The organism is Mycobacterium sp. IDUB_5, assembly GCF_055419565.1.
The window spans coordinates 566,657-796,209 of the sequence record NZ_JBVAXX010000003.1 but is presented as its reverse complement, the minus strand read 5'-3'; the positions used below and the strand labels follow the sequence as shown (position 1 = coordinate 796,209).

The 229,553-nt window shown below is 67.8% G+C and carries 215 protein-coding genes, 1 tRNA gene and 1 other RNA gene (1 of these 217 cut by a window edge); 111 read left to right on the top strand and 106 right to left on the bottom strand.

All coding sequences use genetic code 11. From position 1 onward, the window contains the following. Window positions 1–106: 106 nt before the first annotated feature. Both ACZY1G_RS13050 and ACZY1G_RS13045 read right to left on the bottom strand, forming a co-directional pair. Window positions 107–976: an SDR family oxidoreductase gene (locus ACZY1G_RS13050; RefSeq protein ID WP_463822606.1), complete on the bottom strand. Its 870-nt coding sequence runs from the start codon at window positions 974–976 to the stop codon at window positions 107–109. 15 nt (window positions 977–991) lie between these two features. Beyond that, the gene (locus ACZY1G_RS13045; RefSeq protein ID WP_463822605.1) at window positions 992–2,620 is read right to left on the bottom strand and encodes a flavin-containing monooxygenase; all 1,629 of its coding nucleotides are present in this window, start codon (window positions 2,618–2,620) and stop codon (window positions 992–994) included. A gap of 132 nt (window positions 2,621–2,752) precedes the next feature. Between ACZY1G_RS13045 and ACZY1G_RS13040 the strand changes: the two genes are divergently transcribed. The 6 genes from ACZY1G_RS13040 (at window position 2,753) to ACZY1G_RS13015 (ending at window position 9,483) form a co-directional block, all read left to right on the top strand. Then, entirely contained in the window at window positions 2,753–3,832 is a 1,080-nt protein-coding gene (locus ACZY1G_RS13040; protein ID WP_463822604.1) for a 2Fe-2S iron-sulfur cluster-binding protein, read from the top strand. A 99-nt stretch (window positions 3,833–3,931) separates the two neighbouring features. After that, window positions 3,932–5,113 carry an acyl-CoA dehydrogenase family protein gene (locus ACZY1G_RS13035; RefSeq protein ID WP_463814730.1) on the top strand — a complete coding sequence of 394 codons (1,182 nt, stop codon included), beginning with the start codon at window positions 3,932–3,934 and terminating at the stop codon, window positions 5,111–5,113. 14 nt (window positions 5,114–5,127) lie between these two features. Beyond that, entirely contained in the window at window positions 5,128–6,036 is a 909-nt protein-coding gene (gene bphC / locus ACZY1G_RS13030) for a biphenyl-2,3-diol 1,2-dioxygenase (protein ID WP_463822603.1), read from the top strand. Further along, window positions 6,033–7,490, top strand: coding sequence for an FAD-dependent oxidoreductase (locus ACZY1G_RS13025; protein WP_463822602.1), 1,458 nt, complete (start codon window positions 6,033–6,035; stop codon window positions 7,488–7,490). Before bphC ends, ACZY1G_RS13025 begins: the two co-directional genes overlap by 4 nt. Window positions 7,491–7,711: 221 nt before the next feature. Then, window positions 7,712–8,563, top strand: a complete 852-nt coding sequence (locus ACZY1G_RS13020; RefSeq protein WP_463822601.1) for an IclR family transcriptional regulator — start codon at window positions 7,712–7,714, stop codon at window positions 8,561–8,563. Beyond that, window positions 8,560–9,483: an alpha/beta hydrolase gene (locus ACZY1G_RS13015; RefSeq protein WP_463822600.1), complete on the top strand. Its 924-nt coding sequence runs from the start codon at window positions 8,560–8,562 to the stop codon at window positions 9,481–9,483. Before ACZY1G_RS13020 ends, ACZY1G_RS13015 begins: the two co-directional genes overlap by 4 nt. On the opposite strand, the gene ACZY1G_RS13010 is transcribed toward ACZY1G_RS13015, so the two are convergent. Next, window positions 9,460–10,695, bottom strand: a complete 1,236-nt coding sequence (locus tag ACZY1G_RS13010) for an NADH:flavin oxidoreductase (protein WP_463822599.1) — start codon at window positions 10,693–10,695, stop codon at window positions 9,460–9,462. The two genes, ACZY1G_RS13015 and ACZY1G_RS13010, sit on opposite strands and share 24 nt — an antisense overlap. Before the next feature lie 481 nt (window positions 10,696–11,176). On the opposite strand from ACZY1G_RS13010, the gene ACZY1G_RS13005 reads away from it, so the two are divergent. Then, window positions 11,177–11,779, top strand: a complete 603-nt coding sequence (locus ACZY1G_RS13005; RefSeq protein ID WP_463814895.1) for a Dabb family protein — start codon at window positions 11,177–11,179, stop codon at window positions 11,777–11,779. Window positions 11,780–11,787: 8 nt separating this feature from the next. Here the strand turns inward: ACZY1G_RS13005 and ACZY1G_RS13000 are convergent, their stop codons facing one another. After that, complete coding sequence (locus tag ACZY1G_RS13000) at window positions 11,788–12,675, bottom strand: SDR family NAD(P)-dependent oxidoreductase (protein ID WP_463822598.1); 888 nt, start codon at window positions 12,673–12,675, stop codon at window positions 11,788–11,790. Beyond that, window positions 12,672–14,600 (bottom strand): flavin-containing monooxygenase, encoded by a 1,929-nt coding sequence (locus ACZY1G_RS12995; RefSeq protein WP_463822597.1) that lies wholly within the window; start codon window positions 14,598–14,600, stop codon window positions 12,672–12,674. Before ACZY1G_RS12995 ends, ACZY1G_RS13000 begins: the two co-directional genes overlap by 4 nt. A 102-nt stretch (window positions 14,601–14,702) precedes the next feature. Between ACZY1G_RS12995 and ACZY1G_RS12990 the strand changes: the two genes are divergently transcribed. Genes ACZY1G_RS12990 through ACZY1G_RS12965 form a run of 6 tightly spaced genes read left to right on the top strand, consistent with a single transcriptional unit; the run spans window position 14,703 to window position 21,819 of the window. After that, window positions 14,703–16,283, top strand: a complete 1,581-nt coding sequence (locus tag ACZY1G_RS12990; RefSeq protein ID WP_463814722.1) for an acyl-CoA synthetase — start codon at window positions 14,703–14,705, stop codon at window positions 16,281–16,283. 14 nt (window positions 16,284–16,297) lie between these two features. Next, on the top strand, window positions 16,298–17,419 hold the full coding sequence (locus ACZY1G_RS12985) for a zinc-binding dehydrogenase (protein WP_463814721.1): 1,122 nt from the start codon (window positions 16,298–16,300) through the stop codon (window positions 17,417–17,419). A gap of 2 nt (window positions 17,420–17,421) precedes the next feature. Next, complete coding sequence (locus ACZY1G_RS12980) at window positions 17,422–18,846, top strand: aldehyde dehydrogenase family protein (protein ID WP_463814720.1); 1,425 nt, start codon at window positions 17,422–17,424, stop codon at window positions 18,844–18,846. Further along, complete coding sequence (locus ACZY1G_RS12975; protein ID WP_463822596.1) at window positions 18,843–19,619, top strand: crotonase/enoyl-CoA hydratase family protein; 777 nt, start codon at window positions 18,843–18,845, stop codon at window positions 19,617–19,619. The genes ACZY1G_RS12980 and ACZY1G_RS12975 overlap by 4 nt, the downstream gene beginning before the upstream one ends. Further along, a complete protein-coding gene (locus ACZY1G_RS12970; protein WP_463822595.1) occupies window positions 19,616–20,764 on the top strand; it encodes an acyl-CoA dehydrogenase family protein in 1,149 nt (382 codons plus the stop codon). The genes ACZY1G_RS12975 and ACZY1G_RS12970 overlap by 4 nt, the downstream gene beginning before the upstream one ends. Then, window positions 20,761–21,819, top strand: a complete 1,059-nt coding sequence (locus ACZY1G_RS12965; protein WP_463822594.1) for an acyl-CoA dehydrogenase family protein — start codon at window positions 20,761–20,763, stop codon at window positions 21,817–21,819. Before ACZY1G_RS12970 ends, ACZY1G_RS12965 begins: the two co-directional genes overlap by 4 nt. A 55-nt stretch (window positions 21,820–21,874) precedes the next feature. Here the strand turns inward: ACZY1G_RS12965 and ACZY1G_RS12960 are convergent, their stop codons facing one another. Further along, window positions 21,875–22,795: a hypothetical protein gene (locus ACZY1G_RS12960; RefSeq protein WP_463822593.1), complete on the bottom strand. Its 921-nt coding sequence runs from the start codon at window positions 22,793–22,795 to the stop codon at window positions 21,875–21,877. Window positions 22,796–23,404: 609 nt separating this feature from the next. Between ACZY1G_RS12960 and ACZY1G_RS12955 the strand changes: the two genes are divergently transcribed. The 6 genes from ACZY1G_RS12955 to ACZY1G_RS12930 are packed head-to-tail and all read left to right on the top strand — an operon-like array spanning window position 23,405 to window position 28,121. Then, on the top strand, window positions 23,405–23,908 hold the full coding sequence (locus ACZY1G_RS12955; protein WP_463822592.1) for a polyketide cyclase: 504 nt from the start codon (window positions 23,405–23,407) through the stop codon (window positions 23,906–23,908). Then, window positions 23,905–24,768, top strand: coding sequence for an SDR family NAD(P)-dependent oxidoreductase (locus tag ACZY1G_RS12950; RefSeq protein WP_463822591.1), 864 nt, complete (start codon window positions 23,905–23,907; stop codon window positions 24,766–24,768). The genes ACZY1G_RS12955 and ACZY1G_RS12950 overlap by 4 nt, the downstream gene beginning before the upstream one ends. A gap of 1 nt (window position 24,769) precedes the next feature. Further along, window positions 24,770–25,807, top strand: coding sequence for an alpha/beta hydrolase (locus ACZY1G_RS12945; protein ID WP_463822590.1), 1,038 nt, complete (start codon window positions 24,770–24,772; stop codon window positions 25,805–25,807). After that, on the top strand, window positions 25,797–26,873 hold the full coding sequence (locus ACZY1G_RS12940; protein WP_463822589.1) for a hypothetical protein: 1,077 nt from the start codon (window positions 25,797–25,799) through the stop codon (window positions 26,871–26,873). Before ACZY1G_RS12945 ends, ACZY1G_RS12940 begins: the two co-directional genes overlap by 11 nt. A gap of 28 nt (window positions 26,874–26,901) precedes the next feature. After that, on the top strand, window positions 26,902–27,684 hold the full coding sequence (locus tag ACZY1G_RS12935; RefSeq protein ID WP_463822588.1) for an SDR family NAD(P)-dependent oxidoreductase: 783 nt from the start codon (window positions 26,902–26,904) through the stop codon (window positions 27,682–27,684). 14 nt (window positions 27,685–27,698) lie between these two features. Further along, the gene (locus ACZY1G_RS12930) at window positions 27,699–28,121 is read left to right on the top strand and encodes a nuclear transport factor 2 family protein (RefSeq protein WP_463822625.1); all 423 of its coding nucleotides are present in this window, start codon (window positions 27,699–27,701) and stop codon (window positions 28,119–28,121) included. Between the two features lie 72 nt (window positions 28,122–28,193). Here ACZY1G_RS12930 and ACZY1G_RS12925 read toward each other — a convergent pair whose 3' ends face one another. Both ACZY1G_RS12925 and ACZY1G_RS12920 read right to left on the bottom strand, forming a co-directional pair. After that, window positions 28,194–28,499, bottom strand: coding sequence for a ferredoxin (locus ACZY1G_RS12925; protein ID WP_463822587.1), 306 nt, complete (start codon window positions 28,497–28,499; stop codon window positions 28,194–28,196). Then, window positions 28,496–29,641, bottom strand: coding sequence for a Rieske 2Fe-2S domain-containing protein (locus tag ACZY1G_RS12920; protein ID WP_463822586.1), 1,146 nt, complete (start codon window positions 29,639–29,641; stop codon window positions 28,496–28,498). The genes ACZY1G_RS12925 and ACZY1G_RS12920 overlap by 4 nt, the downstream gene beginning before the upstream one ends. Before the next feature lie 137 nt (window positions 29,642–29,778). Between ACZY1G_RS12920 and ACZY1G_RS12915 the strand changes: the two genes are divergently transcribed. Next, the gene (locus ACZY1G_RS12915) at window positions 29,779–31,497 is read left to right on the top strand and encodes a 3-ketosteroid-delta-1-dehydrogenase (RefSeq protein WP_463822585.1); all 1,719 of its coding nucleotides are present in this window, start codon (window positions 29,779–29,781) and stop codon (window positions 31,495–31,497) included. Between the two features lie 9 nt (window positions 31,498–31,506). On the opposite strand, the gene ACZY1G_RS12910 is transcribed toward ACZY1G_RS12915, so the two are convergent. Next, entirely contained in the window at window positions 31,507–32,172 is a 666-nt protein-coding gene (locus ACZY1G_RS12910) for a PadR family transcriptional regulator (protein WP_463814705.1), read from the bottom strand. Between the two features lie 126 nt (window positions 32,173–32,298). Between ACZY1G_RS12910 and ACZY1G_RS12905 the strand changes: the two genes are divergently transcribed. Then, window positions 32,299–32,829 (top strand): flavin reductase family protein, encoded by a 531-nt coding sequence (locus tag ACZY1G_RS12905; RefSeq protein ID WP_463822584.1) that lies wholly within the window; start codon window positions 32,299–32,301, stop codon window positions 32,827–32,829. Next, the gene (locus tag ACZY1G_RS12900) at window positions 32,826–33,419 is read left to right on the top strand and encodes a PaaI family thioesterase (RefSeq protein WP_463822583.1); all 594 of its coding nucleotides are present in this window, start codon (window positions 32,826–32,828) and stop codon (window positions 33,417–33,419) included. Before ACZY1G_RS12905 ends, ACZY1G_RS12900 begins: the two co-directional genes overlap by 4 nt. 97 nt (window positions 33,420–33,516) lie before the next feature. Here the strand turns inward: ACZY1G_RS12900 and ACZY1G_RS12895 are convergent, their stop codons facing one another. The 11 genes from ACZY1G_RS12895 to prfB all read right to left on the bottom strand — a co-directional run bounded on the left by ACZY1G_RS12895 (window position 33,517) and on the right by prfB (window position 42,822). After that, window positions 33,517–33,978, bottom strand: a complete 462-nt coding sequence (locus ACZY1G_RS12895) for an N-acetyltransferase family protein (protein WP_463822582.1) — start codon at window positions 33,976–33,978, stop codon at window positions 33,517–33,519. 92 nt (window positions 33,979–34,070) lie between these two features. After that, window positions 34,071–34,352, bottom strand: a complete 282-nt coding sequence (locus ACZY1G_RS12890; protein ID WP_463822581.1) for a hypothetical protein — start codon at window positions 34,350–34,352, stop codon at window positions 34,071–34,073. Between the two features lie 70 nt (window positions 34,353–34,422). Then, window positions 34,423–34,791: a transfer-messenger RNA gene (gene ssrA / locus ACZY1G_RS12885) on the bottom strand. A 69-nt stretch (window positions 34,792–34,860) separates the two neighbouring features. Further along, entirely contained in the window at window positions 34,861–37,137 is a 2,277-nt protein-coding gene (locus ACZY1G_RS12880) for a putative bifunctional diguanylate cyclase/phosphodiesterase (protein WP_463822580.1), read from the bottom strand. Window positions 37,138–37,215: 78 nt separating this feature from the next. Then, entirely contained in the window at window positions 37,216–38,070 is an 855-nt protein-coding gene (locus ACZY1G_RS12875) for an EamA family transporter (protein WP_463822624.1), read from the bottom strand. Further along, window positions 38,067–38,564: an SsrA-binding protein SmpB gene (gene smpB / locus ACZY1G_RS12870; RefSeq protein ID WP_463814695.1), complete on the bottom strand. Its 498-nt coding sequence runs from the start codon at window positions 38,562–38,564 to the stop codon at window positions 38,067–38,069. Before smpB ends, ACZY1G_RS12875 begins: the two co-directional genes overlap by 4 nt. Window positions 38,565–38,566: 2 nt before the next feature. After that, complete coding sequence (ftsX, locus tag ACZY1G_RS12865; RefSeq protein WP_463822579.1) at window positions 38,567–39,463, bottom strand: permease-like cell division protein FtsX; 897 nt, start codon at window positions 39,461–39,463, stop codon at window positions 38,567–38,569. Continuing rightward, a complete protein-coding gene (gene ftsE, locus ACZY1G_RS12860; RefSeq protein ID WP_463814893.1) occupies window positions 39,463–40,152 on the bottom strand; it encodes a cell division ATP-binding protein FtsE in 690 nt (229 codons plus the stop codon). The genes ftsX and ftsE overlap by 1 nt, the downstream gene beginning before the upstream one ends. 64 nt (window positions 40,153–40,216) lie before the next feature. Then, a complete protein-coding gene (locus tag ACZY1G_RS12855) occupies window positions 40,217–40,654 on the bottom strand; it encodes a hypothetical protein (protein WP_463822623.1) in 438 nt (145 codons plus the stop codon). Window positions 40,655–40,728: 74 nt separating this feature from the next. After that, complete coding sequence (locus tag ACZY1G_RS12850; RefSeq protein WP_463814693.1) at window positions 40,729–41,700, bottom strand: mechanosensitive ion channel family protein; 972 nt, start codon at window positions 41,698–41,700, stop codon at window positions 40,729–40,731. Between the two features lie 3 nt (window positions 41,701–41,703). After that, window positions 41,704–42,822, bottom strand: a complete 1,119-nt coding sequence (prfB, locus tag ACZY1G_RS12845) for a peptide chain release factor 2 (protein WP_463814691.1) — start codon at window positions 42,820–42,822, stop codon at window positions 41,704–41,706. Between the two features lie 134 nt (window positions 42,823–42,956). Here prfB and ACZY1G_RS12840 point away from each other — a divergent pair, with 134 nt between their 5' ends. Further along, the gene (locus ACZY1G_RS12840; RefSeq protein ID WP_463814690.1) at window positions 42,957–44,336 is read left to right on the top strand and encodes an FAD-dependent oxidoreductase; all 1,380 of its coding nucleotides are present in this window, start codon (window positions 42,957–42,959) and stop codon (window positions 44,334–44,336) included. Here ACZY1G_RS12840 and ACZY1G_RS12835 read toward each other — a convergent pair. Continuing rightward, window positions 44,313–44,648: a hypothetical protein gene (locus ACZY1G_RS12835; protein ID WP_463814689.1), complete on the bottom strand. Its 336-nt coding sequence runs from the start codon at window positions 44,646–44,648 to the stop codon at window positions 44,313–44,315. The genes ACZY1G_RS12840 and ACZY1G_RS12835 overlap by 24 nt on opposite strands. Before the next feature lie 23 nt (window positions 44,649–44,671). Here ACZY1G_RS12835 and hisN point away from each other — a divergent pair, with 23 nt between their 5' ends. The 3 genes from hisN (at window position 44,672) to ACZY1G_RS12820 (ending at window position 48,237) form a co-directional block, all read left to right on the top strand. Continuing rightward, a complete protein-coding gene (hisN, locus tag ACZY1G_RS12830) occupies window positions 44,672–45,472 on the top strand; it encodes a histidinol-phosphatase (RefSeq protein ID WP_463822578.1) in 801 nt (266 codons plus the stop codon). Between the two features lie 103 nt (window positions 45,473–45,575). Further along, window positions 45,576–46,958, top strand: coding sequence for an acyl-CoA dehydrogenase family protein (locus tag ACZY1G_RS12825; protein ID WP_463814687.1), 1,383 nt, complete (start codon window positions 45,576–45,578; stop codon window positions 46,956–46,958). A gap of 67 nt (window positions 46,959–47,025) precedes the next feature. Beyond that, on the top strand, window positions 47,026–48,237 hold the full coding sequence (locus tag ACZY1G_RS12820; RefSeq protein WP_463814686.1) for an acyl-CoA dehydrogenase family protein: 1,212 nt from the start codon (window positions 47,026–47,028) through the stop codon (window positions 48,235–48,237). Here the strand turns inward: ACZY1G_RS12820 and ACZY1G_RS12815 are convergent, their stop codons facing one another. The 3 genes from ACZY1G_RS12815 to ACZY1G_RS12805 all read right to left on the bottom strand — a co-directional run bounded on the left by ACZY1G_RS12815 (window position 48,238) and on the right by ACZY1G_RS12805 (window position 51,897). After that, on the bottom strand, window positions 48,238–49,461 hold the full coding sequence (locus tag ACZY1G_RS12815; protein WP_463822577.1) for a glycosyltransferase: 1,224 nt from the start codon (window positions 49,459–49,461) through the stop codon (window positions 48,238–48,240). 348 nt (window positions 49,462–49,809) lie between these two features. Continuing rightward, complete coding sequence (locus tag ACZY1G_RS12810) at window positions 49,810–50,808, bottom strand: MDR family oxidoreductase (protein WP_463822576.1); 999 nt, start codon at window positions 50,806–50,808, stop codon at window positions 49,810–49,812. A 111-nt stretch (window positions 50,809–50,919) separates the two neighbouring features. Continuing rightward, the gene (locus ACZY1G_RS12805) at window positions 50,920–51,897 is read right to left on the bottom strand and encodes an esterase family protein (RefSeq protein ID WP_463822575.1); all 978 of its coding nucleotides are present in this window, start codon (window positions 51,895–51,897) and stop codon (window positions 50,920–50,922) included. Window positions 51,898–52,191: 294 nt separating this feature from the next. Between ACZY1G_RS12805 and ACZY1G_RS12800 the strand changes: the two genes are divergently transcribed. From ACZY1G_RS12800 to ACZY1G_RS12750, 11 genes are all read left to right on the top strand, one after another. Next, on the top strand, window positions 52,192–52,755 hold the full coding sequence (locus ACZY1G_RS12800) for a TetR/AcrR family transcriptional regulator (protein WP_463814682.1): 564 nt from the start codon (window positions 52,192–52,194) through the stop codon (window positions 52,753–52,755). 33 nt (window positions 52,756–52,788) lie between these two features. Beyond that, window positions 52,789–53,967 (top strand): acyl-CoA dehydrogenase family protein, encoded by a 1,179-nt coding sequence (locus ACZY1G_RS12795; RefSeq protein WP_463822574.1) that lies wholly within the window; start codon window positions 52,789–52,791, stop codon window positions 53,965–53,967. An 18-nt stretch (window positions 53,968–53,985) separates the two neighbouring features. Next, on the top strand, window positions 53,986–54,375 hold the full coding sequence (locus tag ACZY1G_RS12790; RefSeq protein WP_463822573.1) for a nitroreductase/quinone reductase family protein: 390 nt from the start codon (window positions 53,986–53,988) through the stop codon (window positions 54,373–54,375). A gap of 83 nt (window positions 54,376–54,458) precedes the next feature. Beyond that, window positions 54,459–55,562, top strand: coding sequence for a homogentisate 1,2-dioxygenase (locus tag ACZY1G_RS12785; protein WP_463822572.1), 1,104 nt, complete (start codon window positions 54,459–54,461; stop codon window positions 55,560–55,562). Beyond that, complete coding sequence (locus ACZY1G_RS12780) at window positions 55,562–56,764, top strand: alpha/beta fold hydrolase (protein ID WP_463822571.1); 1,203 nt, start codon at window positions 55,562–55,564, stop codon at window positions 56,762–56,764. The genes ACZY1G_RS12785 and ACZY1G_RS12780 overlap by 1 nt, the downstream gene beginning before the upstream one ends. A 68-nt stretch (window positions 56,765–56,832) precedes the next feature. Continuing rightward, window positions 56,833–58,038 carry a CaiB/BaiF CoA transferase family protein gene (locus ACZY1G_RS12775; RefSeq protein WP_463822622.1) on the top strand — a complete coding sequence of 402 codons (1,206 nt, stop codon included), beginning with the start codon at window positions 56,833–56,835 and terminating at the stop codon, window positions 58,036–58,038. Further along, a complete protein-coding gene (locus ACZY1G_RS12770) occupies window positions 58,035–58,937 on the top strand; it encodes a hydroxymethylglutaryl-CoA lyase (protein ID WP_463822570.1) in 903 nt (300 codons plus the stop codon). Before ACZY1G_RS12775 ends, ACZY1G_RS12770 begins: the two co-directional genes overlap by 4 nt. Before the next feature lie 4 nt (window positions 58,938–58,941). Further along, window positions 58,942–59,565 carry a TetR/AcrR family transcriptional regulator gene (locus ACZY1G_RS12765; RefSeq protein WP_463822569.1) on the top strand — a complete coding sequence of 208 codons (624 nt, stop codon included), beginning with the start codon at window positions 58,942–58,944 and terminating at the stop codon, window positions 59,563–59,565. Between the two features lie 23 nt (window positions 59,566–59,588). After that, a complete protein-coding gene (locus tag ACZY1G_RS12760; protein ID WP_463822568.1) occupies window positions 59,589–60,827 on the top strand; it encodes an acyl-CoA dehydrogenase family protein in 1,239 nt (412 codons plus the stop codon). Further along, window positions 60,824–61,786, top strand: a complete 963-nt coding sequence (locus ACZY1G_RS12755) for a phosphotransferase family protein (protein ID WP_463822567.1) — start codon at window positions 60,824–60,826, stop codon at window positions 61,784–61,786. Before ACZY1G_RS12760 ends, ACZY1G_RS12755 begins: the two co-directional genes overlap by 4 nt. Further along, entirely contained in the window at window positions 61,783–62,112 is a 330-nt protein-coding gene (locus tag ACZY1G_RS12750; protein WP_463822566.1) for a DUF6285 domain-containing protein, read from the top strand. The genes ACZY1G_RS12755 and ACZY1G_RS12750 overlap by 4 nt, the downstream gene beginning before the upstream one ends. A 10-nt stretch (window positions 62,113–62,122) precedes the next feature. On the opposite strand, the gene ACZY1G_RS12745 is transcribed toward ACZY1G_RS12750, so the two are convergent. After that, the gene (locus tag ACZY1G_RS12745; protein ID WP_463822565.1) at window positions 62,123–62,764 is read right to left on the bottom strand and encodes a class I SAM-dependent methyltransferase; all 642 of its coding nucleotides are present in this window, start codon (window positions 62,762–62,764) and stop codon (window positions 62,123–62,125) included. Between the two features lie 91 nt (window positions 62,765–62,855). On the opposite strand from ACZY1G_RS12745, the gene ACZY1G_RS12740 reads away from it, so the two are divergent. From ACZY1G_RS12740 to nuoN, 15 genes are all read left to right on the top strand, one after another. Then, a complete protein-coding gene (locus ACZY1G_RS12740) occupies window positions 62,856–63,269 on the top strand; it encodes an Rv3143 family two-component system response regulator (RefSeq protein WP_463814671.1) in 414 nt (137 codons plus the stop codon). A 166-nt stretch (window positions 63,270–63,435) separates the two neighbouring features. Continuing rightward, window positions 63,436–63,810, top strand: coding sequence for an NADH-quinone oxidoreductase subunit A (locus ACZY1G_RS12735; RefSeq protein ID WP_221356024.1), 375 nt, complete (start codon window positions 63,436–63,438; stop codon window positions 63,808–63,810). Then, window positions 63,801–64,355 (top strand): NuoB/complex I 20 kDa subunit family protein, encoded by a 555-nt coding sequence (locus tag ACZY1G_RS12730; RefSeq protein WP_463814670.1) that lies wholly within the window; start codon window positions 63,801–63,803, stop codon window positions 64,353–64,355. The genes ACZY1G_RS12735 and ACZY1G_RS12730 overlap by 10 nt, the downstream gene beginning before the upstream one ends. Then, a complete protein-coding gene (locus ACZY1G_RS12725) occupies window positions 64,352–65,038 on the top strand; it encodes an NADH-quinone oxidoreductase subunit C (protein WP_463822564.1) in 687 nt (228 codons plus the stop codon). The genes ACZY1G_RS12730 and ACZY1G_RS12725 overlap by 4 nt, the downstream gene beginning before the upstream one ends. Then, the gene (nuoD, locus tag ACZY1G_RS12720; protein ID WP_463822563.1) at window positions 65,038–66,366 is read left to right on the top strand and encodes an NADH dehydrogenase (quinone) subunit D; all 1,329 of its coding nucleotides are present in this window, start codon (window positions 65,038–65,040) and stop codon (window positions 66,364–66,366) included. Before ACZY1G_RS12725 ends, nuoD begins: the two co-directional genes overlap by 1 nt. 28 nt (window positions 66,367–66,394) lie before the next feature. Further along, window positions 66,395–67,270, top strand: coding sequence for an NADH-quinone oxidoreductase subunit NuoE (gene nuoE, locus ACZY1G_RS12715; RefSeq protein WP_463814667.1), 876 nt, complete (start codon window positions 66,395–66,397; stop codon window positions 67,268–67,270). After that, window positions 67,267–68,586, top strand: a complete 1,320-nt coding sequence (gene nuoF / locus ACZY1G_RS12710) for an NADH-quinone oxidoreductase subunit NuoF (RefSeq protein ID WP_463814666.1) — start codon at window positions 67,267–67,269, stop codon at window positions 68,584–68,586. The genes nuoE and nuoF overlap by 4 nt, the downstream gene beginning before the upstream one ends. Window positions 68,587–68,680: 94 nt before the next feature. Next, window positions 68,681–71,098, top strand: coding sequence for an NADH-quinone oxidoreductase subunit G (locus ACZY1G_RS12705; RefSeq protein ID WP_463822562.1), 2,418 nt, complete (start codon window positions 68,681–68,683; stop codon window positions 71,096–71,098). Next, entirely contained in the window at window positions 71,095–72,333 is a 1,239-nt protein-coding gene (gene nuoH, locus ACZY1G_RS12700; RefSeq protein WP_463822561.1) for an NADH-quinone oxidoreductase subunit NuoH, read from the top strand. The genes ACZY1G_RS12705 and nuoH overlap by 4 nt, the downstream gene beginning before the upstream one ends. Next, on the top strand, window positions 72,326–72,883 hold the full coding sequence (gene nuoI / locus ACZY1G_RS12695; protein WP_463822560.1) for an NADH-quinone oxidoreductase subunit NuoI: 558 nt from the start codon (window positions 72,326–72,328) through the stop codon (window positions 72,881–72,883). Before nuoH ends, nuoI begins: the two co-directional genes overlap by 8 nt. Next, window positions 72,876–73,613: an NADH-quinone oxidoreductase subunit J gene (locus ACZY1G_RS12690; RefSeq protein WP_463822559.1), complete on the top strand. Its 738-nt coding sequence runs from the start codon at window positions 72,876–72,878 to the stop codon at window positions 73,611–73,613. Before nuoI ends, ACZY1G_RS12690 begins: the two co-directional genes overlap by 8 nt. Further along, window positions 73,610–73,909 carry an NADH-quinone oxidoreductase subunit NuoK gene (gene nuoK / locus ACZY1G_RS12685; protein WP_463814661.1) on the top strand — a complete coding sequence of 100 codons (300 nt, stop codon included), beginning with the start codon at window positions 73,610–73,612 and terminating at the stop codon, window positions 73,907–73,909. Before ACZY1G_RS12690 ends, nuoK begins: the two co-directional genes overlap by 4 nt. Window positions 73,910–73,911: 2 nt before the next feature. After that, window positions 73,912–75,810 (top strand): NADH-quinone oxidoreductase subunit L, encoded by a 1,899-nt coding sequence (gene nuoL / locus ACZY1G_RS12680; protein ID WP_463822558.1) that lies wholly within the window; start codon window positions 73,912–73,914, stop codon window positions 75,808–75,810. Beyond that, on the top strand, window positions 75,804–77,384 hold the full coding sequence (locus ACZY1G_RS12675; protein WP_463822557.1) for an NADH-quinone oxidoreductase subunit M: 1,581 nt from the start codon (window positions 75,804–75,806) through the stop codon (window positions 77,382–77,384). The genes nuoL and ACZY1G_RS12675 overlap by 7 nt, the downstream gene beginning before the upstream one ends. After that, the gene (gene nuoN / locus ACZY1G_RS12670) at window positions 77,381–78,955 is read left to right on the top strand and encodes an NADH-quinone oxidoreductase subunit NuoN (protein ID WP_463822556.1); all 1,575 of its coding nucleotides are present in this window, start codon (window positions 77,381–77,383) and stop codon (window positions 78,953–78,955) included. The genes ACZY1G_RS12675 and nuoN overlap by 4 nt, the downstream gene beginning before the upstream one ends. 18 nt (window positions 78,956–78,973) lie before the next feature. On the opposite strand, the gene ACZY1G_RS12665 is transcribed toward nuoN, so the two are convergent. Then, on the bottom strand, window positions 78,974–79,576 hold the full coding sequence (locus ACZY1G_RS12665; RefSeq protein ID WP_463822555.1) for a TetR/AcrR family transcriptional regulator C-terminal ligand-binding domain-containing protein: 603 nt from the start codon (window positions 79,574–79,576) through the stop codon (window positions 78,974–78,976). A gap of 66 nt (window positions 79,577–79,642) precedes the next feature. Here ACZY1G_RS12665 and ACZY1G_RS12660 point away from each other — a divergent pair, with 66 nt between their 5' ends. Both ACZY1G_RS12660 and ACZY1G_RS12655 read left to right on the top strand, forming a co-directional pair. Continuing rightward, complete coding sequence (locus ACZY1G_RS12660; RefSeq protein ID WP_463822554.1) at window positions 79,643–80,803, top strand: phosphotransferase family protein; 1,161 nt, start codon at window positions 79,643–79,645, stop codon at window positions 80,801–80,803. Further along, the gene (locus tag ACZY1G_RS12655; RefSeq protein ID WP_463814656.1) at window positions 80,803–81,927 is read left to right on the top strand and encodes an Rv3169 family protein; all 1,125 of its coding nucleotides are present in this window, start codon (window positions 80,803–80,805) and stop codon (window positions 81,925–81,927) included. Before ACZY1G_RS12660 ends, ACZY1G_RS12655 begins: the two co-directional genes overlap by 1 nt. Before the next feature lie 6 nt (window positions 81,928–81,933). Here the strand turns inward: ACZY1G_RS12655 and ACZY1G_RS12650 are convergent, their stop codons facing one another. Beyond that, window positions 81,934–83,403 (bottom strand): flavin-containing monooxygenase, encoded by a 1,470-nt coding sequence (locus tag ACZY1G_RS12650; protein ID WP_463822553.1) that lies wholly within the window; start codon window positions 83,401–83,403, stop codon window positions 81,934–81,936. A gap of 198 nt (window positions 83,404–83,601) precedes the next feature. Between ACZY1G_RS12650 and ACZY1G_RS12645 the strand changes: the two genes are divergently transcribed. From ACZY1G_RS12645 to ACZY1G_RS12635, 3 genes are read left to right on the top strand one after another with little or no spacing between them, the layout of a single operon-like run. Beyond that, on the top strand, window positions 83,602–84,798 hold the full coding sequence (locus tag ACZY1G_RS12645; protein ID WP_463814654.1) for an acyl-CoA dehydrogenase family protein: 1,197 nt from the start codon (window positions 83,602–83,604) through the stop codon (window positions 84,796–84,798). Continuing rightward, the gene (locus ACZY1G_RS12640) at window positions 84,795–86,252 is read left to right on the top strand and encodes an aldehyde dehydrogenase family protein (protein ID WP_463822552.1); all 1,458 of its coding nucleotides are present in this window, start codon (window positions 84,795–84,797) and stop codon (window positions 86,250–86,252) included. Before ACZY1G_RS12645 ends, ACZY1G_RS12640 begins: the two co-directional genes overlap by 4 nt. Further along, window positions 86,249–87,355 (top strand): CaiB/BaiF CoA transferase family protein, encoded by a 1,107-nt coding sequence (locus ACZY1G_RS12635; protein ID WP_463814652.1) that lies wholly within the window; start codon window positions 86,249–86,251, stop codon window positions 87,353–87,355. Before ACZY1G_RS12640 ends, ACZY1G_RS12635 begins: the two co-directional genes overlap by 4 nt. Here ACZY1G_RS12635 and ACZY1G_RS12630 read toward each other — a convergent pair. Together ACZY1G_RS12630 and ACZY1G_RS12625 are read right to left on the bottom strand one after the other, a co-directional pair. Further along, complete coding sequence (locus ACZY1G_RS12630) at window positions 87,322–88,818, bottom strand: PucR family transcriptional regulator (protein ID WP_463822551.1); 1,497 nt, start codon at window positions 88,816–88,818, stop codon at window positions 87,322–87,324. The genes ACZY1G_RS12635 and ACZY1G_RS12630 overlap by 34 nt on opposite strands. A gap of 29 nt (window positions 88,819–88,847) precedes the next feature. Beyond that, entirely contained in the window at window positions 88,848–89,837 is a 990-nt protein-coding gene (locus ACZY1G_RS12625) for a TIGR03617 family F420-dependent LLM class oxidoreductase (protein ID WP_463814650.1), read from the bottom strand. An 81-nt stretch (window positions 89,838–89,918) separates the two neighbouring features. Between ACZY1G_RS12625 and ACZY1G_RS12620 the strand changes: the two genes are divergently transcribed. Continuing rightward, the gene (locus ACZY1G_RS12620) at window positions 89,919–91,259 is read left to right on the top strand and encodes a flavin monoamine oxidase family protein (protein ID WP_463822550.1); all 1,341 of its coding nucleotides are present in this window, start codon (window positions 89,919–89,921) and stop codon (window positions 91,257–91,259) included. Here the strand turns inward: ACZY1G_RS12620 and ACZY1G_RS12615 are convergent. Beyond that, window positions 91,235–92,200: an alpha/beta fold hydrolase gene (locus ACZY1G_RS12615; RefSeq protein ID WP_463822549.1), complete on the bottom strand. Its 966-nt coding sequence runs from the start codon at window positions 92,198–92,200 to the stop codon at window positions 91,235–91,237. The two genes, ACZY1G_RS12620 and ACZY1G_RS12615, sit on opposite strands and share 25 nt — an antisense overlap. Window positions 92,201–92,305: 105 nt before the next feature. Between ACZY1G_RS12615 and ACZY1G_RS12610 the strand changes: the two genes are divergently transcribed. Beyond that, window positions 92,306–93,280: an NADPH:quinone oxidoreductase family protein gene (locus ACZY1G_RS12610; RefSeq protein WP_463822548.1), complete on the top strand. Its 975-nt coding sequence runs from the start codon at window positions 92,306–92,308 to the stop codon at window positions 93,278–93,280. A gap of 66 nt (window positions 93,281–93,346) precedes the next feature. Continuing rightward, entirely contained in the window at window positions 93,347–96,103 is a 2,757-nt protein-coding gene (locus ACZY1G_RS12605; protein ID WP_463822547.1) for a helix-turn-helix transcriptional regulator, read from the top strand. On the opposite strand, the gene ACZY1G_RS12600 is transcribed toward ACZY1G_RS12605, so the two are convergent. Beyond that, a complete protein-coding gene (locus ACZY1G_RS12600; RefSeq protein ID WP_463822546.1) occupies window positions 96,100–96,882 on the bottom strand; it encodes a glucose 1-dehydrogenase in 783 nt (260 codons plus the stop codon). The two genes, ACZY1G_RS12605 and ACZY1G_RS12600, sit on opposite strands and share 4 nt — an antisense overlap. 98 nt (window positions 96,883–96,980) lie before the next feature. Here ACZY1G_RS12600 and ACZY1G_RS12595 point away from each other — a divergent pair, with 98 nt between their 5' ends. Continuing rightward, window positions 96,981–97,766 carry an SDR family NAD(P)-dependent oxidoreductase gene (locus tag ACZY1G_RS12595; RefSeq protein WP_463822545.1) on the top strand — a complete coding sequence of 262 codons (786 nt, stop codon included), beginning with the start codon at window positions 96,981–96,983 and terminating at the stop codon, window positions 97,764–97,766. A gap of 10 nt (window positions 97,767–97,776) precedes the next feature. Here the strand turns inward: ACZY1G_RS12595 and ACZY1G_RS12590 are convergent, their stop codons facing one another. Together ACZY1G_RS12590 and ACZY1G_RS12585 are read right to left on the bottom strand one after the other, a co-directional pair. Further along, window positions 97,777–98,130, bottom strand: a complete 354-nt coding sequence (locus ACZY1G_RS12590; protein WP_463822544.1) for a Fe-S protein — start codon at window positions 98,128–98,130, stop codon at window positions 97,777–97,779. Between the two features lie 40 nt (window positions 98,131–98,170). After that, window positions 98,171–98,410 (bottom strand): CDGP domain-containing protein, encoded by a 240-nt coding sequence (locus ACZY1G_RS12585; protein ID WP_463814642.1) that lies wholly within the window; start codon window positions 98,408–98,410, stop codon window positions 98,171–98,173. A gap of 238 nt (window positions 98,411–98,648) precedes the next feature. On the opposite strand from ACZY1G_RS12585, the gene ACZY1G_RS12580 reads away from it, so the two are divergent. From ACZY1G_RS12580 to ACZY1G_RS12570, 3 genes are all read left to right on the top strand, one after another. After that, the gene (locus ACZY1G_RS12580) at window positions 98,649–99,710 is read left to right on the top strand and encodes a sensor domain-containing diguanylate cyclase (protein WP_463814641.1); all 1,062 of its coding nucleotides are present in this window, start codon (window positions 98,649–98,651) and stop codon (window positions 99,708–99,710) included. Between the two features lie 84 nt (window positions 99,711–99,794). Then, the gene (locus ACZY1G_RS12575; RefSeq protein ID WP_463822543.1) at window positions 99,795–101,744 is read left to right on the top strand and encodes a flavin-containing monooxygenase; all 1,950 of its coding nucleotides are present in this window, start codon (window positions 99,795–99,797) and stop codon (window positions 101,742–101,744) included. A 1-nt stretch (window position 101,745) separates the two neighbouring features. Further along, on the top strand, window positions 101,746–102,771 hold the full coding sequence (locus ACZY1G_RS12570) for an alcohol dehydrogenase catalytic domain-containing protein (protein ID WP_463822542.1): 1,026 nt from the start codon (window positions 101,746–101,748) through the stop codon (window positions 102,769–102,771). Here ACZY1G_RS12570 and ACZY1G_RS12565 read toward each other — a convergent pair whose 3' ends face one another. From ACZY1G_RS12565 to ACZY1G_RS12530, 8 genes are all read right to left on the bottom strand, one after another. Then, on the bottom strand, window positions 102,772–104,487 hold the full coding sequence (locus ACZY1G_RS12565; protein WP_463814638.1) for a sensor histidine kinase: 1,716 nt from the start codon (window positions 104,485–104,487) through the stop codon (window positions 102,772–102,774). Window positions 104,488–104,499: 12 nt separating this feature from the next. Further along, window positions 104,500–104,928 carry a pyridoxamine 5'-phosphate oxidase family protein gene (locus tag ACZY1G_RS12560; RefSeq protein WP_463822541.1) on the bottom strand — a complete coding sequence of 143 codons (429 nt, stop codon included), beginning with the start codon at window positions 104,926–104,928 and terminating at the stop codon, window positions 104,500–104,502. Between the two features lie 142 nt (window positions 104,929–105,070). Continuing rightward, a complete protein-coding gene (locus ACZY1G_RS12555) occupies window positions 105,071–105,658 on the bottom strand; it encodes an Rv1733c family protein (RefSeq protein ID WP_463814636.1) in 588 nt (195 codons plus the stop codon). Window positions 105,659–105,678: 20 nt separating this feature from the next. After that, complete coding sequence (locus tag ACZY1G_RS12550; protein WP_463814888.1) at window positions 105,679–106,671, bottom strand: Acg family FMN-binding oxidoreductase; 993 nt, start codon at window positions 106,669–106,671, stop codon at window positions 105,679–105,681. Between the two features lie 73 nt (window positions 106,672–106,744). After that, the gene (locus ACZY1G_RS12545) at window positions 106,745–108,067 is read right to left on the bottom strand and encodes a serine hydrolase domain-containing protein (protein WP_463814635.1); all 1,323 of its coding nucleotides are present in this window, start codon (window positions 108,065–108,067) and stop codon (window positions 106,745–106,747) included. Window positions 108,068–108,111: 44 nt separating this feature from the next. Continuing rightward, the gene (locus ACZY1G_RS12540) at window positions 108,112–108,429 is read right to left on the bottom strand and encodes an STAS domain-containing protein (protein ID WP_463814634.1); all 318 of its coding nucleotides are present in this window, start codon (window positions 108,427–108,429) and stop codon (window positions 108,112–108,114) included. Beyond that, window positions 108,429–110,924 carry a SpoIIE family protein phosphatase gene (locus tag ACZY1G_RS12535; RefSeq protein WP_463814633.1) on the bottom strand — a complete coding sequence of 832 codons (2,496 nt, stop codon included), beginning with the start codon at window positions 110,922–110,924 and terminating at the stop codon, window positions 108,429–108,431. Before ACZY1G_RS12535 ends, ACZY1G_RS12540 begins: the two co-directional genes overlap by 1 nt. Before the next feature lie 88 nt (window positions 110,925–111,012). Further along, entirely contained in the window at window positions 111,013–111,585 is a 573-nt protein-coding gene (locus ACZY1G_RS12530; protein ID WP_463814632.1) for a TetR/AcrR family transcriptional regulator, read from the bottom strand. A 67-nt stretch (window positions 111,586–111,652) separates the two neighbouring features. Here ACZY1G_RS12530 and ACZY1G_RS12525 point away from each other — a divergent pair, with 67 nt between their 5' ends. Continuing rightward, window positions 111,653–112,054, top strand: a complete 402-nt coding sequence (locus tag ACZY1G_RS12525) for a GlcG/HbpS family heme-binding protein (RefSeq protein WP_463814631.1) — start codon at window positions 111,653–111,655, stop codon at window positions 112,052–112,054. Window positions 112,055–112,340: 286 nt separating this feature from the next. Here the strand turns inward: ACZY1G_RS12525 and ACZY1G_RS12520 are convergent, their stop codons facing one another. The 6 genes from ACZY1G_RS12520 to ACZY1G_RS12495 all read right to left on the bottom strand — a co-directional run bounded on the left by ACZY1G_RS12520 (window position 112,341) and on the right by ACZY1G_RS12495 (window position 119,017). Further along, window positions 112,341–113,054, bottom strand: coding sequence for an SDR family NAD(P)-dependent oxidoreductase (locus ACZY1G_RS12520; protein WP_463814630.1), 714 nt, complete (start codon window positions 113,052–113,054; stop codon window positions 112,341–112,343). Window positions 113,055–113,082: 28 nt separating this feature from the next. Continuing rightward, entirely contained in the window at window positions 113,083–114,018 is a 936-nt protein-coding gene (locus ACZY1G_RS12515) for a hypothetical protein (RefSeq protein WP_463814629.1), read from the bottom strand. Between the two features lie 8 nt (window positions 114,019–114,026). Further along, entirely contained in the window at window positions 114,027–114,449 is a 423-nt protein-coding gene (locus tag ACZY1G_RS12510; RefSeq protein WP_463822540.1) for a cupin domain-containing protein, read from the bottom strand. Window positions 114,450–114,463: 14 nt separating this feature from the next. After that, window positions 114,464–115,036, bottom strand: coding sequence for a sigma-70 family RNA polymerase sigma factor (locus ACZY1G_RS12505; RefSeq protein WP_463814627.1), 573 nt, complete (start codon window positions 115,034–115,036; stop codon window positions 114,464–114,466). 172 nt (window positions 115,037–115,208) lie between these two features. Further along, the gene (locus ACZY1G_RS12500) at window positions 115,209–118,001 is read right to left on the bottom strand and encodes a helix-turn-helix transcriptional regulator (protein WP_463814887.1); all 2,793 of its coding nucleotides are present in this window, start codon (window positions 117,999–118,001) and stop codon (window positions 115,209–115,211) included. Between the two features lie 260 nt (window positions 118,002–118,261). Beyond that, window positions 118,262–119,017: an SDR family oxidoreductase gene (locus ACZY1G_RS12495; protein WP_463814626.1), complete on the bottom strand. Its 756-nt coding sequence runs from the start codon at window positions 119,015–119,017 to the stop codon at window positions 118,262–118,264. 263 nt (window positions 119,018–119,280) lie between these two features. On the opposite strand from ACZY1G_RS12495, the gene ACZY1G_RS12490 reads away from it, so the two are divergent. Together ACZY1G_RS12490 and ACZY1G_RS12485 are read left to right on the top strand one after the other, a co-directional pair. Then, window positions 119,281–120,195: an MBL fold metallo-hydrolase gene (locus ACZY1G_RS12490; RefSeq protein ID WP_463814624.1), complete on the top strand. Its 915-nt coding sequence runs from the start codon at window positions 119,281–119,283 to the stop codon at window positions 120,193–120,195. 681 nt (window positions 120,196–120,876) lie between these two features. After that, on the top strand, window positions 120,877–121,779 hold the full coding sequence (locus ACZY1G_RS12485; RefSeq protein ID WP_463814623.1) for an alpha/beta fold hydrolase: 903 nt from the start codon (window positions 120,877–120,879) through the stop codon (window positions 121,777–121,779). 41 nt (window positions 121,780–121,820) lie between these two features. Here ACZY1G_RS12485 and ACZY1G_RS12480 read toward each other — a convergent pair whose 3' ends face one another. Then, complete coding sequence (locus tag ACZY1G_RS12480) at window positions 121,821–122,318, bottom strand: GAF domain-containing protein (RefSeq protein ID WP_463814622.1); 498 nt, start codon at window positions 122,316–122,318, stop codon at window positions 121,821–121,823. A 277-nt stretch (window positions 122,319–122,595) separates the two neighbouring features. On the opposite strand from ACZY1G_RS12480, the gene glnT reads away from it, so the two are divergent. From glnT to ACZY1G_RS12465, 3 genes are read left to right on the top strand one after another with little or no spacing between them, the layout of a single operon-like run. Further along, window positions 122,596–123,978, top strand: coding sequence for a type III glutamate--ammonia ligase (glnT, locus tag ACZY1G_RS12475; RefSeq protein ID WP_463822539.1), 1,383 nt, complete (start codon window positions 122,596–122,598; stop codon window positions 123,976–123,978). An 8-nt stretch (window positions 123,979–123,986) separates the two neighbouring features. Further along, window positions 123,987–124,730 (top strand): creatininase family protein, encoded by a 744-nt coding sequence (locus tag ACZY1G_RS12470; protein ID WP_463814620.1) that lies wholly within the window; start codon window positions 123,987–123,989, stop codon window positions 124,728–124,730. A 19-nt stretch (window positions 124,731–124,749) separates the two neighbouring features. Next, a complete protein-coding gene (locus ACZY1G_RS12465) occupies window positions 124,750–125,487 on the top strand; it encodes a TetR/AcrR family transcriptional regulator (protein WP_463814619.1) in 738 nt (245 codons plus the stop codon). Between the two features lie 43 nt (window positions 125,488–125,530). Here ACZY1G_RS12465 and ACZY1G_RS12460 read toward each other — a convergent pair whose 3' ends face one another. Then, window positions 125,531–126,634, bottom strand: a complete 1,104-nt coding sequence (locus ACZY1G_RS12460) for a GGDEF domain-containing protein (protein ID WP_463814618.1) — start codon at window positions 126,632–126,634, stop codon at window positions 125,531–125,533. A gap of 605 nt (window positions 126,635–127,239) precedes the next feature. Beyond that, a complete protein-coding gene (locus tag ACZY1G_RS12455; RefSeq protein ID WP_463822538.1) occupies window positions 127,240–128,391 on the bottom strand; it encodes an alpha/beta hydrolase in 1,152 nt (383 codons plus the stop codon). 156 nt (window positions 128,392–128,547) lie between these two features. Here ACZY1G_RS12455 and ACZY1G_RS12450 point away from each other — a divergent pair, with 156 nt between their 5' ends. From ACZY1G_RS12450 to ACZY1G_RS12440, 3 genes are all read left to right on the top strand, one after another. After that, window positions 128,548–129,444, top strand: coding sequence for a helix-turn-helix transcriptional regulator (locus tag ACZY1G_RS12450; RefSeq protein WP_463822537.1), 897 nt, complete (start codon window positions 128,548–128,550; stop codon window positions 129,442–129,444). Between the two features lie 212 nt (window positions 129,445–129,656). Then, window positions 129,657–129,995, top strand: coding sequence for a cyclophilin-like fold protein (locus ACZY1G_RS12445; RefSeq protein WP_463822536.1), 339 nt, complete (start codon window positions 129,657–129,659; stop codon window positions 129,993–129,995). A 203-nt stretch (window positions 129,996–130,198) separates the two neighbouring features. After that, entirely contained in the window at window positions 130,199–131,446 is a 1,248-nt protein-coding gene (locus tag ACZY1G_RS12440) for an MFS transporter (RefSeq protein ID WP_463822535.1), read from the top strand. A gap of 138 nt (window positions 131,447–131,584) precedes the next feature. Here the strand turns inward: ACZY1G_RS12440 and ACZY1G_RS12435 are convergent, their stop codons facing one another. The 4 genes from ACZY1G_RS12435 to ACZY1G_RS12420 form a co-directional block, all read right to left on the bottom strand. Beyond that, on the bottom strand, window positions 131,585–131,731 hold the full coding sequence (locus tag ACZY1G_RS12435) for a hypothetical protein (protein ID WP_463822534.1): 147 nt from the start codon (window positions 131,729–131,731) through the stop codon (window positions 131,585–131,587). 397 nt (window positions 131,732–132,128) lie between these two features. Continuing rightward, window positions 132,129–132,785, bottom strand: a complete 657-nt coding sequence (locus tag ACZY1G_RS12430; RefSeq protein ID WP_463822533.1) for an SDR family NAD(P)-dependent oxidoreductase — start codon at window positions 132,783–132,785, stop codon at window positions 132,129–132,131. Between the two features lie 170 nt (window positions 132,786–132,955). Next, entirely contained in the window at window positions 132,956–133,978 is a 1,023-nt protein-coding gene (locus ACZY1G_RS12425; RefSeq protein ID WP_463822532.1) for a zinc-dependent alcohol dehydrogenase family protein, read from the bottom strand. A gap of 41 nt (window positions 133,979–134,019) precedes the next feature. Then, window positions 134,020–134,505 (bottom strand): (R)-mandelonitrile lyase, encoded by a 486-nt coding sequence (locus ACZY1G_RS12420; protein ID WP_463822531.1) that lies wholly within the window; start codon window positions 134,503–134,505, stop codon window positions 134,020–134,022. Window positions 134,506–134,633: 128 nt separating this feature from the next. Between ACZY1G_RS12420 and ACZY1G_RS12415 the strand changes: the two genes are divergently transcribed. The 4 genes from ACZY1G_RS12415 (at window position 134,634) to ACZY1G_RS12400 (ending at window position 139,366) form a co-directional block, all read left to right on the top strand. Beyond that, complete coding sequence (locus tag ACZY1G_RS12415) at window positions 134,634–135,521, top strand: helix-turn-helix transcriptional regulator (protein ID WP_463822530.1); 888 nt, start codon at window positions 134,634–134,636, stop codon at window positions 135,519–135,521. A 130-nt stretch (window positions 135,522–135,651) separates the two neighbouring features. Next, window positions 135,652–136,227: a (2Fe-2S)-binding protein gene (locus ACZY1G_RS12410; protein WP_463822621.1), complete on the top strand. Its 576-nt coding sequence runs from the start codon at window positions 135,652–135,654 to the stop codon at window positions 136,225–136,227. 2 nt (window positions 136,228–136,229) lie between these two features. Then, window positions 136,230–137,207, top strand: coding sequence for an FAD binding domain-containing protein (locus ACZY1G_RS12405; protein WP_463822529.1), 978 nt, complete (start codon window positions 136,230–136,232; stop codon window positions 137,205–137,207). Continuing rightward, window positions 137,204–139,366 carry a xanthine dehydrogenase family protein molybdopterin-binding subunit gene (locus ACZY1G_RS12400; RefSeq protein ID WP_463822528.1) on the top strand — a complete coding sequence of 721 codons (2,163 nt, stop codon included), beginning with the start codon at window positions 137,204–137,206 and terminating at the stop codon, window positions 139,364–139,366. The genes ACZY1G_RS12405 and ACZY1G_RS12400 overlap by 4 nt, the downstream gene beginning before the upstream one ends. Before the next feature lie 190 nt (window positions 139,367–139,556). Here ACZY1G_RS12400 and ACZY1G_RS12395 read toward each other — a convergent pair whose 3' ends face one another. Together ACZY1G_RS12395 and ACZY1G_RS12390 are read right to left on the bottom strand one after the other, a co-directional pair. Continuing rightward, window positions 139,557–139,865 (bottom strand): hypothetical protein, encoded by a 309-nt coding sequence (locus ACZY1G_RS12395; RefSeq protein ID WP_463822527.1) that lies wholly within the window; start codon window positions 139,863–139,865, stop codon window positions 139,557–139,559. A gap of 885 nt (window positions 139,866–140,750) precedes the next feature. Then, window positions 140,751–140,864 (bottom strand): molybdopterin cofactor-binding domain-containing protein, encoded by a 114-nt coding sequence (locus ACZY1G_RS12390; protein ID WP_463822526.1) that lies wholly within the window; start codon window positions 140,862–140,864, stop codon window positions 140,751–140,753. 421 nt (window positions 140,865–141,285) lie between these two features. On the opposite strand from ACZY1G_RS12390, the gene ACZY1G_RS12385 reads away from it, so the two are divergent. After that, window positions 141,286–142,476 carry an IS481 family transposase gene (locus tag ACZY1G_RS12385; protein ID WP_463822525.1) on the top strand — a complete coding sequence of 397 codons (1,191 nt, stop codon included), beginning with the start codon at window positions 141,286–141,288 and terminating at the stop codon, window positions 142,474–142,476. Between the two features lie 42 nt (window positions 142,477–142,518). Here ACZY1G_RS12385 and ACZY1G_RS12380 read toward each other — a convergent pair. The 5 genes from ACZY1G_RS12380 to ACZY1G_RS12360 form a co-directional block, all read right to left on the bottom strand. Beyond that, window positions 142,519–142,592 (bottom strand) — tRNA-Met (locus ACZY1G_RS12380). A gap of 82 nt (window positions 142,593–142,674) precedes the next feature. Beyond that, the gene (locus ACZY1G_RS12375; protein WP_463814577.1) at window positions 142,675–144,057 is read right to left on the bottom strand and encodes an FAD-binding oxidoreductase; all 1,383 of its coding nucleotides are present in this window, start codon (window positions 144,055–144,057) and stop codon (window positions 142,675–142,677) included. 143 nt (window positions 144,058–144,200) lie between these two features. Further along, complete coding sequence (locus ACZY1G_RS12370) at window positions 144,201–147,686, bottom strand: BTAD domain-containing putative transcriptional regulator (protein ID WP_463822524.1); 3,486 nt, start codon at window positions 147,684–147,686, stop codon at window positions 144,201–144,203. An 11-nt stretch (window positions 147,687–147,697) separates the two neighbouring features. Beyond that, the gene (locus tag ACZY1G_RS12365; RefSeq protein WP_463814575.1) at window positions 147,698–150,712 is read right to left on the bottom strand and encodes a UPF0182 family protein; all 3,015 of its coding nucleotides are present in this window, start codon (window positions 150,710–150,712) and stop codon (window positions 147,698–147,700) included. A 71-nt stretch (window positions 150,713–150,783) separates the two neighbouring features. Beyond that, on the bottom strand, window positions 150,784–151,806 hold the full coding sequence (locus ACZY1G_RS12360) for a YlbL family protein (RefSeq protein ID WP_463822523.1): 1,023 nt from the start codon (window positions 151,804–151,806) through the stop codon (window positions 150,784–150,786). 89 nt (window positions 151,807–151,895) lie between these two features. Here ACZY1G_RS12360 and ACZY1G_RS12355 point away from each other — a divergent pair, with 89 nt between their 5' ends. Genes ACZY1G_RS12355 through ACZY1G_RS12345 form a run of 3 tightly spaced genes read left to right on the top strand, consistent with a single transcriptional unit; the run spans window position 151,896 to window position 155,534 of the window. Further along, window positions 151,896–153,281 (top strand): zinc-dependent metalloprotease, encoded by a 1,386-nt coding sequence (locus tag ACZY1G_RS12355; RefSeq protein ID WP_463822522.1) that lies wholly within the window; start codon window positions 151,896–151,898, stop codon window positions 153,279–153,281. 51 nt (window positions 153,282–153,332) lie between these two features. Continuing rightward, complete coding sequence (locus ACZY1G_RS12350) at window positions 153,333–154,163, top strand: TOMM precursor leader peptide-binding protein (protein WP_463814572.1); 831 nt, start codon at window positions 153,333–153,335, stop codon at window positions 154,161–154,163. Window positions 154,164–154,196: 33 nt separating this feature from the next. Next, window positions 154,197–155,534 carry a macrolide-binding ATPase MABP-1 gene (locus tag ACZY1G_RS12345; protein WP_463814571.1) on the top strand — a complete coding sequence of 446 codons (1,338 nt, stop codon included), beginning with the start codon at window positions 154,197–154,199 and terminating at the stop codon, window positions 155,532–155,534. 16 nt (window positions 155,535–155,550) lie between these two features. Here the strand turns inward: ACZY1G_RS12345 and ACZY1G_RS12340 are convergent, their stop codons facing one another. From ACZY1G_RS12340 to ACZY1G_RS12330, 3 genes are all read right to left on the bottom strand, one after another. After that, complete coding sequence (locus ACZY1G_RS12340) at window positions 155,551–155,826, bottom strand: WhiB family transcriptional regulator (RefSeq protein WP_463814570.1); 276 nt, start codon at window positions 155,824–155,826, stop codon at window positions 155,551–155,553. 137 nt (window positions 155,827–155,963) lie between these two features. Next, on the bottom strand, window positions 155,964–156,131 hold the full coding sequence (locus ACZY1G_RS12335; protein WP_463822521.1) for a hypothetical protein: 168 nt from the start codon (window positions 156,129–156,131) through the stop codon (window positions 155,964–155,966). Window positions 156,132–156,241: 110 nt separating this feature from the next. Then, entirely contained in the window at window positions 156,242–158,344 is a 2,103-nt protein-coding gene (locus tag ACZY1G_RS12330) for an ATP-dependent DNA helicase UvrD2 (protein WP_463814568.1), read from the bottom strand. 81 nt (window positions 158,345–158,425) lie between these two features. Here ACZY1G_RS12330 and mrx1 point away from each other — a divergent pair, with 81 nt between their 5' ends. Next, window positions 158,426–158,680, top strand: coding sequence for a mycoredoxin Mrx1 (gene mrx1, locus ACZY1G_RS12325; protein WP_463814567.1), 255 nt, complete (start codon window positions 158,426–158,428; stop codon window positions 158,678–158,680). 15 nt (window positions 158,681–158,695) lie between these two features. Here mrx1 and nudC read toward each other — a convergent pair whose 3' ends face one another. Beyond that, complete coding sequence (nudC, locus tag ACZY1G_RS12320) at window positions 158,696–159,622, bottom strand: NAD(+) diphosphatase (protein WP_463822520.1); 927 nt, start codon at window positions 159,620–159,622, stop codon at window positions 158,696–158,698. A gap of 82 nt (window positions 159,623–159,704) precedes the next feature. Continuing rightward, on the bottom strand, window positions 159,705–160,799 hold the full coding sequence (locus tag ACZY1G_RS12315) for a potassium channel family protein (protein WP_463814565.1): 1,095 nt from the start codon (window positions 160,797–160,799) through the stop codon (window positions 159,705–159,707). Window positions 160,800–160,845: 46 nt separating this feature from the next. Between ACZY1G_RS12315 and ACZY1G_RS12310 the strand changes: the two genes are divergently transcribed. After that, the gene (locus ACZY1G_RS12310) at window positions 160,846–161,250 is read left to right on the top strand and encodes a DoxX family protein (RefSeq protein ID WP_463814564.1); all 405 of its coding nucleotides are present in this window, start codon (window positions 160,846–160,848) and stop codon (window positions 161,248–161,250) included. Window positions 161,251–161,252: 2 nt separating this feature from the next. On the opposite strand, the gene ACZY1G_RS12305 is transcribed toward ACZY1G_RS12310, so the two are convergent. Together ACZY1G_RS12305 and ACZY1G_RS12300 are read right to left on the bottom strand one after the other, a co-directional pair. Next, the gene (locus tag ACZY1G_RS12305; protein WP_463814563.1) at window positions 161,253–164,522 is read right to left on the bottom strand and encodes an ATP-dependent helicase; all 3,270 of its coding nucleotides are present in this window, start codon (window positions 164,520–164,522) and stop codon (window positions 161,253–161,255) included. Next, window positions 164,519–167,662 (bottom strand): ATP-dependent helicase, encoded by a 3,144-nt coding sequence (locus ACZY1G_RS12300; protein WP_463822519.1) that lies wholly within the window; start codon window positions 167,660–167,662, stop codon window positions 164,519–164,521. Before ACZY1G_RS12300 ends, ACZY1G_RS12305 begins: the two co-directional genes overlap by 4 nt. Window positions 167,663–167,738: 76 nt before the next feature. On the opposite strand from ACZY1G_RS12300, the gene ACZY1G_RS12295 reads away from it, so the two are divergent. Both ACZY1G_RS12295 and ACZY1G_RS12290 read left to right on the top strand, forming a co-directional pair. Continuing rightward, a complete protein-coding gene (locus ACZY1G_RS12295) occupies window positions 167,739–168,521 on the top strand; it encodes an alpha/beta fold hydrolase (RefSeq protein ID WP_463822518.1) in 783 nt (260 codons plus the stop codon). Between the two features lies 1 nt (window position 168,522). Then, window positions 168,523–168,819, top strand: a complete 297-nt coding sequence (locus ACZY1G_RS12290) for an MGMT family protein (protein WP_463814559.1) — start codon at window positions 168,523–168,525, stop codon at window positions 168,817–168,819. Between the two features lie 77 nt (window positions 168,820–168,896). On the opposite strand, the gene ACZY1G_RS12285 is transcribed toward ACZY1G_RS12290, so the two are convergent. The 3 genes from ACZY1G_RS12285 to ACZY1G_RS12275 form a co-directional block, all read right to left on the bottom strand. Then, window positions 168,897–169,751 (bottom strand): TIGR02569 family protein, encoded by an 855-nt coding sequence (locus ACZY1G_RS12285; RefSeq protein WP_463814558.1) that lies wholly within the window; start codon window positions 169,749–169,751, stop codon window positions 168,897–168,899. A 36-nt stretch (window positions 169,752–169,787) separates the two neighbouring features. Next, window positions 169,788–170,966 carry an adenylyltransferase/sulfurtransferase MoeZ gene (gene moeZ / locus ACZY1G_RS12280; protein WP_463822517.1) on the bottom strand — a complete coding sequence of 393 codons (1,179 nt, stop codon included), beginning with the start codon at window positions 170,964–170,966 and terminating at the stop codon, window positions 169,788–169,790. A 98-nt stretch (window positions 170,967–171,064) separates the two neighbouring features. Continuing rightward, a complete protein-coding gene (locus ACZY1G_RS12275) occupies window positions 171,065–172,099 on the bottom strand; it encodes a DUF3152 domain-containing protein (RefSeq protein WP_463822516.1) in 1,035 nt (344 codons plus the stop codon). A 150-nt stretch (window positions 172,100–172,249) separates the two neighbouring features. On the opposite strand from ACZY1G_RS12275, the gene ACZY1G_RS12270 reads away from it, so the two are divergent. After that, on the top strand, window positions 172,250–172,930 hold the full coding sequence (locus ACZY1G_RS12270) for a TetR/AcrR family transcriptional regulator (RefSeq protein ID WP_463814556.1): 681 nt from the start codon (window positions 172,250–172,252) through the stop codon (window positions 172,928–172,930). A gap of 13 nt (window positions 172,931–172,943) precedes the next feature. On the opposite strand, the gene ACZY1G_RS12265 is transcribed toward ACZY1G_RS12270, so the two are convergent. Beyond that, complete coding sequence (locus ACZY1G_RS12265) at window positions 172,944–173,204, bottom strand: DUF3107 domain-containing protein (protein ID WP_046366341.1); 261 nt, start codon at window positions 173,202–173,204, stop codon at window positions 172,944–172,946. Between the two features lie 254 nt (window positions 173,205–173,458). Here ACZY1G_RS12265 and ACZY1G_RS12260 point away from each other — a divergent pair, with 254 nt between their 5' ends. Beyond that, the gene (locus ACZY1G_RS12260; RefSeq protein ID WP_463822515.1) at window positions 173,459–174,310 is read left to right on the top strand and encodes a hypothetical protein; all 852 of its coding nucleotides are present in this window, start codon (window positions 173,459–173,461) and stop codon (window positions 174,308–174,310) included. A gap of 1 nt (window position 174,311) precedes the next feature. Here ACZY1G_RS12260 and ACZY1G_RS12255 read toward each other — a convergent pair whose 3' ends face one another. Further along, window positions 174,312–175,022 (bottom strand): ferritin-like fold-containing protein, encoded by a 711-nt coding sequence (locus tag ACZY1G_RS12255; RefSeq protein ID WP_463814554.1) that lies wholly within the window; start codon window positions 175,020–175,022, stop codon window positions 174,312–174,314. Between the two features lie 266 nt (window positions 175,023–175,288). On the opposite strand from ACZY1G_RS12255, the gene ACZY1G_RS12250 reads away from it, so the two are divergent. Together ACZY1G_RS12250 and ACZY1G_RS12245 are read left to right on the top strand one after the other, a co-directional pair. Further along, a complete protein-coding gene (locus tag ACZY1G_RS12250) occupies window positions 175,289–176,758 on the top strand; it encodes a DEAD/DEAH box helicase (RefSeq protein ID WP_463822514.1) in 1,470 nt (489 codons plus the stop codon). 6 nt (window positions 176,759–176,764) lie between these two features. Then, complete coding sequence (locus ACZY1G_RS12245; protein WP_463822513.1) at window positions 176,765–177,982, top strand: Rv3212 family protein; 1,218 nt, start codon at window positions 176,765–176,767, stop codon at window positions 177,980–177,982. Here the strand turns inward: ACZY1G_RS12245 and ACZY1G_RS12240 are convergent. Beyond that, entirely contained in the window at window positions 177,979–178,782 is an 804-nt protein-coding gene (locus tag ACZY1G_RS12240) for a ParA family protein (RefSeq protein ID WP_463822512.1), read from the bottom strand. The two genes, ACZY1G_RS12245 and ACZY1G_RS12240, sit on opposite strands and share 4 nt — an antisense overlap. Before the next feature lie 82 nt (window positions 178,783–178,864). Between ACZY1G_RS12240 and ACZY1G_RS12235 the strand changes: the two genes are divergently transcribed. Genes ACZY1G_RS12235 through ACZY1G_RS12225 form a run of 3 tightly spaced genes read left to right on the top strand, consistent with a single transcriptional unit; the run spans window position 178,865 to window position 181,051 of the window. Beyond that, complete coding sequence (locus ACZY1G_RS12235; protein WP_463822511.1) at window positions 178,865–179,476, top strand: acid phosphatase; 612 nt, start codon at window positions 178,865–178,867, stop codon at window positions 179,474–179,476. Next, window positions 179,473–180,573 (top strand): isochorismate synthase, encoded by a 1,101-nt coding sequence (locus ACZY1G_RS12230; protein WP_463822510.1) that lies wholly within the window; start codon window positions 179,473–179,475, stop codon window positions 180,571–180,573. The genes ACZY1G_RS12235 and ACZY1G_RS12230 overlap by 4 nt, the downstream gene beginning before the upstream one ends. Further along, the gene (locus tag ACZY1G_RS12225; RefSeq protein WP_463822509.1) at window positions 180,566–181,051 is read left to right on the top strand and encodes an N-acetyltransferase family protein; all 486 of its coding nucleotides are present in this window, start codon (window positions 180,566–180,568) and stop codon (window positions 181,049–181,051) included. Before ACZY1G_RS12230 ends, ACZY1G_RS12225 begins: the two co-directional genes overlap by 8 nt. Here the strand turns inward: ACZY1G_RS12225 and ACZY1G_RS12220 are convergent. From ACZY1G_RS12220 to ACZY1G_RS12210, 3 genes are read right to left on the bottom strand one after another with little or no spacing between them, the layout of a single operon-like run. After that, on the bottom strand, window positions 181,000–181,413 hold the full coding sequence (locus tag ACZY1G_RS12220; protein ID WP_463822508.1) for a hypothetical protein: 414 nt from the start codon (window positions 181,411–181,413) through the stop codon (window positions 181,000–181,002). The two genes, ACZY1G_RS12225 and ACZY1G_RS12220, sit on opposite strands and share 52 nt — an antisense overlap. Then, window positions 181,410–181,853, bottom strand: coding sequence for a type II 3-dehydroquinate dehydratase (gene aroQ, locus ACZY1G_RS12215; protein WP_463814546.1), 444 nt, complete (start codon window positions 181,851–181,853; stop codon window positions 181,410–181,412). The genes ACZY1G_RS12220 and aroQ overlap by 4 nt, the downstream gene beginning before the upstream one ends. Before the next feature lie 49 nt (window positions 181,854–181,902). Further along, on the bottom strand, window positions 181,903–183,711 hold the full coding sequence (locus ACZY1G_RS12210; protein ID WP_463814545.1) for a bifunctional sugar phosphate isomerase/epimerase/4-hydroxyphenylpyruvate dioxygenase family protein: 1,809 nt from the start codon (window positions 183,709–183,711) through the stop codon (window positions 181,903–181,905). A gap of 78 nt (window positions 183,712–183,789) precedes the next feature. Here ACZY1G_RS12210 and ACZY1G_RS12205 point away from each other — a divergent pair, with 78 nt between their 5' ends. The 3 genes from ACZY1G_RS12205 (at window position 183,790) to ACZY1G_RS12195 (ending at window position 186,889) form a co-directional block, all read left to right on the top strand. After that, on the top strand, window positions 183,790–184,437 hold the full coding sequence (locus ACZY1G_RS12205; protein WP_463814544.1) for a TetR/AcrR family transcriptional regulator: 648 nt from the start codon (window positions 183,790–183,792) through the stop codon (window positions 184,435–184,437). A 194-nt stretch (window positions 184,438–184,631) separates the two neighbouring features. Beyond that, the gene (locus ACZY1G_RS12200; protein WP_463822507.1) at window positions 184,632–185,495 is read left to right on the top strand and encodes a shikimate dehydrogenase; all 864 of its coding nucleotides are present in this window, start codon (window positions 184,632–184,634) and stop codon (window positions 185,493–185,495) included. Between the two features lie 56 nt (window positions 185,496–185,551). Beyond that, window positions 185,552–186,889 carry an MFS transporter gene (locus ACZY1G_RS12195; RefSeq protein WP_463814542.1) on the top strand — a complete coding sequence of 446 codons (1,338 nt, stop codon included), beginning with the start codon at window positions 185,552–185,554 and terminating at the stop codon, window positions 186,887–186,889. 1 nt (window position 186,890) lies between these two features. Here ACZY1G_RS12195 and ACZY1G_RS12190 read toward each other — a convergent pair whose 3' ends face one another. Then, entirely contained in the window at window positions 186,891–187,640 is a 750-nt protein-coding gene (locus ACZY1G_RS12190) for an IclR family transcriptional regulator (protein WP_463822506.1), read from the bottom strand. A 71-nt stretch (window positions 187,641–187,711) separates the two neighbouring features. Here ACZY1G_RS12190 and pcaH point away from each other — a divergent pair, with 71 nt between their 5' ends. The 6 genes from pcaH to whiB1 all read left to right on the top strand — a co-directional run bounded on the left by pcaH (window position 187,712) and on the right by whiB1 (window position 192,183). After that, window positions 187,712–188,497 (top strand): protocatechuate 3,4-dioxygenase subunit beta, encoded by a 786-nt coding sequence (pcaH, locus tag ACZY1G_RS12185; protein ID WP_463822505.1) that lies wholly within the window; start codon window positions 187,712–187,714, stop codon window positions 188,495–188,497. A gap of 29 nt (window positions 188,498–188,526) precedes the next feature. Then, entirely contained in the window at window positions 188,527–189,081 is a 555-nt protein-coding gene (gene pcaG / locus ACZY1G_RS12180; RefSeq protein ID WP_463814539.1) for a protocatechuate 3,4-dioxygenase subunit alpha, read from the top strand. Window positions 189,082–189,083: 2 nt separating this feature from the next. Next, entirely contained in the window at window positions 189,084–190,280 is a 1,197-nt protein-coding gene (locus ACZY1G_RS12175; RefSeq protein WP_463822504.1) for a lyase family protein, read from the top strand. Beyond that, window positions 190,277–190,639: a 4-carboxymuconolactone decarboxylase gene (gene pcaC / locus ACZY1G_RS12170; RefSeq protein ID WP_463822503.1), complete on the top strand. Its 363-nt coding sequence runs from the start codon at window positions 190,277–190,279 to the stop codon at window positions 190,637–190,639. The genes ACZY1G_RS12175 and pcaC overlap by 4 nt, the downstream gene beginning before the upstream one ends. 62 nt (window positions 190,640–190,701) lie before the next feature. After that, window positions 190,702–191,658 (top strand): diacylglycerol/lipid kinase family protein, encoded by a 957-nt coding sequence (locus ACZY1G_RS12165; RefSeq protein WP_463822502.1) that lies wholly within the window; start codon window positions 190,702–190,704, stop codon window positions 191,656–191,658. Window positions 191,659–191,928: 270 nt separating this feature from the next. After that, the gene (gene whiB1, locus ACZY1G_RS12160) at window positions 191,929–192,183 is read left to right on the top strand and encodes a transcriptional regulator WhiB1 (RefSeq protein ID WP_046364816.1); all 255 of its coding nucleotides are present in this window, start codon (window positions 191,929–191,931) and stop codon (window positions 192,181–192,183) included. Between the two features lie 123 nt (window positions 192,184–192,306). Here the strand turns inward: whiB1 and ACZY1G_RS12155 are convergent, their stop codons facing one another. Both ACZY1G_RS12155 and ACZY1G_RS12150 read right to left on the bottom strand, forming a co-directional pair. Next, a complete protein-coding gene (locus ACZY1G_RS12155; protein ID WP_463822501.1) occupies window positions 192,307–193,797 on the bottom strand; it encodes a sensor histidine kinase in 1,491 nt (496 codons plus the stop codon). 14 nt (window positions 193,798–193,811) lie between these two features. Further along, entirely contained in the window at window positions 193,812–194,027 is a 216-nt protein-coding gene (locus ACZY1G_RS12150) for a biotin/lipoyl-binding carrier protein (RefSeq protein ID WP_043414713.1), read from the bottom strand. A 124-nt stretch (window positions 194,028–194,151) separates the two neighbouring features. Here ACZY1G_RS12150 and ACZY1G_RS12145 point away from each other — a divergent pair, with 124 nt between their 5' ends. Then, on the top strand, window positions 194,152–194,244 hold the full coding sequence (locus ACZY1G_RS12145; protein ID WP_104863173.1) for a 50S ribosomal protein bL37: 93 nt from the start codon (window positions 194,152–194,154) through the stop codon (window positions 194,242–194,244). A gap of 79 nt (window positions 194,245–194,323) precedes the next feature. Here ACZY1G_RS12145 and rsrA read toward each other — a convergent pair whose 3' ends face one another. Both rsrA and ACZY1G_RS12135 read right to left on the bottom strand, forming a co-directional pair. After that, complete coding sequence (rsrA, locus tag ACZY1G_RS12140; protein WP_463814534.1) at window positions 194,324–194,638, bottom strand: mycothiol system anti-sigma-R factor; 315 nt, start codon at window positions 194,636–194,638, stop codon at window positions 194,324–194,326. Further along, window positions 194,635–195,318, bottom strand: coding sequence for a sigma-70 family RNA polymerase sigma factor (locus ACZY1G_RS12135; RefSeq protein ID WP_463814533.1), 684 nt, complete (start codon window positions 195,316–195,318; stop codon window positions 194,635–194,637). The genes rsrA and ACZY1G_RS12135 overlap by 4 nt, the downstream gene beginning before the upstream one ends. Window positions 195,319–195,543: 225 nt before the next feature. On the opposite strand from ACZY1G_RS12135, the gene ACZY1G_RS12130 reads away from it, so the two are divergent. Next, window positions 195,544–196,032 carry an aminoacyl-tRNA deacylase gene (locus ACZY1G_RS12130; protein WP_463814532.1) on the top strand — a complete coding sequence of 163 codons (489 nt, stop codon included), beginning with the start codon at window positions 195,544–195,546 and terminating at the stop codon, window positions 196,030–196,032. A 10-nt stretch (window positions 196,033–196,042) separates the two neighbouring features. Beyond that, the gene (locus tag ACZY1G_RS12125) at window positions 196,043–196,888 is read left to right on the top strand and encodes an SDR family oxidoreductase (RefSeq protein WP_463814531.1); all 846 of its coding nucleotides are present in this window, start codon (window positions 196,043–196,045) and stop codon (window positions 196,886–196,888) included. Here ACZY1G_RS12125 and ACZY1G_RS12120 read toward each other — a convergent pair. Next, window positions 196,873–197,610, bottom strand: coding sequence for a YqjF family protein (locus ACZY1G_RS12120; RefSeq protein WP_463814530.1), 738 nt, complete (start codon window positions 197,608–197,610; stop codon window positions 196,873–196,875). The two genes, ACZY1G_RS12125 and ACZY1G_RS12120, sit on opposite strands and share 16 nt — an antisense overlap. A 27-nt stretch (window positions 197,611–197,637) precedes the next feature. On the opposite strand from ACZY1G_RS12120, the gene ACZY1G_RS12115 reads away from it, so the two are divergent. Beyond that, entirely contained in the window at window positions 197,638–198,405 is a 768-nt protein-coding gene (locus ACZY1G_RS12115) for a class I SAM-dependent methyltransferase (RefSeq protein WP_463814529.1), read from the top strand. Here ACZY1G_RS12115 and ACZY1G_RS12110 read toward each other — a convergent pair. Both ACZY1G_RS12110 and ACZY1G_RS12105 read right to left on the bottom strand, forming a co-directional pair. Beyond that, complete coding sequence (locus ACZY1G_RS12110) at window positions 198,390–199,898, bottom strand: DUF7782 domain-containing protein (RefSeq protein ID WP_463822500.1); 1,509 nt, start codon at window positions 199,896–199,898, stop codon at window positions 198,390–198,392. The genes ACZY1G_RS12115 and ACZY1G_RS12110 overlap by 16 nt on opposite strands. Further along, window positions 199,895–200,647 (bottom strand): SOS response-associated peptidase, encoded by a 753-nt coding sequence (locus ACZY1G_RS12105; RefSeq protein WP_463814527.1) that lies wholly within the window; start codon window positions 200,645–200,647, stop codon window positions 199,895–199,897. Before ACZY1G_RS12105 ends, ACZY1G_RS12110 begins: the two co-directional genes overlap by 4 nt. A gap of 45 nt (window positions 200,648–200,692) precedes the next feature. Here ACZY1G_RS12105 and aroA point away from each other — a divergent pair, with 45 nt between their 5' ends. From aroA to ACZY1G_RS12090, 3 genes are all read left to right on the top strand, one after another. After that, entirely contained in the window at window positions 200,693–202,009 is a 1,317-nt protein-coding gene (aroA, locus tag ACZY1G_RS12100) for a 3-phosphoshikimate 1-carboxyvinyltransferase (protein WP_463814526.1), read from the top strand. Beyond that, complete coding sequence (gene rsgA, locus ACZY1G_RS12095) at window positions 202,006–202,980, top strand: ribosome small subunit-dependent GTPase A (protein ID WP_463814525.1); 975 nt, start codon at window positions 202,006–202,008, stop codon at window positions 202,978–202,980. Before aroA ends, rsgA begins: the two co-directional genes overlap by 4 nt. 127 nt (window positions 202,981–203,107) lie before the next feature. Then, the gene (locus ACZY1G_RS12090; RefSeq protein ID WP_463822499.1) at window positions 203,108–203,953 is read left to right on the top strand and encodes an aldo/keto reductase; all 846 of its coding nucleotides are present in this window, start codon (window positions 203,108–203,110) and stop codon (window positions 203,951–203,953) included. A gap of 98 nt (window positions 203,954–204,051) precedes the next feature. Here ACZY1G_RS12090 and ACZY1G_RS12085 read toward each other — a convergent pair whose 3' ends face one another. The 5 genes from ACZY1G_RS12085 to ACZY1G_RS12065 form a co-directional block, all read right to left on the bottom strand. Further along, complete coding sequence (locus ACZY1G_RS12085; RefSeq protein ID WP_463814523.1) at window positions 204,052–205,302, bottom strand: fatty acid desaturase family protein; 1,251 nt, start codon at window positions 205,300–205,302, stop codon at window positions 204,052–204,054. A gap of 72 nt (window positions 205,303–205,374) precedes the next feature. Then, the gene (locus ACZY1G_RS12080; RefSeq protein WP_463814522.1) at window positions 205,375–206,514 is read right to left on the bottom strand and encodes a ferredoxin reductase; all 1,140 of its coding nucleotides are present in this window, start codon (window positions 206,512–206,514) and stop codon (window positions 205,375–205,377) included. Window positions 206,515–206,582: 68 nt separating this feature from the next. Then, entirely contained in the window at window positions 206,583–207,080 is a 498-nt protein-coding gene (locus tag ACZY1G_RS12075; protein ID WP_463822498.1) for a DUF6912 family protein, read from the bottom strand. A gap of 28 nt (window positions 207,081–207,108) precedes the next feature. Further along, the gene (locus ACZY1G_RS12070) at window positions 207,109–208,905 is read right to left on the bottom strand and encodes a BCCT family transporter (RefSeq protein ID WP_463814520.1); all 1,797 of its coding nucleotides are present in this window, start codon (window positions 208,903–208,905) and stop codon (window positions 207,109–207,111) included. Between the two features lie 60 nt (window positions 208,906–208,965). Further along, entirely contained in the window at window positions 208,966–210,375 is a 1,410-nt protein-coding gene (locus tag ACZY1G_RS12065; RefSeq protein ID WP_463822497.1) for a WS/DGAT/MGAT family O-acyltransferase, read from the bottom strand. A gap of 165 nt (window positions 210,376–210,540) precedes the next feature. On the opposite strand from ACZY1G_RS12065, the gene ACZY1G_RS12060 reads away from it, so the two are divergent. After that, complete coding sequence (locus ACZY1G_RS12060) at window positions 210,541–211,020, top strand: Rv3235 family protein (RefSeq protein ID WP_463814518.1); 480 nt, start codon at window positions 210,541–210,543, stop codon at window positions 211,018–211,020. 4 nt (window positions 211,021–211,024) lie between these two features. Here the strand turns inward: ACZY1G_RS12060 and secA are convergent, their stop codons facing one another. The 9 genes from secA to ACZY1G_RS12015 all read right to left on the bottom strand — a co-directional run bounded on the left by secA (window position 211,025) and on the right by ACZY1G_RS12015 (window position 221,848). Beyond that, the gene (secA, locus tag ACZY1G_RS12055; protein WP_463814517.1) at window positions 211,025–213,838 is read right to left on the bottom strand and encodes a preprotein translocase subunit SecA; all 2,814 of its coding nucleotides are present in this window, start codon (window positions 213,836–213,838) and stop codon (window positions 211,025–211,027) included. A gap of 112 nt (window positions 213,839–213,950) precedes the next feature. After that, window positions 213,951–214,595 (bottom strand): ribosome hibernation-promoting factor, HPF/YfiA family, encoded by a 645-nt coding sequence (hpf, locus tag ACZY1G_RS12050; RefSeq protein ID WP_463822620.1) that lies wholly within the window; start codon window positions 214,593–214,595, stop codon window positions 213,951–213,953. 326 nt (window positions 214,596–214,921) lie between these two features. Then, window positions 214,922–215,563, bottom strand: a complete 642-nt coding sequence (locus ACZY1G_RS12045) for a ComF family protein (protein WP_463814516.1) — start codon at window positions 215,561–215,563, stop codon at window positions 214,922–214,924. Window positions 215,564–215,784: 221 nt separating this feature from the next. Beyond that, on the bottom strand, window positions 215,785–216,222 hold the full coding sequence (locus ACZY1G_RS12040) for a QcrA and Rieske domain-containing protein (protein WP_463814515.1): 438 nt from the start codon (window positions 216,220–216,222) through the stop codon (window positions 215,785–215,787). A gap of 26 nt (window positions 216,223–216,248) precedes the next feature. Then, window positions 216,249–217,997, bottom strand: a complete 1,749-nt coding sequence (gene lpqB / locus ACZY1G_RS12035; RefSeq protein WP_463814881.1) for an MtrAB system accessory lipoprotein LpqB — start codon at window positions 217,995–217,997, stop codon at window positions 216,249–216,251. An 8-nt stretch (window positions 217,998–218,005) separates the two neighbouring features. Continuing rightward, a complete protein-coding gene (gene mtrB / locus ACZY1G_RS12030; protein WP_463814514.1) occupies window positions 218,006–219,658 on the bottom strand; it encodes an MtrAB system histidine kinase MtrB in 1,653 nt (550 codons plus the stop codon). 45 nt (window positions 219,659–219,703) lie between these two features. Further along, window positions 219,704–220,390, bottom strand: coding sequence for a two-component system response regulator MtrA (gene mtrA, locus ACZY1G_RS12025; RefSeq protein ID WP_163686772.1), 687 nt, complete (start codon window positions 220,388–220,390; stop codon window positions 219,704–219,706). Between the two features lie 66 nt (window positions 220,391–220,456). Next, window positions 220,457–221,137 (bottom strand): hypothetical protein, encoded by a 681-nt coding sequence (locus ACZY1G_RS12020; RefSeq protein WP_463814513.1) that lies wholly within the window; start codon window positions 221,135–221,137, stop codon window positions 220,457–220,459. A 72-nt stretch (window positions 221,138–221,209) separates the two neighbouring features. After that, on the bottom strand, window positions 221,210–221,848 hold the full coding sequence (locus tag ACZY1G_RS12015; protein ID WP_463814512.1) for a dTMP kinase: 639 nt from the start codon (window positions 221,846–221,848) through the stop codon (window positions 221,210–221,212). Window positions 221,849–221,901: 53 nt separating this feature from the next. Between ACZY1G_RS12015 and ACZY1G_RS12010 the strand changes: the two genes are divergently transcribed. Beyond that, entirely contained in the window at window positions 221,902–223,206 is a 1,305-nt protein-coding gene (locus tag ACZY1G_RS12010; protein ID WP_463822496.1) for an alpha/beta hydrolase, read from the top strand. Here the strand turns inward: ACZY1G_RS12010 and ACZY1G_RS12005 are convergent. Beyond that, window positions 223,203–223,694, bottom strand: coding sequence for a hypothetical protein (locus ACZY1G_RS12005; protein WP_463822495.1), 492 nt, complete (start codon window positions 223,692–223,694; stop codon window positions 223,203–223,205). The two genes, ACZY1G_RS12010 and ACZY1G_RS12005, sit on opposite strands and share 4 nt — an antisense overlap. Before the next feature lies 1 nt (window position 223,695). Beyond that, window positions 223,696–225,162, bottom strand: a complete 1,467-nt coding sequence (gene ahcY / locus ACZY1G_RS12000; protein WP_463814509.1) for an adenosylhomocysteinase — start codon at window positions 225,160–225,162, stop codon at window positions 223,696–223,698. Window positions 225,163–225,424: 262 nt separating this feature from the next. Here ahcY and ACZY1G_RS11995 point away from each other — a divergent pair, with 262 nt between their 5' ends. Continuing rightward, window positions 225,425–226,672 (top strand): MFS transporter, encoded by a 1,248-nt coding sequence (locus ACZY1G_RS11995; protein WP_463822494.1) that lies wholly within the window; start codon window positions 225,425–225,427, stop codon window positions 226,670–226,672. On the opposite strand, the gene alkX is transcribed toward ACZY1G_RS11995, so the two are convergent. The 5 genes from alkX to ACZY1G_RS11970 form a co-directional block, all read right to left on the bottom strand. After that, window positions 226,656–227,276 carry a TetR family transcriptional regulator AlkX gene (gene alkX / locus ACZY1G_RS11990; protein WP_463814507.1) on the bottom strand — a complete coding sequence of 207 codons (621 nt, stop codon included), beginning with the start codon at window positions 227,274–227,276 and terminating at the stop codon, window positions 226,656–226,658. The two genes, ACZY1G_RS11995 and alkX, sit on opposite strands and share 17 nt — an antisense overlap. A 107-nt stretch (window positions 227,277–227,383) precedes the next feature. After that, on the bottom strand, window positions 227,384–227,599 hold the full coding sequence (locus ACZY1G_RS11985; protein ID WP_463814506.1) for a rubredoxin: 216 nt from the start codon (window positions 227,597–227,599) through the stop codon (window positions 227,384–227,386). Beyond that, window positions 227,596–227,769 (bottom strand): rubredoxin, encoded by a 174-nt coding sequence (locus ACZY1G_RS11980; protein WP_463814505.1) that lies wholly within the window; start codon window positions 227,767–227,769, stop codon window positions 227,596–227,598. The genes ACZY1G_RS11985 and ACZY1G_RS11980 overlap by 4 nt, the downstream gene beginning before the upstream one ends. Then, window positions 227,766–228,983, bottom strand: a complete 1,218-nt coding sequence (locus ACZY1G_RS11975; RefSeq protein ID WP_463814504.1) for an alkane 1-monooxygenase — start codon at window positions 228,981–228,983, stop codon at window positions 227,766–227,768. Before ACZY1G_RS11975 ends, ACZY1G_RS11980 begins: the two co-directional genes overlap by 4 nt. Before the next feature lie 246 nt (window positions 228,984–229,229). After that, window positions 229,230–229,553, bottom strand: the end of a protein-coding gene (locus ACZY1G_RS11970; protein WP_463822493.1) for an APC family permease. It continues 1,152 nt past the right edge of the window; the window shows 324 of its 1,476 coding nt (coding positions 1,153–1,476); its start codon lies beyond the right edge, outside the window; it ends in the stop codon at window positions 229,230–229,232.

The window sequence follows — 229,553 nt, the reverse complement described above, 5'->3', positions numbered from 1 at the left end:
AAGACCAACTGATCGACATCGCCCTGGAAATCAAACGCGAAATGGACGCCGCCTCCCCATAGCCCGGCCGAATGCACGCTCTGCCACGCGAACACCAGACAATCCCTCACACACCGTGCACTCGCGAACCTCTCGAAAAGGCGACCATCCGATACAGGTATCGAGGAACGGTCAGCGTGGGCACCCGTCGGGGCCAGTCATCAGCGCGGAAGTACGCATCCGATCCGCCGTCCACGAAAAGAACACTACCGCAGAGGAAGTCCGCATCCTCGGACAACATGAACCGTATCCAGCCCGCGAGCTGAGCGGGATCTCCGAAACCCCCGACCGGCACCGGGAACGTCTTGACCGCTTTGGCTTGTCGCGGTGAGGAAAGCTGTTCGTCGAGCAGCGGGGTGTCGACGGCCCCGGGCGCGATCGCGTTGAGTCGGATCCCGACACCCGCCCACATCGGTTGCACCGCCGTACGGCGGACCCAGCGCATCACGGCGATCTTGGAGGCGCCGTACGCCATCGCCGGCGCGGTCGAACCGAACATCCGTACCGCGCGTGACGCGCCGGCCAGATCGTCGCGCAGTAGCGCGCGCACGGCGCGGCCTGGCACCATCGGCATCGTTGTCGCCGAATTACTGCCCACGACAACGACCTTGGCGCGATCGGCAGCCGCAAGCGCCGGCTGCAACGCCTGGGCGAGTTCGACGACACCGAAGTAGTTGACCGACAGGATGTTCTCGGCGCTCCCCCGCCCGGGACGTGGCCCCACCCCGGCGGCCAGCACCGCGCCGTCGAGATGTCCCGGCGCCGCGTCTGCTACCGCGGCCGCAGCATGCGCGCGCCCCTGCGGGGTGGACAGATCGGCGATGACCTCAGCGTCGTGCCGATCGACGGTGATCACCCGATGCCCGTCGTCGCGCAGCCGTTGTGCGACAGCATGTCCCATCCCCGACGCCGCACCAGTGACGGCATAGACACCCACTGTGATCCTCCGTTCTCACGGCTCCTTGAGCAGCTGGAATCCCTTGTATCCCGCTGCAGCCACCTCATTGCAGATGTCGAGGTAGACGCCGAAGCCACCGATGAACAGCATGAATTGCCGCGGCTTTCCAGGCACGTTCGCACCCATGTACCAGGAATTGGCCCGGGTGAACAGGGTCGCTTCTGCACGCCGTGCGCACTCGGCGATCCAATCGTCGACCGCGTCGGCGGTCGGTTCGATCGCCGCGTAACCTCGGTCGTCGAGATAGGAGATGGCCTCAGCGATCCAGTTCACATGAGCCTCGGCGTGCAACACCATGTTGGCCAGCACTGCAGGCGCCCCCGGCCCGGACACCAAGAACAGGTTGGGGAATCCGTCGGTGCCCAGCCCGAGGTAAGTGCGCGGGCCGTCGGACCAGTCGTCGACCAGCTTCTGTCCGCCGCGGCCGGTGATGTCGATCTTCGCCAACGTACCGGTCATCGCATCGAAACCCGTTGCCAACACCAACGCGTCGATGTCGTAATGCTTCTCCGAGGTACGGATTCCGGTCGGATCGATCGACTCGATAGGCGTCTCACGGACGCTGACCAGGGTGACGTCCGGGCGATTGAACGTCTGGAAGTAGTTCGTGTCGGTGCAGATCCGCTTGGTCCCGATCGGATGGTCGGAGGGGATGAGCAGATCGGCGACGTCGGGGTCGTCGATGACCGCGCGGATCTTCTCCTCGTAGAACTTTCGGGCTTCCTCGTTCGCCTCCAGGGAGGTCATCTGGTCGCTGAAGGTCTTGGAGAACAGCACACCGCCCAGTTGCCAGCGTTTTTCGAACGCGGCACGGCGCTCCTCGGGGGCCGCCTCCATGGTCAGCTTCGGATGAGCGACATGCGGTGAGCCACCGCCGCTGCGCCAGGACATCTGGCGACGCTGCGCGTAGTTGGCTTTGATGTCGGCGACCTCGTCGTCGGCGAGCGGTCGATTGCCTGCCGGCACGCTGAAATTGGGTGTTCGCTGAAAGACGTAGAGATGCGCCGCCTGCTCGGCGATGAGTGGAATCGATTGAATGCCAGAAGATCCGGTGCCGATCACTGCCACGCGAACACCAGTGAAGTCGACATCGTCGTGCGGCCAGTGAGCGGTGTGGTAGATCTCGCCGGCGAAGGTGTCCAGCCCGGGAATGTCCGGGGTCATCGCCGCCGATAGCGGCCCAGTGGCCATCACGACGAACCGCGCTTCGACGACTTCGCCCGTGTCGGTGGTCACCGTCCACGTCAACGCGGATTCGTCGAGCTCGGCGCTGGTCACTCGAGTGTCGAAGGTGATGCCACCCCGCAGATCGAGTTCGTCGGTCACCCAGTTGATGTAGTCCAGGATCTCGCGCTGGGTGGCGTACTTCTCCGACCACGTCCACCGCTGCTGCAGGTCATCGGAGAACGAATAGCAGTAGTCAACGCTTTCGACGTCGCAGCGCGCGCCCGGGTACCGGTTGTAGTACCAGGTGCCGCCGACGTCGGGGGCGGCTTCGAAGACCCGCACCGACAAACCTCGGCCACGCAACGTGTGCAGAGCGTAGAGGCCGCCGAACCCGGCGCCCACCACGACAGCGTCTACCACCCCGGCGTCCTCGCGTGTACTCGATGCGCTGCTCACGCGTCGAACGGTAGGTCGTCACCGCTGTCGCGGCCGCCGGATCTCCCGTTCACCGGAAGCCGTGACCCAGTTTCCCGGCCATCGGGCGGACCCAGTTGGCGCGGGTCGCCGAGCGCGTCAGAATCACCGGCCATGACCGACGTCGAAACCGATACCGAGATCGTCGGCGCGGGACGCGGGGTGGTGGTGCGGGTCGCCGAAGTCATCGACGAAAGCGCTGACGCCCGATCGCTGGTGTTCGCGATCCCCGATGACCAACGCGACCTGTTCGCCTACCGGCCCGGACAATTTCTCACGGTGCGGGTGCCCAGCGAACAGACCGGGTCGGTGGCGCGCTGCTACTCGCTGGCCAGCTCTCCGCACACCGATGACGCACCGAAGGTGACCGTGAAGCGCACCGTCGCCGGGTATGCGTCGAACTGGTTGTGTGACAACGTCTCTGCAGGGGATCACATCGAGGTGCTCCCCCCGGCGGGAGTATTCACCCCGGCCGACCTCGACGCCGACTTCGTGCTGTGGGCCGCCGGCAGTGGCATCACTCCTGTGATGTCCATCCTCAAGTCGGTGCTGTTCGCGGGCAGCGGACGGGTGGTGCTCTGCTACGCCAACCGCGACGACGCCTCGGTGATCTTCGCCGCGGAGCTGCGTGATCTCGCGGCACGTTACGCCGGTCGCCTGACGGTGCTGCATTGGCTGGAGTCGCTGCAGGGGCTACCGACCCGGGCGCAGATGAGTGGTTTCGTCCGCACCGTCTTCGGCGGATCGGCCGCCGTCGAATCGTTCATCTGCGGTCCGGGCCCATTCATGGCCGTGATCAAGGAATCCCTGAGTGAGGCCGGGGTTCCGCGCGAGCGGATTCACCTCGAGGTCTTCCATTCGCTCTCCGGTGACCCGTTCACCGACGATGCCGGCACCGCGGCGGCGCTGGCCGACGATGCCGATGCCGCCACTGTGCGCGTCGATCTCGACGGTCACTTGCACCGGTTGCGGTGGCCACGGCGCGCCACTCTGGTGGAGACCATGCTGGCCGCCGGGCTGGAGGTGCCCTACTCGTGCCGGGAGGGCCAGTGCGGGTCGTGCGCAGCGACGTTGGTGGCTGGTGAAGTCGACATGGCCACCAGCGACATCCTCGAAGCTGACGACATCGCCGACGGACTGATCCTCGGCTGCCAAGCCCGGCCGGTCACCGACGACCTTCACGTCGAATTCTGAATTCGCTCTCCGCGGCTTCCGCTGACCGGGAAAACCGACCACCGCGCTCCAGACCGCAGTACACCATTGACACAGGCCAGCGACGAAGAGGACCACGACATGACTGAGCGGGTAATCGACCGGGTGCACGAGCACGCCGAGCAATTGCGCACCCAAGGCGCTGAGGCCGAGAAGATCGGCAAGCTCACCGACGACACGGTCAAACTGATGAAGTCGGCGGGCAACATCCGCCTGCTTCAGCCCACTGAACACGGCGGCCTGCAGGTCCACCCCCGCGAGTTCGCGGAGACGGTCATGGCCACTGCGGCGCTGGATCCGGCGGCCGGCTGGATCAACGGCGTGGTGGGTGTGCACCCGTATCAGCTGGCCTATGCCGATCCACGGGTGGCTTCCGAGATCTGGGCCGACGACGTCGACACCTGGGTCGCCTCACCGTACGCCCCGCAGGGCGTCGCCAACCCGGTCGACGGCGGGTACATCTTCAACGGGCGGTGGCAGTTCAGTTCAGGCACCGACCACTGCGACTGGATCTTCCTAGGCGCGATGATGGGAGACGCGGAGGGCAAGCCTCTGATGCCCCCGCAGATGCTGCACATGATCCTTCCGCGCTCGGATTACGAGATCGTCGACGATTCCTGGGATGTCGTCGGGTTGCGCGGTACCGGCTCCAAGGACGTCATCGTCAGAAATGCTTTCGTGCCCTCGTATCGGACGATGGACGCAATGAAGGTCATGGACGGCTCCGCCCAGCGCGAAGCTGGAATGACCGACACGCTCTACCTCATGCCGTGGTCGACGATGTTCCCGCTGGGCATCAGCGCGGCAACGATCGGCATCGCGGAGGGTGCGCTGGCCGCCGCGCTGGACTACCAACGTCAGCGGGTCAACTCCAGCGGCGTGGCCATCAAGGACGACCCTTACGTCATGTACGGCATCGGCGAGGCTGCCGCCGACATCAACGCCGCCCGCCAGGAACTGCTGGCCAACGCCGACCGCATCTACGACATGGTCGACTCCGGGCGTGAGGTGTCTTTCGAGGATCGCGCGGCCGGACGGCGCACCCAGGTGCGCGCGGTCTGGCGAGCCGTGTCGGCCGTCGACGAGATCTTCGCGCGCTGCGGCGGCAACGCCGCCCGAATGGACAAGCCGCTGCAACGGTTCTGGCGCGATGTGCACGTCGGCCAGGCACACGCCATCCACGTCCCCGGCACCGTCTATCACGCCTCGGCACTGAGCTCCCTCGGCGTCGACCCGCAGGGTCCGCTGCGGGCGATGATCTGAAAGGACTGCCCAGCATGGGATTGATCAAGAGCCTCGGCTACGTCACCGTGGCGGCCACCGACATCGACCGGTGGCGCCAGTTCGCCTTCGATGTGCTCGGCTTCGCCGGCGGCCAGGGTCCCGACGAATCCGCCCTGTATCTGCGCATGGACGAGCGGGCCGCCCGCATCATCGTCGTGCCCGGCGACGTCGACAAGATCGTCACCGTCGGATGGGAGGTTCGCGACCACGCCGATCTCGAACTGGTCAAGGCGGCCCTCGACGGCGCAGGTGTGCCCTACAAGCAGCTGTCTTTGGAGGAAGCCGACGCGCGCCGCGTCGAGGAGGTCATCGCCTTCGAGGACCCCGCGGGCACCTCGCTCGAGGTGTTCCATGGCGCGGTGCTCGACCACTCCCCCGTCGTCACTCCTCACGGAGCCCGCTTCGTCACCGGCGGGCAGGGGTTGGGCCACGTCGTGCTGCCCGCCCTCGACGTCAACGGCGTGTTCGAGTTCTACACGGAGGTACTGGGTTTCAAGTCCCGCGGCGCTTTCCGCGTTCCGGTGCCCCCGGAATTCGGGCCGGTGCGGGTGCGGTTCATGGGCGTCAACCAGCGCCACCACAGCCTGGCCATCTGCCCCGCGCAGACGGTGCGCGATCCCGGCCTCATCCACCTCATGGTCGAGGTCGACACCCTCGACGCGGTCGGTCAAGCTCTCGACCGGGTCAACGCCGAAGGATTCCAGCTGTCCTCGACGCTCGGCCGCCACACCAACGACAAGATGGTGTCGTTCTACGTGCGCGCCCCCGGCGACTGGGACATCGAGTTCGGCACCGAGGGCATGCGCGTCGACGAGGAGCACTACACCGCCGAGGAGATCACTGCCGACAGCTACTGGGGTCATCAGTGGGTGTCCGACCTGCCCGCAGCGATGCGTCCGTGACAGACGTGATCCCGGTCGCCGCCGGCAGCGTCACCTCCTGGGACCACCACGCCGATGTCGTGATCGCCGGCTACGGCGTCGCGGGTGCCGCAGCCGCGGTCGAGGCCACCCGAGCGGGAGCCGAGGTCCTGGTCCTCGAACGCAGCGGGTCCTGGGGTGGGGCGGCCGCGATGGCCGGCGGGTTCATCTACCTCGGGGGCGGGACGCCGCTCCAAACCGCCTGCGGTTTCACCGATTCCGCCGACAACATGGCCGCGTTTCTCAATGCCGCCATGGGTCCGGGCGCCGACGAGCACCGCATCGCGGACTACTGCGCCGGCAGTGTCGCCCACTTCGAGTGGCTCAGCGGTTGCGGCATTCCGTTCAAGGCCGAGTTCTTCGATCAGCCCGGCTGGGAACCCATGGGCGACGAAGGGCTGATGTACAGCGGCGGAGAGAATTCCTACCCGTTCAACACCATCGCCGAACCCGCACCGCGCGGCCACGTTCCGCAGATGCAGAACAAGAAGCAGGGCGAAGCCAGCGCCGGGTTCATGATGATGAAAGGTCTCGTCGAGACCGCCACCGCAGTCGGCGCCGGCGCGCTCTACGACGTGCGGGTGCAGGCGCTGATCGTGGAGTCCGACGGCCGCGTGGTCGGTGTCCGGGCCCGCCGCTACGGCACCCAGATCGACATCCGCGCCCGGCGCGGTGTGGTGCTGGCCACCGGCAGCTTCGCTTACAACGACGCCATGGTGGCGCGGTACGCACCCCGCATCGCCGGTCGGCCTGCCGCCTCCATCGAACAGCACGATGGACGAGCGATCAGAATGGCGCAGGCACTGGGCGCAGACCTCGCCCACATGGACGCCACGGAAGTGGCGCTGTTCATCGATCCACAGCAACTCGTGCGGGGCGTCCTGGTCAACGAACGCGGACAGCGCTTCGTCGCCGAAGACACCTACCCCGGCCGAGTCGGTCAGCTCACGCTCTACCACCAGAACAACACCGCCTATCTCGTCCTCGACGAGACCGCGCAGACCGAGGCGATGAACTCTCCCTCTCCCCAGCTGATGATGCGTCCGCCCACGTGGGTGTGCGAGACCGTCGCCGAATTGGAAGCCGAGATCGGGCTGCCGCCAGGATCTCTGCAGTCCACCATCACTGCATACAACGACGACGCTGCCCAGGGCCGGGATCGTCTCCTGCACAAGAAGTCTCGGTGGCTGCGCCCGCTCGGATCCCCAGTGGCGGCAATTGATCTGCGCGAATCCACGGGCGGCTTCACCCTGGGCGGCCTGCACACCACCCTCGACGGCGAGGTTGTACACGTCAGCGGTGATCCGATCCCGGGCCTGTTCGCCGCGGGCCGCTGCACCGCCGGACTGGCCGCATGGGGTTACGCCAGCGGTGTCAGCCTCGGCGACGGCAGCTTCTACGGACGTCGCGCAGGACGCGCCGCCGCACGCGGCTGATCCAGCCCGCCCCCCCAGCGGACGCCTCGACGCGTCGGCAGTTTCGGTCCTGTACGCCGTGAGCCCGCGTTGCCCCCGCGCTAGGACTGAGCTCTGCGTTCATCGCCGCTGTCCACTGACACGCCCGATTTGTGTGACAGCGCGCACACCCCTGTGCTACAAAGAGGCATATTACTAATAGGCATATGCCTGTACGGCATGCGCTGACCGAAGGAGGCCCGGTGACCATCACTGTCGACAAGGCAAACGAAACACCCAGTGCGGTCATCGATCGCATCTCCCTGGTTCTCGACGCCTTCGACGGACCCGGACGGCTCACCTTGGCGCAGATCGTGCGCCGCACCGGACTTCCCCGTTCGTCGGCGCACCGCATGCTCGAGCGCCTGGTCGCGCTGCGGTGGCTGCGCCGCGACGGCCGCGACTACGAACTCGGCATGCGGTTGGTCGAGCTGGGCTCGCTGGCGCTGCACCAGGACCGCATTCACCGTGCCGCGATCCCACTCCTGCGCGACCTGCATCGCGCCACCGGGCTGGTCGTGCACCTCGCCGTGCTCGACGGCTCCGACGTCGTGTATCTGGAGAAAATCGGGGACCACATGGCCTCTGCCATCCCCACCCGCGTCGGGGGACGTCAACCGGCGCACTGTACCGCCGTAGGCAAGGCCATCCTGGCCGATACCGAAAGTACCGATAGCACAGTCGATCTGACTGTCCGCAAAACCCGCTACTCCATTGCCAACGCCGCCCAATGGACCGCAGAGCTGGCCCGGGTGCGATCCCACGGGGTCGCCGTGGAGCGCGAGGAGTCCCTGCACGGCTTCGGGTGCGTCGCGGCGCCGATCGGACCTGCCGGCCAAGCCGTGGCCGCGGTCTCCGTGTGCGGCCCGATCTCCCGGATGACCTTCGACCATCGCATGGCCGGGCCGGTGCGCATGACCGCGATGGGCATCTGGCGCAACGCCGAAGACGGACCCGAGCGTGTCGCACCCACGCTGCAGCCGCTTCGCCCGTTGCGCGGCGGGATCGCGCCGCGGCCGACCGAGGCGCGGCACGCTTCCCTGTTGCCGGCGTGAGGCTCGATCCGCAGATCGCCGACATCATCGAGGCGCTCGATTCGGGCTTTCCGCCGGTGCACGAGATGACCGGCGCCCAAGCGCGCGCCGCGATTCGCGCGCGGTTCGTGCCGAACCCGGCACCCGAATCGGTCGCCGCCGTCGAAGATCACGAGATCGCTGTCGACGGGAGCTCCATGGCTGTCCGCGTCTATCGCCCGGAGGCGTCGGAACCCTTGCCGGTGGTGGTGTACGCCCACGGCGGTGGATTCGTCTTCTGCGACATCGACAGCCACGACGGACTGTGCCGCAATCTCGCCAATCTCATTCCTGCGGTGGTTGTTTCAGTGGATTACCGGCTGGCGCCCGAGCACCGGTGGCCGACGGCCGCCGAGGACCTGTACACCGCCGTCGAGTGGACGACCGATCATGCCGCCGCCCTCGGCGCGGATCCCGCACGTGTGGTCGTCGGGGGTGACAGCGCCGGCGGCAATCTGGCCGCGGTGACCGCCCTGATGGCTCGCGATCGGAGGGGCCCGGAGGTGGCGGCGCAGTTGTTGCTCTATCCGGTGATCGCCGCCGATTTCGACACACCCTCCTACCGGGCGTTCGGGCGCGGGTTCTACAACCCCCGCCCCGCCCTGCAATGGTATTGGGATCAGTACGTGCCTGCCGTCGACGACCGCACCCACCCTTACGCGAGCCCGCTCGGCGCCGATCTCGCCGGTCTGCCACCGGCGGTGATGGTGCTCGCAGGCCACGACCCCCTGCACGACGAGGCCAGTGCCTATGCAGACGCGTTGTCCTCGGCGGGTGTCACGGTCTCGCGCTGCGAGTTCGAGGGCGGCATCCACGGTTTCATGACGATGCCGATGCTCGAACTCGCGCACGAAGCGCGCCGACAGTCCAGCGCCGCCCTACGGCAGGTGCTCGACCGGTAGCGACGCCGCGGGCGTACCCGCCCGCTGCGCCACCGGCCCGTAGCGCTGGTCGGGGTCGAGCACACAGTGCGTCCGCCCGAACACCGTGACCATGCACTTGTTGTTGTGGTTGCAGAGGCTGCGCGATGCCGGCTCGACCATCATCGTCTTCACCCGGTCAGGTTCGCGCAGCAATGCCCGCCCTATGGCGAAGAAGTCGAAACCTTCGGCCATTCCGGTCATCAGGTGCGCGCGCTCGGTGATGCCACCCAACAGGATCAACTTCGTGTTCTTCATCAGGGGTACGAACTGGCGTGCCGCATCGAGCATGTAGAGATCCCGGTAGGGATAGTCGCCCATCGCACGCTTGCCGACGAGGCGCAGCGCGGGACGCAACACCGGCGGCATCACCTTGGCGAACTCCCTCACCGGAGCATCTCCCCGGAAGAGGTACATCGGTTTGTACACCGATGACCCCTGAGTCAATTCCAGGGCATCGAGCGTGGCGTCGTCATCGAGCAACTGCGCGGTGCGCAGCGCCTCGTCGATCCAAATGCTGCCCGGCACGCCATCGTCCATGTCCAGTTTGGCGATCACCGCGACCTGATCGCCGACGACGGTACGGACGTGCTCGGCGATCTCGCGCACCAGCCGCGACCGGTTGTCGATCGACCCGCCGTAGGCGTCCTTGCGCCGGTTGATCAGCGGACTCAGAAACGAGCTGGGCAGGTACAGGTGCCCGAAGTGCAATTCCACCGCATCGAAGCCCGCCTCGACCGCAACCTGGGCGGCGGTGCCGAATTGGGCGATGACCGTGCCGATCTCCTCGACGGTGATGGCGCGGCAGTACGCCATCGACGTCGGATTGACGAACCTGCTGGGGGCGACCGCGGTGACTCCAGTCAGCTTGCGAGGAGCAACGACTCCGGCATGACCGAGTTGGGCCGAGATCGCCGCACCGGCGTCGTGCACCGCATCGGTCAGTCGCCGCAGCCCTGGCAGGGCCGCGACACTCATCACGATCTGACCGGGAGCGCTCGCCCCCTGCGGGGACACGCAGCAATACGCGACCGTCGTCATCCCCACCCCGCCCTCGGCGAAGCTGCGATGAAAGGCAATCAGTTCGTCGGTCACCGCACCGCGAGGCGAACGCCCCTCTGAGGTGGCGGCTTTGATGATCCGGTTGCGCAGTGTCACAGGTCCCAACCGGGCGGGGCTGAACGGATCGTTCATCGAATCACCATGGCCTCGACGTCATGAGGGGGCAACGGGGTCCTCCCGGTAGCCGGGAAGGCCACCCCGCCCACAACCCGGACGACCGTAGCCTCGCGCCATGGGTGAGGTCTGCGTCATCGACCGGGTAACCACCGCTGCAGGGTGCGCACGCGCGTTCATCGACGCCTATCTCGCCGACTACGCCCCCGGGGCACGGGCACGCGGGATGACGCTGCGCGACGTCCTGGTGAGCCCGCCGATCTGGTTCCCCGACCGCACCAACGTCGTCACCATCACCTGGACGCTGCCCGGCCCGCAGGCGTGGTGGCAGATGACCTGGCAGGGCCGACCCGACCCGACGATCGCTCAATGGTGGTCCAGCGTCGGTGATCTCGTCGTCGATCGCATCCGAAGTGTCGCCACCGACCCCGCCGATGTCGAGGCCGCCCCGCCCACCGCGATCGCGGCGCCGGGTGCGGGGTCCACGGCCACGGTAGCAGTGACCCGGTTGATCGACGTCGACGAGCCGGACCGCGACCGGATCCTCACCGCCCTGCGGGCCGCCGCGGAGCGCAGCGGTGCCGCCCGACATGTAGTCGCCCCGACCCTGCCGGGGTCCCGTAACGGCGGCGACATCCTGCTGCACCTACGCTTCGACGATCCCCAGGCGGCAGTCGACTTCGATGTCGATGCGACACTCTCCGATCCGGCCATCTCCCGCGTCAATGGCGCGACCTACCGCGGCTGCGCGATGCGAAGCTCGGCGGGAACCGTGTATCGGGCTCTGCTGCTGCGTGTTTCACCGGAAGCTGATCGCTCGGCGGTGGCAGACTTCGAACGCGAACTCGCGATGATGGCGTCTTACGTTCCGACGATCGCGGCCTGGCAGCTGAGCAGGGTGGACGATGCCGTCGGGACCACGGGGTGGACGCATGTGTTCGAGCAGGAGTTCACCGACGTCGCGGGACTGATGGGCCCCTACCTGATGCACCCCATCCACTGGGCGGTGGTCGACCGATGGTTCGATCCCGAGACCGCCGACGTGATCGTCCGGGATCGGGTGTGCCACAGCTTCTGCGACATGGCCGCCCCGGTGCTCTAGACGGGTCCTCACAGGCCGGCGGGAAGGATGTTCGGATTGGCCGCTGCCGGAGGCTCGATTGGCTCCAACATCGTGCGGCCGTCCAGGGTGCGCACCGGAAGTCTCTGTGACCATGGGTAGTGAAGGCTGAAGGCCACCAACCCGGTACGTGCTTGGGCGGGGAGGTGACACATGGCCAGCACGGTCTCGGCGAGGTACTCGACCGGTTCGGTGGGAAAGCCGGCCGGAATCAACGACGCCGCGCCAGGGGTACGTACCGCCGTGGAGGGACCCACGCAGTTGACCGCGATGTTGGCGTCGACCAACTCGGCGGCGACGCCCTGGGTGAAGCGATGCAGCGCCGCTTTGCACGATGCGTAGATCACGTCGCCTGCCGTCTTGTTGTAGTCCCGGTAGGGGCGGACCGGCGCGACGCCGGTCACCGAGCCGATGTTGACGATCCACCCGGCACCCCGACTGCGCATGTGCGGAATCGCCGCCTGAGTCAATGCGAACGGCGTCGTCAAGTAGTGGGCCACCGTGCGGTCGAACGTGGCCCGCGGCATGTCCTCCACGAGCGCGTAATCGGCGAAACCCGCATTGTTGACCAGGATGTCGATCCCACCCGCCCGTTCCACCACCGATGGGATCAGTCCGTCTCGGGCCGCGTCGTCCTCGAGGTCAACAGCCACCCCGAACGCCGATCCCCCTGCCGCCTCGATGAGTCCGATGGTCTCGTCGATGGCGCCGGGGACGATCTCGTTCGCCCCGGCGCGTATCGATGGTGAGGGGCGGTGAGAGCGAGCCGTGACCGCGACGGTGGCGCCCTCGGCCGCCAGCCGCTGCGCGATGGCCCGACCGATGCCGCGACTGCTGCCCGTCACCAGAGCCGTTTTGCCCGTGAGTAATCCGCTCATCTCAGCACGAAGTCCGATTCGACAGGTGCGCGGTGCTGCTGCCACAGGTCGACGAGGCGATAAGGGGTGGCCACGACGACCCGGCCCGACTCCGACCGATAGTAGGTGTGTGCGTTGGGCGTGTGACACCACACGGTCTTCTGCATCGCTGCGTCGATGTCAGCCACGTAGCCCTCGTACGCGGACTCGGTGACCTCGATCGTGGTCGACCCGCGCAGCGCCATCAGCTGCAGACATTCGATGATGTAGTGCGCCAGGACTTCCATGGAGAAGTTGGCACCGGCGCCGTGCCCGGGACTGTAGTTGGGCGCAGAGGTGATGAACAGATTCGGGAAACCCGGCACGGTCCCGCCACGGTATGCGCGTGGACTGTTGCCCCATTCTGCGGCCAGAGTTTTGCCGCCGCGACCCCGGATGTCCACCGTGGACAGGAAGTCGAGGTGATAGCCGGTCGCGTAGATGATCACATCGAGGTCGATGTGGCGACCGTCTGAGGTGACGATCCCCGAGGCGTTGATCTGCGCGGGTTCGCACGCTTCGACGTCGACGTGGTCGCGGGTCAGCGCAGCGTAATAGCCGCCGGGGTCACGAATGATGCGCTTACCGTATGGCGCGAAGTCCGGGGTGACCTTGCGCGCCAGTTCCGTTCCCGCACCGAAGGTTCGGTCGATGTAGTCCAGGCACATCTGCAGCAGGACATCGTTGGTCGGGTTGATGGACAGGTGGGTCTTGGACCACTCGGGGTCCTGCAGGATGATCGGGTAGTTGTTGTCGGCGGTGCCCCAGTAGGACTTCAGCCGATGCCACATCGCGTAGTACGGCAGCACGCGACCGAGGTAGCGGCGGTGTTCGGGCACGTCGTCGGAGAGCCGTTTGCGCGGTGCCACCCAGTGCGGTTGGCGCTGGAACACGGTCAGATGCTCGACCTCGTCGACGCACGCATCGACGATCTGCACCGCCGTGCAGCCCGCGCCGATGACCGCCCCCCTCTTGCCGGTCAGATCCAGATCGGGATCCCAGCGGGCCGAGTGGATGCTGATACCGCCGAACGTGTCTCGGCCCTTGACGTCCGGGAACCGGGGGCGGTTCAGGTAGCCCGCCGCGGTGACGACCACCCGCGCGTGGTCCACCGACTGGGTGCCATCGGTGCGGCAGGTGTGAATCTCCCAGTGTTGTCGCTGCTCATCCCAGTGCAGCGCCTGCACTTCGGTGCCGAACTGGATGTGACGGCGCAGGTCGTGCTTGTCGGCCAGCGCCACCAGGTACGCCTGGTACTCCGCGCCCTGCGGATAGTAGTTCGACCATTCGGGATTGATCTCACGCGAGAGCGAGTAGTAGGCCGACGGGGTGTCCACGCCGATGCCGGGATAGGTGGTGGTCAACCAGGTGCCACCCACCTCGTCGTTGCGGTCGTAGACAGTGAAGGCCACGCCCTCCTCGGCGGCCGCCAGAGCGACCGCGATGCCGGCGAGACCGGCGCCGATGATGGCGACGGTGGTGGTCTGCGGAATCGGTACGGTGCGCGGCAGCGTGGGTGCCGAGGGCCGGAATCCGCCCTGCTCGAGCAACAGGTCGACCTGCTCGTCGTCGACCTCCGCCCCCAACGCCACCGGCAGCAGCCGGGTGAAGAACTCGCGGTCGTCAGGGGCCGGGGCGCCGGCCGGTCGCGTGGTGTTCAGGGCAGCGATGACCTCCTCCGCCAGTGTCTGCGCGGTCTGCGGATCGGTCTTGCCGGCCCGCTCCGGCGGATCCGGCTCGTAGGCAATCCTCGCGGCGTACCGGTCGATCACTGAGGCGTCGCCTGTCATCTGCGCCAGCACCGCGACCAAGACGCCGGGATCGGCCTTGCGCAGGTGTCCGCGCAGCGCGTCCGGGTCCGTTGCATTGTCTGTCGGCAGCGACGACGATTCCGTGGTGGCGGTCATGGTTGCGAGTATCGGAGCAACGACCACTCGGTGGTGACGGCCTGTCTACTGAGCGGGAGACAAACCACCGCGGTGTGGCAGTGCGCGCCTACGCTGCGGCCCATGCACCACGACGACCTCGACGCCGTCATCGCCCGCGCCCGCAGTCACAGCCTGGCTGACATCCCGCGACGCTCGGCACGCAAGCAATCCGACAAGACCGCCATCATCGACGGCGACGTCGTGCTGTCCTTCGCCGAATTCGATCACCAGGTCGACCGAGCCGCGGCCGCGTTGTGCGACAACGGATTCAAGCCAGGTGATCGGTTGGCGCTGCTGTCCCGCAATTGCTGGCAGTACGCGGTGCTGACGTTCGCCACGGCCCGCGCCGGCGTGGTGCTGGTACCTGTCAACTTCATGCTCACCGCCGAGGAGATCAGCTACATCCTGGGACACAGCAAGGCACGAGGATTCATCGTCGAGGCCGATCTCGTACCAGTCGCCGAGCACGCCATGACGCTGGGCACCGTGGTGACCACCTGTGCCGCGCTCGTCCTGCCGGGCCAATCGTCGGGCTGGCCCGACTTCTCCGACTGGCTGACCACCACCAATCCCGCACCGGAGTACCACCTCGCGGACGACCAGCTGGTGCGGATCATGTACACCAGCGGAACCGAATCCCGTCCCAAGGGTGTGATGCACAGCAGCCGCAGCCTGATGTGGCAGTACATCAGCACCATCGTGGCCGGATCGATGTCCGGCGACGACGTCGAGGTGCATTCGCTGCCGCTCTATCACTGTGCCCAGCTGGACAACTTCCTGGCCACCGACCTCTACCTGGGGGCGACGAGCATCATCCTCCCCCGCCCCGATCCCGAGCTGGTATTGCGCACCATCGAGCGGTACGGCGTCACGAACTACTTCGCGCCGCCCACCGTGTGGATCAGCTTGCTGCGCAGTCCGGTATTCGACGAGGTGGACCTGTCCAGCCTGCGCAAGGGTTACTACGGCGCATCGCCGATGCCCGCCGAAATCCTCCACGAGATGCGCCACCGCCTGCCGCAACTGCGGTTGTGGAACTTCTACGGCCAGACCGAGATGGCGCCGCTGGCCTCCGCCCTGGGCCCCGCCGAACAGGACGCCCACGCCGGGGCGGCGGGACGCCCGGTGGTCAACGTCGAAACCGTCGTCCTGGATGAGACCGACACACCGGTCGCGACCGGTGTCGTCGGCGAGATCGCCCACCGCAGTCCACATCTGATGCTCGGATATCTCGACGACGAGGAGAAGACGGCACAGGCGTTCTCCGGGGGTTGGTTCCACTCCGGAGACCTGGGCTACTACGACGAACACGGGCTGCTGCACGTGGTGGATCGCAAGAAGGACATGATCAAGACCGGCGGAGAGAATGTCGCAAGCCGCGAAGTCGAAGAAGTGCTCTACCGCCACAACGGCATCCAGGAGGCAGCCGTGTTCGCGCTGCCGCATCCGCTGTGGGTCGAAGCCGTCGTCGCGGCGGTGGTCCCGCGCGCGGATTCCGCGCTGACCGAAGACGAGGTCGTGGCACACTGCCGCGAACACCTGGCCGGCTTCAAGACGCCGAAACAGGTGTTCTTCGTCGACGCCCTGCCGAAGAACCCCAGCGGCAAGCTGCTCAAACGCGATCTGCGGCAGCGTTTCACCCTCCACACCGCGAACAACTGAAAGGCCACATCAGCGTGTACACCGGCCGTATCGCCCGTTTCGACGAACCCGGCACCCCCTTCACCCTCGACACCGTCACGCTGCCCGAGGTCGGCGCGGGGCAGGTCCTGATCCGGGTGTTGCGCGCGAACATCTGCGGGTCCGACGTGCACGCCTGGCACGGCACATTCGCCACCCGTGGGCTCGGTGGCCACCTGCCCACCGTGCTCGGTCACGAGATGGTCGGTGCCGTCGAAGCGCTCGGCGAGGGCGTGCACACCGACTCCAACGGCGTTGCCCTGACAGCCGGCACCCGGGTGGTGTTTCCGTACTTCTACAGTTGCCACACCTGCCGCAACTGCCTGGCCGGGCGGCGCAACGCCTGCTTGAACCTCACGATGGCCATGCTCGGGCGCGCCGACGAGCCACCCTACTTCGTCGGCGGTTATGCCGACTACTACCTTCTGCCCGCGGGCGCGGTGATCTACACCGTGCCCGACAGCGTCGGCGACGACATCGCCGCCGGCGCCAATTGTGCACTGTCACAAGTCATGTACGGCCTCGAACGGGTCGACATGGCACTCGGGGAGCACGTCGTGGTCCAAGGAGCCGGCGCGCTCGGGCTCTATGCCGTGGCCGTGGCCAAGGCACGCGGTGCTGCGCAGGTGATCGCCATCGACGCCGTCCCCGAACGACTCGAACTGGCCGCCGCGTTCGGCGCGGACACCGTGATCGATCTCAACGAGGTTGCCACGCCTCGGGACCGCGCCAAGGCGGTGCGCAAGCTCACCGGCGGGCACGGCGCCGACGTGGTCGTCGAAGTCGTCGGACACCCGGCTGCGATCGACGAAGGCCTGCAGATGCTCGGACAGTTCGGCCGCTACGTCGAGATCGGCAACATCAACGTCGGGCAGACCTTCGCCTTCGATCCGTCGCGGTTCGTGTTCTCCAACAAGACCATGGTCGGGGTCTCGCTCTACGACCCGGCGGTCCTGTCGCGGGCCCTGACGTTCCTCGAACGCCATCAGCATCAGCTACCGCTGCATCGACTCGCCGCGGCGTGCTATCCGCTCGCGGACATCAACGACGCATTCGCCGCCGCCGACGGCAAGCGCGACGTCCGCGCCAGCATCGTCCCCCACCCGACAGAAGGATGACCATGCCCACCTACGAGCGTTCCCTGCTGTTCGTCGACGGCCGATGGGTCACACCGGCCGGCGGCGGCATCATCGACGTCGTCGATCCGGCCACCGAGAAGGTGATCGGCCATGTACCGGCCGGCACCGCCGAAGACGTCGACGCCGCGGTCGCCGCAGCCCGCCGCGCCTTCGACCCCACCATCACCGTGGCCGAACGCCGCGACCGCCTGCACCGGGTGATCGACGCCCTCGAGAAACGTCTGCCCGACATCGCCGAACTGATCACCGCCGAGATGGGCGCCCCGGTCCGCATCGCCCAGACCGTGCAGACGCAGGTGCCGCTGGCGGTGGCCAAGGGCATCGCCGACGTGGTGGATAGCTTCGAATTCGAAGAGCACATCGGCAATTCGCTGGTACTGCGCGAGCCGTACGGCGTCGTCGCGGCCATCACCCCGTGGAACTATCCGCTCTACCAGGTGGTCGCCAAGGTGGTCCCGGCGATCGCCGCCGGGTGCACCGTCGTGCTCAAGCCCAGCAACGACGCTCCCCTGTCGGTGTTCGAATTCGTCGAGGCCTGTCAGGACGCCGGGCTACCCCCGGGGGTGCTCAACGTCGTCTCGGGCCCCGGCCGGGTGATCGGCGAGCGCATGGCCAGCCATTCCGACGTCGATTTCGTCTCCTTCACCGGTAGCACCGAGGTGGGCGCCCGGGTCGGTGAGCTCGCCGGCCAAGCGGTCACCAAGGTGGCGCTGGAGCTGGGCGGGAAGTCTGCCAACGTCATCCTCGACGGCGCCGACCTGGCGACCGCGGTCAAGGTCGGAGTCGGGAACGCGTTCCTCAACGGCGGACAGACGTGCATGGCGTGGACCCGGATGGTGGTGCCCCAGTCCCGGTACAGCGAGGCGCTGGACCTCATCGAGGCCGCCGTGTCCCGCTACCCCGTGGGAGATCCGTGGGATCCGGCAACGCGTATCGGCCCGTCTGCGTCACGCTCACAGTTCGACACGGTCCGCGGGTACATCGAGCGGGCGCAACGCGACGGTGCACGCCTGCTCGTCGGTGGTGCCGAGCCGGTGCGTGACGTCGGGTTCTTCGTGGCTCCTACGGTGTTCGCCGACGTCGATCCCGAGTCAGAACTCGGCCAGGAAGAGGTGTTCGGACCGGTGCTGGCGGTCATCCCGTACACCGACCATGACGATGCCCTGCGCATCGCCAACGCAACCCCCTACGGGTTGTCGGGGGCGGTGTGGGCCGCTGACGACGACACCGCGATCGCTTTCGCTCGCGGTGTGCAGACCGGGCAGCTCGACATCAACGGCGGCGCTTACAACCCGCTCGCCCCCTTCGGGGGGTACAAGAAGTCCGGCATCGGCCGCGAATTGGGTCGGTTCGGTTTCGAGGAATACCTGCAGACGAAATCCCTCCAGCTCAATAGGCGCCGATGAGTACCCCGCTGCGTATCGACACCGACGGATCGGTGCAGGTGTGGACCATCGACGCACCGGAGGTGGGCAATGCCATCACCGGACCCGATGTGATCACCGGATTCGAGACGCTCGTCGATGCGGTCAACCGCGACAACGACATTCGCGTGGTCATCCTCACTGCTGCCGGCAAGATCTTCTCCGCCGGCGGCAATGTCAAGGAAATGGCCGATCGTCAGGGCATGTTCGGCCTGGCCCCCATCGACCAGCGCCGCGCCTATGTCGACGGAATCCAACGCATCCCTCGCGCTCTCGCTCGACTCGAGGTGCCGCTGATCGCCGCTGTCAACGGGGCCGCGATCGGGGCGGGCTGCGATCTGGCCATGATGTGCGACATCCGCATCGCCTCGCAGCGTGCGTCGTTCGCGGAGAGCTTCGTTACCCTCGGCCTGATTCCCGGCGACGGCGGAACCTGGTTCCTGCCCCGCGCCATCGGGTACGCCCGGGCTGCCGAACTGACCTTCACCGGTGAACGCATCGACGCAGACACCGCTTTGGCGTGGGGCTTGGTCAGCCGCGTCGTCGCGCACGACGAACTGCTCACGGCAGCAAGGTCGTTGGCGGATCGCATCGCCGTCAACCCGCCTCATGCCCTGCGAATGGCCAAACGGCTGCTTCAGGAATCGGTGAGCGGATCGCTGGAGTCCACCCTCGCCATGGCCGCGGCGATGCAGCCGCTGGCCCACCACGACGCCGAACACGAACAGCGCATTGCCAAGTGGAGGACCTCATGACTGTTCCAGGGCTGCGCCTGACCCCTCCCCCCGGCGCTGACACCGAGGGGCTACGCGCCGAGGTCCGCGCCTTCCTGGCCGAACAACTCGGCGCCGGTGCGTTCACCCCGTCGGTGGATTCGTGGTTGTGCGGGTGGGATGAAGCGTTCACCGCGGCGCTGGCACGACGCGGATGGTTGGGGATGACGGTGCCTCAGCGCTACGGCGGGCACGGGCGGACCTTCGGTGAGCGCTTCGTCGTCACCGAGGAGCTACTGGCGGCCGGCGCACCGGTGGCCGCGCACTGGATCGCCGATCGTCAGATCGTGCCATCGTTGCTCAAATACGGCACCGAGGAACAGAAGTCACACTTTCTGCCGCAGATCGTCGCCGGCGAGTGTTTCTTCGCCATCGGGATGAGTGAACCCGACTCCGGGTCGGATCTCGCCAGTGTCCGCACTCGCGCCGTGCCGACCGACGGTGGTTGGTCGCTCACCGGCACCAAGGTGTGGACCTCCGGGGCCCACCGCGCCCACGCGTTCATCGTGCTCGCCCGTACCGCGCCCACGGACGCGGCGCATCGCCACACCGGACTCAGCCAGTTCATCGTCGATCTCCGCAGTCCCGGGGTCGAGGTGCGGCCCATCGTGTCGATGAACGGAAACCACCACTTCAACGAGGTCATTCTCGACGAGGTCTTCGTGCCCGAGACCCGGGTGTTCGGCCAGATCGGCAGCGGCTGGGAACAGGTGACCTCAGAGCTCAGCTTCGAGCGCAGCGGGCCGGAACGATTCCTGTCCACCTTTCCCCTACTCGCCGCGGCCATCGACTCCCCCGCCGCGCCGCCAATGGGTACCGACGCAGCATGGGGACGACTCGTGGCCCGCGTCAGCGCGCTCCATCACATGTCCACCGCCGTCGCCGACGCGTTGCAGAGGGGTGAGAACGCCGACGTCCCGGCTGCGGTCGTCAAGGTCCTCGGCACCACCACCGAGGGCGGCATCGCCGACTTCGCCGCCCACGGATTCGGGGACGACGCCGCACCCGATCGCACCTGGGAAGAGCTGGTGGTCAACGCCGCCGACCAACGCCCTGGCTTCACCCTGCGCGGCGGGACCAACGAAGTGATGCGCGGCGTCATCGCGCGCGGATTGGGATTGCGATGACCGCTACTGCACCACAACAGGTTTCGCCGGTGGTCGATCCAGAGCTCGCCGCCATGATCGACGGCGTCCTGGCTGACTACCGCAACACCGCCGCGCCCACCGGGCCCACCGAACGCAGGCACTGCGACCGCGACCTCTGGCAGCAGCTCGACTCGTTGGGCTTGGTCCGCCTGACGGGTGCCGAGCGCCACGGCGGAAGTGGCGCGGGCTGGGCCGAGGCCGCAGTACTGACCGCCGCGGCCGTCCGCCACGGCGTTCACCTTCCGTTGGCCGAGCACGACCTCCTGGCCTGCTGGTTGATCGACGAGGTGTCCGGGCCCGCCGACGATAGGGTGCACACCCTCTGTCAGCTCGCCCCCGGGGCATCCACCGGCGTGGCGCCGTGGGCCGGGGAGGTGGACCGGCTGACCGTGCTATGGGACAGCGGCGACGGGCATCGACTGGCTCAGATCGACACCGCGAGTGCGCAAATCACACGGTGCACCAACGCGATCGGGGAGCCGCGCGATCGCGCGACGGTGGACACGTCGACGCTGACGGGAGTACCGGTGCCCCCGGAGGTGGTCGCCGTCGTAGCCCGGAAATCTGCCATGGTGCGGGCTTTGCAAGTGTGCGCGGCGCTTGATCAGGCGGTGGCACTGTCCATCGATCACGCGGCCTCGCGCGTACAGTTCGGCCGACCACTCGCGAAGTTCCAGGCCATCCAGAATCTCATCGCCGATGCCGCGGCCGAGGCCGCACTGGCCCGCATCGCCACCCAGGCGGCTCTGCAGACGGCGATCGACAGCAACTGGGACGCAATGTGTCTCGACTTCCAGATTGCGGTCGCGAGGTCATGCGCAGGTCAGGCAACACTGGTGGTGACACGCAACGCTCACCAGGTGCACGGTGCCATGGGAACCACTTTCGAGCACCGACTGCACGAGTACACCCGCGGGGCCCTGGCGTGGCGTTCCGAGTTCGGTTCCGCGCGATTCTGGGACCTGCAAGTCGCGGCGAAGGCCAGTGCAGCTGGAGGTGCAGGCCTGTGGGAATTGATCACCGCTGAGACGTGATTCACCGACATGGGCGCTGGGTCGCGATGACCCAGCGCCCATGTCGGCTCGAGACTCAGACGGCGGTGAGCGCGATGGTCTGCACCTGGTCGCCGTTGTAGCGCTGGAACAGCTTGGTGAGGTTGAAGCGGTTGTCGGTAACGAGCACCTCGAAGGTGTCGGTGCCGCCGCCCGCGGCGAGGAATGCGGGGTCGGCCTGATAGGCGAAGGTGCCGGTGATGTCATCGATGGTGACTGTGCCGTTGACCGGCTTCCGCACGACGACGTACCGGACCTCCGGGCGCACGACCTCACCGGTGAGCACGCCGAGTGCCGTGCCGTCTGCGTTGAGTGCGCTCTGGCTGATCACCGTCCCCTCCACGCCTTTCAGGTCACCGGTCCCGAGGTCGGCATTGAGTGTCGCCACCGACTTCTCGGCGGTTCCGCCTGCGAGGAGGTTGCCCACGAAGGCGAGCACGACGTCACCGGTGCCGAGGCCGTCGATGGTGACGGTCCCGGTTTCCTTGCCTGCGTAGTACGCGACCGAGTAGTCCGGGTTCAGGTAGACCGTCGTGCTGTCCACCGCGGCGGGGGCGTTCCAATTGTCTCCTGCACCACCGCCGATGACCGCCGGGTTGGTGTAGGCGAGGGCGATCAGCCCTGCCACCTCCTCACATCCGCAGATCGCCGGCGACGGCGCGCCGGCCCGTACCGTCGACCGGATCTGCACCCGCGTTCCCAGTTCGTCGGGATCGCGGGCGTCGATGTCGCCGGTGATGGTTCCGTTGACGCCCTGACGGTTGATCTGGACGTCAGTCACCACCGGTGCGGCGTTGAAGACGGTGCCCTTCAGGAAGGTCACCACGGCGGCCAACGGCTTGCGACGTTGTCCCGCAGATGGATTCGTGAAGGACGATTCGATCGCGACCGACTCCGCGGCGTCCCGGACGACCGCCTTGGTCTCCCGCTTCGGGGCGAGACCGATGCTCCGCCGCACCGGGGTGGGCCGAGACGTGGTGGCGCCGGACTCGGACGCTGCTGCATCACTGGCGGATCGCTCCGCTCGCCGGTCCTCTCGTGTCCCGCGCGCGCGGACGGTTTCACTCCTGCTCTGCTGACGCGTTTCCCGGACCTTCGCCGCCCGGGCGCCGGTCGTGTCCCCACCCGAACGCGCCGCGCTCTGTGAAGTTGCCGATCGACCCGTCGAGGGGGACGAGTCACCGTCGTCGGCGGAGGCGACTCCGGTGGCGAGAGACGTCATCAACCATGCCGACGCGGCGAATCCGGCCGCGAAGCCCACCCCTTTGGCCACTGTGCGCGCGTGGTCACTGCGCGAGGGCGGATCTGCGACGGCCGGTCGCCGCGCGGAATCCCGTGTGTGCGAGGGAGTTACCTGCATGTGTGTGTCCTTTGTGGGAGGGGTCGTTCGACAGCCCAGAGCGTGCCGAGTGAGTGTGGCCTGCGCCACACTCCGTCCCGATCACCGGACACTCGACGGGGGGTCACCGGCCCGCCGCGTGACTGTCCTGACGGTCCCGCGATCAACGTCCCGCTCACCGGTCACGTCAGCTCAGTGGCACACCTCACTCGGTTTGACTGACTCGCCATGAGCAACGAGATCACGCTGGCTGAGGTACAGGAGTTCATCGCCGGGTTCTGGTACCACTACGACGAGGGACACTTCGACGAGCTGGCCTCCCGCATCGGCGAGGAAATGCAGTACTTGAGCCGGTCGCTGTCCGGGAACTGCCCGTTCGAAGACCTGCTGGCCGCCGAGCTGCACGGCGGCGAAGAAACCCTCGCCTGGCTCATCGAGCACCGCAACGTCAACCCCTACCCGTGTCGGCATCACGCCACCAACATCTTTCGGACCGACACCGGCACCGGTCCCGAGGGCGAGGTCACCCGCGTCCGCTTCACCATGTTCGTCAATCAGATCACCAACAACGTCCCCTTCGCTGTTTCCAGCGGCGTCGCAGATGTGGGTATCCGCCGGGCAGGGGACCGTCTGGTGTTCACCTCGATGACGGTGATGCTCGACGCCGACGACTCGATCCCCTTCGCCGAGCACGCCGCCAAGTCCGCTTCGGTGAGCACGCAGCCGGCGTGACCGCCCGCGAATCGTTCGGCGGTGGCATCGCCGTCATCACGGGCGCCGGCGCGGGCATCGGGGCGGGACTGGCCCGCCACGCCGCCCGTCTCGGAATGACCGTGGTCCTCGTCGACATCGACGCCGGCGCCGTCGCGGCGCTGCGTGGCGAACTCGTCGCTGCCGGCGGCTCGGCGATCGACAAGGTCTGCGACGTCCGCGATGCCGACGCCGTGCAGGCGCTCGCCGACGAGGTGCGCAACGATCTGGGGCCGATCCGCCTGCTGGTCAACAACGCAGGCGTCGAGCAATTCGGCTACCTGTGGGACACCCCCGTCGAGAACTGGCGACGCGTCGTCGACGTGAACATCAGCGGCGTCTTCAACGGTATCCGGGCGTTCCTTCCGCACATGATGGCCTGCGACGCGCCGGCCTGGGTATGGAACCTCTCCTCGATCGGTGGCGTCGCCGTCGTCCCGCTGCAAGCGCCCTACATCATGAGCAAGCACGCGGTCCTCGCGCTCACCGAGTGCCTGCACCTGGAGGTCCAGGCCGCCGGACACGACGAACACATTCACGTGCAGGCGGTGCTCCCGGGTGCGGTGGTGTCCAACATCTTCGAGTCCGCGGGTGGCGTCGACGGCGGCGACACAGGCGCCGCTGAATCTCAGCGAGCGGCCATGCTCGACATCAAGGCCGCGGCGATGGATCCCCTGGCCGCCGCCGAGGTGGTGTTCGACCAGGCCGCCGAGGGGCGGTTCTATCTGCTCACCCAGCCCGACTATGTCGGCTCGGCGATGGCCGAACGCGCCCGCGTGCTGACCAACCAGGAGACCCCCCGCCTGCGCACCGAGCGACGCTTCGATCCCGCACAGAACTGACATGCGTTCTCCCACCTTGGATCCCGATGCCGCCGCGCGAGTCGCCTCCTTCGGCGTGCCGACGCCGATGCGCACGCGCGGGCTCGCCGCCGTGCGGGCCGGCGTCGAATCGGCGCCACATCCGCCGATGCCGCCCATGGCGCACATCGACAACTACACCGCACCCGGTCCGGGTGGGCGTCCCCTACCGGTGCGGTTGTACCGCCCGACGACCTGCGCACGGTCCCCCGTCCTCGTGTACTTCCACGGCGGTGGACTGGTGATGGGTTCCAACCATTCGTTCGAACCGTTGGCACGGGAATTGGCCTGGGCCAGCGGTGCCGCGGTCGCTGCCGTCGACTACCGATTGGCTCCCGAATCTCCGCCACCGGCACAGTTAGACGACGCGTACGCGGCCACCGAATGGATTGCCGCCAACGCCGACAGGCTGTCCCTCGACGCGCAGCGGCTGGCCGTCGTCGGCGACAGCGCCGGTGGATCGCTGGCCGCCGCAGTGGCTCTGGCCGCCCGTGACCACCGTGGGCCTGCCATCGCGGTACAGGTCCTGCTCTATCCCGGCCTGGATCGCGACATGGGCGCCGCCTCTATCACCGCCATGACCGATGCACCCATGCTGGCCCACGACGACATCGTGTTCATGCACGAGATGGTCGACGCAGGCACCGCGGCGCACTCCCCGTATCAGGTCCCGGCGCACGCCCCTGATCTGAGCGAGCTGCCCTCGGCGATCGTCGTCACCGCCGAGTGCGACCCGATTCGCGACTGGGGGGAACGGTATGCGGGCCGGCTACGCGACGCCGGCGTGCAGACCACTCTCACCCGATATCCAGGCACCTATCACGGCTTCCTGATGCGTTCAGACGCGACTGCACGCGGGCGACTGGCCGTTGCGGAGATCGGCGCGCTGCTGCGCGCGAAGTTCGCCCATCCCATCACCTTTTCCGCGCGTCCCGATGACCGGACGTTCACCCCACCGCCGGCTGCGGCGGTGCCCACAATCAACGAGCAACTCATCAAAGGAGAACACGATGCTGACTGACGAGCGCCGCCAGGAATTGTCCGATGTGCTGCGGCCGGTTGCGCCGCCGCGCGAGCTCACCGACGTCTACACCGCCGATCAGCGCGAACGCCTCCTCGACGTCGTGCGCACGCAGGGACCGTGGAAGCTCATCATCGCCCAGCACTTCGCGTCGGCCGACGAGTTGATGGCGACCATGAGCGGAGCCTTTCCCGAGGGCTTCGAACCGACGCTGGATCTGTTCCTCACCCCCACGTTCCGCGGCTATCTCGCCAACTACGGCACCGTCCTCTACCCCGAGCTGCACGACTGCTTCTACAACGCCACGTTCGTCGAGCACGCCAAGCGGTACTGGGGTGCCGAGTACGCAAAGCCTGAGATGATGCTGTTCAACATCAACGGTCCGTGCGCGAACCGCGATCCCGGTCACTTGGACTCCCCCAGCTTCCGCGGTGTCCGCCACGAGAACGCCCCCACTTGGCTCTGCAGCGTGATGGGTAAGTCAGGGCTGTTCGCCGACTACCTTATCAAGATGGCACAGGTCATCACGTGGTTCTCCCTCGACGAAAGCTCCGGTTTCACGTATTGGCCCGACGGTCCGCTGAAGCCGCCCGCGCGGGTGCTCCCGCCGATCAACAACCGCGGCGTCGTGGTTCAGAACGAGATGATGGTGCACCGTGGAGAGGCGAATGGCCCCTTGGACCAACAGGTTCCGCCTGGCCTCGCCTTCGACACGGTGTTCACCGGCGATCCGGCTGACCGCGATGGGTGGCTGCTGAAGAACGGTGAGGGCGTCATCGCGCGCCACCGCACCGACGAATTGCGCTTCTTGGTGCATTGGTCAGCCGAAGTGTTCTCCGACTACGACGAGCTGAAGAAGAACATGGACGGGTCCGACGACCTGACCATCGACAAGGCCATCGACATGATGGTCGACGACCTGAGCGCCAAGGGCGTCAAGCTCGACATCCCCAGCAACCCGTTGCACGATCCCGCATTCATCGGAGCGCTCAACGCCGCCTACGACCTGGGCGGCCCGACCAGTTATCCCGAAGACGCCCCGCTGAGCGCATTCCAGATGGCATAGCGCCACCAATAGCGAAAGGCACACTGGCATGGAACGTTTCGTTGACCGGCGAGTCATCGTGACCGGCGCCGGCTCAGGCATCGGTGCGGCCACCACCGCTCGGATGCTCGACGAGGGCGCCACCGTGGTCGCTTTCGACATCTCGGCCGATGGCTTGGCCGCCACGGCCGCGGCGGCGACCCAGGCCGGCACCGACAAGCAGTTGACCACCGCGGTGCTCGACATCTCCGTCGAAGACGACGTCATCGCCGCCGTCGACACGGCAGTCACCGACCTCGGCGGGCTCGACGTCCTGGTCAACGTCGCAGCGATACAAATGTGTTCACACACGCACGAGACCAGCCTGGCCGAGTGGAACCGAACGTTGGCGGTCAACCTGACCGGCACCTTCCTGATGACCCGTCAGTCGCTGCCGGCGTTGCTGGCCTGCGGGCGCGGCGTGGTGGTCAATTTCACCTCTACTGCAGCCACATTCGCGCATCCGTACATGGCAGCCTACGCGGCCAGCAAGGGCGGCATCCTCAGCTTCACGCACGCGCTGGCACTGGAGTACTCCAAGCAGGGACTGCGCGCGGTCAACATCCAGCCCGGCGGAGTGTCGACCGCCTTGGCCAACAGCACCTTGGACAAGATGCCCGAGGGCTACGACCTCGGATTGTGGGCCAAACAGACCCCGCTGCTGCACGGAACCGAGAACGGCATCCTAGGTGATGCCAGCGCGGTCGCGTCGGTGATCGCCATGGCGGCGTCCGACGACGGCGCCTTCATCACCGGAACGGAGATCCGTGTCGACGGCGGCGCGCACGCATGACCGCTGATGTACAGATGTTGCTCGACGAGCGCGCCGTCGAGCGGGCACTGATCTCCTTCGCCCGAGCCATGGACGACCGCGACTGGTCGGTCATGGCCGGACTCCTCGACGAACACGCTCAGGGCGATTTCGGTACAGGCCCCCTGACCGGATCTGCTGCGATCATCGATCTGATCCGTGGGTTCCTCGATGCCTGCGGCCCAACTCAACATCTCCTGGGCAACATCGTCGTTGACGTGAGCGGAGATGTCGCGGTGAGTCGCGCCTACGTCAGAGACGTACACCTGAATACCGGGGCTGATCCGTCGGAGCGCTTTTACACGCTCGGCGATTACCGCGACAGGTGGCGCCGCGATGCAACCGGGCGATGGCGCCTCACCGAGCGGATCAAGGTCAACCGCGCTCATGTCGGACCGCTCGAGATCTTCGGCAGCTAGGCGTAGTCCGCAGGCGGGCCGACGCCCTACCGGAATCACCTGACGCAGGACGGGGCGCCGGGGATACCGGGCTCAACAGGGGTCCGTCGGGTGCGGAATCGCCGGCGGATCAGTGTCCATGATCAGGACGGAACCGCCGCGCACCGCGTCGGTGATCGAGTCCGCCAGTGCACTGCACGTCAGAAACAACCGGCCGCCGTGAGGCTCCAATTCGGCTGCCTGGCAACGCTCCTGGCATCGCTGCGACGCGGCGGCCGTCCACTGCACGCTGGTCTGATTCCAGCTGCTCTTGCGCACCTGCACACCCGCATCGCACCGCCGACAGGTCACCGACATCATCGGAAGGTCGGCCAGCCGGTTGTCAGGGCGGACTGTCATCCGGCCGTGACCGCGGCCGAGCGCGCGGCGATGTTGGCTTCCACTTCCTTCATCCACGCCTCGGTGGGCCGCGTGGTGTCGAGTTCGAATTCGAAGCGATCCACCATTTCCGGGGTGACGTCGGCGACGTCGACGTAGAACTGTTCGTACCACCGGCGCAGCTGATAGACCGGACCGTCCTCCTCGACCAGCAGCGGATTGTCGATCCGGGCCTTGTTGCGCCAGATCTCGACGTCCTGCTCGAAGCCCATCTTCACGAAGTCGCCCAGCGCGACTGCAGTTTGCACCGCGAGTTCGTCCGGCATGAACGCGTTCTTCTCGACCACGATGCCGTACTGCAGCACAAAAGAATTCGCATCGATCGGATAATGGCAGTTGATCAGCACGGTGCGTTGGTCGAAATCGCCGTAATGGTAGGTCAGATCGTCGATCATGAACGAAGGGCCGTGGTAGGACGCCAGCGACGTCGTGCCCGTGAGCTTGGATCCTTCGGGATCGCCGAGATCGGGGCGGCCGGCACTCTTCATGTACTGCGTCGCGACGTGGCCTTCGAAGATGTTCTTGAAGTGGGTGGGCAGCGAGCCGTGGATGTAGAAGAAGTGCGCCATGTCGACGACGTTGTCGATGATCTCCCGGCAATTGGTGTGCACGACCGTGCTGTACCAATGCCAGTCAGTCCACGCATCGCTCGTGGCGCCCTCGATGCGCGGGATCGCGACGTCTGCCGGCGGCGCCTTGCGCTCGGGGTCGTTCCAGATGAACAACATGCCGTCTTGTTGGAGTGTGGGCCACGACGCCGTGCGCGCCAGCCGCGGAGTGCGCTTGCTGTAGGGCACCAGCTTGCAGCGACCGTCCCCGCCCCAGCGCCAATCATGGAAGGGACACGCGATCTCGTTGCCCTTGATCGTGCCCTGCGACAGGTCTCCGCCCATGTGACGGCAGTAACCGTCCAGGACGTTGATGACGCCGTCCTCACCGGCGAAGACCACGAGCTTCTGCCCGAAGGCGTTGATCTGGTGCGGTCGACCGTCGGTGAAGTCGCGGATCAACCCCAGGCAGTGCCATCCCCGTGCGAATCTGGCCGGGACTGAACCTGCCTCGATGAGCCGGATGCTTTCGGCGTCAGCGTGCGTCGTCGTCATCAGGTGCCGTCCTTAGTCGGTGCGGTGTGGGCTTCTCGGTCCCATCCAACTGCTCGCCCACGCTGTCGTCAGGCACGCGTTCCGCTCACCAGGACACGGGAAATCCGCCACGCAGAACCACGCTTATCGTCACCCCCGTGACCGCCCCTCGCCATCAGACCATCCCTGCCGGTTTGACCGTCTCCGACACCGAGGTCGACCTGTTGGTCGTCGGTTCGGGCACCGGCCTCGCCGCCGCACTCGCGGCCCACGAGCGAGGCCTCTCAGTACTCGTCATCGAGAAATCCGGGGTGGTCGGCGGCTCCACCGCACGCTCGGGGGGAGCGCTGTGGCTGCCGTCCAGCTCCGTCATCGCAGAAGGCGGCGGCAACGATCCGTCGAGCCGCGCTGAGACCTATCTACGTGCGGTGGTGGGCGATTCCGCGCCGGAAGCTCGATCATCGGCTTATCTGAAGCAACTGCCCGCCACCATCGACATGCTGCGGCGTACGACGCCGATGAAGCTGTTCTGGGCCAAGGACTACTCCGACTACCACCCCGAGGCAGCCGGCGGATCAGCGGCCGGGCGCACCTGCGAATGCCGGCCTTTGGACACTGCGATGTTGGGGCAGTACCGGTCCGCGCTGCGGCCGGGGGTCATGGAGGTCAGCATCCCCATGCCGACCACCGGCGCCGACTACCGATGGCTGAACCTGATGAGCCGCGTGCCGCGGAAGGGCATCCCGACCATCGCGAAGCGGCTGGCTCAAGGCGTCGGCGGCCTGCTCCTGGGTCGTCGCTACGCCGCGGGTGGCCAAGCGTTGGCGGCGGGACTGTTCGCCGGCGTGATCTCGGCGGGCATCCCGATCTGGCTCGACACCACGCTGACGTCTCTGACCACCGAAGGCCCCCGAGTCACCGGTGCGATCATCGAACACCGCGGCACCAGCTACACGATCGCGGCCCGCCGCGGCGTGGTTCTCGCCGCAGGCGGATTCGACCACGACATGGACATGCGTCACAAGTTCCAGTCGGAAAGCCTTGGTGCCCATATGAGTTTGGGGGCAGACACCAACACCGGCGACGCCATTCGCATCGGCCAGGACATCGGCGCGGACATCGCGTTGATGGACCAGTCATGGTGGTTCCCTGCGGTGGCACCACTGCCCGACGCCGCGCCGGCGGTCCTGCTCGCCGAGCGCTCCCTGCCAGGGTCGTTCATCGTCGATCAGCAGGGTCAGCGATTCGCCAACGAATCGGCGGACTACATGAGTTTCGGCCAACGCATCCTGGCCCGGGAGAACGCCGGCAATCCCGTCGAAACGATGTGGATCGTGTTCGATCAGCAGTACCGCAACAGTTATGTCTTTGCCGCAGAGCTGTTCCCACGCATGCCCGTTCCACAGCATTGGTATGACGCCGGCATCGCGGTCCGTTCCGAGGACTTCGCCGAACTGGCCGCCAAGATGGAGGTTCCGGTCATGGATCTCCAGACCACCGTCACCCGATTCAACGAAAATGCCGCCGCCGGGCAGGATCTCGACTTCGGGCGCGGTCGCAGCGCCTACGACCGCTACTACGGCGATCCCACCGTCGTCCCGAACCCGAATCTTCGCCCGCTCGTCAAGGGTCCGTTCTACGCGGTCAAAATGGTGCTCAGTGACCTCGGTACCTGCGGCGGCTTGCGTGCAGACGAGCGCGCGCGAGTACTGCGCGAGGATGGCACCGTCATCGACGGCCTCTACGCTATCGGCAACACCGCGGCCAACGCTTTCGGACACACCTATCCCGGCGCCGGGGCGACCATCGCGCAGGGATTGGTCTATGGCTACATCGCCGCACTCGACGCCGCGCAACGCAAGCCCGTCCAGGTCTGAGGCGTCCGGCTAGTCGGCGTCCTCGGCTTCGACCTGCTTCTCGATCTCGTACCAGAACGTCGGGTCCGGCCACGGAATCTTGGCATCCTCTCCGACTTTCGGGAAATTGGCTTCGGCCTCGTCGAGATCCTTGATCAGCTTCAGCGTCAGTTCCCGTTCGGAGGTGTAGTACCGATCGGCCCAATCCAGAGCGATCTTGGCGTATGCCCACGATGGGTCCGCTCCGGCCCACCGGGCTTCCTTGGCGGCGTCGCTCTGCATCTGGTCGACGTAGGCGATGTGTTCCTGGAGCATGACCTTGAGCGCCGCGGGGTCGCTGAGGTGACCCAGCGTGATCCGAAGGATCGCTGGATGTTTCAACGACGGAGGCTCCACAGGGGCCTCGCGGGCCCACTGGGTGGCCGCGTCCAGTCCCGATCGCGTGATCTTGTAGAGCCTACGGGAGCGTGTGCCGTTGTTCTCCACCCGCGAGGTCAAGTATCCGAGCTTCTCGAGTTTCTTCAACTCGGAATAGATCTGGCTGTACGCGGGACTTCCGTAGAAGAACCGCATGCTCCAGTCGATCCACTTGCGGATGTCGTACCCGGACAGTTCCTGCTCGTACGACAGCAAGCCCAGCAGAGCCCAGCTGGTGGCTGCCAGCTGGGGCTTGCCCGAGGGTTCGGAATCTGTCACTTGTCGAGCGTAACAACCGAGGTCATCCCACTGCTGGCGACGAACCGCTGGATGGGACGGGCCGTTGCGGGCCGGCGTCTCGCCCGACGATCGTTGAGTGGCCACCACCGAAGGGACGCAATCGCGATGCAATCCGATGCTTCAGACGCGGCGCCGGCGCGGCCGGCGCCGAAGGACATGCGGGCTGTGCTCGGCCATTTCTGCACCGGGATCGCCGTGATCACCGGCCACGACGGCCGCAGTCCGCTGGGTTTCACGTGCCAGTCGGTGACGTCGGTGTCGCTCGACCCGCCCTATGTGTCGTTCTGCCCTGCTCTGTCCTCGACGAGCTGGCCGGCGATCCGCGCGACCGGGCGACTGTGCATCAACGTCCTGGCCGATGACCAGGAAGCCGTCTGCGCGCAGTTCGCGTGCCGCTCCGACGACAAGTTCGCCGGCGTCGAGTGGAGACCCGCGGGCAACGGAGCGCCGCGCATCAACGGTGCGTTGGCCACTATCGAGGCTGATGTGGAGTTCGAGCACCATGCTGGGGACCACACCATCGTCGTCGCCCATGTCACGGCGCTTCAGGCGCACAGCGGCCGACCACTGCTGTTCTACCGCGGCGGATTCGGCGATTTCGCCGATCGGATAGGCGAAGCGATGTCGGTGTCGTGACTGGCGCCGACCGCCACGTTCCAGAAGCGCTCTACCGCGGGTTGACGGACTCGGTGCGCCGTCTGGTCGACGCGACGATTCGCAGCAAGGCAGACCCAGCCACCCTGGTGGCGGCGAAAGCCGCGATCGATGCCGCTTCCGACGACCTGAGCCGTGAGCCGCTCGTGGAGTCCCTCGGTGTCCAGCCGGCACCCGACGGATCGCACCGAGCGTGGGGCAATGTCGTCATCGGACTGCGAAACCCGTTCGCCCCGCCGCTCGTCGTCCACCACGATGCCGACGGCCGCGTGTGGGCCGATGTCACGCTCGGCGCAGCCTACGAGGGTCCGCCCGGACACGTGCACGGCGGCATCTGTGCGCTGCTACTCGACCACATGTTGGGGGCTACGGCCCACGAGCCTGGTCGCCCGGCGGTCACCGGAACACTGACCGTCCGTTACGAGAGGGGCACCCCACTCGGCCCGCTGCACGCCGAGGCGCACATCGACAACGTCGAGGGTCGCAAGGTCTTCGCCGTCGGGCACCTCGCCACCGACGCTGGCATCACCGTCCGTGCGCAGGGTGTGTTCTTCCGTGAGAGTCGGTGCTGACCGCCGAAGACGTCCGTCCCGGCCTGATCAGTCACCTCGTGCCGCTCGGCACAGCAGTCGCGCCGCAACGGAATTGGCGGGATTCAACGCATATGAGTCATGTGACCTCTTTGACGAAATACACCCTCGAGTAGCCGTCGTCGACGCGGCGATCCACCTCGACGTAACCGAGGTGGGGGTAGAGCGCCAGGTTCTCCGTCATCGCGGCATTCGTGTACAGACGGACCTCGGAGAGGCCGCGATCACGGGCCCGCTGCTCGGCGACGTCCAGCATCACGCGTCCAAGGCCGCGGCCCTGATGCTGCGGGGCGACTGCGACGCTGTCGACGAAGACATGATCGGAGTACTCGACGAGTACGAGAACACCGGCGATGCGGTCGTCGTCGATCACCACGTGCACGTGATCGGTGGTGCCGATCAGCTCGTCGTAGTCCACGGTCATGGGGGCCGGCGGTCTGCCGATGCGGGCGATGTAGGGCTCATACGCCTCGGTGATGATCCGCCTCACGTCGGCGGCGTCAGCGGGCGTGGCCGTCCTGGTCTCCGGGATACCCCTCACAAGGGGTGATGCTGCCATCGGCGGTGATTCACCGCCCGCCGCAGCGCCTCCGGTCTCGACAGCACCAGGCGAGGACTTCCACATCGAGCGGTTCAGAAGGCGAAAGTGCAGATTCCGCCGAGATTGGGGTAGAGATCCATGACCTTCAGTCGTGGATCGTCAGCACCGACCCACACCCTCCATGAGCCGTCGGGGGTGCACCACACTTCGACCTTATCCGTCGACCCGACCAGTGATGGAATGACCCGCGACACGACAAGCGTCGGGCCGACGACGGTGATCGCCACCAGCCCGAGCGAGGCGGCGAACTTTTTGCCGTAGGGCAGGCTGGAGAACCAGGACCCAAAGCTGTCGCCCCACCTCACATCCCCCATGAGCTGACGATAAACGCATGCGGCGCAACAAGAAACAGGCCAGAGCTCTGAGCTCTGGCCTGTTCTCAACCGGTGGAGCTGCCGGGAATCGAACCCGGGTCCTACGGCATTCCCTCAAGGCTTCTCCGTGCGCAGTTCGCTATGTCTCTACTCGGATCTCCTGATCACGCGAACAAGTCAGGATGACGATCCCAGTCGCTGTTTGATGTCCCCGTACATCCCGCGACCGGATGTATGGGTGGGTCCCTCTAGCTGATGCCAGGGTCCGGGCCGAGGGCGCTCCCGGTCTGACAGACTCACCGTCGCTTAAGCAGCGAGGGCGAAGTCGCGCTGATTGGAATCGGCGCTTAATTGGTTGCAACGACGCTTACGGTGGTCAATTGCCTGCACCGGCACGCTTCCCTTGATTCGATGCGCGAAGTCGAAACCGTTCAGCCCCTCGCACCCCCACTGACTTTCAGCAGGAACGTTCATACTACCGGCCCATCCAACACAATCCAGCCGGTATTTAGTCCGCGGGCAACGCCACGTCCTCACGACCGTCACGGATCGCGCCGTACTCGGCGACGATGTCGGCGAGCGGGGCAGGCCGGCCGAACAGGTAGCCCTGAGCGAATCGGCACCCGGCCGCCAACACCGTGGTCGCCTGGTCGGCCGACTCGATGCCCTCGGCGATCACGTCGAGACCCAGATCGGCGCACAGCCCCACCACCGAGCGATACAGCGTCAGCTCCCGGACGGCTTCCAACCCCACCGCGAGGCTGCGGTCCAGCTTGACGATGCCGACCGGCAACGCATGCAGATACGCCATCGAGTTGTAGCCGGCGCCGAAATCGTCCAGGGCGACACGTGCACCCAGCTCTTTCAGGCGCTCGATCTGCGCTGCCGCATCCGACAGGTCCACGATGGGCAGCGTCTCGGTGATCTCCAACACCAGGCACCCTGGGTCGATCGCACAGTGCGACAGCGTCCGCCGTACCTCGTCCTCGAATCCGGGATGACCCAGTCGCGTTGCGCCGATGTTGACGTGGATGTCGACGTCCAGGCCGGTCTCAGCAACCTGTTGGCACGCCAGCTGCAGCACCATTCCGTCGAGCACAGCACCCAGGTCGGCCGACTCGGCCGCCGCGACGAACGTCTCGGGCGGGATCTGCACGCCGTGCGGCGTCGTCCACCGGGCCAACGCCTCCAGGGCAACCAACCTCTCGTCGGGCAAGGCGACGATGGGTTGGTACACGAGGCTGAAGCCGGCCGGGACGCCGCCGGCGGCGGCACGCAAGGTGGACGGGAAGTCGGCGTGCAGCCCTGCCGGGGCCTGGTAGACCACCACCGTGTCCTTGCCGAGCCGCTTTCCGGCATACATCGAGATGTCGGCTTGGCGAAGCAGGTCGTCGGAGCTCAGCGGGCTCGGCCCGTCTCCGGAGTGCACCAGCCCCATGCTCGCCCGCACCCGCACGGACCAGCCGTGCATCGAGAACGGCTCGCGCAGCGCCACCCGCAGCCGATCGGCGACGATGTCCGGGCTCTCCACATCGTCAGACTGGCTGGCATCGATCAGGACGGCGAACTCGTCGCCTCCGATCCGCGCGAGGGTGTCGGCATCGGAGAGACACGTCGTCAGTCGCTCTCCGACCGCTCTCAGCAGTTCGTCACCGGCAGCGTGCCCATACCGGTCGTTGACGTCCTTGAAGTCGTCGAGGTCGACGAAGATGAGACCGAACTCGCCGTCGCGCATCGCCCTGTCGAGCCGCTGGGCGAAGAGCAGTCGATTGGGCAGTCCGGTCAGCGCGTCGTGCATCACCTGGTGGGCGAGGCGTCTCTGCACCTCGTAGAGCCGGCGGGTCAGCAGGCGCTGCTGTCCCATCGCCGCGACCTGTCGAGCCGCGACGAGGACCACCATGGCCACCGTCGTGCCGACGACCACCGGCCCCAGCCCGTGGCCCGTGAGCACGTGGAAGGCCAACAGAACCGTGATGCCGAGAAACCCCGTGTACGGCAGCACCAGCTGTGCCCAGTCGAGCAGTCGAGCGCGCCCCGCGACCGGCGACGGCGCAGGGTCTCTTGGCCGCATCGACAAGGCGACGAACAGCGGACCGAGCGCCAGGCCCGTTTCGCCCCACATCGCTGCGCCGTGCATGTCCAGCGTGTCGAAGTAGGCGATCATCCGATCCGAAGCCGCAATCAGCACGACCCCGCTGCCCAACTGGAGATAGTTGACGCGGTAGGCATGTTCGGCGCGGTACACCATGCCGGTCACCGCGGCGACCACCACGATGACGAGCTCGGCCATCGCGAACGGTACTTCTACCGCGGCATTCTCGGACCGTGGGAACGACGAGTTCGATAGATTGCCCAGGCCGAAGATCACCAGGATCGCGAACGACGTCGCGGCCACCAACCCGTCCAACAGGGTCAAGAGCGCGGCATGTCCGAGCGAACCGTCCTCCGGCACGCCGACGCGACCTCCGCGCAGCGCCAACACCAGCACCGAGGCCAGCGCGAACACCGGGAACAGCCAGTACAGCACCACCCAGACGGGAAACGCGTCGGCGCCGAGCAGCCACCAGCAGGTCTGACCGGCCAACAGACTGGCGACGGCGCCGACGGCGAGCAGACGCCACCACCGGGCGGTTCCGTGCACCCGGCACACGACGACGAGCCCGTAGACGACGGCGACCAGGCTGGTGAAGCACATCGCGACCGCGGCGATCCGGTGGGCGGCCTCATCACCCCAGGGCGCGAGCGAATTGATCGCCAACACCACAGTGGCGGCGACGACCAGCACGACACGCACCCCGAAGCCCGTGCGGCCACCTCCTCTACGCCCTCGACGTCACCGTCGAGTTACCCCGGATGACGGTAACTAACCGATGGCGATCAGGGCGACGGACGCGAAAGCCAGGATCATTCCGACCACCTGGGAGCGAGTCACCGACTCACGCAGCACCACCACCGCGAGCGCGACCGTCGCCGCCGGATACAACGCGACCAGCACCCCGGTCAACGACAGCAGCGAGGAGTGCAAGGCGAGCAGGGTGGCTGCGTTGGCCACGGTGTCGAGCACCCCGGCGAGCAGCGCCAGGCGCAGCGGGAACCCACGCACCAGGGCGAGGTTTGCCGTGAGCGCGGCGGCGACCACCACGATCACGGTCGCCGCCATACGCCCGAACACCAGCGGCCAGAGCCCCGCCTCCACCGGCACCTGGTCGAGGATCACGAAGTTCATGCCGAACGCGATCCCGGAACCGACCGTCAACCAGGCCACCTTCACGGTGAACCGGTGCGGACGCACGTCGCCGTCGAGGTCCGGATCCGCCTGCCGGCTCACCATCACGACCGCCACCAGCGCCACCACCACGCCGACACCGGCGAGCGCGCTGGGCCGCTCCCCCAGCGCCACCCCGAATCCGACTGGCACAGCCGCGACGAGAACCGACGTCAGAGGCGACACCACGGAGATGGGTCCGGATCCGAGTGCGGCGTAGAACCACCACACCCCGAACGCCTGGCCGACACCGGCGAACAGACCCCACAAGACCGCGGCCCGGCTGATCTCACCGCCGACCGGCACCGCGAGGATCGTCAACAGAACCAGCGCCAGCGGGTAGGACACGATCACCACTCGCAGTGCCGCGACCCGCCGCGAGGCGTAGCCGCCGACGAAGTCGCTGACGCCGTAACCCAGCGCCGCCACCAGCGCGCTGAGAATCCCGGTCAGGAGGTCATGCCCTTGACGCGGCGTCCCAGCTCACGGGTCACCTCGCGCTCGGCATCCCGGCGCGCCAGATCCTGACGCTTGTCGTGAGCTTGTTTACCGCGGGCCAACGCCAGCTCGACCTTGACCTTGCCGCCGGTGAAGTACAGCGACAGCGGCACCAGCGTCAGATTGCCGTCGCGGGTGCGTCCCACCAGGTTGTCGATCTGGCTGCGGTGCAACAGCAGCTTGCGGTTGCGTCGCGGGGCATGGTTGGTCCAGGTGCCGTGGTGATACTCGGGGATGTGCAGGTTGCGCAGCCAGATCTCGCCGTCGTCGACGGTGGCGAAGGCATCGGCCAGCGATGCCTGCCCCTCCCGCAGGCTCTTGACCTCGGTGCCCATCAGCGCGACGCCGGCCTCGAAGGTCTCGAGGATCGTGAAGTTGTGGCGCGCTTTGCGGTTCGTGGCCACCACTTGGTTGTTGGTGTCCCTGACGCCCTTGGTCTTCTTGGCCACCGCTACCGCCGCACGTAGAGGCGCAACGTGACATACGAGGTGATCCCGGACATCGCGAGGCCGAGCAGAAGCATCCACGGTGCGCTGTAGTACAGGACGTCGGCGTAGTCCACCCTGGCGATCAGATTGGCTTGATAGAACTGGTCGAGCGCGCTCTCCAGGAATAGCGCCCGCACCGCGATCAACCCCGCGATCGCGATCACCACCCCGACGAACGCCGCGAGCATCGCCTCGAGCAGGAACGGCAGCTGGGTGTACCAGCGTGTGGCGCCGACCAGTCGCATGATGCCGATCTCGGTGCGACGGGTGTAAGCCGCGACTTGGACCATGTTGGCGATCAACAGCACCGCGCCGACGGCCTGCACCAACGCCACCGCGAACGCGACATTGCTGATGCCGTCGAGAACCGCGAACAGCCGGTCGATCAGGTCCTTCTGGTTCAACACGTTGAGCACGCCGGGTTGGCCGATCATCGCGTCGTCGAAGTCCTTGTGCTGTTCGGGATCGTCGAGCTTGACCACGAACGACGCCGGGAACGCATCCTTGCCCGCGACGTCCCTGTACTGCGGGAACTTCCGGATCGCGTCGTCGTACGCCTCGTCGCGGTTGAGGAAGCGCACCGAACGGACGTCGTCGCGATCCTCGATCGTCTTGCGCAACGCCTTGCAGGGGTCGGCGTCACAGGTCGGGTCGTTGGCCGACACGTCGTTGGTGAGGAACACCTGGCTCTCGACCCGGTCGAGGTAGATGGCGCGCGACTGGTCGGCGAGCCGGACGACGAGGAGACCGCCACCGAACAGACCGATGGAGATCGCGGTGGTGAGCACCATCGCGATCGTCATGGTGACGTTGCGGCGAAGCCCGGTCAGGACTTCGTTGACGAGAAAGCCGAAGCGCACTAGCGATCCATTCCGTAGACGCCGCGCTGTTCGTCGCGAACCAGCCGGCCGAGTTCGAGTTCGACGACCCGCTGGCGCATCGAGTCGACGATGTGGTGGTCGTGGGTGGCCATCAGCACCGTCGTACCGGTGCGGTTGATCCGCTCGAGCAGATCCATGATGTCCTTGCTGGTGTCCGGGTCGAGGTTGCCGGTGGGCTCGTCGGCCAGCAGAACCAGCGGCCGGTTGACGAACGCGCGGGCAATGGCCACCCGCTGCTGCTCACCACCGGACAGCTCGGCCGGGAGCCGGTTGGCCTTGCCCGACAACCCGACCATCTCGAGCACGTCGGGCACCACACGGTTGATGGTGTCGGACCGCTTGCCGATCACCTCGAGCGCGAACGCGACGTTCTCGAAGACGGTCTTCTGCTGCAGCAGCCGGAAGTCTTGGAACACGCACCCGATCACCTGGCGCAAGCCGGGGATGTGACGCCCGGACAGCTTGTTCACGTGGAACTTCGACACCCGGATGTCACCTGCGGACGGATGATCCTCGCCCAGCAGCAGACGCATGAACGTGGACTTGCCTGACCCGGACGGACCGATGAGAAAGACGAACTCACCCTTGTCGATCTTCAGCGAGACGTTGTCGAGCGCTGGACGCGCAGACGACTTGTACTGCTTGGAGACATGGTCGAGGGTGATCATCACGGCACGCCAGTGTAGCGGGGAGGGATGCGGACACCGCATCGCCGGACGGGTGCCGCGTGGCTCACTGAGGCGGTAACGCGGTCGTGATCGCAGGCGCGCCGGGCGGCGCGACCGACGTCGGCGCCAGAAACGGCGGCGCCTGAGTGAACGTGATCGGCCCCAGCGGGCCTGGCCCGTCGGGATCGATCACCGTCGTGGTGGCACCGCCGGGCGCCGTGCCGGTCGTGCTGGGCGGGGCCGAGGTCTCCGACTCCGACGGTGTGGGCGTCGGCGACGGAGTCGTCGTGGTGGTCGTCGTGGTGGTCGTCGTCGTCGTGGTGGTGGTGGGCGGTGCGACGTTGGTGCGCGGCACCCAGGTGTAGGCGGGGTCCGGCACGAAACCCGGGGGCACCACCTGAGTCGGATCGGTCTGCGTTCCGCTCGGCGCAGGTTGGAAGGTCTGGTTCACCCAGAACAGCGCGATGAACGCGAGGATCAGCGTCGCGGTCGAGGTACGCATCCTGCCGCCGAAGATGTAGTTCGGCCACGTCTTCGTGCTGCCGGCCCGCTTCGGGGCCAGCCATTCGAGCCACCTCACCGCTGCGTCTCCGGATCGGCGTCCGCAAGAGGGGCACCGTCAGCGCGAGCCGGGTGCGGGATCGCCGCGACGACAGGGGCCGGCTCTCCGGGCGCGACGATCCCAGCGCGCCGCAGGGCGCGGATCACCAGCACCCGCAGGCGTCGGCCGACCTCGAACTGTTTACCGGGCAGCGTGCGGGCCACCATGCGCAGATTCACCGTCTCCAGTTCGATGCTCTCCACGCCCATCAGCTGGGGCGCATCCAACAGCAGGTCCTTGAGTTGTGTGTCGTGCAGCGCCCTGTCGGCGACGTCGTGCAGCACGTCGTTGACCTCGTTGAGGTCCGCCGACACCGGCACGGGGATGTCGATAACCGCCCTGGCCCAGTCCTTCGACAGGTTGACCGTTTTCACGATCTGCCCGTTCGGGATCGTGAACATCTCCCCCTCCGAGGAGCGCAGCTTGGTGACGCGCAGCGTGACGTCCTCGACAGTGCCCTCGGCGGGGGCGGCGATGCCGGCGACGGTCAACGCGACGAGATCACCGAATCCGTACTGCTTCTCGGTGATGATGAAGAAACCCGACAGCAGGTCCTGCACCACTCGCTGGGCGCCGAAACCCAACGCGGCGCCGATGACCGCCGCGGGGGCGACCAGAGACCCGACCGGGATGGCCAGGATGTCGGTGATCTGCACCAGAACCATCACCAGCAGCAGGCCCACCGACACGTAGGAGATCACCGAGGCGACGGCCTGCCGGTGCTTGGCGCTCTCCGAGCGCACCAGCTGGTCGCTTTCCTGGTACTCCGCGTCGATACGGCGGGTGACGCGCTGCGCGGTCCAGTTGATGAACCGGGCCGCCAGCAGCGCACCGACCAGCAGCAGCGCGATCCGCACGCCACGGTCGAGAATCCACACGCCGATGTCGCCGCGCCAGAAGCCGTGCCACCGCGAGGCGAAGTCGAATGCCAGGAGCGTGCTGTTCACGGGTTACTCGTCGTCGTCTTTCCTGTTGCGCCACCGGATGCCGGCTTCGAGAAACCCGTCGATGTCACCGTCGAGGACGGCGCCCGGGTTGCCGACCTCGTATTCGGTGCGGAGGTCTTTGACCATCTGATAGGGGTGCAGAACGTAGGACCGCATCTGGTTACCCCAGGAACTGCCGCTGTCACTCTTGAGGGCGTCGAGTTCGGCGCGTTCCTCCTGGCGTTTGCGTTCGAGCAGTTTGGCCTGCAGCACGCGCATCGCCGACACCTTGTTCTGCAGCTGCGATTTCTCGTTCTGGCAGGTCACCACGATACCCGTCGGGATGTGGGTCAGCCGGACCGCCGAGTCCGTGGTGTTGACCGACTGACCGCCGGGACCGCTCGAGCGGTAGACGTCGACGCGGATGTCGGTTTCGGGGATGTCGATGTGATCGGTGGTCTCCGTGACGGGCAGGACCTCGACCTCGGCGAACGACGTCTGCCGGCGACCCTGGTTGTCGAACGGACTGATGCGCACCAGCCGATGCGTGCCCTGCTCGACCGAGAGCGTGCCGTAAGCGAACGGGGCGTGCACCGCGAAGGTCGCGCTCTTGATGCCGGCCTCTTCGGCGTAGGACGTGTCGTAGACCTCGACGGGGTACTTGTGCTGTTCGGCCCAGCGGACGTACATCCGCATCAGCATCTCCGCCCAGTCGGCGGCGTCCACGCCGCCGGCGCCGGAGCGGATGTTGACCACAGCCTCGCGCTCGTCGTACTCCCCGGACAGCAGCGTGCGGACCTCGAGCGCCTCGATATCCTCCCTCAGTTGCCGCAGTTCCGCATCGGCCTCCGAGGCGGCCTGGGTGGCCGCGTCGCCATCCTCCTCGGCGGCGAGTTCGTACAGCACCGGAAGATCCTCGACGCGCTGGCGTAACTCCTCGATCCGCCGCAACTCGTTCTGGGCGTGCGACAGATCGCTGGTCACCTTCTGCGCCCGCGTCTGGTCATCCCAGAGCTTCGGATCGGACGCCTCCTCCTCGAGCGTTGCGATGCGCCCGCGAAGGGCCTCGACGTCGAGAACACGCTCCACTGTGGTGAGCGTGGAGTCGAGGGCGGCGATATCGGCTTGACGGTCAGGATCCACGGGAGTTCAGGGTACCGGTCCGCGCGTTCTCCTCGACCGACGCCGACTGCGTTCTAGCATCGGGAGGCAACCTCGTCCGGCTGCGGCGCGACAGCCCTCTGCGCGTGGCCGGGCCGCGACAGAAGGCAGCCCACATGCCCCCTTTGCGTCCCTATCACGTGGCGATCGTCGGCTCGGGACCATCCGGGTTCTTCGCCGCGGCCGCCCTGTTGAAGGCCGCCGACTCCGACGACCTCCATCGCGATGTCTGTGTCGACATGATCGAGATGCTGCCCACCCCGTGGGGGCTGGTGCGCTCCGGTGTGGCGCCGGATCATCCGAAGATCAAGTCGATCTCGGCCCAATTCGACAAGATCGCCGCCGATCCGCGATTCCGGTTCTTCGGCAACGTCGTCGTCGGCGAGCACGTCCAGCCCGCCGAACTCGCGCAACGCTACGACGCGGTCGTTTACGCCAACGGCGCACAATCCGACCGACCGCTCGGCATCCCGGGTGAAGACCTGCCGGGCAGTGTGGCCGCGGTCGACTTCGTCGGCTGGTACAACGCTCATCCGCACTTCAAGGACATGACCCCGGACATCTCCTCGGGCCGCGCCGTCGTGGTGGGCAACGGCAACGTGGCGATCGACGTGGCCCGAATCCTGGTCAGCGATCCGGATCTTCTGGGCGAGACCGACATCGCCGACCACGCACTGGACTCCTTGCACGAGCGCGGCGTGGAGGAGGTGCTGGTGATCGGGAGACGCGGTCCGCTGCAGGCGCCGTTCACCACGCTCGAGTTGCGTGAGCTCGGCGATCTGGAGGCGCTCGGCGACGTCGACGTGGTCATCGACCCGGCCGACTTCGCCGACATCACCGACGAGGACCTCGATGCCGCGGGCAAGACCGTGCGCAACAACATCAAGGTGCTGCGAACCTACGGGGAACTGGAGCCCACAGGGGCCAAGCGCCGCATCGTCTTCCGCTTCCGCACGTCACCGATCGAGATCAAGGGCGACGGCAAGGTCGAGTCGATCGTGCTGGGCCGCAACGAGTTGGTGCGCGGTGAGGACGGCAGGGTGTCGGCGCGCGACACCGGCGAGCGGGAGGAAGTCCCCGCGCAACTCGTCGTGCGCGCCGTCGGGTACCGCGGCGTGCCGATGCCCGGCCTGCCGTTCGACGACCGGTCGGGCACGATCCCCCACACCGACGGGCGCATCGAGGGCAGCCGCAACGAGTACGTCGTCGGCTGGATCAAGCGCGGCCCCACCGGGGTGATCGGCAGCAACAAGAGCGACTCCGCCGACACCGTCCACACGCTGCTCACCGATTTGGCGGCGGCCGAGCCGACCGATCGGGGTGTCGATCACGCCGCGAACGTCAAGCAGTGGCTTCTGGAACGTCAACCCAAGCTGGTGACCAACGATCACTGGCGGCTGATCGACGAGCACGAGCGCAGCACCGGCCAGGGGTCGGGACGCCCGCGGGTCAAGCTGACCAGCGTCGAGGAGCTACTCCGGATTGGGCACGGGTGAGGAGAACGCCCACTTCTCCGGGTTGCGCGGCGAGTACACGACGTCGATGAGCTGACCCATCGTCGGCCAGGCGTTCACGTCCACGACCATCCTGGTGTAGACGGTGTACTCGTTGACCGTCGGACCGTTGATGACGCCGGTGATGGTGACGAACTGCTCGCCGGTCATGTCGGTGGGACGCGGACTCACCCCGGTGACCAGCAGGGTGCCCGGCACCCAGTCATTGCCCGCACCGCGCTTGCGCATGATCCGGGGTGCCGCGACGAGCACGATGGCACCGATGATGAGGAGCATGATCGCGAGTTCGGCCACACCGCCATGGTAGGACTCCACATATGAGCACCCCCGACATCGCCGACGACCTGGCCCTGGCCCTCACGCTCGCCGGGGAGGCCGATGCACTGACGATGCAGCGTTTCGGCGCGGTGGATCTTCGCGTCGAGACGAAGCCGGACATGACTCCGGCGACCGACGCCGATCTGGACACCGAGACCCTGCTTCGGGAACGGCTGGCCGCGGCGCGCCCCGCCGACTCGGTGTTCGGCGAGGAGTTCGGCGGTACCAAGGACTTCACGGGCAGACAGTGGGTGCTGGATCCGATCGACGGCACCAAGAACTTCGTCCGCGGGGTTCCGGTCTGGGCGACGTTGATCGCGCTGCTCGTCGACGGAGTGCCGGAGGTCGGCGTGGTGAGCGCACCCGCGCTGGCGCGACGCTGGTGGGCCGCCACCGGCCAGGGCGCCTTCAATTCGTTCTCGGGTCCGGCCGGGACGACGCGGCCCATCTCGGTGTCCCGTGTAGCCGACCTCGGATCGGCCAGCCTGTCCTACTCCGATCTGACCACCGGGTGGGAGTCCATGCGCTCGGCGTTCGTCGACCTCACCGACGCGGTGTGGCGCACCCGCGGCTACGGCGATTTCTGGTCGTATTGCCTGGTCGCCGAGGGTGCAGTCGACATCGTGGTGGAGCCGGAGGTGAAGCTGTGGGATCTCGCCCCGCTCGACATCCTGGTCCGGGAGGCGGGCGGTCGCTTCACAGACCTCTCTTCTCAGCCGGGGCCGCACGGCGGCAGCGCGGTGGCGACCAACGGTCTGCTGCACGACGCCGTGATCAGCGCCGTCTCCGGTGTGAATTAGGCAACAATCGCAATACCTTACTCATAAGTCAGTTTCGATACCTTACTCTGGAGTCAGTTAGCGCGCTCGCGCTTCTTCGACAACTGACGGAGGCAGCTGACCGATGACGAACACCCTGCCGTCCAAGCAATCCGGCCGCGAGAGCGGCGTGGGCCTGCAGAAGCACAAGAGATCGGCCACCGATGTCGGGATTGCGCTGATCACGCCGTTGCTGGGCCAGGAATTCCTGGACAAGTACAACCTGCGCGACCCGCTGAACCGGGGGCTGAAATACGGCGTGAAGCACGCCTTCTCCGCCGCGGGCGCCACCACCCGCCAGTTCAAGCGCGTGCAGGGTCTCGGCAAGCCCGCGACGCGGCTGAAGCCCAGCGGTGCGGACTACTTCGACCTCACTCCCGACGACGACCAGAAGATGATCGTCCAGACGGTCGAAGAGTTCGCCGAGGAGATCCTGCGTCCCGCCGCGCACGACGCCGACGCCGCGGCCACCTATCCCCCGGACCTGATCGCCAAGGCCGCCGAACTGGGCATCACCGCGATCAACATCCCCGAGGACTTCGACGGGATCGCCGAGCAGCGCAGCACCGTCACCAACGCGCTGGTGGCCGAGGCCCTCGCCTACGGCGACATGGGTCTGGCGCTGCCGATCCTGGCGCCCGGCGGCGTCGCATCGGCCCTGACCCATTGGGGCAGCGCCGAGCAGCAGGCGACCTACCTTCCGGAGTTCGCGGGCGAGAACGTGCCGCAGGCGTGCGTCGCGATCGCCGAACCGCATCCGCTGTTCGACCCGACCGCACTGAAGACCACAGCGGTGCGCACCCCGAGCGGCTACCGGCTCGACGGCGTCAAGTCGCTGGTGCCGGCCGCCGCCGACGCCGAGCTGTTCGTCATCGCCGCACAGCTGAACGGCAAGCCGACGTTGTTCCTGGTCGAATCGTCGGCCAACGGACTGGCGGTCACCCCCGATCCGAGCATGGGAATCCGCGCGGCCGCACTGGGTCGCGTCGAACTCGACAAGGTCACCGTGCCGCTGAGCGCCCGCTTGGGCGAGGACGCCAGCGAAGCCGACCACGACCGCAACTACTCCGAGGCCATCGCGTTGTCGCGGCTGGGCTGGGCGGCCCTGGCCGTCGGCACCTCACACGCCGTACTCGACTACGTCGTGCCTTACGTCAAGGAGCGCGAAGCGTTCGGCGAACCGATTGCCCACCGCCAGTCAGTGGCGTTCATGTGCGCCAACATCGCGATCGAACTCGACGGCCTGCGCCTGATCACCTGGCGCGGCGCCGCGCGTGCCGAGCAGGGGCTCTCCTTCGCCCGCGAGGCAGCACTGGCCAAGAAGCTCGGCACCGACAAGGGCATGCAGATCGGCCTGGACGGTGTACAGCTGCTGGGCGGCCACGGCTACACGAAAGAACATCCGGTCGAGAGGTGGTACCGCGACCTGCGGGCTCTCGGCGTCGCCGAGGGTGTCGTCGTTCTTTGACCAGCCGCGTCCCCTGACCAGCAGCGTCCTCTGACCAGCTGCATTCTCTTAGAAAGGCGAGACCAACATGGCGATCAATCTGGAAATGCCGAAGAAGCTGCAGGCGGTCATCGAGAAGGGCCACCAGGGTGCGGCGGAAATGCTTCGACCGATCTCGCGCAAGTACGACCTGCGCGAGCACGACTACCCCGTCGAACTCGACACGCTGGCAACGCTTTTCGAGGGCATCTCGGAAGCGAACACGATCTCGTTCGCCGGGGCGCAGGGGCTTAGCAAGGACGGCGACGGCCCGAAGGGAAACGTCAACGGCGCCAACATGTCTGCGCTTCTCAACGCGCTGGAGGTGAGTTGGGGCGACGTGGCGCTGCTGCTGTCGGTGCCCTACCAGGGCCTCGGCAACGCGGCGATCTCGAGCGTGGCTACCCGGGAACAGCTGGAGCGGCTGGGCAAGGTGTGGGCCGCGATGGCCATCACCGAGCCGGGCTTCGGTTCGGACTCCGCGGCGGTGTCGACGACGGCCGTCCTGGACGGGGACGAGTACGTCATCAACGGCGAGAAGATCTATGTGACGGCCGGATCGCGGGCGACCCACATCGTGGTGTGGGCGACGCTGGACAAGTCCGTGGGGCGCGCGGCGATCAAGTCGTTCATCGTGCCGCGCGACCACCCCGGCGTGACGGTCGAGCGGCTCGAGAACAAGCTCGGCATCAAGGCCTCCGACACTGCGGCCATCCGGTTCGAGAACGCCCGCGTTCCGAAGGAAAATCTGCTCGGCAGCCCGGAGATCAAGGTGGACAAGGGCTTTGCCGGGGTCATGGAGACCTTCGACAACACCCGCCCGATCGTGGCGGCGATGGCTGTCGGCGTGGCCCGAGCGGCACTGGAGGAGCTGCGCAAGATCCTCACCGACGCGGGCATCGAGATCTCCTACGACAAGCCGGCGCATGCGCAGAGCGCTGCGGCCGCCGAGTTCCTGCGGATGGAAGCGGATTGGGAGGCGGGCTACCTGTTGACCGTGCGCTCGGCGTGGCAGGCCGACAACAAGATCCCCAACTCCAAAGAGGCGTCGATGGGCAAGGCCAAGGCCGCTCGCGTGGGTACGGACATCACCCTCAAGGCTGTCGAAATGGCCGGCACGACAGGCTATTCCGAGCAAACCCTGCTGGAGAAGTGGGCCCGCGACTCGAAGATCCTGGACATCTTCGAGGGCACACAGCAGATCCAGCAGCTCGTGGTGGCCCGTCGCCTGCTCGGGTTGTCCTCAGCTGAACTGAAGTAGTCAGTCGCTCAGCAGCTGCTCGAACAATTCGGCTCCTCGGACGGCCCCTCCTGTCGCGACGAAACCCTCGGCGACTCGGGTGGCCCCGGCGCGCATCGTCATCGCCTCGTGGATCTTGCGCCGCAGCCTGGGCGTCGACAAGCGCAAGGCGTGCAGACGCGTGCCGCACCCGGCGACCTGGGCGCGTCGCGCGACCTCGAATTGGTCTCGGCCGTAAGGAACCACACAGACCGGAACGCCGCGGGCCAGCGCGCGCTGTGTGACTCCCATGCCTCCGTGGGTGACAGCACACACCGAGCGTGCCAGCACGAGGTCGTGGTCGACGAAGCGGCGGACCGTCACGCCGGGTTGATCGGCGAACTCGTCGACAGGCCCCGCGGGCAGCGTGGCCACGACGTGGACGTCGTCGGCGCCCAGCGCTTCGATGGCAGTGGTCACCAACGTGGCGTCGTTCTGCCGCTCCGACGACGTGGTCACCAGGACGATGGGGCGCTCGATCGCCTCGAGCCAACTCGGCGGCTCGACCGCCACCTGCTTCGGTATGCAGGGACCGATCATGTGCACGTTCGTTCCCCAGTCCCCCGGGTACTGGAACGGCGGCGCCGTGGCGAGGAACAACAGTGGCGCCCGCCGCAAGAAATCGTCAAGGGTGGCGACCGGTTCGACTCCGGCCTGCGCGCGCATCGCGTTGATCGCCGTCACCGCCGGTCGTTGCAGAGGGCCGTTGATGACGGTGCGGACTACGGAGTCGCGCCATCGGCCGAGGGCACCGGACATCGGAGGCAACCCCAATCCGAACGGCGGTACGCGCTCGACGTCGAGCGCCGGAGAGTACGGCGAGAAGGTCGCCCACGGCAGACCCGATGTCTCGGCTACCATCTGCGCTCCCCAACAGTTCACATCGACGAGCAGGCCGTGAGGCGCGACGGTATCGATGGCGGAGCGGAAATCGGCCACCTCGAGCGGCGCACGACGGGCGAATACGGATATCGAACTTCGCAGTGCTGCAACAGGATGCGAGGCCTTCCAGTCGTCCATTTCCACAGCCTCGATGCGCGGATCGATCGGTGCTGCCGAAAGGTTCTGCGCGCCCGCCGCCTCGACACCTGAGGCCAGCGTCCTCACGTGAACTCGGTGGCCGCGGGCAGCCATCTCACTCAGCAGAGCGGACATGGGCAGCATGTGGCCCAGCGCGGGCGACGTGTAAGCGAGGATGGTTGCCATCACCGACGCTGACCCAGGTCGTGGCCCGGCTGTCGAGTGCGGACACACTGGGCACTGAGCTTGTGCATCCATTGGTCCATGGACGCCGTGCCAGGTCCGCGACCTTGCCACAGAGCGATCATCTCGTCGACCTCGTGCTTGTGCTCTCCCTTTGCCGGGATGGGGATCACCGGCGCTCCGCAGACGTCGCGAAACCGCGAGCGGGCCCGCAGGTCGTTGTCGCACGACCCGCAAGACGAACCTGCCCCGACCTCCGGTCGCGTCATCTCCCGTCTTCCCCACGCCCCCGCTCACGATGATCGCGCGTGACGCGGCTTAATTGGCCGCAACGGCAAAAATCGGGCGGAGTCAGAACCCGTCGTGCACGACCACGCGGGTTCTGCCGGTGACGCCACCGCCGATGATGGTCGTGAGGACCTCGCCGACGCGCAGCACTGACACGTCAGTCGTCACACGGTCGAGATGACGTGGGGCCAGGCCGGATTCGATCTGCGCCCAGACGTCTCTGCGGCGGTCGATCGGCAATAGCACCGAGTCGATCCCCGCCAGCGTCACGCCACGCAGGATGAACGGCATCACGGTGGCGGGCAGGTCCGGCGATCCCGCCAGGCCGGAGATCGCAGCCACGCCACCGTATTTCAGGGTGCTCAGTGCGTAGGCGAGCGTGGCGCCGCCGACGCAGTCCACTACAGCGGCCCAGTGGGCCTTTCCCAGTGCCCGCACCTTCTCTTCGGGTCCGGGCACCCGATCGATGACCTCGGCGGCGCCCAGGTCACGCAGCAGGTCGCGCGCCTGGGTCTTGCCCGTCGACGCCACCACCTCGTATCCCAGGCCGGCCAGCAGGTCGACGCTGACGCTGCCCACTCCGCCGGTGGCACCGGTGACCAGCACGGGTCCGTCACCGGGTTGCACCCCGTGCGCCCGCAGCGCGTCGACGCTCATCGCCGCCGTGAAGCCGGCTGTGCCGATGGCAGCAGCCTCAGCCGTGCTCAACGCGCTCAGCTTGACCAGGTAGTCGGCCGGGTACCGGGCGACCTGGGCGTAGCCGCCGTGCCGTCCGGTACCGATGTCCTGGCCGTGGGCGAACACCGCGTCGCCCACCGCGAAGTCCGGTGACGTACTCGCGGTCACCGTCCCGGCGACGTCGATGCCGGGGATCAGCGGATAGGCCCGTGCCACGCCTCCTTTTGGCGTGACGGCGAGTGCGTCCTTGTAGTTGACACCGGAGTACTCGACGCGGATCTCGACCTCGCCCTCGGGCAGGAACGACTCGTCGACCACCTCGTGGCGCAGCACCACGCCGCCCTCGCCGTCCTCGTGCGCCACCATCGCGTTGATCTCGCTCATGGCGCCACAGTAGCCAGCCTGCGCCGACAACCATGCCTCGAAGACGAGGAAGCCCCCGGCCGCATCGGCCGGGAGCTTCGTCGTTCGGTGTCGGACCTCTTACGTCGGTGACTATCCGACGAGGTGCGAGATCAGGTCGGGCTTCATGGTCTGCAGCTCACGACCCCAGTACGCCCAGTTGTGGGTGCCGTTGTCCGGGAAGTTGAACACACCGTTCTTCCCGCCGGCGGCGACATAGTTGTCCTGGAACGTACGGTTGGTGCGGATGGTCAGGCCCTCGAGGAACGTGGCGGGCAGGTCGCCGCCGCCGAGCTCGTTGGGCTGGCCGTTGCCGCAGTACACCCAGACGCGGGTGTTGTTCGCGACCAGATTCGGGATCTGCACCATCGGGTCGTTGTACTTCCACGCCGGATCGGTCTCTGCCGGGCCCCACATGTCGTTGGCCTTGTAGCCGCCGGCATCACCCATCGAGATGTTGATCAGACCGGGCCACCAGCCCTCGGACGGATTCAGGAAGCCCGACATCGAACCGGCGTAGGTGAACTGGGAAGGGTGGTGCGCAGCCAGCACCAGCGAGGCGCTACCGGCCATCGACAGACCCACAGCGGCGCTGCCGGTCGGCTTCACCTGGCGCTCCGAGGCGAGGTAGTTGGGCAGCTCCTGGGTCAGGAACGTCTCCCAGTTGTAGGTCAGGCAGCCGGCCTTGCCGCAGGCGGGCTTGTACCAGTTCGAGTAGAAGCTGGACTGGCCGCCGACCGGCATCACCACCGAGATGCCCGAGTCGAGGTACCACTCGAACGCCTGGGTGTTGATGTCCCAGCCGTTGAAGTCGTCCTGCGCGCGCAGGCCGTCGAGCAGGTAGAGCGCGGGCGAGTTCGGGCCGCCGCTCTGGAACTGCACCTTGATGTCGCGCCCCATCGACGGCGACGGCACCATCAGGTACTCCACCGGCAGGCCTGGCCGCGAGAAGGCTCCGGCGGTCGCCGAGCCCCCGGCGAAGCCGATGATGCCCGGCAGCAAAATCGCGGCGAATGCGGCGATGCCGAGACGGCGCGCCCACGGGCCACGAACCCTGTCAAGAAGTCTCATTCGGTCTTTCCATCCATCGTCGGTGTACCGCGCGAGGCGGTTCGTCCTGCGGTTTCCCGTGCGGTCGCCGACACCACAGCGATGTCTTCACCGCGTTGTGGCGCCATCCCCCAAGGTGCCCTGACGGCGAAGGATGGGCCGAGAAGAATTCAGTTGTCGCGGTTGCAGTAAAACATGTGACCCCTAACCGACAAAGCGCAGCCACGGCAAACAGGGCCATTTTCCTTGCGAATGGCTGTCAGCGATCCGGTGCAGTGACCGCCGTCACAGTGTGTGTCGTCATAGGCTCGACCGATGGCGAAAGGCGCGTCAGACGCTCGACGGCTGTCGGCCGACGACTGGATAGAAGCCGGCTACGCGCTCGTCGCGGACGCCGGTGTGGAGGCACTCAAACTGGATCGGCTGTGTGCCCGCCTGGGCGTCACGAAGGGCAGCTTCTACTGGCACTTCGCCGACATGGCCGCCTACCGGGCCGCCCTGATCCGGGCATGGGCCGAGTTGCGCGACCGCGACCGCAGTGGGTTCGCCGAGCCGCCGACCGCACCGCCGAGGGAACGGCTGAGCCACATGATGGCATCCCTGCGCGGCGAGCGTCAGCGCAGCCTCGAGCGGGCGATGCGGGAGTGGGCCCGCACCGACGGCGAGGTCGCCAAGAGCGTGCGGACGTCGGACCAGAGGGTCCTGTCGGCAGTTCGGCGTGCCTATCAGGACGCGGGCTTCGACGCGGCCGAGGCCGACATGCGTGCCAACGCCACGTTCGCGGCGGGGATCGGCTTCCTGCACCTGTCCGAGCTCCCGGCAGAGCCCCGGATGGCCGGCCAGCTGGAGCGATTCCTGGACGTGATGCTCCGCCCCTGAGTTCCATACCAAAAAGTATGTTACGGTCGCGTCGTGGCCTCACCGATCGCGCTCGACACCGCTGTCACTCCCGAGTTCGTGACTCGCCTCGCCGAACGCGCCGGCGACGCCGAACGGGCCCGTCGTCTCCCTTCGGAGACCGTGGCCGAAGCCGCCGCATCGGGACTGTTCGATCTGCTCGTGCCTGCCCGGTACGGGGGTCGGCAGGCGCCGTTCCCGGCGATCCTCGACCCGGTGCGGCAGATGGCCCACGGCTGTGCGTCCAGCGCGTGGACCCTCGGTTTCTACGTTCTGCACAACTGGATGCTCGCGCTGTTCGACGAGCAGGCGCAGCGGGAGGCGTTCGACACACGACCGTTCCTGGCCCCGGCGCCGCTGGCGCCGACCGGCCGCGGCGTCGACTGCCCCGGCGGGATCCGGCTCACCGGCCGCTGGTCCTGGGCCACCGGGGTGATGGACGGCAACTGGCTCATGGTCGGGGCGTTGCACGACACCGTCTCCGGCGGCGCCCAGACGATCCGGCCGGTGCTGGCGCTGCTACCGATCGGCGACGCACGGGTGGAGGACGTCTGGCACACCGACGGGATGCGCGCCACCGGCTCGCACGACGTCGTGGTCGACGACGTGTTCGTTCCCGACCATCGTCTGGTCTCTGTCGCCGACATCTATGCCGGCACCGCGCCCGGCGCCGCACTGCACGACAGCCCCACCTATCGGTGGCCGATGGTGCCCGCACTCGCGCTCCTCGCGGCGATGCCGGCACTCGGCAGCGCCGAGCGCGCCACCGAGATCTACGCCGCCCGCCTTTCCGAACGTTTCCTCGCCTACGAGGGCGTCCTTCAGAAAGAGAAGCCCGTGGCCGCGCTGCGACTGGGGGATGCGCAGGTACGCCTGCGGGCGTTGCGAGGGCTGCTCGCGGACACCGTCGAGGAGATCGAGCAGACGGTGACGGCCGGCGAGCCGGTGAGCCGTCCGGTTCGCGGGCGGGCCCGCCTGGCCGCGGCGCGCATCGTGCACGAGTCCAGGTCCGTCATCGGCGATCTCCTGGGCGCCTCGGGTGCCACTGCGCACTTCCTGGACAACCCCCTACAACGGATCAAGCGCGACGTCGACGTGATGGCCGGGCACGTCATCTTCGACTACGACACCAGCCGCGAGCTGTCCGGCGCGTTGTCCCTGGGCGCGAAGATCCCTCGCACGGCGATGGTGTGAGAGGGACCATCGCAAGCTATGGGTCCCACAGTGCGCGACATGCTGACCGTGTTCTTCCAGAAGAACATCGCCAACCCTGTGATGCGGCACCTGCCGTTCCAGACGCTGCTGGAGACGACGGGACGCCGGTCGGGCGAGCCCAGGCACACACCGATCGGCGGCCGTCGCATCGGCGATCAGTTCTGGTTTGTCTCCGAGTTCGGCGAGAAGTCGCAATACGTCCGCAACATCGCGGCCGATCCACGCGTCCGCGTTCGGCTGAACGGCCACTGGCACCGGGGCACCGCTCACCTCATGCCCGACGACGACCCGCACGCGCGCATGCGGGAGGTGCCGCGGTTCAACAACGTCGGGGTGCGCACCTTCGGCACCGACCTGCTCACGATCCGGGTTGAGCTGGACGACTAGGTCGACCGGGTGGGGTGTGCGGGTGTTGACTCGCGGTCAGAACTAAAAGTAACGTCAGTTTCACTTTGATAGGAGGAGCTCGCATGGAATCGTTCGTTCACCTGAGCAAAGGCACCGTTCCGAAGAGGATTCACGCCGACCTGGACGGACTCAAAGACGACGAACTCGGCCGCGGTGGGTTCACCGGTCGCTTCGCCCACCTCTACCGGCGCAATGATCCGACGGCCTACCGGTCGACCGGCCCCTTGCGCCCCCTCGACGTCCTCGCCGGCGACCTGAAACCCTCCGATGCCGGCGACGCCCTCGGTACGCCACTGCTGCTGTTCTCCAACGAGGATGCGCAGTTCTTCTTGTCCCGGCGTAGCGACGAGATGCCGTTCTGGGTCCGCTACGTCGACGGCGACCTGCTGAGCTTCGTGCACGAAGGCTCCGGCACTCTGGAGACCGAGTTCGGTCCGCTGCGCTACCGCGCGGGCGACTGGGTCTACCTGCCCAAGTCGTGCACCTGGCGGCAGCTGCCCGACGAAGCGGGCACGTGGTTGATGATCCAGGCCACCGACGAACTGCGGGTACCGCCTCCCGGCCCACTGGGCCGCCACTTCCCGTTCGACCCCTCGCAAGTCGTGATCCCCGACCCCGCACCCTGCGACGACGACGGACGGGAGACCTACGAGGTCCGACTCGTGCACTCCCCCATCGACGGGCAGACCACGACGACGCTGCACTACGGCCACCACCCGCTCGACGTCGAAGGCTGGCGGGGCGACAACTTCCCGTTCACCTTCAACATCGACGACTACCACGTGGTGACCTCCGACAGCGTGCACCTGCCCCCGACGGTGCACCTGTTCATGCAGGCGACCGGCGTCTACGTGATGAATTTCCTGCCCAAGCCCGCCGAGGGCGTACCCGGCACCGAGCGCACACCGTGGTATCACCGCAACGTCGACTTCGACGAGATCGCGTTCTTCCACGGCGGGTCCCTCTACGGCATCCCCATGCCGCCCGGGTTGATCTCCCATGCACCGCAGGGCGTGCACCACGGTGCGCCGGAGAAAGCGCGAGAGCGGGCGCGCCGCAAGTTCGACGACTTTCAGTCGGTGGACTGGCAGGTCATCTCGATCGACACCCGCCGACGCCTGACCCCGTCCGCCGAGGTGCTCGCCCACGACCTGGGGCAGCACTGATGAGCACGCGCCACGATTACCAGCGGATTCCGTATCTGGTTGCCTATCAGAACAATTCGGCTGTTCGCGATGTGTACGGCGGAGTGGCTGAGCTGGTGGTGCTGGAGAGTTATCTGCTCAAGCCGGTAGCGCCGTCGGCGGCCGGAGCCGCTCCGGCGGCGACATCAGACACCGTGCTGGTGTTCATGCACCCGATCGGCGGTGGCGCCTACCTGCCGATGATCAACGCGTTGGCGCGCGCCGGCCACCATGTCATCTACTGCAACAGCCGGTTCCGCGGCACCGACTCGGCCCTGCTGATGGAAAAGGTTGTCGAGGACCTCGGCGAGTGCATCAAAGACGCCAAGAATCGGCTGGGCTACCGCAAGGTGGTGCTCGCCGGGTGGAGCGGCGGGGGTTCGCTGTCGGTGTTCTACCAACAGCAGGCACAACACCCGACGGTGACAGCGAGCCCGTCGGGCGACGGACCCGACCTCACGACGCTGGGCCTGATCCCCGCCGACGGCATCATGCTGCTCGCTGCGCACATCAGCCGGCACGGCACGATGACCGAATGGATGGACGCGTCCATTCTCGACGAGTCCGACCCCAGCCAGCGCGATCCCGAGCTCGACCTCTACAACCCGGACAACCCGAATCAGCCTCCATACACCCCGGAGTTCCTCGAGCGCTACCACCAGGCCCAGATCGACCGGAACCGCCGGATCACCGCGTGGGTCAAGGACAAACTCGCCGAACTCAAGGCGGCGGGCAGGCCGGACGACGAGTTCGGCTTCGTCGTCCACGGCACGATGGCCGATCCGCGATGGCTCGATCCGACGGTGGATCCGAACGAACGCACCCCGGGCATCTGCTATCTGGGCGATCCTGCTGTGGTGAACATGAGCCCCGTCGGACTCGCGCGATTCTGCACGCTGCGCAGCTGGCTCTCCCAGTGGAGCTACGACGACGCCCACGGCGACGCGGTGAAGGCCGGCCCGGACATCGCCGTGCCCGCGCTGGTGATCGGCAACCTCGCGGACGATGCGTGCACGCCCAGCCACACCCGCAGGATCTTCGAGGCGATCGGACACCCGGACAAAGAGATGCACGAAATCCCCGGTGCCAACCACTATTACGCGGGCCCTGACCAGCGGGACAAGCTGCGCGCGGCCGTGGACATCTGCACCGACTGGCTGCAGCGGCACGGGTTTTCCGCATGACGCCCGGCGGGCAGGAGCGAAGCGACCCGGGAAAGAGCTCCGGCGGGCAGGAGCGAAGCGACCGGGGAATCGACTGCGCAGGACCGCTCGACGGCATCCGGGTCATCGAGGTCGGCACGCTGATCTCCGGGCCGTTCGCCGGGCGGCTGCTGGGCGACATGGGCGCCGACGTGATCAAGATCGAACCGCCGGGCGCCCCGGATCCGCTGCGCACGTGGGGGCAGGCCGAACTCGACGGACACCACTTTTTCTGGACCGTGCACGCCCGCAACAAGAAGGCAGTGACGCTGAATCTCAGGGTGCCGGCGGGCCGCGAGCTGTTCCTGGATTTGATCGAGCGCAGTGACATCGTGGTGGAGAACTTCCGCCCCGGCACGCTGGAGAAGTGGGATCTCGGCTATGACGTTCTGCGCGAACGTAATCGGGGAATCATCCTGGTCCGGGTGTCGGGTTACGGGCAGACGGGTCCTGAGGCACACAAGGCGGGCTACGCCTCAGTCGCCGAGGCGGCCAGCGGATTGCGGTACATGAACGGCTTTCCCGGCGGTCCTCCCCCGCGGCTGGCCCTCTCGCTCGGTGACAGCCTCGCCGGGATGTTCGCCGCGCAGGGCGCACTCGCCGCGCTCTACCGCCGCTCCGTGACCGGCGAGGGCCAGGTCGTCGACGCCGCGCTGACCGAATCGTGCCTGGCGGTGCAGGAGTCGACGATTCCCGACTACGACGTGGGCGGCGTGGTTCGCGGACCGTCGGGGACGCGACTGGAGGGAATCGCGCCGTCCAACATCTATCCGACCGCCGACGGCAGCTGGGTGGTGATCGCGGCCAATCAGGACACCGTGTTCCGGCGGCTGTGCCAGGCGATGGGGCAGCCCGACCTGGCCACCGACGAGCGTTTCGCCACCCACGTTGCCCGCGGGCGCAACCAGGACGAACTCGACGCCATCATCGGCGCCTGGGCGGCCGCCCGTGAACCCGCGGACATCATCTCCACGCTGTCGGCGGCCGGGGTGATCAGCGGTCCGATCAACACGGTGGCCGAGGTCGTCGCCGATCCCCAGTTGCAGGCGCGCGGCATGATCACCGACCACTTCGACGAGCGGATCGGCCGCGCCGTCAAAGGACCCGGCGTCGTGCCGGTGCTGTCGGAGACGCCGGGGACGATCCGCCGCGCCGGATCGGCACGACCCGGCCAGCACAACGAGGAGATCTACCGCGACCTGCTCGGCCACACCGACGCCGAACTGGCCGACCTGCGTGCCGAGGGGGTGCTGTGAATCTTCCTTCTCACGTGACGATCCGGGACGTCTCGTTGCGCGACGGGCTCCAGATCGAGGCGCCGATCCCGTTGTCGGCCAAGCGGGAACTACTCGCGGCCGTCGCCGCAACCGGAGTGCGCGAGATGGAGGCCACCGCGTTCGTCTCGCCGTCGAAAGTGCCCGCGCTGGCCGACGCCGCCGAGCTCGCCGAGCACCTCGGCGAGTTCCCCGGCATCGAATTCTCGGCTCTGGTGGCCAGTCCCACCGGCGCAAAGCGCGCGGTCGCGGCGGGGCTGCGGTCCATCGAGTACGTGGTGTCGGCTGCCGACGGACACAGCCGCGCCAACGTCGGTCGGACATCAGCCGAGGCCGCCGCGGCGATCCCCGACATCGTGGCGATCGCCCACGACGCCGGCGCCCGAGTGGAAGTCATCATCGCCACCGCCTGGGATTGCCCGTTCGACGGACCGACGCCGACAGCTCGGGTGCTCGATGTCGTCACTGCGGCGACGAACGCCGGCGCAGACCGGCTCGCGATCGCCGACACGATCGGGACCGCGACGCCGCGCCGGGTCACCGAACTCGTCGCACTGGTGAGCCCGCTCATCGGCGACCTGCCGCTGGGCGCGCATTTTCACAACACCCGCGGCGCCGGGCTGGCCAGTGCCTATGCCGCGATCCAGGCCGGGGTGACGCGGCTGGACGCCTCGGTCGGCGGGTTGGGCGGTTGCCCATTTGCCCCCGGTGCCAGCGGCAACATCGCCACCGAGGACCTGGTGTATCTGTTGCGCGACTGCGGCATCGGGAACGACGTCGACCTCGAGCGGGCGATCGACGCCGCCCGGGTCGCCCAAGACGCCGTCGGCCACGAACTTCCCAGCGCGCTGCTGAGTGCCGGCGACCGGATCCTGGGCTGACCGCGTGCCGCCCAGCCCGTCGGAGTTGAGCGCGAAAGGACGCCAGACTCGCCTGTCGATCGAACAGGCCGCGCGAAAACTGTTCGCCGAACGCGGTTTTCACGGCACCACACTGGGTGACATCACCTCGGCGGCCGGCAGGTCCACCGCGGCGTTCTACCGGTACTTCGCCGACAAGGAAGATCTGCTGGCCGATCTCGCCGAATCGTTCCTGCATGACGTGGTGGCACCCTCAGGCCTGAGTGTGCCGCTGCCCCAGTCCCCCGATGACGACGCGTTCTTCACCACCGTCGTCACCGGTTACTGGACGATGTTCACCCAGAACATCGGCATCATGATCGCCGTCGCGCAGCTCGCCGCCACCCAGCCACGGTTCGCCGCCCTGCAGGACGAGTTCCGCCGCTTCGGTATCGACATCGTCGCCGCATCGGTGCGCCGCGCCCAGGACCAGGGCTACGCCACCGAGCTGAACCCCGAGCACACCGCAGCGGCCATCGCGCTGCTGTTCGAGAACTTCACCACCGTGTTCGTCGGCGACACCGGGGCAAACGTCGGGATCACGATGAGCGACGACGAGGCCATCACCACTCTGTCGCGGATCTGGAAGAAAACGCTGTACGGACAGTAACGTCGACCACCAAGGAGATCATCGTGGATTTCAACCTCCCCGAACACCTTCCGGGGCTGCTCGCCGAGATGGACGCGTTCATCGAGACCGAGATCAAGCCCCTGGAGCGCGAGCACATCCAGTACTTCGACCACCGTCGCGAACACGCTCGCACCGACTGGGACAACGGCGGCGTGCCACGCCGCGAATGGGAGGATCTGCTCGACGAGATGCGGCGGCGCGCCGATGCGGCGGGATGGCTGCGTTACGGGTTGCCCGCCCAGTTCGGTGGGCGCGACGGCAGCAACATCGACATGGCCGTCATCCGGGAACACCTGGCGCACAAAGGTCTCGGGCTGCACAACGACCTGCAGGACGAGTCGTCGATCGTCGGGAACTTCCCCCAGGTCATCATGATGGACCGCTTCGGCACCGACGAGCAGAAGGCCGCATGGACCGAGGCGTTGATCACCGGCGAGCGCTCGATGGCGTTCGGGTTGACCGAACCGAACCACGGCTCCGACGCGACCTGGCTGGAGACGACGGCAGTACGCGACGGCGACGACTGGGTCATCAACGGCGCCAAGCGCTGGAACACCGGTGTGCATCGAGCCACCCACGACCTGATCTTCGCGCGCACCTCAGGTGAACCCGGCCAGGCCCGCGGCATCACCGCGTTCTTGGTCCCCACAGACTCTCCCGGCTTCACGGTGCCCTACTACTGGTGGACGTTCAACATGCCCACCGACCACGGCGAGGTCGTGCTCGACAACGTCCGGGTTCCCGCCGACGCGGTGCTCGGTGAAATCGGTCGAGGCCTCGATGTCGGGCAGACGTTCCTGCACGAGAACAGGATTCGGCAGGCCGCCAGCAGCCTGGGGGCCGCACAGTTCTGCATCGACCGCGCGGTCGGCTACGCCAATGCTCGATCGGTGTTCGGCAAGCCCCTGGCGGTCAACCAGGCGGTGCAGTGGCCGCTGGTGGAATTGCAGACCGAAGCACAGATGGTGCGACTGCTGGTGTATTACGCCGCCAGCCAGCTCGACGCCAACCACCACATGGAGGTCTCCGACAAGGTGTCGATGGCCAACTATCGCGCCAACCGCCTGGTCTGCGAGGCCGCCGACCGTGCGATGCAGGTGCACGGCGGTGTCGGGTACAGCAGGCACGAACCGTTCGAGCACATCTACCGCCACCATCGCCGGTATCGCATCACCGAGGGCGCCGAGGAGATCCAGATCCGCCGCGTCGCGCAGCGGCTCTTCGGATTCGGTCGGAAATGAGCCTGGCCGACCAGCTGTGCGAGGTGCTGACCCCACTGCTCGGCGACGTCACAATCGACAACCTCACGCGGCTGACCGGGGGTGCGAGCCGTACGACCTGGGCCTTCGACGCCGTCGGTCAGACCCGACGCGCCCTGATCCTGCGCACCGGTCCCCCCGACGACATCCATGCAGGCATGGAGCTCGAGGCGACGGTGCAGCAGCGCGCCGCGGCCGCCGGCGCCCCGGTGCCGCACATCCTGAGGGCCAGCGATTCGGCGGCCGACGTGGGCAGCCCGTACCTGATCTGCGACGCGGTGCCCGGAGAGACCATCGTGCGCCGCATCTTTCGCGGACTCGACGAGGCGGGGCGGGCTCGTCTGCTGCGTCAGTGCGCCGAAGCACTGGCGGCGATCCATCGCGCCGATATCGACGGCGCGGGCTTGAGCGCACCCGACGAGCTGGCCGGCTGGCGGGCCCGCCTCGACGAGATCGGCGACACCACAGCCACGTTCGAATGGACCTTCCGCCGGCTCGCCGATCAGCGACCGGCTCCTTCGCCGATGCGGTTGGTACACGGCGATTTCCGGATGGGCAATCTGATCGTCGACGACGCCGGCCTGGCGGCGGTGCTCGACTGGGAGTTGACGCACATCGGTGAGGTGTACGAAGACCTGGCCTGGTTCTGCATTCGCGCATGGCGTTTCGGTGCGCCGGCCGCACTCGGTGCCGGCGGTCTCGGCAGCGTCGAGACGTTCGTGCGGGCCTACGAGGAGGCCGCCGGCATCCACATCGACCGGTCCGCGCTGCGCTGGTGGCTGACCGTGGCGACGCTGCGATGGGGCGTGATCTGCCGACACCAGGCCGAACGGCATCTCTCCGGGGAGACGCCGTCGGTCGAGCTCGCCGCGATCGGCCGACGGGTCAGCGAAACGGAATGGGATCTGCTGGATCTGCTCTCGGGTGGAGGCCCGGCATGACCGCGCGCCCCACCGCCGCTGAACTGGTCGCCGCCGTCGCGATGTTCCTGGAGACCGACATCCGTGCCGAGTGCGACGGCCAGGTCGGCTTCCACGCGCGGGTGGCGGCCAACGTACTACGCACCGTGGAGCGCGAATTGCTTTCCGAAACAACACCGTCGGTGAACGACGCGTTGACTGCGCTGGGAGTCGCCGACGAGGCCGAGCTGGTCGGCGCGATCCGCGCCGGCGATCTCGACGGCCGAGTCGACGACGTCATGTCGTGCCTGCGACTCCTGGTGGCGCACCGGTTGTCGATCGATCACCCGGGCTACGCCGACAGCTGAGCGGCTTCGGTCAGTCGCGGCGCACCCGCAGGAGGTGGGCGGGCTCGTCGACGCGGCTTCCGATGGGCAGGCCCAGCGCCTCGGCGTGGACCTCGGTGACCACGCCGCGGTAGGTCGTCTCGGCCAGGTCCTCCACCGTCCAGCCCGGGCCGAATGAGTCGAGGAGGTCGTGCGCGGTGACCGACGGACCGAAGCCGCGCCCGGCGTCGGACAGGGCGAGCACGTGCGCGAGCGCCCCCGGCCGGGTGACGCGACCGAGACTGCTCACGTAGCGCACCCGGTCGGAGGCGTCGAACACGTGGAACAGCGCACTGTCGAGCACCGTGTCGTAGGGGGGCTGCTCCCCATCGATCGCGGTGAGGTCGAACGCGTCGGCGACGGCGAACCGTGCCGCGACGCCGCGCTCGGCGGCGTGACGCCGGGCGATGTCCACCGCCGTCGGGGCGCCGTCGACGCCGAGCACGTCGTGACCCAACCGCGTCAGGTAGATCGTGTGCTCGCCGGTTCCGCAGCCGACGTCGAGCACCCTGCCGCGGATGTATCCGGCGTCGGCGAGCGCGACGACCGCCGGTTGAGGTTCGCTGATGACCCACGGCGGGGTCGTGTGTCGGTAGAAGGCTTCGAACGAGCGCAGAGCTGGCGTCTGATCCATCAGGCCAGTGTGGAAGCGCAACCGCGGTTGAGGTCAAGACACCGGCGCCGAACCGTCTCGCAGACCCGCGCGCCGCGGCTACGATCGCGCCATGGTGCTGCCCTCGTCACCGCCCGACCCGGTCACCCTGCGAGTGCTCGTCTACAGCGACAACCCGCGGACCCGGGAGCAGGTGCGTCTGGCGCTGGGCAAGCGGGTTCATCCCGAACTCCCGGAACTCAGCTACCTCGAGGTGGCCACCGGCCCGATGGTGATCAGGCAGATGGACGCCGGCGGATTCGACCTGGCGATCCTCGACGGCGAGGCCAGCCCGGTCGGCGGGATGGGGATCGCAAAGCAACTCAAGGACGAGGTCTCGGACTGCCCGCCGGTGCTCGTGCTGACCGGACGTCCGGACGACGCCTGGCTCGCCAACTGGTCCCGTGCCGAGGCCGCGGTCCCCCACCCCATCGACCCGATCCGGCTCGGTGACGCCGTCGCGTCGCTCTTACGGCAGCGTCACTGACGCGACACGCACGTTAACGCGCTGTCACGCTTGCTTTTTCGGGACGTTACGCGGGCGTCCTGACACTCCTTTAGAGATACTCATCAAAATGTGTGGCGTGGGTCGCTATCGGGGTTAGGGTGTGGGAAAGCTCACATCGACAGCCCGCGAGGAGCTCCTACGCAGCATGAGCCTCTACACGCCGATCCTGGTGCTTGGTGCGATAGCTGCCGTGTTCGCCGTCGGTTCGGTGGGCATCGCGGTCCTCATCGGTCCGCGCCGCTACAACCGCGCCAAGCTCGAAGCCTACGAATGCGGCATCGAGCCGATGGATGCCTCCGATCCGGCGGCGGCGGCCACCGGTCAGCGCTTCCCGATCCGCTACTACCTGACGGCGATGCTGTTCATCGTCTTCGACATCGAGATCGTGTTCCTGTACCCGTGGGCCGTCGCCTTCGACAGTCTCGGTGTGTTCGCCCTGGTCGAGATGCTGCTGTTCATGGTGATCGTCTTCGTCGCCTACGCCTACGTGTGGCGCAGAGGAGGCCTGCAATGGGACTAGAGGAACGGCTGCCCGGCGGCATCCTGCTCTCCACGGTGGAGGCGGTCGCGGGTTATGTACGCAAGGGTTCGCTGTGGCCGGCGACGTTCGGGTTGGCCTGCTGCGCCATCGAGATGATGGCGACGGCGGGTCCCCGTTTCGACATCTCACGCTTCGGCATGGAGCGTTTCTCGGCGACACCGCGGCAGGCCGATCTGATGATCGTCGCGGGCCGGGTCAGCCAGAAGATGGCCCCGGTGCTGCGCCAGATCTACGACCAGATGGCCGAGCCGAAATGGGTGCTGGCCATGGGTGTGTGCGCGTCGTCCGGCGGAATGTTCAACAACTACGCCGTGGTGCAGGGCGTCGACCACGTCGTGCCCGTCGACATCTACCTACCCGGGTGCCCGCCCCGGCCCGAGATGCTGTTGCACGCGATCCTCAAGCTGCACGACAAGATTCAGCAGATGCCTCTCGGCGTCAATCGTGAAGAGGCCATCAAGGAGGCCGAGGAGGCGGCGCTCGCGGTGCGGCCGACCATCGAACTGAAGGGCTTGTTGAGGTGACGAGCGCGGACGGACCGGTCGGACCGGCCCCCGAGGTGATCGGTGTACGGCGCGGCATGTTCGGCGCGACGGGCAGCGGCGACACCTCCGGATACGGCCGGCTGATTCGACCGGTCGCACTGCCGGGCAGCACACCTCGACCGTACGGCGATTACTTCGACGACGTCGTCGACGCGCTCAGCGCCGCGCTGGGTGAGGACGCGATGACCGAGGCGATCGAGAGGGTCATCGTGTACCGCGGTGAGCTCACCCTCGAGGTGCACCGCGAGCGACTCGTCGACGTCGCACAGGCACTGCGTGATGATGCGGCCCTGCGCTTCGAGCTCTGCCTCGGGGTCAACGGCGTGCACTACCCCGCCGAGACCGGGCGGGAACTGCATGCGGTGTATCCGCTGATGTCGATCACCCACAATCGCCGTGTCCGCGTGGAAGTCGCTGCGCCCGACAATGATCCGCACATACCGTCACTGTTTTCGGTCTACCCGACCACCGACTGGCACGAACGGGAGACCTACGACTTCTTCGGCATCGTCTTCGATGGGCACCCGTCGCTGACCAGGATCGAGATGCCCGACGACTGGGTGGGCCACCCGCAGCGCAAGGACTATCCGCTGGGCGGTGTGCCGGTGGAGTACCACGGCGCCCAGATTCCGCCGCCTGATCAGCGGAGGTCCTACAGCTGATGACCACATCGCAGCACCGCCCGGAAAGGGTGGTCGTCGTCGGCGGCCAGGACTGGGAGCAGGTCGTCACGGCAGCCCGCGAGAACGCCGCCGAACACGCTGGTGAACGGATCGTGGTCAACATGGGGCCGCAGCACCCATCGACGCACGGGGTGCTGCGCCTGATCCTCGAAATCGAGGGCGAGACCATCGTCGAGGCCCGGTGCGGGATCGGCTATCTGCACACCGGCATCGAGAAGAACCTCGAGTTCCGCACGTGGACACAGGGTGTCACCTTCGTGACCCGGATGGACTACCTGTCCCCGTTCTTCAACGAGACCGTGTACTGCCTCGGCGTGGAGAAGCTCCTCGACATCACCGACGCGATCCCCGAACGAGCGTCGGTGATCCGGGTGATGATGATGGAACTCAACCGGATCTCCAGCCATCTGGTCGCATTGGCCACCGGCGGCATGGAGCTGGGCGCGATGACGGCGATGTTCCTCGGCTTCCGGGAGCGCGAACTCATCCTGTCGGTGTTCGAGACGATCACGGGCCTGCGGATGAACCATGCGTACATCCGGCCGGGCGGCGTCGCCGTCGATCTGCCCGACGAGGCGATGTCACAGCTGCGCGAGCTGTTGACGCTGCTGCCCGAACGGCTGAGCGACATGGAAAAACTGCTCAACGAGAACTACATCTGGAAGGCGCGCACCCTCGGCGTCGGCTATCTCGATCTCACCGGGTGCATGGCGCTGGGCATCACGGGACCGGTGCTGCGCTCGACAGGACTTCCGCACGATCTGCGCAAGTCGCAGCCCTACTGCGGGTACGAGACATACGACTTCGACGTCATCACCGATGACCGTTGTGATTCCTACGGCCGCTACCTGATTCGGGTCAAGGAGATGCGTGAGTCGCTCAAGATCGTCGAGCAGTGCGTGGCCCGTCTCGAGGGACTGGCCGGTGCGCCGGTGATGATCGACGACAAGAAGCTGGCGTGGCCGGCCGACCTGAAGGTGGGTCCGGACGGTCTGGGCAACTCCGGTGAGCACATCGCGAAGATCATGGGGCGGTCGATGGAGGGCCTGATCCACCACTTCAAGATCGTCACCGAAGGGTTCCGAGTGCCGGCCGGGCAGGTCTACACCGCCGTCGAATCCCCGCGCGGTGAGCTCGGCGTGCACATGGTCTCCGACGGGGGAACCCGGCCGTATCGGGTGCATTACCGCGACCCGTCGTTCACGAATCTGCAGGCCGTCGCGGCGATGTGTGAGGGCGGCATGGTGGCCGACGCGATCGCGGCGGTGGCGTCGATCGATCCGGTGATGGGCGGGGTGGACAGGTAATGAGCGCTCGTGCGAAGAACAGACGATCATGAGTGTTTTCCTCGAACTCGGCCAACGTCCCGACGAACCGGGCCCACCGATCCACGGCCCGGCGAGCTATCCGTCCGACGTCACGGCGCGGCTGACGCAGGACGTCCGCGAGATCGTGAGCCGCTACCCCGATGCACGGTCGGCTCTGCTGCCGCTGCTGCACCTGGTGCAGGCCGAGGACGGGTACCTCACTCCCGCCGGAATCGTCTTCTGTGCAGGGCTCTTGGGCTTGACCCCGGCCGAGGTGACGGCCGTCGCGACGTTCTACTCGATGTACCGCCGTACCCCCACCGGCGACTACCTGGTGGGGGTCTGCACCAACACGCTGTGCGCGGTGATGGGTGGGGACGCGATTCTCGACTCACTGCAGGAACATCTCGGGATCCACGCCGGAGAGAGCACCTCGGACGGTCGGATCACGCTGGAGCACGTCGAGTGCAACGCGGCGTGCGACTACGCCCCTGTGGTGATGGTGAATTGGGAGTTCTTCGACAATCAGACCCCGTCGTCGGCGCGTGATCTGGTGGACGCGTTGCAGGCGGGGCAACCACCTTCGCCGTCACGGAGCGGGCCGCTCTGCACGTTCCGTGAGACTGCGAGAGTGCTTGCCGGCGTGGGTGATTCGCCTAGCGTCGATGACACGGCACCGGCGGGTGCCGCGACGTTGGCCGGTCTGCGGATCGCCCGGGAGCGCGGCATGAGCGCGCCGGATGCCGACGGGCCCGCCAGCGACAGCGTCTCCGAAACTCCGGGCCACGAGCAGGCCGAGGCGAGCGAGGCCGTCAAAGACCAGCCGGCACCCGCACCGTCGGCCGAGGTGCCTGCGCGCGGGCAGACGGCCGACACCGATCCGACTGCGACGGACACCCCATGACCCCACTGACACCGGTACTCAGCAGCTTCTGGGACGAACCCCAGGCGTGGAGCATGGACACCTATCGCCGCCACGGCGGTTACGAAGCGCTCGGGAAAGCCCTGGCGATGGGTCCGGACGCGGTCATCACGACGATCAAGGACTCGGGTCTGCGCGGGCGCGGAGGCGCGGGCTTCCCGACGGGGACGAAGTGGTCGTTCATCCCCCAAGGCGACGAGGGCGCGGCGGCCAAGCCGCACTATCTGGTGATCAACGCCGACGAGTCCGAACCCGGCACCTGCAAAGACATGCCGCTGATGCTGACGACGCCGCACTTCCTGGTCGAGGGCGCGATCATCGCGGCGTATGCGATCCGCGCCCACCACGCGTTCATCTACCTACGGGGCGAGGTCGTTCCGGTGCTGCGCCGGCTGCAGGCCGCCGTCGCGGAGGCGTATGCGGCCGGCTATCTGGGCACGGACATCGCGGGGTCGGGATTCGATCTGGAGCTCGTGGTGCACGCCGGGGCGGGCGCCTACATCTGCGGCGAGGAGACCGCGCTGCTGGATTCGCTGGAGGGGCGGCGGGGGCAACCGCGGCTGCGGCCACCGTTCCCCGCGGTTGCCGGCCTGTACGCATGCCCGACGGTGGTCAACAACGTCGAGTCCATCGCGAGTGTGCCGCCGATCCTGCGCAACGGTGTGGACTGGTTCCGGTCGATGGGTTCGGAGAAGTCGCCCGGTTTCACGCTGTATTCGCTGTCGGGCCACGTCACGACGCCGGGCCAGTACGAGGCGCCGCTGGGCATCACGCTGCGGGAGCTGCTGTCCTACGCCGGTGGGGTGCGGGCCGGGCACGAGCTGAAGTTCTGGACCCCGGGCGGGTCCTCGACACCGCTGCTGACCGACGAGCACCTCGACGTGCCCCTCGATTACGAAGGGATGGCCGGTGTCGGGTCGATGCTCGGCACCAAGGCGTTGCAAGTCTTCGACGACACCACCTGTGTGGTGCGGGCGGTCCGGCGCTGGACGCAGTTCTACGCCCACGAATCGTGCGGCAAGTGCACGCCGTGCCGGGAGGGCACCTACTGGCTGGCGCAGATCTACGAGCGACTGGAGACGGGCCGCGGCACCGAGGAGGACCTCGACAAACTGCTCGACATCTCCGACAACATCTTCGGCAAGTCGTTCTGCGCGCTCGGTGACGGTGCGGCGAGCCCGATTCTGTCCTCGCTCAAGTACTTCCGCGGCGAGTACGAGGCCCATCTGGGCGGCGCGGGGTGCCCGTTCGATCCGTACGCGTCGATGCTGGCCGCACCGGAAGGAGTAGGCGCGTGACCCTGATTACTCTCCGCGAGCAGACGCGAACTCGCGCCGACACGCCGCACATCACGCGAGTTCGCGTCTGCTCGCCGGGGGAAGGTGGGCTCATATGACGCTGGCTGAGCACAGTCACGATGCCCCCGCGGTCGAGATGGTCACACTCACCATCGACGACGCCGAAATCAGCGTGCCGAAGGGCACGTTGGTGATCCGTGCGGCCGAGCTGATGGGCGTGCAGATCCCCCGCTTCTGCGACCATCCCCTGCTCGACCCCGTCGGCGCATGCCGGCAGTGCCTGGTCGAGGTCGAGGGTCAGCGAAAGCCGTTGGCCTCGTGCACCACGACGGTCTCCCCCGACATGGTGGTGCGCACCCAGTTCACCTCGGAGGCGGCCGACAAGGCGCAGCACGGGGTGATGGAACTGCTGCTGATCAACCACCCGCTGGACTGTCCGATCTGCGACAAGGGCGGCGAGTGCCCACTCCAGAACCAGGCGATGTCGCACGGCCGCAGCGAAACTCGCTTCTCCGACGTCAAGCGCACGTTCCCGAAGCCGATCGCGATCTCGTCGGAAGTGCTGCTCGACCGCGAGCGCTGCGTCCTGTGTGCCCGCTGCACCCGGTTCTCCGATCAGATCGCCGGCGACCGCTTCATCGACCTGCTCGAGCGTGGGGCGAGCCAACAGGTCGGCATCGCCACCGGCGAACCGTTCCAGTCGTACTTCTCAGGTAACACGGTGCAGATCTGCCCGGTCGGCGCGCTGACGGGCACCGCCTACCGGTTCCGGGCCCGGCCGTTCGACCTGGTGTCCAGCCCGAGTGTCTGCGAACACTGCGCCTCGGGGTGTGCGCAGCGCACCGACCATCGGCGCGGAAAAGTGTTGCGACGCCTCGCCGGCGACGATCCCGAGGTCAACGAGGAGTGGAACTGCGACAAGGGCCGCTGGGCGTTCACCTACGCCACGGTCGCTGATCGCATCACCACGCCGTTGATGCGCGAGGACGGTGTCCTGCGCCCTGCGTCGTGGTCCGAGGCCCTCAGCGTGACGGCAGGCAGGCTCGCCGCGGCGCAGGGCCGCGCCGGGGTACTCGTCGGTGGCCGCTGCACGGCTGAGGACGCCTACACCTACGCGAAGTTCACCCGGATCGTGCTGGGCAGCAACGACATCGACTTCCGCGTCCGCCCGCACAGCGACGAGGAGACGGTCTTCCTGGGCGCCCATGTCGCCGGCCTTCCGATGGACGTCACCTACTCCGACCTGGAGAAGGCGCCGGTCGTCCTGCTCGCCGGCTTCGAGCCCGAAGACGAGTCGCCGATCGTGTTCCTGCGGCTGCGCAAGGCGGTCCGCAAGCGTGGCCTGCGGGTGCTGTCGGTGGCACCGTTCGCCTCGCGCGGTCTGCACAAACTGTCCGGCGAGCTGGTGCCCGCCGTGCCGGGCGGTGAAGCCGCCGCGCTCGGCGGGCTGGCCGGCAACGAGCTGGTGTCGCTGCCCGGCGCGCTGATCCTGGTCGGTGAACGGCTCGCGGCCGCACCCGGCGCGCTCTCGGCGGCCGCACGGCTGGCGGCGAGCACCGGGGCACGGCTGGCGTGGGTGCCGCGCCGGGCCGGTGACCGCGGCGCCGTGGACGCCGGAGCGCTACCCACCCTTCTGCCCGGTGGCCACCCGGTGCGCGACGACGCCGCACGGACTCTGATGGCGACGGCGTGGAACGTCGACGCGCTGCCCGCACAGCCGGGACGCGACACCACCGGGATACTGGCGGCCGCCGCAGCCGGTGACCTCGATGCGCTGCTGATCGGTGGTGTCGACCTCGACGACCTTCCTGATCCCGCGGCCGCGCGCGCCGCGCTCGACGCGGCACCGTTCGTCGTCAGCCTGGAGATGCGTCACAGCGCCGTCACCGACCGAGCCGACGTGGTGTTCCCCGTCGCGCCGGTTGTGGAGAAGGCCGGTTCGTTCGTCAACTGGGAGGGCCGGATTCGCCCCTTCGGACCCGCGCTGCAGACCAACGCGCTGTCCGATTTCCGGGTGCTCGGTTTCCTCGCCGACGAGCTCGGTATCGACCTGGGCACCCCGTCGGCGGCAGCCGTCGCAGCGGATCGGGCCCGCGTCGGGCTGTGGTCGGGCGCCCGCGCCGGTGCCGAAGGACCGAGTGCGGAGCAGCCGTCGGAACCGGCCGCCGGGCAGGCGGTCCTCGCGACGTGGCGGCTGCTGCTCGACCAGGGGCGGTTACAGGACGGCGAACCCCATCTCGCGGGCACCGCGCACGCGTCCGTGGCACGGATGTCCGCGGCGACGGCCGCCGAGATCGGCGCGCAGACAGACGATCTCGTGACCGTATCGACCCAACGCGGTGCGATCACGCTCCCATTGGTGGTGACCGAGATGGCCGACCGGGCGGTGTGGTTGCCGACGAACTCGCCCGGCTGCGCCGTGCACGCGACGTTGGGCGTGACGTCGGGGGCTCTTGTGTCTATCTCGCGGGCGTCGATCTCGCGGATGCCGATCGGACGGGAGCTGTCGTGACGTACCCCGATCCCACACTGTTCGGCCACGATCCGTGGTGGCTGATCCTGGCGAAGTCGCTCGGCATCTTCGTGTTCCTGCTGCTGACGGTGCTCACCGCCATCCTGTTGGAGCGAAAGATCCTGGGCCGCATGCAGATGCGGTTGGGCCCCAACCGGGTGGGGCCGGGCGGGCTGCTGCAGTCGCTGGCCGACGGGGTGAAACTCGCGCTGAAGGAAGGTCTCATCCCGACCGGGGTGGACAAGTGGATCTATCTGGCCGCGCCGGTCATCTCGGTGATCCCCGCGTTCATGGCGTTCGCGGTGATCCCGATGGGCGGCGAGGTGTCGGTGTTCGGGCACCGCTCTGCGCTGCAGTTGACGGACCTGCCGGTGGCGGTGCTCTACATCCTCGCCGTCACCTCGATCGGCGTGTACGGCATCGTGTTGGCGGGTTGGGCATCCGGCTCGGTGTACCCCCTGCTGGGCGGACTGCGCTCGTCGGCGCAGGTGGTCTCGTACGAGATCGCGATGGCGCTGTCGTTCGCCGCGGTGTTCATCTACTCGGGCACCATGTCGACGTCGGGCATCGTCGCCGCGCAGGAGAACACCTGGTTCGTGTTCCTGCTGCTGCCGTCGTTCCTGGTCTATCTGACCTCGATGGTGGGCGAAACCAACCGCGCGCCTTTCGATCTGCCGGAGGCCGAGGGCGAACTCGTCGGCGGCTTCCACACCGAGTACTCGTCGCTGAAATTCGCGATGTTCATGCTTGCCGAGTACGTGAACATGACCACGGTGTCGGCGTTGGCCACCACCCTGTTCCTCGGCGGCTGGCATGCGCCGTGGCCGCTGAGCCTCGCCGACGGCGCCAATTCCGGGTGGTGGCCGCTGCTGTGGTTCACCGCCAAGGTCTGGGTGTTCCTGTTCGTGTTCATGTGGCTGCGCGCGACGCTGCCCCGGCTGCGGTACGACCAGTTCATGGCCCTGGGTTGGAAGATCCTGATTCCGGTGTCGCTGGCGTGGATCATGGTCGTCGCCGTCACCCGGTCCCTCGGCGACGAGGGTCTGCCGACGTGGGTGACGGCATTGATCGGGCTCGCCGCGGTCGTACTCGCTGCGCTGGCGAGGTTCGCGTGGCAATCCCGGCGTGCGCGCCGGGAGGCATCCTTCCCCACCCCTGTCCCCCCGCCGGTGTCCGGCGCCTTCCCGGTGCCTCCGATGCCTTCGATCTCCCAGAAGGAGCGAGCCGATGCCTAAGTTCCTCGACGCGATCGCAGGATTCGGCGTCACCTTCGGGTCGATGTTCAAAAAGCCTGTCACCGAGCAGTATCCGGAGAAGCCGGGACCAGTTGCGAAGCGCTACCACGGCCGCCATCAGCTGAACCGCTACGCCGACGGTCTCGAGAAGTGCATCGGCTGTGAGCTGTGCGCGTGGGCCTGTCCGGCCGACGCGATCTTCGTCGAGGGTGCGGACAACACCGAGGAGGAGAGGTTCTCCCCCGGCGAGCGGTACGGCCGCGTCTATCAGATCAACTATCTGCGGTGCATCGGCTGCGGGCTGTGCATCGAGGCGTGCCCGACCCGCGCGCTGACGATGACCAACGACTACGAGCTGGCCGACGACAACCGGTCGGATCTGATCTACGGCAAGGACAAGCTGCTCGCGCCGCTGAGCGCCGGCATGGAGGCACCGCCGCATCCGATGGCTCCGGGCAGCACCGACGAGGACTACTACCTGGGCCATATCGAAGGCAACATCATCCAAGGCAACGTCACTGGAGACGCGGTGAGGGGCCGGCATGGGTGAGGCGGTGCTGTTCTGGATTTTCGGCGCGGTCGCGGTGATCGGTGCACTCGGGGTCGTGTCGGCACCGAAGGCCGTCTACTCTGCGATCTCCCTCGCCGTCACGATGATCGCGCTGGCGGTGCTCTACATCGCGCAGGACGCCCCGTTCCTCGGCGTCGTGCAGGTGGTCGTGTACACGGGCGCGGTGATGATGCTGTTCCTGTTCGTGCTGATGCTGATCGGCGTGGACTCCTCGGAGTCGCTGGTGGAGACGCTGCGCGGGCAGCGCATCGCGGCGATCGCGGTCGGCGTCGGCTTCGGCGTGCTGCTGATCGCCGGGATCGGCACGGTGTCGACGAACGGTTTCACCGGCCTGGCGCAAGCGAATGCGAACGGGAACGTCGAAGGCCTCGCTGTCCTGCTGTTCACCACGTATCTGTGGGCGTTCGAACTGACAGGCGCACTCCTCATCACGGCTGCGCTCGGGGCAATGGTGTTGGCGCATCGGGAGCGGTTCGAGCGGCGGAAGACGCAGCGAGAGCTTGCGATCGAGCGGTTCGCACCGGGCGGACATCCCACAACGCTGCCCAATCCCGGCGTCTACGCCCGGCACAACGCGGTCGACGTTCCCGCGCGCCTGCCCGACGGGCGCGGGTCGGAGCTGTCGGTCAGCGCGATCCTGCAGCTGCGTCCCGTCCCCACCGACAACGGGTCGACCGAACCGACCGACGGCCGTCGGGAGCTGCGATGAGCCCGGACCACTATCTCTATCTGTCGGCCCTGCTGTTCACCATCGGCGCGGCCGGAGTTCTGTTGCGCCGCAACGCCATCGTGATGTTCATGTGCGTGGAGCTGATGCTCAACGCCGGCAACCTGGCATTCGTCACGTTCTCCCGCATCCACGGCACTCTCGACGGACAGGTGGTGGCGTTCTTCACGATGGTGGTCGCTGCCTGTGAGGTCGTGATCGGGTTGGCGATCATCATGACGATCTTCCGGACGCGACGGTCGGCGAATGTGGACGACGCGAGCCTGCTGAGGAATTAGCGATGACACTTCCCGTGTGGCTGCTCATCGCCCTGCCGCTGGGCGGCGCGGCGGTCCTGTTGCTCGGCGGTCGTCGCACCGACCGGTGGGGGCATCTCTTGGGCACGGCCGCGGCGCTCGCGTCGTTCGTCTGCGGCGCGGTGCTGTTCACCGACATGGTCAACAGTCACCCCGAGGACCGCCTCGTCCACGAGGCTCTGTTCAGCTGGGTACCCGTCGGTGCGCTGAAGGTGGACTTCGGGTTGCAGCTCGATCAGCTGTCGATGTGCTTCGTGCTGCTGATCACCGGTGTCGGCTCGCTGATCCACATCTATTCGATCGGCTACATGAAAGAGGACGTCGGTCGCAGACGGTTCTTCGCCTACCTCAACCTGTTCCTGTCGGCCATGTTGCTTCTGGTTCTCGCCGACAACTACCTCGGCCTGTACATGGGTTGGGAGGGCGTCGGTCTGGCGTCCTATCTGCTGATCGGTTTCTGGTCGCACAAGCCGTCGGCTGCCACCGCGGCCAAGAAGGCGTTCGTCGTCAACCGGGTCGGTGACATCGGCCTCGCGGTGGCGCTGATGGTGATGTTCGCGTCGATCGGCGCCGTCTCGTTCGCCGAAGTGTTCGACGCCGCACCGCAACTCACGCAAGGCACGCTGACCGCGATCGGCCTGATGCTGCTGCTCGCCGCATGCGGTAAGTCGGCGCAGGTGCCGCTGCAGTCGTGGCTCGGCGATGCGATGGAGGGTCCGACCCCGGTGTCGGCGCTCATCCACGCGGCCACCATGGTCACCGCCGGCGTGTATCTGATCGTTCGGTCGGCACCGGTGTACGACCTCGCGCCGCACGCACAGACGGCGGTGGTGGTCGTCGGCGCCGTCACCCTGCTGTTCGGCGCGATCATCGGCTGCGCCAAGGACGACATCAAGAAGGCGCTCGCGGCGTCGACGATGAGCCAGATCGGTTACATGGTGCTGGCTGCCGGCCTCGGCCCGGCCGGCTACGCGTTCGCGATCATGCATCTGCTCACCCACGGCTTCTTCAAGGCCGGCCTGTTCCTCGGCGCCGGCTCGGTCATGCACGCGATGGACGACGAGGTGAACATGCGCCGCTACGGCGGTCTACGCACCGCGCTGCCGATCACGTTCGCCACCTTCGGTCTCGGCTATCTCGCGATCATCGGCATTCCCCCGCTGGCCGGTTTCTTCTCCAAGGACGGCATCATCGAGGCCGCCCTCGGCGCCGGCGGCGCGAAGGGCGTGATCCTCGGCGGGGCAACGATCCTGGGCGCCGGGATCACCGCGTTCTACATGACGCGCGTGATGTTGATGACGTTCTTCGGGGAGAAGCGCTGGGCCGAGCACGGAACGACGGGGGAACAGAGGCATCCGCATGAGTCGCCCGCGGTGATGACGTGGCCGATGATCCTGCTCGCGATCGGATCGGTGGGCGCCGGTGCCGCGCTGGCGATCGGCGGCACGTTGGAGCACTGGCTGGAACCCGTGGTCGGCGCGCACGAGGTGCACCACGTGCTGCCAGTGTGGGTGGTCACCGTGACCGTGCTGGCCGTCGTGGCGGTCGGCATCGCGATCGCTTACCGGATGTACGGGACCCGCGCGGTGCCCGACGTCGCACCGGCGGGCTCGGCACTGACGGTCGCGGCGCGGCGCGACCTGTACGGCGACGCGTTCAACGAACGCGCGCTGATGGTGCCGGGCGCGCAATTGACCAGGGGGCTCACCGAACTGGACGACGAGGTGGTCGACGGCGCCGCGGGCGGGTTGGCCGCCGCGATCAGCCGGGTCTCGGACGGCCTGCGCGGTGTGCAGACGGGCTTCGCCCGCTCCTACGCGTTGTCCATGCTCGCCGGCGCGACGTTCGTCGTCGCCCTGATCCTGGCGGTGAACCTGTGGTGACATCCGTGCCGTGGCTGACGGTCCTGTGGGCGGTCCCGATGGTGGGCGCGGTGGTGGTCATGCTGCTGCCCGCGGCGGCGCGTTCGCTGGCGAAGTGGGTCGCCCTGGCGGTGGCGCTGGTGGTCCTCGCGGTCACCGCAGTCGTCGCGGTCGGCTTCGATCCCGCCGGCGAGCAGTACCAGTTCGTCGAGAACTACCGCTGGATACCGTCTTTCGGGACCGGATACATCCTCGGTGTCGACGGCATCGCGCTGGCCCTGGTCGTGCTCACCGCGGTGCTGGTTCCCCTGCTGATCGTCGCCGGCTGGAACGACGCCGGCGATCGGATCAGCTGGGGTGGTCGTTCCGTGCACGTCTACTTCGCGCTCACGCTGGCCGTCGAGGGCATGGTGCTGATCTCGCTGGTCTCGCTGGACATCCTGCTGTTCTACGTGTTCTTCGAGGCGATGCTGATCCCGATGTACTTCCTCATCGGCGGGTTCGGCGGCCGCGAGCGTAGTAAGGCGGCGGTCAAGTTCCTGCTGTACAACCTCTTCGGCGGCCTGATCATGCTCGCCGCCGTCGTGGGCCTCTACGTCGCGACGGCGTCGAGCGATGCGTTCGACGCCGGCACCTTCGACCTGCGAGCGATCGTCGCCGCGGTCGCCAGTGGTGACTTCGTGATGAACCCGGTGATCATGCACCTGCTGTTCGGCGGTTTCATGTTCGCATTCGCGATCAAGGCGCCGCTGTGGCCGCTGCACCGCTGGCTGCCCGACGCCGCCGTCGAGGCCACTCCGGCGAGCGCGGTGCTGATGATGGCGATCATGGACAAGGTCGGCACCTTCGGCATGATCCGGTACTGCCTCACTCTGTTCCCGGACTCTGCAACCTATTTCAGCCCGCTGATCATCACGTTGGCGGTGATAGGCATCATCTACGGCGCGGTCGTCGCGATCGGGCAGACCGATGTGATGAGGCTGATCGCCTACACGTCGATCTCGCACTTCGGCTTCATCATCCTCGGCATCTTTGTGATGACCAGCCAGGGTCAGGCCGGGTCGACGCTGTACATGGTCAACCACGGCATCTCGACGGCCGCACTGTTCCTGATCGCCGGGTTCTTGGTGTCGCGCCGGGGTTCCCGCCTCATCAACGCCTACGGAGGGGTGCAGAAGGTCGCTCCGGTGCTTGCCGGCACCTTCCTGGTGGCGGGCCTTGCCACGCTCTCGCTGCCGGGCCTGGCACCGTTCATCAGCGAATTCCTCGTGCTGATCGGCACATTCACCCGCTATCCGGTGTTCGGCGTGCTGGCGGCGAGCGCGCTCGTGCTCTCCGCGATCTACATCTTGTGGACCTATCAGCGGATGATGACCGGGCCCACGCCGGAGGCGTTGGCGCAGGGCGAGTCTCGGGTCACCGATCTGCGGCCCCGTGAACTCGCGGTCGTTGCACCTTTGCTCGCGCTGCTGCTGGTTCTCGGGGTGTATCCCAAGCCCGCGCTCGACGTGATCGACCCCGCGGTGACGCACACGCTCACCACGATCGACCGGCCGGATCCGGTACCTCGGACGGCGGAAGGACCGGTGCGATGAGCATGCCCACCCCGTCGGTCGAGTACAGCCTGATCGCACCGATGCTGATCGTCTTCGGCGCGGCGGTGCTCGGCGTCCTGCTGGAAGCACTTCTGCCGCGCCAGCATCGTTATCGCGCGCAGATCGCGCTGAGCCTCGTGGCACTCGTCGGCGCATTCGTCGCAGTCGTCTTGGTGGCGCGAGACATCGGTGGCGGCAACGGCTTTCCCGCTGTCATGGGCGCGGTGTCGATCGACAAACCTGCGGTGTTCCTGCAGGGCACCATCCTGCTGGTCGCGGTGCTCGGGGTCCTGCTGATCGGTGAGCGCCGGATCGCGGTGCCCGATCGGGCCGATCCGGGTGACGGGCTGGACGCGTTCACCGCGCAGGCCTCGGCGATCGCCGGCAGCGTGGTCGAGAAGCAGGCGACCGCAGCGGGTGTCGTCCAGACCGAGGTGTTCCCGTTGACGATGTTCGCCGTCGGCGGGATGCTGCTGTTCCCCGTGGCCGACGACCTGCTGACGATGTTCATCGCGCTCGAGGTTCTGTCGCTGCCGCTGTACCTGCTGTGCGGGCTGGCACGCCGGCGGCGGCTGCTGTCGCAGGAATCGTCGCTGAAGTACTTTCTGCTGGGCGCGTTCTCGTCGGCGTTCTTCCTCTACGGCGCGGCCATGCTCTACGGCTACGCGGGCACTCTGTCGCTCCCCGGGATCGCCGACGCGGTGTCCGCGGACCAGGGCAGCCGCTCGCTCGCACTGGTCGGCATCGCCCTGCTACTGGTCGGGGTGCTGTTCAAAGTCGGCGCGGTGCCGTTCCATTCTTGGATTCCCGACGTCTACCAGGGCGCGCCGACACCGATCACGGCGTTCATGGCGGCGGCCACCAAGATCGCCGCGTTCGGCGCCATGCTACGGGTGTTCTCGGTGGCTCTGCCCGGGCTGCATGATGATTGGCGGCCGGTGCTGTGGGCGGTCGCTATCGCCACGATGGCGGTGGGCACCATCACGGCAGTCACGCAGAACGACGTGAAGCGCATCCTGGCCTACTCGGCCGTCGCGCACAGTGGGTTCATCCTGACCGGTGTGGTCGCCGGTACGGAGACGGGCCTGTCGGCGACGCTGTTCTATCTGTTCGCCTACGGGTTCTCCACGGTCGGCGCGTTCGCGGTGGTCAGTCTGGTGCGTGATGCCGACGGTGAGGAGGACACCGCGCTGGCCCGGTGGGCCGGGCTGGGCAAGCGGTACCCATTGGTGGGCATCGTGTTCTCGCTGTTCCTGTTGGCGTTCGCCGGGATTCCGCTCACGAGTGGGTTCGTCAGCAAGTTCGCGGTGTTCAAGGCGGCCGGCGAGGGCGGGGCCATCCCACTGGTGGTGGTCGGTGTGATCGCGAGTGCCATCGCGGCGTACTTCTACGTGCGGGTGATCGTGTTGATGTTCTTCACCGACCGCCCGGACGACGCCCCGATCGTCGTGGTGCCGAGCGTGCTGACGACGGGTGTGGTCGCGGTGACCGCGGTCGTGACGTTGCTGCTCGGCGCGCTGCCGCAACCGCTGCTCGACATCGTCGACGCGGCGGGCCGATTCCTGCCCTGACGGCCGCGATCGCCGAAGCTAGGCGACCACTCCATGCAGGAGGATCGAGGTGGTGCTCTCCACCCACGCCGGGCTCGCCAGGTAGTCGGGCGCCTGCAGCATCGCCAACATCGTTGCGCCGCCGATCAGATGGACCAACCCGTCGGGGTCGATGTCCTTGCGGACCTCGCCGCGCTCCACGGCGTCCTGCAGCCGTGACCGCACCGCGTCGAACAGGCCCGTGAACCGCGCGCTGACGCGGCCCAGCAGCGCGGGGTCGGCCGACACGTCGGAGATCAGCCCGGGCAGCGCGGCTGCGACGACCGGGCTGGTGAACACGTCACGCGCAGCCGTCACCATGGCCCGCAGATCGGCGGCGATGTCGCCTGGCGGTGTGTCGATCGCCGTGGGCGTCACCGGGAAGACCGCCTCATGGATGAGCTCCGCCTTGCTGGACCACCGGCGGTAGAGCGCGGTCTTGGTGGTCCCCGCGCGTTCCGCGACGGCCGCCATCGTCACGTTGGGATAGCCGATTTCGACCAGCAGATCGGCAGTGGCACGCAGAATGGCAGCGTCGATGCGGGGGTCGCGCGGACGTCCGGCGCCCGGGGGCTTGTCAGCCGGGGGCAGGTCTGCTTTCATAACGCTACCCACCGTAACGTATTCGGGGTGCCGCGGCGTCGGATCCGTGGCGGGAAGGACATTCTCGTGCCCAGCCACACCACCCCCGCCACTGGCGGTGACCCCGCAGTCGAAGACGTCGACCGGCTCCAGCGGTCCAGCCGCGACCTGGCCGACGTGCCTGCCACGCTGTCGCGATGGTTGTCGTCACTGATGCCCGACACCACGCCAGAGATCACCGTCGACAGCGGCATCGACGCCAACGGGATGTCGTCGGAGACCATCCTGCTGTCGGGCCGCTGGATGCAGGGCGGCACTCAGGTCGAGCAGCGCTGGGTCGCCCGCGTCGCACCCTCAGACGCCGACGTTCCCGTGTTCGAGCACTATCGGCTCGACCACCAGCACGAGGTCATCCGGCTGGTCGGCGAACTGACCGACGTGCCGGTGCCGCAGGTGCGCTGGCTCGAACCGAGCGGAGACGTCCTCGGACGGCCCTTCTTCCTGATGGACCGCGTCGACGGGATCGTGCCTCCCGATGTCATGCCGTACACGTTCGGCGGCAATTGGCTGTTCGATGCCGAACCCGCGCAGCAGCGCCGCCTCCAGGACGAGACCATCGCGGTGCTGGCGAAGCTGCATGCGATTCCGAACGCGCAGGCCACATTCGGCTTCCTGCAGGACAGCGACCCGCCCGGCGAGACGGCGCTGCACCGGCACTTCGGGTGGTTGAAGAACTGGTATGAGTTCAGCGTGCCCGACATCGGCCGCGCACCGCTGGTCGAACGTGCGCTGGCGTGGCTAGACGACAACTTCCCCGAGGACGTCGCAGCCACCGAATCCGTTCTGGTGTGGGGCGATTCGCGCATCGGCAACGTGATGTACCGCGACTTCTCCCCCGTCGCCGTCCTCGACTGGGAGATGGCCACCGTCGGTCCCCGCGAGTTCGACGTCGCATGGCTGTCGTTCGCGCACATGGTGTTCCAAGAGCTCACCAAACTCGCCGGCCTGCCCGGGATGCCGGATTTCCTGGCAGACGACGACATCCGTGCCACCTATTGCGAGCTCACCGGCGTCGAGATCGGCGATCTGCGCTGGTTCCACGTCTACTCCGCAGTGGTCTGGTGCTGTGTGTTCATGCGTACCGGAGCGCGGCGCGTGCACTTCGGCGAGATCGAGAAACCCGCCGACATCGAATCGCTGTTCTACCACGCGTCGCTGCTCAAGAAACTGTTAGGAGACACGGTCTGATGCTCGGACCCATGGACGAATATCCGGTACACCAGGTTCCGCAGCCGATCGCGTGGCCCGGGTCTTCGGACCGCAACTTCTACGACCGGTCCTACTTCAACGCCCACGACCGCACCGGCGACATCTTCCTCATCAGCGGTATCGGCTACTACCCCAACCTCGGGGTGAAGGACGCTTTCCTCTTGGTGAGGCGCGGGGACACCCAGACCGCCGTCCATCTCTCCGACGCCATCGACCAGGACCGACTCAACCAGAACGTCGGCGCCTACCGCGTCGAGGTGATCGAGCCGTTGCGGAAGCTGCGCATCGTCTGCGACGAGACCGAGGGCATCGCAGCCGATCTCACGTGGGAGGGACTGTTCGACGTCGTCCAGGAGCAGCCGCACATCATGCGCCGCGGCACCCGGGTCACGCTGGACGCGCAGCGCTTCGCCCAGGTGGGCACCTGGAGCGGGCAGCTGTCGATCGACGGTGAGGACATCGCCGTCGATCCCGCGCGCTGGATCGGCACCCGCGACCGCTCCTGGGGCATCCGCCCCGTCGGCGAGGCGGAGCCCCCGGGCCGCCCCGACGACCCGCCGTTCGAAGGCATGTGGTGGCTCTACGTGCCGATGGCATTCGACGACTTCGGGATCGTGATCATCATCCAGGAGGACCCGCAGGGCTTCCGCTCGGTCAACGACTGCACGCGCATCTGGAAGGACGGCCGTGTCGAGCAGCTCGGTTGGCCGCGGGTGAAGATCCACTACCGTTCCGGCACCCGCATTCCCACGGGTGCGACCATCGAGGCGACCGAAAGCGACGGCAGCGCTCTACATCTCGACGTCGAGTCGAAACTGCCGGTGCCGATCCACGTCGGCGGCGGCTACGGCGGTGACTCCGACTGGCTGCACGGCATGTGGAAGGGCGAACGCTTCACCGAGCGGCTCACCTACGACATGACCGATCCGGCGATCATCGGCCGGGCCGGCTTCGGGGTGATCGACCATGTCGGCCGTGCGGTGTGCCGGTACCCCAATGCGACAGACGGCACCGAGCGCGAGGGGTGGGGCCTGTTCGAACACGGCGCGCTCGGCCGCCACGACCCGTCCGGCTTCGCCGACTGGCTCTCCGTCGCACCCTGACGCGGCTCAGGCGGGGTGGGGTTCGCGCACGGGCGCGCGGCCGAACACCATCGACTCCTCGATGCGGTCGAACCGGTGATCGATGACGTCGAGCACGTAGTTGTGCCGCACGTTCCACGGTCGGCGCGTGCCGGAACGAGGCAGCGCGTGCGGTGCGCGCTTGATGTAGCCGGCGTCCAGATCGAACGTCGGCTTCTCGGTGATCGGGGCGTTCCCGCGGTGCGGATAGGCGTGCGTGTAGCCGTGAGTTCGCATGTGCGCGATCAGCTTTGCCACAGCCTTGGCCGTCATGTCGGCACGCAACGTCCACGACGCGTTCGTGTAGCCGATGCACCACGCCATGTTGGGCAGGTCCTCGAGCAGGTACTCCTTGTAGACGAACCGATCGGTCGGCTCGATCTCCGCACCGTCGACCAGCACCCTGATGCCGCCGAGCGCCTGCAACTGCAGGCCCGTCGCGGTCACGATGATGTCGGCGTCCAGCCGCCTGCCGGAACGCAACACGATGCCGGTCTCGTCGACGTGGTCGATGGTGTCGGTGACCACCTCGGCCCGCCCCGCGCTGATGCGCTCGAACAGGTCGTGGTCGAGCACCAGGCACATCCGCTGATCCCACGGGTTGTAGCGCGGCTTGAAATGCACATCGACGTCGTAGCCGGGCGGAAGTGCCGCCACCGTGCGATTGCGGATCAGCCAGCGCCCGAACCGGGGCGCCTTGCGGAACATGAAGTACGTCAGGACGTGGAACAGCGCGTTGCGGAATCGCACCACCGAGTGCGACAGCCGGCGCGGGAGGAGCTTGCGGATCGCGTCGACCATCGGGTCGATCCGCGCCATCGACATCATGTAGGTGGGTGAGCGCTGCAGCATCGTGACGTGCGCGCACCTGTCGCTGAGCGCGGGGATCAGGCTGATCGCGGTGGCCCCGCTGCCGATCACCACCATCCGCTTGCCGGTCAGGTCGAGGTCCTCGGGCCAGAACTGCGGGTGGATCACCGGCCCGCCGAACGAGTCCAGACCGGCGATGTCGGGCCGATAGGGATCGTCGTAGCTGTAGTAACCGGTGCCACAGAACAGGAACCGCCCGCGGAACACGCGCTCCTGCCCGTGCTGCTGTGCCCGCACCGTCCAGGTGTCGCTGCCGGAGTCCCACTCGACCGAGGTGACGTGGGTGTCGAACTGGATGTGCCGGTCGATGCCGTGCTTTCGGGCGGTCTCGGCGAGGTACTCCCGGATGTGACCGCCGTCGGCGACGTTCTCCCGGCGGGTCCACGGCTCCCACGGGAACGACAGCGTGAAGATGTCGCTGTCGGAACGGATTCCGGGATAGCGGAACAGGTCCCACGTGCCCCCGATGCGGGAGCGTCGCTCGAGGATCGTGTATCGCACCCCGGGGTTGCGTTCCGCGATCCGATAGGCCGCGCCGATGCCGGAGATGCCGGCACCGATGATCACGACATCCGAGAAATCCTCCACCCGTACCTCCTGTGGTCCGCAGGCGTACCACCCACTCTAGGAGATCCAGACCACACCGCGGCGGCGATCTCCCGCAATACCGTCGAGCCATCCTGTACACGTAAGTCGCGGTGGATGTACATCCTGGACATGTACCACGGCGGCCGCGGTGTCTACCGTGGAGTCGAGCGCGACCCTGAAGCCCCGAACGGAGTCCTCATGACCACCACCGCACCCGCCGCGAAGAAGAGCACCTACGCACCGCTGGAGTTGTTCGACATCGCGCGCCTGCTCGATGACGAGGAGCGCGAGATCGCGGCGACGGTCCGCTCATTCGTCGACAAGACGCTGCGGCCCGAGGTCGAGAACTGGTTCGAGTCGGCGACGCTGCCCAAGGAGCTGGCCAAGGAATTCGGTAGCCTGGGGCTCCTGGGCATGCACCTCGACGGTTACGGCTGCGCAGGCACCAACGCGGTCAGCTACGGCCTGGCGTGCATGGAGCTCGAGGCCGGCGACAGCGGGTTCCGCAGCTTCGTCTCGGTCCAGGGATCGTTGTCGATGTTCTCGATCCACCGGTACGGCTCCGACGAGCAGAAGGACGAGTGGCTGCCCCGGCTCGCGACTGGGGACGCCGTCGGCTGCTTCGGTCTGACGGAACCGGACTTCGGCTCCAACCCGGCCGGCATGCGGACCCGGGCGCGCCGCGACGGTTCGGATTGGGTGCTCACCGGCACGAAGATGTGGATCACCAACGGCAACCTCGCCGACGTCGCGACCGTCTGGGCGCAGACCGACGACGGCATCCGCGGATTCCTGGTGCCCACCGACACCCCCGGGTTCACCGCGAACGCGATCCACCGCAAACTCTCGCTGCGTGCGTCGGTGACCTCCGAGCTGGTGCTCGACGAGGTCCGCCTGCCTGCCTCGGCGCAGCTGCCGCATGCCAACGGTCTGGGCGCGCCGCTGTCGTGTCTCAACGAAGCCCGCTTCGGCATCGTGTTCGGTTCGCTCGGCGCGGCTCGCGACTGCCTGGAGACCGCCATCGCCTACACCCAGTCGCGCGACGTGTTCGACAGGCCGCTGTCGAGCTACCAGCTCACCCAGGAGAAGCTCGCCAACATGACGGTGGAGCTCGGCAAGGGCATGCTGCTGGCGCTGCACCTGGGCCGGATCAAGGACAGCGACGGTGTGGCGCCCGAGCAGATCAGCCTGGGCAAGCTCAACAACGTGCGCGAGGCGCTGGCCATCGCGCGGGAATGCCGAACCCTGTTGGGCGGCAGCGGGATCACGCTGGAGTACTCGCCCCTTCGCCATGCCAACAACCTCGAATCCGTGCTCACCTACGAGGGCACCTCGGAGATGCACATGCTCTCGATCGGCAAGGCGCTCACCGGGCACGCCGCGTTCAGGTCATGACCGCCGCGATCGAGCATCTGATCGCGGGACAGTGGGTTCCCGGCCGCGGTGAGAACGTCCGCAGCGTGAACCCGGCCCGGCCTGACGTGGTGGTGGCCGAAGGACGCGCAGCCCTGGTCGCCGATGTCGACGCCGCGGTGGCCGCCGCCGCCGACGCTGCGAAGGCGTGGGCGGCGACACCGATCCATCAGCGCGGTGGGGTTCTGGTGGCCGCGGCCGACATCGTCGATGGCAACGCGGCCGCGTGGGGCCTCGAGCTCGCCGCCGAGGAAGGCAAGACGAAGGCCGAGGGCATCGGCGAGGTGCGCCGCGCGGCACAGATCTTGCGCTACTACGGCGCAGAGGGTGACCGGCAGGCCGGCGAGATCTACGCCTCCCCGCGCGCCGGCGAGCAGATTCTGGTGAGCCGCAAGCCGCTCGGCGTCGTCGCCTGCATCACGCCGTTCAACTTCCCCATCGCGATCCCGGCGTGGAAGATCGCTCCCGCGTTGGCGTTCGGCAACACGGTGGTGTGGAAGCCCGCCAGCACCGTGCCGCTGCTGGCGCTGCGACTGGCCGACGCGCTGACCTCTGCGGGATTGCCCGACGGCGTGCTCAACCTCCTGGTCGGCGAGTCCGACATCGGCGACGCACTGGTCCGCCACGCCGGGATCGACGCCATCACGTTCACCGGCTCCACCGCGGTCGGGCGGCGGATCGCCGCGGCGGCAGCCGGGCGCGGTGTCCCGGCGCAGGCCGAGATGGGCGGCAAGAATGCCGCGGTCGTGCTCGATGACGCCGACGTGGATCTCGCAGTGGAGCAGGTGCTGCTCGGCGCCTTCCGGTCCACCGGCCAGAAGTGCACCGCCACCTCACGATTGATCGTGACCGCCGGCGTCGCCGACCGATTCGTCGACGCGGTGTGCGAGCGGGCGGCGGCCCTGCGGGTGGGCGACCCCACCGAGGACGCCACCGAGATGGGACCGGTCGTCAGTGCCTCTGCGCAGCAGAGAATTTCAGCGGGCATCGCGACGGCCGCCGGGCAGGGCGCCATGGTGCTGACCGGCGGCACGCCGTACTCCGACACGCGCGCCGACGGCTACTTCGTCGCCCCCACGGTTCTCGAGCTGGGTGACGGAGATGCCGACGTGTGGACCGAGGAGTTGTTCGGACCCGTGCTGAGCGTCAAGCGGGCCACCGACGCCGACGAGGCGTTCGCGCTGGCCAACGACAGCGAGTTCGGGCTCTCGGCTGCGGTGTTCACCCAGGATCTCACCCGGGCGCTGCACGCGGTCGAGCACATCGACGTCGGTGTCCTGCACATCAATTCGGAGTCGGCCGGCGCCGATCCGCATGTGCCGTTCGGCGGGGCGAAGAAGAGTGGGCTCGGACCCAAGGAGCAGGGCGTCGCCGCCCGGGACTTCTTCACCCACACCACCACCGTGTACCTGCGTGGCGGCAGGCCGCGCGCGTGACGCCGGGCGCACTGGACGGCGTCGTCGTCGTCGACTTCAGCCGCGTGCTGGCCGGCCCGTACGCGACCATGATGCTCGGCGATTTCGGCGCCGAAGTGATCAAGATCGAGCGCCCGCAGACCGGTGACGACACCCGTCACTGGGGTCCGCCGTATGACTCCAACGGTGTTGCAACGTATTACAGCTCCGTCAACCGCAACAAGCGATCCGTCGCACTCGACCTGACCGATCCCGCCGACCTGCAGCGCGCCCGTGACCTGGTCAGCAGGGCCGACATCGTCGTCGAGAACTTCCGCGCCGGGACCATGGAGAAACTGGGGTTGGGCTACGACGACGTGCGGGCGCTGCGCCCCGACGTCATCTACTGCTCGATCACCGGATTCGGGCGCGAAAAGGGAGCCGACCTCCCGGGATACGACCTGCTGCTGCAGGCCGTCGGCGGACTGATGAGCGTCACCGGCACCGAACCCGGCGATCCGACCAAAGTCGGGGTGGCGCTGGTGGATGTGCTCGCCGGCGTGCACGCACTCAGCGGAATCCTGGCCGCGTTGACCTACCGGGAGCGCACCGGCGAGGGCCAGCGGGTGGACACCAATTTGCTGTCGGTTCTGTTGTCCTCGTTGGTGAATCAAGCGTCGGGGTATGTCGGTGCCGGGGTGGTCCCGGGGATGATGGGCAATCGCCATCCCAGCGTCGCGCCCTATCAGACGTTCGACACCGCCGACCGGCCGATCGCCGTGGCCGTCGGCAACGACAAACAGTTCCGCGCCTTCGCCGCGGTGCTCGGCCAGGCGGACTGGGGTGAGGACCCGCGGTTTGCCACCAATCCCGCGCGTGTGCAGAACCGGGAGTTGTTGTGCGCCTTGATCGAAGATCAGTTGCGCCGGTCCGGAGCCGACCACTGGTACGCCGAGCTGACTGCAGCCGGTGTGCCTGCGGGCCCGATCAACGACGTGGCCGAGGCGTTCGCGTTCGCTGAGCGGCTGGGCCTGCACGCGACGGTGGCGATGCCCGACGGGGGCGCGCTCCAGGTCGCCAACCCGCTCACGTTGTCGGCCACCCCGGTCAGTTATCGATCGAGCCCTCCCCCACTGGGCGGCTGAGGCCTCTCGGACAGGAGCTTCCTGGCCCTGATCGCCAACCACAACCTCACCCTCGTATCCGCGTTGTCGAGATCGTCTCCCAGTAGCTCGGCGATGCGCCGCATCCGGTGACGAGTCGTGTGGCGATGTACACCTGTGGCGGTCGCGGCCGCCTCGAGGTGACCATTGTGTTGCAGGAACGCCTCCAATGTCGCCACCAGATCCGCGGTCAGCGGCGCCAAAGGCTCTGCCAGTAAAGCCATTTCGGGGTCGGTGCGACCCGCGAGGAGCACTCCGAGCGGTCCGAGATCGGCGAAGTCGCCCAGCGGTGTGCGGCCCGCGAGCCCGGCGACGCGCGCCTGCTCGAGGCCCACGGCGATGTCGGGCAGGAGCACCGGGGCGCTCACACCACCGGCGGGCGGGCGGCGCCCGCCCTCGGTCAGGCGAGCCCGGTCGGAACTGAGCACCACGATCACCAGTCCCCGATCCATCGGAGCCATCAGATACGGCCCCCTCGCAGCGAGCCGCCGCGCCCAGTCCTGCTGCGCGACCAGCAACGGCCCGACATCGGCGAGCAGCGCCAGGATCACCTCGTCGTGCGGCTCGAACCCGAAATAGCGCAGCACCCCGTCATCGACGATCCCGCCGCGCAACAGTTCTCGCGTCACCACCGTGCGCAGGCGCTGTTCGGCGTCGATGACACCGGCCGGCTTCTCCAGCGAAAGCGAGATCAGGGACACCGCATGCGCGACCAGGAGTCGATCGGAGTTCGACAGCGGCGCGAGGGTACGTACCGCCAATCGACCCCGGATCTGTTGGGCTGCTCGCAGATTCTGCACGGCGACATAGGCATCGGCATCAGCACTGACGTACGCGCCCCGACGTGGCGTGGAGGCCGACGTGTCGGCGGTCAGCGCCGCGATGAGCCGATCCTGCTCGGGTCCCGCGACCGCCAGCACGTTGCGATCGGCGCCGACGGCCAGGACGGCGCCGCCCAGCCACGCGGCCAGCGCATCGACCACTCCGGGTATACCCCCGCTCAGCGTCGCGCGGACGAGGATCTCCTGACCGTCCACCACTCGCTGGACGTCCCGCAGCTGGTCAGCCTGCAGCGCGTCGATCACGGTCTTGGTGATCGCGATGAAGGGCGTCGACGGCGGGACCTCGAGCACCGGCAGGCCCGCCCGGTTACCGGCTTCGAGCACGCCGGCGGGGATCTCGCTCAACGTCGTGCCGGTGTCGACAGCCAGCGCGGCGCTGCCCGCTGCGGCCAGCCGTGCCACGTACGCGGACTGCGCCGCGGCGTCGGCGCCGATGTTGATCCCGGTGGTCATCACGAGTTCACCGCCGGTGAGATACGGCGTCGGGTCGGCCAGTTCGATGGCGTGCGCCCATGCGATCGGCCGGTCGGCTGCGGCTTCACCCGCGACCAGGCGCACCCCGAGACGGCCGATGTCGGCCAGCTGCCGCGCGGTGATCGCCATCGAAGCAGTCTTATCCGAGACGGAGCCGGCTAGCTCGTCGCATCGACCGACAGCGCGTCGACGATCTGGCTCAGGGTGTCCACCGGGATCGGGCCGGGCTGATACAGGCAGACCCGATCGGCCACACCGGCGGTGCGGTCGCGGATGTGCGCGGCGATGTCGGCGGGTGTGCCGCAGGCGGCGATGGTGTGCAGCACGTCGTCGTCGATGAGGGCCCCCATCTCGGCCCAGCGGCCCTGCTTGGACAGGGCATTGAGCTCGGGCTGCAGATCGCCCCAGCCGTGCACGTCGAGCACGGGCCGATACGCAGGCGTGGACCCGTAGAACGCGAGCAGCCGCCGCGCGGACGCATGATCAGGATCGGATTCGGCGTCGGACACGATGACCTCGGGCACGATCGCCAGGTCCTCGCGGCGCCGCCCTGCCGCGGCGAGCCCGGCGTCGACGTTGGGCAGCGTGACCTCGGTCAGGAAGCGTCGCGAGCCGAACGGCATCACCAGCAGCCCGTCGGCGGTCTCGGCGACCATGCGCGTCAGCCGCGGCCCGAGGGCGCCGACGTAGATGGGGATCGGCGCGAAGTCGGCTGGCGGGCTGAACGTCGGGGTCATCAGCGTGTGCCGGTAGAACTCGCCGCGGTAGGCCAGCCGTTCGCCGGTGCGCCATGCGTCGAAGATGGCCCGCAGCGCGCCGATCAGGTCCCGCATCCGTTCGACGGGTTTGTCGAATTCGGCGCCGAAGCGCTTCTCGATCTGTGTGCGGATCTGGGTGCCCAGCCCGAGCGTGAACCGTCCGTCGGTGAGCAGCTGGTGGTCGACCGCCTGGTGTGCCAGGTGAATCGGGTTGCGTGGGAACGCGATTGCGACGTTGGTCATCAGGTCCAGGCCGCCGACGGAGGCGGCCAGGGTCAGCGGGGTGAACGCGTCGTGCGGGCCCTCGAAGGTGAACACCCCGCTCGCACCCGCCTCACGCAGGGCCGCGGCCCGCTGCGCCGCACCGATCGGACTCATGAGCGCCGTCATCACCTGCACAACGGCCGACCCTAGCGCGATTTCGGCGTGCAAATCGTCGCCATGCGACGACGAGCACGCCAGAATCGCTTCATGGCAGACGTGGTGATCGTGGGAGCCGGCTTCGCCGGGCTGTCGGCGGCGCGGGAGTTGACGCGCCTCGGGCGCGATGTCGTGGTGGTCGAGGGCCGCGACCGCGTGGGGGGCCGCTCGTACACCGGCGAGGTGGGCGGGGTGCCCGTCGACCTCGGCGCGACGTTCGTGGGCCCGACGCAGGACGCCGTGCTGGGGCTGGCCCGGGAGCTGGGCTGCGAGACCGTGCCCACCTACAGCCACGGCAGGAACCTGATCCGGTGGCGCGGCCGCGTGCGCACGTACCGCAGCACCATTCCGCGCCTGTCGATACTCGAACTCCTCGACGTATCCCGCATCCAGTGGCGGTTCGGCCGGATCAGCAAGCAGGTCCCGGTCGCCGATCCCTGGTCGTCTCCGATCGCCGAGCACCTCGACGCGCTCACCCTCGACAGCTGGTTGCGGTCGGTGCACGCAGGCGCCTCGACGCGCGACCTGATGGCGATCATGGCGCGTGTCACCTGGGGGTGTGAGCCGGACGCGGTGTCGATGCTGCACGCCGTGCGCTACGTCAAAGCCGCCGGTGGCCTCGACCGCATGCTCGACGTCAAGGGCGGCGCGCAGCAGGACCGCTTCCTCGCAGGCACGCAGCAGATCGCGGTCCGGATGGCCGCAGACCTCGGCGAGCGCGTGGTGCTCGGCGCCCCGGTGCGGCGCATCGAACGCCGCGAGGGCGGCCTGACCGTGATGTCCGACCGTGGCGAGTTCACCGGCGCCGCCGTGATCGTCGCGGTACCGCCCGAGCACCGCGGCGCCATCACGTTCGATCCGGCCCTTCCCGACGGCTACGAGGCGCTGGCCCGGCACTGGCCTCAAGGTCATCTGAGCAAGGCCTACGCGGCCTACGAGCAGCCGTTCTGGCGCGAGAACGGTTATTCGGGGGAAGCGTTGTCCGACGAGGGCCCGGTCTTCATCACGTTCGACGTCAGCCCCGGCGGCGACGGACCGGGGGTGCTGCTCGGCTTCACCGACGCGCGACTGTTCGACCCGTTACCGCCCGAGCAGCGCCGCGAGGTCGCGCTGTCGAACTTCGTCACGTTGTTCGGCGATGCCGCGGCCGATCCGGTCGATTATCTCGACCACTGTTGGGGTGCAGAGGCGTTCGCACCGGGCGGGCCGACGGCGGCGGTGCCGCCGGGATCGTGGACGGCACACGGCCCGTTGCTGCGGACCCCGGTCGACGGGATCTTCTGGGCGGGCACCGAAACCGCGGACACGTGGCCGGGGTTCCTCGACGGCGCGGTGCGTTCGGGGCAGCGTGCGGCCGCCGAGGCGCATCAGGAGCTGACGCGGCGCTCCTGAGTCTGGCCGGTCAGCCACCGGAGTTGCTCGTTGACCTCGGCGGGTTGCTCGAGGATCGCGCAGTGCCCGCCCGGCACCTCGACGAAGCGGGCCAGGTTCGGCGCTGTCGCCGCGATGCGCCGCGACGAGACCATGGGCAGCAGGCGATCTTTCGTGCTGCCGATCACCACCGTCGGCACGGTGAGGCTCTTCAGATTGATGTGTTGAGGCCCCATGTGATCGACCAGGACACGCGCCCAGCCACCGCGTCCGGCGGGCGGCGTTTTGTGGAACAGCTCGAAAACGAAGTCGCCGACGGCTGATTCGGCGTCTCGGCCCACAGCGATCATCTTCACGAACCGGCGGCTGGGCCCGTTGGTCACGCGCATCAGCGGTGCTCCCCCGAACGTCCGCAGCAGCGTGCCGCCCGCGCGCACCCGCGCCTGGGCCAGCGACGGCGGCACCGGCAGCAGGTTCACGTGCCGCAGCAGGTCGCCGGTCGTGGTGTTGATCAACGCTGCCGCGGCGGCGCATTCGGCCACGCGGTGCGGATAGCGCTCCGCCCAGGAGCTGATCGCGATACCGCCCATGGAATGCCCGGCGATCACGGCCCGCTCACCGGGGGTCAGCGTCGCCTGCAGCACGGAGTCGAGGTCGCCGGCGAGGTGGTCGAGGCTGTAGCCGCCGCGCCGCGGCGGTACTCCGCTGCGGCCGTGCCCGCGGTGGTCGAACGCGATCACGCGATGGTCGCGGGACAGGTCGGCGATCTGGTAGGCCCACACCCGCAGAGAGCACGTGATGCCGTGAGCCAACACCACCGCAGGTGCGTCGTCGGGCCCGAACACCTCGGTGTGCAGGCGCACGCCGTCGCGGGATCGCACGTCGACGATGCGGCCGGGGGCCAGATCCCGGGCGGGCGCAAAACATGTGCCCTGCATCCGGCCACCACTGCGTGCTGCCATACCTGTCCCCCGGTTGCGTCGTTGCATCCGCGCAATACTGCCCTGGAGACTGTACCGCCGCGGGCGCGACTCCCCGGTGCAAACCGGTGGGGTTCAATGGTCGGCATGCGCGCAATCCACATCCGCAGTCTGGACGGGCCCAGCGCGGCCGAGCTGGTCGAGATCGACGAGCCGGCCGCCGCCGAGGGTTCCGTGGTCGTGGAGGTGCACGCCGCGGGTGTCGCCTTTCCCGATGCGCTGCAATCCCGTGGGCTCTACCAGTACAAGCCCGAACTCCCCTACGTTCCGGGCGCCGAGATCGCGGGGGTGGTGCGAAGCGCGCCCGACGGCGCGCACGTGCGCCCCGGTGATCGAGTGGCCGGGTTGACGATGCTGTCCGGTGCGATGGCCGAAGTGGTTGCGCTGCAACCGGAGCGAGTGTTCGCACTGCCCGACGCGGTGTCGTTCGAAGCCGGCGCCGGGTTGCTCTTCAACGACCTGACCGTGCATTTCGCACTCCGCACCCGCGGCCGGTTGCGCGACGGTGAGACCGTGCTGGTGCACGGCGCCGCCGGGGGCATCGGCACCTCGACGCTGCGGTTGGCCCCCGCCTACGGCGCGGCGCGCACGATCGCGGTCGTCAGCACGGACGCGAAGGCCGAGGTGGCCCGCGCCGCGGGCGCGACGGACGTGGTCCTCGCCGACGGATTCAAGGACGCGGTGAAGGACCTGACCGGTGGACGCGGGGTGGACATCGTCATGGATCCGGTGGGCGGGGATCGCTTCACCGACTCCCTGCGGTCACTGGCTCCCGGCGGGCGGCTTCTGGTCGTCGGTTTCACCGGTGGCGAGATCCCGACGGTCAAGGTCAATCGGTTGCTGCTCAACAATGTCGACGCCGTGGGCGTGGGCTGGGGTGCGTGGACGATGACGCATCCGGGTTACCTCACCGAGCAGTGGGCAGAGCTGGCGCCGTTGCTGGCCTCCGGCGCGGTGCGCCCTCCGGAGCCCGACGTCTTCCCCCTGGAGCGCGCCGGCGAGGCCATCGCCTCGCTGGAGGACCGGACTGCGCGCGGGAAGGTCGTCGTCACGCTGCGCTGAGTCGTGCGACGCACCGCGAACGTGCGGTCTTTGCGCACTTCTTTGCCCGCTGCGATAGTGGAATCCATGGCGCCCGCTCTCCGAGGATCGACGGCCGATCCGCAGGTTGCTGGCTTTCTGCATGCGGCATCACAGCGACCGGCCGGGCTCGTCATCGAGGGTGAAGCGGGGATCGGTAAGACCACGGTGTGGCTGTCCCTGGTCGACCAGGCCCGCGCGGACGGTTTCTGCGTGTTGACCGCGCGGGTGGGGCAGGCAGAAACAGTGATGGCTTTCGCCGCGCTGGCCGACCTGCTGGCCGATGTGGACGCCGGTGTCCTCGCCGGGCTGCCGGCCTTGCAGCAGCTCGCGCTCGACCGAGTGCTTCTGCGCGCGGGCGACGACGGCCCGGCGACCGACCACAGGGTGGTGGCGGCTGCTCTGGTCGCGGTTCTGCAGGCCCTGGCCGAACGCGGCCCCGTCCTGATCGCGATCGACGATGTCCAGTGGATGGACACCTCGAGCCGCACCGCGGTCGCGTTCGCAGCGCGCCGCATGCAGGGGCGATTCGGAGTGCTGGTCACCGAACGCTGCCGGCCCGGCGACGGCACGACGACGATGTGGCTGGCGCTGAATCGACCCGACGGAATGCACCGCAGTGCGGTGCATCCGCTCGACAGCGCGGCACTGCACACGGTGATCTCCGAGCGCACAGGCCGTACGTTCTCTCGGCCGACGGTCTTGCGCATCGCCGAGATCTCCGGCGGCAACCCGTTTTTCGCCGTGGAACTGGCTCGCGCCATCGGCGAGGGACACGCGGTCACCGATCAGGCGCTGCCCCCCACCCTGACCGAGGTAGTGCGCGCCCACATCGGCTCGCTCGACGACCGGATGCGGGAGTTCCTGCTCAGCGTGGCCTGCCTGGCCGATGCCCGCGTGGACGTGCTGGCACTCGCCAATGACATGAGCCGGGACGAGGTGATCGGTCTCGTCGAGCACGCCGAGGCGGCAGGCATTCTCACGCTGCAGGGCAACCAGGTGCGGTTCACCCATCCCCTGTTGGCCAGCGGAGTCAACGCCGACGCGGGATCGCCGGCTCGCCGGGCGATACACCGCAAGCTGGCGGCCGCGGTGACACTGCCGGAGGTGCGTGCCCGTCACCTGGCGCTGGCCTCGGCGACCGGCACCGAGGAGATCTTCTCCGCACTCGACGCCGCAGCGGATTCGGCGCGGTCCCGCGGCGCGCCCGCCGCGGCCGCGGAGTTGGTCGATCTGGCGATCGGACTGGGCGGCGACACCTCGGTGCGACGACTGAGGTCTGCCGAAAACCATTTCCTGGCAGGCAACGTCACCCGTGCGGGAGAGCTTCTCGCCGGCGTCGGACCTGGCGAACCCGAGATCGTGCGCGCGTTGGTGGCGAGCCTGCTCGCCACCGTGCTGATGTACCAGAACGAGCACAGCGAGGCGGTGGAGCTGCTGCGTGGCGCGGTCGACGACGCTGCGGGTAACATCGCCGTGCTGATCCAGGTGCTTCTGCGATTGTCGTTCGCGCTCAACAACATCGGCGAGCCCGACGATGCGCGACGACACGGCCGCGACGCAGTGAAGCTCGCCGAGGAGCTGGGCGTGCCCGCGATCATCAGCCCGGCGTTGGCCTGGTCGGTGTACATCGACTTCCAGAACGGACGGGGTCTAGACCAGCGGGCGCTGCGCCGCGCGCTGGAGTGCTATGACAGCGCGTTCGACGTCCCGATCATCTTCCGGGCACCGCTGGTGCAGGCACTCACACTGTCCTGGACGGGCAAGCTCGCCCAGGCGCACGAACAGTTCACCGCGCTGCGGGTGGTGTGCGCGGAGCGCGGCGCCGAAAGCGACATGATGGCGATCGCGGGTTTCCTTGCGATGAACCACATCTGGCGTGGCCGCTTTGCCGAGGCCGCGGCCGAGGCCGCCGACGCCGTGGAACGGGCCGAGCAGCTCGGTGGTGAGGACGTCCTGATCATCCCGCTGACCGTGCGGGCGGTGGTGTCGTCATTCCTGGGCCACGAGGACGACGCCCGCACCGATGCCAGCCGCGTCGTCGCAGCCACGCGCGGTCGCACGGCATCGCACATCGCCGACTGGCCGGGCATGGCGCTCTGTTTCCTCGAGGAATCGTTGGGCCGGCACCGGGAAGCGCTGGCGGCCCTGGACACGTCGTTTCTGAGCGAACCCGGCCTGTCGACCGAGATCGCCTACGGCTGGCACCTTCCCGATGTCATCGAGGCGATGGTGGCGGTGGGCCGCCTAGACGAGGCAGACAAGCTGACTGCGACGCTGGAACGCGATGGAGCAGAGCATGATCGCGGGTGGATGAAGGCGGTCGGTACCCGGTGTCGCGCCGTGGTGCTCGCCGCCGAGGGGCAGGTGTCCGAGGCCGAGCAGGCCGCGCACCGGGCGCTGGCGGAGCACGACCGCCTGCCGATGCCCTTCGAACGGGCCCGCTCCCAACTGGTCCTCGGCCAGCTACAGCGCAGGTTGCGGCAAAAGCAGCTCGCGGCAACGACGTTGACCGAGGCGCTGACGACGTTCGAGCAACTCGGAACATCGCTGTGGGCTCGGCGGGCGCGCGCCGAACTGTCCCGCGCCGTGGTGGCGCCGTCGGACGACCTCACGGCGCTGACACCGTCCGAGCGCCGGGTGGCGGAGATGGCCGCGTCCGGAGCGACGAACAAGAACATCGCGGCAGCGATGTTCATCAGCGCCAAGACCGTCGAGCACAACCTCACCCGCGTCTATCGCAAATTGGGCATCACGTCACGGGCGGAGTTGGGCCGACGGATGGACCGTCCGCCGGCGGATTAGGTGATCCAGTCGGGCTGAGCGTCGGCGTCGACGGCGGAGAAGTCCTTGTGCGCGAGACCGGCGATCGTGCCGCCGTCGACCACGAACTCCGCGCCGGTCGAGTAGCTCGACTCGTCGCTGGCCAGGTACACCACGAGGTGGCTCACCTCGACGGGTTGGGCGATGCGCCCGAGCGCGGTGGTGAAGATGTCCTCGGGCACCCAGTCCGCCATCGGCGTCTTCACCAGCCCGGGATGCACGGAGTTCACCCGAATGCCGAATGGCCCCAACTCCAGTGCGGTGGATTTGGTCAGGCCACGCACGGCGAACTTGGTGGCGGTGTAGCCGTGGCTGGCGATGGTGCCTGCCATCCCCTCGATCGACGAGATGTTGATGATGGACCCGCGGCCCGCCGCCTTCATCGGGCCCGCGGCTGCGCGGATACCGAGGAAGACGCCGGTCAGGTTGATGTCGAGGATGCGCTGCCACTCGGCCATGTCGAAGTCCTCGATCGTGCCGATGTTGAGAATTCCCGCGTTGTTGACCAGGACGTCGAGGGAGCCGAACGCTTGCTGCGCGGTGGCCACCGCCGAGCGCCAGTCGTCGGGATCGGTGACGTCGAGATGCACGTAGCGTGCGGCGTCACCGAGCTCCGCGGCGACCTGTTCCCCCTCGGCGTCGAGAATGTCGCCGCACACCACCGAGGCGCCGTGGGCCACCATCTCCCGCGCGTGTGAGGCGCCCATCCCCCGGGCGGCTCCGCTGATGAGGGCGACCTTGCCGGCCAATCGAGCTGTCATGACATCTCCTGCCTCGGCGGTATCGCGATGGGCATCGTCACCATAGGCGATCACAGGAGATGGATGGTCTGGAATCGCGGCGCTGCCATACTGTGCCGATGAACGGGCTTGCAGGAAAAGGGATTCTGGTCACCGGCGCGGCGTCGGGTATCGGCGAGGCCACCGTGCGGCGGTTGACGGCCGAGGGCGCGACGGTCGTGGGGCTGGATCTGGCTGCGGACGCTCCGCCTTTCGGCGACTACGTGCGTGCCGATGTACTGGACGGCGCCGCGGTGGCGGGCGCGGTGCGCCGCGTCGTCGAGCTGGCCGGGCGCCTCGACGGGGTGGTGCACTCCGCGGGAGTGGGCGGGGGCGGTCCGATCCACCTGCTGCCCGACCAGGAGTGGGACCGCGTGGTCGACGTCAACCTCAAAGGCACCTTCGTGGTCTTGCGTGCGGCACTGGCTCAGATGATCACGCAGGAGCGGGTCGACGGCGAGCGCGGCGCGGTGGTGACGCTGTCGAGCGTCGAGGGCATCGAGGGCACGGCGGGCGGCAGCGCCTACAACGCATCAAAGGGCGGGGTCGTCCTTCTCACCAAGAACGCGGCAATCGACTACGGGCCCAGCGGTATTCGTGCCAACGTGATTTGTCCCGGCTTCATCGAGACGCCGCTGTTCGAATCGGTGATGGGCCTCGACGGGATGGCCGTGCCGCGCGAGGGAGTCCGCCACGAGCACAAGCTGCGCAGGTTCGGTCGGCCCGAGGAGATCGCCGCCGTCGCGGCGTTCCTGGTGTCGGCCGATGCCAGTTTCGTCAGCGGCCAGGCGATCGCGGTGGACGGTGGCTACACGGCCGGGCGCGACCACCAGGTGACCGAGCTGATGGGTCTCGGCGAGCAGTGAGGACCGTCGGTCACCACACCACGGCGACCGCCGCAGCGGTCAGCGCCAGCACACCCACCGACAGGAACAGCGGGCGCGGCACCGGCGTGCCGGTGCGCCGCTGACGGGCGTTACCCATCCCGAGCACTCCGCCCAGGACGACGAGGATGACGAGCTTCACGCCGATCTTCGGATAGTTCAGTTCGACGCCGGCCGGCCACGGCGCGGCCAGCGCGAGTCCGCTCAGCAGCGAGACCAGCAGGCCGTAATCCATCAGCCGCGTGGTGGTGAAGCGGCGGGCCGCCGCCTCGGCGACCCAGGCCCCGAAGGTGACCGCAAAGCCCACGATGTGCAGCAAAACCACTACGGAGCGTAGTACTTCCATGCGGTGAGGCTACAACAGCAGGCGTGCAGACCTGCGGCGATCAGGCGGGCGGCGGGCCGACAGGCACCTGATAGCAGTTGGTGCCGCCGATACCCATCACGTAGACCGTGTCGCAGCGCTGGAAGGTACCGTCCGGGCCGGGCAGGGAATCGCAACGGCCACCGCCGTTTCCGAACACCACCGCATTGCTGCACGGTTGCGCCGTCGCGGTGCCCGAGGTTGCCAGACCGGCCCCCGCCAGTGCCAGCGCCGCCCCCGCGATCATCCACTTCTTCGTCATGTCGTTCCCCCTTCTCCAGTTCCGCGCGTCGACGCGGACCTGCCGGAGGAAGAGACCCATGCGCCCGACCTCCGGCACATGACGACACCGATTGTGCGCCCGTTACCCACCTCTGCGCAGGCGATTTACGTCACGTGATCTTTCGCCTCGTCCCGCGATTCTGACGTCCAGCTAACTCGGCCCGGTGTATCGTCTGCCCACCGGGGAATGGAAACGGCGACACCAAGCGGAGGTTCGCATGGAGATTCCGAACGTGTCCGTGGCGCCCGATTCCGATCACACCCGAGGTCTCTCCCGCCTCCTGCAGGCCGTTCAGGAGCTCTCGCTCGCGCGCAGCCTCGCAGAGATCCAGGTGATCGTGCGTACCGCAGCCCGTGAGCTCACCGGCTGCGACGGAGCCACCTTCGTGCTGCGGGACAACGGCAAGTGCTATTACGCCGACGAGGATGCGATCGCCCCCCTGTGGAAGGGCAGCCGTTTCCCGATGGAGATCTGCATCAGCGGATGGGCGATGCTGAATCGGGCCCCGGCGGTGATACCCGACATCTACGACGACCCCCGGGTTCCCCATGCGGCCTACCGACCCACGTTCGTCAAGAGCCTGGTGATGGTGCCGATCCGCACCCTCGATCCTGTGGGGGCGATCGGCAACTACTGGGCCGACGAGCACGAACCCACGGCCCGGGAGGTGTCGCTGCTACAGGCGCTGGCCGACTCGACATCGATCGCGATGGAGAACGTGGCCGTCAGCGAGGGACTGGAAGAGCGGGTCCGCGAACGCACCGCCGCGCTGGAACTGGCCAACGAGGAGATCCACCGCCTCTCCCGCACCGACGATCTGACCGGCCTGGCGAACAGGCGCGGTTTCCACCTGTTGGCCGAGGAGGCCCTGCGGATCGCGCGCAGTCGCGGACGTCGATGCCTACTGGCCTTTCTCGACGTGGACGGCCTGAAACGGGTCAACGACGAGGCAGGCCACGACGTCGGGGACCAGCTGATCGCCGACGTGGCCGCGGTTCTGCGTGCAGCGGTCCGGCCGTCGGACATCGTGGCGCGCCTCGGCGGCGATGAATTCTGCGCGCTCCTCGTCGATTACGGCGGCGACGGCGCAATGCTGAAGCAACGGTTGAGCGAGGCCCTGGACAATTTCCAGGCTGCCGAGCGGCCCTACCGGCTGGCGGCGAGCATCGGCATCCTGGAGGTCCCCCCGACGAATGTCAGCGGGCTGGACGAACTGCTCGCTCAGGCCGACCAGCTGATGTACGACGACAAGAAGAGCAAACCGCTGTCCCCTGCCTGACCACGTCCGCCACGGCGTCATTGCGCACCCGCTGTGCGGACAGATACGCTACGCAACGTTGCGATATGGCGATCGGGAGGTCCAGTGACACGGACGGTGCACGCAGCCCGGCGGTTCGACACCTCGACCGACGACATCGCCGCGGCCCTTGCAGACGTCAGCATCCCGGCGCTCCTGCTGTCGATGGTGCATCTGAGCGGGGATCCGGCCTTCATCCGTGACTTCGCCCAGGCGGGTCTGTTCCTCAACGAGATCCAGGGCTTCATGAGCGAGGAGGACAAGGCCCGCGCCCGGGCCGCGGCGCTACCCGTCATCGTCGACTACCGCGACCAAGGCTGTCCGCCCCTGCCGCCGCTGCCTGCGGACCTGGTCAGGGAGATGCTCGACTGGGCCGCCTGCGAACCGGTCGACGACGCCAACATTCCGCTGGTCCTCGAAGAGCTCGATCTCGAGGGCACCGATCCGCGCCGCCCCCCACCCGTGGACCCCGATCGTGCGGCGGGCCGGCGGGTGCTCGTGATCGGGTGCGGTGAATCCGGCATCCTGGCCGGGATTCGACTGCAGCAGGCGGGAATTGCGTTCGAGATCATCGAGAAGAACGCCGGCCCTGGTGGAACGTGGTGGGAGAACAGCTATCCCGGTGCGCGGGTGGACGTCGCCAATCATCTGTACTGCTACAGCTTCGAACCGAGCAATCACTGGCAGCACTTCTTCGCCGAGCAACCCGAACTGGCCGCCTACTTCACCGACGTGATGGACCGCCACGGCCTGCGCGAGCACGTGCGCTGGAACACCGAGGTGCTCTCGGCGCGCTGGGACGACGAGACGGCGACGTGGCATGTCGAGGTACGCACCGGCGAGGACACCCGGACCCTGACCGCCGATGCCGTGATCACCGCGGTCGGTCAGCTCAACCGCCCGGCCCTGCCGGACCTGCCCGGCCGAGACACGTTCGCAGGACCATCTTTTCACTCGGCGCACTGGGACCACGACGTCGACCTGACGGGACGTCGGGTCGCCCTCGTGGGCGCCGGCGCCAGCGGTTTCCAGATCGCACCCGCGATCGCCGACACGGTGGCCCAGCTGACCGTCTTCCAGCGCACCGCGCAGTGGATGTTCCCCAACCCCATGTACCACGAACCAGTACCCGACGGCGCGCGGTGGGCGCTGGAAAACCTGCCCGGCTACGCTCGCTGGTACCGCTTTCTCCTGTTCTGGCCCGGCGCCGACAAGGGCCTCGATGCTGCTCGCGTCGACCCCTCCTATCCCGACCAGCAGCACGCGGTCAGTGAGATCAACGCGTTGGCGCGCCTGATGTTCACCGAGTGGATCACCTCACAGGTCGGCGACGACGGGGATCTGCTGGCCCGGGTCCTGCCCGACTATCCGGCGACCGCGAAACGGACCCTGCAGGACAACGGAAGCTGGCTCGCCACGCTGAAACGGCCGAACGTCACACTGGTCCGCACGCCGCTGCAGGAGGTCACCCCCGACGGTGTCGTGGCGACGGACGGCACGGTCTACGACGCCGATGTGATCGTGTACGCCACGGGTTTTCGCGCCACCGATCTCCTGGCGCCGATGACGGTGACCGGCCGCGGCGGAGCTGATCTGCACGACGTGTGGGGCCAGCGACCGCACGCCTACCTCGGCATCACGGTGCCCGGCTTCCCGAACTTCTTCATGACCTACGGGCCGGGAACACATCTGGCGCACGGTGGCAGCCTGATCATGCACTCGGAACTGCAGATGCGTTACATCAACGCCTGCCTCGCCCGTCTCATCGATCAGGGTGTGCGCGCCATGGAGCCGCTGCCCGGCCCCACTCGGGAGTGGCACCGACGTACCCAGGAGCGAATCACCGCGACGGTGTGGGCGCACCCTGCGGTCGAGCACTCGTACTTCAAGACCAGCAGCGGGGAGATCCACACCGTGAGTCCTTGGCGCCTCTGCGAATACCACGATGCGGTGGCAGAACCCGACTTCACGCACTTCCGCTTCGACGGCTCCAGCCACGACGACGGGGCGGCCTGAGGTGCGCGCGGTGGTCGTCGACCCCGGTGGCACGGTGCGCGTCGAGGAGCGTCCCGATCCGGTGCTACCCGGACCCGACGGGGCCGTCGTCGAGGTCACGGCGACGGCGATCTGCGGCTCGGATCTGCATTTCCTGGAGGGTCATTACCCGATGGCCGAGCCGGTGTCCGTCGGCCACGAGGCGGTCGGCGTCGTGCGCGAGATCGGTGCAGAGGTCCGAGGTGTCGCAGTCGGAGACCGGGTGCTGGTGTCGTCGGTGGCGGGCTGCGGCCGCTGCGCGGGATGCGCGACCTCCGATCCGGTGCGCTGCGTTTCCGGCCCGCAGATTTTCGGTTCCGGCGTGCTCGGTGGCGCGCAGGCCGAGCTGATGGCCGTCCCCGCCGCCGATTTCCAGCTGCTGAGCATCCCCGACGGCATCGACACCGAGGCGGCGCTGCTTCTCACCGACAATCTCGCCACCGGGTGGGCAGCGGCCAAACGCGCGGACATCCCCGTCGGCGGCACGGTCGCGGTCATCGGCGCGGGCTCCGTCGGCCAGTGCGCCGCGCGTAGCGCGTTGTTCCTGGGTGCAGCAACAGTTTTCGTCGTCGATCCGGTCCAGGATCGGCGGGAGAAGGCGGCGCTGGCCGGCGCCACCCCGGCACCGCCGCCTGCCGCGGCCACCGTCATGGAGGCGACGAACGGTCTCGGCGCGGACGCGGTGATCGACGCGGTCGGCACCGACACCACACTCGACGACGCGATCGCCTCCGTCCGGGTCGGCGGCACGGTGTCGGTGGTGGGTGTGCACGATCTACAGCCGTACCCGTTTCCGGCTCTGATGGGCCTGCTGCGCAGTCTGACGGTCCGATGGACCACGGCGCCGGTGCAGCAGACGTGGCCTGAGCTGATCCCGCTGCTTCGTGCCGGCCGTCTCGACGTCAGCGGCATCTTCACCGCCACCCTGCCGCTGGCCGACGCCGTCGACGGCTACGCGGCCGCGATGTCGAGGTCAGCGGGGCACATCAAGATTCAGATGACACCCTGACTAGCGAAGCGGCACAGCCCATCTGAGCCGCGTACCGCCACCGTCGGCGGGCTCGATCGTCAACGATCCGCCTGCATCCACCGCCCGCTGTTCGAGGTTGGTCAACCCGGACCCGGTGACCGAACCGCTGATGCCGCGGCCGTTGTCGACGACCTCGATGATCAATTCGTCGTTGACGTGGACGGTGATCGCCAGCGAGGTGGCATCGGCATGCCGGACGGAATTGCTGACCGCTTCCCGGACCACGGCCTCGGCGTGGTCGGCGAGGCCCGCGTCGACCACCGACAACGGTCCCGAATACTGCACGGTGGTCCGGATTTTCGATGTCGCGAACTGGGCGATCGCCTCGTCGAGACGCTGCCGCAGGCGGGTGACACCCGACTGGCCGCCGTGCAGGTCGAAGATCGCGGTGCGGATCTCCTGGATCACCTGCTGCAGATCGTCGACGGATTCGGTGAGACGCTGCTGCACCTCGGCGGTGCGAGCCCGCGGAATCGTGCCCTGCAGCGCCAACCCGACTGCGAACAGGCGCTGGATCACATGATCGTGCAGATCGCGGGCGATGCGGTCACGGTCGGAGAGGACGTCGAGTTCGCGCAGCCTGCGCTGCGTGGTAGCCAGCTGCCACGCCAACGCCGCCTGGTCCACGAACGCGGCCAACATGTCGAGCTCACCGGCGTTGAACGCGCGACAACCGTTCGGCCGCAACGCAATCAGAACGCCGGCGACCGTGTCGGTGGCACGCAGCGGCACGACCAGCGCAGGCCCGTCGGCGACACAGCCGGGAGCCAATTCCAGCACGTCGAACCTACCGGGACGCTGCTCGACGAACACCGCGCCGACGTCGGTGCCCGACACGGGGATCGACTGCATGTCGGTCCCCGGTCCGGACCCGGAGGTGGCGGCGACGATGAGCTCGTCGACGTCGCCGACCGGCTCGTCGAGGTCGGCCCGCACTGCGACGATCGACGCCACGGCACCGCTGAGCGAACGGGATTCCTCGGCCATGAGCCGGAAGACCGCTGCCGGATCGGTGCCGGACAACAGCTCGGTGCCGATGTCGCGGGTGGCTTCGATCCATGACTGGCGGATCTTGGACTGCTCGTAGAGGCGGGCGTTGTCGATCGCGATGCCTGCCGCCGCTGCGAGCGCCTGAACCAGCACCTCGTCGTCCTCGCTGAACGGTTGCCCGTCCGCCTTCTCCGTGAGGTAGAGGTTGCCGAACACCTCATCTCGGATGCGCACCGGGACACCGAGAAACGTGCGCATCGGCGGATGGTTCGCAGGGAATCCCACCGACGCTGCATGGTGCGAAATGTTGTCCAACCGGATGGGTTTGGGATCGTCGAGCAGCACTCCGAGCACCCCCCGCCCCTCCGGGAGGTGGCCGATCAGCTCGCGGGCCTCTTCGTCGATGCCCTCGTAGATGAATTCGAGCAACTCATGGTCGTCACCGCGCACCCCGATCGCCCCGAAACGGGCGTCGACGAGGTCGATCGCCGTGTGCACGATCGTCCTCAGCGTCTCGTCGAGTTCCAGTCCGGAGGTGACCACGAGCATCGCCTCGACCAGGCCGTCGAGCCGGTCGCGACCCTCGACGATCTGCTCGACACGGTCCTGAACTTCGGTCAGGAGTTCCCGCAGGCGAAGTTGCGAGAGGGTGTCGCGGAGCGGCCGCGTGCCCGGGTCGTCCTTCGCGCCGCCCGCAGAACTCACGTCACCATAGTGTCACTGATTGCCATGAAGACCAGACTGTTCGAAGACGAACTGCCTGCCCGTCACGCTGAGCGGCCTGATCCGCATGTAGTGAGATTTCTCTGGTTCCGTCCAAGGACGTAGGTTCGCGACCTCGGCTTCGGCGATCTGCTCGTCGGTGTGCAGGGACCGGGCGCTCCCCTTGACGATCACGCTCCACCCATCAGTGGCGGTGTGATCGTCGGCCTCGAACAGCACCGTGCTGTTGATCGCGGCGCTCACCAACTTGGTGCCGTCGGCGGTGCGGAACAGGATCGTCCGGTTCTGCACCGCGAAATTGACCGGGAAGATCGATGGTTCGCCGTCGACACTGGTGACCAGCCGTCCGAGCGAGACGCTCGCCAGACGATCCCAGCATTCCGACGCTGCGAGCACCGACACCGGCGCGGTCGTGTGAGACATAGCTGACCCTAGCTCCGCAGCGGCCCCGCCCTATGCGGTCCAAAGTCACCCAAACGTGTGACCGCGAGCCCTCGTCCACGGCCGCGACGCGGTCCACCATGACCGGCATGGATGTGGCGGCCGTGCCGCGGCATCGTCGCGGTCATGCGGTGTTGTTGGTGCGGCCGCCGTTGTCGGTCAGACGGCGCAGATCACGGTCCCAGTCGGCATGGCGGCGTCGGTCGAGTCGCATCCGCAGGACCGCCCATCCACCGACCGCGGCACCGACAATCGTGAACCACACCGCGACTGCTGCGATCACTGCCTGCACGGCTGCGTCCCGGTCGGTCAGCGGTGCCGCCCGACGATCTCCCGCAGAGTCGACCCAGATCGTGAGGTGATCGCCGGCGGCCATCCTCGTCGTGCGCACCTCATCGGTGTGCGTGACGCCGTCGAACTGCCATCGGATCGGTGAGAGGTAGGAGTTGTCGTACACCTGCGCCGTCACCCGGCTGTCGCCCGTGACCGTCGCCTCGACGGGCCGCCGCTCAGCGCGCTGCACGGCAAACGACTGCGAAAACATATCTTGTACAGAAACTTTCACAGAATCCGCGGGCGCAAGCGCCAGCAATGCAACGACGATGACGAGGGCAAGGCCCACCGCCTCGATGCGGTCGCTGAACCGCACCAGCGGGTGCTGACCCGCCAGACGCCTCATCCAGACGCCGAAACCGGTCGCGACGGTGTGCATGTTGACTCCGCGTATCCCGCTTATCCGGCGCGCTCGCGACCGAGCCACGTCACGACCTGGTTCAGCGGCCGGCGCGGCGTCCTGGGAAGCGCATCGGCGTTGACCGGTGCCCACCCGACGCGCATCAACATCTGTGCGTAGCCGCTCGATCCGAAGACGTCTACAGCCACTGCGGCCCGGATGTCGGGGAACTCCAGCGGGCCGGTGATCAGACAGCTCGCGAGTCCTGCCGCGGTCGCGGTGAGGAGCACCAGACTGGTCGCCTCGCCGGCGCGCAGTTGGGACAACCGGTCATCGGCGACGGTGCCCAGCGCGATCACTGCGGAATTGTCCTGTTCGGGTTCGGCAGCAGCCGGTTGCTGCAGTGCTGCCCCGGCGAATGTACGAGAGGGAATCGCGGCACGCGGGTCGGAGCGAGGTGTGCTGCGGGCGGGCACGCCGGCGATGGAACCGTATCGACCACTCCAGGTGGTCATTTCGACCACATAGTCAGGATCGCTGTGGTGTCGCCCCTCAGCGTCCATGACGCGACGTTTGAGAGTGGTCAGCTCGTCGAACTGACGGAGCATGACACCGGCTCGGGCGGCCCGCGCACCCATCATCGCGATCACGGCGCCGGGCACCACCTGGCTGCTGTAGTTGCGTCGGTCGGTGCGGCGCCGGGGAATGGCGGCTGCCAGCGCGATGTCCGCATCGACGGGCCGATACCGGTGCAGCTCGACAGTGGCGAGGTGATCGGGCTTCGAATCGTCGGGAATCCTGCGGATCTGGGTCTGCCAGCCCACCGCGGCGAAGGCGACCTGCACGTGGTTCAGCGCGGCGCCGCAACTGAGGATCAGGTCACGGGAGTCGGGATCGGTATGTGTGAGGGCCAGTTCGGGATTTGCGTACAGCTCGACACTGCGGTCGCCTACCTGCCAGAGCCACGGCTGCGAATTGTGGACCGACGGAGCCTGCACGGCCTGCGCAAGCGCCCACCGCACGGTGCCGGTACTGGGGAATTGCGAGGTCATCGTCGTCCGCTCCAACAGGTCTTGACCGCCATCTGCATTCAGGATGACGGCCGCGACCACGGAGCGAGAGGGTCTAAAGACCCGCAGGCGGGGGTCCGATGCCCAACGCACGGGCGGCCGCAGTGGCCACTGCACCGGCCAGCCGGGCGATCGGCGGGCTGCCGGGCGTGTGCACGGCGTTGGACAGGACCACCACGTAGGTGTCCGACGCGGGGTCGATCCACAGTGAGGTCCCGGTGAAGCCGGTGTGCCCGAAACTGCCGACAGGAAAAAGGGTTCCGCGCGATCCGGAATATCCGGTGTCGATGTCCCACCCGAGTCCACGCACCGCGTGGACAGGTCCCGGTCCACTGGGCCGATTCGGCGCAGTCATGGTCTGCAGCGTTGCCTGCCGGAGCGGAAAAGCACTGGGACGCCCGGCAAGTCGGTCCAGCAACGCCTGGGCGAAGAGCCCGATGTCAGCCGCTGTGGAGAACACGCCGGCATGGCCGGCCACCCCACCCATCCGACGCGATGTCGGGTCGTCGACGACGCCGCGCATCACCGAACCGAAGTGGGGATTGGTCCACGGACGGCCTTCGGTGTCGAGCCGCGTCGGGGCGACCCTGCTGAGCAGGGCCCGGTTGCGCGCCACGGGTCCGGTCGAGGGCAGATAGCGCGTGTCGGTCATCCCCAGCGGGGCGAAGATGTTGCGCCGCACATAGACGTTCTCCGGCTCACCGCTCACCGCCTCGATGAGCGCGCCGAGCAGCTCGAAGTTGATGTCGGAGTACCGAAACATCGCCCCGGGAGGCATCTCCAGCGGCGCGGTGAGCGCCCGCCGCATACCTTCGGCCCGGTCCGTGTGGACCAGTCCCCACGGGTCGTCGAGGTTCACATCGCCGGGCAGACCCGAGGTGTGCGTGAGCAGGGTCCGCACGGTGACCGCCGTTCGACCGGGCTCGTGCGCGGGGTTGAAAGCCGGCAGATACGTCTGCACGGGATCGTCGAGGCGCACCCTCCCCTGCTCGTACAACTGCATGACCGCCGTGGCCGTGGCGAGAACCTTCGTCAGCGACGCCACGTCGAACACGGTGTCCACGGTCATCGGCTCGGCGGGGGTCGCGACGCCGTCGAGGTTCGGTTCGCCCGCCGGTTTGCGCACCCCGTACGCGCGCAGCAGCGCGGTCTGGCCGCGATGGCCGACCATCACGACAGCGCCGGGCAGGTGACGGGCGGCGATCGCCGAGGCCATCAGCGCCGAGACGGCGGGCACATCGGGCGTCGACGGGGCCGTGTACCCGTAGGCGGGCGCGGCGTGTGCGTAGGGACCGTCGACGTCGACCGCCAGCGTGCCGACCACGACGGCTGCGACGGCTGCGATGCGCGCAGCGGCGGTCGGGACGCGGGAGGGCACCTACCGAGAGTGCCAATGCCCGTGCGCCCAAGCAAGGCGCGTGGTCAGGTCACCGGATCGGCGGTGACGTCGATGACCTCCGCGAGGCCGCTGACCCGCAACGTCGTCATCAGCAGCGGTGGGGCGACGAGGACGGCGATGTCTTCGGCCGCGCCGTACAACGCGTTGATCGCGGCGCTGTCGAGGTACTGCACGCCGGAGAGATCGACGGTCAGCGGCGCACCGGAGCGCGTCGCCTCCGCGGCGGCATCGGTCAGCGCCTGTCGGAAGGCGGCGATGTTGCTGAGGTCGATCTCCCCCGTCGCGACCAGGCGGAGGCGGCCCTCGCGGGCCGTGAGGTCGAACGAGAGCTGGGTGGGCATCAGAGAATCCTCGCGGAGAGTTGAACGGTGGTCCCGTCTTCGCTGTGGTCGACCGTGATGTCGTCCATCAGCAGGCGCATCAGTGCCACCCCGCGACCGCGCACCGGGTCCGGCTCGGCGTCGGGGATCTTCCAGTCACCGGTGTCGGTGATCGTGACCCGGATCCGGCCGGCGACGGCCGTCGCCTGCAGGTCGACCGTCCCGGTTTGGCGATCCCGGTGGCCGTGTTCGATGGCGTTGGCCACCGCTTCACCGGTGGCGACGAGGATGTCGATGACCTGATTGGGATCGACACCCACGCGATTCAGCCAGTCCCGCAACGCTGTACGGGCGGGTGCCAACTGGTCGACCTGGGCAGGGAAGGTCAGCTCCAACGGGGCGGTAGGACGGTAGAGAAGCAGGACGACATCGTCCTGATAACCCCCGGCCGGGGCCAGCCCTGTCATGACGGCGTCGACCACCTCGTCGAGCGGTGTGTCGCGGTGCTCGCTGACCACGTCGAGGGCCCGAAAAATACCGTCTTCCAACAGTTTTCCTCGTCGCTCGACGAGGCCGTCGGTGTAGAGCATCAGTGTCGCACCGGCGGGCACGGCAATCCGCGCTTCTGGACGCGGACGGCCGACGCGGAGCCCGAGCGCGATCGTGTGTCCATCGTCGAGCAATTCGACGGAGCCGTCGGCGTGCACCAGAGCCGGCGGAGGGTGACCGGCGCTGGAGTACACCAGTTCACCGGTGACGGTGTCGAGGATCGCGCACACGGCGGTGGTGCACTGCGCGCCGGGAAGACGCGCCGCGAACAGGTCCAGCCTCGACAGCGCCGCGGCCGGGCTCGGATTGTCGAAAAGCAGCGCGCGGCAGGCACTTCGAACCTGACCCATGATGGTGGCTGCGATCAGCCCGTGGCCCACGCAGTCACCGACGATCAGTGCGACGCGCCCGTCGTCGAGGTCGACGACGTCGTACCAGTCCCCGCCGACCTGCAGAGGTCGGCTCGCTGCCTGATAACGGACCGCGAAACCCTGGGGCAGATGGGCCGGACCGAGGATCGCGTGCTGGAGTGCAAGCGCGGTTTCGCGCTGCTGGTCCACCTGGTGCACGCGATGCAAACCCTGACTCAACCGGCCGGCCAGCACCGTCAACAGGGTCTGGTCCTCCAGCGTGAAAGCCCGTGTCCCGGACAGCTCGATCCGCACCGCGAGCACCCCGTCGGGATGCTGGATGGCCACTGCTGCCACGCCGGGTGCCGGCATCACGGGGGTGAGAAGCTCACCGCCACGGATGACGCGGACCTGGTCCTGCACCTCGGTCGTCAGGTCTGACCACCGCGTCGGATCGGTACAGGTGACCACCCGGGGTTCGGCACCGCTGTCGGCGAACGTCACCGCCATGACCTGCCGCGCCCGCCACAGCCTGCGCAGCTCGTCGACGGCCGCCCGGAGCGCGTCGTCGACCGTTTCCGCCTGTGCGAGTTCGCGATTGAGAGCGTGCTCCCGGCCCGCGGCGAGAGCGAGGGCGAGGGCGGCGTGGCGCGCGAAATCGCTGACCAGCTCGAGATAGTCGTTGCCGAAAGGAGGTTGCAGCGGTCGGCGGGCGACTGCGATCACGCCGAGCACCGTGTCATCGGCGATCAACGGCATCACGATGGCCGACCGCTCCCCCGCGTCGGTGAATCCCTCGATCGGATACTGGAAGGAGTCGGTGATCATCGGCAGGCCGCGCCGCGCGACACCGCCGGTGGTGGAGCCGTCCATCGGCACCTGACGGCCGATCACCTCGTCCGCGTACCGGCCCGCGGTGGCGGCGACGACGAGCGTGGCCACGTGATCGGCCGGCAGATCCGGTTCGCTGGGCACCAGCAGGATGGCCTGTTCGGCGTCGGCGAGCTCCAGGGCGAGATCGACGATCAACTGCAGCGGGCCGGTCTGTGGATCGCCGGACAGCAGCGCGGTGGTGATCTCTCGGCTGGCCTTGGTCCACTTCGCCGCTTCGCGTTCCCGCTCGAAGAGCCGCGCGTTGTCGATGGCCGATGCCGCGGCGGTGGCCATCGCCCGCACCGCAATGTCCTGCAGGTCGGAGAAGGTTCGCCCCGGCTCGTCGTGCAGCAGGTACAGCGTGCCGAAGTGCTTGTCCCGCACAGTGATCGGCACAGCGAGCAATGCGCTGGGTGGCTGGGTGGAGATACGGAGATCCAGGTAGCGATTCTGTCGGGACAGGTCGTCGAGCCGCAGTCCGTCTCCGACCGTCACCAGCGTGAGCCGCCGGAGCACATCCGGGTGAGCGTTTCCGTCGAATCCCTCGCAGACGAACGCAGGCGTCCTGCCGTCGCTTTCGCGAATTTCGAGCACCCCGTAGCGCGCCCCGCTGAGTTCGACCGCAGCGCTGACGATCCGCCGCAGCGTGACGCCGAGGTCGAGGTCAGACCCGATACCGACGATGACACGCACCAGCTGGGTCGCCTCGTCACGTGCGGCGACGAGCTCCCTCCTGGTGCTCATCGGTCAGTGCCCCTGAACTGCGACGTCATCGCGACAAACCGTACCCACACGAGGGGCCAGGAAACACCAGGACACGGGTTTGCCAGCATCAGGTGCACGTCCGGTCGACGAGGAGGGTGATGCGTTCCTTCTCCCGGCCGGGGCGGATCCTGCCCGCGCGGTCGAGCACGGCCAGCCCGTGCAGCGCCGCCCAGAACACCTCGGTGAGGTCGTCGGGATCGCGCCCGTCGGCCACATCCGCGACGGCGCCGCGTAATTCGTCGAAGGCGGCCGTCAGTGGTGGCGGAGTGCCCTGCGCGGCGAAACGCAAGGTCGTGGCACGGGTGAACATCGCGTCGTAGAGCGCCGGATGGGCGCGGGCGAAGGCGAGGTAGCCCTGCGCGATTCCGGTCAGCGCGTCGCGTGCACCGGTGGCTGTTTCTCTGGCGGCTGTGAGTGTGTGGGTGAGTTCACCGAAGCCTTCGATGGCGACGGCCTCGGCGATCTGGTCCATTCCGTGGAAGTGCTTGTAGAGGACCGGCTGGCTGTATTCGATCTCGTGAGACAGCCGACGTGTGGTGACGGCATCCCAGCCCTCGGCCTCGGCGAGCGCACGGGCGGTGCTGACGATCAGCTGCCGCCGGGCCTCGCGTTCGCGTGACCGGCGATCTTCGATGCCCATGGCGCACGGTACCACCACTAGCTGACGTAGCGACGCTAGTGATCTGGTGCGCAGTATGTTCTCTCCCATGACGATCGAACTGGCGACGGCCCTGCGCATGGTTGCTGCCGCCCACGCCGAAGCCGAGCGGCACGCCGTCCTGGTCTCGGCCGCGGTGGTGGATGCGGGCGGACATCTCATCGCGTTCGGCCGGATGGACGGCGCCGAGATCGCCGGGCCGACGCTGGCGGTCGACAAGGCGTTCACCGCCGTCGCGAACCGGATCGCCACGTCCGAGCTGGCTCGTCTGGCAGCGCCCGGAGGGGAACTGTTCGGTCTGCACGCCAACGCGGGTGGGCGGTTCGTGATCTTCGGCGGCGGGGTGCCGGTGACTGTCGACGGGGTCGTCGTCGGCGGCGTCGGGGTCAGCGGCGCGAGCGCGGCGCAGGACGATGCGTGCGCACGGGCCGCTCTGGGGTGCCTGAGATGACCGATGTAGCGAAGATGCTCGTCGACGACTAGCTGCCCCGGCTCGAGGCGTTCGACGTGCCCACTACGGGTTGGGCTCCCGCAATGCCGGTCAGCAGGCGCGCAATCTGATTCGCCACGATGCGCCGACGCCGGGTTCGTCGGACTGAGCGGCCGACCTGGTCATCAGCCTGTCCCCCGACCCGAATTCCGATTTACACGTACCCAGCGCCGGCACGAGCTCTCGCCGTGGTTGGTGGTCATCGGTCGGACCGGTCTCCGGGCACAACCGGTCCGCGAGGACCTGTTCACGCGGCCGCGCCACCACCATCTGCGGGCAGCAAGGCGCCAGTGGTGAAGCTGGACCGCGGTGAGGCGAGATACAGCACGGCCTCGGCGATTTCTACGGCGGCGCCGGTACGCCCCATGGGAAGACGGCGGCCCAATTCCTCGTTCGTGTCGCCCCATACCGCGGCGACGCCTTCGGTGCGGGTCGGGCCGGGAGCCACGCTGTTGACGCGGACGCCTCGTGCGGCGAACTCGGTGGCCCAGGTGCGGGTCAGCGATTCCACCGCCGCTTTGGACGCACTGTATGCCGACGCACCCGGAATCCCCTTAGAGGCAACCAGACTCGTCACGTTGACGATGCTTCCGCGACCGCGGTCCAGCATGCCGACCACCACCGCCTGGGTGAGAGCGTACGTTCCGAGCACATTGACGGCGAGAGTCTGTCGGAGTTCTTCGACGTCTTGCTCAACGGTCATGGCGCCGGGGAAGAGGGCGGCATTGTTGACCAGAATGTCTTGATCGCCGGCCTGCCGCGCCAAGTTGTGGATCGATCGTAGGTCACCCAGGTCAGCCTGAATGAAGTTCGCAATCCCGTGCGCTGCTCGACGTCCACGGTCGGCGTCGCGACCGCAGATCGTCACCGTTGCACCCTCGCGCGCAAACAACTGTGCGCACGCCAGACCGATGCCGGCGGTGCCGCCGGTGATCATTGCGCGCTGACCCTCGAGTTCCATTGGTGGTTCCTCACATTCGGTGGTGCAGCTAGTTCGTGGTGACGCGTCGGGCTGCCACCCGGGTGGGTCCCCATGCCGGGTAGCGATGTGGCTGACGATGAATCCCAGCGCTCACGTGTTCGCCCGACGCCAGCCAGTCCGCCACGTTGCGCACGTAGTCCTTGAACACCGCCAGCCGCGCTGGATCCCTTGCGATCTGCGTGCCGGGCGGCTCGGTCACAAATGACGGGCACCCTCGATCGAGATCCCAGTTGTAGTCGGCGAAGTGGTGAAACGTCGACTCGGCGACCGCGCGCGCCAGCGGCCTGCCGTCGGGCGCGATCTCCCCGTCCAGCACGACGGCCAAGTTGAACCGGCGCCTCGTTGTCTCACTGCGGCCCTGCGCAACCACACTGGCGAACGGCGCGTCCGCCGACACGAGGCCCTCGTGCGGATGGGCCGGGAACCACTCGATGCGCCCACTGGCGGTGCGCGTGGTGCGCAGCAGCTCGTGTACCGGCTCGCCGGCGAACACCGGTTGGTAGTCGCCGTTGGCGCCGGAGTGGAAGTTCGGCCAAGAAATCGCTGGGGTGTCCACATCGTCGCGCATCGTGCCTTCGTCGATACTCGCGTCGTGGAAGCGGTTGACCAGGCCGAGCGACCCGAGGCCGAGCAGACAGCTGCCGAGGTCTTGGTGGTCGCGCGCGGTCAGCACACCGCCACCGTTTGCACGGAAGCGCCCGATCGCCGCACATTCCGCGGGGGTGAGGCCGTCGCCGGTGTCGACGGCCATCAGCCACAGCTGGTGGTAACCCAACTCGTCGAGGTGGCTGAGCACCGGGTCGTCCCCGGCCGGCGTGGCTCGGTCCCGGGCCACCACCTCGTGCCCGGCCGCACGCAACTCGGCGGCGAGCAGCGAGAACCGGGAGACGGCCCAATCGTCGGGGTGGTCGGTGATCGTGGTCTGCAACAGGATTTTCGACATGGCGTTGCCTACGCCGTCGTCGCAGCGACGCGGAGATGACGCCGCGCATGCAGCTCTTCTTCGCTGACGAGCTCGAGCATCGGCTCGCCCGGCACGCACAGCATGGTGACGACGAAGCGAACGATCATGTCGTCGCGGTTGTTGCCGTCGGAATAATGGATGACGTCACCGCCGGGCTCCCAGAACGCCTCGCCTGCCCCGATCACCCGCGGCGCTTCGCCTTCGAGTTCGAAGAGCATTTCGCCCTCCAGCACGTAGCCGAAGGCCGGGCCGCTGGGATGACGGTGCGGCGGCGCCCCCTTGCTGCCCGGCTGGTACGCGATCTGGACGGTCGTCGCTTCGGCGCCGTCCGGGATGAACGGCGGGCGGACTTCCTGCAGCACGGTCAGGGCGTTCTCCCAGCCGGCGTCGTAGTGGGTGTTCGGTGACATGGTCTCTCCTTCTCTCAGGCGGCGTACTGCCGGTCGACGGCGGGTTGGTTGCGGTGGGCCAGTGCCACGCGTAACCGCGTGCGGCCGCGGGCTACTCGAGACATGACGGTGCCGATGGGCACATTCATCAAGGCAGCCGTCTCGGCGTAGGTGTAACCCTCGATGTCTGCGTAGTACAACGCGGCCCGAAAGCCGTCGGGCAGGCTCTGCCAGGCGACGTCGACGTCGCTGTCAGGCATCACGTCGAGCACCGCGTCCTCGGCCGAGCGCAGCCCGTCGGGCTCGTGGGAGGCGGCGGCGGTCAGGTCCCCGTCGGTGATCGTGTCGAATGGTGACTCCGCGACGCGGGATTGCTTGCTGCGGTACGTGCTGACCCAGCGGTTGTAGAGAATGCGGAACAACCATGCCCTGAGGTTGGTGCCGGGCGTGAAATTGTGGAAGCCGACGTAGCCGTGCAGCAGGGCGTCCTGAAGCAGGTCTTCGGCGTCGGCGTCGCAACGGGTCAGCCGGCGCGCGCCCCGAAGCAGTACATCGAACAGGGGCGCGACGTCGCGGGCATAGCGGACGGCGCGTTCTTCGTCGGTCATGGTTGCCTCCGGTGGTCCTGGTGCGGAGGGCCCGGGCGGGCCGCTGCACTCAGACTGGCCGCCGTCAGCCGTCAGGGGACCCCTGGAAGTCCGTGGTCCGTGGTCGCAAACTCCGTAGTGGGTGGCGCCACTCCGTGGCCGAGCGCATCGGAACGCCGCGCAGCTGACGGTGCTATGACGCCCAGGACATCGTCCGCAGCTGACGCCGCGAGGTGATCCCGAGCTTGACGAACACCTTGCGTAGGTGCCATTCGACGGTGTGGGTGCTGATGAACAGCTGGGCGCCGATTTCCGTGTTCGTCATGCCTTCGGCGGCCAGGCGGGCGATCTGTGCTTCCTGCGCGGTCAGCTCGTCACCGGTGCCGAGGGGTTGCTTGCGCACCTTCTCTCCGATGGCGACCAGTTCGCGGCGTGCCCGGTCCGCGAAAGCCTGGGCACCCATCTTCGTGAACATCTCGTACGCCGCGTTGAGCTCGCGGCGGGCGTCGGCACGCCGGTTGAGCCGACGCAGCCGTTCGCCGAACGCGAGGTGGGCGCGGGCAAGCAGCACCACGACTCTTGTCCGGGACAGCCGTTCGATGGCCTCGGTGAAATGTGCCTCGGCGTCGGAGTTCTCGGCCAGCAGAGCGCGCGCCCACGCCAAGGCACCCCGGCCCCAATCTGTGCCGGCGGCGCCTGCGCGCTCTTCCAGTCGCTGGACCGCCCACGTGCCAACGTCGTTCGCGCCGGTGTGAGCCGCCGCCTCGACGAGTTCGAGCAGGCACCAGCCGAAGATGCCGAAATCCTCGTGCGCACACACATCGCGCGCAACGGCGAGCGCTTCTTCGTAGCGGCCCAGGCCGTTGTAGAGCACAGCCTCCGCCAGCCCGGTCATGCCCACCAACCGACCTTCTCCGCGCGCCTCGGCGTATCCGGTGGCCGACGCGAACATCGGTAGCGCCTCCCCGGGATCGCCGCGCCAGGCGTCGAGCAGCAGAGAGTAGTAGCGCACCGGTCTGCGGTTGTCGGTCGCCGCGGTGATCGATTCTGCCTCGGCGATCAACGTGGTGGCCGTGGTGAACTCGCCGGCGAGCAGGTGGACCCCGGCCCGGTAGAAGAGCGCGCGCGGCAGACTCGCCAACGCGCCGACCCGGCGCGATTCCCGGACGACCGCGGCCGACAACTCGTCTTTTATCGTCTCGTCCCACACTTCGTGTGCGGCGGTCTCCTGCAGGATCGGGAAGGCCGGGACCAGCCAGCGCCGCACCTGGGTCTCGTCAGACCGAACGAGTTCCAGCATCGCGTCGAGGCCGGCGCGCAAGGCTTCCCCGCCGGCGGTCAACTCACCGGTGATGCGGGCGGCCCAGCCGCGCAACAGGAGGTCCACCGGCCGGGGCGGTTCGGTGGCGCCGGCCACCGCGTGCTGAGCAGCCTGAGCCGCGTTGGCCAGCATCTCGTGCGAGCCGAGCCGACCGGCGTACATCGCCGCGGCGATCGCCTCGAGGTAGGACTCGCGAGCGGCGACATCGTCGTGGTCCGCGAGCCGGCGGGCCGCGTCGAGCAGCGCGGGCGCCGTCTCCCCCACCTTGGGCGCGCCCGCCTCACCGGTCCGGCTGCGGACGAATTCCATCTGGGCGCGCAATCGGGCGACATATGCCCGTTCGAGGCCGGACAGCGGCGAGAGTTCGGCGATCGTGAGGAGCTCATAGGCCGCCGCGGGTGCGGCCGCGTCCCGTTTGGCCTGGGCGGCGGCCAGCGCGCGTGCGCCCCGGCGCGCAGGGTCCGCCGTCAATGTGGCTGCCCGCTCGAAAAGCGCTGCCGCAGCCGCGATTCCGCCTCGACCCTGGGCACGGTCGGCTGAGGCTTCCAAGTCTGCGGCGACGGCATCGTCGGGGCCGGCGGAGGCGTTGGCGGCGTGCCAGGCGCGGCGGTCTGGATCGGTGCCCGGGTCGGTGGCCTCGGCGAGCGCCCGGTGCGCAATGCGGCGGTCGTCGAGATCGGCCGCCCGGTAAGCCGCCGTCCTCATCAACGGGTGGTGGAACCGCATCCGGGGGCCGAAGGTGATGACGCCCGCGGCCTCGGCGGGGCCCAGCGCGTCGATCGGGATGCCGAGTCCCGCCGCCGCCCGCAGGAACAGCGCGGCGTCGCCGACCGGTTCGGCGGCCGCCGTCAACACCAGCATCCGGGTGTCGGCGGGCAATGCCTTGATGCGGCGAACGAAGCTGTCCTGCAGCTGTCCGACGGACGGTCCGGAACCCATGGCCCAGAAGCCGCCGGCGATGTCGGCAGCGGAGATGGTGCGGGGCACCTCTAGGAGGGCCAGGGGGTTGCCGCGGGTTTCGGCGACGATGCGGTCGCGGATGCGCGGGTCGATTCTGCCCACCATGACCGAGTCGAGCAGTTCGCGGGCGTCGCCGTCGGACAGCCCGCCAACCGTCAGCTCGGGCAAGCCGCGCAACACCTCGGCGCCGGTGTCGCGGGCGGCGAAGACCAGGGCGACGGGCTCGGCGACCAGCCGTCGCGCGACGAACGAAAGGGTCTGCACCGACACGAGGTCCAGCCAGTGCGCGTCGTCGACGACGCAGAGCAGCGGCTGGGTGCCGACAGCCGCTGCCAGCAGGCTGAGTACAGCGAGCCCGACGAGGAAGCGGTCGGGGGCGGGTCCGACGCCTCTACCGAAGGCGACGGTCAGGGCCTGACGTTGGGGCTCGGGCAGATGGTCGAGGTGGTCGAGCAGTGGGGCACAGAGCTGGTGCAGACCGGCGAAGGCGAGTTCCATGTCGGATTCGACGCCGGCGACCTGCACGCAGCGGAAGCCGGCGGCCTGTTCGGTGAGGTACTTCAGGAGCGCGGTCTTGCCGACACCGGGCTCGCCCCGCAGAACCAGCGCCTGCCCGTGGCCCGACCGTGCGTTCGCCAGCAGACCGCGGAGCGCCTCGCTCTCGTCGACGCGCCCGCGCAGCTGTTCCAGACCATGGCTCGACATAGGCTCCACCGGGTGATTCTCCGGTGGAACCTTACCGCCGGCACCGGTGTGCCGGGCGTCACGCCGAGATGACGGTGACCGTCTGTCGGAGCGGCGCCGGGCGGGAGCGGTCCCACCTTTCGCGCAATTCGACCTGGCAGAACTGCGAGGCGGGGTGCCCGACACGGTCAGTCCCTGTCGCCGAACACCACGGCCGCCTGGCCTCGATGTCGCGCGTTGATACCTGATGGGCTACAACGCAATCGGCCTCTCGACCCCGCCTAGGCCGTCGCGGCGTTTTCGAGGATCCAGTCGGCGAACCGGGTGCCAGAGCGGGTGGCGTCGTCAGCAGGCACGAGGGTGCGCTCACCCACCGCGATACCCCAGTACGGCGCCGACGGATCGGTGACAACGCGACGGGCATCGCCGCGCGCGGTCAGCGCGATGCGGATCAGCTCGTCGAGGCCGAACCGCTCGGGCCCGCCGACCTCGACAATGCCGTTGTGCGGGCTGCCGGCCGCGGCGACGGTGACCGCTTCGGCGACGTCGACCGCAGCCATCGGCTGGAACAGCGCGGGAGGCAGCCGGACAGTGTCGCCCTCGGTCGCCGAGTCAGCGATGGTGCCGACGAACTCGAAGAACTGAGTGGCATGCACGATCGTGTAGGGGATACCGCTGTCGGCGATGAGTTGCTCTTGGATCAGCTTTGCATGGAAGTAAGCGCTGTGCGGGGCAAGCCGGTCCGTGCCGACGACCGACAACGCGACATGGTGAGCGACTCCTGCGCCGGCCTCGGCGGCCATCACGTTGGCGGTCGTCTTGGAGAAGAAGTCGATGGCCGAGTCGTCCAGGCGAGGTGAATTCGAGACATCGACCACCACGTCTGCCCCGACGAGTGCGTCGGTCAGACCTGCGCCGGTGAATACGTCGACCCCGGTGCTCGGTGCGACCGGCACGGCGTCGTGGCCGCGATCGCCCAATTGACGCACGACCTTCGCGCCGATACGGCCGGTGCCCCCGATGACGATGATCCTCATGATGATGGTCCTTTCTGCGGTCACGATCTCTCGACCGCCAGAACGGATGACAACGCGCCGAATCATCCCGTGACACTCGGCTTCTCATCGCCGGTGATGCTGGATGCCAGGCGTCGAGATCGGTGACAGCGAGACCTGCTGGGAGATGTAGTACCGGCGAGCTGCATCTCCGTGACGTCGTCCGTCTCGCTGTCGCTGGATGACTCCGGCCGTTGCGATGCGTTCCACCGGCCGGAGAGTCATTTCACCAAGAGGAGAATGTTATGAGCTTGCAAGACATTGCACGTCCGGGCCAATCAGCGCGCGATGAGTTGGTCCCGTCGCGCTACGCGCTGCGCGTCGGGGATCTCGACGTGGTGGTGATCAGCGACGGGGTGCTGCCGATCACCGCTTCAACGCTGGCGACCAATGCTGACACCGCCGAGTTCGAGGCGTGGCTGCGGGACATGTTTCTACCACCCGACATCGTCGACTGGCCTTTGAACGTGGCGGTAGTGCGTAGCGGGGACCGCACCATTCTCATCGATTCCGGTATCGGACTGGAGTTTCCGGACTTCCCTCGGGCCGGGCAGCTAGCCATCCGCCTGGAGGCTGCCGGCATCCCGCCCGCCTCGGTGACCGACGTGGTGCTCACCCACCTCCACATGGACCACATCGGTGGCCTGCTCGCCGACGGACTCAGGGGCCGCCTCAACCCGGAGCTCCGAATTCACCTCGCGGCCGCGGAAGCAGAGTTCTGGGAGTCGCCCGACTTCTCGCGCACCGTGATGCCGGCGCCCATCCCCGAGGTACTGCGATCGACTGCGTCCCGCTTCCTGGACGTCTACCGAAATCAGTTGCAGCCTTTCGAAACCGAGTACGAGGTGGCACCCGGGGTAGTCGTCTGCCGCACCGGCGGTCACACACCGGGACACAGCATCGTACGTCTGCAGTCGGGTGCCGACCGACTGACGTTCGCCGGCGACGCGGTATTCCAACCTGGATTCGAAAACCCGGACTGGCAAAACGGCTTCGAGCACGACCCGGAAGAAGCAGCTCGCGTGCGGCTCCGGCTCCTTCGCGAACTGGCGGCGAGCGGCGAGTCGCTGGTGGCCACCCACCTGTCGTTTCCTTCGCTCTGCCGAGTGGCGTTCGCAGGCAATGCGTTCCGCTTCGTGCCAACCGTCTGGGACTACTGAGAAAGAAGGAGCCGACAGTGGCCCCCGGAGTTTTCTCCGGGGGCCGATTCATCGACTGGTTCGGCAACGAAGAGCAGCTGGCGCAGACGGGCTGAAGACATCGCTACGGCCGCTGCCCGTGCCGAAGCGGTCCGGCTGCCTCATCGAACAAGGCACAGGCGACAATCAACCCCGCCGTCTTCGAACAAGCCATCAGCGGCTCCGCCCGCACACTGATCGAGCTGCGTGAACAAGGCGTCATCGGTGAATCCTCGCGGCTGGAGCGACTGGCACCGCGCACCATAACTGCGGACAGGCTCGTCCCGATGTGGCACAGCGAGTTCACAGATCGAAGATGTGCAGGACAACGACTTCCGGGCCGCCAACTCCCAGGTCCCGATTGCCGTCTGGAGCGACCTTCAACGACAAGGTTTGATACGACACGACGCACCCGTGCCTTCAGGCTCGACTTCCTGACTACTCCCCCGCCCGTGCGCCAGTCGAACACGCAGCTGGATCGTCACCCGTCGAGGACACCGGCCGGGTGGGGCGCGGTCGGGAATCGCTGGGCGCGCTCTCCCGGAACCAAGAAGCTGCACCATCCGCTGGTAGGCCGGGCCAGCGCTGGGTCGGCCCAACGAGCGGTATGTCGTCAGCGGCGGCGAAGCCCCTCGCTTGCCGGAACCAATGTAGGGTTCCCCGGTGGGGTACGCACAGACCGAGACCCTCCGGATCGGCTATCTGGAAGACGGCGACGTCGACGGTTGGCCAGTGGTGCTGTGTCACGGATTTCCTTATGACGTCCGCGCTTTCGACGATGTGACGCCTCGGCTGGTTCGTGAGGGCGCCCGGGTGATACGGCCCTTCGCGCGTGGCTTCGGGCCGACCCGCTTCATGACCTCCGACGCCGTCCGGTCCGGCGAACAGGCGGCGCTGGCCGATGATCTCCGCCAACTGATCGGCACGCTCGGAATGGTCCGCCCGATCGTGGCCGGATACGACTGGGGCGGACTTGCGTGCTGCGGCATCGCCGCGGTGTGGCCCGACCTGGTCTCGGGGCTTGTGTCGATGGCGGGTTACGACGTGATCGACGAGCGACAACAGCACGGGTTTCCCCCATCGGTGGAACATGTGGCGTGGTACCAGCACGTGTTCCAGACATCCCGAGGTCGCGAGAGCCTGTCCGCGCATCGTCACGAGATGTGCAAGATGCTGTGGCGGCAATGGTCGCCGACGTGGCGCTTCGACGAGGCGGTGTACGAGGCCACCGCGACATCACTCGAGAATCCGGACTTCGTCGACGTGGTGGTGCACGCCTATCGCCACAACTTCGGCACGGCAGAGGGAGATCCCCGCTACACGTCCGTCCGTGAGGCGCTGGCGCGCCGACCGATCATCCCAGTACCCACTGTCACGCTGGACGGAATACACGACCCTCTCAAACCGGGAGGGACAGCGGATCATGCACCGATGTTCTCGGGCCGCCACGAACATCGAATTGTCGACAGCGGCCACAATCTGCCCCAAGAGCGTCCCGCTGACTTCGCGGATGCGGTACTCACCGTAGCCGGGTGGCTGGGCTTCGTGACCAGCCCCAGAAGCTGAAACTTGTGGGGCGCTCGTCGCCACGCGAGTTGTTCGGCCCCTCAGGTGAGGGCGCTGTCGTCCTTCTGGACGACCTGCTCGACCGCTCCTGCTAACTCCGAGAGCTGCTCGCGTTCCTCGTCGGTGTAGTCACGCGAGTTGTCGTCGAGCACGCAGACCGTTCCGACGACACGGCCCGCACTATCGTGCACCGGCACGCCGAGATAGTTGTGCAGCCCGAACTCCACTTCGTCTTCGTTACCCGCGAAGGTGGCGTCGTCGCGGGAATCGCGAACGAACACGGCGTGGTCGCCGTCGACGACCCGCTCGCAATACAGCGGCACCCGCGAGGCGTCGTCCAGCGCCTTTTTTCCGGCCGCGCCGACGGTGTAGTGCTGGGTGGCTTCGCCCGCGGTGGCGGCAACCACCATCGAGTCGGCCTCGGAACGCATCACCAGAACCGACTTCACGCCAAGAAGCTCTGCGACCTTCTCGAGGTGGCCGGCCAAGGGAGCGAGCCCCTCGGTGGTGTCTGTCGCGTGGGGCTGTGCATCGGACATGTCACCACTCTTACCGCGGCCGGAGCCGACCGCAACCCTTCCGCTCACCCAAAGCCGATGACGACTGATTCAGTCCGCCGGCGCAGCGAGTTTCGATATCTTATCGACAAAATGTGTATCTATTCAGTTCACAGGCGCCGTTACCGACCCGGACTGTCCGTCGAGTTTCAATGGCTCATTTACTGGCGCGAAACAGAGCAGCAATACAGCGCGCTTAACGTCTTCCAGGTCTCAACGCAGCACAGTCGATCTCGCATCGACAGGATAGGAGCACGACATGACCGCGACTCTGAACGGAGGGTCGCCGCATGTCGAGACCCCATCCGACGTCGCCGAGGTTGCCGAACGGCTGACCGCCGCGGGCGTGAAGTACGCCGCGATCAGCTTCGTCGACATGCATGGCAAGCCGAAGGCCAAGATGGTGCCGCTCGGGCACCTCGGGCAGGCGGCGCGTGGATCGGAGATGTTCACCGGCGCCGCCCTGGACGGGGTGCCGCAGGACGTCAACGACGACGAAGTCGCCCCGCACCCCGACCTCGGTGGGGCGATCATCGCGCCGTTCAACCGGGAGGTGGCGTGGTTTCCCGGCGACCTCCACATCGGTGACACCCCCTTCGAAGCCTGCAGCAGAGGCATTCTCAAGCGAGTCACCGCCGAGGCGGCCGCGCTGGGCTACACGTTCAACCTGGGTATCGAAACCGAGTTCTTCCTCCTGAGCGATGCCACGGGTACACCGGCACCGGCCAGTGCCGACGACAACCTGGACAAGCCGTGCTACGACCTGCGTGGGCTGCTGCACAACTACGCGGTGGTCGACGAGATCGTGTCGGCGATGAACGACCTGGGCTGGGACGTCTACTCATTCGATCACGAGGACGGCAACGGTCAGTTCGAGACCGACTTCACCTACACCGACGCGGTCACGATGTCCGACCGGCTGGTGTTCTTCCGCATGATGGTCGGCGAGATAGCCCGCAAGCACGGGCTGTTCGCGTCATGGATGCCGAAGCCCTTCGCCGACCGCACGGGCAGCGGAGCGCACTACAACATGTCGCTGGCCGACAGCGACGGTCGAAACCTGTTCGCCGACAACGACGACGCGCGCGGGTGTGGCCTGTCCGAGCTGGGCTATCAGTTCACCGCCGGGGTCCTGCGCCACGCGTCGGCGATCTGCGCGGTGGTCGCCCCGACGGTCAACAGTTACAAGCGGTTGGTCAAGCAGGGCAGCATGTCCGGGTTGACCTGGGCGCCGATTTTCGCCTGCTACGGCGACAACAACCGCACCAACATGCTGCGAATCCCCAGGGGCGGTGGACGCGTCGAGTGCCGTGCCGCCGACAGCGCGAGCAATCCCTACCTCGGTGCCGCGCTGATGTTGGCGGCTGGTCTGGAGGGGATTCGCGAGGGCCTGGACCCCGGAGAACCCAACCGCGACAACCTCTACAGCCTGTCCGAGGAGGAGTTGGCCGCCCGGCAGATCGGCTGGCTCCCTCGCTCGCTGGGCGAGGCGATCGATGCGCTCGAGGCGGATCCGTTGGTTCGCACCGTGTTCGGCTCGGCGATGTTCGACTCCTACATCGCCGAGAAGAAGGCGGAGTGGAATTCCTTCACCGCCCACGTATCAGCGTGGGAGACCGACCGCTACCTGAGGTTCTGGTGAGCCCGGTCGTGAGCCACCGCTGGGAGGAACACACCTCGACGCAACTGGCGCACCGCCTGGCGGCCGACCCGGATTGCGTCGCGCTCATCCCGGTGGGCGCGACCGAGCAACACGGCCCACATCTACCGGTCGGCACCGACACCATCCTCGCTACCGCGGTCGCTGATGCCGCTGCCGGGGACATCGCGCTCGTACTGCCGCCGATTGCTTATGGCGCCAGTATGTTTCACGGTTCAGCATTGGCCGGAACGGTGGCGTTCAGTGGCGAGGAGACCGCCGCGACCGCCTACCGAGTCGCCCGAGGCTGCGTCGAATCCGGTGTGCGGCGTGTGCTGTTCGTCAACGGCCACGTCGGTAACGCCGCGGCACTGTGGATCGCCTGCGATCACTTCCGGCGCGACCTGCCGCAGGCGCGTATCGGGGTCATGCAGTGGTGGGACCTCACGGCCGACATCGCGCAGCGGGCCACCGCCGACGCGCTCGACTGGCACGCCAACGCGGCCGAGACCTCGTTGATGCTGGCCGTACGGCCGGAACTGGTGGACGTCGAGGCGATGGCGCAGGCGGACGACCCGGATCGCACCGAGGGACTGGTCTTCCGCTACGCCGTGGAGTCGGTGTCGACGAACGGGGTGACCGGCCATCCGTCGCGCGCGTCCGAAAGCTTCGGGCTCGAGCTGTGGCGAGATGTCGTGACCGCAGCGCGCGACGTCGTCAGCCGTGCCCACATCGAACAGCCGCCGGTGAGCTGACCGCCGTAGAGTGACCCCCGTGCCACCACCCGAGCGGCGCGCGCACGTCCGCACAATCGGACGGCCCCGCCGTGACGCCGAATCAGCACCCGCGGGATCGCCCCGCGCGGGCATCGTCAGCGCCGCGACTCGGCTGTTCAGCGAAAAAGGCTACGCGCAAACGACGATGAGCGATATCGCCCGCGCGGCGGGTCTGCAACAGTCGTCGCTGTACTACTGGTTCCGCAGCAAAGAGCAGCTGCTGGGCGAGACGCTGTTGGTCAACCGCGCACCGCTGGAATTCATCGCCGAGGTCGGCGCCGGATCCGGGTCGCCGGCACTGAAGCTCTACCGGCTGTTGCGATTCGACACCATGCAGTTGGCGCTCTCACCGATCGACTTCAACGAGATCCAGCGCATCGCCCACGCGCAGCGGGCTGACTTCCACCAGTTCTGGGCCGACTACGAACGGCTGAAGAACTGGGTCGTCGACCTCATCGGCGCCGCGATCAACGAGGGCAAGTTCATCGAGTGCGACCGCGAAGAGACCGCCGGGCTGCTGCTCAACTTCGACGAGGGCGCACAGAAGCGCACGCGGCTTCACGCCGACCACGGCGACCGCGCGGAGGAAGCGGTGCGCGTCGGCGAGCAGGTCGCCATCATCGCGGTGCGCGGTCTGCTCAAGCGGCCCAGTGAGATCGCCCGGATACAAGAGCAGGCGGCCCGATTCGACGATGCTGGCATCGCGCTGCAGGCTGCTGAACCGTCGGCGGACTGAGGACATGACTCACACGAGGTGAGGATGCGCCCTCGACAAGGTGTCACGTCAGTGCTGGCGTGCACACACGAGTTTGATTGCCGCCGTTCTGTTTGGCGGTGTACATGGCGGTGTCGGCAGCGTGGATCAGAGCCTCGATCGCTGCCGCAGGGTCGGCGACACCGTCCCAGCGCACGACGGCAGCACCGACGCTGGCTGTGACGGGCTGGGGCAACTCAGCGATGGCTGCGCAGAGCTGGTCGGGCAAGACGATGGCGGTCTTGTGGGGCAGAGCGTCGATCACGATGAATTCCTCGCCGCCGAAGCGGCCGACGATGGCAGCGGCGGTGCTGGCCTCGCGCAGAGCCCATCCCACTGCGGCGAGTGCTTGATCGCCGGCGACATGCCCGTAGGTGTCGTTGAGCGCTTTGAATTTGTCGAGGTCGATCATCACCACCAGTAGGTGCATATCGGAGAACGGCGCGGTCAGCAATGTGGTGGCGCGCTCGTAGAAGGCGCGCCGGTTCAACAACCCGGTCAAGGGATCGTGATCGGAGCGCACGACATCGGCACCCAATGTGCGGACGACCCCCTGAATGCCCAGCGGGACTGCCAGATTGAGTTCGAGAACGAGCCAGTAGACCACTGCCGCGACGGCGGCGCCGTGGGTGTCGATCATCCGCGTCGCACAGAACGCACCGGCGACGGCCGCCAGAATCACGGTGTAGACGACTGCTTTGGTGCTGTGAAAGAACGCGACATAGCCGCCGACGATGGCCAGCGACGTGCATGCCAACAGCCCGATCGCTGGATCCGGTTGAAGGGGCGCGTCGATCGCGACGACCGCGCCGGCGATCGCCGCCAGTGACAGCGACTCGAAGCGGCTGGGCCACCGCCGCACCCACAATGCGGCATACGCCACACCGGTGACCGCGGCGACGACGCCGGCGATCATCGCCACCGCCGCGGAGCGGGTCGGCGTGCTGACCAGCGCGACCGATATCAAGACCAATGCGCCCGAGATCATCGTCATCAGGACGCGCATCGCGACCCCTAGCCCGCGAGCGCGCAGATAACCGGTCAGCCAGTCGAACTGGTCAGGTTGCCGCCACCAGCGCACCGTGAAGCGCCACACCCTGCGCGGACGGGAATCGCGATTGGCTTTCACATGACCCCCTATGCGGCGATGTCCACCGCAGTTGCTCGCTGGCCCGTGATCGATCATGGACAACCGTCGGTCTAACCGCGCCACAATGCCCAATATCGTCAGGGGCCTCGTGCCGGGAGCCGAAGTACGTGCGCCCGTCGACCAGCCATCTGGCGCTCGAAAGGTTCAGCGCTCGATCGGGCCTGCGCGGTCAACACGATCTCGACTATTGGCGCCAACCGCGGTGCCGACAAGGGCAGAAAGGCCTCTTCGGTGAAGGCCGTCGACATCAAGCAAGTGATCACCGCGTGTTCAGTGGGGTCATGCAAACGGCCCCCGGAGTTTCCTCCGGGGGCCGTTTCGCTTAGTAGCGGGGACAGGATTCGAACCTGCGACCTCTGGGTTATGAGCCGGCCGGTTGCGGTCTCGCACTTCCAAATACGTCGCTGACGTGCAGTTCGGCTGCGTTGGTGCGTCCTGTGTGTAACGCGGTGTCGATGCGGTCGGCTCTGTTGCGCACGGTTTCGTTCACAAATCCGTTCACAGATCCATGCGCATCAAAGCCCCCTCCCGTCCCCTTGAACCTGTGGCCATTTACTTCCCAGACCTCGGTTCCGACACGACGGTCACCCCTGCGGGTTCAAGCTGTTCTGGAAGAACGTGGCCAAGGTGTCGAACGGAATCAGGTCGACGCGGTCGTAGAGGTCAACGTGGCCGGCTCCGGGGATCATCACCAGTTGCTTGGGTTCGGCGGCGAGTTGGTAGGCCTGCTCGCTGAACTCGCGGGAGTGAGCCTGATCGCCGGTGATGAACAGCATGGGACGTGGGGAGATCGTCTCGATCTCTTCGAACGGGTAGAAGTTCATGAACCGGACGTTGCTGCTCAGCGTGGGTTGGGTGCTGGTGGCCGGGCTGTTGCCCCGGGCGGTGCGGTAGAAGTCGTAGAATTCGCGGTCGATCGGCGTCGACTGGTCGGTGAGTTCAAACGGTGTGCCGCCGATGTATTCGGTTTCTCCGCCGGCGAATTCGACATCACGCTGCTCGGCTGCCTGGGCGAGGGCCTGCTGTCGCTGCTCGGGGGTCATCGAGCCGCGCAGGCCATTGCGGTTGACGCCGCCCATGTCGTACATGCTCACCGTCGCCACGGCCTTGATGCGGGGGTCGATCTTGGCGGCGCTGACGACGAAACTTCCACTGCCGCAGACGCCGAGGGCGCCGATACGTTCGGGATCGACGAAGGACTGGGTGCGCAGGTAATCGACGGCGGCACTGAAGTCTTCGGTGTAGACGTCGGGGGCCACCAGGTTGCGGGGTTCACCTTCACTCTCACCCCAGTACGACAGATCCAGGGACAGCGTGACGAAGCCCCGCTCGGCCAGCTTGGTGGCGTAGAGATTGGCGCTCTGCTCCTTGACCGCTCCCATGGGGTGTCCGACGACCATCGCGGGATTCGTCGTGTTGCGGTCCATGTCGTTGGGCACGAACAGATTTCCGGTCACGTTCATTTGGTACTGGTTCTTGAACGTCACCTTCTCCACGGTGACCCGGTCACTGGTGTAGAAGTTGTCCGCACCGTTGGATGTGTCCCCGGCGGCGAGACTGGTCGCTGGTTGAGTCGGCGACGGCGACGACGTTGCGGTGCTTCGTTCCGCGGGGGTGCATGCCGCGGTGGCCAAGATGCCGAGTGCGACCGCGCCGCCGGCGAACTTCATCAGTCCGCGACGGCGGCTGCCGTCCCCTCGGGTCGTCGTCCTCGTCGTCTCCGGTGCCGTATTCATCTCAGTTCTCCAAGGTGGTTGGTGCGGGAGGACAGCTGCCATGCCGTCCCCATCGCTATTCAGGGAACACGGCCGCGCGTTGGCCTGGGAGTCTCTGATGAAGGGTGTATCGATAGTGCATCCCACATCGACAGCCATCCTCGTACCGTGGGTGACATGGATAACCGTGCCGAGGTCCGCGAATTCCTGATGTCGCGTCGGGCGAAAATCACGCCGCAGCAGGCGGGCTTACCCGAGTACGGCAACCGCCGAGTCCCAGGACTGCGCCGCGGGGAGGTGGCCTCACTGGCCGGCGTCAGCATCGAGTACTACAGCAAGCTCGAACGCGGCGGGCTCGCCGGTGTTTCGGCGTCGATCCTCGATGCCATCGCCCGCGCGCTACAACTCGACGACGCCGAACGGGCCCATCTGTTTCACCTGGCGCACGCCGCTGACGGCACCAGTGCAGGCATGCGCCCACGACGACGGCCCGCCAACCGCTGGACCCCGAGGCCCAGCCTGCAATGGGCCCTCGACAAGTTCACTGCCCCCGCCATCGTCCGCAACGGCCGGATGGACCTGCTGGCTGTCAATCATCTCGGCCGCGGCATGCATTCGTCGTTGTACGACAGCGATCCCACCCGGCCCCCGAACTTCGCGCGCTTCACCTTCCTGCACGAGGATTCGCGCCGCTTCTACCCGCACTGGGACGAGGCCGCTGACATCTGCGTGGCGATCCTGCGCACCGAGGCGGGCCGCGATCCCCACGACGGTCTGCTCCAAGATCTCGTCGGTGAATTGTCCACCCGCAGCCAGGATTTCCGCCGACGCTGGGGTGCCCATGACGTCCGAACCCACGGCGCAGGGGCGAAGTCCTTCCATCACGACGTCGTCGGAGACCTGGAGCTGTTCTACGAGAGCGTCGACATGATCTCCGATCCCGGGTTGACGCTGACGCTCTACGTGGCCGAACCCGCCTCGCCGACCGCGCACGCACTGGACCTACTCGCGTCGTGGACCGCCGAGCAGCTGCCCGACGCTGCCGTCGTCGAAGAAATTCGGAGGTTGACATGAGACTGCCGGCTCGACATCAAAGCCGATGGCCGACCGTCCTGCGCACCGCCGCAATCGTTCACCTCGCATGTAGCGCAATGGTTTTGGCATCGTGCGGTGGGCAAGCGGAACGCGACGAGACCACCTCTGCCACAGCGGCTGACACCGGCTCAGCAGAAGGATCGGCCGCTCCGACAAGTGCGTCACCCGACACTGCGCCGCAGTTTCGCGTCGTGATTGGTGACACCACGCTGACCGGACGCCTCTTCGACAACGCCACTGCTCGAGACTTCGCATCGCAGCTGCCGATGACTCTGACTTTCGCCGATCTGCACGGTCTGGAGAAGGGCGCACCACTGCCCCGCAAACTGACGGTGGACGGAATGCCGTCGGGCGATGACCCACAGATCGGCGATCTGGGCTACTGGGCACCCAGCGGCAACCTGGTGCTGTACTACGGCGACGTCGGCTACTGGACCGGCATCATGCGCATCGGCCACCTCGACGGTGACATGCAGGCCGTCGCCGATCAGTCCGCCGATTTCGACGCGACCATCGAGCTCGTTCAGTAGAGCCACCGCAGAGCCTTCACGTGCCGCAACGCCGTGAACCGGTGCTGCGTTGCCCCGTGTTCTAGTCGAAGGGTGCCCTGCCGGTACACGCACAACTAAGCACTCCCTGCCGAGAAGCTCGGCGAGTTGAATATGAATCCGAAAGGGCGTCGCCGCGCGACGCTAACCGATACGGCGCTGCCGCATCCCAATCCCGAGGTCCTATGAAAAGCTCTGCCACCACTGATGTTATTGCGCCCGAACAGGACAACGGCCGCCTGCCGTTAGCAGCTCTGCTGATCCTGGCGTTGATGGGATTCGTCCTCATCGCGTCGGAGACCATGCCGGCCGGGCTCCTTCCACAAATCGCCGCGGGCATGAACATCGCCGAAGCCACCGCTGGGCAGCTGGTCAGCGCCTACGCGTTGGGCACTGTGATCGCGGCCATTCCGCTCACCGCCGCGACTCGTGGGCTATCGCGCAAACCCCTTGCAGTGTTCGGCATGCTCGGCATCCTGGCCGTCAACGTGATCACCGCGGTATCCCCGGTAATCATGCTGTCACTCGGGGCGCGATTGTTCGCCGGCGCGTGCTCGGGTCTGCTGTGGGGGATCCTGGCGGGCTACGCCCGGCGCATCAGCCCGCCAGAGCTCGCCGGACGCGCGTTGGCCATCGCCTCGATCGGTGTCCCCGCAGGCCTGGCATTCGGTACACCGTTGGGGTCGTGGATCGGGTCGACGTTGGGTTGGCGGTACTCGTTCGTGACGCTATCGGTTCTCGCGTTCGTCACAGTCGTCCTGGCGGTGGTCTATGTGCCCGATGCACCGGGTCAGCGCGCAACCTCACGTATATCCGTGATCAAGGTGTTCACTCTGCCCGGTGTCGCCAGCATTTTGGCAGTGATCTTTGCATGGATGTTGGCGCACAACACTTTCTACACCTACATCGCGTCCTACCTGAGGTTCGCCGATGTCGGACTCTCCACTCAAGTGGCCCTGGTCACCTTCGGTGTGGCCGCAATCGTCGGCGTGTGGATCACAGGTCTGCTGATCGACCGCGCCCTGCGGCTGTTGGTGCTGACCAGTATCGCGTCCTTCGTCGTGGCCGGGGTCGTCTTCGCAGTGGCCCATCAATCGTTGGCGGCCGTCCTGGCTGCGATAGTGCTCTGGGGCGTGGCCTTCGGTGGTGCAGCCACGCAGCTTCAGACAGCGATGGCCGAGACCAGCGGTGAGAACGCCGACGTCGCGAATTCACTTGTGGGGGTGGCATTCAACATCGCCATCTTCGGCGGCGGCGTCGCCGGTGCAGTGCTGATCACCGTCAATGACGGACTGGCATTGCCGACCGTGATGATCGCGTGTGCCGCTGGCGCCTTCTGCATCGCGCTCGCCGCTCGCCGCTCCGGCTTTCCGCGCCGGCCCCGTACGGGACAAGCCCTTGCCGCGGAAGTAGGAGCAAAGCGGGCTCTCTAATCCAGGTGAGCGACGACGTGGGAGGATTCCCAGTTCGGCCGACCTCATCACGGCTGGCTATTAGCCTCCCTGATGCGCGAGGGCGGTTGGCCGACGGCGGAACTCGATAGCGAGAAGGCGAACGTCAAGTCGCTACGCTTAAGACGTCTTGGGGATCGGGATGCCGTGCAGCACGCCCATCCGCTCGAAGTGCCCGTAGATGCGGTCGGCGTGCGCGGCGAAGTCGGGTGACTCGGCCAGCGCGATGGGTCTCGGCCGGGGCAGATCGACGACGATCTTATCCATGACCTCCCCCCGGGTTGGGGCTCGTCACCAGAATTAGGCGATCGCGGGATTCAAATGTCGTCGACGCGGCCACCTCTGGGCTCGTAAGCGCGATCTGCCAAAGTCCTAGGCTGTGTCATCCAAGTCCTCCGGATGGCGTCGAACCTAGGGGTGCAGGGTTGGGGAACAGAGGGGCGGGCCGATCTATCGGTCGATCCGCGTCTGATCTAGATGAAGACTGACCATGAAGTAGGGCGGCTCGTTGGCCGCGTTGACGCGCGGGCCTCTTACGTACTGTCCGCCGGCAGTTGTCTCACATTGATGTCCACTATTCAGGTCTCGGAACGCGTCGCAATGAATGCGTACCCGGAAGCGACTTGACCCTCGAACTTCCCAACGCGGGTCTGCGCCGTCCGGCTTACTCCGCGACCTGCACGCGGAAGTCTCCGCGCTGAACGTGCATGTGCCACAGTCGGTCGGCCAGCGCGGCGGGCGCGTACAGCGGGTCACCCCCGCCGATCGCGCCGGGGATGATGAGTTGGCCGACGTGGATACCCTGCGGCGCAAGGGCTTCGTGCAGCATCTGTCCGTAGGCGGATTCGCCTGCGAATGCGACCGAGGTGCCTGCGACGTTGCCGTTCGGCGTCGCGGCGCTGGACCCGTTGACGAACAGGATGGTTCCCGCGCCTTGCGCCGACATATCAGGGAGCACCTCTCGTAGGGCGAATGCCGGGCCGAGAATTGAGAACCGCGCCGCCGCAGCAAGATTGTCCGCCGTGGTGTCCAGTACCGGTCGCAGAAACTCGGGACTTGGTACCGGGCTGTACTGCAGCACGGTTATCGGGCCTGAATCGGCCTTGGCGCGCTGAAGTGCCTCGGCCAGACCTTGCCCGTCCTGAACGTCGGCCGCGTAGCCGCGGGCTTCAACACCGTCTGCCTTGATTTCGGCGGCGAGCCGGTCGACGTTTTCCTGGCTACGCGATATCAGTGCGACAGCGAATGCCTCGCGTCCGAACCGGCGAGCCACGGCGGAGCCGAGCCCGCGGCCGGCACCGACGATGGCAATGGTGTTCATTGCGTTCCTTTCCGAACAGTGCGTTCTTGGATCCATAGGAGCCAAGCGGGACGAGATACAGTGCGGCGACGGTGAACTCCGTCGCGCCCATCAGGACCGTGCCCGCGGCCAGCACGTAGACCAGCAACGGCAGCCTCGCGGCGGCTCGGAATCGCGTTGGGCGGTTGCCGCTATACCGTCAGCAGCACTTTCACGGCGCGGCGTTCATCCATTGCCTTATAACCCTCAGCGGCCCGGTCCAGCGGCAGGGTGAGGTCGAAGACCTTGCCGGGATCGATTTTGCGTTCCCAGATGAGTTGGATCAGCTCGGGCAGGAACCGGCGCACCGGGGCGGGTCCGCCGTGCAGATGGACACCGGAGAAGAACAGTTCGTCAGCGGGAAGCGTGACATCGTGGGTGACGCCGACGTAGCCGACGTGCCCGCCGGGGCGGGCTGACCGGATTGCCTGCATCATCGATTCCTGGGTACCGACCGCCTCGACGACGCTGTGTGCGCCGAGACCACCGGTGAGTTCCTTGATGTTCGCCACGCCGTCGTCGCCGCGCTCCTCGACGATGTCGGTCGCGCCATAGAAGCGCGCGAGCTCTTGCCGGTCGGCGTGCCGCGACATCGCGATAATGCGTTCGGCACCAAGCTGTTTCGCTGCAAGCACGGCCATCAATCCGACCGCACCGTCACCGACGACGACGGCCGTTTTGCCCGGGCCGGCTTCCGCGGCCACCGCACCGAACCATCCGGTGCCCAGCACATCCGATGCAGCCAGCAGCGACGGAACGAGCTCCGGGTCAGGTTGGCCGGGGGTGGCCACGAGGGTGCCGTCGGCAAGGGGCACGCGCGCGAGTTCAGACTGGGTACCGATCGCGGCACCCATCAGGACAGCATGCACACATCGGCTCTGGTAGCCCGCCTGGCAGATCTCACAGGTGTTGTCGGAGGCGAAGAACGAGCCGACGACGAAGTCGCCGACCTTGATTGTCTCGACCTCGGCGCCGATCTGCTCGACGACCCCTACGTACTCGTGGCCCATCACCTGATGCTCGGCGGCCTCGATACCGCGGTAGGGCCAGAGGTCCGATCCACAGATGCAGGATGCGGTGAGCCGGATAATGGCGTCAGTGGGCTCTTCCAGAATCGGGTCCTCCCGCTCCTCGACCCGTACGTCGCCTGCGGCTTGCATGATGACTCCGCGCATGGCGTAGCTCCTTCACTGTTGATGTGACTTCGGTGTTCAGCTCACCCGAAGTACTGGTCGTCGGTGACGTGCTCCATCCAGTCGACGGGACGGCCGTCGACTGTCGCTTGAATGGCGATGTGGGTCATTGCCACGTTCTCCTCGGCGCCGTGCCAGTGCTTCACTCCCGGCTTGGTCCAGATGACGTCGCCGGGATTGATCGGCTGCTTCGGCCCGCCCCACTCCTGAACCCAGCCGGTTCCTGCGGTGACGATGAGCGTCTGCCCGCCGGGATGCGTGTGCCAGGCAGTACGTGCGCATGGAGTAAAGGTCACCTCGGCGGACCCGAAGGTCCGGTCGTCGTTGGGGTTGAACAACGGCTTGACGGTGACCTCACCCGTGAACGTTTCTGCAAGGCCGGGCGTCGCCGGCCGCGATTCCGCGGTCGAGACCTCCACACCGTCGTCAGCCCCGGCCGGGGTCGCCTTCAGCAGGACGATGGGCACGGCAGCGGCTATCAGCATGGCCATCGACATCACGCGTTTCACGATGTCCACTCCTCTCAGATAGGTAGTCCCCTCCACCATGGCGCGGTGACTTCGCGCGTGGCAGTGACTGGCTACCCATGTACTGGCAGGGCACCCCACGAGGCCCCATCCGGTCCTAGCCTGGGAATGTGGACAGCAAAAGTGACATCCGCGATTTCCTGGTAACGCGGCGCGCCAACATCACCCCTGAGCAGGCGAACCTGCCCACGCACGGCAAGCGGCGCGTGCCAGGCCTGCGGCGCGAGGAGGTGGCGGCACTTGCCGGTGTCAGCGTCGACTACTACAACCGCCTGGAGCGCGGGAACCTGTCCGGGGTATCGGATTCGATCCTGGAATCGATCGCGAGCGCGCTGCGGCTCGACGAGGCCGAACGCCTGCACCTGTTCCACCTGGCCCGCGCGGCAAATGCCAGCCCTCTCGCGCGGCGCCCCGGCAAGCGCCCGCATCTGAGCGCAAGCCTGCACAGGGTTTTGGACGGCATGTCCGACGTGGCGGCGATCGTCCGTAACGGCCGCATGGATCTGCTCGCTGCCAACACCTTGGGTCGTGCCCTGTATTGGCCGGCCTACGAATTCGAGCCCCGCGGCACGAACCTGGCACGATTCGCGTTCCTGTGCCCGGCCGCAAGGGACTTCTACCCCGATTGGGACGGCGCGGCGAACGTCGCCGTGGCCCTGCTGCGCACTGAAGCCGGCCGCAATCCTCACGATCCGGATCTGATGGCACTCGTCGGGGAACTCTCCACCTGCTCGACGGAGTTCCGCACCCGGTGGGCGGCTCACAACGTCCGCACGCACTACAGCGGCAAGAAGGTATTTCGGCATCCGGCGGTCGGCGAGCTGACTCTCGCCTACGACGTGATGGACCTGCCGGACGGTGGAAGTCTGTCGCTGACCGCATACACCCCCGAACCCGTGTCACCGTCGGCTGACGGCATGCACCTGCTGGCCAGTTGGGCGGCAACGACGTTGGCCCAGAAAAACTCCCGCTCCCGCAGCGACGCCGCCGAGCCGTAGCCTCCCCGAGGGGCGTACTGCCAGTACATGGGTTGGCAAGTCCTGTCTGGCTCGTCGATGTGGTGGTTGTCTTGAGAAGGTGAGCGAAGACAGCAACGGCACGCCCCCTTCCGGCACCAGCTCGCCGAGGATGAACCGCCGCACCTTCGTCGCCGCATCGGCCGCGGTAGGCGGAACCGTTGCGGCGTTGAGTGTGGTGCAGGGTTGCTCCGAAGACGGGGAGACACCCGCCTCCGAATCGACGACCGTGACGTTGAGCATCAACGGCGAGTCGCGCGATGTAGACGTCGACAACCGCACCTCGCTGCTGGACATGCTGCGCGAGCGCGTCGGTCTCACGGGCACGAAGAAGGGCTGCGATCAGGGCGCTTGCGGGGCGTGCACCGTCTTGGTCGACGGACAGCGGGTGTTGGGCTGTCTGACTTTGGCGGTGATGACCGACGGGGCCGAAGTCACGACAATCGAAGGCCTGGAGCGCAACGGGCGCTTGCATCCGTTGCAGCAGGCATTCATCGACGATGACGGCTTCCAGTGCGGCTTCTGCACGTCCGGACAGATCATGTCCGGCATCGGCTGCATCCGCGAAGGACGCGCCACCTCATCGGAACAGATACGAGAAGCTATGAGCGGCAACATCTGCCGCTGCGGGGCCTACACAAACATCGTGACTGCCATTGAGCGCACCGCTTCGCAGAGAGGGGTGTAGACGTGCATCCGTTCACGTTCAGCACCGCAGCCGACGAATCCTCTGCACTCGACGCGGGCGTCTCTGGGGCTCGGTACATCGCCGGCGGCACCACCCTGGTCGACCTGATGCGCCAGACCGTCGAGCGGCCCGACCGGCTCGTCGATATCACCGGTCTGCCCTACGGCGACATCGACCTCAATCGTGATCGACTCCGAGTCGGATCGCTGGTGCGAATGTCCGCACTGGCCGACCACCCCGGCGTGCGCGAGGGCTTTCCCGTCATCGCAGAGTCACTGCAACTGAGTGCCTCCGGGCAGCTCCGGAATATGGCGACCATCGGAGGAAATCTGATGCAACGGCCCCGCTGCCTTTACTTCCGCGACGTGTCGGCGGCCTGCAACCGCCGTTCCCCCGGCGCGGGATGTGCCGCGATCGGAGGGCGCAACCGTGCGCTCGCCATCCTCGGCACCAGCGACCAGTGCGTCGCGACGCATCCCTCTGACCTGGCCGTCGCCCTGACGGCTCTCGATGCGGTCGTCGTCACCACCACACCCAAGGGGGAACGGCGCATCGACATCGCCGACTTCTTCCGCCAGCCCGGCGACACACCTGACCGCGAGCACCACCTCGAACCAGGACAGCTCATCACCGCCGTCGAAGTCCCGGCCCGGCCCGACACGCGACGGTCCGGCTATCTGAAGGTGCGTGACCGGGCATCCTACGAGTTCGCGCTGTGCTCCGCCGCCGTCGCGATGGAGGTCGTCGGTGGTGTCGTTCGAACTGCCCGCGTCGCCGTCGGCGGCGTCGGCACCGTCCCGTGGCGGCTGCCCGCCGTGGAGCAGCGGTTGGCCGGCCGCCCGGCCAACGACCACACTTGGCGAAGCGCCGCTGCAGTTGCCGCCGATGGCGCTAAGCCTCTGTCCGAGAATGGATTCAAGGTAGAACTCCTCAAACGCACCGTACAGCGCCAACTCTCGACCGTGGCGCGGCTCGCGTGACCCGCCCGCTACCCGCCGCCGCACCGTTCGCCGGTCAGCCCCTGACCCGCGTTGACGGACGTCTCAAAGTTACCGGCCAAGCCCGCTACGCCGCGGACAACCCGGTACCGGACCACGTGCATGGCGTCCTGGTGTGCAGTACCGTCTCTCGCGCCGCTGTCGACGGCATCGACACCGACGCGGCTACCGGTCACCCCAACGTACTTAGCGTGATCACCGAATTCGACAGTCTGACATTGCCTTACGACATAAAACGTGTGTCGTTCTACGGCCAGCCGCTGGCGATCGTGATCGCAACCTCGCTCGAGGCCGCAATGTACAGCGCCACCCTTGTCTCCGTGCGATACCGCGACGAGTCGCAGAGCACCGACTTCGATTCCGCGGAACGCCGACCGAGCCCGAAGAGCCCGGAGTACACACGCGGAAACCCCCAGGCTGCGCTAAATAGCGCGCCCGTCGCCGTCGACGCCACGTATTCGATCGCCCGTAACTACCACAACCCCATGGAGATCCCGGCGACGATCGCCGCCTGGGACGGTGACCGACTCACGGTGTGGGACAAAGTTCAAGGGGTGCACTATTCGGCCGACGCCTACGCCGAAGCGTTCGCTATGCCCGCCGACCGAATTCGCGTGATCTCGCCATTCGTCGGCGGTGCGTTCGGAAGCGCGGGAGAGACCTGGCCGCATCAGTTTCTCGCCGCCCACGCGGCCCGACTGATGCGGCGCCCGGTCAAGTTGTCGCTCACCCGTCCGCAGATGTATGCCGCGATCGGCTATCGGCCCGCCAGCCGGCAGCGGGTGGCCATTGGCGCCGACCGAGACGGTCGGTTCACGGCCACCATCCACGAAAGCGAGGTGGAGGTATCCCGGTACGGCGACTACGAGGACTCACCCACCGAGGGAACCCGATTCCTGTATCGCTCGCCGGCATTCCGCGCGACGGCCCGCGTCGTGCCGCTCGACGTCAGCGAGCCGACCTACATGCGCGGACCCGGTGCAGTGACAGGTGCCTTCGCGCTGGAGTGCGCGATCGACGAACTCGCCGAACAGCTTTCGATTGATCCGATCGAGCTGAGGCTTCGCAATGAGCCGGCACAGGACGACAGCAAGGATCTGCCGTTCTCCACCCGTCGGCTCGCCGACTGTTTCCGCCAGGGTGCGCAGGCGTTCGGGTGGTCGCGCCGCAATCCGCAGCCTCGGACCCTGCGAGAAGGCGACTTTCTCATCGGCATGGGAATGGCGGCTGCGCTGTATCACGTCGTGCGCAATGAGTCATCGGCATCGGCACGAATCAATGCCGATGGCACCGTCGACGTCTTCGCCGCGGCCAGCGACATCGGCCCTGGCACGTATACGTCGATGAGTCAGGTGGCCGCCGACTCTCTCGGAGTGCCGATCCAACGGGTGCGGTTCCACCTCGGCGACACACGATTCCCCCGTGCCGCAGTGCAATACGGCTCACAGACCATGCTCAGCGTGGGCTCCAGCATCGCGCTGACCACCGGGATGCTGCGCGACCAGGCCGTCCGCCTCGCCGTGGTCGACCCAGGCTCGCCGCTGAACGGAGCACGTCTCACCGACGTCACCGTCACCGACGGTCGGATGCACCTGCGCGCCGACCCCTCGCGCGGCGAGACGTATCGTGACCTGCTGAGCCGCAGAGGTTTACGCACCTTGGATTCGCAGAGTACATATAACCCGGATACTGCCAACGAGCGATTCTCGATGCACTCTTATGGCGCGGTGTTCGCCGAGGTCGCCGTCGACGAACTCCTCGGGCTCGTACGCATTCGACGGATCTACGCAGTCTATGACGCCGGTCGCATTATCAACCCACGCCTGGCCCACAGTCAGGCCATCAGCGGGATGACGCAGGGCATCGGCATGGCACTGCTGGAGAACGGTGAGACCGACTACCGCGATGGCCGCATCGTCAATGCGAACCTGTCGGACTACCTGGTCCCCGTCAACGCCGACGTTCCGGCCTTAGAAGCCGCGTTCGTCGACACCCGCGACGACATCGCCGATCCCATCGGCGTCAAGGGACTCGGTGAAGTCGTCATGGTCGGTGTCCCCGGCGCCATCGCCAACGCGGTGTACAACGCCACCGGCAAACGCATGCGCGATCTACCAGTCACGATCGAGAAGATGCTGTAACACGCGGGACCATGCCAAGCGTTGCTGGCCGTTGTCTCTAGCTGTCGCGCTCACTGTTTCAGCCCGCCGGCTGCGACCGCGAGCTGGAACCGTTGGGCCGAGACCTATTAGATCAAGTCGTAAAGCCAACGGCGGAGTCCTGGCAGTCCCCCAGGGCACCTTCCGAAAGAGGTGCCCTGGGGCCGGATGATTACCTCACGTCGACGAACAGCACCCGGCCGACGGTTTCCAGGACGCGGCGGTCGCCCTGGGCGTCCCAGACGTATTCGCGGACAGGAGGTCCGGGTTGCACGGCCACCACTGACGCTTCGGACAGCGGTGTGCTGCTGAGGCGGTTGACGACGACGCGGTTGCCCTGCTCCTCCAGCTGGCCAATGGCGTCATGGGCGCTGCCCGCTCCGGCGGGCGCGGCCGCAGCGGGAGCAGCGGGAGCAGCCAGTCCCAAGACTGCGGCGGACAGTGCGGCGGCAGCTGCGGTAGCGAGGGTGAAATTCTTCATTGCGTACTCTTCTCTTTTCAGGTCCGATCCGTGCAGCGAATCGCGCGGCTCCGACTTGGTGGTGGGTCTTGTTCGTCTGACTGATTGGCGGCGACCGCGACGCCACTAGTCACGGAATGCATTGCGGTGTAACGCACATACCCCGGGTTGTTCCTCTTACTTGCCTTAAATTCATTTCAACGGCGCCATATGCAAGCTTGATCCCCAAATGAGGTGCCCTGTCAGTACCCGTATCTGTAAAGCACCTACGAATCGCTATCGCGGAAGCCGTGTTGGCGCCGATCACCAACTCAAGAAGGTCGCCCGCTGCCCGCAGCGGAGTTGTCGCCCCGACACGTCGCCGATTAGTCGATGCAGACCACCATGTCGGGGGCCGAGGAGGCCGCGGCGTCTCACGGGCCGCCGCCGTATTCGTCGGTTCTGCATCGTAGGTAGCACCAGCGACTAAGACCAGGAGCACCGCCGCGTGGGACGCGCATACACCAAACTCGGCGTCTGACTTTGCGCCTGGCGCCTGCTGCGGTGGCATCACAGTAACTTGTCGACGGATGGGCAGGTCGGTGACGCAGCGACCCGTGGCGTTGAACACGGCGTTGGCAATGGCTGCGGGGACGCCGACGGAGACGAGTTCAGCGAGACCCTTCACGCCCAATGGGTCAGTGATGAGGTCCTCGCCGGGAAGGAACTCCGCGTTTCGCCAGCGGCGAACATGCGTCCGTCGGTGACGGTGACTCGATCGGGACGCAGCCCAGAGAGCGGTGAACCCGGGTCGACGACCGCCGTGCGGATGAATCGGTCGCGCAGCATCGCAGCAGCGTTCATAACTCCAGAACCGACGCTGGCCATGGTCTGCGATCCGCCGTGGATAGGCGCCTGCGGCATCCGTCAGTCGCCGAGGGTGAACCGGACCCGCTGCATCGGTAACCCCAGCGCGTCGGCGGCCACCTGCGTCATCGACGTGTAGGTGCCTGGCCCCATGTCGCTAGCTCCGGTCGCCACGTCGGCGGTGCGGCTGCGAACGGCCGGACCCGCCAGGTCGTAGGGGTTCTCGTCGTGTGCAGTTCGACTTCCACGTCGAGAACACTGTCTGCACGGCGGCACCCCCCGGGATGCAATCCAACACCTGGCGATGTTCACCGCCGGGCCAATTGACCTAGCGATCCCGTCCCGGGAGAGCCAATTTGCGCCGCACAGGTCAACTGCTTCGATCCGCGACGGCCATGCGGCTCGCGCGACGACGCTGGTTCGTTCCCAAATCCGTTCACAACGTTCACAAACAAAATGGCCGCCAGTTTGCACTGGCGGCCATTCCCAGTGGTCAAAGACCACTGCTTTAGTAGCGGGGACAGTGTGGTGTTTCAGGACATCGGAATAGGGTGTCTCGCGACATCGGCATAGGCGTGTGGGCCAGTTTCGGCTGGTGTCGAAGGCTCGTCTGGTCATCACCGCTGTCCTCGTGGAGGGCCGCTCACAATCGCAGGTCGCCCGCGATTACGGCGTCTCCCAGAGCTGGATCTCGAGGCTGATCAAGCGCTATACCCTCGACGGCGACGCCGCGTTCGAACCCCGATCCCGGCGCCCCCACACCAGCCCAGGACGGCTCCCACAATCGACCATCGACCTCATCCTCGATCTACGTCGCACCCTCACCGGCAAAGGACTCGACGCCGGCCCCCACACCATCGCCTGGCACCTCGAACACCACCACCATCTACGCGTATCAACCGCGACAATCAGCCGCCATCTCACCCGCGCGGGCCTGGTCGAACCCACCCCACAGAAACGCCCGAAAAGCTCCTACATCCGCTTCGCCGCCACCCAACCCAACCAACGCTGGCAAGCCGACTTCACCCACTGGCGCCTCACACACGGTGTCGACACTGAAATCCTGTGCTGGCTCGACGACTGCTCCCGCCTAGCGATCTCTGTGACCGCCCACCGCCGCGTCACCGGCGCTATCGTCGTCGATGAATTCGCCAAAGCCGTTGCCCACCATGGCATCCCCTACTCCACACTGACTGATAACGGCATGGTGTTCACCACCCGCCTCGCCGGCGGCAAAGCCGGACGCAACGGCTTTGAAGCCGAACTCCACCGCCTCGGGGTCCACCAAATCAACTCCACCCCGCACCACCCCACCACCTGCGGGAAAGTGGAACGCTTCCACCAAACCCTCAAAAAGTGGCTCACCGGCCGACCCCGCGCCACCACCATCGCCGAACTGCAAACCCAACTCGATGCCTTCGTCGACGAATACAACCACCGCCGCCCGCACCGATCCCTGCCCCACCGAGCCACTCCAGCTGTGGTCTACACCAGCCGCCCCAAAGCCGACCCAGCAACCCGCATCGACACCCACAACCGCGTCCGCACCGACCGCGTCGACCAAGCAGGAGCCGTGACTCTGCGCGTCAACGGGCGGCTGCACCACATCGGCATCGGCCGCCACCACTACCGAACCCGCGTCCTCATCCTCGCCCAGGACCACCACATCACCGTCATCAACGCCGCCACCGGAGAAGTCCTGCGCGACTTCACACTCGACCCCACCAGGGACTACCAACCCACCGGCGCCCGCAAAGGCCCCAAACGGAAAAAACCGCGGACCTAAAGTAGGTCCGCGGCTATTCCGATGTCCTGCGACATCACATAGTAGCGGGGACAGGATTCGAACCTGCGACCTCTGGGTTATGAGCCCAGCGAGCTACCGAGCTGCTCCACCCCGCGACGGGTGAACGCTAGGTTACCGGGGTGGTCGGTAAGGCTCCAAATCGCCTGCTCATCGGCCCGAACGGACGGTGGGACACGGCTACGCCCGGATGACCTGGCCGGTCGCCAGCACGCCCGCCGGGTCGTAGCGGTCTGCCAGCGCCGCGAGCCAGTGCAGCGTGTCCTCGCTGTAGACCCGCGCCGCGCGGGCCTGGTCGTACGACGGCGCGAAGTTCGGCATCTGCCCGCCCGTCGACCACGGCGCGACGGCCGCAACCACCGCTGCGGCGTGCTCAGCGACCATCGCGACGATCTCGGGTGCGGCCACGCCGATCGTCGCCAAGCAGAACGCCGCGTCCCGATGACAGAACGCGCTGCGGTGCCGCGGTTCACGCGCCAACGCGCCGCCCAGCATCCGCAGTTCCACGATCGCCTGCGGCGAACCCGACCCGGGGCCCGCGACCGCGATCAGCGCGTCGACGGCTTCCGGCGTCAGCTCGGACAGCAGTGCATGGTTCTCGGTGACCGGCATCGGGTCCACCGGATCTGCATGCACCGCACCGATGGCCGCATACGGCATGACCCCGACGGTGTCCAGAAGCACAGGGGCAACCGCGCGCATCGGCGCCAACAGCCGCTCCCCCTCAGCCATGTCGCCGACCGCGGTGTACCGCACCGCCACCGTCATCGTGCCCGCCAAGGCTTCCGGCACACCCGGCAGCGGCGGCAACTGCTGAATCGCCAGCGACGTGTTCACCGACTCCGGCAGGTCGGCACTCCAGGCCGACCACGCATGCAGCACCGCACCCGCGTCTGCACCATCGAAAAAGACTGCTCCGCCGTAGAATTCGGCGATCGGCAGCAGATCGATCTCGACGGCCGTCGCGATGCCCAACGTCGCCTTGCCGCCGCGCAGACCCCAGAACAGGTCCGCGTTCTCCTCCGGCGTTGCGCGCAGCAGCCGGCCCTCGCCCGTCACCACGTCGAACGAGCGCACATGGTCCGACGACAACCCCACCGTGCGCACCAGCGGCCCGATCCCGCCGCCGGTGAGGAATCCCACGACACCCACGCCGGGCGCCGACCCGCACAGCGGCGCCAGCCCGTGGGGCGTCGCGGCGTCCAGCACGTCCTGCCACCGCGCACCCGCCTCGACACGGGCGGTGCGATTCAGCACGTCGACCGTGCAGTGTTTCATCGCCGCGGTCTGCACCAGGATCGTCGTCGACCCGACGCCGACGGCACCGTGTCCGGTCGCCTGCACTGTGACGGTGAATCCGTGCGCCGCGGCGAATCGCACGGTCGCGGCCACATCGGCGGGCGACGTCGCCAGCACCACCGCGGCTGGGGTCACCGGCGCTGCCACATTCCACGGCACACAGCGCTCGTAGCCGGGCTCGCCCGGCAGCGCGACATGGGTGGCGACATGGTCGCGCAGCGTGCGCAGCACGTCGTCGCGCGTCACGTCGGTGGTCATCGTCATCGGAGTCCTCTCGTCAAGCCCTGGTGGCACGATGAGCATCACCGACGGTGCTTGGCGACGGCTTGGACCACGGCACCAAGCGAAATCCAAGTGTCACTGTCAGCGCGCTCGCTGGCCTTGAGCGCGCGCTGAGTGCACGGGTGTCAGGGCGTGTCAGTGTGCAGACGCGCGCGCTCGCCGGACAGGAGTCTCGCGGATCTGGCGACGCCGTGCATGCCGGCGCGCTCGGCGTCGACGGCCAGGGCAGACGCTGCCTCCGACCGCTGCGCCGACTCTTCCATCAGCTCACACTCGAGCAGGCGGCACCGCAGCAGCGTGGGCACTCCCCCGGTCTGCTCGGCCAGCTCACGCGCCGTGGCCAGATCAGCCCGCGCCTTGTCAGCGTCACCGAGGGCGACATGGAGCCGGGCCGTCGCCAGCGCCACCGGACCGGCCAGGCCGACCTGTCCGATCACCGCGATGCGCTCCCGGTGCGGCGTCAGCTGCTCGAGGAGGCGTTCGGCGAATTCGTCGAGACCATGGTCGGCCGCCAGATGCGCGAGAAGGGTTTGATGCCCCAGCGTGGTCCAGATATGGCCCCGGTCGGCGGTGTCAGACCATTCGCCGAGCATGGCCGTCGCCTCCATGCGCACGCCCGGGGTCGGCGTCATGGTCAGAAGCGCCGCGCGGACCACACCGACCATGCCCTGCCCGCCGGTCTTGGTGTCGGCCCGCAGATCAGCCCAACTCGGGTCCAGCGCTTCGCCGGTCTCACGGAGTAGCGACGCCGAGGCCAGCAGTCCGCTGCCGGCCTCGTACAGCTCGGTCTGCTCGTGCACGTGCGCTGCGGTGGCGTGGTGGCGCTGCGCCTCGGCGAAGTCACCGGTCCACATCGCCAGCACCGCCTCCATCCAGCGCAGCTGGGCGCGCAGCACCGGCAGCCGCAACTCCTCGCTGCCCGCGATGCCCGCGCGCAGATGCGCCCGGGTGCCCGCGATGTCCCCCAGGTACATCGCCGCCATCGTCGCCACCGAGTGGGCTATCACCGCATCCTCGCGAGAGCGACTGTGCCGCAACCCTTTCAGCTGCTGCACCCACGTCAGGATCTGCTCGCTGAGCGAACTCACACCGGAGTAGGTGATCAGCCGGCCGATGAGCACGTCGGCCAGAACGTCAATGTCACCGGTCTGTTCGGCCACCTCCTCGGCGCGCTGCAGCAGATCGGTGGCCACCCCCGGGTCCGGGTGGTAGCAGTGTCCGACGGCCAGCGCCGGCAGCACCCGCGCCGCCGCAGCCGGGTCGTCACCCGCCAGCGAAGCCGCCTGCGACAGCAGACCCAACAGCTCACCGGGATCACGCCCCGGCGCCAGCCACGGCCACCCGCCGCTGGCCCGCAACAGCGCGCTCGCCACCCGGCCCGCCGTCGCCGCACGCCCCGCCCGCACGGCCTCGCCGAGAGACCGCTGCACGCTGTCGAGCACCAATTGCCCTCGCCCGGCACGCGAATGTGCTTCCAGCAGTTCGACGGTCAGCGCGTCACGCTCGGTGTCGTCACGCGCCGACGCAGGCAGCCGGTCGTAGGCGTCCAGCGCTGCCTGCCACCACCGCGCGGCGATGTCCGAACTCCATTGTGCCGTCGCCTGTTCGGCCGCCAATCGGCAGGCCCGCACGACGACCGCCGGCTCCACCAGTGGCTGCGCGGCGATCAGATGCTGCGCCCGCCGGGTGGGTGCGTCGGGTTCGGAACTGTCGGCCAGGACGTCGGCGACCTTGGCGTGCAACCGTTGTCGACGCAAGGCAGGGATTCCGGCAAGCAATTGATCGCGCAGCAGGCCGTGGGCGAACTCGTAACCATCGGTGGTGTGCGCCGCGATGACGATGCGCTCGTCGGCCGCCTCGTCGAGGTGGTCGGCGAGCGTGTCGAGGTCCAGCCCTGTTGCCGCGGCGAGCACCGGGACCGCGGAGGCGTCGATCACGTCGCCGATCACCGCGGCGGTACGCAGTACAGCTATCACGGCCGGGTCGAGAGCCGCGAGCCTGCGGTCGAGCACCGACCGCACGGCCCGGGGGATCTCGTTGGCCGCCCGCTCATCCCGCGGCAACCGTGCATACTCGGAGACGAAAAAGGGATTGCCGCCCGTGCGGGCGGCGAGCTCGGCGGCCTCGTCGGCCGTGACGGGATCCTCGGCCACCACATTGGCCAGCGCCGCAACGTCTTCCGACGACAACGCGGGAACCGCGATGTGTCGGTTGTCATCGCCGCGCGCCACCGTGCTCAGCAGCCGCGCCACTTCCGCGGCGTGCTCACCGTCACGCACGGTCAGCACCACCAGCACGCGACGATCCCGCAGCGCGCTGGCGATGTAGGCCAGGCAGCTCGCCGACGCGGTGTCGGCCCACTGCACGTCGTCGACCACGACGGTCAACTGTCGCGGCGCATCTTCCAGGAGCGACTGAACCCGCTCGTAGACAAGGAATCTCGCGGTGTCCGGGTCGGCGTGCGGAGGGACCCGCAGCGCGTCGTCCGGGTCGGCGCCCAGCGCGCGCACCAGCTGACGCATCGGCCACCACGGCGGAGTGGCACGCTCGTCGGGGCAGTTGACCCACACCACCTCACCACCGCCGGCCGCAGCCATCGCGCCGACCTCTTCGGCCAACCGCGTCTTGCCGATCCCCGGCGGGCCCGAGAGCACCAGCCACCGCGTCGCGCCCGCCGCCACCCGGGACAGCATCTCACCCGCGCGGGACAGTTCCCGACGCCGACCCACCAGCGGTGACCGGGCGGGCACCTCGGTGGGCGGCGCAGCGTCATGGGTGGCCGGTGCGGGTACCGGAATCGTCGCTGCGCCGGTCCATTCCGCGGGGCGCGGCCAGCCCGCCAGCTCCGGCGCCTGACGCAACACCGCGGTCTGCAGCTCCCGCAGCTCGCGTCCCGGCTCCAACCCCAGCTCGTCGTCGAGGCGCTGGGCGTGGCGCGCATACGTGTCCAGCGCGTCGGCGGTACGTCCGGCCCTGTACAGCGCGAGCATCTGCAGCCGGCATCCACGATCGGCGAACGGGTCCAGAGTCCGCAGAGCCGCCGACTCGGTCACCGCAGCCCCCACCCTGCCGAGCGCGAGCAGCGCGACCACCCTGTTGGCGATGCACTCGATCCGCGTTTCGGCGAACCGTGCGGCCTCATCGCGCAGCCACGGTGCGTCGGCCATGTCGTCGAGCAGGTTGCCGCGGATCAGCCCCAGTGCGGAATCAGCGGCCGCGGCCGCCGTCTCCCAGTCCTCTGCCTCGATCGCGGCACCGGCCCGGTGGCAGGCACCCGTGAAGACCGCGAGGTCGATGCTGTTCGGATCGACGTCGAGGACGTACCCGGGGGGACGACGCACGATCGGCTGCGACACTGAGGCGGCCATCTGCGTCTCGGCCGACCCGCCACGCAGAGCCCGCCGGAGGTTCGAGACATAGGCCTGCAGGCTCGCCGTCGCACTGGCCGGGACATCATCTCCCCACACCGCGTCGACGAGCCGGTCCACCGAGACCACCCGGCCTGCGGCCAGCGCCAGCATCGCCAGGACCACCCGTTGCTTGGGTGGACCGATGTCCACCGGGGTGTTCCCGTCGGCCACCTCGAGGGGGCCGAGCAACCGATACTGCACCGGCCCAGTGGTTACGGGGCCGACTTGTATTCGCTCACCGCGTCGTCGAGGCGTTGCAGCGCCTCGCCGTACCTCGCGAAATCACCACTGCGCTGCGCCTCCTGGAGTGCGTCCAGGGCGGTGTTGACCTGTTCCAGCGCAGCCGATTTCGCCGCGGAGAGCTGCGTCGGGCCGGTGGGCGGCACGGCCACCGGGACCTCCGGCCGGTTCTGCGGAGCCTGACCCGGCTGATTGGGCGGCGCGGCGGCCGGTGGCTGACCCGTCTGCGGGCGCGTCTGTGGTTGTGCCGCGGGGCTGTCCCCCGTCGGTGCCGGACCTGTGGCGGTGGCGTCGGCACCCGGACCGAACAGATCGGTCAGGGCGTCACGCACCGTCGGGCCGTAGCCGATCTTGTCGTTGTACATCATCGCCACACGAATCAGACGCGGGTAGGACGACGCTGCATCGCTGGCACCCGGCGAGGCGTACACCGGTGCCACATAGAGCAATCCGCCCTGCCCCAGAGGCAGCGTCAACAGATTGCCCCACCTGATGCGGTTCTGGTTGTCGCGGCCGATGACACCCAGGTCCTGGCTGACCGCGGTGTCGGTACTGATCGCGTTGAACGCCAGCTTCGGGCCGTTCACCTGACCCGGAATCGTCAGCACCGTGATCTTGCCGTACGTGTCGGGATCGGAACTGGCGCTGATGTAAGCCGCCAGGAAGTCACGTCGGAACCGGTTCATCGCACTCGTCAACTGGAACGATGTCGAATTATTGTTCTCAGCAAGGTTTTTCGCGACGATGTAATACGGCGGCTGGTAACTGCTCGCGGTCGGGTTCGGATCGAGAGGCACGTCCCAGAAGTCCGACGTCGAGAAGAACGTCACCGGATCGTCGACGTGGTACTTGGCGAGCAGCGCCCGCTGCACCTTGAACAGGTCCTCGGGGTAGCGCAGGTGCTCCTGCAGTTCCGGACTGATCTCACTCTTCGGCTTGATCGTGCCCGGGAAGACCTTCTCCCACGCCTGCAGCACCGGATCGGACTCGTCCTGCGCGTACAGCGTGACCGTGCCGTCGTAGGCGTCGACGGTGGCCTTGACCGAGTTGCGGATGTAGGACACCTGCTTGTCCGGCTGCAGCCGGTTCAGCGCCACCTCGTTGGAGTCGGTGGTCAGCGAGGACAGCGACGTCAACTCCGAATACGGGTAGTTGTCCAACGTGGTGTAGCCGTCGACGATCCACACCATCCGCTTGTTGACGATCGCCGGGTAGGTCGCGGTGTCGGTGGTCAGCCACGGCGCGACAGCCTTGACGCGCTCGGACGGATCGCGCTTGAACAGGATCTTGCTGTTGTTGTTGATGACGTTGGAGAACAGGAAGTTCCGTTCGGCGAACTTCGCGGCGAACACGCTGCGGTTGAACCAGTTCCCCAGCGGCACGCCGCCGGCACCGGTGTAGGTGTAGTTGCGCGTGTCGGTGTTGGTCTCGTAGTCGTACTCGCGGTCGGCGCCGTTCTTGCCGACGATCGCGTAGTCGTCCGCGGTGCTGGCGATCACCGGGCCGAAGTAGATCCGCGGCTGATCCAGCGGTGCCGGTCCGGGCGAGACCACCTCACCGTTGGCGCCGACCACGCTGGCGAGGAACTCCGGGTAGCCGCCGTTCTGGTTGGGGTCATTGGCCACGCCGCGCACCGTGTTGGCCGGTGACGCGATGAAGCCGTTGCCGTGGGTGAACACGGTGTGCCGGTTGATCCAGTCGCGCTGGTTGTCGATCAACCGGTCCGGATTGAGCTCGCGGGCGGCCACCACGTAGTCCCGCAGGTTGCCGTCGGCATCGGGATAGCGGTCCATGTTGAGCTGATCGGAGAAGAAGTAGAAGTTCTTGCCCTGCTGGAACTGCGTGAACGCCGGGGCGACGATGTTCGGGTCCAGCACGCGGATGTTGGACGTCGTGGCGCGGTCGGCCGCGACCTGCTGCGCGGTGGCCGGTGCGTTACCCGGGTAGTCGCGGTAGGTGACCGTGTCCTCCTGCAGGCCGTACGCCTGCCGGGTGGCCGCGATACTGCGACTGATGTATTCGCTTTCCTTCTGTGCGGCATTGGGCCGCACGCTGATCTGCTCGACCACCAGCGGCCAGCCCGCGCCCACGATCAGAGACGACAGCAGCAGCAGCACCACGCCGATCGCCGGGATACGCAGATCTCTCAGCACGATCGCGGAGAACACCGCGGCGGCACAGATCACCGCGATCGCCATCAGGATCAGCTTGGCGGGCAGCACCGCGTTGATGTCGGTGTAGCCGGCCCCGGTGAAGGGTTTACCGCCGCGGGTGTGGCTGAGCAGCTCGTAGCGGTCGAACCAGTAGGCCACCGCCTTGAGGAGCATCAGGACGCCGATCAGCGTGATCAGCTGGATGCGCGCCGCGCGGGACAGTGCGCCGGTGCGGCCCGACAGTCGAATCCCGCCGAACAGGTAGTGCCCCAACAGGTTCGCGATGAAAGCCAGGAAGGTCGCGACGAACAGGTAGGACAGCACCAGCCGGTAGAACGGCAGGTCGAACGCATAGAAACCGAGGTCGATGCCGAACTGCGGATCGGCGACCCCGAACGCGCCGCCGTGCAGGAACAGCTGAACCTGCTCCCAGTAGCTCTGCGCGACGAAGCCCGACAGCAGACCGATGAACGCGGGCACCCCGAAACCGATGAGACGCAGGCGCGACATCACCGCGGTGCGATACCGCGCGATCGGATCGTTGGGGCCCGCCGTCGGCACGAACACCGGGCGGGTGCGGTAGGCCAGCGCCAGCGCGGCGAACACGACCGCGCCGATCACCAACCCGACCACCAGGAAGATGAGCAGACGAGTGACGATCTGCGTGGTGAACACCGACCGGTAGCCGAGTTCGCCGAACCAGAGCCAGTCGACGTAGGCGTCGACCAGCCGGGGCCCGATCAGCAACAGCAGGACAACCACCAGAGAGATGGCGATCAGAATCCTGCTTCGCCGCGTCAGCTTCGGCATTCGCGCGGCCGGCCGCATACTCACTCGACTACTCCACTCTCGGATGTTCCCAGCGTTTGTCCAGTCACTCTACTGATCGAGATCATCGACCCGTCTCAGCAACGAGGAGGTTCGCCACCAGCGGAAAGCGTCCGCAGCCCGTCGATGGCATGGGTCAGGGTGTCCACCTTGATCAGCTCGATGCCCTTCTCGTCAGCAGACGTCGCCTCGTCGCAGTTGTCGGCGGGCACCAGGAAGACCGACGCGCCGGCATCCTTGGCCGCGGTGATCTTGTGCGTGATGCCGCCGATGGGGCCGACCTCGCCGTCGCCGGTGATGGTGCCGGTGCCCGCCACGAACTTCCCGTCGTTGAGGTCACCGGTCGTCAGTTTGTCGACCACCGCAAGGCTGAACATCAAGCCCGCAGACGGTCCGCCGATGTTGGCCAGGTTGAAGTCGATGGAAAACGGGGCCCACGGCGCGTCGAGCACATTGACCCCGAGGACACCGTGCGGACGGTCCGGCCGCGAGCCCAGCGTGATCTCGGCGATGCCGGCAGGCTCGTTCTTGCGCCGGTAGTCCACGACGACCTTCTGCCCCGGTTTGGTCGCCTGCACGATCTTGCTGAACTCCTCGAGGTTGGCCACCGGAGTGTTGTTCACCGCGTCGATCGCGTCGCCGGCCTGCAGCTTGCCCTTCGACGGACCCTTCTCGTCGATGCTCTGCACGGTGATCGCCATCGGGTACTTCAGGTAGGACAGCGCGGCGTACTCGGCGCTGTCCTCGGAGTTCCGGAAATCGGTGGTGTTCGCCTCGTCGATCTCCTCGCGCGACTTGTCGGGCGGATAGACGAGTTCGCGCGGGATCAACTGATCGCGACCCGAGGCCCAGAAGATCAACGCCTGCCCCAGTGTCAGCCCGTCCATCTGCGAGACCGTGGTCATGTTGAGGTGCCCGCTGGTGGGCTTGACGTCGGTTCCCTCGATGTCGACGACTTCCTTGCCGTCCACCTCGCCGAGCGTGTTGAACGTCGGCCCGGGCCCGAGCGCGACGTAGGGCACCGTCACCGTCGTCGCGAGCACACCGAACGCGATGATCGGCACGAGCGCCACGATCAAGGTGGCAATCCGCCTGTTCACGCCGTTCACAGTAGAGGCCACCGGCAGGTTCACTCTCAGCGTGACCCGCGTGCCCGCATCGACGCGCCGCGATGAGTACCGTTGGGGGCATGGCTGAACTGCCTTTCGGCTTCTCCCCCGGGGACGATCCTGAGCGCGACAAGAGCAAGAAGGACCCCGGCTCGGGCTCGGGTTCCAACGGCGGCCCCGGCGATCCGTTCGGCGGCGCGTTCCCCGGCGGCCAGTTCGACATGTCTCAGCTCGGGCAGATTTTCTCCCAGCTCGGCGAGATGTTCAGCGGCACCGCGAAGTCCGGCGGCGGCCCGGTGAACTACGACCTCGCGCGGCAGCTCGCGTCGAACTCGATCGGCTTCGTCGCCCCCGTCTCCGAACAGACCACCTCGGCGCTGAGCGACGCGGTGCGGCTCGCCGAGACGTGGCTCGACGGCGTCACGCCGCTGCCGGCCGGCACCACCCGGACGGTGGCCTGGACACCGACCGACTGGATCGACAACACGATGCCGACGTGGAAACGGCTGTGCGATCCCGTCGCCCAGCAGCTCTCGACGGTGTGGGCGCAGGCTCTGCCCGAAGAAGCCCAGGCGATGGCCGGCCCACTGATGGCGATGATGTCGCAGATGAGCGGCATGGCCTTCGGCTCCCAGCTGGGCCAGGCGCTGGGCACGCTGTCGAAAGAGGTGCTGACCTCCACCGACATCGGCCTCCCGCTCGGCCCCTCCGGTGTCGCGGCGCTGATGCCCGAGGCCATCGAGGCACTGGCCGCCGGACTCGAGCAACCGCGGAGCGAGGTCGTCACGTTCCTGGCCGCGCGGGAAGCCGCCCACCACCGGCTGTTCAGCCATGTCCCCTGGCTCTCGACGCAGCTGCTCAACGCCGTCGAGGCGTTCGCCAAGGGCACCAAGATCGACATGAGCGGCATCGAAGAGTTCGCCCGCGACTTCAACCCGGCATCGCTGACCGACCCGTCGCAGATGGAACAACTGCTCAACCAAGGCATCTTCGAACCCAAGGCCACACCGGAGCAGACCGCCGCGCTGGAACGGCTCGAGACATTGCTCGCCCTGATCGAGGGGTGGGTGCAGACCGTGGTGTCCAACGCCCTGGGTGATCGCATCCCTGGCACGGTCGCGCTGTCGGAGATGTTGCGACGGCGCCGGGCCAGCGGCGGGCCGGCCGAGCAGACGTTCGCGACGCTCGTCGGCCTCGAGCTGCGGCCCCGCAAGATGCGGGAGGCGGCCGCGCTGTGGGAGAAGCTGACCGACGCCGTCGGGGCCGACGCCCGCGACGGCGTGTGGGCCCACCCCGATCTGCTCCCCGACTCCGCCGATCTCGACGAGCCGGCGGCCTTCATCGACCGCGTGATCGGCGGGGACACCAGCGACCTCGACAGCGCGATCGAAGCCGCACTCACCGAGGGCGACGCCGCCAACGAGGACCGTGGCGACGGAGCTCAGGACCCGCCGCGCGACGCCTGAGGGCTGTGGATAACTCGGCTCGGCGCATGACGGGCGTGTCAGTGTCGTCGCATGACGCGCTACGCCCTGGACTCCGCCACCCCAGTGCTGTCCCGCCCCGACGGCACCGTGCAGGTCGGCTGGGACCCCCGGCGCGCCGTCGTCGTACACCCACCGCCCGGCCTGGCCACCGGTGTCCTCGCTGAGCTGCTGCGAGCACTGCAAGCCGCCGCGACCCTGCCCGAACTGCAGGTACTGGCCGCTGGCCGCGGCGCCGACGCCGCCGTGGTCACCGACCTGATCACCCACCTCGTCGACTCCGGCGTCCTGACCGCCGCACCACCGCCACCCAGCCGCTCGGCGTCGGTCCGCGTCCACGGTGACGGACCGCTGACGGACCTGATCGCCTCCACGCTCGCCGGCTCCGGCGTCCGCGTCAGCTCCAGCAGCAGGGCCCACGCGTCGGCCGCCGGCGCCGACCTCGCCGTGCTCACCGACTACCTGGTCGCCGACCCCCGGGTAGCGCGCGAGCTGCACGACGCCGGTGTCCCCCACCTCGCGGTGCGCGTCCGCGACGGCACCGGCCTCATCGGCCCTCTCGTCATCCCCGGCGCAACCAGCTGCCTGCGATGCGCTGACCTGCACCGCAGCGACAAAGATCCCGCCTGGGCGGCCGTCGCCACCCAGCTGACCCGCACCGTCGGCACCGCCGACCGCGCCACCGTGCTGGCTACCGCGGGGCTGGCGTTGCGCGAGATCGCCCACATCCTGCGCCTCGTCCACACCGACGGCGGACCCGCCGCTCCGCCCCCGGCGACCGTCGACACCACGCTCGAATTCGACCTGAACACCGGCACCGTCACCGCGCGCCGATGGTCCCAGCACCCCGACTGCCCGTGCTGAGCGGCATTATCCGGTTGGAAGTTCAGCTGGGTCGTGGATGATGGACTGGTGAGCGACATCAAGCGGGGCCGCGCCGCGCGCAACGCCAAGCTGGCCTCGTTGCCGGTGGGCATGGCCGGGCGTGCAGCGCTGGGCTTCGGCAAACGGCTGACCGGCAAGTCCAGGGACGAAGTGAACGCCGAGCTGATGGACAAGGCCGCCCAGCAATTGTTCACGGTGCTGGGCGAACTCAAGGGCGGCGCGATGAAAGTCGGCCAGGCCCTGTCGGTGATGGAAGCCGCCATCCCCGAGCAGTACGGCAAGCCCTACCGCGAGGCGCTGACCAAGCTGCAGCGCGAGGCTCCGCCGCTGCCCGCAGCAAAGGTGCACCGGGTCCTCGACCAGCAGCTGGGCACCAAGTGGCGGGACCGCTTCCAGTCGTTCGACGACAAGTCGGTGGCCTCGGCCAGCATCGGCCAGGTACACAAGGCTGTCTGGGGTGACGGGCGCGACGTCGCGGTCAAGATCCAGTACCCGGGCGCCGACGAGGCGCTGCGCGCCGACCTGAAAACCATGCAGCGGATGGTGGGCGTCCTCAAACAGCTCAGCCCCGGCGCCGATGTCCAGGGCGTCGTCGACGAGCTGATCGAACGCACCGAGATGGAGTTGGACTACCGGCTCGAAGCCGATAACCAGCGTGCCTTCGCCAAGGCCTACGCCGGCGATCCGCACTTCGTCGTGCCCAACGTGGTGGCCAGCGCCCCCAAAGTCGTGATCCAGGAATGGATCGAGGGCATCCCGCTGTCACAGATCATCCGCGAGGGCACCCAAGAGCAGCGGGATCTGATGGCCACCAGGCTCTTCGAGTTCTCCAACGACGCACCGACGCGGCTCGAGATGGTGCACGGCGACGCCCACCCCGGCAACTTCATGCTCATGCCCGACGAGAAGATGGGCGTCATCGACTTCGGCGCGGTCGCCCCGATGCCGGGCGGCTGGCCGGTGGAGCTGGGCCAGATCATGCGCTACGCGCTGGACAAGAACTACGAGAAACTGCTGCCCACGATGGAGAAGGCCGGCTTCATCCAAAAGGGACAGCAGGTGTCCACCCGCGAGATCGACGACATGCTCAAGCAGTACGTCGAACCGCTGGAGGTTCCCGAGTTCCACTACACCCGAAAGTGGTTGCAGCGCATGACAACTCTGGAACTCGACAAGGCAGCGGGCCAGATCAGGGCCGCCCGCCAGATGGACATCCCACCGAAGCTGGCCATCCCGATGCGCGTCATCGCCTCCATCGTGGCGATCTCCTGCCAGCTCGACGCCCACGTGCCGACCCGCGCCATCGCCGAACGTACGGTGCCCGGCTTCGCCGACCCCGACGCGGTGTAGCGCCGGGGTCAGGCGATCACGCCGCCACGGGATCCTTGGCGTCCTTGCGCGGACGGCCCCGCGGCCGTTTGCGGGCGATGACCGTGCCGCGGTCGAAGATCTCGCCGCCCCACACGCCCCACGGCTCTTGCCGTTCCAGCGCCGCAGTCAGGCACTCCCGCCGGAATGGGCAGTCTCCGCACAGCGCCTTGGCGCGTTCGAGATCGCGCGGGTCCTCGGCGAACCACAGGTCGGGGTCCTCGACATGACACGGCACCGCCAGCTTCGATCTCTCACATGTCAGGGAAGACATGTCCGGTCCTTTCGCTTCCTGGTCGTTTTCGTCTTGTCTTGTGCTCTGTCGGGGATCGGTGACCAGGTCTGTCAAAAGACGAAGGCCACGGATCCGGTGTCGGGTCCGTGGCCTTGGGGAGGCGGTCGAGGCTCTGTCTAGGAGGAGCCCCTCACGGACGCGGCAGCCGTGCCGGCGGCGGCGCGGCGCTTGCGCGCGGCGGCAGCGGTGGCGGCGACAGCAGCGGGTGCGGAATGCACCTCGGCAATGGCGCGCGGGAACCACGGGGTGCCGGCTACGGCATAGAACATGTGATTGCTGATCATGATGACGGCACCCTCCTTTCGCACGCGGAACGTTCGTGTGTTGCTCTGAGGCTAGACGGTAGCAGGAAATACTTTCAACACATTTTTGACCAGCGCTTTTGGCGCGATCTTTACGTTTTCTGGCGCTCTTTGACCAACGCGAGCACGTCAGCGCCGTACTGCTCCAGCTTGCGGGCGCCGATTCCGGGGATCGCGACGAGCGCGGCGTCGTCGGTGGGGAGCGTCTCGGCGATCGCGATCAGCGTGTTGTCGGTGAACACCACGAACGCCGGCACGCTCATCTCTTTCGAGATACGTAGGCGCCAGTCCTTGAGCTGCGCGAGCAACTGCTCGTCGATGTCGGACGGGCAGGATTCGCAGCGGCGGAGCATGATCGCGGCCGAGGCGGTCAGCGGGGTGTTGCACACCCGGCAGCGCGGCGCGGGGCCACGAGGTTTGCGCGGCCTGCTGGGGCCGTCCTCACGCTGCGACTGCGGGGCGATGCCGTTGAGGAAGCGTGACGGTTTACGCCCCTGCCGCCCGCCGGGCGTGCGCGCCAACGCCCAACTCAGCGCCAAATGCACACGGGCCCTGGTGATTCCGACGTAGAAGAGACGACGCTCCTCCTCGACCTGTTCACTGTCGGGACCGTGGGACAGCGCGTGGGAGATCGGCAGGGTGCCGTCGGCCAGGCCGACGAGGAACACCGCATCCCACTCCAAGCCTTTGGCGGCGTGCAGCGAGGCGAGCGTGACGCCCTGCACCACCGGTGGATGGCGCGAGTCGGCGCGCTGCCGCAGCTCGGTCAGCAGCGTGCGCAGGTCGAGCTGCGGACGCTGCGCCACCTCGTCGTCGACGAGATCGGCCAAGGCGGACAACGCTTCCCAGCGATCACGCGCGCGGGTGCCGGCCGGCGGTTCAGCTGTCAGGCCGAGCGGCTCGAGGGCGGCGCGGACGAGGTCGGGCAGTGGACCGTCGACGTCCCGCTCGCCGGCACGCTGCAACGCCACGAGCGCCTGGCGGACCTCCTGGCGACTGAAGAAGCCCTCGCCACCGCGCACCTGGAACGGCACACCGGCCTCGGTGAGCGCCTCCTCGTAGACCTCCGACTGCGCGTTGATGCGGTACAGGACCGCGATCTCGGCTGGCGCGGTACCGGATTCGACGAGCCGCTTCACGCTGCGCGCGACCGCGGTGGCCTCGGCGACCTCGTCGGGATGCTCGGCGAAGGTCGGGTTCGGGCCAGGGGGGCGCTGTCCGACCAGATGCAGCCGGCTGCCCGCCATCCGGCCACGGGCCGCGGCGATGACCCGGTTGGCCAACGACACCACCTGCGGCGTGGACCTGTAGTCGCGCTCCAGCCGGACCACGGTGGCCTCCGGGAAGCGCCGCGAGAAATCCAGCAGATAGCGGGGCGAAGCGCCGGTGAACGAGTAGATGGTCTGGTTGGCATCGCCGACGACGGTCAGATCGTCGCGATTGCCGAGCCACGCGTCGAGCACCCGCTGCTGCAACGGCGTCACGTCCTGGTACTCGTCGACGACGAAGCAGCGGTAGCGATCGCGGAACTCTTGGGCCACCGCAGCGTCGTTCTCGATGGCGGCGGCCGTGTGTAGCAGCAGGTCGTCGAAGTCGAGAAGCATCAGGTCGTTGCCGCGGGCCTTGAGCGATTCGTAGCCGGCATAGGCGGCGGCGACTTTCGCTGCGTCGAACGGAATGTCGCGCCCGGACCTGGCGACCGTCGCCGCGTAGTCCTCGGGGCTGATCAACGACGCCTTCGCCCACTCGATCTCGCCCGCCAGGTCGCGCACATTGTCGGTGCCGGTGGGCAGCCCGGTGCGATTGGCGGCCTGGGCGACGACGGCGAACTTCGAGTCGAGCAACTGCCAGTCGGTGCTGCCGACGACGCGGGGCCAGAAATAGGCGAGCTGGCGGCGCGCGGCGGCGTGGAAGGTCTGCGCCTGCACGCCCCCGGTCCCGGTCCCGTCGTCGAGTGTGCGCAACCGGGCGCGCATCTCCCCCGCCGCGCGTTGGGTGAACGTCACCGCAAGCACCTGCCCGGGGGCGACATGCCCGGCCGTCACCAGATGCGCGATGCGCCGGGTGATCGTGCGGGTCTTGCCGGTGCCTGCGCCGGCGAGCACGCACACCGGGCCCCGTGGGGCGAGCACCGCCTCGCGCTGCTCCTCGTCGAGATCCTCGAGCAGCTGGTCGCGCGAAGCCGTCGGGGACATGGCGACCATCATGTCAGCGCGGCCCGACAAACGCGGGCTGCGGCGGGGCATGTTCGCCGGGTCGGCTACGTTGAAGTGCTTATGAGCGCTGACGACACTGCTGCGGTGACCATGTACACGACGTCGTGGTGTGGGTACTGCGTGCGCCTGAAGAAGGTGCTGAAGAACGAAGGCATCTCGTTCACCGAGGTCAACATCGAAGAGGACCCGGCCGCCGCGGAGTTCGTCGGATCGGTCAACAACGGTAACCACGTGGTGCCGACGCTGAAGTTCGCCGACGGCTCGACGCTGACCAACCCCAGTGGCGCGCAGGTCAAGGCGAAGCTCGCCGGCTGAGCCCTCGGGCCGGGGTCAGTCCAGGGCAGCCCAGGATTCGATGATCTCCCGGGCGATCGAGATGGAGCCCGGCAGCAGGAGCCGCGAACTGCTCTGCGAACTCCAGTCCCCCTGATCCAGCGCCTCGCGAATCTCGGCGCGGGTGAACCAGTCCGCTTCGGCGATCTCGCCGTCGTTGAACGCGAACGGCTGCTCGGGATCCGCCTGTGCGTGGAAGCCCACCATCAGCGAGCGCGGAAAGGGCCACGGCTGAGAGCCCAGATACTCGACGTTGATGACCGAGAGACCGACCTCCTCGGCGATCTCGCGGACCACACACGATTCGAACGATTCACCGGCCTCGACGAAGCCCGCGAGGATCGAGAACAGCCGCGGCGGCCACACGGTCTGGCGCGCCAGCACCGCGCGGTCGTGTCCGTCGTGCACGAGGCAGATCACCGCCGGGTCGATGCGCGGGAACTCCTCCTGACCGGTGATGGTGTTGACCCTCGACCAGCCCGCCTTCGTGGCTTTGGTGGGTGAGCCGTCGACCGGACTGAATCGGGCGCTGTCGTGCCAGTTGAGCAGCGCTGTTGCGGTCGCGGTCAGCTGAGCGCTCACGTCGTCGAACACGTCTCCGGTGCGGCGCAGGTCGAGCACATGGACGTCGGCGTCCGGGTCGTCGGGGGGTTGCAGTTCGGAGCGCACCGCCCACACGTGGCGGCCGTCGTCGAGCCGACCGAGGAACACGGCGTCCTCGGGCGGCGCGCCTGCGGCGTCGGTGGCGCGGTTCAGGACTGCCTTGCCGTCGGCGATCAACACCTGGTTGCGTCGATCCACGCGCAGTAGCAGTGCGTCGGCCCAGCCGGCGACGGCTGCGTCGACGTCGGTGCGCAGCGTGTCGGCGCGGTCGGCGCCCACCCGGGACAGCAGCGGGATGTTGCGCAGACGGAAGCTCGTCACCGGGTCCCCAACTCGACGTAATGGCGGAAACGTCTCGCACTTTCTCGCCCAAACGTCGGTTTGGGCGTATGTGGGGTGCGGGTCATCGTTCGGCGTCCGCGGAACGGATGTAGAGCAGTCGATCGCCGAGTTCGAGCGCGTCGACCTTCGGGTCGTCCACGCGGATCAGCGTGCCACCCCGCACCACACCGAGCACGATGTCGGACTGGTGCCGCGGCGAACCGCCCGCCTCCTTGGGCGTCACCTCCCGCTCGGCGATCGCGAACCCCTCGTCGGGGGTCAGCAGGTCCTCCATCACCTCGACGACACTCGGCGTCTGCACCGCGATGCCGAGCAACCGGCCCGCCGTCTCGGAGGTGACGACCGTGGAGTCGGCCCCGGACTGCTTGAGCAGATGCTGGTTCTCCGCTTCGCGGACCGCGGCGATGATCTTGGCGTTGGGCGCCAACTCGCGCGCAGTGAGGGTGACGAGGACCGCGGTGTCGTCGCGGTTGGTGGCCACGATGATCGACTTGGCGTGCTGCGCGCTGGCCAGCCGCAGCACCTCGGAATCGGTGGCGGAACCGCGAACCGTGACCAGCCCCGCGCTTTTGGCCCGTTCCAGCGCGGCGGGGTCTTCGTCCACGACGACGATGTCGGCGGGCGCGACCTCGTCGCCGACCATCGCCGCGGCGGCGGTGCGGCCCTTGGTGCCGTAGCCGACGATGATGATGTGGTTGCGCACTCTGCTCCTCCAGCGCTGGATTTGGTAGACCTGGCGCGACTGCGTGGTGAGCGTCTCGACGGTTGTGCCGATCAGCACGATCAGGAAGGCGACGCGCAGCGGGGTGATCACCAGGACGTTGATCAGACGCGCCGAGGGCGTCACAGGGGTGATGTCGCCGTAGCCGGTGGTCGACAGCGACACCGTGGCGTAGTAGACGCAGTCCAGGAAGGACAGCGGGTCATCGGGGTTGGGCGCGCTCTCGACATCGCGATAGCCGTGGCGGTCCAGGTAGACGATGAAGACCGCGGCGAAGAGCGCGGTGAGCGCGTAGATGACCCGGACAGTGATGCGCCGAGCCGGGCTGACCAGCGTGGTGGGGATCTGCACCCGGTCGGTCAGCGCATGCACCGGCTGATCGGCAAGCGATTGATCGAACCGACGGAGGCGTCGACGCAGCGAACCCTCAGCCACGGGGGCCAGTCACGGTGTGAGGCTGTCGCACCAGCACAATGTAATCATGACCTCCTCCCCCGCTGCAGTGCAGCAGCTCGCGTCGTCTTCACGCGGTACCAAAATGGGCATCTGGCTGATCGGAATGGGAATTCTGCACTTCGTGGTTCCCAAGCCGTTCGACTCGATCGTTCCCGAGGAACTGCCCGGCACGCAGCGGTTCTACACGTTGGCCTCCGGCGTGGCCGAGGTCGGTGTGGGCACCCTTCTGGTGACACCCGCGACCCGCCGTTTCGGCGCGCTCAGCGCCATCGCGTTGTTCATCGGCGTCCTGCCCGGGAATGTGAACATGTGTCGGTTGTGGTTCAAGGACCCCAGCAAGTCGCTGCCGATGCGGCTGATCTCGATCGCCCGGCTGCCGCTGCAGTGGCCGATGATCAGCCAGGCACTCAAGGTGTACCGAGAGAGCTGACGTCAGGCCGCGTCGGTGCCGGCCGGGTCACCAGGATCGGCGAGCAGCGCCGCGAGTTCGTCGGTATCCGGCCACGTCTGCGGCGTGACCGTCTGTCCTGACCGGACGTAGTGGAACGCCGCGCGCACCGAGGACAGCGGGCGGCCGTGCAGCCGAGCCCACGCCAGCCGATACACGGCAAGCTGAACAGCGTTGTGCTGCAGTTCTTCCTGCGTCGAGGGCGGCTCACCTGTTTTCCAATCGAGCACGGTGACCCCGCCGTCGTCGTCAGCGAACACCGCGTCGATGCGGCCACGCACGACCCGACCGCCGAGCATCATGTCGAACGGGACCTCGACGTCGATCGGCGTGCGCGCGGCCCATTCCGACACCGCGAATGCGGACTGCAGATCCTCGAGTTCGCCGCGATCGTGCCGGCCGGCATCCACCGCACCGGGCAGATCGTCGAGATCGAACAGCTTCTCGGCCTGGTAATAGCGTTGCACCCATTCGTGAAACACAGTGCCCAGCAACGCATGCGCCGCTGGCGGGCGGGGCAGGCGGCGGTGGAGGCGCCGCGCCGCGGCCTCGGGGTCACGACCCAAGTCGACCATCGCACTGACTGACACCTGTGCGGGCAGCGGAGGAATCACGGACTGCTCGGCTCGTTCCCGCTCGGCCAGCAGCGCGTCGACATCTGCGATCCAGCCGTGCGCGTCGTCGACGATCACCGGCTCCACCTGCCCCGCCATGGCTGCGTTCACCAGCGCGGCACCCTGATGCACGCCGGGACGCCGGCTCGACAGAGGGTCGTGAGGCCACAACGCCTCGATCACGCGGCCGCGCAGCGGATTGGGATCCCCATCGGCGGGCGCATCGGCCCAGACGGCGACCTCACCGCACGGTGTTCCCGCCGCCTCCGCCGCGTCGATCGCGTCTTTGAGTTCGGTGAGGAACGTCGACGGCCCGCGGGGCTTGGACTCGGTGGCACCCCAGTGATGGCCCGACACCAGAAGGGTGTGTTCGGAGCGGGTGAGCGCCACGTACAGCAGCCGCCGCTCTTCGTCAGCACGCCGTTGATCCAGGCTCCGCTTGTGATCGGAGATCGTGTCGGACAGCGACTTTCGATCGTTGACCCGCGATGTGTCGAGGACGGGGACGCCGAGCGCGGACACCGCGGCGCAATCCCCTCGCAACAGCGGGGGCAGGTCGGCGGCATCGGTGAGCCATGTCCGCGGTGACGCCGTCGACGGGAAGACCCGACCGGACAGATGCGGCACGGCCACGATCTGCCATTCGAGACCCTTGGCTGCATGCACCGTCAGGATCTGCACGCGGTCAGCAGCGACCGCGACCTCGGCAGGCGCCAGACCGTTCTCGACCTGTTCGGCCGCGTCGAGATAGGCGAGCAACCCCGAAACCGTTGCGCCGGAACGGGTGGCGAAGTCGGCGACGACGTCGGCGAACGCGTCGAGATGCTCGGTACCCGACCATCCCGCCGATACCGGCCGCGCAGCCCGTGCTTCGGCATCCACGCCGAGCATCCGACGGACCTCGGCGACGAGATCGGTCAGCGCCCCGTCGAGGTGGGCGCGCAGCGCCGCGAGTTCACGGCCCAGTTCGACGATGCGGGCGAAGCCATCGGCCGAATAGGCCGTCGCAGGCCCCGGGTCGCAGACAGCGTCAGCCAGGCACGCCGCATCCGCCTCGGGGCCGAGCTGGGCCAGGACCTGCTCGGCGCTGCCGCGCTCGGCCGCAGGCGCATCGTCGAGCGTGACCGCGCGACGCCAGAGAGCCACCAGATCGGCGGCACCGAGGCGCCACCGCGGGCCGGTGAGCACCCGCACCGCGGCGGCTCCCGCCATCGGATCGGCAGCCAACCGCAGCATCGCCACGACGTCGGCAACCTCGGGCACCGCCAGCAGCCCCGCCACCCCGACCACCTCCGCGGCGATGCCGTGGCGTGCCAGGGCATCGGCCATCGGCGCCGCGTCCGCGTTACGCCGCACCAACACTGCCGCCGTCGGTGCCACACCCGTCGCGCCGGTCGCGGCGCGGTAGGCGTCGGCGACCTGCCCGGCGACCCACTCCCGCTCGGCTTCGACGTCGGAGAGCAGCGCGCACCGCACGTCTCCCGCCACGGCGTCGGGGCGAGACAGCAGCGGGCGCACCGACACCGAGCGCTGCCGCGCTTCGGTGGACACCTCGTTGGCCAGGTGCAGCACCTCGGGAGGGTTGCGCCAACTCGTGCGCAACTCCAGCGTGGGAGCCGGCGTGCCGTCCCTGAAAGGAAAGTCGGTGGTGAACCGCGGCAGGTTGGTCGCCGATGCGCCGCGCCAGCCGTAGATCGACTGGATGGGATCGCCGACGGCGGTCAGCGCCAGACCGTCGTCGACACCGTTGCCGAACAACGACGTCAACGCCACGCGCTGCGCGTGTCCGGTGTCCTGGTATTCGTCGAGCAGCACGACGCGATAGCGCTGCCGCAACTGTTCACCGACCTGAGGGAACTGCGAGGCCAACCGGGCGGCCGCGCTCATCTGGGTGCCGAAATCGACCACACGCTCCTCGCGCATCCGCTGATGCAGCGCGTCGATCAGCGGCACCAGCGCGCTGCGCTCGGTCTGGGTGGCGAGCATCCGCAGCAACCACTGGCTCGGCCCGCGATCGCGTTGATAGGGGCCCGCAGGCAAGGTGTGCACCAACTGCTCGAGCTCGACGTGGGTGTCGCGCAGCGATGCCGTGTCCACCAGGTGTTCGGAGAGTTGACCTGCCAGGCGCAGCACCATCGCGGTGATCGACGCCGGCGACTTCTCGGTGTCCAGCGGCCCTGGATACTCGCAGACGACACGGAAAGCCAGCTGCCACAACTCCGTTTCTCCGAGCAGTCGAACGTCGGGTTCGACGGGGAGCAGCAGCCCGTGTTCGCGGAGCAGCGTGCCGGCGAAGGCATGGTAGGTGCTCACCGTGACGGGATCGTCGACGAGGCCAGCCGCGTCCGGCAACGCCAGCCCGGCACCGGCGAGGCGTGCGAGCCGCGTCCGCACGCGGCGGAGCAGCTGCCCGGCAGCCTTACGGGTGAAGGTGAGGCCCAGGACTTCGCCGGGAGTGGCGAACCCGTTGGCCACCAACCACACCACCCGTGCGGCCATCGTCTCGGTCTTCCCCGCCCCGGCGCCGGCGATCACGACCAGCGGGCCGGGCGGAGCGCAGATGACGGCGGCCTGCTCGTCGGTGGGCGCGAAAATGCCCAAGGCGTCGGCCAATTCGGCGGGACTGTAGCGCGGGTTCATCGATCCTCACTCGTGCTCTGGCGGGCCGGACACATCGCTGCCACCGGGCAGTGCGCACAGCCGTCGTTGACTCGGGCCACGAACTGCGGTCCCTGTGTCGCCGCAGCGGCCTCGCTCACCTGAGCGCGCCACTGCGCGTGACCTTCTGGTGTCAGCGCGTCCTGTTCCCGCTCGGTGGCGCTGCCGCCGCTGGTCTTACCGAGATAGACCAGCTTTCCGCCGCCGGGTTCGGCGGTGTCGGCCAGCAGGCCTTCGGCGACCGCCAACTGGTACATGGCCAGCTGCGCGTGAGCCTGGGCATCGTCCTTGGTGGCCGGGCTCTTACCGGTCTTGATGTCGACCACGACGAGCCGGCCCTCGCTGTCGCGTTCGAGGCGGTCCAGGCGGCCGCGGATGCGGACCGCGGGCTGATCGTCGGCGGCGGCCACCACCTCACCATCGACGCCGATCTCGGTGCCCACCTCGGTGAAGCGGTTGCGCGTATCGGCGCGCCAGCGGGTGAACGTGCTCAACATCTCCTGGTGGCGCTCGAACTCGTTGTCCGCGTGCCACTGCGCGTCGAACGGCAGCGCGGCCCAGATCCGGCGGAGCTCGCTGTGCAGATGGGTCTCGGAGACGGCGGGATCGGCCACCAGGGCATGCACCAGTGAACCCAACGCCGAGCGCACGTCCCGCGCCGAGCTGCCGCCGTGGCGTTCCAACAACCACCGCAGCGGACAGTCCAACAGCATCTGCACCGTCGACGGCGACAGCGTGACAGCCTCCCCAGCGCCATTCCAGAGCGCCGCCTCGGTCGACACCTGGCGAAGCCCGTACCAGGACTCCGGGGCCGCCCCGTGCACACCTGCCTCGGCGAGACGCGCCAATTGGGTTGCCGCACAGACCCGATGATCGTCAGCGACGTCCTGCGGCGATGCGCACACCACCGATCGCAGGCGCCCCACCACGGCGTTGGCGGCGAGTACCCGCGGGGCACGAACCGGGCCCTCCGACTCGGTGTGCTCCTCGGTGGCCACCGCAGCGAGCTCACCACAGAACGGCGACGGCAGCAGTGCCGCATCGCCGGTGTCGCTGTCGACGGCGGTGACGAGAAGCCGGCGGCGTGCGCGGCCCACCGCGGCGATGAGCAGCCGGCGTTCCTCGGCGAGCAGAGGTGCCCGCCCCGACAGCGTGCGATCGGCCGGATCGGCGACACCGTCGAGGACATCGACGAGCTGTTGCGTCGCGAGAATCCCGCCGCGCGCAGACACATTCGGCCACAGGCCTTCCTGGAGCCCGGCGATGACGACGACATCCCACTCGCGACCCAGCGCCGAGTGCGCACTGACCAGCGCCACCGCGTCGGTCGCCGGGCGATTGTCGGAGCGGGCCGGCGGCAACGTCAACCCGGCGACGTGATCCACGAGCCCGCGCAGGGACGCGCCGGCGGTGCGCTCGACGTACTGCTCGGCGACGTCGAACAGGGCGGTCATCGCATCCAGATCGCGCTCAGCCTGTTCACCCCCGGGACCGCCCCGTTCGGTCGCGGCCAACCAGCGCCGCTGCAGGCCGCTGCGATTCCACGCCTGCCACAACGTATGTCGCGGATCGTCGCTGCGCCGCGTGCTGTCGCGTGCGGCCTTGAGCACGGTCGCCACCCGTCGCAGCGCGCGGTCGAGCTCGCCGGGCACAGTACCTTCGGACCGGCCAGTACTGCTGGAGCCGTCCACGGCGGCGATCAGCAGCTCACCGAAGTCAGCTGCGGGGTCGGCGGCGCGTCGCCGCAATGCGCGCCGCAATTGACGCAGCGACACCGGGTCGACCCGGCCGATGGGTCCGGTGATCACAGCCAGTGCGCGCTCGGCTGTCAGTCCCTCGACCGTTGCCTCCAGGACCGTCATCAGCGCCCTGACCGCGGGCACCGCGATCAACGGTGCGTCGCTCTGCAGGCCGACCACCGGGACGCCGGCCGCAGTGAGCGCGCGGGACAGCGCGGGTCCCATTCTGGGCACGGAGCGCACGATCACCGCCATGTCGGACCACGGCACCCCGTCGACCAGATGGGCACGGCGCAACGCGTCGGCGATCACGGCGCATTCGGCGTGTGGGGTCGCAGCGATACGCACCGTCACCGCCCCTGCCTCATCCGTGCCCGTCAGCGCCCGAGTGCTGTCGCCGCCGGGCAGCCGGCGAGTAAGCGCATCGACCGCGCGAGCCACCGACGCTGAACACCGGTGCGACTGCGTCAGCGTGATCGCCGGACCGTCCCCACGCAGCAGCTCGGGATCGGCGCCCCGATAACCGAACACCGTCTGATTCGGGTCGCCGGCGATCACGCAGAGTTCCGCGCCGGCGGCCAAGACCTGCACCAGCCGCGCGGCCTGCGGGTCGAGGTGTTGCGCATCGTCGACGAGCAGCAGTTGCACGCGCGCTCGTTCGGCGGCCAGCAGGTCGGCGTCGGCTGCCAGCGCTTCGAGGGCGGCACCCACGAGCTCGGCAGCCCCCAGCGCAGGCACCGTGGCCTGCGGAGCAGCCATGCCGACCGCGGCGCGCAGCAGCATGATCTGCTCGTAGGCCTGCGCGAACCGGCCGGCCGCCTGCCATTCCGGGCGCTGTGCGCGCCGTCCGAGACGTTGCAGCGCAACCGGATCGACGCCGCGCTCGTTGCACCGGGCCATCAGATCCCGCAGTTCGGTGGCGAAACCGACCGTCGCCAGTGCGGGCCGCAGCCGCTCAGGCCAGCGCACCGGCGAGGCGTCGCCGTCTTCGAGGTCGCCGGCGAGCAACTCGCGGATGATGCCGTCCTGCTCGGCGCCGGTGATCAGCCGCGGTGGCGCACCTCCGGAGCGCTGCGCAGCCAGCCGGAGCACAGCGAACGCGTAGGAATGCACGGTGCGCACCAGCGGCTCACGAACGACGGTCTGGTCCCCCGCGGCCAGGACCTTCGCGGTGATCGTCGCGCGCGCCTGGGCACTCAACCGTGACGAGCCCGTGAGCAGCAGAACCGATTCCGCGTCCCGGCCGGCGGCGAGGTGTGCCGCCGCGGTCTCGACGAGCGCCGTCGACTTCCCGGTTCCGGGGCCTCCGAGCAACAGGACCGTGCCGCGCAACCCGGGACGCTTCAGTGCCTCAGGGGTCAACTCGGTGTGCGGCGCAGACATGGACGCACTACATCACGAGGGTCCGACAAACGACCCGAACTGGTGCGCCGACCGGCATCGATGGCAGCATCGTGGGGTGACCGACCTGTTGTGCACCTACCGATTCGGACCGGCCTCACGCGCCCGGGTTCTGGCGATCCACGGCCTCACCGGCCACGGCAAGCGGTGGGAGACGCTGTTCGACCGGCACCTTCCCGACGTACCGGCACTGGCGCCCGACCTCCTCGGCCACGGCCGCTCGTCGTGGGATGCACCGTGGTCGATCGAGGCCAACGTGAGTGCGCTGGCGGCACTTCTGGACCGCGAGGGCGGTGAACCGGTGGTGGTCGCGGGCCATTCGTTCGGCGGTGCGGTGGCACTGAATCTCGCTGCGGCACGGCCGGACCTGGTGTCTGCCCTGGTACTGCTCGATCCGGCGGTGGCGCTCGACGGCCGGTGGATGCGCGAGGTCGCCGACGACATGTACGCCTCGCCCGACTACACCGACCGCGCCGAGGCCCGCAACGAGAAGACGGGCGGCTCGTGGGGTGAGGTCGAGCAGGCCGAACTCGACCGCGAACTCGACGAGCACCTTGTGGATCTGCCGAACGGCCGGGTGGGCTGGCGGATCAGCATTCCCGCGATGCTCGCCTACTGGAGCGAGCTCACCCGGCCGGTGCCGATCCCGCGCGACGGAACACCCACGACGCTGGTGCGTGCCCTGCGTACCGACCCGCCGTACGCCAGCGACGAGCTGGTCGCCGCGCTCGACGCCGGATTGGGGCCGAATCTTACTGTACTGGAATGGGATTGCGACCACATGGTGCCGCTGGCCAAACCCGCGGAGACGGCCGCGCTGATCGAAGACCTGCTGCGCTGAGATGGCGGCGATCACCGACGCGCAGGTCGAGGCCGTCCGCGCACTCGTGGCCTCGGTGCCCGCCGGATCGGTGACCACCTACGGTGACATCGCCGCAGCCGCCGAGCTGTCCAGTCCGCGTATCGTGGCCTGGATCATGCGCACGGATTCGTCAGATCTGCCGTGGCACCGTGTGATTCGGGCGTCCGGGCGCCCCGCGCCCCATCTGACGACTCGCCAGCTCGCCCGATTGCGTGCCGAAGGGGTGCTGGCCGTCGACGGCCGCATCCCCCTGGCGCAGCATCGCCACACCTTCTGACTCAGCCGTTGAGAAAGCACGGCTGTGCCCGACGCGAATTCACGACCAGGAATTCTATTCCGCGGCAGAAGAGCCGATCACACCGCCAGGCGGACCAGGGACGCCGTCCGCGCCAGACCCGGGAACGCAGCCGCCGTCGACCGCGGATGCAACGCATGGACGGCGAGGCGGAACAGCAAGGCCCGCAACAACATCTGCGGCCACTCCGGCAGGGCTTCCCAGCGTTCGATCAGGGCGTCGTCGGCCTCTCCCCACGACAGCGCGTCGACCACCACGACGCCCGCGGCCCAGGCGGGCGGCCGCCAGTACGGCGTGATGTCGGTGATGCCGGGGGCTGCGGTGCCTGCGAAAAGCACTGTGCCGTAGAGATCCCCGTGCACCAGCTGGCTCGGGCTCTTCGTCGGCCTGCGCAGCGTGGCGAGTTGATTGATGAGGTCGATCGACTTCTGCCCGTCCGCCGTCCCCGGAGCCACCCGCGCACCCGGCGGCAGCGAATGCAGGGGACGCTCTTCCCACGCGGCACGATCGGCGGCGATGAAGACGTCCACGTCCGCCCACGGCGCCACCGGCGGCTGCGTCAGGAACCGCGGCCGCTCCAACGTCGCGGTGGCTTCGTGTAGCCGGACCGCGGCCGAGACCACCTCGTCGTGGCGGGGTTCCGGTGTGCCCGCGACATAGGTGTCGGCGCGCCAGCCGGCGACGACGTAGCGTCCGTCGGTGGACCGCACCGGCCGCGCGAGCCGGATGCCGTCGACGAACAACGTCTCCCGTACCTTCGCCGACCAGGCGGCGCGGGCATGATCGGCCACCATCGAGAGCACGACCTCACCGCAGCGCCAGCCGCCCTCCCAGCTGGACCCGAGCGGCACCGGCTGCACTCCGGACAGCCCGAAGGCCGTGAGGACATGCTCGGGTGGTCGCTCGAAGGTCACCGCATCAGCGTAATTGCCGCGACCGCCAACCCCGCGTTAGTACATCACCATGTCGGGTTCGAGTTGCTTACCCCACGCCACGATTCCGCCCTGGACGTGCATCGCATCGGAGAATCCGGCCTTCTTGACGATGGCCAGCACCTCCGCGGAGCGCACCCCGGTCTTGCAGTAGAAGACCGGCGTGCGATCGACGGTCAGCTTCGACAGCGCCTCGCCGGATTCGAAGGCGCCCTTGGGGATCAACTGCGCACCGTCGATATGGTTGATGTCCCACTCGACGGGTTCGCGAACGTCGATCAGCGCCAACGGCTTCCCCGAGTCGAGCAGCTCGGCCAGTTCGCGCGGGGTGATCGTCGACTCCGCGGCAGCCTCGGCGGCGGCTTCGGAGACCACACCGCAGAACTCCTCGTAGTCGATCAGCTCGGTGATCTTCGGCGTGGCCGGATCCTTGCGGATCTTGATCGTCCGGTAGGTCATGTCCAGCGCGTCGTAGACCATCAGCCGGCCGAGCAGTGGCTCGCCGATGCCGGTGATCAGCTTGATCGCTTCGGTGCCCATCACCGAAGCGATCGATGCGCACAGAATGCCCAGCACACCACCCTCGGCGCAGGACGGCACCATCCCCGGCGGCGGCGGCTCGGGATACAGGTCGCGGTAGTTCAGGCCCAGGCCGTCGGGAGCGTCCTCCCAGAAGACCGACACCTGGCCCTCGAAGCGGTAGATCGATCCCCAGACATACGGTTTCCCGGCGAGCACGGCGGCATCGTTGACCAGGTAACGGGTCGCGAAGTTGTCGGTGCCGTCGAGGATCAGGTCGTAGTCGCTGAAGATCTCGACGGCGTTCTCCGGCTCGAGGCGGACCTCGTGCAGGATCACCTCGACGAGCGGGTTCACCTCGAGGATCGAGTCCTTCGCGCTCTCGGCTTTGGAGCGTCCGATGTCGGACTGGCCGTGGATGATCTGGCGCTGCAGATTGGACTCATCGACGACGTCGAACTCGACGATGCCGATCGTGCCGGCACCGGCAGCGGCGAGGTAGAGCAGGGTCGGCGAGCCGAGGCCACCGGCGCCGATCACCAGCACGCGGGCGTTCTTCAGCCGCTTCTGACCGTCGAGGCCCAGGTCGGGGATGATCAGGTGACGGCTGTAGCGGGCGACCTCGTCGCGGGTCAGTTCAGCGGCTGGCTCGACCAGCGGTGGCAGCGGTGAGGACACCGGACTCTCCTTGGTTGACTTTCGACACCCATCTCAACAGGTATCAGGGTGCAACAGCAACGAGGCCCCGACGCTTCCCGGACGGCCCGGAGGACAGATCAGGCGATCGGATAGGGCCACGGGTTGAATCGGCACGTCTTCCCGTCGGGGGTGACCGTACCGGGGTCGAACCGCGCGGCATCGTTGTTGCTGGTCGAGAACGTCTGCTGCATCATCACCGGGGCCAGCTCGCCGCTGACCGCGCACTGCTCGTGTCGGGGATAGCCGATCGCGTGACCGACCTCGTGGTTGATGACGTACTGCCGGTAGGAGCCGATGTCTCCCTGGAACGGCACGGCGCCGCGCACCCAGCGCGCCTCGTTGATGAAGACGCGTGGCTGACCGTCATACGCCGGGTTGTAGCAGGATGCCTCGAGCTGGATGTCGTACCCGCAGCCTTCCCGCACCGTCATCGGAGACGTCAGCGATACCCGGAAATCCGGCTGCACGCCTGCGGTGTCGTCGACGCGGACGAATCCGAACTGTGGGTTGTGGGTCCAGCTCTTCGGATTGGCCAGCGTTTCGCTGACCATGCGGGCGAAGCCGTCGTCGCCGCCGAAGGTCGTGGTGTCGAGGCCGTCTTCGACCTCGACGGTGTAGGTGAACACCTTGCTGGTGCCCTCACCGACCTGCGGGGTGGTGCCGGGGACGACGTGCCAGGTGCGTGCGCCGGCCTCGGTGAAGGGGCCACCTTCGGGCAGGATGCCGGTCGGCAGGTTGGCGTCGAACTGCGTCAGCCCTTTGGGCGGGGCACCCACGATCGCGGTACTGGCGACACCGATCGTCGGCGGCCCCTGCACCGGCCCGTCGTCGTCGGCCACGGGCGGGGCGACGCTGGTCCCGGTGATGGTCTGGTAGATGACGACGGCCGTCAGAGCGATAAGCAGAGGCAGCGCATACGCGCGCCAGCCGTAGGTCGACACGAACCGTCCGAGCCATGTCTGCTTGCGCCAGCGCTGGTGCCCGTCGCGATTGGACCGGGCCCGCCCGGTCTCTTCGGCCAGCGGATCACGCTGCGCGCGCAACGGTTCGCGCCATTCGTCGCGGAGCACCGGAACGCGACCGTTCCCGCGATGCCCCGGGTCGTAGGTCACCGACACAGGATGACACAGGTTGCTTGATGGACGCCCTCGGCGCGCCTGCCGCCGGGCCGGAGTCCTCCCGTCTTAGAGCAGCTAACGGTAGTAATGTCAGGAGACCGAACTCACGACGGTCATCCGTCGGCAGTAGAACTCGAGGATCTGATGAGCGAAGTGGCCCGAACGGCGCAACGGCGCAGTGGGCAGCCGGCCAGCGGTACGGGGCCGTCCAGCTCCGGCACAGCCAGGCGTGGCAACCGCCTACCTCGCGACGAGCGCCGGGGGCAGCTTCTGATCGCGGCCAGCGAAGTCTTCGTCGACCGCGGATACCACGCGGCCGGCATGGACGAGATCGCGGAGCGGGCCGGCGTCAGCAAACCCGTTCTGTATCAACACTTCACGTCGAAGGTGGAGCTGTACCTGGCGGTCCTGCAGCGCCACGTCGACAATCTCGTCTCGGGCGTCCGCCAGGCGCTGCGCACCACGACCGACAACCGGCAGCGGGTGCGCGCCGCGGTGGCGGCGTTCTTCGACTTCATCGAGCACGACGGCCAGGGCTACCGGCTGATCTTCGAGAACGACTACGTCACCGAGCCGCAGGTGGCGGCCCAGGTGAAGGTGGCCACCGAGGCGTGCACCGATGCGGTGTTCGACCTCATCAGCCACGATTCCGGACTCGAGCCGCACCGCGCACGAATGATCGCCGTCGGCCTGGTGAGCATCAGCGTCGACTCGGCGCGCTACTGGCTCAACAACGACCGCCCGATCGACAAAGACGATGCGGTCGAAGGAACCGTCGCCTTCATCTGGGGCGGCCTGTCGCACGTCCCGCTGACGCGCTCCTGAGCACCTGCCGGCGTCAGCCGGCGGTCCGCGTCACCTCTGCACCCACGGCGCCCACGCCGAACCCGACGCGGCGCGCATCGGCAGCACCGATCTCGACGTACGCGATGCGCGCTGCCTGCACGAGGTAGCGTCGCCCCTTCTCGTCGGTGAGGGCCAGCACGCCCGAGCCCGCCTCCAGCGCGTCGGTGACCAGTTTCTCCACCTCGGCCGGTGTCTGCGCGCTGTTGATGATCAGCTCGCGCGGGCTGTCGGTGACACCGATCTTGACCTCCACAGTGGAACCCTTCTGTCGTCGAATCTCTCCCCAGGAGGCTAGTGGACAGCGCCCGCGGAGTGCGTGCCCGGGACCTACGCGGTCAGCGAACGCGCCTGCCAGCGGCCCGCCAGCAACCTCGCGCTGTGCAACGGCGCAGCGACCGAACTGAGTCCCGACCGTGACCGCCACAGCAGGCGCGTCAGCCCCACCCGTCACGCCAGTGTTCGTAGCATCGGCCCCGCACCGCCTCAAGCGACGACTGGGACAGCTGGATGAACAGGCCATACACCGCACAATCGCCGTACGCCCTGACGCCGACCGAACGCGTCAGCACTCCGCGTCGGCGCAGCCGCTACGACCGGGACCACGGCCGGTACGGCGACTCCGGCAGCGCCGAGTACCGCGCCGACCTGGACACCGACGTCTATCCCCGCGACGACGATCACTACTCGGGTGATATCGACGGGGACTACGACGAGGACTACGACGCCGATTACGAGGACTACCTCGACGAGGCCCGCGTCGACCGGCGCTGGATGTGGATCGCCGGCGTGGCCGGGGCCGTCCTGTTCATCGCCGTGATCATGGCGAGCATGATCCTCGGCGGCGGGGACAGCGGTTCGGTGTCGGCGACCATCGCCTCGGACGCCTCCCAGGACGCCACCACCACCTCGGCACCCGAGCCGTCGGCCACACCGCGCGCACCCGCACCTGCGCTGCCCTCGCAGCCGTCGCTGCCTGCCGAGACGGTCACCACGATCTCCCCGACACCCACCGCGCAGATGCCGGTCCCGGCGCCCGCCGCGCCGCTGCTGCCCGCGCCGCAGGCCGCTCCCCCGTCGCAGTCCGCAGTGCCGGGCACGGTCACCTATCGCATCACCGGAACCAAGGGGCTTCTCGACCTGGTCACCGTCATCTACACCGATGCCCAGGGCGCCCTGCAGACCGACGTGAACGTCGCATTGCCCTGGTCGAAGACGATCACGCTGGACCCCGGTGTGACGCTCAGCTCGGTGACCGGGACCAGCGTCACCGGTCAGCTGAACTGCGAGGTGCTGGACGCCAACGGCGCAGTGATCGCGGCGCAGAACGGCAACTCGATCATCACCAACTGCACCCGCTGAGTCAGGCCAGCCCCAGCTCCTGCATGCGGGTGCTGTGGGTCTGCTGCAGCCGGTCGAAGAACTCGGTGATCTGCGACAGTCCGCCGGCCGACATCACCAGGTCGACGAGTTCGTCGTGATCGGCCAGCACGTACTGGGCCTGAGTGATCGCCTCCCCGAGAAGCCGGCGCGACCACAGCGCCAGCCGGTGCCGCTGCCGGTCGCTGGCCGTCACCGCGGCGCGCACCTCGGCGACCACGAACTGCGAGTGCCCGGTCTCTGACAGCACGGACCTGACGACGTCGGCTACCGCGCCGGGCATCGCGTCGGCGATCTCGAGGTAGAAGTCGGCCGCCAGCGCGTCACCGACGTAGGTCTTGACCAACGCTTCGAGCCAGGTGCTGGGGGTGGTCAGGCGGTGATAGTTCTCCAGGGCGGACGCGTACCGCGTCATCGCCGGCACGACGTCGACACCGCGCTGCTCCAGCTCGTCGCGGAGCACCTCGTAGTGGCTCATCTCCGCCGCCGCCATGCTGGCCATGTTGATCCGACCCCGCAGGTTCGGCGCCATCCGAGCCTCCTCGGTCAGCCGATAAAACGCTGCGACCTCGCCGTATGCCAGTAGAGCGAACAGTTCGACGACGCCGGGATGGTCAGCCGGCAGCGCCGCGGACGCGGCACCCGGCTGCGCTGCGGGGGCAGATGCAGAGGCCGCCGGCGGCGTGGAAGTCATGGCTGCAACTGTAGACGGCAGCGGTGCATGTGACTGAGCACCGGCCGACCAGCTAGCATGGAGCCCGGTGTCGGCGGATCGGCCGACCGATCGATCCAGGTCAGGGCTGGCGTGTGACACGCCGCAGGCACCGTGACAATGTGCGTGCACAGTCTCGAGTTACCGCACGGCCCGCCCCAACAGAGCTGGGCCGCAGCGAAGTTCACTTCTCAACTCGTGCGCGCGTGGAAACGCATGAGATGACAAGTGAAAGGTCTCTCCCCTCTATGACACCCGTGACCCCGCATCCCACTCCGACGTTCGCCGAGCTGGGGGTGCGCGACGAGATCGTGCGCGCCCTCGCCGAGAACGGCATCGAACACGCCTTCGCGATCCAGGAGCTGACGCTGCCGCTGGCGCTGGCCGGCGACGACCTGATCGGCCAGGCCCGCACCGGTATGGGCAAGACGTTCGCCTTCGGCGTGCCGCTGCTGCACCGGATCACCACCGACACGCAGCGGCCGCTCACCGGCATCCCCCGCGCGCTGATCGTCGTTCCCACCCGCGAGCTGTGCATCCAGGTCTACGAAGACCTGGTCGGCGCATCGAAGTACCTGATGGCCGACGACACCCGCAAGTTGACCGTGACCGCGATCTACGGCGGCCGCCCGTACGAGCCGCAGATCGAAGCGTTGCAGAAGGGCGTCGACGTCGTCGTCGGCACCCCGGGCCGGCTGCTCGACCTCGCTCAGCAGGGTCACCTGCAGCTCGGCGGCCTCTCCACGCTGGTCCTCGACGAGGCCGACGAGATGCTCGACCTGGGCTTCCTGCCCGACATCGAGCGCATCCTCAAGCAGATCCCCGCCGAGCGGCAGGCCATGTTGTTCTCGGCGACCATGCCGGACCCGATCATCACGCTGGCCCGCACGTTCATGAACCAGCCGACGCACATCCGCGCCGAGGGCGTTCAGGGCTCGGCCACCCACGACACCACCGAGCAGTTCGCCTACCGGGCGCACGCGCTGGACAAGGTCGAGATGGTCAGCCGCATTCTGCAGGCCGACGGCCGCGGCGCGACGATGATCTTCACACGCACCAAGCGCACCGCCCAGAAAGTCGCCGACGAACTCGCCGAGCGCGGCTTCAAGGTCGGCGCCGTCCACGGTGACCTCGGGCAGGGCGCCCGCGAGAAGGCGCTCAAGTCGTTCCGCACCGGCGAGGTCGACGTGCTCGTCGCCACCGACGTCGCGGCGCGCGGCATCGACATCGACGACATCACCCACGTCATCAACTTCCAGATCCCCGAAGACGAGCAGGCGTACGTGCACCGCATCGGTCGGACCGGCCGTGCAGGCAAGACCGGCATCGCCGTGACGCTGGTCGACTGGGACGAGTTGCCCCGTTGGTCGATGATCGACAAGGCGCTCGGGTTGGAGACACCCGACCCCGCCGAGACGTACTCGAGCTCGCCGCACCTCTACGAAGAGCTGAACATCCCGACGGATGTCGGCGGCTCGATCGGCGGGCCCAGCCGCAGCACCGACAAGCCCACCCGTGAGCCCCGTGAGCGCACCGAACGTCCGGCCAGGAACCGCAGCCGCCGCCGCACCCGTGGCGGCGAGCCGGTCGGTTCGCACCCGGAGACGGGTGAGCAGCCCGCCGACGGCGAGGCGCAGCCGGCTGATTCCGGTGAGGCCACCCGGGCCCCGCGACGGCGTCGTCGGCGCCGGCCGAACAAGGCCGCGGCCGCCAACTAGCGCCGCATGGTCAGACCCGAGCGCCGCACCCGCTCAGATGTGGTGGCGGCGGTGGCGATCGTCGCTGTCGTCGCGCTCGTCGCAGCGATCATCTGGTGGACCAGTGACGCCAGGGCCACGATCAGCACGCCTGCGGCGGCACCGGTGCCCACCCTGGCCCCCGCCACCGCCGTACCCGCGACGTTGCGCCAGGCGTGGACCGCGCCCAGCGCCCGGACCAGCCAGCCGCTCGTCGTCGCCGGCGCGGTGGTCACCGGCGACGGCCGCACCATGGAAGGCCGCGACCCGACCACCGGGGACAGCCTGTGGAGCTACACCCGCGACCTCGACCTGTGCGGGGTCACGTGGGTCTACAACTACGCCGTCGCCGTCTATCCCGACGTGCGGGGATGCGGGCAGGTCAGCGCCGTTGACGCCCGCACCGGGATGCGTGGACCCACACGAACCAGCTACGCCGACAAGCAGGTCACGCTGTCCGGTGACGGCACCACCGCGCTGTCCGCCGGGGACACCCGGCTGGAGATGTGGCGTTCGGACATGGTGCGGATGCTCAGTTACGGGGCGCTCGACGCGCCACTGAACCCGGGCAAGCCGGCCTCGTCGCAGTGCCGCTTCACCTCGGCCGCGGCGAGTTCCACGGCGGTCTCGGTGCTCGAAGCGTGCCCCGATCAGGCCGATGTGCGGCTGACGCTGCTGCGACCGTCGGACGAAGAGGACACCCCGGAGCTCAAGTACGTGCCGCAGAAGGGGGTTGCCGACGGCACCGGTGCGCGCGTGGTGGCGGTGTCGGACACCACGACGGCGCTCTACGTCCCCACCCCGAAGCCCCGGCTGGACATCGTCGACGAAACCGGCGCGACCGTCGACAGCACCGTGGTGCCCGGCGCGCCGGCATCCGACGCGACGATGTCGCGGGTCGGGGACGTGATCACGTGGTGGACCGGTGACGCCGTGATGGTGTTCTCCGCCAACGGTTTTCGCTATCGCTACACTGTCGCGGCGAAAGGGCCCGACAAGCCCGTCGGCCCGGCGACGATCATGGCGGGCCGCCTGCTCGTGCCGGTCACGACGGGCTACGACGTGTTCGATCCGGTCAGCGGCGCCGGTGAGCGCCACATCGCGGTGCAGCGACCGCCCGTCGACGGGCCGGTCGTACCGGCGGTCGCGGGATCGACGGTGGTGGAACAGCGGGGCGACGAGATCGTCGGGTTGTCAGGGAGTTAGAGCTCCGGCGTGAAGGTCGCCAGCGCCTTGCCGTTCTTCCAGTGCTTGAGCAGCGACTCCGCGAACTCCCGGTACGCGACCGCGCCCTTGTTCTTGCGGCCCGTCAGCACCGAGGACCCCGACGCGCTGGCCTCGGCGAAGCGCACGGTACGCGGAATCGGCGGCGCCAGCACCGGCAGCCCGTAGCGGTCGGCGACATCGAACAGCACGTCACGGCTGTGGGTGGTGCGCGAGTCGTACAGCGTGGGCAGCGCGCCGAGCAGCTTCAGGTCGGCGTTGGTGATCTGCTGCACGTCTTTGATGGTGCGCAGGAACTGACCCACGCCGCGGTGCGCCAGCGTCTCGCACTGCAGCGGGACCACCACCTCGTCGGCCGCGGTGAGGCCGTTGAGGGTGAGCACCCCCAGAGAGGGCGGGCAGTCGATGATCACGACGTCGAAGCGGTCGGTCAGCTTCGCCAGCGCCCGCTTGAGGGCGTATTCGCGGCCGGCCCGCATCAGCAGCATGGCCTCCGCGCCGGCGAGGTCGATGTTGGCCGGCAGCAGCGTCATCCCCTCGGCCGTGTCGACCAGCGCGGTGTCGGGCTCGACGTCGCCGAGAAGCACCTCGTGCACCGAGACCGCGAGCTTGTCGGGGTCCTGCCCCAGCGAGAACGTCAGACAGCCCTGCGGATCGAGGTCGACGAGCAGCACTCGCTTGCCCATCTCCACCATCGCCGCACCCAGCGACGCCACCGTCGTCGTTTTGGCGACCCCACCCTTTTGATTGGCGACCGCCAGTACCCGCGTCACAGCTCCCATCTTGGCACGCTCTGCCCCCACCGCGTCGTTCGGAGGTCCCGCTCGCGCGGCAGAACCTGACGTTGCGGCAGAATCGGACACTGTGGCACTTCTGCAACACCGGCTGATCCTGCTTCGCCACGGCGAGACCGAATGGTCGAAATCCGGGAAGCACACCGGACGCACGGAACTCGAGCTCACCGAGCACGGGCGCGCTCAGGCCTCGGCCGCCGCCGAGACCGTGGCCCAGCTGCGACTGCAGAACCCTTTCGTGATCAGCAGCCCGCGGGTGCGCGCCCGGACCACCGCCGAGCTCGCGGGGCTGCACATCGACGAGGTCAACCCGCTGATCAGTGAATGGGACTACGGCGACTACGAGGGCACCACGACCGAAGAGATCCGCAAGGCGGTGCCGAACTGGCTGGTGTGGACGCATGGTTGTCCCGGCGGGGAGACCACGGCGCAGGTCTGCGAGCGCGCCGACCGCGCGATCGCGGTGGCGCTCGAGCACATGGAGACCCGCGACGTGATGTTCGTCGGCCACGGCCACTTCTCCCGCGCGGTGATCACCCGCTGGATCGAACAGCCCGTCTACGAGGGCATCCGCTTCGCGATGCCTGCCGTGTCGATCGCGGTGTGCGGCTTCGAGCACGGGGTCCGTCAGCTCAGCGCGCTGGGCTTGACCGGTCGTCCCGACCCGGCCGTGTCCACGTGACGAGGGAGCCGACGTTCGTCCTGGCCGGACCGGACGAGGTGGTGGTCGCCGACGGCGTGCACACCGCGTTCCCCCGGATCGCCGATGCGCGGGCCGCGCTCGCGTCGCACAGTGCGCCGATCATCGTCGGTGCGTTGCCGTTCGACCTGAGCCAACCGGCCGCGCTGATCCGGCCTCAGACCATTCGCTTCACCCCTGAGCTGCCCGCGTGGCCGTTGCGTGAGCTGCCCCCCGCGCGCATCACCGCGACGACGCCGGATGCGGGTGAACACCGCCGACGCGTCGCGGTCGCTCTGGAACGCCTCGCCGATCCTGCGACGGCGCTGCGCAAGGTGGTGCTCGCCCGGGCCTTGACGGTCGGTGCTGACGGGCCGCTCGATGCGCGCACGCTGCTGCACCGACTCGCCGGCAAGGACGGACAGGCCGTCAAGTATCTCGTCGACCTGTCGGCGGCCGGCGAGGGCCATTCCGGCGCGGCACTGATCGGAGCCAGCCCGGAGTTGCTGGTGGCGCGCCGCGGCCAGCAGGTGACCTGCCGACCGTTCGCGGGGTCGGCGCCGCGACTCGCCGATCCCGACGCCGACGCGAAAAGCGGTGCAGTGTTGGCCGATTCGGCCAAGAACCGGCATGAGCACCAGCTCGTGGTCGACGCGCTGCGCGATGCCCTGGACCCGCTGTGCACCGATCTTCAGATCGCCGAGCAGCCGCTCCTGACGAAGACCGCGGCGGTGTGGCACCTCTACACCCCGATCACCGGCCGTCTGCGGGAGACGTCGACGACGGCGCTGGATCTCGCGGTCGCCCTGCACCCGACCCCGGCCGTCGGCGGCTCCCCGACTGCTGCGGCGACCGAACTGATCACCGAACTCGAAGGTGACCGCGGTTTCTACGCCGGCACGGTGGGCTGGTGTGATCAACGCGGCGACGGCCGCTGGGTCGTGTCCATCCGCTGCGCGCAGCTGTCGGCCGACCGTCGCTCCGCCGTCGCGCATTCCGGTGGCGGAATCGTCGCAGAATCCGATCCTGACGACGAGTTGGCAGAGACCACAACGAAATTCAAGACGATCCTGGCAGCGTTGGGAGTGCGCGATGAGTGAGTCGATTCGGGTGGTGCGCCCCGGTGACGAAGCCGAGCTGACCGCGATGATCCATGAACTGGCCGCCTTCGAGAAAGCCTCGGCGGAGTGCACGGTCACCGAAACCCAGTTACGAGACGCGCTTTTCGGCGACAACCCCGTGGTCTACGGCCTACTGGCCGAGGTCGACGGCCGGGCCGCAGGCGGCGCGCTGTGGTTCCGCAACTTCTCCACCTGGGACGGCGTGGCAGGGGTCTACCTCGAAGACCTGTTCGTGCGGCCCGAATTCCGGCGACGAGGACTGGCCCGCCGACTGTTGGCCAGGCTGGCCCGCGAGTGCGTGGACCACGGGTACACCCGGCTCACCTGGGCGGTGCTCGACTGGAACACGAACGCGATCGCCCTCTACGACGGGGTGGGCGGGCGTCCGCAGACCGAGTGGCTCACCTACCGGGTGTCGGGACCCGAATTGTCCGCGCTCGCATCGGAATCCGCCTGAGTGAACCACGCCAACCCCGCGGGGCTGAACAGCAGACCCAGCACGGCGGTCGACACGGCGGCCACCACGACCGCATAGCCGAGCCGTCCGGAGCTGTACACGTACCAGGCCACACCCAGCAGGACGAGATTGGCGAACACCGCGATGCCGCGGCCCCAGCGCCGCCCGGTCAGCAGGGCCCAGCCGGCGGCCGCGACCGCCGACCCCATGATCACGAACCACACCGCGGTGCCGTAGCCGCTGATCGCGTCCTCGTGGTGTCCTGCGGCTTCCCGCACAACGAGCACGACGGCCATGACCAGCGCGAGCGCGCCCTGCAGCGCGGCGATCCCACCGGCCACCCGCACCGGCCCGGGCGTCACGGCGCGAGCCTGTCCGCCAGGTAGCGGACCGCCATCTCGTAGCCGAGCGGCCCGGCGCCGGCGATCACCATGTCGGCGACCGCAGACACGTAGGAGTGGTGCCGAAACTGTTCGCGCGCATGGATGTTGCTCAGATGCACTTCGGCGACCGGAAGGTCGACCGAGCGGAGCGCGTCGGCGATGGCGACCGAGGTGTGGCTGTAGGCCGCCGGGTTGATCACGATCGCCACGCAATCCTTACGGGCCGCCTGGATGGCGTCGATGAGTTCGCCCTCGTGGTTGCTCTGCACCGCGCGCACAGCCAGATCGTGTTCCGCGGCCACGTCACCGACCATCGCCTCGATCTGGGCGAGCGTGGTCGATCCGTACACCTCGGGCTGCCGGGTGCCGAGCAAGTTGAGGTTCGGCCCGTTGACGAGAAGGAGGCGGCGTGTGGTCACGGTCGTACGGTACCGGCGCGGCTGGAGCGAGTGTCGAGGCGAGCTGGTGTCAGTGCCGCTGGGCGGCGAGTCGGACCGGGGCATTGTCGGTTCCATAGCCGTCGTAGTGCCCGAACCGCTGCACGAACTCGAAGAAGACCGACCCCACCGTGCGGGTGTAGAAGTGCACGAAGTAGTCGCCCGGGGAGCCCGGCACCCGGTCGTAGAGCAGGTTGAGCGCCCGCAGCTGCGCCACCTCGTCGGCGCTGAGGCCGAATCGGCCCTGCAGGTAGTCGTAGTAGTTGTCCGACACCGGAAGAAAAGCCAGGCCGCGGTCGGCTGCGCGCTGCGCCACCCCGACGACATCGGAGCAGGAGAACGCGACATGCTGGGCCAGGCCGGAGTGGTCGAGCACATGCGGCGCGACGTTGAGAGGGATCCGGACGGCGCCGTCGTCGGTACGCATCACCTGGCTGCGGATCAGGCCCGTCGGCCCCGGCACCTCGGCGGGCGCGTCCGGGGTCAGGCCGAACACGCTGCGCAGGAACAGCACGGTGTCTTCGGCCGTCTGCCAGGGCTGGGTGAGGTTGGCGTGGTCGATTGCGCGGATGGGGCTGGGCTCGTCGTCGGCCACGCCGCCGTCGAACTCGGCGACCCACTCGGGGGCGCCGTGCGCTTCGGGGATCCAGAAGAATTCGGTGCCGTCGGGTGCGACGGCGGCGCCGAAAGGCTGTTCGGAGGCGTAGGTGCGGCGGTAGGCCAGCGGCGCCATCAGCTGAGAAGCCCTGGCCGAAGTGGCGGCGGCGTCGGGCACCTGCAGGCCGAGGGCGGCGACATGCGGAGCGCGGTCGCGGGCCTGCTGTTCGTTGAGCACGATGCGCGCGTCCCCCGCCGACCACAACGCCACCGGCTTGGTGCGGTGCCTACCCCGCATCGTGAACCCCAGCTGTCCCAGCAACACCTCCACCTCGCTGGTGTCTTCGGCCTTGAGCTCGACGAAGTCGAACGCAGTGGGCGGCTTGGCTGCGGTCAGCGTCGCGAGATCGGGCCGCCACCCTTCCGGGTTGGCGACAGCGACTTTGTCCTGCAACCACTTCAGCGAACGCAGCGCGTGGATCGCGGTGTGCCCCGGGTCGGTCTGGCGGAAGGTGTCGTTGAAGACCTCGAGCGACAGCGGCCCGGTGTAACCCGCGGCGAGCACGCAGCTGACGAAGCGGGTCAGATCGAACGCCCCCTCGCCCGGGAACAGTCGGTGGTGGCGGCTCCACGACAACACGTCCATCGTCAGCGCGGGCGCATCGGCGAGCTGCAGGTAGAAGATCTTGTCGGCGGGGATCTCGGAAATCTGCGCCGGATCGTGTCCCAGGGAGAGCACGTGGAAGCTGTCCAGGCACACCCCGACCGCAGGATGATCGGCGAGCTCGACGACGCGCCACGCGCGCCGGTAGTCGTCGATGAAGCGGCCCCAGGCCAACGCCTCGAACGCGATCCGTACACCGTAGGTCTGTGCGACGTCGCCGATGCGGCGTAGCTGCGCGGCGGAGACCTCGTCGGAGTCGACGGTAGCGGTCGCGACGTTGCTGCACACCAGGACCGTCTCGATTCCGAGCCGCTGGGCGGTGGCGAAGGTGGCCGCCGCGCGCCGAAGATTGTCGGCGAACGCGGTCTCGTCGACCCCCTCGAGGTCGCGGAGCGGCTGGTACAGGTCGAGGGTGAGGCCGAGACGACGGGCCAGCGCCCGGATCTCCTCCGGTGAGTGGGCGCCGGCGATCAGGTCGGGTTCGAAGATCTCGACACCGTCGAACCCCGCGGCCGCACAGGCGTGCAGCTTCTCCACCAGTGATCCAGAGAGCGAGACAGTGGCGATCGAGGTCTTCATCACAGCAATGTACCAATTAGTTCATTAACGCGAAAGACCGCTGATCCTCCCGGCGGGCGAACAGTAAGCTCAGCCACCATGGCCGCCAAGCCGAAAGCCGAACTGCAGCGGGATGCCGAGCGCACCCGAGCGGAGCTGCTGGCCGTGGCCACCGAGGTGTTCGCCGAATCGGGCTACTCCGGTGCCCGCGTCGACGAGATCGCCGAACGCACCCGCACCACCAAACGGATGATCTACTACTACTTCGGCGGCAAAGAGCAGCTCTACCTGGCAGTTCTGGAAGACGCCTACCGCGGCATCCGGCAGGCGGAACAGAAGCTCACCGTCGACCATGCCAACCCCGTCGAGGCCATCCGCCGTCTGGCGGAAGTCACGTTCGACCATCACATCGCCCACGACGCCTTCGTCCGCCTGGTGTCGATCGAGAACATCCACCGCGGCGAATTCATCCGACAGCTGCGGGAACTCCCGGAGCTGTCCCAGCCGGCAACGTCCCTGCTCGACGAGATCCTGCGCGACGGGCGGGACGCCGGCGCCTTTCGGTCGGACGTCACCGCGCTGGACGTACACCTGGTGATCAGCGCCTATTGCGTGTTCCAGGTGGCCAACCGCTACACCTTCGGCTACCTCTTCGACATCGACCTGACCGACATCTCCCAGCGCGCCCACCTGCGCAGGATGATCGGCGACGTCGTCGTGGGCTGGCTGACCGCGCCCGTCGGCTGACTTCTCTCCCGCGTGGGGCCCACGAAGTAGGGGACAGACGCGAACTCGCGCTCTGCGGGTCCTTTCGCGCGAGTTCGCGTCTGCTCGCGCCCTGACCGGGGTATGGGACGGATCACAATCCACTCTTGACGCGACCCGCACCACAGTGCTCTACTTTGCGTACTAACCAGTTAGTACATTAACGAGAGGCCCGAATGAATCCCCGTCCCCACCTCGTCGGCCTGGTCGGCACCGGCGTCGGCCCCTCGCTCACCCCCGCACTGCATATGACCGAGGCACGCGCCCAGGGACTCGACTACGTGTACCGCACGATCGACCTGGACGAACTGGGCGTCTCCCCCACCCGCATCGGCGAGGTGCTGTCGTGGGCGCGAGCGCTCGGATTCGACGCGCTGAACATCACCCACCCCTGCAAGCAGCTGGTGGTCGAGCACCTCGACGACATCGACCCCGCCGCCGCAGCACTCGGTGCGGTCAACACGGTGGTTTTCGATGCCGACGGACGCACCCGGGGCTACAACACCGACGTCACCGGCTTCGCCCACGGTTTCACCGAGGGACTTCCCGACGCCGCCACCGACACGGTGGTCCTCGTCGGCGCAGGTGGGGCGGGCACCGCGGTCGCCGACGCGCTGGTGCGCCTCGGCTGCCGAGACCTCCACATCGTCGATCTCGACGTCGCCCGCGCGGGGCGGCTCGCCGCTGAGCTCGGCAGCCGACACCGCGATGCCCGGGTGGCCGCGGCGGCGTTCGACGACCTCCCCGACCTGCTGCCCGTCAGCGACGGCGTCGTGCACGCCACCCCGACCGGCATGGCCGCCCACCCGGGCATGGCCTTCGCGCCCGCGCTGCTGCACCCGCGGCTCTGGGTGGCCGACATCGTGTACCGCCCGCTGAACACCGCATTGCTGCAGGCAGCGCGTGCCGCGGGGTGCCGCACGCTCGACGGCGGTCACATGGCGGTGTACCAGGCGACCGATGCCTTCGCCCTCATCACCGGAATCACCCCCGACGCGGAACGGATGTCCAAGCACTTCCGCTCCCTGGTCGTCGAGTGACCAGTTCAGCCCTCAAAAAACCCGCCATCCGGCACAATTCGCCAAAGGAGTCACCGATGACCACCACCCGAGAACCCGGGGCCCTCCCCGAGAAGACGCCCAGGCGGGCTGCGCTCGCCAGCTTCATGGGCAGCGCAGTCGAGTACTACGACTTCTTCCTGTTCGGCTCGGCCGCCGCATTGATCTTCCCGCAGGTGTTCTTCCCCTCCGGCGACGAGGCGGCGCTGGTGATGTCCTTCGCCACCTTCGGCTTCGCCTACATCGCACGCCCCGTCGGCGCAGTCATCCTGGGCCATTTCGGCGATCGCATCGGCCGGCAACGGGTCCTGATGTTCACCCTCGTGCTGATGGGCCTGTCGACGTTCCTGATCGGCTGCCTGCCCACCTTCGCCACCATCGGCTGGGCCGCGCCGGCGCTTCTCGTGATTTGCCGCCTGCTGCAAGGCCTTTCGGCCGCCGGCGAGCAGGCAGGCGCAAGCTCGCTGACCCTGGAACACTCCCCCGACGACCGACGGGCCTTCTTCACCTCGTGGACGTTGACCGGCACCCAGGGCGGTCTGATCCTCGCCTCGCTGGTGATGATCCCCTTCATGGCCCTGCCCGATGAAGCCAAGTACAGCTGGGGTTGGCGAGTTCCGTTCTGGCTCTCCGCCGCCGTGGTCGTGGTCGCCTACTTCATCCGCCGCCAACTGCACGAGACCCCGCAGTTCACCGAAGCCAAGAACGCCGGCACCATCGCCCGCATGCCGCTGGTGCCACTGATGCGCCACCACTGGCGTGACGTCGTGCGCGTCGTCCTCTGCGCTTTCATCGCCGCCGTGTCAACGGTGTTCGCCAATCTCGCATTGGCCTACGGCAAGAAGGTCGGGCTGGACGCAGATCTGACCCTGTGGCTCGTCGTGGCCGCCAACGTCGGCGCGCTGTTCACCCAGCCGCTCTTCGGCAAGCTCGCCGACCAGATCGGTCGCAAACCGGTCTTCATCTACGGCGCTCTCGCCTCGGCCGCGCTGATGCCCTTCTACATGCTCTCGATGAGCCAGGGCAATCACCTGCTCACATTCGCGCTGGCCATCGCGACGTTCTCGTTCGGCTACGCAGCGGCCAACGCGGTCTGGCCGTCGTTCTACGGCGAGATGTTCTCCACCCAGGTTCGGTTCTCGGGCATGGCGATCGGTACGCAGCTGGGCTTCCTGCTCGCCGGCTTCGCCCCGTCCATCGTCACCGCGCTCGGCGGTGTCCGCGAAGGCGGCTGGGTCGTCATCAGCCTCTTCACCGCGGTGGTCTGCCTGATATCGGCCGGCGCCGCCCTCACCGCGCGTGAGACGAAGGATGTTCCGACGGCCGAGCTCGGCCGCTCCGCCGTGGAGACCCCGAGGACGCTCGTCGCACATTGAGTTACAGGAGCCGCCCGATACCCCGGGCGGCGACCTGAAGTGCACCGATCAACCGCTGGCGGTCGCGCTTGAGGGTGGGTACCACCACCCCGAGCGCGGCCGCTACTGCGTTGTCCGAGGCTTGGATCACCGGCACCGCCAGCGAACACGCACCGCGCGACATCTCCTCGGCCGTCATGGCGACACCATCCCGTCGGATCCGCTCCAATTGACCGTCGAGCACGTGACGCGAGGTGATCGTCTTGGCAGTGACTCGTCGCAAATTCGCCATGACGCCGTCGCGAACGTCAGCGGGTGCATGCGCGAGCAGCACCTTCCCGACCCCCGTGCAGTGCATCGGCAACCTGCTGCCGACTGTGGACACGATCGGCACCGACGCCCGGCCCGCCAGCCGATACAGGTAGAGCACCTGATCGCCGTCGCGCACCGCGAGGTGGACCGTGGCCAGCGTCGCGGCATACACGTCACTGACGAAAGGTTCTGCCACCTGGGTCAACCGTCCTGTTACGGGGGCGAGGAGGCCGGCCTGCCACAGCAACCGACCGACCACGTAACGGCCGTCCGGGCGACGCTCCAATGCGCCACCCCCCACCAGTTCCCCGACCAGACGGTGCGCGGTGGGAAGGGCGAGATCCGCCCGGTGCGCGAGGTCGGTGAGCGCCAGTGCGCGATGCCTCTCATCGAACGCACTGACGATGGCCAGCAAACGTTGAGTCACCGTGACACCTGCCGTCGAAGCATTTCCGGCCATCAGGAGAATCCTTCCGCTCAGCGGAAGTCTAGTCTTCCGCCCCGCTATCGGCACCGCCTAGCGTCAGCGTCATGACAGCAATCATCGACACCGATCCCGACAGCGCGTCGGCGAGCCAGGCGCAGATCAGCGCCGAGATAGCGGCGATCGAGTCGGACTACCTCCGCTCGGGTCACGAGGAGACGCAGCCCCGGCTGGACTACGCGCCGTACCGCAGCAGCCTGTTGCGCCACCCCACCAAGGACCTGCACCACGCAGATCCCGAGGGCGTCGAACTGTGGTCCCCAGCGTTCGGGCAGAGCGACGTGCACACATCGGAAGCCGACCTCACCATTGCGCACAGCGGCGCTCCGATCGGTGAGCGGATCGTCGTCACCGGACGCATCCTCGACGGCGCCGGTCGCCCGGTGCGTCGTCAGCTCGTCGAGATCTGGCAGGCCAACGCGGCCGGGCGCTATGCGCACAAGCGCGATCAGCACGCCGCGCCGCTGGATCCCAACTTCACCGGCGTGGGCCGATGCCTCACCGACGACCACGGCAATTACTCGTTCACGACCATCAAACCCGGTCCGTACCCGTGGAAGAACCACCACAACGCGTGGCGCCCCGCCCACATCCACTTCTCGCTGTTCGGAACGGATTTCACGCAGCGCATGATCACTCAGATGTACTTCCCGGGCGATCCCCTGTTCGCGCTGGACCCCATCTACCAGTCGATCACCGATCAGAAGGCCCGTGACCGTCTCATCGCCACCTACGATCACGACGTCGCGGTGCACGAGTGGTGCACGGGGTATCGCTGGGACATCGTGCTGACCGGAGCACAGCGCACCGTCTTCGAGGAGGACCAGCAGTGATGAGCGCTCGCGCGAAGAGCCAGCAGACTATGACCGCCCTGCACGCCCCGACACCGGGGCAGACCATCGGACCCTTCTACGGCTACGCGCTGCCGTTCGACCGGGGTAACGAACTCGTGCCGCCGTCATCGCCCGGGGCGATCCGATTTCACGGCACCGTGACCGACGGCGACGGCCACCCCGTACCCGATGCGCTGCTCGAGATCTGGCAGGCCGGCGCCGACGGTGTCGTGCCGCGGGAGGCGGGCTCGCTGCGCCGCGACGGATGGACGTTCACGGGCTGGGGACGCGCCGCGACCGACGATGCCGGCGCCTTCTCCTTCTCCACCGTCGAACCCGGTGCGGCTGCACCGGATCGGGCCGCGTTCATCATGGTGACCGTGTTCGGCCGGGGCCTGCTCAACCGCTTGTTCACCCGTGCATACGTGCCCGGACCGGCGCTCGACAGCGATCCACTGCTGGCATCCCTGCCTGCCGATCGGCGCCGCACGCTGATCGCCGAGCGCGACGCAACGGGACTGCGATTCGACGTGTCACTGCAGGGCCCCGACGAAACGGTGTTCCTCCGCTACCCGGGCCACTGACCATGACCGACATGTTCTGGCCCGGGGATCACCGCGCAGGCACGGTCACGAGCGATGAGGCGTTTCTCACCGCGCTCGCCGAGGTCGAGAACGCCTGGCTGGCAGTGCTTGTCGAGCATGGCGTGGCTCCCGCCTCTGCCGCGGCCGATGTAACGGCGCTCGTCGATCGCACCGATGCGACAGCGATCGCCGTGGGCGCCGAGAAGGACGGCAACCCCGTCACCGGCCTCGTCGCTCTGCTGCGGTCACGCGCCGACGGCGAGACCGCACGATGGCTGCACCGCGGAATGACAAGTCAGGACGTCCTCGACACCGCGCTGATGCTGTGCACGCGCGACGCACTCACCGCGCTGCGTGCACACGTGGACAGGCAACTCCGAACGCTGACCGAGCTGGCCCGGACTCATCGGCATGACCCGCTGCTCACCCGCACGTTGACCCAGCCCGCACTCCCGGGCACCGCGGGCCTGAAGTTCGCGGTGTGGCTGGGCGCAGTGCTCGACGCCGTCGACACCCTGCGGTGCGTACCGGAGCCCGCAGTGCAGGCCGGTGGTGCGGCTGGGACGATGGCCGCGGCGACCGAATTGGCCGGCTCGACCGAGGCCGCGATGGCGATGTCAGCGTCGCTCGCCTCGAAACTCGGCCTCCGACAGGCACTTCCGTGGCACACGTCGCGAGCGCGGCTGACCCGCCTCGGCGATGCGATGGTCACCCTCTGCGATGCGTGGGGGCACATCGCCAATGACATATCGGCCGCCGCGCGCACCGGCGTGCTCGTCGAGCGCACGGGCGGCGGGTCCTCGACGATGCCGCACAAGAGCAACCCGGTGCTGACCGTGCTGCTGCGCCGCGCAGCACTGACCGCACCCCTGTTGGCCGCAACACTGCACGCCGCGTCGGCGGCGTCGGTCGACGAGCGCGCCGACGGCGCCTGGCATGCCGAGTGGGCTGCGCTGCGGACGTTGGTCCGGCACACCGTCGCCGCCGCCGACCAAGCCGCCGACCTGGTGGCCGGACTGCAGTTCGACGCCGACCGGGCCCGAGCTGATCTCGCCGCCGCCGAAGGGATCGACGCCGAGCAGCAGACCATGGCCGCGTTGGTGGATCATCCGCCCGCCCCCACCTACACCGGCGTTGCCGATCAGCTGATCGACGCCGCATTGCGCCGCGCCACCGCCTATTCAGAGGAGACACGATGAGCACATACGACGACGGAATGGCGGTCCGCCGTAAGGTTCTCGGCGATGCGCACGTCGACCGCGCCGTGGCAGGAACCACTGCCTTCACCGCCGATTTCCAGGACCTGATCACCCGCTACGCGTGGGGTGAGATCTGGACCCGTCCCGGCCTCGACCGCAGATCGCGCTCGATGATCACGCTCACCGCCCTCGTCGCTCGGGGACATCACGAGGAACTCGCGATGCATGTGCGGGCCGCCCGGCGCAACGGTTTGTCCGTCGAGGAGATCAAAGAGGTGCTGCTGCAGTGCGCGATCTACTGCGGGGTGCCCGACGCGAACACCGCTTTCCGCATCGCCGCCGGCGCCCTCGAGGACTAGCCCCGGACCAGTTGCGCGGCGGTTACCTGGCGTCCGGATAGGCCCAGATAGGCTCAGCCCTCGTGCGTGCCGTGCTGATCGTGAACCCGAATGCGACGTCGACGACGCCCGCGGGCCGCGACCTACTGGCCCACGCGCTGGAGAGCCGCACCACGCTGTCCGTCGCGCACACCGACCATCGCGGACATGCGATCGAGATCGCCGCGGAAGCAGCCCGCGGCGGCGTCGACGTGGTGATCGTGCACGGTGGCGACGGCACGGTGAACGAGGTCGTCAACGGGATCCTCGGCGAGTTGGGGCCGGGCAACCGCGGCCCCGCTGTCGGCGTCGTGCCCGGCGGGTCGGCGAACGTGTTCGCCCGCGCCCTGGGCATCAGCCCCGATCCCCTCGAGGCCACCAATCAACTCGTCGACCTGCTCTCGGAGTATCGGCGCACCCGCAGGTGGCGACGCATCGGACTGATGGACTGCGGGGAGCGCTGGGGCGTGTTCACCGCCGGCATGGGCGTCGACGGCGCCGTCGTGGCAGCGGTCGAGGAACAGCGCGCCAAGGGCCGCAAGGTCACCGCGGCCCGCTACATCCGGGTGGCGATCCGGGAGGTGCTGGCGAGCGCGCGGGAGGAACCCACGCTGACGCTGCACCTGCCCGACCGCGAACCGATCAGTGGCGTGCACTTCGCGTTCGTGTCCAACTCCAGCCCGTGGACGTACGCCAATGCCCGCCCGGTGTGGACGAATCCGGACACCACCTTCGACACGGGCCTCGGTGTGTTCGCCACGACCAGCATGAATGTGTGGGCCAACCTGGGGCTGGTCCGCCAGATGCTCTCCCGGAAGCCCCGGCTGACGGCCAAGCACCTCGTGCGCGACGACGACCTCGCCGGCCTGACGGTGACCGGTGACGGGCCGGTCGCCTGTCAGATCGACGGAGATTTCATCGGTGCGCGCGAAAAAATGACGTTCACTGCGGTTCCGGACGCGCTCGCGGTGGTGGCGCCGCCCGCAAAATATCCGTCCTGACCGGTCCTGAGCTGCGCCGGAGCAATCTGGGAGTGACTTCACAGGCCTCAACGAGGGCGCAGATGAGTTAAGAGTAGTACAACGGAGTTGAGGGTCGGAAAACGGTCCGCTGTAGTGAGATAGCCCACGTGTTAACGAACTGCTATTGACATCTGTTCAGCCTGTGAAAGCATCGGATGCAACAGCGCAGAAACATTTGGTGCGCTTGCGTTAACAGCCGAAGGAAAAAGCTCGTGCGCTTCGCTGCGCACACGATAAGGAGTAGAACTCATGGATTGGCGCCACAAGGCGGTCTGTCGCGACGAGGATCCGGAACTGTTCTTCCCGGTGGGAAACAGCGGCCCGGCCCTCGCCCAGATTGCTGACGCAAAGCTCGTGTGCAACCGGTGCCCCGTCACCGCGGAGTGCCTGAGCTGGGCTTTGGACTCCGGTCAGGACGCCGGCGTCTGGGGTGGCATGAGCGAAGACGAGCGCCGCGCCCTCAAGCGCCGCAACGCTCGCACGAAGGCTCGCTCCGGCGTCTGATCTTCCGACGCAAACTTCACCGCGACGGCCCCGACGAAAGTCGGGGCCGTCGCTGTGTGAACTGAATTACACGCCAGCTATCCGTAATGCGAACGCACAGAATGGCAGCGCCCGCCACAATTCTCAGAATTGAGTCGTGCGGGCTCGGCGGCCTATCGGCACCCGCAGCACCACATCGGTTCCACCGCCCGGGACGTCGTGCATCCCCAGCGATCCGTCGAGTTCGGCCGACACCAGGGTCCGCACGATCTGCAACCCCAGGCGGTCGGACTTCTCCAGGCTGAAGCCCGCGGGCAATCCGCGGCCGTCGTCGTGCACGACCACGTCGAGCCAGCGCGCCGACCGCTCCGAACGAATCGTCACGCACCCGGTCGCCGTGGTGCTGTCGAACGCGTGCTCGATGGCGTTCTGCACCAGCTCGGTGATCACCATGATCAGCGCAGTCGCCCGGTCGGCGTCGAGGACACCCAGGTCGCCCTGCCGATTGATGCGGATCGGCGAATCCACGGTGGCGACGTCGTTCATGATCGGCAGGATCCGGTCGATGACCTGGTCGAGGTTCACCTCTTCGTCGAGCGACATCGACAGCGCGTCGTGCACCAGGGCAATGGACGACACGCGGCGCACCGATTCGATGAGCGCCTCTCGACCTTCCGGATTGGTGGTGCGGCGCGCCTGCAACCGCAGCAGCGCGGCCACGGTCTGCAGGTTGTTCTTCACCCGGTGATGGATCTCCCGGATCGTGGCGTCCTTCGACAGCAGCGCCCGGTCACGCCGTTTGACCTCGGTGACGTCGCGGATCAGCACCGCCGCCCCCACGGCGGCGCCGTGGGCCAGCAGCGGGAGCGTGCGTAGCAGGACGGCGGCCCCGCCGGCGTCGACCTCCATCCGCATGCTGGACCCGCCCGCCAGCGAGTCCCGCACGTGGTTCGCCAGCTCCTGCGCCTCGAACGGATCGGAGATGAGGGGTCGGGTGACGCTGACGAGGTTGTGCCCCTCGAGTTCGGCCGTCAGCCCCATGCGGTGGTAGGCCGAGATCGCGTTCGGACTGGCGTAGACGACGGCTCCGGCCTTGTCGAGACGGATGAAGCCGTCGCCGACACGCGGACTCGACCGTGACATCGCCAGGTCTCCCACGTTGGGGAAGGTGCCCTCCGAGAGCATCAGCAGCAGATCGGCGGCACAGTCGACGTAGGCGACCTCGAGCGGGCTCGCCTGCCGGGGCGCCAGCGACGTCTGATGGGTCAGGACGGCGACGACGTGGGAACCGTGGCGGACCGGAACGGCTTCGACGTTCAGGCCGGGCCCACCGTCGGTGCCGTCGACCGTGGCCCGCCCGATGGCGCCGGAATCGAAGGCCGTCGCGATGATCGGTACCGTCGCGGTCTTGGCGACCGTACCGACGGCGTCGGCGAGCAGCACGGTCGGCGCCGTGTTGGGGCGAACCTGCGCGACGCATACAACGCGGTCGTCGTCGCGGCGCACCCACATCAGGAAGTCGGCGAACGACAGATCGGCCAACAACTGCCATTCGCCGACGACGGCGTGCAGGTGATCGACGGCGTTGCCGGGCAGGACAGTGTGCTCGGCGAGCAGGTCACCGAGGGTGGACATGGACCTGCAGCGGGCTAGCTGATGACGGCGATAAGATCGCCGGCCTGGATCACGTCACCGACCGAGACGCTGACCTTGCTGACGGTGCCGGCGACCTCGGCGAGCACCGGGATCTCCATCTTCATCGACTCGAGCAGCACGAGTGTGTCGCCTTCGCCGATCTGATCGCCCTCGCTGACCACGACCTCGAGCACACTGGCCACGATTTCCGCGCGAACGTCCTCGGCCATCTTCAACCCCACTCATCCACCGGCGTCTTTGTCCGGTCTATCGAACCACACCCTGCTGTGGACAGAGCACCAACTGGCCCGTGCGACAATGGCTGCAATCAGTCGAGCAATTCGGAGGTGGACGATGGCCAAGCGGGGCCGCAAGAAGCGCGATCGGAAGCACAGCAAGGCCAACCACGGCAAGCGACCCAACTGCGGGTCGAAGTCAGTGCGCTGACGCCCCTGATCAACGACGAACCGCCCGGACTTCTTCACAGAAGCCGGGCGGTTCGTCGTCGTTGGCGCGGGTTGTGGGGTCAGCCCCCGCGGATGATCGTTGTCTGGCTGATCTGGATGCGCAGCCGCTCCCGCAGGCTCTCCGGAGCGCGCTCACCGCTGCACTTGGTGGCGATCAGGTTCTTGACGCGTTCTTCGACGCCGTAGTGGCGCAGGCAGGTGGGGCACTCTGCCAGATGGTGGCGCAGCCGGTCGCGGGTCTCGACGGTGCACTCGCCGTCGAGCAGCGTCCACACCTCGGCGATGACTGCGGCGCATTCGGGATGCTCGGGGTCGATCGGACCGATCGGCGGGGTCCAGCGTTCCTCGTCGGACCCGCCCTGCGTGCTGCTCATGACGTGACCTCCTGGGTCGCCTCGGCCTGCTGGCCCCGGATGAAGCCGCGTTCGCGGGCCACATCGGCCAGCAACTCGCGCAATTGGCGCCTGCCGCGATGCAGCCGCGACATCACCGTCCCTATCGGCGTATCCATGATCTCGGCGATCTCCTTGTAGGGGAAGCCCTCTACGTCGGCGTAGTAGACGGCCATCCGAAAATCTTCGGGCAGCGCCTGCAGGGCTTCCTTGATCTCACTGTCGGGCAGCATCTCCAACGCCTCCACCTCGGCGGACCGCAGCCCCGTCGACGTGTGTTCGGCATTGGCCGCGAGCTGCCAGTCGGTGATCTCCTCGGTCGGATACTCCGCCGGCTGGCGCTGCTTCTTGCGGTAGCTGTTGATGTAGGTGTTGGTCAGGATCCGGTAGAGCCACGCCTTGAGGTTGGTGCCCGCCCGGAAGGAGCGGAACCCGGCGTACGCCTTGACCATCGTTTCCTGCAGCAGATCCTCCGCGTCGGCGGGGTTGCGCGTCATGCGCAGCGCACCGCCGTAGAGCTGATCGAGCAGCGGAATGGCATCCCGCTCGAAACGAGCGGTCAGCTCGGCGTCCGATTCCTCGGCGGCCGGTGTGGTCTCTGGATCGAGGCTTGCTTTTGGATCGAGGGTGGCTTCGGCAGCCGACCCATCGGTGTCAGTCATTCTCAGGAACACCGTCCCTTCTGTTGCGGCACCATCGAGGCGATCCGGCAGACGCACCAGACGCAACGGGGCCTCTACGGCCAACGTTGGCACCATCTATCCCCTTCTCTCGATCCTAGAGGTCATGACTGACGACTTTCTCTGTAGCTGCCACCTGCTCAGCTGATCGAGACAACAGCGGCAACGGCACAGCTGTTCCCGCGAGCCTCGTCGTACCCTGTCCCGGTGGCCCGCGCAGCGACCCCGGCGATCGCAGCCCTGGTGGCGGCCGGTGTGCCGCACACCGTGCTGGCCTACCACCACGATCCCCGCAGCGAGGCTTTCGGTGACGAGGCCGTCGAAGCGCTTGCGGGTGACGGCCTGGTCGCCGGGCAGATCTTCAAGACGCTGGTCGTGGCGCTGCCGAAAGGGTTGGGCGTCGCGGTCCTGCCGGTGCCGTCGAAGCTGTCGCTGAAGGCCGCCGCGGCGGCGCTGGGAGCGGCGAAGGCGACGATGGCGGATCCGGCCGCGGCGCAACGTTCCACCGGGTACGTGCTCGGCGGGATCTCCCCGCTGGGGCAGCGCAAGCCGCTGCCCACGGTGGTGGACTCCTCGGCGCTGGGCTGGGACCGGGTGCTGTGCAGCGCGGGCAAGAGGGGCCTCGACGTCGCGCTCGCCCCGCAGGATCTGGTCCGACTGACCAACGCGGTCACCGCCGAGATCACCGCGCTCTAGGGTGAAGCCCATGTCACTTGCGGGAAAAACGATGTTCATCTCTGGAGCGAGCCGCGGTATCGGGCTGGCGATCGCCAAACGTGTCGCCTCCGACGGCGCCAACATCGCGCTGGTCGCCAAGACCGCGGAACCGCATCCGAAGCTGCCTGGGACCATCTACACCGCGGCCAAGGAGATCGAAGAGGTCGGCGGCCAGGCGTTGCCGATCGTCGGCGACGTCCGCGACGGGGACTCGGTGGCGGCGGCCGTGGCAGCCGCGGTCGAGCAGTTCGGCGGGATCGACATCTGCGTCAACAACGCCTCGGCGATCAATCTCGGCTCGATCGAGGAAGTTCCGCTCAAGCGGTTCGATCTGATGAACGGCATCCAGGTGCGCGGCACCTACGCGGTGTCCCAGGCGTGCATCCCGCACATGAAGGGCCGGGAGAACCCGCACATCTTGACGCTGTCCCCGCCGGTGCTGCTGGAGTCCACGTGGCTCAAGCCGACGCCGTACATGATGGCGAAGTTTGGAATGACGTTGTGCGCGTTGGGTATTGCCGAAGAGATGCGGGAGGCGGGCATCGCGTCGAACACGTTGTGGCCGCGCACGATGGTGGCCACCGCCGCGGTGCAGAACCTCCTCGGCGGCGAGGAATCCATGAAGCGCTCACGCAAGCCCGAGGTGTACTCCGACGCGGCCTACGCGGTGCTGACCAAGCCGTCGAGCTACACCGGCAACACGCTGCTGTGTGAGGACGTGCTGCTGGAATCGGGTGTCACGGATCTGTCGGTGTACGACTGCGTGCCCGGTTCCGATCTGGGCGTGGACTTCTGGGTCGACGCGGCGAACCCGCCCGGCTACACCCAGCCCTGAGGTTCGGCGACGCGCGTGGGGCGGCCGAATCGCGCGTGTACACCCGGCGAGTAGAGCGGCCTCAGCTGCGGCCCAGCGCTGACCACGCCCGCGGCCGCCACCAAGTCGTCGGACAGGACCTCGATCTCGGCGCTGTGCAGCGGCCACGTCGCGTGCTCGTTGGGCAGCCACCACGTGCGGCCCGCCTTGCGGGTGTGTGCGCCCCACCGCGCGGTCAGCCACACCTCCAGCGGTGTCGGCTCGATCGGCGCCCCGACGCGCACCGCCACCTCGGTGCGCAGTCCCCGCTGCGGCCAGCGCCTGACACTGCGGTAGCGGATGCTCTCGTCGTCGCGGGTCACCCGCATCTTCGCCCACGTGTAGGGGATGCCGAGCGCTGCACGGCTGGCCGCGACCGCTGCGAGTCGCTCGGTCTCCAGGGAGCGGAACAGCACCCCGTGCCGACCGGCGTCGTCGACGGAGTAGAGCCGGACGTTGGTCTCGGCGAACGTCCCGAAGTACGGCAGCCGCACCACGCTGCCCAGCCGCAGATTCCGCATGCTGAATGGGACCAGGCCCACATAGGTCACGCCGTCGATGACGTCTGGCCGGGCGCCGGGCGGGAAGAACGGCGCGACGGTGTGCGGGTCGACGGGCCAGTGCACGAACGTCAGGTCGGCCCAGAACTGGTCGAAGGTCACCGGTCGCGACAGCGCAGGCGCATCGACGGCGAACCCACTCATGGGCCCCATCGTGGCACGCTGATCGGTATGACCTCGTCGATCTGGGCCGGCGGAAGTTACGACACCGTCGGTGACCGTATTGCGCACATCGCTTCTCGCGTTGTCGACGCCGCCGCACGGAGGCGCCCGCTGCAACATGCCACGGTGGTCGACCTCGCCTGCGGTACCGGCAGTGCTGCTCGTGCCGCGGCCGCCCAGGGAGCGCAGGTCACCGGCGTGGACCTGACCCCGGAGCTGATCGACCTGGCCGCGCAGCGTGCGCCCCACATCACGTGGGCCGTCGGCGATGCCGCCGACACCGGGCTGGCGCCGTCGTCGTTCGACGCCGCGGTGTCGAACATGGGCATCATCTTCGTCGACCCGGACCGGCAGACCGCCGAAGTCGAACGGCTGCTCACGCCCGGTGGCGTGCTGGCTTTCTCGGCGTGGGTGCGGCGCGGGGGCAACCCGTTGTTCGACCCGATCGTCGAGGTGCTCGGTCCGCCCCCGGCTGCGCCCTACACCCCCGATCAGTGGGGTGACGAGCAGATCGCCGCGCAGCGGCTGGCGCACTTCGACGACCTCGATTTCCACCACGGCGAACATCGCTGGGAGTTCGAGTCCGTCGCCCGCGCCCTGCAGTGGCTGCAGACCGGCTCACCCATGCACGTCGCGACGTTCGAGCGCGCCGGCACCGCGCGCCAGGATCTCGCCGACGCGTTCACCGCGACTCTCCAGCAGCACACCGATCCCTCGGGCGCTGTCACGGTGACGTCCCCCTACGTCGTGGTCACCGCCATCTACCGCGCCTCGTAGAGGATGCCGCGGCCGATGGCTTCCCGCACGACAGGCATCGCGGCACCGGCCAGCGCGCCGGCATCGACGCCGTGATGGGCGGCGAGCAGGTCGATCAGCATGCCGAGTGGTACCTCGCCCCGGCACCCGGCCAACAACGCCCGCGACACCTCGTCGACGCCGATGACCGCACCGGGTCCGCCGGGGCGACGAACGGCGGCGCCGACCGTCTGCCAGCCGTCAGGACCCGGCAGTGACTGCTCCTCGAGGAACACCGGCGCGGTGCTCAGGCGGCTGGCGAGCAGCTGGTCGTCGCTGGTGCCGTGCAGGTACTCGCGCCGGGCGAAGAACGCCTCCACCTCGGGACCGGTCAGCTGCTCGTCGGCGCCGGTGATCTCCTCGAAGATCTGCTCGGGCGTCCGTTCCTCGCCGCGGCGTCGCGCGCGCACCACGACCATGCCCATGCCGACCCCGGCGATCCCCTCGGCGTCGAACCAGTCCAGCCACCGCCCGCCACGCCTTGCCGCCTCCTCGGGCAGTTCCCCCGCGTCGGAGGTCCACAGCGAGACGTAGCTGATCGGATCGGCGAATTCCCGTTGCACCACCCACGCGTGCAGCCCGCTGCCGTCGAGCCAACCCCGCACCCGATCGCGCCAGTCCTGCCCGTCTCGCACGATCCAGTTCGCCATGATCTGCGCGGTGCCACCCGGTTCCAGATGCTCACCGACCTCGCGAATCATGGCCTCGCACAGGGCATCTCCAGCCATGCCGGAGTCACGGTAGATGTAATCGAGGTCCCCGACGCCGACGACGAACGGCGGGTTGGACACGATCAGGTCGAACCGCTCCCCTGCAACGGGTTCGAACAGACTGCCGGACCGCAGATCCCACGACATGTCGTTGAGCCGGGCCGTCGCTGCCGCCAACGCCAACGCACGGTCGTTGGTGTCGGTGGCGACGACCTCGTCGCAATGCCCTGCCAGGTGCAACGCCTGGATGCCGCAGCCGGTGCCGACGTCCAGGGCCCGGCCGGCGCGCGACCGAATCACCGCGTGCGCCAACGAGATCGACGCACCCCCGATGCCGAGAACGTGGTCGTGATGCACGGGGCCGGGGCGCAGCGCCGCGTCCTGGTCCGATACGACGAGGAAGTCGCGCGCCCCGTCGCCGTGGGGCCGGATGTCGAGGACGGCCACGACGGCGTCCGCCCCGGCAGGCTCGACGACTCCGGCGGCGGCCAACGCGTCGACACCCGTGCGAGGGAACGCCTGCGCGACGCGCTCGCGGGGCTCGGCGGCGCCGAGCAGGAACAGTCGCACCAGCGTCGCCAACGGTTGGCCGGCGGCGGACGCCTTTTCGGTGGCGCGCAGCGCCGACCACCACAGCCCCCTGCTGAATGCACCACCGGCGTCGGCGCCGAGCAGCTCCCCCACCCCGTCGGTGGTGTACTGCGCGGCCACCAAGTCGGAAGCCAGTGCGTCGACGACCGCCGGGTCGGGCAGCGGCAGGCTCACAGCAAGGTGCCCTGCTCGGGCTGCGGCTCGACGGGCTCGATCAGCTCCGGCCCGTTGTTGCGCACGCTGTTGACCAGGCGTGACACCTCCCGGATCTCGATGCGATCCAGATCGCCGTGGCCACGCAGCAGCCCCTCGTCGATCGGGGCGTCGGGGTCGAGCCAGTGGTCCCAGTCATCGGCGCTGATCGTCAGCGGCATGCGGTCGTGGATCTCGGCCAGCGGGCCCGCCGCATCGGTGGTGATGATCGTGCAGCTCAGCAGCGGAGGAGCGTCTTTCGGGGCGTCCTTGGGCCGCCATGTCGACCACAGGCCTGCCATGAACAACGGCTCACCGTCGGTCGAGTACATGAAAAACGGTGTTTTGGAACCTTTTTCGCCCTTCCATTCGTACCAGCCGGCCATCGGCACCAGGCAGCGTTTGGCCTTGGCGGAGCTGCGAAACGCCGGGGACGACGTGACCTTGTCAGAGCGCGCGTTGATCAGCAGCGGACCCTTGGTCTCGGGTGCACCGGTGTCGGTGGCCTTGACCCACGGCGGGACCAGACCCCAACGCATCAGCCGCACGCGGCGCGTCGACTCGTCGTCGGGATCGGTGTGCCGCTTCACGACGGCGGCGACATTGGTCGTCGGCGCCACGTTGTAATTCGGAGACGGCGGGTCCTTCAACTGGGAGGTGGCCTCGTCGATCGCCTTGATCTTCTCGGCCAGCAGCGCCGGATCGGTGGTCACCGCGAATCGCCCGCACATGACCCCATGGTGGCAGAAACCAGCGACAGGCCAGGATGGACCACAATGAACTCCGTGAGCACCTGGCCGGCCCCGTCGACGTCGACCCCTGTCCATGCCACCGTGACGGTGCCCGGCTCGAAGTCGCAGACCAACCGTGCGCTGGTACTCGCTGCACTCGCCGCGGCCGGCGGCGGCACCTCGGGTGTCTCGGGGACTCTGCGCAGCCGCGACACCGACCTGATGATCGCCGCGCTGCAAGCCCTCGGCCTGCAGGTCGACACGTCGGCCAGCGACGACACCGCGTTGACGATCAGCGGCGGGCTGACTCCGCGGCCCGGCACCCGTATCGACTGCGGGTTGGCGGGAACGGTGCTGCGGTTCCTGCCGCCCGTCGCGGCACTGAGCTCGGAATCAGTGACGTTCGACGGTGACGAGCAGGCGCGCGCCCGGCCGATCGCACCGCTGCTCGACGGGTTGCGCGGGCTCGGCGTCGGCGTCGACGGTGACGGCCTGCCGTTCGAGGTGAGTGGCAACGGATCAGTGCGCGGGGGCACCGTCGAGATCGACGCATCGGCCTCGTCGCAGTTCGTCTCCGGGCTTCTGCTCTCGGGTGCCGCGTTCGACGAGGGTCTGGAGATCGTGCACACCGGCGCGGAAGTGCCGTCCGCTCCACACATCGCGATGACCGTCGCGATGCTGCGCGAGGCCGGCGTCACCGTGAACGACACGACCCCTAATCGCTGGCAGGTGTCGCCGGGACCCATCGCGGCCCGCGACTGGGCGATCGAGCCGGACCTGTCGAACTCCGTGCCGTTCCTGGCGGCCGCGATCGTCAGCGGCGGCAGCGTCCGGGTCACCGGCTGGCCAGACGTCAGCGTCCAACCGGCTCAGACGATCCTGTCGCTGCTGAAGGGGTTCGGCGCGGTGGTCCGCCGCGGCGACTCCTACCTGGAGGTGCAGGGCACCGCCACCTACGACGGCGTCGACGTCGACCTGCGAGCCGTCGGTGAGCTGGCGCCCTCCGTGGCGGCGATGGCAGCACTGGCCACCCCCGGATCGGTGAGCCGTCTGCGCGGTATCGCGCATCTGCGCGGCCACGAGACGGACCGGCTCGCGGCACTGAGCACCGAGATCAACCGCATCGGCGGGCAGTGCGAGGAGACCGAGGACGGGCTGACGATCACCGCACAGGTGATGCACGGCGGTGTCTGGCACTCCTACGCCGACCACCGGATGGCGACCGCAGGCGCGATCGTCGGCCTGCGGGTGCCCGGCATCGAGGTCGAGAACATCGGCACCACCGCCAAGACGCTGCCGGACTTTCCGCAACTGTGGGCCGACATGCTGGCCGGGCAGACCGACTCCACGGCCGGCCTTTGAGTCGACGCGAGTACGACGAGTCCGACGTCCGGGTGCGGCCCGGGCGCGGCTCGCGGCCGCGGACCAAGACCCGTCCAGAACACGCCGACGCCCGGTCGGGCATGGTCGTCACCGTCGACCGAGGCCGGTGGGGCTGTGTGCTCGACGGTGACCCCGAGCGGCGCGTGACCGCGATGCGGGCACGCGAGCTCGGCCGAACGTCGATCGTCGTCGGCGATGACGTCGACATCGTCGGCGACCTGTCGGGGCGCACGGACACGCTGGCGCGCATCGTGCGGCGGGCGGAGCGCCGGACGGTGCTGCGCCGCACGGCCGACGACACGGACCCGACGGAGCGGGTGGTGGTCGCCAACGCCGACCAGTTGTTGATCGTGGTGGCGCTCGCGGATCCGCCGCCACGCACAGGGCTCGTCGAGCGCGCGCTGATCGCGGCATTCGTCGGGGGCCTGACCCCGATCCTGTGCCTGACCAAGTCGGACCTCGCCCCACCGGAACCGTTCGCCGCGCAGTTCGCCGGGCTGGACCTGACGATCGCGACGGCAGGCCGGACCGACCCGCTGGAGGCGGTGCAGACGTTGTTGGCCGACAAGGTCACGGTGCTGCTGGGCCATTCCGGGGTGGGCAAGTCGACGCTGGTGAATCGCCTTGTGCCCGAGGCGGATCGGGCCACCGGGGCGGTCACCGACATCGGTCGCGGCAGGCACACGTCCACGCAGTCCGTGGCGTTGCCGCTGGCCGCAGGCGGATGGGTGATCGACACGCCGGGGATCCGGTCGTTCGGGCTGGCCCACATCGCACCCGACGACGTGGTGATGGCGTTCTCGGATCTGGCCGATGCCATCGAGGACTGCCCCCGCGGCTGCGGGCACCTGGGGCCTCCGGCCGATCCCGAGTGCGCGCTGGACGAGCTGTCGGGCCCGGCGGCCGACCGGGTGGCGGCAGCCCGCCGCCTCCTCGCCGTGCTGGGGTGAACGTCCTCTGGCGAGCGCGCGCTCGCGCCCGATCGGGGGCAGAATCTGACCGCCTGCCGACGATCTCGCGACCGTGTTTGCCGCCCACGTCGACCGGGCACGCTGCCCCGCGAAGGAGGAATGGACTGTGACACACGTACCCACCATCACGCTCAACAACGGCGCGACGATCCCTCAGCTGGGATTCGGCGTCTACCAGATCAAGCCCGACGAGACCGCGGACGCGGTGAAGACGGCTCTGGACATCGGTTACCGCCACATCGACACCGCGGAGATGTACCAGAACGAGAAGGGTGTCGGCGAAGGCATCCGCAATTCCGGCATCGACCGGGGCGAGGTGTTCATCACCAGCAAGCTGAACAACGGCTTCCACAAGCCCGACGACGCACGCCGGGCCTTCGACAAGACGCTCTCGGAACTCGGCTTCGACTACGTCGACCTGTTCCTGATCCACTGGCCGCTGCCCACGCTCTACGACGGCGACTACGTCTCGACGTGGAAGACGTTGGAGGAGTTCGCCAAAGACGGCCGCGCCCGCAGCGTCGGCGTCTCCAATTTCCAGGTCGACCATCTCGAGCGGCTGGCCGCGGAGACGGGCACCGTCCCGGCCGTCAACCAGATCGAGGTGCATCCGTACTTCACCAACGAGGAAGTGCGCTCCTACGGTGCGCAGCACGGCATCGCGACCGAGGCCTGGTCGCCGATCGCGCAGGGCAAGGTGCTCGACGATCCGGTGATCACCCGCATCGCCGAGCAGGCCGGCAAGACTCCGGCTCAGGTGGTGCTGCGTTGGCACATCCAGCGTGGCGACATCGTGTTCCCCAAGTCGGTGACCGAGCAGCGCATCAAGGACAACTTCGCACTGTTCGACTTCGAGCTCGGCAGTGAGGACGTGGACGCGATCTCGGCGCTGGACAAGGGTGAGGACGGCCGCACCGGCCCGAACCCGGACACGTTCGACTACGTCCCGTAAATCCCGGGTCCCCAACCCCGCGAACAGACACAAACTCGGGCGACACGCCGTGGCGTGGCCCGAGTTTGTGTCTGTTCAGCAGAGAAATCAGCAGGAAATCAGGCGGCCATTTCCCGGTTCTCGAGCACGGCGGCCTTGCGGGCACGCCGGCGCGCACGCACCGCTGCGATCGCGGATTTCAGACCACGCCGCTCGGAGGGGTCCAGCTCCACGAACATCCGCTCGCTGCGGGTCTCGGGTGCATCGTCGGCGGTGTCGCTCAGGAACCGGTCCGGCAGAGACAGTTTCGCGATGGTGCGCCACGATTTGCCGTACTGCACCAGGAACGAACCCGTCGTGTACGGCAGGTCGTACTTGTCGCAGATCTCACGCACCCGCACCGAGATCTCGTAGTAGCGGTTGCTCGGGAGATCCGGGAACAGGTGATGCTCGATCTGGTGGCACAGGTTGCCGCTCATGAACCGCAGCAGGGGGCCGTTCTTGAAGTTCGCGCTGCCGAGCATCTGACGCAGGTACCACTCGCCGCGCGTCTCGCCGATCATGTCGGTCTTGGTGAATTTCTCTGCGCCGTCGGGGAAGTGGCCGCAGAAGATCACGGCGTTGGCCCACACGTTGCGGATGACGTTGGCCATGGCGTTGGCCTTCAGTGTGGACGTGAAGGATGCCGCCGGAGACAGTGATGTCAGCGCCGGGTAGGCCACGTAATCCTTGGCGACCTGGTGGCCGGCCTTCACGCCGAACTCCTTGATCCGGCCCATCGTCGCCTTGCGGTCGTCACGGCCCGTGAAGATCTTGCCGAGCTCGAGATGCTGCAGTCCCACGCCCCACTCGAAAGCCACACAGAGCAGCGTGTTGAAGAACAGGTTGCCGAGGTTCATCGGCGTCCAACGCTGGTCACGGGTGACCCGGATGACGCCGTAGCCCACGTCGTCGTCCATCCCGAGGATGTTCGTGTACTTGTGGTGCATGAAGTTGTGAGTGAAGCGCCAGTGCTTGGAGGCACCGCTCATGTCCCACTCCCAGGACGACGAGTGGATCTCGGGATCGTTCATCCAATCCCACTGGCCGTGCATGACGTTGTGACCGATCTCCATGTTCTCGATGATCTTGGCCACGCCCAGCGTCGACGCGCCAGCCCACCAGTAGGCCCGCTTGGAACTGCCGGCGAGCATCAGCCGACCTGCGACCTCGAGCGCACGCTGGACGGCGATGGTGCGGCGGATGTAGCGCGCGTCGCGCGCCCCGCGGGAGTCTTCGATGTCCTGCCTTATCGCGTCGAGTTCACGCGCCAGGCCTTCGACGTCCGCTTCTGATAGATGAGCGAACTCCGGTACGTCGGTGATTGCCATGGGTTCCACCCCTCCTCTCGCATACCTACGCTAGCGTAACCTACGAATCCGTAGGTTACTAGCGGGTAAAGGTCACACGTCGAGTGTGCAGTCTCCGGATGCGGCCGAGACGCAGGTCTGCACTCGGCTGCCGGGTTCGTGCTCGACGCCCGTCCTCAGATCCTTGACGTGCCCGTCGAGCAGTCCGACGACACATGACTGGCAGATGCCCATCCGGCACCCGAACGGCATCTGGATGCCCGCCGCCTCGCCGGCATCCATCAGTGAGGTCGCGCCATCGACGACGACCTCTTTGTCGGCACGGGCGAACGTGACCGTGCCGCCGCTGCCGTGGCCGCCGCGGGTGACGGCGAACCGCTCGAGGTGCAGCCGATCGTCGATCCCGGCGGCGGCCCAGGTGCGCTCGGCCGCTTCCAGCATCGCCTCGGGCCCGCACGCCCACGTCTGGCGCTCCCGCCAGTCGGGAACGACGTCGTCGAGGCGGGCGAGATCCAGCCGGCCTTGGCTGCGGGTGGTCCGCAGCACCAGCCTGTAGTCGGAGTGGCGGTAGGCCATCGCGGACAATTCCTCGGCGAACATCACGTCGGCCTCGGTCGGTGCGGAGTGCACGTGCACCACGTTACCGAGTTGGCCGCGCCGGCTCAGCGTGCGCAGCATCGAGATCACCGGGGTGATGCCCGAGCCGGCAGTCAGGAACAGCACTGACGCCGGAGCGGGATCAGGCATGACGAAGTTGCCTTGCGGCGCAGCCAATCTCACGATGGTGCCGGGCTCGACGCCGCCGACGAGGTGGCTGGACAGGAACCCCTCGGGCATCGCCTTGACGGTGATCGTGATGGTGCGCGAACCCCTGCTGGTGACGGGGCTGCTGGTCAGCGAGTAGGACCGCCACCGCCAGCGACCGTCGACCAGCAGGCCGATGCCGATGTACTGGCCGGCCTGGTAGTCGAACGAGAACCCCCACCCGGGCTTGATGACGATGGTCGCTGAGTCGACGGTCTCGCGCCGCACCTCCAGCACGCGGCCGCGCAGTTCCCGTGCCGACCACAGCGGGTTGGCCAGTTTCAGGTAGTCGTCGGGCAACAGCGGCGTGGTGATGCGTTCGGCGACCGTCCGCAAGAAGTGCAGACCGGGCCGCTCTTTCGCCCCGGCGATGGTCGGCCGCACGGTGTCGGCGACCTTGGCAGTCGATTTGATCGTTGTCTTGGCCATGGGAGCTCCTGCCGAATCGCTGTTGCTCAACCTACGGTACCGTAACTTACGCATCCGTAGCCAGTGCATCACAGCAGCTCCAGCAGGAAAGGCAGCTCCTGCGTCGCATACCAGGCCAAATCGTGGTCCTGTGCATCTCCGACCGTCAGCTCGGCGTCCTCGTCTCCCAGATCCGCCTCGTCGACAGCGGCGACGGCCGCCGACACTGCCGCCTCCGCCGCCGCGTTGTCGACGTACGCCGCGATAACCTTCCCCAGGACGATCTCACCAGCCACCCGCACCACGGCATCGTCGAGGTCGGGCCGCAGAGTGACGTCGTCGGCGTCGACTTCGAGTACCGCGCGCCGGCTCGGCAGCCCGGTCTCCCCCTCGTCGCCGAGCAGTCGCAGCGACGCCAGCGCGGCGTCACGCAGCGCGACGTCGGCCAGCTCCTCCTCGTCCCCCTCGGCGTAGGCCTCCCGCAACGTGGGCGTCACCGCGAACGCGGTGCCGTTGACGGGACGAAGAGTTCCATCGGCGACCAGCCGCTGCAGCATGGCCAGGGTCGCGGGGACGAAGACGCGCACTCGCCTGAGCGTAGTGGGCGCGCCCGGCTCAGGTGCTCGGCGAGCCCTTGGGTGCGTCTCCGTCAGAGGTGCAGTTCGGGTCCTTCTCGACGGGGATGATGAAGTCGTCGCCGTGCTGGGTGACGCCGGCGACCACCGCGCTGTCGACCACCTCGGCGGCATACGCCCGCCGGAGGATCTTCGGGTCCCGGCGCAAGTCCTTCAGCAGGGCCACCGCCATCGCGACCATCACCAGCAGGAACGGCAGCGCCGCGATGATCGTGATCGTCTGCAAGCCGTTGAGGGCATCCTCGCCGCCGACCAGGAGCATCACCGCAGCCACCGCGCCGGTGGCCACGCCCCAGAAGATGACGGTGCCCCGGCTGGGATGGATGGTGCCCTTCTCCGACAGCGAACCCATCACGATGGACGCGGCGTCGGCGCCCGAGACGAAGAAGATCGCGACCAGGATCATCACGATGATGCTCGCGATGATCGCGATCGGATACTGGTCGAGCAGCGTGAACAGCTGCTCTTCCACGCCGCCCTCGCCGGCGAGGTCGGTTCCGTTCTGCTGCACGTTGATTGCCGCGCCACCGAAGATCGCGAACCAGACCAGAGACACCACGCTCGGCACCACCAGCACACCCGCCACGAACTGACGGATGGTGCGGCCGCGGGAGATTCGCGCGATGAACATGCCGACGAACGGCGTCCACGAGACCCACCAGGCCCAGTAGAAGATCGTCCACGACTGCAGCCAGGTGTTCACCGCGCTGCCCTCGGCACCGGTGCGCGCCGACATCATGTTCAGGTCGGCGAAGTAGCTCCCCAGCGAGGTCGGCAGCAGGTTCAGGATGAAAACCGTTGGGCCGACGACGAAGACGAAGGCCGCCAGCAGCACGGCCAGCACCATGTTGATGTTCGACAGCCACTGGATGCCCCGGGACACCCCTGATACCGCCGACAGCACGAAGCACACCGTGAGCACGGTGATGATGACGACGAGGATCGCGTTGCCGGTCTCACCGATCCCGGCGACGATCTGCAGGCCACTGCGAATCTGCAACGCGCCCAGGCCAAGTGACGCGGCCGAGCCGAACAGCGTGGCGAAGATCGCCAGCATGTCGATGACCCTGCCCCACGAGCCGTTCGCCCGGCTCCCGAGCAGCGGCTCGAACGCCGAACTGATCAGCTGCAGGCGGCCCTTGCGGTAGACGCCGTAGGCGATGGCCAGCCCGACGACGGCGTAGATCGCCCACGGGTGGAGCGTCCAGTGGAACAGCGTGGTCGCCATCGCGTGCTGCACGGCTTCGGGATTGCCTTCGGCACCGGTGCCGGGAGGCGGTGTGACGAAGTGCGTGAGAGGTTCTGCGACGCCGAAGAACATCAGGCCGATGCCCATGCCGGCGCTGAACATCATCGCGACCCAGGAGATGCCGTTGAACTCCGGCGGCTCGTCGTCGCGGCCCAGCGGGATCGTGCCGTAGCGCCCGAGCGCGAGGTAGAGCACGAAGACGACGAAGCCCGTGCTGGTGAGCACGAACAGCCATCCGGTCTTGTCCATCACCCAGGTCAGCGCGGTCTGGGAGGCGCTGGCCAGCGTATCGACGCTGATGAAGCCCCAGGCCAGGAACGCCAGCGCGATGACGGCGGTGACGCCGAACACCACCCAGTCGAGGCCCCGGGAGTGGGTGAGGTGCGAGTCCTCGACGTGCACGTCGAGCACCGGATGAGCGACGGGGATGGGACCGGCGCCGGTGGATTCCGTACCGGTGGATTCGGTGCCGGTGGAACCGCTGCCGCCCGCCACGCCTGTCGTCAGTTCGTCTTCAGAGGTCGACATCTGCAACATTCGACTCTGACTCGGGGCAGTCGTCAACTTCAGCCCCCGGCCACCGGAGGGCTACTTCGCGGCCTCCACCAGTTCGTCGAGCGCCTCGCGCATCAGATCGGGCAGCATGTCGACGTCGCTCATGGCGTCGCGATCGGCGTTGATGCCGAAGTACAGCGTGCCGTTGTAGGACGTGACGCCGATCGCGAGCGCCTGGTTGTGCAGCAGCGGCGGCACCGCATATGTCTCGATGAGCTTGGCCCCGGCGATGTACATCTGCTTCTGCGCGCCGGGCGCGTTGGTGATCAGCAGGTTGAACTGACGCGCCGAGAAGCTGGTCGCCACCCGGATGCCCATCGCGTGCAGCGTCGGCGGCGCGAAGCCCGACAGCGTGATGATGCTGCGGGCGTCGACCAGCGCTCCCGCGGTGGGGTGCGATTCGGTGGCGTGGGCAATCTGGGAGAGCCGCACGACGGCGTTGCCCTCCCCGACGGGCAGGTCGATCAGGAAGGGCGCCACCTCACCGACGGCCTGACCGGGACCGGACGAGTCGCCTTCGGTGTCGGGGTAGACCGACATCGGGGCCATCGCCCGCACCGTCGTCGTCGCGGTGACGGGTTCCCCACGCGAGAGCAGCCAGTTGCGCAGCGCGCCGGCGACGACGGCGAGCACCACGTCGTTGATGTCGCAGTCGTAGCGCGCCCGCACCATCCGGAACTCGTCGAGGTTGGCCGAGGCGACGGAGAACCGCCGGTTGCGGGACACCGTGGTGTTCAGCGGGCTGCTGGGCGCCGTGCCGCGGGCGACGATCCGGGCGACGTCGGCCGCCCGCCGGCCCAGCTCAACGAGCTGACCGGTGTTGGTCACCGCCTCGGTCAGCGCGGAGCGCACCGCAGCTGCCTGCTGGGTGGGCCGGGCGATCCATTCGCCGAGGGCGCCGATCAACAGCTGCCGGTCGGACGGCTCGCGCCCCGGAATCCAGATGTCCTCGTCGAACTCGGGCTGCTTCTGGGTGCGGTCTGCGATCACGTGCCCGATTTCCTGCGCCCTCATGCCGTTGACCAGAGCCTGGTGCGATTTCGTGTAGATCGCGATGCGGTTCTTGGCCAGGCCCTCGACCAGATACATCTCCCACAGCGGCCGGGACTTGTCGAGGGGCCGGGACGCCAGGCGCGCGATCAACTCGTGCAGCTGCGCATCGCTGCCCGGGGACGGCAGCGCCGAGCGCCGGACGTGATAGGTGATGTCGAAGTCGCGGTCGTCGACCCAGACGGGCCGCGCCAGCCCGAAGCCGACCTCGCGGACCTTCTGCCGGTAGCGGGGAATCTGCGGGAGCCGCCGCTCGATGGTCTCGAGCAGCGTCTCGTAGCTCAGGCCGTTGCGCGGTTTGCGCACGATCTCCAGCGACCCGACGTACATGGGGGTGGCGGAGTTCTCCAGCCGGAAGAAGGACGCATCCGACGACGACAACCTGGTCACCACTGCCGCGCCGCCCCCTCCCTGTGCCTTCGAGACGCCTCACGGTATCGGCACCGGCGCGGGGTGCGCATAACGGGTGCTTCGAGGGGTCGGTGAGCCGTGTCATCATCGACAGGTCTGCCACTCTCCAGCAGGCGCGCCATCCCCGCCGACCGCTGGAGAACCGTCATGACCTCAATTTTCCTACCATCCCCCACCTGGGTCACCTCACCGGTGATCGACTGCGAACCCGCCCCCGCGCCGCTGGGTCAGCAGTGCCCCATCCCGTCGGGGTCGTCGCTGCACCGCATCCGTCCGCACCGGCCTGCCCCGCGGGAGGCCCCTCCCCCGAAGTCGGCCGTCACGTTCGCCGAAGCCGCGCTCCTGCAGACGATCGAGGTGATCGACCGGCGTCGGCCCGTCGCCGCGCTCCGGCCGTTGATGACGCCGCCGCTCATCGATCGCGTACTGGTCCGCGCCCGCGCCCCGCGAACAGGCAGCGCGACGCTGCACCGTGTTCGGGTGCGCGCCGTACACGCCGGCCCGGACGAGCCCACAGCCGCCGAGGTGTTCGCCTCGTTCAGCCGCTCCGGTCGCGTCCATGCCATCGCGGCGCGCATCGAGCGCCACCGAGACGCATGGCGAATGGTGGCGCTGCAGATCGGGTGACGGGTTACCGGCGGCGCGCGTGCCGGCCGGACTTCTGCGCGCGAGCCGCCTCACGGCGTTCGCGGCGCGTCCCACCGCCGCCCGGCTTGGTGGTGCCGCCGGCGTCACCGGACCGCTTGACCTCCGCCGAGCCGTCCTCCGACGGTCCGGTGTAGGTCAGCTTCGGCTGCCCGTCGCCGTCGATTCCCTTGGCGCGCAGCGGGTTCGGCCGCTCCTTCGTGGCCACAGCACCCTGCTCCTGGGCAGCGGCGGCCGCGGCGGCGAAGTCGGCCAGCCCGGGCGGCGCCGCGACCGGCGCGACCGCCGGTTGCGGGGCGGCCTCGACCTGCACGTTGAACAGGAAGCCGACCGACTCCTCCTTCATGCCCTCGAGCATGCCGATGAACATGTCGTAGCCCTCGCGCGCGTACTCGACCTCGGGCCGCTGCTGGGCCAGGCCACGCAGGCCGATGCCCTCGCGCAGGTAGTCCATCTCGTAGAGGTGTTCGCGCCACTTGCGGTCGAGCACGTTGAGCAGCACGTTGCGTTCCAGCTGACGCATCGCTCCCTCACCGGCGAGCGACTCGATCTCGGCTTCCCGCTCGGCGTAGGCCCGCTCGGCGTCGGCGATCAGGGCATCGAGCAGTTCCTTGCGGGTGAGCTCACCGGGCTCGCCGACGGCGTCGGAGTCGATCAGGTCGTTGTGGTCGATGCCGACCGGGTAGAGCTGACGCAGGCTCTCCCACAGCTTCTCGAGGTCCCAGTCCTCGGAGTAGCCCTCGGCGGTGGCGCCGTCGACGTAGGCGGTGATGACGTCGACGAGCATGGTGTGGGCCTGCTCGGCGAGGTTCTCGCCTTCCAGGATGCGGCGGCGCTCGGCGTAGATGACCTTGCGCTGCTGGTTCATCACCTCGTCGTACTTGAGAACTTCCTTGCGGATGTCGAAGTTCTGCTGCTCGACCTGCGTCTGCGCGCTCTTGATGGCGCGGGAGACCATCTTGGCCTCGATCGGGACGTCGTCGGGCAGGTTGAGCCGGGTCAGCAACGTCTCCAGCGTGGCACCGTTGAAGCGGCGCATCAGCTCATCGGCCAGCGACAGGTAGAAGCGGGACTCGCCGGGGTCGCCCTGACGGCCGGAGCGGCCGCGCAGCTGATTGTCGATGCGGCGGGACTCGTGCCGTTCGGTGCCGAGCACGTACAGACCGCCGGCGGCGACGACGTCCTTGGCCTCCGAGGCGACCTGCGCCTTGACCGCAGGCAGCTCCTCGTGCCAGGCCGCCTCGTACTCGTCGGCGGTCTCGATGGGATCGAGGCCGCGCTGACGCAGCTGCCGGTCCAGCAGGTAGTCGACGTTGCCGCCGAGCACGATGTCGGTACCGCGGCCGGCCATGTTCGTGGCCACCGTGACCGCGCCGACGCGTCCCGCCTCGGCGATGATGCCGGCTTCCTGCTCGTGGTACTTCGCGTTCAGCACGTTGTGCGGAATGCGGCGCTTCTCGAACTGCCGGGCGAGGAACTCCGAACGCTCCACGCTCGTCGTACCGATCAGCACCGGCTGGCCCTTTTCGTAGCGCTCGGTGACGTCGTCGACGACCGCGATGAACTTGGCTTCCTCGGTCTTGTAGATCAGGTCGGACTGGTCGGTCCGGATCATCGGCTTGTTGGTGGGGATCGGCACCACGCCGAGCTTGTAGATCTCGTGCAGCTCGGCGGCCTCGGTCTCGGCGGTACCGGTCATGCCCGCGAGCTTGTCGTACATGCGGAAGTAGTTCTGCAGCGTCACGGTCGCGACGGTCTGGTTCTCCGCCTTGATCTCGACGTGCTCCTTGGCCTCGATGGCCTGGTGCAGACCCTCGTTGTAGCGGCGGCCGACCAGCATGCGGCCGGTGAACTCGTCGACGATGAGGACCTCGCCGTTGCGGACGATGTAGTGCTTGTCGCGCTCGAAGAGCTCCTTGGCCTTCAGCGCGTTGTTCAGATAGCTGACCAGCGGCGAATTCGCTGCTTCGTACAGGTTCTCGATGCCGAGCTGGTCTTCGACGAATGCGACGCCGGCCTCGTGCACGCCGACGGTGCGCTTCTTGATGTCGACCTCGTAGTGGGTGTCCTTCTCCATCAGCGGGGCCAGCCGGGCGAACTCGCTGTACCAGTTCGACTGACCGTCGACGGGACCGGAGATGATCAGCGGGGTGCGGGCCTCGTCGATGAGGATCGAGTCCACCTCGTCGACGATGGCGTAGTTGAAGCCGCGCTGGACGCAGTCCTCGAGGCGCAGCGCCATGTTGTCGCGCAGGTAGTCGAACCCGAACTCGACGTTGGTGCCGTAGGTGATGTCGGCGGCGTAGGCGGTGCGACGCTCGTCGGGGGTCAGCTGCGACAGGATGACGCCGACGTCGAGGCCGAGAAAGCGGTGCACGCGGCCCATCTGCTCGGCGTCGCGCTTGGCCAGGTAATCGTTGACGGTGACGATGTGGACGCCCTTGCCCGTCAGCGCGTTGAGGTAGGCCGGCAGCACGGCGGTCAGGGTCTTGCCCTCACCGGTCTTCATCTCGGCGACGTTGCCGAAGTGCAGGGCGGCGCCGCCCATCACCTGGACGTCGAAGTGGCGCTGGTTGAGCACGCGCCATGCGGCTTCCCGCGCCACGGCGAACGCCTCGGGCAGCAGGTCATCGAGGTCCTCGCCGTCGGCCAGGCGAGCCTTGAAGGCTGCGGTCTTGGCTCGGAGCTCGGCGTCGGAGAGCTTCTCGACATCGTCGGACAGGGTGTTGACGTAGTCAGCCACCCCCTTGAGGCGTTTGACCATGCGGCCTTCGCCGAGACGGAGCAACTTCGAGAGCACGCTGTATAACCTCTTGCGTCGATGGATGCGTCACGCGTTGGACGTCCCCATCGTACGGGGCGAACCCGGCGCGCCCGGCAACCCTGACGGTCCTCGAGCGCGCCGGATCAGCTCAGGCCAGGCGAATCAAGCCGTAGTCGTAGGCATGGCGGCGGTACACGACGCAGGGCCGGTCGCTCTCCTTGTCGTGGAACAGGAAGAAATCGTGGCCGACCAGCTCCATCTCGTAGAGCGCGTCGTCGACAGTCATCGGGGTGGCCGAGTGTTCCTTGGTGCGCACGATCCGGCCGGGTTCGTGGTCGTCGAGGGTGTCGGCGGGCGGCGCCGACGTTTCGGTCGGCACGGCGAAGGCGGCGTCGAGACGTTCGAGCGCGGTGGCCTCGTGCAGCGACTCGGGTCGCTTGTCGCCGTAGTGGATCTTGCGGCGGTCCTTGCTCTTGCGCAGCCGGGCTTCGAGTTTGCTCACCGCGGATTCGAATGCCGCGTAGAAGCTGTCGGCGCAGGCCTCGCCGCGGACCACGGGACCGCGACCCTTCGCGGTGATCTCCACGTGCTGGCAGTTCTTGCGTTGACGTCGGTTCTTCTCGTGATCGAGTTCGACGTCGAAGAGGTAGATGGTGCGGTCGAATCGTTCCAGGCGTGACAACTTCTCGGCCACGAAGACGCGGAAGTGGTCGGGAACCTCGACATTGCGACCGGTCACCACCACCTCGGCGTGAGCCGCCGGGTCGGACGCTCCTGTCGCGTCGGGGTCCATCACCATCGTGTTGTCGGAGTCCACGGAATTTACTGACATGCTTGGCAACTCGATTCTCTCTCGCGGATGCACGTCATGCGTGCCTGCTGATGAAGAAATCGCGCCGACGGGGCATATCTGGTTGGCGCCGCTCGCCGGTGCAAGGTGTCGACTACTCACCTCCTACCGCTGGCGCGATATCGGCGTCTCGTGTTCTGAGCGCCGCCGTGAGCTGTTCACGGATGGTTGGTGTCGAAGGTAGTCGCAGTTCATGTGTTCGTGCCACTGATTCGACCGACCTGTTTTCAGTTCTTCACGGCAGCTTGATGAGCGGGTAACGCAGTAGCTCAGGCGTGCGCGACAACGAGGACCGCGACGACGGCGGCGCCGTGAGTTTGCAGGACGCGTGTCGACTCGGTGGCGGTGGCGCCGGTGGTGACGATGTCGTCGACCACGACGACGTCACCGGAGATACCGCCGGACATCCCCCGGGTGAGGCGTATGCGCCCGGCGATGTTGCGCTGGCGGGCGGCGCTGGACAGCCCGACCGAGTCCCGCGTGAACGGCGCCAGGCGCAACGACGGTGCGACGGTGACCTGGGGCAGGCTGCGTGCGGCGTGGCGCGTGAGGCGGGTGACGGGATCGCCGCCGCGGCGGCGCGCAGAGGTGCGCCGGGTCGGGGCGGGCACCAGCGTCAGCGGGGTGTCGAGCAGACCCCAGGTCAGCAGGTGATGCAGTGCCGCGTGCAGGGCGTCACCGAGCGGATCGAGGAGGTCGGTGCGGCCGCGCTCCTTGGCGGCGACGATCGCCTGGCGACGGGCGCCGGCGTAGCGGCCGAGGGAGAACACGGGCACGCCGGGGTCCACCCGAGGGGTGACGAGGTGGGGCTCGTCGGGGCGCACCGCCAGTTCCTGTGCGCATGCTGCACACCATGCGGTCGGCGGGGCACCGCAGCCGCCGCAGTGCAGGGGTAAGACGAGATCGAGCACGCCGTCACTATGGCCGCGGCCACCGACAGCCCGTCGCCCCTGCTCCGCGGAATTGGGGGCACCTTCCGCTTGCGGGGGACGTTCCTGGTCGTGATCGCGTGCCGATCACAGCCATGGCTTCTCATCGGCAGCCGGGAAATTGCCGCGCAGACCCCTTCGCGCCAGCCGGTAACTTCGGCTGCGAGACCGGTGGGCCTGCGGGAGAGGCAGGCCCCACCGGTCTACCCCGCGACGATCGAATCCCCCTGCACCCGAACGGTGACTGGCTCCAGCGGCTTCTTCGCCGGACCGTTGACCACCGCCCCGTCGAGGCTGAACTTGCTGCCGTGGCAGGGACAGTCGATGGTGCCGTCGGCGATCTTGTTGACCAGGCACCCCGAATGCGTGCACACCGCCGAGAAGGCTTTGAAATCACCGGCGCTCGGCTGCGTGACAACGGTCTTGCCGACGATCACGCCGGAGCCGACCGGCACGTCCGCGGTCTTCGCCAGCGCCTCGGCCGAACCAGACGACCCGGACGGCGCCGACGACTCCGCCGATGACGACGCGCCCGACTCCGACGAGGACCCTCCCGAGCACGCCGCCAGCGCGACCGCAGCCACGCCGATGCCCGCGCCGGTGAGCACGGTCTTGCGCGTCACCTCGGTATTGATGTCCATTCCCAACCCCTTTCGTCGCTGGTCTGTCAGCCCGGCAGCACCGGCAGTGCCCCCGCTCCCATGAGCGGACGGACTTCGGTCCAGGTGGGATCGCCTTCGGCGCCCGAACCGGACAGCTGGAGCACGCCGCGTGCGTCGGCGACGTAGACCACCGAGGGGTTGGCGGCCACTGTGGTGACGGGCATCAGCAGGTTGCGGCTGGGCCCGTCGGAGTTCACCCCGTCGAGATTGACGTAGGACACGGGATGTTGCGGGTCGGTGCGGCTGACCACGATGTCGTCGCCGGTGCGCCAGCCGAGCGACACCACGGTGTCGCCGAGCCCGTATCCGAGCCGGCGCGGATAGGTCAGCGCGTATCCGCCGCCGGGGGTCTGCTCGACGCCGGCGAGGATCACGTGGCGCTCGATGACCATCGCGGCGCGCGTGCCGTCCCGCGAGAGCTGCAGTTCGGTGATGACGCCGGGGAACCGGCCGGCCACCGCGGTCGCGTCGACGGGGATGCGGGCGGGTTGGCCGGAGGCGTCCTGGATGACGCGCACGACGTTGATGCCATCGACGACGACCCAGATCGCGTCGTCGAGCGCCCAGCTGGGCCGGGTCAGGTTGCGTCCGTCCATCGCCTGGGTTGCGTTGCCGCCCAACGGTCCCACCCACAGCGACGACGCCATGTCGGGGGCGCCGGGGCGCAGCGTGACGATGGATGCGACTTCCTGGCCGGTGCGTGACAGCGACGCGGCGGTCTGGCCGGGCATGGCGCCGAAGGAGCCGGGCACGCGCGGGGCGAGCTGTCCGTCCAGCGACACCAGGGAGCCGCCGACGAGGGCGTGCAGGCCTGCCGCGGCACCGTCGGCGGCGCCGGGGTCGGTGGCGGCGACGTCGCCGGTGTCCCACCCGTCGGCGAACCGGTCGTCGAGCGCGGCGCCGTCGGCGTTGATCACGTACGGCCCGTTGATCCCGGCCCGCGACAGCGTCCAGATGATCTGTGCGGCAAGCAGTTGCCTGCTGTGCGGGTCGGTGGTGGACAGGTTCTCGAGGTCGATGCGCGCCCCACCGTAACCGCGTCCGACGCCTGTCTTGCCACCGTCGGCACGGGTGACCGGTCCGCGGAGCCGCAGCGGCGAACCGAGAAGGTTGCGGACCGTCTTCTCCATCTCCGGTCGCGGCCCCGCGATCAGCTTGCTGACCAGTTCCGTTGCCAGCTGGTCGGTTTCGGAGACGGCGACGTAGCGCGGATCCGGTACGACGGTCTTGCCGGTGGGATCGGCGAAGTACAGGGTGCTGCGCTTGTAGGTGGCCTGGAACTGCTGCCAGTCGAGGAACACGCCGTTGGGCAGTCGGTCGATGCGCCAGCCGCCGGGGGTTTTGACCAGTTCGATCGGGCCGGGGTCGGGCAGGGCACCCTCGCCGGTCTCGAACACGCCCATGTCGGACAGCGAGCCCAGGATGTCGGCCTTCATGGTGACCGAAACCCGTTCCGGTGTACGGGTTTCGACGAAGACGACGTTGTCGATCAACAACGCGCTACCGGCGTCGTCCCACCCGCTGGACGCCGATTCTGTGAGGAACTGCCGGGCGGCGAGGTGCCGGCTGGCCGGGTCAGCGGTGGCTTTGAGGAATTCGCGCAGCAGCACGTCGGGGTCCATGCCCGGCGTCGGCTTGGGCAGGCTCGGCGGGGCGGGCCGGTCCACGGTGCCGATCGCCTGCGGTGACGACGAACTCGGCACGCCGGCACAGCCGGCGAGCACCAGGGCGAGCACGGTCAGCAGCGCCGCCAGTGCGCGTGTCACACGCTCTCCCCGGCGGGTTCGCGGCGGCGCGTCGGCACCCCTGACGGTTCCCCGATCGGTTTGACGGGCAGCGGGCTGCTGGTCACCTTGTGCCCCCGCACCAGCGGCAGCGTCAGCCGGAAGCAGGCGCCCTTGCCCGGCTCCCCCCAGGCTTCCAACCGGCCCTGGTGCAGCCGCGCGTCTTCGATGCTGATCGCCAGGCCGAGGCCGGTGCCGCCGGAGCGGCGCACCCGCGACGGGTCGGCCCGCCAGAACCGGCTGAACACCAGCTTCTCCTCGCCGGGCCGCAGGCCGACGCCGTAATCGCGGACGGTGACCGCGACGGTGTCGGCGTCGGCCGCCATCCGGATGCGCACCGGTTTGCGTTCGGCATGGTCGATGGCGTTGGCGATCAGGTTGCGCAGAATCCGCTCGACGCGGCGCGGGTCCACTTCGGCGATGATCCCGTCGGCGGGCAGGTCGACCATCATGTCGACCGACGCTTCCTCGGCGAGGTGCCCGACGTTGTCGAGGGCGCTGCGCACGATCGAGCGGAGGTCGACCGCCTCGACGGCGAGTTCGGCGACACCGGCGTCGTGGCGGGAGATCTCGAGCAGATCGTTGAGCAGCGATTCGAACCGGTCCAGTTCGTTGACCATCAGTTCGGTGGAGCGGCGCAGCGCGGGGTCGAGTTCCTCGGCGTGGTCATGGATGAGATCGGCGGCCATCCGCACGGTGGTCAGCGGGGTGCGCAGCTCGTGGCTGACGTCAGAGGTGAAGCGCCGCTGCAGGTTTCCGAACTCTTCGAGCTGGGTGATCTGCCGCTGCAGACTCTCGGCCATGTCGTTGAACGACACGGCGAGTCGCGCCATGTCGTCCTCACCGCGTACCGGCATGCGTTCACTCAAGTGGCCCTCGGCGAAGCGTTCGGCGATGCGTGACGCCGAGCGCACCGGCAGCACGATCTGGCGGGCCACCAGCAGTGCGATCGCGGCGAGCAGGCCCAGCAGCACCACGCCACCGGTGGCCATCGTGCCGCGCACCAGCGCGATGGTGGACTGCTCGTTGTTCAGCGGAAAGATCAGGTACAGCTCGAGATTGGTGACCGCGGACGTCGACGACGACGTCGGACTGCCGATCACCAGGGCCGGACCGGAGAAGCCGTCGGTGCGCACGGTGGCGTACTGGTAGCTGACCTGACCGGCTTTGACGAAGTCGCGCAACGAGTTCGGGATCTGGTCGATGGGACCGGCGGCGGTTGCCGCGCGCGGACCGTCGCCGGGGACGATCAGCACGGCGTCGAAGGCGCCGGCCAGTCCGGCTCCGGCATCGGCCTTGCGGTCGATCAGGGTGTTGCGGGCCAGCTGCAGGCTGCTGTCGAGGGAGCGGGTTTCCTCACCGCCGACGATGCCGCTGACCGTGGTGCGCGCGCGTTCGATCTCCTCGGTTGCCGCACCGACCTTGACTTCGAGGATGCGGTCGGTGATCTGGCTGGTGAGCACGAAGCCGAGCACCATGATGACGGTGAGTGAGAGCCCCAGGGTCAGCGTGACGACACGCAGCTGCAGGGACCGGCGCCACGCCAGGCTCACGGCGCGGCCCACCACACCCAGGCCGCGGACCAGGGGGGCCGATCGCCGGTGGATGCGCCGCCGCGAACCGAAGATCATGGGCGGTGCATCACGACGGGAGCTTCACCCGGGCGGGCCGTCCGATCACGGAGGTCCGGCCTTGTATCCCACTCCTCGAACGGTCAGCACCACCTGCGGGTTCTCTGGGTCCTTCTCGACCTTGGCCCGCAGCCGCTGCACATGCACGTTCACCAAACGGGTGTCGGCGGGGTGGCGGTAACCCCACACCTGTTCGAGCAGCACATCACGAGTAAACACCTGGCGCGGTTTCCGTGCCAGCGCCACCAGCAGGTCGAACTCGAGCGGGGTCAGCGAGATCTGCTCGCCCAGCCGGGTGACCTTGTGCGCGGGAACGTCGATGTCGACGTCGGCGATCGAGAGCATCTCGGCCGGCTCGTCCTCGTTGCGCCGCAGCCGCGCGCGCACGCGGGCCACCAGCTCCTTGGGCTTGAACGGCTTCATCACGTAGTCGTCGGCGCCGGATTCCAGCCCGAGCACCACGTCGACGGTGTCGGTCTTGGCGGTCAGCATCACGATCGGCACGCCGGAATCGGCCCGCAGCACGCGGCACACGTCGATACCGTTCATGCCGGGCAGCATCAGGTCGAGCAGCACCAGGTCGGGCCGAAGTTCCCGCACAGCGGTGAGCGCCTGGGTGCCGTCTCCGATGACGGCGGTGTCGAAACCTTCGCCGCGCAGCACGATGGTGAGCATCTCAGCCAGCGAAGGGTCGTCGTCGACGACCAGGATCCTTTGCCTCATGGTGTCCATGGTGTCACCGATGCGCTATAAACCCCGGTTACCACACGGGCGTTTCGCGTCCCAACCGGGCCGAATTCAGGCGCAGGCGTCGATGATGTCGCGCTGCTGGCTGATCGACTGCAGAACTTCGTAACCGATCTGGCGTGCGCTGGCCATCACGGGGTTGCGCTCCAGCCCGGTCGCCGCCGGATCGTCGTCGAGCGCCTGCCCCAGGGACGGGCTGGCGGCCAGTGCGGCCAGGGCGGCGGCGGCCTCGCCGTCGGCGGCCGCGGCATCGGAGCCTGCGGCCAGGGCCAGCACCAACTGCTTGCGGGAGAACTCCGCTCCGTCAGCGTCTTTGACGACGGGATTGGTCCACCAGTGCTCGAACGGGATGCGTGATCCGCGGTCGATGTGCTGACCGTCGCGGGTGCGGATCGGCGCGGGCGGATACATCCCGAGCTTCGGCACGAACTCTCCGCAGCGCTGCGAACCGGTGCGGATCTTCATCAGCGTCAGGCACGCCGCGGACGCCGCGGTCTTGGGGTTGACCACACCGGCGGTGTCGACCCACGTGAGCAGTTGCCCCACACCCAGCTCGTCGATCAGTGCGCGCGACGACGCGGTCCCGTGGACCAGGCGGCCGATGTGGCGGGCCACCTCGCGGCCCTCGAGCATCCGGCCCTGGTCGAATCGCTGTCCGGCTGCCTTGAGATCGGCGACCACTTCGTCGATCCGCGCCACCATGTCGGCCTGAATTCGAGTGCGAACGACCATCGATCCCCCTTGTCGTGTGCCGCTGTGCGACTCCCCGATCGGAGCGTACGTCTCAGGCGCGGTTTCGTCTTGCTAACCGGGTTCGCCGAGCAACCGCTCCGCGAGTGCCGCGGCGTCGACATCGGGCGGCACCACGGCCCAGGGCCCGCCCCAGGAGGCCGCGGCGAGCTCGGCGTAGACGGCGCCGGTGCGGCGCTGCAGCCCGTCGTCGCGTTCGTAGGCGTCGCGTGTGCGGTCGGCGTCGTGCGCTTCCCTGCTCGCCGCGCGTGCCGCGGCCAGTTCGGTCGGCACGTCGAGCAGGACCTGCACGTGCGGCGCGGGGAGTTGCAGCCGTCCGTACTCCAGGTCGTGAACCCAGGCGACCATGTCCCCGTCGACCCCCTGGTGCAGACGCGCGGCGCTGTAGGCGGCGTTGGAGGCGACGTAGCGGTCCAGGATCACCACGGAGTACGCCCCGGTGAGGTGGTCGATCTCGGCGCGCGCACCGGCCCGGTCCATCGCGAAGAGCACGGCCATCGCATAGACGGAGTCGGCGAGGTCGCCGTGTCGGCCGTGCAGCGCCTCGGCGGCCAGGTCAGCGGGCACCGACACTCCGTACCGCGGGAAGGCCAGATTCGCCACCGAGTGGCCGTTTGCTTCGAACGCTGACCGCAACCCATTGGTCAGGGTTCGCTTCCCCGCGCCGTCGACACCTTCTATGACGATGAGCACGAGGTGAGCCTAATCCAGTGCGGTGCGGACACCGGAGGTGATAGGTATGCACGATGAGGGGTCAGAGCAATGTCGCAACGGTAGCTGGATGCGCCGTCGCAGCGGGGGTCGGCGCGGCGGCGCTGCTGGGGTTGGGCTGCGGTGTTTCCGCGGCCGACGACGGTGGGGACACCGCTACGCACAGTCAGGTGCGGTCGGTGTCAGCGTCGGCGGACAGGGACGCCGCGCCGCGGCTGCGCACCCGCGTGGCGGAGCGCACCCGCGAGCGTGACGAACCCACCGAGCGCAAGCGCCTTTTTGCGCCGAAGAAACGCGCCGCGGCGGAGTCTGACACCGACGAGCCCACAGCCCCGGATCTCACCGCGCCGTTGCTTCCCTTGAGCAGCGTCACTCGACGTGACCGGATCCGCGACATCACCGAGGGGCCGCAGACCGTGGTCACCGGTCCCCCGTCGCTGCGGGATCGCTTGATCCTGCGGACGCTGCAGAAGCTGCGTGAGGAGGACCCCCCCTTCCTCGACGGAGACGGCGGCAGTGTGACCTACACAAGCCCGCCCAAGTGGGTGAGCGGCCGGGTCACGGTCACCGAAAGCACGTACAGCGGAATGAAAGTCGTGACGATCACCCCGAAGCGCAAGCCGACGGACGAGTACGTGCTGGCGCTGCACGGCGGCGGTTTCGTCGCCGAGGCGAACATCATCAACTGGGCCGACTACACGGCGATGGCCCGTCAGACGGGCGCGACGGTGGTGGTGCCGATCTACCCGTTGGCGCCACCCAAGGGCACCGCGACGCTCGAGGGGCTGGTGCCGCCGATGGCGGACTACCTGTCGCTGATGATCGCCGAGCACGGCACCGACAACGTGGCTCTGTATGGCGATTCCGCGGGTGGCACGTACGCGATGTTGGTGGCGCAGGAGTTGGTGCGCCGGTGCCGGGCCGACGCGGCCTGCGATCCCGAGGAGGATCAGCCGTCGCGGATGGTGCTGATCTCCCCGGTGCTGCATCTGACGCTGTCCGGGCCCATCGTCGACGACATCGACGATCCGATCATTCCGCCGCGTCCCGCGCCGACACCCGGCGGCAGCGTGAATCCCGATGACCCGCACATCAATCCGATCATGGTCGACGATCTGACCGGGTTGCCGCCGACGGCGATCTACGTCGGAACCGTCGAACGGCCCTACCCCGGCGACCTGATGTTCCGCGACAAGCTGCTCGCCCAGGACCCTGACGCGAATTTCACCGTGGTGATCGGTGACGGGCAGATGCACGACTGGGCGCTGGGCGGCATCTTCGTCAATTCTCAAGCACGCCAGTGGCGTCCGACGATCTACGACCAGCTGGGCCTGGTCTAGCGGAGGTCGTAGGACTGCAGCACGACGGAGTCGCGCGGCGGGTCGAGGAACACCCGGGTGCTCATGCGCCCCGGCGAGAACGCCATGTTCAGCTCCACCCCGGTGCGGAACGGCCCGGGCGGGACGTCGGCCTCGAGCACCTTCTGGACGGCGGGCCGATGCTCGGTCGGCTCTGAAACATGCTGGCGCAGAAGCGTAGCCATGGTCGCCGGGGTCACCGCGACGACGGCGTCGATCCACACCGCAGTGGCCTGTGAGGCCGTACCGGAGTTGTCCCAGCGGATCCACGACGCCGCGACCGGGACGCCGAGCGCGGGAAAGGTGCGTGCCAGCTCGCCGGTGTCGTGCCGGACGTCGATCGCGGGCCGGGACGCGGTGGTCTCAGGCGCCTCCTGCGCGGGGCTCTGACACCCGGTCAGCAGAAGCGACGCAACGAAAAGGGCGCGCCCGACGGCACTGAGTGTCGCCGCGCGCGCCCGATTCGTCATGTCAGTAGCGGTAGTGCTCCGGCTTGTACGGGCCGTCGACGTCGACGCCGATGTACTCGGCCTGCTCCTTGGTGAGCCTGGTCAGCGAGCCGCCGAGCGCCTCGACGTGGATCTTGGCGACCTTCTCGTCGAGGTGCTTGGCGAGGCGGTAGACCTCGTTGTCGTACTCGTCGTTCTTGGTCCACAGCTCGATCTGCGCGATGACCTGGTTGGAGAAGCTGTTGCTCATCACGAACGACGGGTGGCCGGTCGCGTTGCCGAGGTTCAGCAGGCGTCCCTCGCTCAGCACGATGATCGAGTGGCCGTCGGGGAAGATGAACTCGTCGACCTGCGGCTTGATGTTGATGCGGCGGATGTCCTTGTCCCGCTCCAGGCGGGCCATCTCGATCTCGTCGTCGAAGTGGCCGATGTTGCCCAGGATCGCCTGGTGCTTCATCTTGCGCATGTGGTCGAGGGTGATGATGCCCTGGTTGCCGGTGGCGGTGATGACGATGTCGGCCCAGCCGATGGCCTCTTCGACGGTCTTGACCTCGAAGCCGTCCATCAGCGCCTGCAGCGCGTTGATCGGGTCGATCTCGGTGACTGCCACGCGGGCACCCTGGGCCTTGAGCGCCTCGGCGCAGCCCTTGCCGACGTCACCGTAGCCGCACACCAGCGCGGCCTTGCCGCCGATGAGGACGTCGGTGCCGCGGTTGATGCCGTCGATCAGCGAGTGCCGGGTGCCGTACTTGTTGTCGAACTTGCTCTTGGTGACCGAGTCGTTGACGTTGATGGCCGGGAACGACAGCTCACCGGCAGCGGCGAACTGGTACAGGCGCAGCACGCCGGTGGTGGTCTCCTCGGTGACGCCCTTGACGGACTCGGCGACCTTGGTCCACTTGGTGTCATCAGCCTCGAGCGAACGACGCAGCAGGTTCAGGAAGACCTTGTACTCGTCGGAGTGCTCGTCGTCCTCGGGCGGCACGACGCCGGCCTTCTCGAACTGCGCGCCGCGCAGCACCAGCATGGTGGCGTCGCCACCGTCGTCGAGGATCATGTTGGCGGGCTCGCCCGGCCACGTCAGCATCTGCTCGGCGGCCCACCAGTACTCCTCGAGCGTCTCACCCTTCCAGGCGAAGACGGGGACGCCCTTGGGCTCCTCGACGGTGCCGTGCGGTCCGACGACGACGGCCGCGGCGGCGTGGTCCTGGGTGGAGAAGATGTTGCAGCTGGCCCAGCGCACCTCGGCGCCGAGGGAGACCAGCGTCTCGATCAGCACGGCGGTCTGGACGGTCATGTGCAGCGAGCCGGACACCCGGGCGCCCTTGAGCGGGGCCACGTCGGCGTATTCACGGCGCAGCGCCATCAGGCCGGGCATCTCGTGCTCGGCGAGCCGGATCTCCTTGCGGCCGAACTCGGCGAGCGAGAGGTCGGCGACCTTGTAGTCGATGCCGTTACGAACGTCGGCAGTCAGTTCTGGTGCAGTCATGTAGAGCCCCTTTTTGATTCGTCACTTTGCCTCTAGAGCGCACAACGGTGCGCTGGCGACACACTCAGCCTGCGGGCTCGCGGGACAGGCGCACATTTTCCGAGCAAGCGGAAGCGCACTGCCAGCCGAGTGGTATCCACAACACCCTAGCTGCCGGCGAAGGCCGTCTCCAATTCGCCCTGTATGACGTCATGTTTGGTCGCGATTCGGCGCGGGGTACACCGCCGCGCCGGTATCGGTCGCAGCGAGGGGATGTGGACGGGTGGACGAACGCGCGTCGGCGGTGGGTCGGCGGTCGCTGATCTCGCTTGCCGTGCTGAATTTCTTCCTCGCCGACGCCCGCGACGGTCTCGGTCCGTTTCTGGACGCGTTCCTCGCCACGCGGGGGTGGTCGCCGTTCGCACTCGGCGCGATCGCGACGGTCGGCGGCCTGATCGGGCTGGCGGTGACGCCGGCGTTCGGGGCGCTGGTCGACGCGACGCGGTACAAGAGGGCGCTTGTCGCGGTCCCGGTGATCGTCGTGACGGCCGTGGGTCTGGCCACGCTGGTGGCGCCGACCCCGGCGATCGTGTGGGTCGGACAGGTGGGCACCGCGGTCGTCGCCGCGGTGATCGGGCCGGCGCTGATGGGGCTGACCCTCGGGTTGATCGGCCCGCGGTTGTTCGGTCAGCAGGTCGCCCGCAACGAGTTCTGGAACCACGCGGGCAACGTCGTCTCCCTGGCCGCGGTGTTCGTCTTCGTCTCCCTCTACGGCGAGCACGCGGTCATCACGCTGATGCTGGTGACCGCGGTGGGCGCCGTGGTGGCTGCGGTGGCCATCGATCCGGCGCGCATCGACCACGATGCGGCACGCGGCCTCGACGACACCGACGGCCACGCAGCACCGTCAGGATTTCGGGTGTTGCTGAAAACTCCCGGCCTGCTGCTGCTCGCGGTCGTGCTGCTGATGTTCCACTTCGGCAATGCGCCGATGAGCAGGCTGGTGGCGCAGGAGTTCGCGATCGAGCTGGGCACGCCGTTTCGCACCACCGCGATCATCACCGGCGTGGCACAGCTCGCGATGATCGCGGTCGCGGTGCTCGCTCCGCTGATGATCCGGCGGTTCGGGCTGTCGACCGTGTTGCTGGTGGCGCTGTGCGCTCTGCCGGTGCGCGGGCTCATCGCGGGCACCAATTCGGGTTTCTGGACGATCTTTCCGGTGCAGGCGCTCGACGGGGTGGGCGCCGGTCTCGTCGGCATCGCGACGCCGGTCGCGGTCGAGCGGCTGCTTGCCGGATCCGGCCGGTTCAACGTCGGATTCGCCGCGGTGATGACGATGCAGGGCGTCGGCGCGTCGCTGAGCAATGTCGTGGCCGGATCGGTGGTGAGTGCGCGCGGCTACCAGGCGTCGCATCTGCTCAGTGCCGCAGTCGCGGTCGTCGCGGTCGGGATCTTCCTGCGGTTCCGGCGCGCGATCGCACCGGAGCGGACGGATCCGACGGACGTCGCGTCGGCTACTTCGTCTCGATGACGCCGTAGCGCTCGGCGAACGGCGTCATCAACCGGGCCAGGTCGCGGGCCACGTCGTGGTCGGCTTCGGGGGGCATCGAGATGTAGCTCATCGCGAGCCGGACGATCGCGCGGGCCAGCACGCCCGCATCCTCTTGGCTGCAGCGCACCCAGCTGGTCATGAACAGCTCGGTCAGCCGTGTCGAGCAGTGCGTGATGATCGGCGCGCTGTCGGTCGTGATGATCTGTAGCAGATCGGGTTTGGAGGTTCCGGTGAGCAGCGAGATGACCAGCGGATCGGCGGCCGACTCGAGGAAGAAGTCACGGAACCCCTGCAGGAACGCGGCATACACGTCGCCCACGTTGGCGGCGATCGCGTTCTGGATCTGGCCGACGAGCCGGTCGGCCAGTCGCAGCGCGTAGCCCTGGGCGAGGCCTTGGCGCGAGCCGAATTCGTTGTAGATGGTCTGCCGGCTGATGCCCGCGGACTTGGCCACGTCGGAGAGGGTGATCGACGACCAGTCACGGGTGAGCAGCAGGTCGCGCATCCCGTCGAGGATGGAGTCACGCAGCAGTACGCGCGACGCCTCGGCGTAGCTGATGCGCTTGTCGTGGGGACCGCTCACACGCGCGACTGTATCGGTCGCCGCGGTCCCGCGAGCGCGCGTGTCTGCACGCCCGTGGCCGGTGTGTCGCGCGCTGGAGCGCACGCTCACCGGCCACGAGGGCGCGTTCACGGCCGTGACACCTCCACCATGTCGAAGTCGGACTTCGCTGCACCGCAGTCCGGGCAGCTCCAGTCGTCGGGAATGTCGTCCCAGCGGGTGCCCGGGGCGATGCCGTCCTCGGGCCAACCCTTGGCTTCGTCGTACTCGAAGCCGCACTGCACGCACACGTAGAGCTTGAATGCGTCTGTCTGCTCTTCGCGCGAGCGCTCATCGCTACTCACTGGGTCACTCCTATCGGTTCGAAATCGATCTTCTCGCGCACCGCACAATCGGGGCAGGCCCACTCGTCGGGAATGTCACCCCATTCAGTACCGGCCGGAAATCCTTCGCGCGGAGCACCTTTGGCTTCGTCGTAGACGTAGTCACACCCGGGGCAGCGGTAGGCGGTCACGAGGTCACCCCGTAGCGGGCACGCATCCGCGGGTGGATGTTGGCACGGCTGACGTCGCCGTCGTAGTGATCGATGACGCGATGATCCATCACCTTGCGCCACAGCGGCGGGAAGTAGGTGAGCCCGATCATCGAGGCGTAACCACTGGGCAGGTTCGGCGCGTCGGCCATGCTGCGCAGGGTCTGGTAGCGCCGCGTCGGGTTCGCGTGATGGTCGCTGTGGCGTTGCAGGTGGTAGAGGAACAGGTTGGTCACGATGTGATCGGAGTTCCAGCTGTGCACCGGCGCGCACCGCTCGTAGCGGCCATTCGAGTTCTTCTGCCGCAGCAACCCGTAGTGCTCGAGGTAGTTGACGGTCTCCAGCAGCGTGAAGCCGAAGACTGCCGAGATCACGACGAACGGGATCAGCTCGATGCCGAACACGGCGATCAGGATGCCGTAGAGCACCACCGACATCGCCCACGCGTTGAGCACGTCGTTAGACCAGTGCCACGTGGGCTTGCCGGCGCGCTCCAGGCGCTTGGCCTCCAGCTCCCAGGATGAGCGCAGGCTGCCGAAGATGCTGCGCGGCAGGAACTCCCAGAACGTCTCCCCGAGGCGGGCCGATGCCGGATCCTCGGGTGTCGCGACGCGGACGTGGTGGCCGCGGTTGTGCTCGATGTAGAAGTGGCCGTAGCAGGTCTGCGCCAGGGTGATCTTCGACAGCCACCGCTCGAGCGAGTCCTTCTTGTGCCCCATCTCGTGAGCGGTGTTGATGCCCACGCCGCCTAGCACGCCCACCGACAGCGCCAGCCCGATCTTCGCCGGCCAGGGCAGCCCGCCGTCGAAGCCGAGCCAACTCAGGTCCGACGCGGTGAACAGGTAGGCGCCCAGGATCACGCTGGCGTACTGGAACGGAATGTAGATGTAGGTGCAGTAGCGGTAGTACTTGTCGTTCTCCAGCCGCTCCATCACCTCGTCGGGCGGGTTCTGCCCGTCGGGCCCGAACTTCAGGTCGAGGGCCGGCAGTAGGACGTAGAGCAGGATCGGGCCGATCCACAGCGGCACCTGCGCCGCGCCGTGCCAACCCCAGTGGTTGAGCGCCCAGACGAGCGGCAGCATGACGAAGATCGCCGTCGGTGCGATCAATCCCATCAGCCAGAGGTAGCGCTTCTTGTCGCGCCACTCCCCCAGGTCTGGCCCCTGGGGCATTCCGTTGAGTTCCTGTGTGGTCATCCGAGTGCCTCCTCGCTGTGAGTGCGATCACCAGTCGAGTTTGACTATAGATGCGTTTTTGTCGCCCGTCTAGACATAGACACCTACTTTGTAAAGACCGCCTCGTGGTGCGAGCGCGCGTGTCTGCACACCGCTGCCCGGTGTGTCGTGTGCAGGAGCGTGCCTTCGAGCCCGGCGAGCGCGCGCGAAATGACAGAAAGAGCCGCGCGCCGACGTACAGACCCGCGCGCTCGCGGAAGGACGGAGCTAGCCCCGGCGGGCGACCAGCGAGTGGCGTCGGCCGTAGAGGAAGTAGACGACCACGCCCGCGCCCATCCAGATCAGGAAGCGGATCCAGGTCAGCCCGGTCAGGTTCAGCATCAGCCACACGCACGCGATGATCGACAGCACCGGCAGCACCGGCACCCACGGCGTCGTGAATCCACGCTTCAGATCGGGCCGCGTCCGCCGCAGCACCAGCACCCCGGCCGATACCAGGACGAAGGCGAACAGCGTGCCGATGTTCACCATCTCCTCGAGCTTGCCGATGGGGAACACGGTCGCGGTGATCGCGACGACGACACCGACCAG

Bases quoted from the DNA above. Each gene is read 5' to 3' on its own strand.
- ACZY1G_RS13040 (WP_463822604.1), top strand. From the start codon at position 2,753: ATGACCGACGTCGAAACCGATACCGAGATCGTCGGCGCGGGACGCGGG.
- ACZY1G_RS13035 (WP_463814730.1), top strand. From the start codon at position 3,932: ATGACTGAGCGGGTAATCGACCGGGTGCACGAGCACGCCGAGCAATTG.
- bphC (WP_463822603.1), top strand. From the start codon at position 5,128: ATGGGATTGATCAAGAGCCTCGGCTACGTCACCGTGGCGGCCACCGAC.
- ACZY1G_RS13010 (WP_463822599.1), bottom strand. From the start codon at position 10,695: ATGAACGATCCGTTCAGCCCCGCCCGGTTGGGACCTGTGACACTGCGC.
- ACZY1G_RS13000 (WP_463822598.1), bottom strand. From the start codon at position 12,675: ATGAGCGGATTACTCACGGGCAAAACGGCTCTGGTGACGGGCAGCAGT.
- ACZY1G_RS12995 (WP_463822597.1), bottom strand. From the start codon at position 14,600: ATGACCGCCACCACGGAATCGTCGTCGCTGCCGACAGACAATGCAACG.
- ACZY1G_RS12990 (WP_463814722.1), top strand. From the start codon at position 14,703: ATGCACCACGACGACCTCGACGCCGTCATCGCCCGCGCCCGCAGTCAC.
- ACZY1G_RS12980 (WP_463814720.1), top strand. From the start codon at position 17,422: ATGCCCACCTACGAGCGTTCCCTGCTGTTCGTCGACGGCCGATGGGTC.
- ACZY1G_RS12975 (WP_463822596.1), top strand. From the start codon at position 18,843: ATGAGTACCCCGCTGCGTATCGACACCGACGGATCGGTGCAGGTGTGG.
- ACZY1G_RS12970 (WP_463822595.1), top strand. From the start codon at position 19,616: ATGACTGTTCCAGGGCTGCGCCTGACCCCTCCCCCCGGCGCTGACACC.
- ACZY1G_RS12965 (WP_463822594.1), top strand. From the start codon at position 20,761: ATGACCGCTACTGCACCACAACAGGTTTCGCCGGTGGTCGATCCAGAG.
- ACZY1G_RS12955 (WP_463822592.1), top strand. From the start codon at position 23,405: ATGAGCAACGAGATCACGCTGGCTGAGGTACAGGAGTTCATCGCCGGG.
- ACZY1G_RS12945 (WP_463822590.1), top strand. From the start codon at position 24,770: ATGCGTTCTCCCACCTTGGATCCCGATGCCGCCGCGCGAGTCGCCTCC.
- ACZY1G_RS12940 (WP_463822589.1), top strand. From the start codon at position 25,797: ATGCTGACTGACGAGCGCCGCCAGGAATTGTCCGATGTGCTGCGGCCG.
- ACZY1G_RS12935 (WP_463822588.1), top strand. From the start codon at position 26,902: ATGGAACGTTTCGTTGACCGGCGAGTCATCGTGACCGGCGCCGGCTCA.
- ACZY1G_RS12930 (WP_463822625.1), top strand. From the start codon at position 27,699: ATGTTGCTCGACGAGCGCGCCGTCGAGCGGGCACTGATCTCCTTCGCC.
- ACZY1G_RS12925 (WP_463822587.1), bottom strand. From the start codon at position 28,499: ATGACAGTCCGCCCTGACAACCGGCTGGCCGACCTTCCGATGATGTCG.
- ACZY1G_RS12920 (WP_463822586.1), bottom strand. From the start codon at position 29,641: ATGACGACGACGCACGCTGACGCCGAAAGCATCCGGCTCATCGAGGCA.
- ACZY1G_RS12905 (WP_463822584.1), top strand. From the start codon at position 32,299: ATGCAATCCGATGCTTCAGACGCGGCGCCGGCGCGGCCGGCGCCGAAG.
- ACZY1G_RS12890 (WP_463822581.1), bottom strand. From the start codon at position 34,352: ATGGGGGATGTGAGGTGGGGCGACAGCTTTGGGTCCTGGTTCTCCAGC.
- ftsE (WP_463814893.1), bottom strand. From the start codon at position 40,152: ATGATCACCCTCGACCATGTCTCCAAGCAGTACAAGTCGTCTGCGCGT.
- ACZY1G_RS12855 (WP_463822623.1), bottom strand. From the start codon at position 40,654: ATGCGTACCTCGACCGCGACGCTGATCCTCGCGTTCATCGCGCTGTTC.
- ACZY1G_RS12840 (WP_463814690.1), top strand. From the start codon at position 42,957: ATGCCCCCTTTGCGTCCCTATCACGTGGCGATCGTCGGCTCGGGACCA.
- hisN (WP_463822578.1), top strand. From the start codon at position 44,672: ATGAGCACCCCCGACATCGCCGACGACCTGGCCCTGGCCCTCACGCTC.
- ACZY1G_RS12825 (WP_463814687.1), top strand. From the start codon at position 45,576: ATGACGAACACCCTGCCGTCCAAGCAATCCGGCCGCGAGAGCGGCGTG.
- ACZY1G_RS12820 (WP_463814686.1), top strand. From the start codon at position 47,026: ATGGCGATCAATCTGGAAATGCCGAAGAAGCTGCAGGCGGTCATCGAG.
- ACZY1G_RS12815 (WP_463822577.1), bottom strand. From the start codon at position 49,461: ATGGCAACCATCCTCGCTTACACGTCGCCCGCGCTGGGCCACATGCTG.
- ACZY1G_RS12810 (WP_463822576.1), bottom strand. From the start codon at position 50,808: ATGAGCGAGATCAACGCGATGGTGGCGCACGAGGACGGCGAGGGCGGC.
- ACZY1G_RS12805 (WP_463822575.1), bottom strand. From the start codon at position 51,897: ATGAGACTTCTTGACAGGGTTCGTGGCCCGTGGGCGCGCCGTCTCGGC.
- ACZY1G_RS12800 (WP_463814682.1), top strand. From the start codon at position 52,192: ATGGCGAAAGGCGCGTCAGACGCTCGACGGCTGTCGGCCGACGACTGG.
- ACZY1G_RS12790 (WP_463822573.1), top strand. From the start codon at position 53,986: ATGGGTCCCACAGTGCGCGACATGCTGACCGTGTTCTTCCAGAAGAAC.
- ACZY1G_RS12785 (WP_463822572.1), top strand. From the start codon at position 54,459: ATGGAATCGTTCGTTCACCTGAGCAAAGGCACCGTTCCGAAGAGGATT.
- ACZY1G_RS12780 (WP_463822571.1), top strand. From the start codon at position 55,562: ATGAGCACGCGCCACGATTACCAGCGGATTCCGTATCTGGTTGCCTAT.
- ACZY1G_RS12755 (WP_463822567.1), top strand. From the start codon at position 60,824: ATGAGCCTGGCCGACCAGCTGTGCGAGGTGCTGACCCCACTGCTCGGC.
- ACZY1G_RS12750 (WP_463822566.1), top strand. From the start codon at position 61,783: ATGACCGCGCGCCCCACCGCCGCTGAACTGGTCGCCGCCGTCGCGATG.
- ACZY1G_RS12745 (WP_463822565.1), bottom strand. From the start codon at position 62,764: ATGGATCAGACGCCAGCTCTGCGCTCGTTCGAAGCCTTCTACCGACAC.
- ACZY1G_RS12740 (WP_463814671.1), top strand. From the start codon at position 62,856: ATGGTGCTGCCCTCGTCACCGCCCGACCCGGTCACCCTGCGAGTGCTC.
- ACZY1G_RS12735 (WP_221356024.1), top strand. From the start codon at position 63,436: ATGAGCCTCTACACGCCGATCCTGGTGCTTGGTGCGATAGCTGCCGTG.
- ACZY1G_RS12730 (WP_463814670.1), top strand. From the start codon at position 63,801: ATGGGACTAGAGGAACGGCTGCCCGGCGGCATCCTGCTCTCCACGGTG.
- nuoD (WP_463822563.1), top strand. From the start codon at position 65,038: ATGACCACATCGCAGCACCGCCCGGAAAGGGTGGTCGTCGTCGGCGGC.
- nuoE (WP_463814667.1), top strand. From the start codon at position 66,395: ATGAGTGTTTTCCTCGAACTCGGCCAACGTCCCGACGAACCGGGCCCA.
- nuoF (WP_463814666.1), top strand. From the start codon at position 67,267: ATGACCCCACTGACACCGGTACTCAGCAGCTTCTGGGACGAACCCCAG.
- ACZY1G_RS12705 (WP_463822562.1), top strand. From the start codon at position 68,681: ATGACGCTGGCTGAGCACAGTCACGATGCCCCCGCGGTCGAGATGGTC.
- nuoI (WP_463822560.1), top strand. From the start codon at position 72,326: ATGCCTAAGTTCCTCGACGCGATCGCAGGATTCGGCGTCACCTTCGGG.
- ACZY1G_RS12690 (WP_463822559.1), top strand. From the start codon at position 72,876: ATGGGTGAGGCGGTGCTGTTCTGGATTTTCGGCGCGGTCGCGGTGATC.
- nuoK (WP_463814661.1), top strand. From the start codon at position 73,610: ATGAGCCCGGACCACTATCTCTATCTGTCGGCCCTGCTGTTCACCATC.
- nuoL (WP_463822558.1), top strand. From the start codon at position 73,912: ATGACACTTCCCGTGTGGCTGCTCATCGCCCTGCCGCTGGGCGGCGCG.
- nuoN (WP_463822556.1), top strand. From the start codon at position 77,381: ATGAGCATGCCCACCCCGTCGGTCGAGTACAGCCTGATCGCACCGATG.
- ACZY1G_RS12665 (WP_463822555.1), bottom strand. From the start codon at position 79,576: ATGAAAGCAGACCTGCCCCCGGCTGACAAGCCCCCGGGCGCCGGACGT.
- ACZY1G_RS12655 (WP_463814656.1), top strand. From the start codon at position 80,803: ATGCTCGGACCCATGGACGAATATCCGGTACACCAGGTTCCGCAGCCG.
- ACZY1G_RS12645 (WP_463814654.1), top strand. From the start codon at position 83,602: ATGACCACCACCGCACCCGCCGCGAAGAAGAGCACCTACGCACCGCTG.
- ACZY1G_RS12640 (WP_463822552.1), top strand. From the start codon at position 84,795: ATGACCGCCGCGATCGAGCATCTGATCGCGGGACAGTGGGTTCCCGGC.
- ACZY1G_RS12630 (WP_463822551.1), bottom strand. From the start codon at position 88,818: ATGGCGATCACCGCGCGGCAGCTGGCCGACATCGGCCGTCTCGGGGTG.
- ACZY1G_RS12625 (WP_463814650.1), bottom strand. From the start codon at position 89,837: ATGACGGCGCTCATGAGTCCGATCGGTGCGGCGCAGCGGGCCGCGGCC.
- ACZY1G_RS12620 (WP_463822550.1), top strand. From the start codon at position 89,919: ATGGCAGACGTGGTGATCGTGGGAGCCGGCTTCGCCGGGCTGTCGGCG.
- ACZY1G_RS12615 (WP_463822549.1), bottom strand. From the start codon at position 92,200: ATGGCAGCACGCAGTGGTGGCCGGATGCAGGGCACATGTTTTGCGCCC.
- ACZY1G_RS12610 (WP_463822548.1), top strand. From the start codon at position 92,306: ATGCGCGCAATCCACATCCGCAGTCTGGACGGGCCCAGCGCGGCCGAG.
- ACZY1G_RS12605 (WP_463822547.1), top strand. From the start codon at position 93,347: ATGGCGCCCGCTCTCCGAGGATCGACGGCCGATCCGCAGGTTGCTGGC.
- ACZY1G_RS12600 (WP_463822546.1), bottom strand. From the start codon at position 96,882: ATGACAGCTCGATTGGCCGGCAAGGTCGCCCTCATCAGCGGAGCCGCC.
- ACZY1G_RS12595 (WP_463822545.1), top strand. From the start codon at position 96,981: ATGAACGGGCTTGCAGGAAAAGGGATTCTGGTCACCGGCGCGGCGTCG.
- ACZY1G_RS12590 (WP_463822544.1), bottom strand. From the start codon at position 98,130: ATGGAAGTACTACGCTCCGTAGTGGTTTTGCTGCACATCGTGGGCTTT.
- ACZY1G_RS12585 (WP_463814642.1), bottom strand. From the start codon at position 98,410: ATGACGAAGAAGTGGATGATCGCGGGGGCGGCGCTGGCACTGGCGGGG.
- ACZY1G_RS12580 (WP_463814641.1), top strand. From the start codon at position 98,649: ATGGAGATTCCGAACGTGTCCGTGGCGCCCGATTCCGATCACACCCGA.
- ACZY1G_RS12560 (WP_463822541.1), bottom strand. From the start codon at position 104,928: ATGTCTCACACGACCGCGCCGGTGTCGGTGCTCGCAGCGTCGGAATGC.
- ACZY1G_RS12555 (WP_463814636.1), bottom strand. From the start codon at position 105,658: ATGCACACCGTCGCGACCGGTTTCGGCGTCTGGATGAGGCGTCTGGCG.
- ACZY1G_RS12550 (WP_463814888.1), bottom strand. From the start codon at position 106,671: ATGACCTCGCAATTCCCCAGTACCGGCACCGTGCGGTGGGCGCTTGCG.
- ACZY1G_RS12540 (WP_463814634.1), bottom strand. From the start codon at position 108,429: ATGCCCACCCAGCTCTCGTTCGACCTCACGGCCCGCGAGGGCCGCCTC.
- ACZY1G_RS12535 (WP_463814633.1), bottom strand. From the start codon at position 110,924: ATGAGCACCAGGAGGGAGCTCGTCGCCGCACGTGACGAGGCGACCCAG.
- ACZY1G_RS12530 (WP_463814632.1), bottom strand. From the start codon at position 111,585: ATGGGCATCGAAGATCGCCGGTCACGCGAACGCGAGGCCCGGCGGCAG.
- ACZY1G_RS12525 (WP_463814631.1), top strand. From the start codon at position 111,653: ATGACGATCGAACTGGCGACGGCCCTGCGCATGGTTGCTGCCGCCCAC.
- ACZY1G_RS12520 (WP_463814630.1), bottom strand. From the start codon at position 113,054: ATGGAACTCGAGGGTCAGCGCGCAATGATCACCGGCGGCACCGCCGGC.
- ACZY1G_RS12515 (WP_463814629.1), bottom strand. From the start codon at position 114,018: ATGTCGAAAATCCTGTTGCAGACCACGATCACCGACCACCCCGACGAT.
- ACZY1G_RS12510 (WP_463822540.1), bottom strand. From the start codon at position 114,449: ATGTCACCGAACACCCACTACGACGCCGGCTGGGAGAACGCCCTGACC.
- ACZY1G_RS12505 (WP_463814627.1), bottom strand. From the start codon at position 115,036: ATGACCGACGAAGAACGCGCCGTCCGCTATGCCCGCGACGTCGCGCCC.
- ACZY1G_RS12500 (WP_463814887.1), bottom strand. From the start codon at position 118,001: ATGTCGAGCCATGGTCTGGAACAGCTGCGCGGGCGCGTCGACGAGAGC.
- ACZY1G_RS12495 (WP_463814626.1), bottom strand. From the start codon at position 119,017: ATGAGGATCATCGTCATCGGGGGCACCGGCCGTATCGGCGCGAAGGTC.
- ACZY1G_RS12490 (WP_463814624.1), top strand. From the start codon at position 119,281: ATGAGCTTGCAAGACATTGCACGTCCGGGCCAATCAGCGCGCGATGAG.
- ACZY1G_RS12480 (WP_463814622.1), bottom strand. From the start codon at position 122,318: ATGTCCGATGCACAGCCCCACGCGACAGACACCACCGAGGGGCTCGCT.
- glnT (WP_463822539.1), top strand. From the start codon at position 122,596: ATGACCGCGACTCTGAACGGAGGGTCGCCGCATGTCGAGACCCCATCC.
- ACZY1G_RS12455 (WP_463822538.1), bottom strand. From the start codon at position 128,391: ATGAATACGGCACCGGAGACGACGAGGACGACGACCCGAGGGGACGGC.
- ACZY1G_RS12450 (WP_463822537.1), top strand. From the start codon at position 128,548: ATGGATAACCGTGCCGAGGTCCGCGAATTCCTGATGTCGCGTCGGGCG.
- ACZY1G_RS12440 (WP_463822535.1), top strand. From the start codon at position 130,199: ATGAAAAGCTCTGCCACCACTGATGTTATTGCGCCCGAACAGGACAAC.
- ACZY1G_RS12435 (WP_463822534.1), bottom strand. From the start codon at position 131,731: ATGGATAAGATCGTCGTCGATCTGCCCCGGCCGAGACCCATCGCGCTG.
- ACZY1G_RS12430 (WP_463822533.1), bottom strand. From the start codon at position 132,785: ATGAACACCATTGCCATCGTCGGTGCCGGCCGCGGGCTCGGCTCCGCC.
- ACZY1G_RS12425 (WP_463822532.1), bottom strand. From the start codon at position 133,978: ATGCGCGGAGTCATCATGCAAGCCGCAGGCGACGTACGGGTCGAGGAG.
- ACZY1G_RS12410 (WP_463822621.1), top strand. From the start codon at position 135,652: ATGAACCGCCGCACCTTCGTCGCCGCATCGGCCGCGGTAGGCGGAACC.
- ACZY1G_RS12395 (WP_463822527.1), bottom strand. From the start codon at position 139,865: ATGAAGAATTTCACCCTCGCTACCGCAGCTGCCGCCGCACTGTCCGCC.
- ACZY1G_RS12375 (WP_463814577.1), bottom strand. From the start codon at position 144,057: ATGACGATGACCACCGACGTGACGCGCGACGACGTGCTGCGCACGCTG.
- ACZY1G_RS12355 (WP_463822522.1), top strand. From the start codon at position 151,896: ATGGCTGAACTGCCTTTCGGCTTCTCCCCCGGGGACGATCCTGAGCGC.
- ACZY1G_RS12350 (WP_463814572.1), top strand. From the start codon at position 153,333: ATGACGCGCTACGCCCTGGACTCCGCCACCCCAGTGCTGTCCCGCCCC.
- ACZY1G_RS12340 (WP_463814570.1), bottom strand. From the start codon at position 155,826: ATGTCTTCCCTGACATGTGAGAGATCGAAGCTGGCGGTGCCGTGTCAT.
- ACZY1G_RS12335 (WP_463822521.1), bottom strand. From the start codon at position 156,131: ATGATCAGCAATCACATGTTCTATGCCGTAGCCGGCACCCCGTGGTTC.
- ACZY1G_RS12330 (WP_463814568.1), bottom strand. From the start codon at position 158,344: ATGTCCCCGACGGCTTCGCGCGACCAGCTGCTCGAGGATCTCGACGAG.
- mrx1 (WP_463814567.1), top strand. From the start codon at position 158,426: ATGAGCGCTGACGACACTGCTGCGGTGACCATGTACACGACGTCGTGG.
- ACZY1G_RS12310 (WP_463814564.1), top strand. From the start codon at position 160,846: ATGACCTCCTCCCCCGCTGCAGTGCAGCAGCTCGCGTCGTCTTCACGC.
- ACZY1G_RS12305 (WP_463814563.1), bottom strand. From the start codon at position 164,522: ATGAACCCGCGCTACAGTCCCGCCGAATTGGCCGACGCCTTGGGCATT.
- ACZY1G_RS12300 (WP_463822519.1), bottom strand. From the start codon at position 167,662: ATGTCTGCGCCGCACACCGAGTTGACCCCTGAGGCACTGAAGCGTCCC.
- ACZY1G_RS12290 (WP_463814559.1), top strand. From the start codon at position 168,523: ATGGCGGCGATCACCGACGCGCAGGTCGAGGCCGTCCGCGCACTCGTG.
- ACZY1G_RS12270 (WP_463814556.1), top strand. From the start codon at position 172,250: ATGAGCGAAGTGGCCCGAACGGCGCAACGGCGCAGTGGGCAGCCGGCC.
- ACZY1G_RS12260 (WP_463822515.1), top strand. From the start codon at position 173,459: ATGAACAGGCCATACACCGCACAATCGCCGTACGCCCTGACGCCGACC.
- ACZY1G_RS12255 (WP_463814554.1), bottom strand. From the start codon at position 175,022: ATGACTTCCACGCCGCCGGCGGCCTCTGCATCTGCCCCCGCAGCGCAG.
- ACZY1G_RS12250 (WP_463822514.1), top strand. From the start codon at position 175,289: ATGACACCCGTGACCCCGCATCCCACTCCGACGTTCGCCGAGCTGGGG.
- ACZY1G_RS12245 (WP_463822513.1), top strand. From the start codon at position 176,765: ATGGTCAGACCCGAGCGCCGCACCCGCTCAGATGTGGTGGCGGCGGTG.
- ACZY1G_RS12240 (WP_463822512.1), bottom strand. From the start codon at position 178,782: ATGGGAGCTGTGACGCGGGTACTGGCGGTCGCCAATCAAAAGGGTGGG.
- ACZY1G_RS12225 (WP_463822509.1), top strand. From the start codon at position 180,566: ATGAGTGAGTCGATTCGGGTGGTGCGCCCCGGTGACGAAGCCGAGCTG.
- ACZY1G_RS12210 (WP_463814545.1), bottom strand. From the start codon at position 183,711: ATGAAGACCTCGATCGCCACTGTCTCGCTCTCTGGATCACTGGTGGAG.
- ACZY1G_RS12205 (WP_463814544.1), top strand. From the start codon at position 183,790: ATGGCCGCCAAGCCGAAAGCCGAACTGCAGCGGGATGCCGAGCGCACC.
- ACZY1G_RS12200 (WP_463822507.1), top strand. From the start codon at position 184,632: ATGAATCCCCGTCCCCACCTCGTCGGCCTGGTCGGCACCGGCGTCGGC.
- ACZY1G_RS12195 (WP_463814542.1), top strand. From the start codon at position 185,552: ATGACCACCACCCGAGAACCCGGGGCCCTCCCCGAGAAGACGCCCAGG.
- ACZY1G_RS12190 (WP_463822506.1), bottom strand. From the start codon at position 187,640: ATGGCCGGAAATGCTTCGACGGCAGGTGTCACGGTGACTCAACGTTTG.
- pcaH (WP_463822505.1), top strand. From the start codon at position 187,712: ATGACAGCAATCATCGACACCGATCCCGACAGCGCGTCGGCGAGCCAG.
- pcaG (WP_463814539.1), top strand. From the start codon at position 188,527: ATGACCGCCCTGCACGCCCCGACACCGGGGCAGACCATCGGACCCTTC.
- ACZY1G_RS12175 (WP_463822504.1), top strand. From the start codon at position 189,084: ATGACCGACATGTTCTGGCCCGGGGATCACCGCGCAGGCACGGTCACG.
- pcaC (WP_463822503.1), top strand. From the start codon at position 190,277: ATGAGCACATACGACGACGGAATGGCGGTCCGCCGTAAGGTTCTCGGC.
- whiB1 (WP_046364816.1), top strand. From the start codon at position 191,929: ATGGATTGGCGCCACAAGGCGGTCTGTCGCGACGAGGATCCGGAACTG.
- ACZY1G_RS12155 (WP_463822501.1), bottom strand. From the start codon at position 193,797: ATGTCCACCCTCGGTGACCTGCTCGCCGAGCACACTGTCCTGCCCGGC.
- ACZY1G_RS12150 (WP_043414713.1), bottom strand. From the start codon at position 194,027: ATGGCCGAGGACGTTCGCGCGGAAATCGTGGCCAGTGTGCTCGAGGTC.
- ACZY1G_RS12145 (WP_104863173.1), top strand. From the start codon at position 194,152: ATGGCCAAGCGGGGCCGCAAGAAGCGCGATCGGAAGCACAGCAAGGCC.
- rsrA (WP_463814534.1), bottom strand. From the start codon at position 194,638: ATGAGCAGCACGCAGGGCGGGTCCGACGAGGAACGCTGGACCCCGCCG.
- ACZY1G_RS12135 (WP_463814533.1), bottom strand. From the start codon at position 195,318: ATGACTGACACCGATGGGTCGGCTGCCGAAGCCACCCTCGATCCAAAA.
- ACZY1G_RS12125 (WP_463814531.1), top strand. From the start codon at position 196,043: ATGTCACTTGCGGGAAAAACGATGTTCATCTCTGGAGCGAGCCGCGGT.
- ACZY1G_RS12120 (WP_463814530.1), bottom strand. From the start codon at position 197,610: ATGAGTGGGTTCGCCGTCGATGCGCCTGCGCTGTCGCGACCGGTGACC.
- ACZY1G_RS12115 (WP_463814529.1), top strand. From the start codon at position 197,638: ATGACCTCGTCGATCTGGGCCGGCGGAAGTTACGACACCGTCGGTGAC.
- ACZY1G_RS12105 (WP_463814527.1), bottom strand. From the start codon at position 200,647: ATGTGCGGGCGATTCGCGGTGACCACCGATCCGGCGCTGCTGGCCGAG.
- aroA (WP_463814526.1), top strand. From the start codon at position 200,693: ATGAACTCCGTGAGCACCTGGCCGGCCCCGTCGACGTCGACCCCTGTC.
- ACZY1G_RS12085 (WP_463814523.1), bottom strand. From the start codon at position 205,302: ATGGCAATCACCGACGTACCGGAGTTCGCTCATCTATCAGAAGCGGAC.
- ACZY1G_RS12080 (WP_463814522.1), bottom strand. From the start codon at position 206,514: ATGGCCAAGACAACGATCAAATCGACTGCCAAGGTCGCCGACACCGTG.
- ACZY1G_RS12070 (WP_463814520.1), bottom strand. From the start codon at position 208,905: ATGTCGACCTCTGAAGACGAACTGACGACAGGCGTGGCGGGCGGCAGC.
- ACZY1G_RS12060 (WP_463814518.1), top strand. From the start codon at position 210,541: ATGACCTCAATTTTCCTACCATCCCCCACCTGGGTCACCTCACCGGTG.
- hpf (WP_463822620.1), bottom strand. From the start codon at position 214,595: ATGGACCCCGACGCGACAGGAGCGTCCGACCCGGCGGCTCACGCCGAG.
- ACZY1G_RS12040 (WP_463814515.1), bottom strand. From the start codon at position 216,222: ATGGACATCAATACCGAGGTGACGCGCAAGACCGTGCTCACCGGCGCG.
- mtrB (WP_463814514.1), bottom strand. From the start codon at position 219,658: ATGATCTTCGGTTCGCGGCGGCGCATCCACCGGCGATCGGCCCCCCTG.
- mtrA (WP_163686772.1), bottom strand. From the start codon at position 220,390: ATGGACACCATGAGGCAAAGGATCCTGGTCGTCGACGACGACCCTTCG.
- ACZY1G_RS12020 (WP_463814513.1), bottom strand. From the start codon at position 221,137: ATGGTCGTTCGCACTCGAATTCAGGCCGACATGGTGGCGCGGATCGAC.
- ACZY1G_RS12010 (WP_463822496.1), top strand. From the start codon at position 221,902: ATGAGGGGTCAGAGCAATGTCGCAACGGTAGCTGGATGCGCCGTCGCA.
- ACZY1G_RS12005 (WP_463822495.1), bottom strand. From the start codon at position 223,694: ATGACGAATCGGGCGCGCGCGGCGACACTCAGTGCCGTCGGGCGCGCC.
- ahcY (WP_463814509.1), bottom strand. From the start codon at position 225,162: ATGACTGCACCAGAACTGACTGCCGACGTTCGTAACGGCATCGACTAC.
- ACZY1G_RS11975 (WP_463814504.1), bottom strand. From the start codon at position 228,983: ATGACCACACAGGAACTCAACGGAATGCCCCAGGGGCCAGACCTGGGG.